Source organism: Micromonospora parva (genome assembly GCF_000718515.1).
Lineage (GTDB): Bacteria > Actinomycetota > Actinomycetes > Mycobacteriales > Micromonosporaceae > Micromonospora > Micromonospora parva.
Map to the genome: position 1 here is coordinate 172142 of NZ_JNZS01000007.1, position 230686 is coordinate 402827.

The following is a 230686-nucleotide window of genomic DNA, read 5'->3' on the forward strand; positions in this document are numbered from 1 at the left end:
GCGTCGTCGGCGGTGGGGTGGTCGGCGGAGGCGTCGTCGGTGGGGGCGTCGTCGGCGGCGGGGTGGCGCCGTTGCACGCGACGCCGTTCAGCGCGAACCCGGTCGGTGCGCCGGGACTGGAGCCGTACGTTCCCTGCAACCCGAACTCGGTGGAGCCGCCGGCCGGGATGCTGCCGTTGTACGACGCGTTACGGGCGGTCACCGTCGATCCTGACTGGCTGACAGTGGCGTTCCAGCCGCTGGTGACCCGCTCGTCCCCCGCGTACGTCCAGGTGACGGTCCAACTGGAGACGGCCGTGTCCCCCGGGGAGACCTTGATGGCGGCGGTGAACCCGCCGGGCCACTGGTTGGGTGTGTAGTCGATCCGGCAACCCTGGGCGGCCGACGCCGGGCCGGTGAGCACCGCCGCGCCGGTTGTGGTCGCGGCGGCGGCCAGCGCGGCGACGACGACCACTGTCGCGGCGGGGCGGGCACGGAAAATCGTCATGGAAGGTCCTTCTGAATCGAGCTGAGCGGAGGCCGCGACCGCGGCGTGTCCTGGACGGACGCGACGCGAGAACGTGCCCTGGATGCGGCGCGGCGGTGCGCCACAGCTGCCGGTCGTGCGGACGACCGAGATGCCCGGCTCGGGGCGGACCTGTCAGCCGCCGACGGCCCGGTCTCCCGGGCCTCGGCGGCGCCCACCCTCAATCTATTGATGTACGCCGATTCAATCAAGCGGTGTGGGGCAAGGTGACCACCGGCGGGCGTCCGGTTCGGTGGGCCGCCACCCGTGGTTCGGGGAATCGGAGGTGTCGCGGCGAGAGAATCTCCTGGCGATGTCGATTCGCGGGCCGCTCGTTCGACGAGTGCGTGCGAGGGTCGGGAGGCGGCCCGTCGGATGAGGAGAAGACGATGTCGAGGTACATGTTGATCATGCGGGGCACCGACGAGACGAACGCGGCCATGATGGCCTCGATTGATGAGGCGATGGCGGCGACCGGCCGGTTCATCGAGGAGATGATGAAGGCGGACGTGCTCGTCGCGGCCGAGGGTCTCGACGATCCGCGCCAGGGCGTCGTTGTCGACTTCGGTGGCGAGACGCCGGTGGTCACCGACGGCCCGTACGGCGAGACCCGGGAGTTGTTCGGCGGCTACTTCCTGCTCGACGTCGCCACGAAGCAGGAGGCGGTCGAGTGGGCCAAACGGGTCCCGGCGGTCCGCGGCTCCAAGATCGAGGTCCGTCGGGTGGCCGAGGCCGACGAGGTTCCGCTGGGCGGCGAGAGCGACGGCCAGGTCTGATGGGTACGGCCGACATCGAGGCCGTCTGGCGGATCGAGTCGGCGCGGATCGTCGCCGCGCTGACCCGGTTCACCGGTGACTTCGGGCTGGCCGAGGATGCCGCCCAGGAGGCGGTTGCCGAGGCACTGGTGGCCTGGCCGCGTGGATCTCCGGCCAATCCGGCCGGGTGGTTGATGGCCACGGCCCGGCGGCGGGCGATCGACGCGATCCGCCGCCGGGCCGCCCTCCAGGACCGGTATGCCCTGTTGGCGGCCGACCCCGTGATCGACCAGGAGATCGATCCGGACCGGATCGACGACGACGTGCTGGCGCTGATGTTCGTCAGCTGCCACCCGGTGCTCCCCCGCGAGGCGCGGGTGGCGCTGACCCTGCGGGTGGTGGGCGGCCTGTCCAGCGAGGAGATCGCCCGCGCGTTCCTGGTGCCCGTGCCGACCGTGCAGGCCCGCGTCACCCGAGCCAAGAAGGCGATCGCGGCGGCCGGGGTGCCGTTCGAACTGCCGCCGCCCGGCGCGCGCCGGGAGCGGCTGGGCGGCGTGCTCAGCGTCCTCTACGTGATCTTCACCGAGGGGTCGACGGCCACCTCGGGTGAGCGGCTGTTGCGCCCCGACGTCGCCGAGGAGGCGATCCGGCTGGTCCGCACCCTGGCCGCGCTCCAGCCGGACGAGCCGGAGGTGCACGGCCTGCTCGCGTTGTGCGAGCTGACAGCGGCCCGCTTCCCGGCCCGGACCGACCCGCAGGGCGCGCCGGTGCTCCTCGCCGACCAGGACCGCCGACTGTGGGACCTGTCGGCGATTCGTCGTGGGCTGGCCGCGCTGGCCACGGCATCGGAGCGCGGCCTCGGCCAGTACGGCCTGCAGGCCGCGATCGCGGCCACCCACGCGTCGGCGCCCTCGGTCGAGCAGACCAACTGGGCCCGGATCGTCCGGCTCTACGAGGCGCTCGGCCGGGTCGCGCCCTCGCCGGTGGTCGAGCTCAACCGGGCCGTCGCGGTGGCCATGGCCTCGGGTCCGGCACCAGCCCTGGCCGTCGTGGACGAGCTGATCGCTTCGAACCGGCTCCCCGGCTCGCACCTCGTCCCGACCGTACGCGGTGAGCTGCTGACCCGCCTCGGCCGGCGGTCGGAGGCCCGCGCCGAGTTGGCGCTGGCCGCCCGGCTCTGCGCCAATCAGCGCGAGCGCTCGGTGCTGCTCGGCAAGGCGGCCGCGCTGGGCGGTGACTGAGATGGCCGGTCGGCGCGGGGACCCGTTGCTCAGGGTTCTCCGCGGCGCAGGCCGTCGAGGACGAGGGCGACGACACCGTCCGCGTCGGTGCGGAAGCTCGGGTGGTCGTAGGCCGCACAGATGCCGTGCAGGGTCATCATGACGGCGCCGGCGCCCACGTCGTCGCGGATGGCGCCGGTCTTGGCGGCGGCGGCCAGGAGATCGGCGACGACCTGGCCCAGAGCTTGGGTGCCCTCCGCCAGCGCGCCGGACTGGGTGGCCATCAGCGTCGCGAGGGTGCGGGCGAGGCCCTCGTGGTGGTGCAGGTGGTCCACGAAGCCGCGCAGGAAGGATTCCAGCGCCTGGTCGGCGGGGAGGGTGGCCTGCATCTCGTGGGCGCGCTCACACATGGCGGTGAGTTCTTCACGGTAGACCGCCTCGGCCAGCGCTTCACGGGTCGGGAAGTGCCGGTAGAGCGTGCCGGTGCCCACCCCGGCAAGTTTGGCGAAGTCGTCGAAGCGCAGGTCGAAGCGGCCGTCGGCGAAGAGCTCGCGAGCCTTGGCGATCAGGGCGTCGCGGTTGCGGCGGGCGTCGGCGCGCAGTGGCTTGGCATCGGTCACAGGGGCCCCAGGGTTGACAAGTGGAGACTGTCTCCATATTTTTGAAAGCGGAGATGACCTCCAATTATAGGGTACGAGGTGCCACGTGAAGATTCTGATGTTCGGTCGCGGCGTGATCGGCGCGGTGTACGGGTGGGCGCTGGAGCAGGCCGGGCACCACGTCGAGTTCTACGTCCGGCCAGGGCGGGCAGCGGCGTACGGCGATGCGATCGATCTTGATCTGCTGGACGCGCGCCGACGGCCGTGGGGGAAGCGGATCACCGAGAGGTGGCCGGTGCGCTATCGCGAGTCCCTGGAGCCGGACCACGACTTCGACCTGATCGTGCTGAGCGTGCAGCACTACAGCTTCGCGGAAGCCGCCGCCTTCCTGGGACCGCGCGTGGGCCGAGCCACAGTGCTCGTCTTCAACAACCTGTGGGTCGAGCCGCTGGCCGCGACAGCGCACCTTCCCGCCGACCAGGTGGCCTGGGGCTTCCCCGGGGCCGGCGGCGGTTTCGGCGACGACGGTGTGCTTCGTGGAAGTCTCCTGCCCGTGGTCACCTTCGGCACCCTCGGCGGGGCACCGACCGAACGCGAGCGGGCCGTGCGCCAGGTGTTTCGCGAGGCGGGGTTCAGGCTCCGGGAGAACCGGGACTTCCGTGGCTGGCTGTCGATCCACTTCGTGCAGAACGCCGGCCTGCACACGCAGAGCCTGAAACTGGGCTCGTTGTCCAAGCTCACGACCAGCACCATGCGCGAGGCGATCCTCGCCATCCGCGAACTCCTCCCGCTCGTCGAGGCCCGTGGCGTCGACCTGCGGCGGCACCGGGCCGACCTGTTGCCCTTCACGGCACCGGTCTGGCTGGCAGCGCCGGCGCTCGCCTGGCTGTTCGGGCACTTCCCGCCGATGCGCGTGGTGATGGAGGCGCACGCCAACCCCGAGGAACTGCGCGCGGTCTGCCGCGACACCCTGGCGGAGGCGCGCAGGCTGAATGTCGAGGTGCCCCGGCTGGAGGCGGCCGAGTCCTTCTTCGCCCAGCAGAGAACGACCTAGGCGGTCCCGGGCGAACGGGTCCCCACCCCGACGACCTGCCCCCAGCAGGGGAAGCACTTCCCCTGCGTCGGGGAGGAGAGCGAACCCACAGCCGGCGATCGTTGGTCCATGACTGCCGCTGACGAACAGACCCGAACCGGACCACCGGCGCCGGCGTACCCGAGCACCGCCGCGCCGCCCTGGGCGGTCTGGGCCGCCTACGCCGTTCCGCTCTGCGTCCTGCCGTCCGCGCTCTGGCGACTGTCGCTGGTGTTCACCGACGATGCCGTCTCGCACTGGTACATGCTGTTGCTGTCCGCGGTGTCGATGGGGTTGGCGCTGTCGACACTCGGGCTGGTGCACGGGTGGGGCCAGCGGGTTCCGCCGTGGATACCCCGCTTCGGCGGCCGTCGCATCCCGGCGCGTCCGGTCGTGGGCGTGGCGTTGGCCGGAGGCTGGTTGCTCGTCGCCGTCTGCGTGTACTTCCTGCTGAATCAGCGGTTCCACGTCGTGCAGAGCGGCTGGGTGGGAATCGGGGACGACGAACCGGCACATCCGGCCCCCGGCTGGGAGGTGTTGCGTTTCTACGCCCCACTTCTGGCGTGGGGTCCGCTGGTCATAGCCGTGGCCGCCGACTACCGCCGACGCGTCGCCCGGGTGCGACCAGCGGAATAGTCGGGGCCCGGCCGTACCCGGGCGGCCCAGCACACAGCCAACCCGCACGGCGACCGCGCCGGATTCGGTGCCCGGTCAGTTGGTCGCCGGGTGATAGTCCATGCCGTTGGTCCCGGGTACCAGGCGAGCGGTGTAGCTCGCACCGGCGGTGGTGTCGGTGTCGTCGTCAGCCTCGAAGCCGATGATGGCGCGGGTGAACGGCACGTCGGCGTGGACGGTGACAGCGATGTCGGCCAGCCAACGGTCGAGTGGGGCGCGCCAGGTCAGCGACTCGACGCCGCTGCGCTGGTCGAACGGGTACCCGCCGATCCTCCCGTCCACCCGGGCCAGCGCGCCGAGCGGCAGGTAGAGCACCAGGTTGTCGACGCTGTCGTACCTGGTCGTGTAGCTGCCGCACACCACCCGCGCGCCGGACGGGAGCGTGAGCGTCCCGCGCAGGTGCCCGCCTGTCGTGAACGCTTGCGCGCCGGGGGTCACCTCGACCAGGTCAACCCCGACGCGGCACCCACGGACGTCAGCGGCCCGCCAGAGAGCACCCGCGGCCCGGTCGAGTCGGGCATCATCGGCTGGCCCGAGGACCAGGATCAGCTCGTAGAACCCGCCGGCCCAGTTCTCGGAATCGATCATGTCATCGGCTGCCATCGCGTCAGGATGCACCGTGGCGCGTGCGGTGTCAGGCGGATAATCATCGGACCCGAGCTGGAGGTCCCCATGCGCGTCGTCCGCATCCTGCCCAACCTTCCGGTGGCTGACATCAGCGACGCGAAGGGCTTCTACACCGACTTCCTCGGTCTGAGCACCGAGGCGTTCAACCTGGGTTGGGTGGCCCGCTACACCTCGCCCGACCCCGACGTGGCCGTGCAGCTCGTCTCCGGTGACGCGTCCGCACCCGAGGACTCGGTCATCAGCGTGCAGGTGGACGATGTGGACGCCGCCCATGCCGAGGCACAGCGGCTCGGCTACGAGATCGTGCACCCGCTGACCACGGAGCCGTGGGGGGTGCGCCGGTTCTTCGTCCGTGCCCCGGACGGCAACGTCATCAACGTGGCAGCGCACCGCTCCTGAGGTGACGCCGATTGTGGAACACCTGCCCCGACTCACGGAAGCCAGGTCCGAGCGGGGTGGGCTGGCGCGACGCAAGGGCCGCATCGCCCCCGGGGTTCGACGCCGATGTGTTGATCGTCGACGGCGACCCGACGAGCGACATCAGGGCGCTGCGTCGCCCGCTGGCCGTGTACCGTGCCGGCCACCCGGTGGGATGAGGGTGACGCCGGGTCAGGACGAGCGGAGCTGCTGGCGGAACCAGGCCCGGTCGGGGTTGACCACAGCCCGTTCGCCGAGCACGACGGTGGGCACCGTCTCGTTGCCGCCGGCCACCGCCCGGACGGCGGCGGCAGCGGCCGGGTCGTGCCAGATGTCCACCCAGTGGGCCCGCCGGGCGAGCCGGCCGAGTGAGAACCGCAGCTGAAGGCAGTAGCGACAGCCGGGACGCCAGTACACGATCGGCCGGCCGTCCACCGCGCTGGCCCGCCGCGCTTCGGCGGCACTCACCGAGCGGGGGAAGGCCCACGGCGACAGCAGCAGTGCCAACACCAGGAAGACCACCAGCTCGACCGCGCCGACGGCGGGCAGCCCGGCGGTCAGTTGGCTCGCCGCCACCAACACGCCGCAGGCCGCCATCAGGATCGCCAGAACCCACCGTCGCAGCACGCCGAGGACACTACCCGCAGGTACGAGGGTGGCCGCCGCCGCCAGGTCAGTGACTTTCACACCTTGACATGCATCGATGTTAACGCCAACATGAGTCCGCCACCTGCCCGCAACGCCACCGTCACACTCCCGCCTTTTCGGGCCTCTCCCCCGGCCCTTCCCGACATCGCCGGGTGACGTCGACCGCATCGGCACGCCGCACGGCGGGTGTCGTCCCGCGCCGGTCAATGGCCGTTTCCCACGCTCGCGGAGGACAGATGCCGCTGCCACTCGCTCCCACCGACCCCACCACCCGCCGAGCCGTCCGCCACGGGCCCGCCGGCCGCGGCGGCCATCGACGACTGCGGTCGGCGCTGGCCGCGGTGTTGGTGGTGCTGGCCGTGTCGGCCGGCCTGCCCGTGGCCGGGCCGGCTCAGGCCGCACCGGCCGTCAGCTACACCAACCCGTTGGCGAACCAGCGGGCCGACCCGCACATCTTCCGGCACACCGACGGCTACTACTACCTGACCGCGACGGTGCCGCAGTACGACCGGATCGTGCTGCGCCGGGCGACCACCCTGCAGGGGCTGGCGACGGCGGCGGAGACCACGATCTGGAGCCGCCACACCAGCGGAGAGATGGGTGCCCACATCTGGGCACCGGAGATCCACTTCATCAACAACCGGTGGTACGTCTACTTCGCCGCCGGGCGGACCGATGACGTGTGGCGGATCCGGATGTACGTGCTGGAGAACGCCAACGCCAATCCGCTCACCGGTTCCTGGACCGAACGCGGCCGGATCAGCACCCCCTGGGACACCTTCAGTCTGGACGCCTCCACCTTCGTCGCCAACGGGGTGCGCTACCTGACCTGGGCCCAGCAGGAGCCGGGGATCTCCAACAACTCCAACGTCTACCTCGCCCGGATGGGTGCCAACCCGTGGCAGATCACCGGCACGGTGACTCGCCTCGTCGTGCCGACGTACGACTGGGAGACCCGGGGCTACCGGGTCGCCGAGGGACCGGCGGTGATCCAACGCAACGGCCGCATCTTCCTGACCTACTCGGCCAGCGCCACGGACGCCAACTACTGCCTCGGGATGCTGAGCGCCTCCGTCACCGCGAACCTGCTCGACGCCGCCTCGTGGAGCAAGAGCCCCAGCCCGGTGTTCGCGAGCAACGCGGCCACCAGCCAGTACGGCCCCGGCCACAACTCGTTCACCGTCTCCGAGGACGGGCAGAGCGACATCCTCGTCTACCACGACCGGAGCTACCGCGACATCTCCGGTGATCCGCTCAACGACCCGAACCGGCGCACCCGGCTGCAGAAGGTGTACTGGAACGCCGACGGCACCCCGAACTTCGGCATCCCGGTGCCCGACGGTGCCACCCCGGTCCGGTTGCGGTCACACGACCAGACCAGCAGCTACATCCGGCACTACGACTACCGGGCCCGGATCGAGCCGAACGTGACCAACCTGGCCGACTCCCAGTTCCGCATCGTCAGCGGCCTCGCCGGCGGCGGATCGGTGTCGCTGGAGTCGACCAACTTCCCCGGGTACTACCTGCGTCACCGGGGCTTCGCCCTGTACGTCGAGAAGAGCGACGGCTCAGCCCTGTTCGCTGGCGATGCGAGCTTCCACCGCCAGGCCGGCCTCGCCGACGGCGCCGGGATCTCCCTGGAGTCGCAGAACTTCCCGGGCCGTCATGTGCGCCATCGCGGCGGACTGCTCTACGTGGAGGCGGTCAGTTCGAGCGCCGACCGCGCATCGGCGACCTTCCACCTGGAGTAGCGCCCGCCGGCCTCGGCACCCGTCCCGTCTCACCCCGAGCCCATCCAGCCAGGAGGAGCGATGCCCTTCCCCCTCACGAGAAAACGGTCCGGCGGCGGGTCGGTCCGTCGCCGATGGCGTACCGGCCTGGTGTTCGCCATGATCACCACGCTGGTCGGCGCGGCCGGCGTGGTTCTGGTCGGCGCACCGCCGGCAGCGGCGGCGACCATCGACACCAACGCCTACTACGTCCTGGTCAACCGGCACAGCGGCAAGGTCCTCGACGTCCGGGACACCTCGACGGCGGACGGCGCGGTGATCCAGCAGTGGTCCCGCAACGACGGGGCGTGGCAACAGTTCCAGTTCGTCTCCTCCGGCGGCGGCTACTACCGCCTCAAGGCCCGGCACAGCGGGAAGGTCGTCGACCTGTGGGAGTGGAACACCGCCGACGGCGCCGAGTACCGGCAGTGGTCCGATCTCAACGGCACCAACCAGCAGTTCCAGGTCCTCGACTCCGACAGCGGCCACGTCCGCCTGGTCAACCGCCACTCCGCCAAGGTGCTGGAGGTCTGGGAGCGGTCCACCGCCGACGGCGGCCGGATCAGTCAGTACACCGACCTCAACGGCACGAACCAGCAGTGGCAGCTGGTCGCGGTGGGCGGTGTCAGCACACCACCCACCACCGGCTGCGGCAGCGGGTCGACAAACGCCGAGGCGGTGCTGAGCGGGAGCACCTGGACGGCCCGCAACGGCTCGTCGACTGTCTACTCGGGTTCGGACATGTTGTCGGCGATGCAGGCGGCGGTCAACTCGCTCTCGGCGGGTCGTACGTCGAAGCAGCGGGTGGTGGTTCGCGGCTCCGGTTCGATGAGCGCCGGCTCCCGGTTGTCGCTGCCGTCGTACACCACACTGGCCGTGTGCGGCACGATCAACGTGACCGGGTCGGGCTCGGGCGACCAGGCGCCGGTCTACTCGCGCGGCACCACTGACGTCGAGGTGCAGAACCTCACGCTGACTGGCTCACCGTTGTACGGGATCTTCATGCGCAACGTGAACAACCTGACCCTCGGGCAGATCGACATGCGGCTCTCGGCCGGTCTGGGCGTACGCATCGACAACCACGGCGGAGATCGGGCGGTCAAGGTGCGCAACATCCGCATCGACAACGTGTACGTGTCGGGCACCGGGACGCACGGGGTGGAGACGTACGGCGTGGACGGTCTGACGATCGGCACGGTCACGGCGCGCAACACCCGGGACTCCGGGCTGCTGCTCAACGACACGATCAACGCCACGGTGGGCACTGTCGACGCGCAGGGCGCCGGGACCGGCACCGGGTACGCGGCGTTCCGGATGGCCAACCGCAACGGCCGGGTGGGCAGCTCGTACCCGACCAACATCCGGGTCGGCACCGTGATCGCGTCCGGGGGCGGTCGGGGCATCTTCTGTGTCTCCGAGTCCGGTGGCGCGGTCATCGACCGGGTGACGATCTCGAACACCGGGAACAACTCGATCCTGGTGGAGAACTGCTACAACGTCGTCATCGCCGGAGTGTCCGGGACGGTGACGGGCGGTGGCGAGGTGCGGATCGCCTCGCGATCGGAGTTCCCGATCTCCTCCGGCATCCGCTTCCAGAACCTGACGGTCACCAACACCAACATCACCCAGAACCCCTGCGGTGGAGCGAACAACACGATCAGCAACGTCACACGGATCAACTCGACGTTGACCTGGTGCTGACCCGATGACGAGCGGCCGCCCGACCCCGGGCGGCCGCTCACCCCGTCACGGAAATCGTGGCTGGCGCGCCGCCCCGGACCGGTCGCGGGGTTTCGCCGGCCGGCGCTCGCGGGTAGCGGGTGGCCCATGAACCGCAATCTCGTCAAGGCGCTGCAGGTGGCGTGGGAGCTGCCGGAGTTCCGCACCGGCGTGCGACACGTCGTCGACCTCGACGAGGTCGCGGGACTGCTGGCCACCCTCACCGTTCCGGACCACGACCACGAGGTGGAACGCAGCCTGCTCCGGCTGCTGCGGTCGGCCCTGGACACTGTGCAGATCCGGGAAGCGGTGTTGTTGCTGCTGGAGCGGGACGAGGTACGCCGGCCCCTCGTCGCGGCGGCGGTGGAGCCGCTCGCGGACCGGCCGGGTCAGGCCGCGGCCATCGCGTCGGCGGCCGAGGATCCCACCGTACGGCGTGAGGTTCGGGCGGTGTTGGCGAGCGCCAAGGTGCGCGAGCTGATCTGGCAGGCGATCGAGAACCAGGTGAGCGACAACCGGATCGGCCTGATCCGCCGGGCGGCGGTGCTGGTGGTGTGGCACCCCCGCGTGCGGCGTCTCGTCTGGGCGCTGCGTCGACACGGGGTGTTGCGCGAACTGCGCCGCAGGCGGTGATCCATCCGGGCCGGACGACGGATCACCGACGACGACGGGCCATCCACTGCCAGATGTGGGTGCCGTTGAGGCTCGGGTCGTTGCGGGCCACGTAGATCCAGGACCAGTGCCCGGGGAACTGGTAGCCGTTCCACACGACGTGGTCGTACAGGGTGATCAGCGACCCTGGGATGAGGTCGTGCGCGTGGATCGTGTTGGTCTCGGGCGGCACGGTGTCGTCGTCGCGTGAGGTGACCAGCCAGGTCGGCGTGCGGATCCCGGCCAGCTCCGCGTCGGTGAGCAACGGGGGGCCCTCCCCGTCGAGCGGCTCGACAACACCGCAGATCGGCACCGACGCGGCGAACAGGTCCGGATAGGTCGAGGTCATCTCCAGCGACATGTAGCCGCCGTTGCTGCAACCGACCACGTAGATCCGGTCGGGGTCGACCCGCTTGCGGCGTACCAGGTCCTGGACGATCTCGCGGATCAGCGGGGCGAACCGGGGGCCGTCCTCCATCCAGTAGGAGGTGCTCTGCGGAGCGACGACGTACGCGCCGGAGAAGATCTGCTGTGCCTGCGGGGTGGCGAAGCCGAGCGCTCCACGGTTGGCACGCAGTGTGGTCTCGTTGTCGTAGTAGTCGTCGGGCAGCGAGGCACCCTCACCGCCGCCGTGCAGCCAGACGATCAGTGGCCGCCGACCGCGTCGGGGCGAGTGGTCGGGAGAGTACAGCCGGTACTTCAGGCCGGAGCCCGAGACGTGGTAGCTGAAGGCGTCCACCTCGGGGTTCGACAGCCCCGCCTGCACGAAGCGGCTGATGGTGACCGGCGAGCCGTGGCGTCGGACGATCGGGGTGTTCTGGGTGATGGTGTAGACGAGGTCCAGTTGGACGTTGCGGCCCCTGCTCAGGATGTACCCGAGGGTGCCGCCGCCGGGTTGACCCTCGCCGTGGCTCAACTCCAGCACGATGTTGCCGCGCCGGTCGAGCCGGGCCGCGGTCACCGTCCGGTCCAGGTCGTACTCGCTGAAGATCAGGTCGCCGGGAGCGATCGGGATCGGGCTGGTGGCCTTGGCGTGCACGGTGAACGTGGCGGGGGTCAGCCCGGCCGGGTCGATCGGCCCGAGCCGGCTGGTGTCGAGGGTGACCGAGGTAACCTGCTCGCCGCCGTCGAGGGTTGTCGCGTCGAGGGTGAAGCTCACGCTGGTGCGATGGTGGCCGTCGGGGTGGGCGGCCGCGAGGCCGGGCACTGCCAGGCCGATGGCGGCGCCGGCCCCACCGGCCAGCACGGTGCGACGAGTGACAGGCGTGGACATGCGGGCCCCCGTACCTAGCGATGTAGACATACGTCGATGGCGTCTCAACGTAACGCCGCGGAGATCTACTGGCAACCGGTGCCGGCGCTGCCGTCCGGACCAGACTCCACCCGCCGTGAGAGACGCCTCCCATCCGGCGAGCAGGCCACCCGTTAGCCACCGGTCGTACTTTGGGACGATCTGGAGTCGCACCACCGTTCGTACGATGGACCCCATGCACCCTCGCCTGCACGCGGTGTTGGCCGAGCCGCGTGTCTCACCCGCCCCGTCCCGGCTGTGGCGCGACTGGGCGGTGATCGCGGTCCTGACGCCGGCGATGCTGGTGGAAGGCGCTCTCCGACCCGATCTGCCGTGGCGGGTGGGCTGCGTCGTCGTCGCGCTCGCGCTGCTGCCCACCATCCTCTGGCGACGGACCAGGCCGCTCGCGATGGTGGTGATCGCGTTCGGCGGCACGACTGTCGCCCCGTTCGTGCTGCCCGGCGATCCCTGTCAGTTGTTCACGGCGAGCTTTCTGGTCCTGCTGGTCTACGCGCTGTTGCGGTGGGGCTCCGGTCGCGATGCCGTGATCGGGTCGTTCTTCGTGGTGGCGAAGGTGACCGCCGCCGGTGTGGTCGGCTCGATCGACGGCGGGGAACTCGTCGCCGGCTTCGCGGTGATGTTCGCCGCCGCCACGCTGGGTGTCGCGATCCGCTTCCGGGCCGCCGCCCGGCTGCGCGAGCTCGATCGGGTGAAGCTGTTGGAACGGGAACGACTCGCCCGCGACCTGCACGACACGGTGGCCCACCACGTGTCGGCGATGGCGATCCGCGCCCAGGCCGGCATCGCCGTGTCGGCGAGCCAGCCGCACGCAGCCGTCGAGGCGCTGCGCACCATCGAGGCCGAGGCGTCCCGTGCGCTCGCCGAGATGCGCGCGATGGTCCGCGTCCTGCGCCACGACCAGCCCGCCGACCGGGAGCCACACCCGCAGGTCGCCGACATCGGGCGGCTCGCCGGCCAGTTCCGCACCGGGCCGAACGTCGAGGTGAATCTGCGCGGCGACCTCAACGACCTCGCGCCCGGTGTCGGCTCCGCGCTCTACCGCCTGGCTCAGGAGTCGGTCACCAACGCCCGTCGCCACGCCCGGCACGCCACCCGCATCGAGGTCAGCGTCGCGGCCGACGACACGTCGGTGCGGCTGCGGGTCAGCGACGACGGCGAGGCCGGGGCCGCCGGGCCGACCGGCTCACCCGGTTTCGGCCTGACGGGCATGAAGGAACGCGCCGATCTGCTCGGCGGCACCTGCCAGGCCGGGCCCAATCCCGACCGTGGCTGGACGGTCACGGCGGTGCTCCCGCGCCAGGGGGTCGGCGCGTGACGGTTCGCGTGCTCGTGGCGGACGACCAGGAGATCGTTCGCACCGGCCTCACCATCATCCTGAACACTCAGCCCGGCATCGAGGTCGTCGGCGGCGCGGGCGACGGCCGGCAGGCGGTCGAGCTCGCCCGGCGGCTGCGCCCCGACGTGTGCCTCTTCGACATTCGCATGCCCGGCATGGACGGCATCGAGGCCACCCGGGCGCTCGCCGGCCCAACGGTCGCGCAGCCGCTCGCGGTGGTCGTCATCACGACCTTCGACCTCGACGAGTACGTGTACGCGGCGCTGCGGGCCGGCGCCCGCGGCTTCCTGCTCAAGGAGGCCGGTCCCGAGCTGCTCAGCCAGGCCGTGCACGCGGCGGCCAACGGGGACGCGCTGATCGCGCCGAGCGTCACCACCCGGCTGTTGAAGGCGTTCGCCGACGCGGACCCGGCCGCGCCGCGCCAGCAGCCCATCGACGCGCTCACCGACCGGGAGGAGCAGGTCCTGGTCGCCGTCGCGCGGGGACGCACCAACCAGGAGATCGCCGCGGAGCTGCACATCACGTTGAGCACCGTCAAGTCGCACGTGACCAGCCTGATGACCAAGCTGGGGGTGCGTAACCGGGTCGAGGTGGCGATGTGGGCGTACGAGACCAACCGCGGCCGGCGGCACTGGTGAGCGACATAGGTACGACGGCGGTGTCCGACCATGGGCCGACCGGATCGCGGCCCATGTGCCGATGAGTGGGGCCGGGTACGGCGTCCACCATCGGTGGCATGACGATGCGAGAGTGGCGGCTGCCGGCCGCGTTGATCCTGCTGGGCCTGATACCGATGCTCGCCGGAGCGGGACGGCTCACCGAGTTGGGCACCGGGCCGCAGGTCACCCCGGAGAACGCCCGCTTCGTCGCCGATCCGCTGCCGGTGGTGCTGCACATCGTCGGCGCGGTGGTCTACACGGTCCTGGGCGCGTTCCAGTTCGTACCCCGGCTGCGCCGCCACCGTTGGCACCGCCGTGCCGGTCGGGTGCTCGTGCCGTGCGGGCTGACTGTCGCGTTCAGCGGCATGTGGATGGCCGTCGGGTACGACCTGCCGGCCCACGACAACGACGTGCTCGCCGGCATGCGGCTCGTCTTCGGCTCGGTCATGGCCGGTGCGATCCTGCTCGGTCTCGCCGCCGTGCTGCGCCAGGACATCGACCGGCACCGCAGGTGGATGGTGCGCGGCTACGCGATCGGGTTGGGCGCCGGCACCCAGGCGTTCACCCACGCGCCGTACCTCATCGCGGTCGGCGAACAGCCCGACGGGAACCTCCGGGCCGGCCTGGTGGTCGCCGGCTGGCTGATCAACCTTGCGGTGGCCGAATGGTATCTGCGGCGCCCGGCCCGGGCGGTCACCGCGCCGGCCCTCACGCTGAGCTGAGCCCGTCGGCCGTCGGTGACCGGCTCAGACCGCCACGGATGTCCTCCTCGATCCGCTTCGCGGCGGCCAGCAGCGGCGGGAGCAGCTCCCGGCGGATCATCTCGAAGGACCCCCGGGTGGCGTGCGCGGAGACGTTCACCGCCGCGATCACCGAACCGTTCTCGCCGTGGATCGGCGCGGCCACCGAGCGCAGCCCCTCCTCCAACTCCTGGTCGACGATCGCGTACCCCTGGGCGGCGATCTTCGTGAGGACGGCGCGCAGCTTCGCCGGGTCGGTGACGGTGCGCCGGGTCAGCGGGCGCAGCTGCGCCGTGGCGAGGTAGTCGTCGAGCCACTCCGTCGGTTGCGCGGCGAGCAGCACCCGGCCCATGGAGGTGGCGTACGCGGGGAACCGGGTGCCGACGCTGATCCCCACCGTCATGATCCGTTTGGTGGGCACGCGGGCGACATAGACGACCTCGTCGCCGTCGAGCACCGACACCGAGCAGGACTCGTGCACCCGCGCCACCAGCGCCTCCATGTGCCGCTGCGCGACCTCGGGCAGGCTGAGGCTGGACAGGTACGCGTAGCCGAGTTCGAGGATCCGGGCCCGCAGCGAGAAGAGCCGCCCGTCGGTGTGCACGTAGCCCAGCTCGACCAGGGTGAGCAGGAACCGGCGCGCGGCGGCCCGGGTCAACCCGGTCCTCCTGGCCACCTCGCTGAGGGTGAGCTGCGGATGGTCGCCGTCGAACGCGCGGATCACCGCGAGGCCGCGCTCCAGCGACTGAACGAACTCCGGCGACCTGGTCGCCTCCTCGCTCACACTCACCCGGCCTCCTGCCGCAGGGTCTCCCGGGCCACCGTGAACGCCCGGTTCGCCGCCGGTACACCAGCGTAGACGCCGACCTGGAGCAGGACCTCCGCCACCTCCTGCGGGCTCAGCCCGTTACGCAGCGCGGCCCGGACGTGCATCGCCAACTCGTCGTCGTGGTGCAGGGTGGCGAGCACGGCGAGGGTGATGCAACTACGGGTACGCCGGTCGAGGCCGGGCCGGCTCCACACCTCGCCCCACGCGTAGCGGGTGATGAAGTCCTGGAAGTCGGCGGTGAACTCGTCGGTGCCGGCGATCGCGCGGTCCACGTGCGCGTCGCCCAGCACCTGTCGACGTACCGTCATGCCCGCCTCGTGCCGCTCGCTGTCGTTCATTCCTCATCACGTCCCTCCTGGAAGTGTCCCGACAGGAGTCGGCACACCTGCTCGGGTTGCTCGACGTTGGCCAGGTGCGCCGCCGCGTCGAGCACGGCCAGCCGAGCCCGTGGGATGCGTCCGACGATCTCGCGGGCGTGCGGCACCGGGGTGGCCGGGTCGTCCGCGCCGGCGATGACCAGCGTCGGCGCGGCGACCCGGCCGAGGTCGGGTCGGAGGTCCATCGCGGCTATCGCCTCGCAGCAGGCGGCGTACCCGTCCGGGGGCGTCGCGGTCAGCATGGCGCGGTGGGCGGCGACCACCTCCGGCCGGGCGGCGGCGAAGGCCGGGGTGAACCAGCGGGCCACCACCGCGTCGGCGATCGTCGGCAACCCTTCGGCCCGCACCGTCGCCGCCCGGTCCCGCCACTGCTCGGGTGGGCCGAGCGACGCCGACGTGCAGAGCAGCGCCAGCCGGCGCACCCGCTCGGGCGCGTACGTGGCGAGCCACATGCCCACCATGCCGCCGAGGGACAGCCCCGCGTAGTGGACCCACGGCACGTCGAGGTCGTCCAGCGTCCGCAGCAACTCCCGGCCCAACAGGTCCAGGGTGTACGGCCCGGGCGGCACCGCCGAGCGCCCGTGGCCCAGGTGGTCGTACCGGATGACCCGGAACCGTTGGGCGAGCGCCGGCACCTGGGGGTCCCACATCGCGGCGGCGGTGCCGAGGGAACTGCCGAGCAGCAGCACCGGGGCGACGGCCGGACCGTCGACGGTGAGATGCAGCCGGGCGGTCATCCGTCCGCTCCCCGAACGGCGACAAGGGCCCTGTCGACGAACCGCCCGGCCGAGCCGAGCCAGCGGTGCGGGTCGAGCGCCTCGGCTATCTCGGTGTCGGACAGGTGAGCGCGGATCTCGGTGTCGGCGAGCAGCGCGGCGCGGAACGAGGGCGCGGCGGCGGCACGGGTCACCAGGTCGTGCGCGGCGCGGCGACCGACGGCGGGCGTCAGTCGCGCGGCGACCGCCTCGGCCAGCAGGACGCCCCCTGTCGCGTCGAGGTTCGCCCGCATCCGCCGCGCGTCGACCCGCAGCCCGACGAGCATCCGGGCGCACCGCGCGGCGGCGCCACCGGTCACGTGCAGCAGGTCGAGCAGTGGTTCCCACTCGGCGTGCCAGGCGCCGGCGGCCCGCTCGTGCTCCTGCACCGCCGCGGCGAACACTGTGGCGACGAGACCGGGACCGCGTCGTGTCGCGGCGGTGACGAGGACCGAGTCCACCGGGTTGCGCTTGTGCGGCATGGCCGAGGAGCCGCCCCGGCCGACGCCACCCTCGGCGACCTCGGCGATCTCGTTCTGGGCGAGCAGGCCGACGTCGAGCGCGACCTTGCCGGCGGCCACGAGGAGCCCACCGAGGGCGGTGGCCAGGTCGAGCCAGGGCTGCCGGCGGGTGTGCCAGGGCAGCGGGCTCGGCGGGAGGCCCAGGTGCGCCGCGAACCGCTCGGCGACGTCGGCGCCGGCCGGGCCGTACGCGGCCAGGGTGCCGACCGCGCCACCGAGCTGCGCGGGCTGCGCGACGCCGGCCTGCCGCAGCCGGTCCCGGGCCTCGGCCAGCCCGGTCAACCAGCCGGCGGCCTTGAGCCCGAACGTGGTGGGTGCCGCCTGCTGACCGAGGGTCCGGGCGACCATCACGGTGTCCCGGTGGGCGTCGGCCAGCTGGGCGGCGGCGTCCACCGCGGTGTCGAGGTGCCGCAGCAGCGGCCCGAGCGCCCGCACCGCCACCAGGGCCAGCGCGGTGTCCAGCACGTCCTGGCTGGTCGCTCCGAAGTGTACCCAGGCCCGGTGGTGCTCCGGCACTGCGGCGGTCAGCTCACCCACCAGCGGAACGACCGGGTTGCCGGTGGCGTCGGCCGCCCTGCCGAGGGCCCCCGGGTCGTACCGCTCGGCGCGGCACCGCGCGACGATCGCCTCGGCGGCCGGTGCGGGCATGATGCCGGCGTCCGCCACGGCCCGGGCCAGCGCGGCCTCCGCGTCGAGCATCGCCTGGAGCACTGCCGGGTCGCTGAGTTCCGCGTCGACGTCCGAGGTGCCGGAGAGGCCGCCGAGCAGCCCGTCAGACGGCGAAGAAGACGGTCTCATGCGCGCCCTGCAGGTGGATGTCGAACCGGAACCCGTCCGCTGCGGGTGTCGCCAGCAGGGTGTCGCGGCGGTCGGCGTCGACGCCGCGCAGCACGGGGTCAACGGCGTTCGCCGCCGGCTCGTCGGGGAAGTAGAGCCGGGTGACGAGGCGGTGCAGCAGCCCACGCCCGAAGACGGACAGGGTGAGGTGAGGGGCTTCGGTGCCGCCCTCCGGATCGGGCAGCGCACCCGGCTTGACTGTCAACAACCGGTACCACCCCTGCCCGTCGGTCTCGCTGCGCCCGAATCCGCGGAAGCCGGCGAGCACTGGCGGCCGGGCCCCCCGAGGGTCGTCCGGGTGGTCGAACCGGCCGTCCGGGTCGGCCTGCCAGCTCTCCACCATCGCGTCCACCACCGGCGTCCCGGTGCCGTCGACGATCCGGCCCCTGATCCAGAACGCGCCGGGCGTGCCCTCGGGCACGACGTACGGGCCGTCGGGCCAGCGCAGGCCGATGTGCAGGTACGGCCCGACGGTCTGCGCGGGCATGACACCCAACCGCTCACTCATCGTCGTCCTCGTCCTCGAAGGGGGTGCTCTCCCGGCCCCGCAGCACGATGTCGAACTCGTACGCCAGCGCCCACTCCGGTGTCGTGGTGGCGTGGTCGTACCGGGCGATCATCCGTTCCCGGGCCTTCGGGTCGCGGACCGAGTTGAAGATCGGGTCCTGGAAGAAGAGCGGGTCGCCCGGAAAGTACATCTGCGTCACCAGCCGTTGGGTGAACGCGCGGCCGAAGAGGGAGAAGTGGATGTGCGCCGGCCGCCAGGCGTTGTCGTGGTTACGCCAGGGGTACGCGCCGGGCTGCACGGTGATGAACCGGTACCGCCCCTGGTCGTCGGTGAGCGCCCGACCCACCCCGGTGAAGTGGGGGTCGAGCGGGGCCGGCCAGGTGTCGCGGGCGTCGCGGTACCGTCCGGCGGCGTTGGCCTGCCAGATCTCGACGAGCGTGCGGGGTACCGGTCGACCGTCACCGTCGCGGACCCGGCCGTGCACCATGATCCGCTGTCCCTGCGGTTCGCCGTCGTGCTGGCGGGTCAGGTCGTGGTCGAGCGGGCCGAGCCGCCCCTCCCCCAGCAACGGCCCGGTGATCTCGGTCAGCCGCTGCGGCAGGTGGATCAGTGGGTGTTTCGGCGCCCGCGCCACCGTCGACCTGTAGCCGGGACTGAGCAGCGGCGGGTGGGCGTCGACGTCGTCGCGTCGGTACCGCGGCAGCACCAGGCCGCCGCCGGCCCGGGTGTCCTGAGTGGTCATTGTCGTCTCCTGTCGGACTTCGTCGCTTCCAGCGCCCGCAACACCGCGAGTTCGTGGGCCGTCGGTGGCGCAGTGGCGGCCGGTGCCTCGGCGACGGCGAGGTCCCAGCCGGTGGCCGCCCGTGCCTGCTCCCGCGTCACGCCGGGGTGCAGGTGGGTCAGCGTGAGTTCGCGGGTGACCGGGTCGGGTTCGAGCACGCCGAGGTCGGTGATCACCACGCGGGGACCGCCGCCGCGCAGGCCGAGCCGTTCCCGGTCGCCCGGGCCCGTCCCGTACCCGACCGAGGTGACGAAGTCGACCCGTTCGGTGAACGTCCGCAGGTCCTGCCGGACGATGACCACGACCTCGCCGCAGGAGGCGGCGATCTCCGGGGCGCCACCGGCTCCGGGCAGCCGGACCTTCGGGGTGTCGTAGTCACCGCCGACGACGGTGGTGTTGATGTTGCCGTACCGGTCGAGCTGGGCGGCGCCGAGGAAACCCACGTCGATCCGGCCGGGCTGGAGCCAGTAGTTGAACACCTCCGGCACCGACACCACCGCGTCAGCGGTGTCGGCGAGGACCCCGTCGCCGATGGAGAGCGGAAGCCGGTCCGGCTTCGCGCCGAGGCACCCGGATTCGTAGATGAGGACCAGGTTCGGGGCGTGCGTCGCCCGGGCGAGATTCGCCGCCGTGCTGGGCAACCCGATCCCGACGAAGCAGGCGGTGCCGTCGCGCAGTTGCCGCGCCGCGGCGACGGTCATCATCTCGTCCGCGGTCCAGTCCGCCATCGCGTTCCCCTCGCTCGCTGCGCTGACTCATGCCGCCGCGCCGGCCCTGTGCACGTGCTCGTCCAGCCAGGCGCGGAAGGTGTCGCGGTGTCGGCTGACGGCGTCCCAGTCCCGGTAGAAGTCGTTGTCACGCACCGAGTAACCGTGGGCGTAGGAGGGGTGTGCGCCGCCGGGCACCTCGGCCACCGCGGTGACCGCCCAGCCGGGCAGGACGACCTGCCCGGGTACGGGTTCCCACTCGTCCACGATCTCCTCGACGGTGACCAGTGACCGGTGGGCGGCGAGCACCGCCTCCTTCTGCACCCCGGTGATGCCCCACATCTGCACGTTGCCGTTGCGGTCCGCACGCTGGGCGTGCACCACCGTCACGTCGGGACGCAGGGCGGGGACGGCGGTGAGCGTCTCGCCGGTGAACGGGCAGGTGATGGGCCGGATGTTGGTGGTGTGCCGGGGCAGGTCGGTGCCGGTGTAGCCGCGCAGGACGGCGAACGGCAGCCCGGACGCCCCGGCGACGTACCGGTTCGCCATGCCCGCGTGGCTGTGCTCCTCCAGTTCGAGTGGGCGCGGCCAGGCGTGCTGCACGGCGTCGCGGAAGCGGTGCAGCGACCCGACGCCCGGGTTGCCGCCCCAGGAGAAGACCAGGCGACGGGCGCAGCCGGCGCCGATGAGCTGGTCGTAGATGACGTCGGGGGTCATCCGCACGAGGGTCAGGTCCCGCCGCCCCTGACGGATGATCTCGTGACCGGCGGCGAACGGAATGAGGTGGGTGAACCCTTCGAGGGCCACCACGTCACCGTCGTGGACCAGCTGCGCCACGCCCTCGGCCAGCGAGACGAGCTTCGCCATGGGCCTCCCGCCTCCCGCGACAACAGTGCTGCCCGCTGTTCGCTATGCGGACTGCCGTGCTCATATCGAACGTACGACGGGCGGATGGCATCAGTCAACGACAGGTTCACCGGGCCCGGCCCACGCCGTCCACAGTGCTCGGCGCTCACCGTCGACGATGCGTTGACGCGGGAGCGACCACGTGCCAACGTTCTTACAGAGAACGCCCGTTCGGTCAGCGAACACATCTGGGCCCCTGCGCGCGAACGGAGAGCCCACCGGGTCACCCGTCACCACCCCACCGGCCCCACGCTCCGAGGAGGACCGCCATGACACTGCTGGACGCCATGACCTGGCAGGGCACGCTGCACAGCGACGGCTGGGTGGAACCGGCCGGCGGCACGGCGCCCGTGCGATCCCCCGCCACCGGCGAGGAGATCGCCCAGGTGGGCGTGGCGAACGCCGAGGACGTGACGCGCGCCTGCGCCCGCGCCGCCGCCGCCCAGCGCGCCTGGGCCGCCACCGGATACGCCGAACGGGCCGCGGTGCTGCGCCGGGCCGGGCACCTGTTCGAGCGGCACGCCGCCGAGATCGGCGACTGGATCGTGCGGGAGGCCGGGTCCATCGCACCCAAGGCCGGGGTGGAGACCGACACCGCGGCGCAGGAGTGCTACGAGGCGGCGGCGCTGGCCTCGCACCCGCTCGGCGAGATCATTCCGAGCGCCCAACCGCGACTCAGCCTGGCTCGCCGGTTGCCCGTCGGCGTCGTCGGAGTCATCGCGCCGTTCAACTTCCCGCTCATCCTGGCCACCCGCTCCGTCGCCCCGGCCCTGGCGCTGGGCAACGCGGTGGTGCTCAAGCCCGATCCGCGCACGGCGGTCTGCGGTGGCATCTCGATCGCACGGGTCTTCGAGGAGGCCGGCCTGCCCGACGGGCTGCTGCACGTCCTGCCCGGCGGGGTCGACGCCGGCGAGGCGCTGGTGGCCGACCCGAACGTGCGGGTGATCAGCTTCACCGGCTCGACTGCGGCCGGTCGCCTGGTCGGCGAGGCGGCGGCACGCCACCTCAAACGCGCCCACCTCGAACTCGGTGGCAACTCGGCGCTGATCGTGCTCGACGACGCCGACCTGGAGCTCGCGGTCTCCGCCGGAGCCTGGGGGTCGTTCCTGCACCAGGGCCAGATCTGCATGACCACCGGCCGGCACCTGGTGCACGAGAGCCTGTCCGAGCGGTACGTCGAGCGGCTGGCGGAGAAGGCGAACCACCTGCCCGTCGGCGACCCGGCGAAGGAGCAGGTGGCGCTCGGACCGATCATCGACGAGCGCCAGCGCGACAAGATCCACGCACTGGTCACGGCAAGCGTCGACGCGGGCGCCCGGCTGGCGGCCGGGGGCACGTACGAGGGGCTGTTCTACCGGCCGACGGTGCTCACCGACGTCACCCCCGCGACCCCGGCGTACGCCCAGGAGGTCTTCGGCCCGGTCGCGCCGGTGATCACGTTCACCGACCAGGCCGAGGCGGTGGAGTTGGCCCGGCAGACCGAGTACGGCCTGTCACTGGGCATCCTGAGCCGCGACGTGATGAAGGCGATGGCGCTCGCCGACCGGATCCCCAGCGGAATCGTGCACATCAACGACCAGACGGTGAGCGACGAGGCGGTGGCGCCGTTCGGTGGGGTGGGAGCCTCCGGCACCGGCTCGCGGTTCGGCGGGCCGGCGGCGAACGTCGAGGCGTTCACCGAGACCCAGTGGCTCACCGTGCAGGGCACCATCACGCGCTACCCGTTCTGACACCGGAGGAGAGGAGCATGCCGGAGATGCGTACCCAGGTCGGCATCGTCGGCGCGGGACCGGCGGGGCTGATGCTGTCGCACCTGCTGCACCTGCGCGGCATCGAGTCCGTGGTGCTGGAGAGCCGCAGCCGCGACCACGTCGAGCACCGGCTCCGGGCGGGCGTGCTCGAACAGGGCTCGGTCGACCTGCTCTGTCGCAGCGGTGTGGGTGAACGGCTGCGCCGGGAGGGACTGCGTCACGAGGGCATCGAGCTGCGCTTCGCCGGGGAGTCGCACCGGGTGCCGATGGCGGACCTGACCGGGCGGGCGATCACCGTCTACGGGCAGCAGGAGGTGGTCAAGGACCTGATCGCCGCCCGGCTCGCGGCCGGTGGCTCGATTCTCTTCGAGGCCGACGTGGTACGTCTGGACGGTCTCGACTCGGACTCGCCGGTGGTCCACTTTCGACGCGACGGGCGCGACGAGGAGCTGCGCTGCGACTTCGTGGCCGGCTGCGACGGGTTCCACGGGGTGAGCCGGGGCGCGGTGCCCGAGGGTGTGCTGACCACCTACGAGCGGGCGTACCCCTTCGCCTGGTTGGGTGTCCTCGCCGCCGCGCCACCAGCCGTGGACGAGCTCATCTACGCCAACCACGAGCGTGGTTTCGCCCTCTACAGCATGCGCTCCCCCGAGATCTCCCGGCTGTATCTGCAGGTCGCACCGGACGAGGACATCGCCGCGTGGCCGGACGAGCGGATCTGGGCGGAGCTGCGGACCCGGTTGGAGACGGTGCCGGGGTGGTCACTCAACGAGGGGCCGATCCTGGAGAAGTCCATCACGCCAATGCGCAGTTTCGTGGTCGAGCCGATGCGGTGGGAGCGGCTGTTCCTGGCCGGGGACGCCGTCCACATCGTCCCACCGACCGGCGCCAAGGGAATGAACCTGGCTCTCGCCGACGTCGCGCTGCTCGGTGACGCGTTCGCCGCGTGGTACGACGAGGGCCGCACCGATCTGCTGGACGGCTACTCGGCCACGGCGTTGCGCCGGGTCTGGCGGGCCCAGCACTTCTCCTGGTGGATGACCTCCATGCTGCACCGGCTGGAGCGCGACGACCCGTACGAGTCGAAGCTGCAGATCGCCACGCTGAGGTATGTCACCACCTCCGAGGCGTACGCCAGGAGCCTGTCGGAGAATTACGTGGGCCTGCCCGAGGTGTGAACGGGAGCCGGCGTGACGTCGCGTTGTTCAACTTATCCATGACGGGCGTCAGAAATTATTGACTTTCAATGCCGGCGTGACTGACCATGGCCACCACAGCGGCGTGCGCCCCCACGCAGCGGTAGTTCACCTGCAGATCCGAGGCATCCGCCGACTTCCGACGCACCCACCACCCCCGCCCAGGAAGGGCCTCGTCAATGAAGAAGGTCATGGCTCTCGGGCTGATCGCTGCTACCGCGATCGCCCTCACCGGATGTACCGACTCCGACGCGTCCACACCGTCCGATCAGGACTCCGGCGACCTGCGCCCGGTCCGGGTCGCGGCGCTGCCCATCACCGAGACCGCCGCGCTGTGGGGTGGCATCAAGGCGGGCCTCTTCGCCGAACGCGGCCTCCAGGTCGAGGTGCTGCCCGCCCAGGGCGGCGCGCAGGCCATTCCCGCGCTCATGAACGGCGACATCGACTTCGCGATCGGCCAGCCGTTCGGCCCGTTCCGGGCCGACCTGCGCGACCTCGGTGTCGTCATCATCGGCAACTACGCCTCCTCGTACGCCGACGGCGACGACATCAACGCCGTGGTGGCCTCGGCGAAGTCCGGCATCAAGCGGCCGGCCGACCTCGCCGGCAAACGGGTCTCGGTCAACAGCCTGGGCGCCGCCGGCGACGTGACGATCATGGCGGCGGTCGAGAAGGACGGCGGCGATCCGTCGACGATCAAGTTCGTCGAGGTCGCGTTCCCGGACGCCCCGGCCCAACTCGAATCCGGAAACATCGACGCCGCCTGGGTGCCGGAGCCGTTCGTCACGCAGCTCAAGGGCCGCGGCGACACCTTCGTCGTCGCGCCCTACCAGGCGGTGGTGCCCGGCCTGACCACGCTCACCACCATCACCACCAAGGAACGCACCGAGAAGGACGCCAAGCTGGTCGAGGACTTCACGGCGGCGATGAAGAAGACGCTGGAGTGGGCCAAGGACCCCGCCAACGAGGCGGCGCTGCGGCAGGCCATCAAGGACAACCTGGAGCTGCCGCCACCGGTGGCCGACTCGGTGCGGCTGCCGGAGTTCGGTTGGGACGTCGACCGGCAGAGCCTGCAGACGCTCGCCGAACTCGCCCTGAAGTACAAGGTGCTCGACAAGCAACCCAACCTCGACCGTCTCATCCAGCAGCAGTAGCCGGCGCGATCCCGCCCTCCCCGGCCCCGGCGCGGGGAGGGCCTCGCCGCACCGCCTGACGACGGGAGTGACATGCGCGTTCCCTCCACCCGACGACTGCGCGCGTTGCGCAGGGCGATGCTGGGCGTCGTCGGCCTGACCGGCTTCCTCCTCATCTGGCAACTGATCCCGACGTTGGGCCTGATCAACCCGTTGTACCTGCCGTACGTGACGGACGTGCTGGCGCGGCTGTTCGAGCAGCTCGTCGACCTCGCGTTCTGGCGGCGGCTGGGCAGCACCATGACGTCCTGGGCGATCGGCCTGACGGTGGCGACAATCGCCGCCGTCGTCCTCGGCACCGTCGTCGGGCTGGTGCCCTTCCTGCGGCGCGCGACCCACACGATGGTCGAGTTCCTGCGGCCGATCCCGTCGGTCGCCCTCATCCCGCTCGCCGTGCTGATGTTCGGCATCCAGCGGCAGGCGGCCCTCGTCATCATCATCTACGCGTCGTTCTGGCAGGTGTTCGTGCAGGTGATCTACGGTGTCGCCGACGTCGACGCGGTGGCCCGCGACACCGCCCGCAGTTTCGGCCTGACCCGGCGGGAGCAACTCTCGCACCTGGTCCTGCCGACCACCCTGCCGTACCTCATGACCGGGCTGCGGCTCGCGGCGGCGGTCGCGCTCATCCTCGCCATCACCGCGGAGATGGTGATCGGCAACCCCGGCCTCGGGCGCATGATCGAACTGTCCCGGTCCGCCGGCGACGCCCCCGGCCTGTACGCGCTGGTCGTGGTCACCGGCCTGCTCGGCCTCACGGTGAACATCGTCTTCCGGTTCGTCGAGCGTCGGGTGCTGTCGTGGCACCAGTCAGTACGAGGGGAGGAGCCGTTGTGACCGCGTACACCGGGCGGATCGCCGCCACGCGGCGTGGTCGGACGGTCGGCTCCCGGATCGCGGCGGGCCTCGCCTACCCGCTGGGGCTGCCGATTCTGCTCCTGGTGCTCTGGGGTGTGGTGGCGACGAGGGCGACGAGCACGTTCTTCCCCGACCCGCTGACGATCGCCGAGGCCTTCCGGCAAACCTGGGTCGGGCCGGCGTTCGTCGAGGACGTGCTGCCGAGCCTCACCCGCCTCGGCCTCGGCATCGCCGCGTCGATCGTGGTCGGCATCGCCGCCGGCACCGTCATCGGCCTGACCCAGTGGTTGCGGGACCTCCTCGAACCGTTGCTGGAGTTCCTCCGGGCCATCCCGCCACCGGTGCTGATCCCGGTGGCCATGCTCCTGCTCGGGATCACGGACACCATGAAGGTGGTCGTGATCGTCTCCGGCGCGGTGTGGCCGATCCTGTTGAACACCATCGAGGGTGTCCGGGGCACTGACAGCGTCATGAAGGAGACCGCGAGATCGTTCCAGGTCTCCTGGTGGGAGCGGCTCTGGTTCCTGGTGCTCCCGGCCGCCAGCCCACGGATCATGGCCGGGGTCCGCCAGGCCCTCTCGGTGGCGCTGATCCTGATGGTCATCTCCGAGATGTTCGCCTCGTCGTCCGGCCTCGGCTACCGGATCGCCTACTTCCAGCGCAACTACCTGATCGCCGAGATGTGGAGCGGCATCCTCCTGCTCGGTCTCGTCGGCGTCTTCCTCGCCGTCGCTTTCGGTCTCGTCGAACGGCGCGTGCTGCGCTGGTACCACGGAATCAGGGAGGTCAACCGTGTCTGACCGGCGCACCCTGCTGCGGGTGGAGCACCTGCGGAAGGTCTACGAGTCCGCGACCGGCGACGTCGAGGCGATCGGGGACATCAGTTTCACGATGGACGCCGGCGAGCTCATCTGCGTCGTCGGGCCGTCCGGGTGCGGCAAGACCACCCTGCTGAAGTGCCTGGCCGGCCTGCTGCGGCCCACCAGCGGCGTGGTCGAGATGGACGGCGCGCCGGTGACCGGGCCCAGCCCGGCGATGGCCGTCGTGTTCCAGGAGTACGGACGCAGCCTCTACCCCTGGCTCACCGTGCGCGGCAACGTCGAGCTTCCGTTGCGGCACAAGAAGCTGACCCGCGCCGCCCGGAGCAGGCTGGTCGTCGACGCCCTTGAGGCGGTGGGCCTCGCGCACGCCGCACGCAGCCACCCGTGGCAGCTCTCCGGGGGGATGCAACAGCGGGTCGCGATCGCGCGGGCGATCGCCTACCAGCCCGACGTCCTGATCATGGATGAACCGTTCGCCGCTGTGGACGCGCAGACCCGGGCCGACCTGGAGGACCTGGTGCGGGAGCTGCACGCCAGCCGCAGCATCTCAGTTGTCTTCGTCACCCACGACATCGACGAGTCGGTGTATCTCGGTCAGCGGGTTCTAGTATTGTCCACGTCGCCGACCTGGGTCCAGGAGGACCTCGCGATCGACCTGCCACCGGAGCGCGATCAGATCACGACCCGCGCCCTGCCCCGTTTCACGCAACTGCGGACGCACGTCTACGACCAGATCCAGCGGGCCAAGCGCGGGCAGGCGGTGGCCCCGTGATCCGCGCCGTGACCGACGGCCAGGTCAACGAGTTCGCCGAAGGGAAGGGCTGTGGGTAGTCGTCAGCCGAAGCAGTTGTTGCTCGCCTTCTTCGGCGAGCACGTCGTCGACGGTGACACCGGGCCGATCCGGGCGAGCGTCCTGATCACCGTGCTGGAGGGTGCGGACGTGGCCGCGCCGGCCACCCGCGCGACCCTCGACCGGCTCGTGCACAGCGGCATCCTCGCCCGTAGCCGCAGCGGCCGGGAGACGCTGTTCTCGCTGACCGAACACGGCGCGGCGGTGTTGCGCGAGGCGAAGGACCGCGTTCGCGGCCCCCGGCCGTTCGACCCGCAGGGCAGCGGCTGGACCCTGGTCACCTTTTCGATCCCGGAGGGCCAGCGGATGCTGCGGCACCGGCTGCGCTCCACCCTCACCTGGGAGGGCTTCGCGCCGATCCGCGACGGGCTCTGGCTCGCGCCCGGCGAGGTCGACCTCGCCGGGTCGTTGGAGCCGCTGCGCCAGGACCTCGCACCCAACACCGTGGTCGCCTTCCACGCCCGCGAACTCGCCGGGTTCCCGATCGGCGAGAGCGTCCGCGCGGCGTGGGACATCGAGGCGATCCGGCGCGCCCACCTCGCCTTCATCGACGTGTGGGACGACCCGTCCGCGGCGACGCTGGCGCCGAGCGCCCTCACCGTACGGACGATGCTGGTGGCGGACTGGCTTGCGCTGCTGCGCGCCGACCCGAGGCTGCCCGCCGAGTTCATGGACGCGCAGTGGCCCGCCACCAGGTCGGTGGAGACCTACCGCCGGATGCACGAGAAGCTGGCCGGGGCGTCCGCGGCGGAGTTCGCCGACCTCGTCGCGGCCCGGCCCGCGGCTAGGCGCCGAATCGGGCCCGCAGATCGGCCTTCCGCACCTTCCCCGACGCCGTCCGCGGCAGCTCGTCCACGATGACGACGTTCTTCGGCAGCTTGTAGCGCGCGATCCTGCCGTCGAGGTGAGCCCGGATGGTGGCGGTGTCCACTGACGCGCCCTCCCGGACCGTCACTATCGCCCACGGCACCTCGCCCCAACGCTCGTCCGGTACGCCGATGACCGCCGCCGAGGTGACCCCGTCGACCTCGGTGAGCAGTTGCTCGAGTTCGAGCGGGTAGATGTTCTCGCCCCCCGAAATGATCATGTCCTTGAGGCGGCCGGTGATGTAGAGGTAGCCGTCGGCGTCCAGGTGGCCGAGGTCGCCGGAGCGGAACCACCCGTCGGCGGTGAACGCCTCGGCGGTCGCCTCCGCGAGCCCGTGGTAGCCGGGGAAGACGTTGGGTCCGGCGACCTCGATCTCACCGACGACGCCGGTGGGCACCACCGCGCCGGCCGCGTCGGTGATCCGCACGTCGGTGAAGAAGTGCGGCAGGCCGACACTGCCCTGCTTGACGCGGGTCATCGCCGGCGGCAGCGCGGTGGCCCCCGGCGCGGCCTCGGTCATGCCGTAACCCTGCGAGAACGACAGACCCCGCGCCTCGTACGCGTTGAGGATCCTGGCCGGCACCGCCGAACCTCCGCAGGTGAGCTTCGTCAACGTCGACAGGTCGGTCGACGCCCAGGCGGGGTGGTCGGCCATCAGCTGGTAGGTGGTGGGTACGCCGCTGAGCATGGTGACCCCGTACCGCTCGATCTGCGCGAGCGCGCGCCCCGGCTCGAAGCCCTTCTCGATGACCATCGTGGCGCCCTTGAGGATCACCGGCAGGGCGCCCATCCCGAGCGAGGCGACGTGGAACAGCGGCGAGATCATGAGCGCGACGTCGGTGGAGACGACGTCGTAGTCGACCACGCAGTTGAGCGCCACCCAGGTGAGGTTGCCGTGGGTCAGCACCGCGCCCTTGGCCCGGCCGGTCGTGCCCGAGGTGTAGACGATCGCCGCCGGATCCTCGTGGGTGGTGTCGGCATGGTCGGTGAGGCCGGCGGCCGCCCGGGTCAGGTACGCCAGCCCGGGTCGGTCCGCGGTGCCGTCGCCGTTGACGATGACGTACGGGGTCCGGGCGGCCGACACGGCGGCGGCCACCGGCACCGCGAAGTCCGGGTCGTGGATCAGCACCCGCGCGCCGCAGTCGGCGAGGACGTAGGCGATCTCGGGGACGGCGAGCCGCGTGTTGATCGGCACGAAGACGGCACCGACCTGGGCCGCCGCGAACATCACCTCGAGCAGTTCGGGGCTGTTCTCGCCCAGGTAGGCGACGGGGTCGCCCTTGCCGACGCCCCGCTCCCGCAGCACCGCCGAGATCCGGTCCGTGGCGTCGGCGAACTGCCCGTAGGTCAGCGGCGAACGGTCGTGGATGATCGCGATCTGGTCCGGGGACTTGAGCCGGCGCCTGGCCACCCAGGCGCCGATTCCGTGCTGCTGCATCATCTTCTCCCGGGGGTGGAGGTGGTGTGCTCGCCCGGCTCGACGGTCGCCCCCCGGGCTCAGGCGTAGAAGCGGTACAGCCCTCGCGCGACGACCGCCGGCTTGCTCCCGCCCGCGATCTCGATCGTCTGGTCGACAGTGAGCTGGTAGCCGCCGGGAACCTCGACCACCTCGGCGACGGTGGCCCGCATCCGCACCCGCGCCCCGACCACCACCGGTGCGGGGAAACGCACCTTGTCGAGGCCGTAGTTCACCTTCGTGGTCACACCCTTGACCTCGAGCAACTCGGTCCAGAAGGGCACCGCCAGCGAGAGGGTGAGGAAGCCGTGCGCGATCGGCGCGCCGAACGGGCCGGTCTTCGCCCGTTCCGGGTCGACGTGGATCCACTGGTGGTCGTCGGTCGCGTCGGCGAAGAGGTCCACCTGGTCCTGCGTGACGGTGCGGTAGCCGGTGTGACCGAGGTCGGTGCCGGCGAGGTCGCCGAGCCGGTCGTAGGTGATGGTCATCGTCATGGCATGTGTCCTCTCGTCGTCACCGGGCGGCAAGGCCCAGCAGTCGGGCCGCGTTGTCCTTCAGGATGCCCGGGAGCACGTCCGGCTTGAGGTCGGTGCTCTGCACGTCGCGCAGCCACCGGTCGGGGGTGAGCATCGGGTAGTCGGTGCCGAAGAGCACCCGTCGCTTCAACAGCGAGTTCGCGTAGCGCACCAACTCGGCCGGGAAGTACTTCGGGCTCCAGCCGGACAGGTCGATCCAGGTGTTGTGCTTGTGCGTGGCCACCGACAACGCCTCGTCCTGCCAGGGCACCGACGGGTGCGCCATGATGATCTGCAGGTCGGGGAAGTCGGCGGCGATCGGGTCGAGCAGCATCGGATTCGACAGGCCGAGCCGCAGACCGTGACCGCCCGGCGTACCCGCGCCGATGCCGGTCTGCCCGGTGTGGAAGAGCGCCGGGACCCCCGCCCGCTCCAGCAGGCCCCACAGTGGCGCGTACTCGTCGTGGCGGGGATCGAAGCCCTGCACCGTGGGGTGGAACTTGAAGCCCCGGACCCCCTCCTCCCGGATCAGCCGGTCGGCGAGCTCGACTGCCGCTCCCCCGGTGCGCGGGTCGACCGACCCGAACGGGATGAGCACGTCGGCGTGCTCGGCCGCCGCGCGGGCGATGGCGGTGCTCGACAGCGGCTGGTGCTTCAGTTGCGTACGCGCGTCCACTGTGAAGACGACGGCCACCATCCGCCGCTCGCGGTAGTACTGTGCCACCGCGTCGACAGCGGGCCGTGGGCCGTCCGTCTTGAAGTACGCCGACGCCGCCGCCACGAGCGGCTCGGGCAGTGAGGTGTGCCCGTGGTCGTCGACCTCGATGTGCACGTGCATGTCGATCGCCGTGACGTCGTCGAGGTCGATCGCGGACTGGTACATCGGGCCACCCTCCGTCGGCGGGGCTGTTCGGGCCGGTCAGGACGTCGGGGGCTCGAACTCCTCGGGGAGTTTCGGGAAGCGTTCACCGACGCTCTGCGCGGCACCCGCGAACGTCGTCGGCCAGGCCTGCACGAGCGCGTCGTACGTCCAGCCGCCCTCGCGGTGCGCGGTCAGCGCGGCCTCGGGGTGGGTCCAGATCTGCAGGCGGTCGCCGCCGACCCCGATCACCTGCCCGGTCACCGAGGCCGCCGCGTCGGAGCCGAGGAACGCGACGAGCCCGGCCGCGTCGTCCGCCGTGCCGAACCCCAGCTCGTGCCGGAAGAACGCGGGCATCGGCTCGCCGTTCGCCTCGGCCCGCACCGCCGCGGCGAAGTAGGGGACGGTGGCGGTCATCGTTGTCGCCGCGACCGGTACGACGGTGTTGGCGGTGATGCCGGCCCGCTGGAGTTCGAGCGCCCAGGTACGGACCATGCCGACGATGCCCGCCTTGGCGGCGGCGTAGTTGGTCTGGCCGAAGGTGCCCCGCTGCCCGGTGGGTGACCCGACGCAGATGATCCGCCCGCCCTCGCCGGCCTGCCGCATGTGCCGCACCGCCTCACGCACAGTGGTGAACGTGCCACGCAGGTGCACGTTGATGACGGTGTCGAAGTCGTCGTCGCTCATCTTCCACAGCACCGTGTCGCGCAGCACGCCGGCGTTGGTGACGAGGATGTCCAGCCGACCGAAGCGCTCGACGGCCGTGCTGACGAGTTCCTTCGCGGTCTCGGTCGGGCCGACCGGTGCGACCACCGCGACGGCCCGGCCGCCGGACGCCTCGATCGCCGCCACGGCCTCGGCGGTGGCCTCGGCGTCGACGTCGTTGACCACGACCGAGGCGCCGCGGCGCGCCAACTCCTGCGCGTAGGCGAGGCCGAGACCCCGCCCGGCGCCGGTGACGATGGCGACTTTGCCGTCCAGTGCCATGAGGTGCTCCCTTTCGTCGATGCCGATCCGCGCACGAAGGTGGGGAGTAACACGCGCACCGGCAACGTAATGCAGAATTTGACCGGGCGTCAACGATTTGCAGTCTGTCTACATCAGACGGCAGGGCCGGTGGCGTTGTTCAGCGCCCGGGAGACCACCCGGCCGGCGGCCTGTACCAGCGGGGCCAGCGCCACCGGGTCGGCTCGGTCGTGGGCGACCACCAGTGAGATCGCCGCCACCACACCCTCCGGTACGCGGATCGGCGCGGCCACCGACAGGGCGTCCATGGTGACCTGACGGTCGCTGACCGCGTACCCGGCCCGGCGCACCTCGGCGAGGCAGCGGCGCAGCCGCCGAGGGTCGGTGATGGTCAGTTCGGTGTACCGCTCCAGCGGCGCGGCCAGCACCTGCTCCTGCACCTCGGCGGGCGCGTGGGCGAGCAGGACCAACCCGACCCCGGTGGCGTGCAACGCGAAGCGACCCCCCACCCGGGTGAGCACGGGCACCGCGTGCCGCCCGGCGATCCGTTCGATGAAGACGAGTTCGAGGCCCTGCCGCACGGCCAACTGGACGTTCTCGTGGGTCACCTCGTACAGGTCCTCCATCACCGGCAGGGCCAGCTCCCGCAGCCCCAGGCCCCGCGGAGCGAGCGAACCCACCTCCCACAGCCGCAGACCGATCCGGTACCGGCCGTCGTCGCCGCGCTCCAGCGCCCCCCACGCGACCAGCTCCGCGGCCCGCCGGTACACGGTGGGCAGTGGCATCCCGGTGCGCCGCGCCAACTCGCTCAGGGTCAACGCCGGAGTAGCCGGGCTGAACGCGTCGAGCAGCGCCAGCACCTTGCTCGTCACCGACCGCCCCGGCTCTGCGCGCACCCCGTCATCATCCCCGCCCACGCCGGGCGCTCACAGCTCCAGCACGAGTCGGGGCGTACGGGCCCGGGACACGCAGATCATCATGGTGTCGCCAGCGGCCCGCTCCTGCGCGGTGAGCAGGCTGTCGCGATGCTCCGGCACGCCGGCGAGCACCGGGGTCTCGCAGGTACCGCAGGTGCCCTCCCGGCAGGACGAGAGGACCTGCACGCCGGCCTCCTCCACCGCCCGCAGGATCGGCGTGCCCGGCGGCACCGTCACCGTCCGCCCGGAGAGCGCGAGTTCGACCTCGATCGTGGTGTCCGGCGCGCCGGTGTCGCCCCGCGCGGTGAACCGCTCGACGTGCAGGCAGCCGGGAGGCCAACCGCGGCACAGCTCCTCCACCGCGGTGATCAGTGGTTCCGGCCCACAGCAGTAGACGAGCCCGGTGCCGGGCCGGCCCAGCAACCCGGCCAGGTCGAGCAACCCGGTCTCGTCCTGCGGGTGCAGGCTCACCCGGTCGCCGTACTTCTCCCGCAGGGTGGTGGCGAAGGCCATGGTGGCGCGGGTGCGTCCCCCGTACACCAGCCGCCAGTCCGCGCCCGCGGCGTCGGCGGCGGCGACCATCGGCGCGAGGGGGGTGATGCCGATGCCACCGGCGACGAAGAGGTACCGCCGCGCCGGGACCAGGGGGAAGGTGTTGCGGGGTCCGCTCACCCGGACGGTCGCGCCGACGGTGAGCCGCTCGTGCACCAGCCGGGAGCCGCCGCGTCCGTCCGGGTCGCGCCGCACCGCGATCCGCAGCACGGACCGGTCCGCCGGGTCGCCACAGAGGGAGTACTGACGGGCCAGTCCGCCGCCCAACTCCAGGTCGATGTGCGCGCCGGGCGTCCACTCGGGCAGCTCACCGCCGTCGGCACGACACAGGCGCAGCGCCACCACGTCGGCGGCCACCTGATCGCGTCCGGCGACCACCAGTTCCACTCCGGTCAGCGCGTCCACTGTCACCCGCGCATCGCCAGCCGCCTCGGCGGGCCGGGCACCGGCACGGCCGGGCCCTGGTGGCCCTGCGGGTGGGCGAGCAGCCACTCCCACAACTCGACCGGTTCCTCGGCGAGGCGCTCGGCACCACAGTGGCAGATCCCGCGCAGGGTGTCGGTGCCGGGCACCCAGTGGATCCGGTAGACCCGCTCCCCGGTGAGCGTGCCGGCCCGGGACGTCACCGCGCCGCTCCCACCGTCCCCGACCCGACCATCCGGGCCAGCAGCCGCCGGGCGGCCAGGCCACCGGTGTCGATGTTGATGCTCAACTCCTGGTACCGGTCCGGCTCGGTCACGAGCACCTGCTCCAGGATGTTGAGCGCGGTCACGTCCTGCATGACCACCGTGTGGTTGCTGTGGTGCAGGTACTCACTGACCGACTCGTCGTCGATGGCGAAGTCGCGCGCCACCGCCCAGAAGTCATAGGTGGTGTGCTCCGTCGACGGGGTGATGGCGTACACGATCTCGGCGTGGAACGCCTCGCTGTCCTCGCCCTCGGCGGGCGGATAGACACCCTGCGGCGCGATGCGGCTGTGCAGGAGGTAGAGGCAGGGTGGGTGGTATTCGATGTCCTGCCACCGGGTGATCCGGCCCTGGATGCCGGTCGAGCGCGCGTAGAACGGCGGGCACTCGGCGTCGTCCATGTGCCGGCTGACGTAGACGATCGCCCGGTCCTCGTCCACCTCGGTGGTGATCGGGGTGTTCGCCACCTCCGGTGTGCCGATGTAGCCGCCGTGCAGGTAGGTCTCGTGGGACAGGTCCAGGAGGTTGTCCACCAGCAGGCTGTACCGCGCGTTCAGCGGCGCCATGCCCCGCACCACCGCGTAGCGCGGGTCGGCGAGCCAGGGTGCGCGGGGAATCGCGGCCGGGTCGGCCCGGTCCAGGTCGCCGATCCAGACCCAGATGAAGGAGTCCTGTTCCACCACCGGGAACGAGACCACCCGCGCGGTGCGGGGGATGCGCTGTTGACCGGGTACGAAGACGCACGCACCGCTCGGGTCGTAGGTGAAGCCGTGGTAGCCGCAGACGATCGTGTCGCCGTCGAGCCGGCTCTCCGAGAGCGGGAAGCGCCGGTGCACGCACCGATCGGCGAGCGCCACCGCCTTCCCGGCACCGGTGCGGTACAGCACCAGCGGCTCACCGAGCACCGTGCGGGCGAGCAGGCTGTGCCCCACCTCACTGCCGTAGGCCGCCACATACCACTGGTTACGCGCGAATGCCATGCGACCGGACCTCCATGCGCACGGACGTCGATGGAGTCGCATCATCGCGTGTGGTGCCCACGGTGGGGACTGGCGCTTTCACTGGGTGAAAGCCGAAGCGCTCAGCCCTCGCCGGACTTCTGCAACTGCCGCTGCTCGGCGCCCGACGATCGGCGCTCCTGCTCACCCGGCGGCCTCGTCCTGCGCCCGCATTCCGTGTAGGTCGTAGCTGAACTCACCGGCATCCAGCCGGGCCCGCAGCCGCGTCTCCTTCTCGATCCGACTCCGCGTCGCGGCGGCCACCTCGGCCGCACTCTCCCGCGCTACGACCACGGCACCGTCGGCGTCGAGCACCACCACGTCTCCCGGGTTGACGGTCGTCCCACCCACGTGGACCGCGACGTCGAGCGAGCCCCGCGCCCGCTTGGTCGCGCCTCGGACCCGTTGCCATCGGGCCCAGATCGGCAGCCCGAGTTCCCGGAGCTCATCCAGGTCGCGTACCGCCGCGTCCACCAGCAGGCCCGCCGCGCCAGCGACCTTGGCCTGGCTGGCCAGCAGCTCACCGATCAGGGCTACCGGGGCGGGCTCGGGCATGGTGAGCACGAGCACGTCGCCGGGGCGCACCAGCGTCATCGCCTCGTGCACGGCCCGGTTGTCGTCCTGACCGCAGCGGACGGTCCGGGCCACACCGGCGACCCGAGTGCCCGGAACGATCTGGACAAGGTCGACGTCGAGCAGGCCAGACCTGCCGGCAGCCTCGTAGACGGTCGCCACCCCGCCGGCAGCCAATGTCTCGATCACACCCGGTCCGACGACCGCCACGTCACGAAACTCGCTCACAGAGCCCCCACCACGTTCGGGATCAATCGCTGGAACGCCTCGGCCTGCCGAATGCCGGGGTCGCCGGTCACCCGGCGGGCGTGGTTACCACGCTGATCGGCCCGCTGCGTGTAGTAGTCGCGCAGGTAGCCCTGGGCGCCCATCGACGCCATCGCCTCCTGCTTGGCCGCCATCACATCGGTGATGTCGACGAAGACGGTGGGGACGAACCCACACAGCTCGGGCTGGTGCGGTTCGAAGACCAGGAACTCCGAGGGCGGGGCGGTCCGGAAGCCGCTGGACACCCCGGCTCCCGCGGTGAGCTGCCGGGCGGTCGCCACTGCGGTGTGCGCCACCGGGTGATCCGGGTTGAAGGGATCGCGGTCCGGGTGGGTGACCACCACGTGCGGCGCGTACTCCCGCATCAGCGCGGCCAGGCGGTCGATGTCCTCGTCCCTGATCCGCAACGGGTAGTCGCCGAGATCGAACGTCTCCAGGCGGGCGCCGACCATGGCGGCAGCGCGCTCCGCCTCCGCGTGCCGCAGCCGCTTGACGTTCTCCACCGTCTGGTTCGGGTCTTTCCAGAGCTCGCCGGACTCGCCCCGTTCTCCGTAGGAGAGTGCCAGCACGACAGCCTCACCACCCGCCATTGTGTGTTTGGCGATCGCCCCCGCGGCCCTCCAGACGAAGTCGGCCGAGTGAGCACCCACCACAAGCAGTCGCCGCGCGCTCATGCTGGCACCGTCGCCTTGGGCATCGCCAGACGACGGGAGTTGACCACAGCCATGACGTGAATCTCCTCATCGGTGAAGCCGGCGTCGAGCAGGCGGTCGGCGAAGAGCGCCAGACCGTCCTCGACCGGCGGGTTGAAGGGTTGCCCGAGGTCGCTGGAGAGGACGGAGTGCGCCGTGCCGACCGCCCGGATGGTGGCGAACAGCTCCAGCCAGGCGACCTTGCCCGAGTGCGGGGTGGTGAAGCAGCGTTCCAACAGGGCACCCGCCTCGGCCAACTCCCGCTGCTGCTCGGCCGGCAGCCGCTGGGACGTGAACTCGGGATGGGTGACCACGATCCGGCGTACGCGCTCTTCGCGGGCGGCCCGGACGACGGCGACGATCTCGTCGCCACTCAGGTGTCCGGTGGCGAGTGTGATGTCGTGCCGGGCTATCACCCGCAGCACCTGGCGTACCCGCTCGAGAACGCGCCCTTCGTCGTCGACGACCTCGACCGGCTCCGGCACGATGCCCTGGCTGTGCAGATCGGCTTGGAACGCCCCCCACATCGCCGGCGTGGCACCCGGCAGGTCGGCGGCGGTGTTACGCCGCTGGTTTCCGGAGTCCACCGTCGGCATCCAGACGATGCGCGCGCCCTGCCGTGCCGCGACCTCAACGGCGACCGGGTTGATGCCGCCCATGGCGCCGTTGAGAGTGATCGCGCCGAGCGTGTCGACGCCGGGGACCACTTTGCGGACGACGGCCGCCCGCTCGGCCGTGGCCACGTAATGGGACTTGAGGACGAAACCGGCGAGCCCGACCTCGGCACACCGGTACGCCAGATCGACATCGTCGATCCGCCGCGCCATGACGTCAGGGGCCACGTGGACGTGCGTGTCGTAGGCACCGCGGACCAGGGCGCGGGCCCGGGCGGACGGGGCAGGGTGGTCAGACATCGTGCTCCTTCGAAGGTTCTCGCGGCTTTCCCGGACCGACTGTCCATTGTTGACAGCGCTGTAACTGCAGAAATGACTCCTTCGCAGAGCCCAGGGAAAGGAATCCGGGAACCGGTCCGGTGACAGTCATAGCGATCATCATCTACGATCATTCATCGGGAAGAGCAATGTGGACAGCCCCGGCCCGTGCGGTCTTTGTCGGCATGGCGCGCCGGCGCCTTCTCCGAGACTCTCAAGCTGGAGGCAGCACATGGTCAAGCGCTCTCGCGCCCTGGTAGTGACGTTGCTCGCCGCGGCCCTTGGCGTGACCGGTTGCAGCGGTTCCGATGACGCCAGTGGCGACCCGACCGGCGAGGAGACCGACAGGGTCGCCTACATCACCGCCTTCGGCGCTGTAGGTCGGGACGCGTTCGCCTGGGTGGCGAAGGAGAAGGGCTACTTCGCCGAGGCCGGCATTGAAGTCGACATCAAAGAGGGCGCTGGCAATCAGCAGAACCTGACGGCCCTCAAGTCCGGTCAGGTCCAGTTCGGTGCGCTCGACTTCACCGGTGCCGTGATTCAGGCGGGCAAGGGCGAGTTCACTGACTGGCGGGCCATCGCCGCCGTGCACCAACAGACGCTGATCTCGGTGATGACCACCGCGGACACCAACATCACCACCCCGAAGGACCTGCAGGGCAAGACGATGGCGACCGGCGCCGGGTCGGTGACCGAGCTGCTCTTCCCGGCCTACGCCCGGCTGGCCGGGTTCGACCCGAAGACGGTGAAGATCGAGGGCGTCCAGGCCACGGCGCTCAATGGACTCATGGCCAGCCGGAAGGTCGACGCGCTGGGTACCTTCCTGCTCAGCCGCAACGCGCTACAGGCCGCCTCCAAGAAGGAGGTGGTGGTGCTGCCCTACAGCGACTATCTGCGGGACCTTTTCGGCAACGCGATCATCACCACTCCCTCGCTCATCGAAAAAGACCCCGACCTGGTGCAGCGATTCACCGACGCGGTGCTCAAGGGGCTCCAGTACAGCATCGAGCACCCGGACGAGGCCGCGGCGATCCTCAACAAGGTGAAGCCCACCTATGCCGTGGCGGCGGGCAAGGGCGAGATCGAGGCGATGTCCCCGCACGTTCGCCCCGCGTCAGGCGCCCCGATCGGCTTCATGGATGAGAAGCAGGTGGCCCAGACAATCACCGTCCTACAGGGCGCCGACCTGATTCCGCCCGGCTTGACCCCGGAGGAGATCGTCGACCTGAGGTTCGTGAAGAAGTCCTGACGGAAGATCATCGTGCCTGACCGCCTCCCGCTGTCACAACGCTGGCCCCACGTCGGGCTGCCCGCGCTCGGTGCGGTGCTGGCGATCGCGCTCTGGTGGCTGGCCACCTGGGCCTTCGACATCGAGCCGTTCTTCCTGCCGGCACCCCCGGACGTGGTCGACGCGTTCGTCCGGCTCCCTGGCTACCTTGCAGAGCAGACGATGGTCACCTTCCTGGAGACCGTCATCGGGTTCGGGATCGCGGCCGTGGGTGGGCTCCTGCTCGCCGTCATGCTCGCCGCCTCCCGGACGGTCGAGCGGATGGCCCTCCCCATGATCGCCGGAATCAACGCGGTGCCGAAGGTGGCGCTCGCACCGCTGCTCCTGGTCTGGATCGGGTTCGGCTACGAAACCAAAGTCGTGATGGTTGTGCTGCTCTGCTTCTTTCCGATCCTGGTCTCGACCATGGCTGGGCTGACTTCGACCCCGAACGAACTCGGCGAACTCGCCCGATCCCTCTCCGCCTCGTGGTGGCAGACCTTCGTGAAGGTACGACTCCCGTGGGCCCTCCCGCAGGTCTTCGTCGGACTGAAGGTCGCGACCTCGCTGGCCATCATCGGCGCGACCATCGGCGAGGTGATCAACCCCGAGGCCGGCCTCGGCTCGGTGATCGCCAGTTCCGGCCAGTCCGCCGACACTCCACTCGCGTTCGCGGCGCTGACCCTGCTCGCGCTGATGGGCGCGCTGCTCTTCTACCTGATGGCCGGCCTCGAACGCCTCCTCGCCCCGTGGGCACGGGCGATCTCGTCGTAGTAGCGCGTTGTCAGGCTCTGTGGCGTTCGTAGCGGCTGCTTTGGCACCGGGACCGAGATGCCGCGCGGTGCGCGGGATGACGGTCGTGGCTCTCTCGCACGGGATGGTGTGGCTGCCGTGCCGGCGGCGCGGCAGCCACACCGGGCCTCACCTGTTCTGCTTCTCCTGGCACGGCACGCAGAAGCGGGCGTGCGGGAGAATCTCGAGCCGCTCGGTCGGGATGCTCCGGTGGCACCTCTGGCAGGCACCGTAGGTGCCGTCGCTGATGCGGCTCAGCGCACCGGTGATCTGCTCGATGGTCTGACGGGTGGCGGCCAGCAGCGCGGCCTGGTTGTGGGCCTCGCCCGGGTCGCCGGTGTCGGCGTTGAGCTCGGTCAGTTCCCGCAGCCGGGCCGTCTGGGCGGCGAAGTCGTCCGTCAGGGACGCTCGCATGTCGGCGAGCCAGGTCTGATCGATGGTGCGAGGATGATCGACACTCATGGTCTGCCCCTTCAAAGGGAAATGGACGGGAAAACAAAAAGGGCCGAAGCTTGGATAGCTTCGCCCTGGCGGTCGTTCTGGGTGTGCAACGACTGCGCGGGTGGGCCTCGACCGGTTCGCACCGGGCTCGACATCCTGTCGGCGAGCGCGGTGTGCGGCGCGCGGACAACCGGCACCCGCATGTCGGCCTTGCGGCGTGTGACCGTCGGCACGCGGACAGCACCGCTCACCGCCACCATGGTGGCGGCGGGCGAGCGGAAGGTCACCGACGGCATGCCCCCACCATAGATTGGTGTCTGCGGTAAAGCCAACGTCTACGGCGATGCCTCAAGATCGTCCGGAGGCTGCTGCTTCGTCAGGTGGAGCAGCCACCCCTCGCCGGTGCGGATCAACGCGTATCGCCGGCTGCCGGTGCGGCCGTGCAGGGTGAACAGCATCCGGCGGTCGGTGCGATCGTGCTCCTCCCAGGTGCCGATGTCGGCGATCGACTTGTCGACGTCCTCGTAGGTGAGGTGATCGAGATCGTGGTCGGGCACGGCGATCGCGAGCCGGTTGTCGCCGGGGTTGTCCGGCAGACCGCGGGGCACCGCCCACGAGCGCAGCACGCCGTCCTCCTCGAGCCGCAGGTCGAAGTGCGGTCGCGGTTTGCGGTGGTCGTGCAGGACGAAGGCGGGTGCCACTGCCCCATTCTCGGCGCCGGACGGCCGTCCCGCCGGCCGACGCGAGCACCTCGCGGGCCCCGGGTGAGCGGAACGCCTGCGGTTCAGGAATTTTGCGTGGCACGCATATTTGCGTGACGCGCAACTAGTGCTAACGTGGTGGCATGACGGGGCTGCGGGAACGCAAGAAGGCCGAGACACGGGCGGCGCTTGGCTGGGCGGCGATCCACCTCACCGCGGAGCGCGGCTACGACAACGTCCGCGTCGAGGACATCGCCGAGGCGGTCGGCGTCTCCCCACGCACCTTCAACAACTACTTCTCCAGCAAGGCCGAGGCGATCGCCTCGCGTCACCTCGACCGCAGCCTGCGCACCGCCGCCGCGCTGCGGGAACGTCCCGCCGACGAGCCGCTCTGGGTTGCGCTCACCCAGGCCGCGCTGGAGCAGTTCACCCGCGGCCCCGAGGTCGAGGCGATGCCCTCCCCCGACCACGCGCAGTGGGTCGCCGGTGTCCGCACCATGCTCGCCGAGCCCGCGTTGCAGGGCGAACGGCTGCGCGCCACAGCGGTCGCCGAGGCCGAGCTTGCCGCCGCGGTCGCCGAGCGAACCGCCACCGACCTCGCCACCGACATGTATCCGCGGCTCGTCGCGGCCGCCGCCAGCGCAGCCGTCGCCGTTGCCATGCAGCACTATCTGGACAGCGCCGACCCACCCACCCCGATCGAACACCTCATCACCGACGCCTTCACCCAGGTCGCCGCCGGCCTCCCCGCCCCGTCGCACTGAGCCGCCCCGTCGCACTGAGCCGCCCCGTCGCACTGAGCCGCCCGTCGTCCAGGGCCCCACCTCACCCACGCCACAAGCCGCGTCACACCTCCGCGGCGGGCCGGCCACGTGCCGCGCCTGCCGTGGTGATGACGCGCACCCCGAAGGGATCATCGTCATGATCGATGTCGTCATCGTCGGGGCCGGCCCCAACGGCCTCATGCTCGCCTGTGAACTGGCCCTCGCCGGCGTGCGCCCCGTCGTCCTCGAACGCCACGCCGCGCCCACCGGCGAAGCTCGCGCCAACGGCCTCGTGGGCCAGGTCGTCCGCCTGCTCGACCGGCGCGGCCTCTACGCGCGGCTCAGCGGTGAGAGCACCCCGCCGGTCCCCCAACCCGCCTTCACCTTCGGCGCGTTCCCGCTTGACCTCACGGTGCTCGCGGAGAACCCGCACTACGTGCTCGGGGTGCCGCAGGCCCAGCTCGAGGCCGCCCTCGCCGCCCGGGCCGTCGAACTCGGCGTCGACCTGCGCCGCGGCCACGAGGTCGTCGACCTCCACCAACGCCCCGACGGGGTCGAGGTCGACCTCGCCGACGGTACGCGGCTCAGCTGCCGTTTCCTCGTCGGCGCTGACGGTGGCCGCAGCGCGGTACGCCGTCTGGCCGGCATCGACTTTCCCGGTGTCACCAACGACCGGTCGGTCTCCCGCACCGCCACGGTGACCGTGCCCGCGTCATCAGTCGACCCCCAGACGGGCGGTCTGCGCGTCCCCGGCTACGGCGTCGTCCCACCGTTCCAGCACACCCGCACCGCCCGTGGCCTGATCGCCTGGGCCCCGTTTCCCGGCCGCCCGGCGATCCTGAGCACGACGGAGTGGCCCGACACACCGACGGACGACGAGACCCCGATGGACCTGGCGGAGCTGCGGGCCAGCGTCGCCCGGGTGCTCGGCGCCGACATTCCCCTCGACGCGCCTGACGGCCCCGGCCTGCTGCGACGGTTGACCGGCCGCAACACCCGCATCGCCGCCCGCTACCGCGCCGGCCGGGTGTTGCTGGTCGGTGACGCCGCGCACGTACACCCCGCGATCGGCGGCCCCGGCCTCAACCTCGGCCTGCAGGACGCGGTCAACCTGGGTTGGAAACTCGCCGCCACCGTGCGCGGCTGGGCGCCGCAGGGCCTGCTCGACACGTACGAGACGGAGCGTCGCCCCGTCGCCGAACGGGTCGTGATGTCCACTCAGGCGCAGTCGGCGCTCATCGGCCCCGGCGACGAGATCACCGGCCTGCGGGAACTCTTCGCCGAACTGCTGCGCAAGCCGGAGGTGACCGGGCACATCGCCGCGCTGATGTCCGGCGCGGACATCCACTACCCCGCCGACCCCGCCGACCCGTTGGCCGGTCGTTGCGCCCCCGACGTGATCGTGCACGGCGACCACGGGCCGATGCGCCTCGCGGAGCTGACCCGCACCGCCCGGCCACTGCTGCTGGACTCCACCGGCGCCTACGCGGACGTCGCCGCGCCCTGGCGGGACCGCGTCGACGTGGTCACCGGGCAACTGGAGGGCACGACCGCCGCCGCGTTGCTCGTGCGCCCCGACTGCTTCATCGCCTGGTCCGCCGGGAACGTCGACACGCTGCGCGCCGCGCTGGCCCACCACTTCGGCAACGCACGATGACCACCGGGCACGGCCACCAGCGCACCCTGCCGGTCCGCGCCGACCCGGCTGAGCCCGCGCCGACCCGGCCGGGCGCGCGCCGACCGCCTCGGCTTCGGCCGTCGCCGCTCGTGCCCCTGCCAGGCTCCCGTTCAGTGTCCGTACGCGTGGTGCGCCTTCCACTGCTCGACCGGAGTGAGCGGAACCGCAGCGGGCCGCTCCGGCATCGTGCTCAGCTCGATCCGCTGGCCTTCCGCCGCCGACCGGAGCAGGCTGGTCATCGTTTCGAGGACGTGCAGCGCGACGTCGCCGCCAGCGCGCGGCGGACGCTGATCGTCGGCCCTGACCAGGTCGATCAGACCGATGCCCCGGGATCCGTCGGCGTAACCGGCCCGTGGTTCCAGAGCGCGCCATTCGGTGTCGCCGAGGGCGAAGAGGCGGACCTCGCCGTCGAAGTAGTTCGGGTCGGGCACGGCGAGCGTGCCCGCCTCCCCGTGCACCTCGATCGGTGCGGCCGTCGTCTGGACGCCGTCGAAGCTCGTCGTGATCGTGGAGAGCGCACCGTTGACGTGTTCGAGCACGCCGGTGAGGTGGGTGTCCACCCCGACCGGGATCCGCTGGCCGGCGCGCGGGCCCGAGCCGATGACGCGCTCGGCGCGCAGGCGGCTGGCGGCTCCGGTCACCGCGCGGACCGGCCCGAGCAGGTGGATGAGCGCCGAGACGTAGTACGGCCCCATGTCCAGCATCGGGCCGCCACCCGGTGCGTAGTAGAAGTCGGGGTTGGGGTGCCAGCGTTCGTGCCCCGGGGTGACCATGACGGCCGACGCGGACATCGGGCGCCCGATCAGCCCGGCGTCGATCGCCGCCCGTGCCGTCTGCGTGCCGGTGCCGAGGACGGTGTCCGGCGCGCACCCGACGCGGACGCCTGCCGACGCGGCCCGCTCGATGGTCGAGCGCCCGTCCGGGAAGGTCACGGCGAGCGGCTTCTCGACGTACACGTTCTTGCCCGCCTCGATCGTGCCCAGCGAGATGTCGGCGTGCGCTGCGGGGATGGTCAGGTTGAGCACCGTCTGCACGTCCGGGCGGGCCAGCAGACGCTCGACGCTCATCGCCTCGGCGCCGGGGATGGTGGCGGCGACCGCAGCCGACCGGGCGGCGTCGAGATCGGCCACCGCGACGATGCTCACCTCGGGGTGGTCCGCGAGTGTGTCCAGGTAGACGTGGGAGATGACCCCGAGACCTACGACGCCGACGCGGTGCGGGTCGCCCACAGCATCCCCCTCTCGATGACGGTACGAACGCTCGGGTGCTCCAGCACGTCCAGGCTGTGCCCCGGGGTCGTCACGACGACGCGCCCGGCACCCCAGAGCCGGGTCCAGATCGCGGGCGAGGTGACCGGCCGGTGCCATGGATGCCAGGCCTGGGTCGGGTGGGTGGTCTCGGCCAGTACGTCGATGAGGTCGTCGTGCAGCACCCAGTACTGCTCGGTGACGAGGTCGAAGTCCTCGATCCCCGCGGTGATCGGGTGTTCCCGGCCGAGGTCGGTGACGCGCACCGTGTGCGGCAGGAAGTTGTCCTCCGGGCCGCCGTGACGTTCACACGGCTCCAGGCCCGGATGGGTGGCGAACTGGCCGCCCACCAGGTGCAGGTATTCCGAGGACGCGCGGAACGAGTCCACGATGCCGCCGTGCCAGCCGGTGAAGCCCGTGCCGGCGACGACCGCCGCGCTGAGACCCGCCACCTGCTCCGCGGTGATCTGCGACATCGTCATGCACTGCACGACGAGGTCCGTCTCGGCCATCGCGGCGGCATCGGCGTAGACCTCCGTCGACTCCTCGACCCGCACGGCATAGCCGCTGCGTTCGAGGAAGGGGAGGAACAACTCGGTCGCCTTGACCGGCTGGTGCCCCTCCCACCCGCCGCGAACCACCAGTGCCCTCTGCTGCGTCACTCTCGCTCCCTCCCACGGTCCGTCACCACCGGGCTGGCCGCTCCCGCCCCGGCGGCGCACCGCCGATGCCCGTGCGCGTCGAGCACCTCACCGTACCCGTGGTCGCCGACAAACCGCCGTCCGTCGGCCTTCGAATTCCACTGTGCACGGTCTGCATACGCGGGCCACCGGCGACATGGGTACGGGACCGGCACAGAGGTGCCGGTCCCGCCGGATTGGACCGCCACGGCGTTGCCGGGACGCCACGTGCTCACGACCCGGCAGCGGGGCGGTCAGCTGAAGTAGGCCCAGCTGGAGCAGGCCGTGAAGTCATAGCCGTCGACGTAGTAGTTGGTGCAGGCACGGAATGCCCTGATCTTGCTGCCCGGGTCCTTCGATGCGCTCTGGCCCCGGCCGACCTGCAGCGAGCCGCTGCCGCCGTTCGTCAACTGGTACTCGACCGTGCCACCGGTCGCCTCGCGCTCCTTGCCGGAGTACACCCACACCCAGGCGGTCCCGCTTCCCGGGTTGTTGTCTGCCTGCGCCTGCGTCTGGTGGTGCGAGATCGAGGCTGCCGCGAAGGCCGGCTGCGCCATCGTGACGGTGAGGGCGGCGGCCACGGCCGTGGCAACACCCACCCTCTTGACCAGCGCACTCTTGCTCATGTTCGTGACCCTCCCTGTTGGCGCCAGAGCGCCCCGTCGTCATCGGATCGCCACACGGCCCACAACCGATCTTGGTGTGGGCCGTGTGGATCATGGCATCGCGACCCACTCCGGATCATGAATGGCAACAGGCCAGGCAGTGAACGGTCAGGCGGGCCGGTGTCACGCCCGAGCCGGGTCCGGCAACGCGCAGGCGGTACCGGACGACGCAGGGCGGGCCGTGCGGGACGAGCGAGGCGACGGGGTCAGTCGAGCACCGACTCGCCGCCCGGATAGGCGAACGACGCGCGCGGTGAGTAGAAGCCCCAGACGATCTCCAGCGGGTCGGCCGGGCGCAGCGCGTACACCGGGTGGTCGGGTTCGAGGAACTCCAGCGACTCAACGGCGAACGGGTCGACCGGCTCCGCCACGAACGGGTAGTTGCCGCTGAGCAGCCGGCCGTCCAGCCGGGTGAGGTAGCGCAGCTGGCCCCGGTTGACGGCGTCGCCGGTACGCCCGACGCGAGCCGTCGTCCTGATCACGGGTACGCCGTCCGCCTCGGTGGTGGCGACCAGCCGATGCCCGCGTACCTCGATGGTGGTCTTGCCCGGGGTCGCCGGCACGCCCCGGGCGGCAGCGTACGCCCGCACGTCGGGGCTGGAGTTGACGTAGTGCGTCCACCAGCGACCGGGCGTGACCCCGTCGGGAGCGTCGACCCCGGCGAGGTCCGGCCCGATGTACGTCAGGGAGTACGCGCCGAAGCCGGAGGTCTGCCCGGCCTCGTCGACGACGTACTGGTTCATGAAGACCTGGCGGTTCGGTGCCGGCGTGAGCCCGTCGGGCACCAGGGCGGCCACCGCGTCGGGGTCGGCCGGCAGCCAACCGAAGTAGATCATTCTGCTGTTCACGACGAGCTGCGGAGCGACGAGTTCGGTCATCAGGGGTCCTTCCGCCGGGCAGCGTTCCGTAGCCGCGACGCTACGGAGCCGCCCGACGCCCGGACAACGACGGATTGCCGACATGGAACCGGTCCGCGGCGCGGACCGGTCCGCACTGTCCGGACGACCGTCAGACGGTGGTACGCGACCATTGCTGGTTCGCGCCGGTGTTGCACGTGTACTGCTTGAGGACCACCCCGTCCGCTGTCGACGCGGCCGGTACGTCCACGCACTTGTTGCTGTGTCGTGCCCGCAGTTGGAAGTAGCCGCCGTTGGTGACCAGCTGGAACTGCTGGTTGGTGCCGCCGCCGCAGGTGTACTGGATGAGTTCGGCGCCGTCGGCGGTCGACGCGCCCACCACATCGAGGCACTTTCCGCTGTGCCGGCTGATGATGCGCCAGTAGCCACTGCCGGCGTCCTGGAACTGCCACTGCTGCCACGCGTTGCCGCCGTACGTGTACTGGCCGACGCGCGCGCCGTTGTCGGTGTTCGGTTGCTGGACGTCCATGGCCTTGCCGCTGTGCCGCGCGGTGATCCGGTAGAACGTTCCCGTCGCCGGCGGAGGCGTGGTGGGGCCGCCGCCGATGGTGTCGCCCCACGCGTACCGGATCTGGTCCGCGCCGGAGGTGTTGCGGATGCTCAGGTTGAGGTCGGTGCCGGTGCCGCTGAGGGCGAACATCGAGTACCAGTCGTAGCCGATGGTGCCGGGCTTGCCGCCGAGCGCCGGCCAGTAGGTGCCACCCATCTGGTTGTCCCGCATGACCTGCGCCATGGCGCGGATGTGGCGCACGAAGTTGTCGGTGCTTCCCGCGTCGGCGTAGTTGCGGCCGTCGTTCATGGGTGCGCCGAACTCGGTCGCGACCGCACGGGAGGCGCAGTTGCCCAGGCGGGTCTGGATGTGGCTGCGGAACGCGTCGTAGGTCATCGCGCCGTAGAAGAAGGCGTAGTGGTGGAAGGACAGCAGGGTCGAGGTGAAGCGGCTGTCGTTGCAGATGTCGCGCAGGTCCTGGCTGAAGCCGGTGCCGCCGATCAGCACCCGGCTGGGCACCGCCGAATAGTGGTAGCTGAGCCAGTTCGCCGCCACGGTGCGCCACTCGGCAGAGCTGTATCCGTGCGGTTCGTTCATCGGCTCGAAGTAGACGTTGGTGTTCGAGCCGTACGTGTTCGTGACGGTGGACCACATCGCGTTCCAGGCGGCGAGGTTCGTGATCCTGCCGCCGGAGGCCGCGCCGTCCTCCCAGTAGGCGAGGATGACTTTGAATCCACGGGCGGTGGCGGCGTCGATGGCACCTCGGTACGCCTCCCACCACGCCGTCCCCACCGTGTGGGTGTTGATGGGCAGCCGGACGGTGTTGACGCCCATGGCGGACGCCATGTCGTCGTAGAGGGCGTTGGCCTTGGCCCGCACCGTCGCGTTGCTGTCGGACGAGCTCAGGCCCTGCACGACCAGCGGCCCGGTGCTGAAGTTGTCACCCAGAACCGCCCAGTTCATGCCTCGGAACTGGTTGGTGGCCGCGGTGGCCGGCGATGACGCGACCACGACGCCGACCAGCACGGTCAGCGCGGCCAGCAGGGCGGACAACACCCGTCGATGTGGTGCCACAGTCGAAACTCCTTGAACAGGGACCAGGGTCAGCTGGTCACGCGGAAGGTGGCGTCGGCGCGGCTCTGCGCGTCGGTGACCGGGTCGAGCCGCAGCAGGTAGGCGTAGTGCCGGAGGTAGCGGTCCGGGTGGCTGTAGGACTGGAACGACGTCCACGAGGAGTTGGCCAGGCCGGCGACCTGGCGGAAGGTGGCGTCGGCGGCGAAGGCGGCACTGCCGTCGTTGGCTTCCAACCGGAAGTCGAACCCGTAGTGGCGCAGGTAGTAGCCCGGGTAGTTGACCGACTGGATGGCGACCGTGCCGGAGCCGACCAGGCCGGGCACCAGCCGCCACTGGCCGTCCTGCGCCGGGCTGACGTTCGGGTCGATGCGGACGTCGTAGTCGTAGTGCCGCACGTACCGATCCTGGAAGTTGTACGACTGGATCCGGTTGACAGCGGTGGCGGGCCAGCGGGCGAGCACCCGGCTCTGTTCCGCGGCGGTCAGGTTCAGAATCGAACCGTGCCGCTTCTTGGTGCCGCCCATGGCGTACGAGCCGGACGCCGGCAGTCGGTAGCTGCCCGGACTCGACGGGTCGGTGGTCAGCACCGGCAGGTAGCCGCGTCCGCTGGCGTACTGGTCGAGGTAGAGCACCCACTCGTTGCGGCTGTTCACCTTCATCCACATCGGGCCCTCGACCTGTGCGCCGGTCAGCCCGATGCCGGAGAGGTTCCCGAGGGCGGTCCAGGTGCCGAGGATGGAGTTGCTGCCTTCGATGGCGATCTGGCCGTCGCGGGAGGCCCGGACGTAGCGGTAGCCGCCGACGCCGGCCGGCACCTCGACGATCTGGGTGTCGATGATCTCTTGGTTCCCGGGCCGGTTGATGTAGACCTGCGGTGTGGTGACGCTGCGGAAGTTGGCCGTACGCGCGTAGTAGATGCGGTGCTTGGTCGCGCCGTTGAGCGGGACATTCGTCGCCCAGTAGAGGACGTAGTCGCCGGTGGCCGGGTTCCAGATCGCCTCCGGGGCCCAGGCGTTGCGTCCGTCCGGAATCGCACCGGCGACGTTCAGCAGCCACGGCGTCGACCAGTTGACCAGGTCGGTGGACTCCCACACGACGAGGTTGCGGCTGCCGTTGTTGATCGCCGTCGACCAGTCCTGACCACAGCCGATACACAGGTCGGTGGCGATGATCCAGTAGCGGTCGCCGGCCGGCGAGCGGACCAGGGCCGGGTCCCGCACGCCCCGGGTGCCGACGGTGGACCGCAGCACGAGCCCGCCGTTGTTGAGGTCGGTCCAGCGCAGGCCGTCGGTGCTGTGGGCGAGGTAGATCTGCTGGTCGGTCGAGGACTCACCGGTGAAGTGCGCCATCAGGTAGCCGACGGTCGGGTCGAGCGCTGCCGCCTCCTTCGGTGTCGCCGCTGACCAGGTGGTGAACAGCAGGCTCGCGGCCACCGCGACCGCGCAGAGCCGGGCGAGGACTCTCGACATGTGTCTTTCTCCTTCGCGCAGGGGCGTACGGGTCAGCTAGAGGGTCGGCAGGACAGGCCGGACGGTGCCGTCGGCGTTGAACTCCATCCGGTCGATGGCGGTCTCCCGGTTGGTGCCGTTGCCGGCCGGCACGGCGAAGCGGTGGTAGGCGATGTACCAGGTGTCGGTGCCGGGTGCCCGGACCACGGAGTGGTGGCCGGTGCCCTTGACGCCGGCCTCGAGCCGTTTCTGCAGCACCACGCCGCGCCTGGTCCAGGGCCCCAGCGGTGCGGGGCCGGTGGCGTACGCGACCCGGTAGTCCTCGCTGCGGGTGTCGTTCTCCGACCACATGAAGTAATAGAGCCCGTTGCGCTTGAACACGAACGGCGCCTCGTTGTAGCCCGACGGCGTGATGACCCGCGCCTGCGCTGCGTCGAAGGAGGTCATGTCGGGGTTCAGCCGCACCGCCCGCGCGACGCCCTGGCCCCAGTACAGGTAGGACTGCCCGTCGTCGTCGGTGAACACCATCGGGTCGATCGCCTGCCCGCCCGAGAACTGGTCGCTGCGGACAAGCGGTCGGCCCAGCGCGTCACGGAACGGCCCGGTGGGGCTGTCGGCCACCGCCACGCCCAGTTGTTTGGCGGTGTTGCCGCTGGCCGCGCCGCCACTGAAGTACAGGTAGTAGCGGCCGTTGGCGTTGGCCACCGCGGGCGCCCAGGCCGAGTTGTCCGCCCAGGACACGTCCGGACCGTGGTCGAGGATCACGCCGTGGTCGGTCCAGTTGACCAGGTCGGTGGAGGAGAACGCCTTGTAGTAGGTGCCGGCCCAGCTCGCGTAGCCGTCGGTGGTCGGGTACAGGTAGTAGCGGCCGTTGAAGACGGCGAGGTGCGGGTCGGCGAAGAGGCCCGGGATCACCGGGCCCCTGGTCGTTCTGGGCGCCCACGGCGCGACGAGGCGGAAGGAGCTGTCCGCCCGGAACGCGGCAGTGTCCTGGTAGGCGTCGAGCCAGAGGGCGAAGTCGCGGTGCCGGATCCGCCGGGTCGGATAGTTGTACGAGACGAGCGCCGCCGATCCGCTGACCGAGCCGTCCGTCGCGCAGAAGGTGGCGTCGGCCCGGAACGTCGCGTCGCCGGTGTTCGGGTCGACCCGGAGCCGGTAGTCGCGGTGCCGCAGGAACATGCCCGTCCTGGTCTGGAACGAGTAGCAGGTCGGCGACGCCAGACCGTTGACCACGGTGAAGGTGGCGTCAAGCTTCACCTGGTTGGCGCTGCTGGAGCTCACCGGGTCGAGCTGACCGAGATAGTCGATGTGCCGCACGTACCGTCCGGCTTGGTTCACGGCCTCCAGCGAGACGGTGCCGGTCGGCAGGGTGGCGGCATGCGCCGGTCCGTCGGCCACCACCACGACAGCCGCCGCGGCCACTGTGGACAGCACGAGGAGGGCACGCAGCCGCATGCTCGATGCTCCCGACAGGGACCCTGCCATCCGTCGTGGAACCACGGGCACGACCCCTCTCCGCAAGATCATCTATGTTAGCGTTAACAACATCAGGCCGTGTCCAGGTTCGGACTTTTGAAGGCTTCAGCGGTGGGGTGACGTGCCCGGACGGGACACCACTGGGGCGCAGGCCGCCACGACACAATGTGTTCGGTTCGTTAAGGTCGCGTTGCGGACAAGTGTTAGCGATCGCAACTACCAGTGTCAAGGCATCGACTGCCGTCGCTCCCCCGCCCGGCCACCGCTGGCTCAGGCAGCCGCTGCCGGCGTACCGCAGATTGTTGGCCGCGACGACGCGCGCGGCCGCCGTGTCGCCGGAGGTGGCCACGGCGCTGTGACAAATCGCCCACGCCTCGGGCCGCCGAATCCCACGGCCGATCCCTACAGTCGGACCCATGAGCACCGACGACGGCGTGCGGGCCTGGCTGCGCCGGCATGGGGCCGAACAGATCGCCCATCCCGGTGGCACCCTGTACGCCCACCTCTGTCGAGTCAGCGAACGGCTCGCCGTGCTCGGCCGCAGCCGTGACGTGCAAGCCGCGGGCCTCACCCACGCCGTCTACGGCACCGACGGGTTCGACCGCACCCTGCTTGATCGGGCCGATCGGGCCGTACTGCGGGATCTCGTGGGCACCGATGCCGAGGAGCTTGTCTATCTGTACGGTGCCTGCGACCGTGGACGCAGCTGGCGGGAGCTGGCCAGGACCGGCGAGGTCTTCGACCGCTTCACGCGCCAGGTGCGGACGCCGGATGACTGTCAACTTCGGTCGCTGGTGGACCTGAGCATCGTCAACGAGTTGGACGTCGTCGAGCACGATCCTGCGATGCTAAACCGGCACGGGGCCTACTTCCGGGAACTGTTCGCCTCGTGGACCCCCATCGCCTCGGAGCAGGTCATCCGCGAAGCGCAGCGGGTCTTGTGGCCGTGACCCCTGAACCGTCGCATCCGGCAGCACGGGCGTTTGGCCGCGTACGGGTGCGAGCCGGCAGCTTCGATCCCTTCACCCCGGCGGCTGCCGACCCGGAAACTGATTGCCACTCGTCGGTGTCACGCCGAGGATCAGTCGATGCTCAGTGACCAGGCGACCCCCGATTTCTCGATCAAACCCACGCTCACCGGCGAACGGGTGATCCTGCGTCCCTTCGTCGACGACGACCTGGACACCTTCCGGGCGGCGGTGGCCGACCCCGAGGTGGCCCGGCTGACCGGCAGCCCGGCAGACGACGCCCCCGACGAGGAGCGGATGCGTTCCTGGTACGGCAGCCGCAACGCGCAGACCGACCGACTCGACCTGGCGGTCGTCGACCGCGCCAGCGGGGCCTGCGTCGGCGAGGTGGTGCTCAACAACTGGGATCCGGGCAACCGGAACTGCAACTTCCGCACGCTGCTGACCGCCGCCGGCCGCGACCGCGGCCTGGGCACCGAGGCGGTACGCCTGGTCGTCGGCCACGGTTTCGAGCGGCTCGGCCTGCACCGCATCTCGCTGGAGGTGTTCGCCTTCAATCCCCGGGCCCGCCGGGTGTACGAGAAGGTCGGCTTCGTCGCCGAGGGTGTGCTGCGGCAGGTCCTGCGCGACGGCGACGACTGGGTCGATGCCACGGTGATGTCGATCCTCGCGCCCGAGTGGGCGGCGCACCGGGGGTATCCGGAGCGCTGAGGGGCGCGGTGGCGCGGCTACGCGAAGGTGAGGTCGCCGGTTCGGGCGCGTTTGAGCTCGGAGAAGGAGCGGCAGCCGGCGAGCAGGCGGGCACCGTCGAAGACGCGGACGGCTTCTTCACCACGAGGGATCGAGGTCAGCACGGGGCCGAAGAAGGCCACGTCGTCGATGACGACCGTCGGGGTGCCGAGGTCCTCGCCCACCAGCTGCTGCGCGCGAGCGGTGCTGGCCCGCAGGTGCGGGTCGAGGTCGCTGCGCCGGGCGGCGTCGGCGAGGTCGGCGGGCAGGCCCGCTTCGGCCAGGGCCTGCGGGACGACGGTGTCGAAGTCCTTGTCGCCGCCGTCGTGGATCCGGCGGCCGAGCGCCGGGTACAGCAGCGCGAGGGCGGCGGCGCCGTGTTGCTCGGCCGCCGCCACGCAGACCCTGGCCGGCTCCCACGCCCGGTCGTTGAATTCGCGGTACCACGGCTCCAGGTCGCGATGCTCGTTGATCACCGAGAGGCTCATCACCTCGAACCGCAGGGTGAGCGGCCGCATCTTCGCGACCTCCATGAGCCAGCGTGAGGTGATCCAGGCGAACGGGCAGGACGGATCCACGTAGGTGGTGGCTACCGGAGCGGACGTTGACGTCACGTTATCTTCCACGGAAGACAATTTATCTTCCCCGGAAGGTAAGATGCAACAGTGGATGACGACCGGATCGCCGACATCGTCGGCCAGTGGGGTCGCGAACGACCAGACCTCGACCCCACTCCGCTGCTGATCATCGGTCGCATCCAACAGTTGGCCGCCGCGCTCGACGCGGCCCTGCGACCGCCGTTCGCCGCCGCGGACCTCGGCAACGGCGACTTCGACGTGCTCGCGGCGCTGCGCCGCGAGGGCGAGCCGTACACGCTCACCCCGGGGCAGTTGAGCCAACGGATGCTCGTCACCACCGGGGCGGTAACCAAACGGGTGGACCGACTGATCGCCCGCGGACTCGTGTCCCGCTCGGTCTCCACGGCCGACGCGCGCGGCAGAGTGGTCGGACTGACTCCGGCGGGTGTGGAATTGACCGACCGGCTCATCGAGGAGCACCTGGCCAACGAGGCGTCCATTCTTCGCGGCCTCACCGACAGCGACCGAAAGGGCCTCGAGCGCCTGTTGGCGGCGATCGATCGGAACCTGGCCTCCCCGGATCGCGGCCCCGAGGGCGGCAGCCCGACCGGCTGACGACCACGGTCGTGATCGACCAGCCACGGACTACCATTCCGCCATGAACGACACCAGCCACGGCGTACACATCAGGGGTGGCAGCCCCGCCGACGCGCCTGCCGTCCTGGCCATGCTGGACTCCGCGGTGGCCTGGATGAACGACCGGGGCAACACCGAGCAGTGGGGCACGACGCCGTTCTCCACGCAGCCCGCGCGGGTCGAGCAGGTCGATCGGTACCTGACCGAGAACGCCCCGTTCATCGCGGAGTTGGATGGAACGCCGGCCGCAGCGATGGTGCTGGGCTCGGGGCCCGACCCGCGGATACCGATCACGCCCTCGGACGAACCCGAGCGGTACGTCCGCCTGCTGGTCTCCGACCGGCGGTTCGCCGGCCGGAACCTCGGGTCGGCCCTGCTGGCACACGCCGTGCAGGAGACCCGGCGAGCCGGCGTGCGGTTGCTGCGGGTCGACTGCTGGGCGGGCGGCGGCGGCGAGCTGGTGGCGTTCTACGAGCGCCAGGGGTTCACCCGCACCGAAACCTTCCTGTTCGGCTCCTGGCCCGGGCAGGTGCTGGCCCAGCGGGTCGGTTGAGCCCGCATTCATTCCGGAATACCGCGCCGTCGGGCGCTCGACGCCCGGTGACGCCACGCCGACCGCATGGAGGACCCAGACGTGGAATTCGAGGCACCGCGCGAACTGGCGCAGCGTAAGCGGGACACCCTCGCTCGCCTCGAACACGATCTGGACGCGTGGGTCGCCTCGGCGGACCGGGAGGGCAACCCCTACCTGGTGCCGCTCTCGTTTCTCTGGGACAGCACCGCCCTCACCCTGGCCACCGCCGAGTCCAGCCCGACCGCCCGTAATCTGCGAGCCTCCGGGCGGGTGCGGATGTCGCTCGGCACGACGCGCGACGTGGTTCTCATCGACGGCACCGTCGAGACGTTCACCCGCGACACCGTGCCGGTCGAGCTGGCCGACGCGTTCGCCGCGAGACTCTGGGACGCGCGGGTCGGCGCAACCCGGTACGCGTACCTGCGGGTGACACCTCGGCGGATTCAGACGTGGCGGGAGGAGAACGAGATCGCCGGTCGTGACCTGATGCGTGATGGTCACTGGCTGGTCTGACGGGCCGCGCGCAGACACCGCGACGGCGGCTCCGACAGATGGAAAGCCCGCCATTTCTGCTCAGGCGGTCGCCAGTCGGACCATGAACTGGCAGCCGTCGGGGGTGTTGCGTACCTCGACCCGACCTCCATGTGCCTCCACCAGGCCACGAACGATGGCCAGGCCGAGCCCTCCGGACGCCCCACCGTCGCCGGGGCCGGGGGTGCGGGCCGGTTCACCACGGAACGCGATGTCGAACAGCCGGGGCAGGTCGTCCGGGGGAATTCCGCCACAGGTGTCGGCGACCGACAGCCAGGCCTGGTCCTCCTCTCGGCCTGCTTCGATGCGTACGGTGCCGTCGGCCGGGGTGTAGCGGACCGCGTTGAGCAGCAGGTTGGCCACGACCCGAGCCAGTTCGGGTTCGCTCGCGGCGACCGTCGGCCACCCCGACTCGCTGGCGATCAACGTGATTCGGCGAGCCTCGGCCAGCGGGACGGTGCTGGCCAACGCGTCCGAGACCACCTCGCCGAGCGGTACCGCCGTCAACGACAACCGCAGCGCTCCCGCGTTGATCCGGGACAGCTCGAACAGGTCGTCGACGAGCCGGGTCATCCGGTCGGTCTCCACGCGGATGCGTCGGTGGTACTCGTCGACAGTGTCCGGATCGCGAACCACCCGGTCCTCCAGCGCCTCCGCCATCGCCCGTAGCCCGGCCAGCGGGGTCCGCAGGTCGTGTGAGACCCAGGCGACCAGGTCGCGCCGGCCCTTCTCCAGTTGCCGTTCCCGCTCCCGGGCCTGGTCGCGCCAGACCGCGGCGCGGGCCAGCCGGCGGCCGAAGTGCCCGCCGACGGCGAGACTGACCACCGCCGCCGCCGCGACGGTGATCAGGACAACCTCGCTGTCGTGTGTGGAGAGGAACATCGCCTCCGCGACCGCCATCACCCCGACGGCGACGGCGACAACGGTGGTGGTGAGCAGCACGCTGAGATGCACGGTGATCGAACTGCGGCGGAGGGCGCGGAGCAGCACCGCGCCGGCGAGCCCGATACCGAGCGCCGCGCCGAGGGCGATCGCGAAGATCAGGAGTACGTCACGCATCGGCCGGCTCGTAGCGGTAGCCGACGCCCCAGACGGTCACGATCCGCTGCGGATCGGCCGGGTTGGTCTCGATCTTCTCCCGCAGGCGGCGTACGTGCACTGTCACTGTCGAGTGGTCCCCGAAGTTCCAGCCCCAGACCTGCTCGAGAAGCTCGGCCCGGCCGAACACCCGGGACGGATGCCGCATGAGGTGCACGAGCAGGTCGAATTCCCGCAGCGTCAGAGCCAGATCGGTGCCCCCGAGGCGGGCGGTTCGGGACGTGGTGTGCACCACCAGGTCGCCGTCGGTGAGCGCCTCCGGCCGCTCGGCTGGCGGGTGACCGCCGGCGCGGCGAAGCACCGACCGGACCCGCAACACCAGTTCCCGGGGAGAGAAGGGCTTGGTGAGGTAGTCGTCAGCGCCGAGTTGCAGCCCGAGGATGCGATCGGCCTCGTCACCGCGGGCGGTCAGCATGACGATCGGTACGCCGTCGGGTCGTACCCGCAACGCCCGGCACACCTCCAGGCCGTTGATCCGGGGCAGCATCAGGTCGAGCACCACCAGGTCGGGTGCCTGACGCTCCACCGCCGCCAGCGCTGCCGCGCCATCCGCCGCGAGGCTCACCTGGAAGCCGTCGTTCTCGAGGTAACGACGAATGACGTCGCTCACGGTCTGGTCGTCGTCGACCACCAGCACGCGCTGTGTCACGAACCATCCCCGTTCCGACCGGTCGCCGTCGCCCCTCGGATGCCCATCGGCCCAGCGTAGCCACGCACCCGGGCCCGCCCGCACCGGCAAACCTTGCGAGGTTCTTACGGCTGGGCGCGCAGACCCGAGCGGGCCGGCCCGCTGTCATACGGTGACCGGAATGCGGATACTTGTCACCGGTGCGGCCGGGTTCATCGGTTCCCACGTCGCCGACCTGCTCACCGAGGACGGGCACGAGGTGGTGGCCGTGGACGCGTTGCTGCCCGAGGCGCACGGCGCGAGCGCACCGTCCTGGACCGAGCGGCACGACCTGGCGGTCGGTGACGTGCGGGACGTCGAGCTGCTGACCCGGCTGCTGGCCGGCGTCGACGCGGTCTGCCATCAGGCGGCCATGGTCGGCCACGGCCTCGACCCGGCCGACGCCCCCCGGTACGCCGCGCACAACGACCTCGGCACGGCCACCCTCCTCGCCGCGATGCACGCCACCGGGGTACGCCGACTGGTACTGGCCAGTTCGATGGTCGTCTACGGGGAGGGTCGCTACCACTGCCCCGCCCACGGGGTCGTCCGGCCTACCGGCCGTCGCGCCGACGACCTGGCCGAGGGCCGCTACGAGCCGACCTGCCCGCGCTGCGACCGGTCGCTCTCCCCCGGTCTCGTGCCCGAGGACGCGCCGTTGGAGCCGCGGAGCACGTACGCCGCCACCAAGCTGGCCCAGGAACACCTCGCCGGCGCGTGGGCCCGGCAGACCGGTGGATCGGTCTGGGCCCTGCGCTACCACAATGTCTACGGTCCGCGAATGCCACGTGACACCCCGTACTCGGGGGTCGCGTCGATCTTCCGGTCGGCCCTGGCCGGCGGGCGACCGCCCCGGGTCCTGGAGGACGGCCGGCAACGGCGCGACTTCGTGCACGTGAGCGATGTGGCCGCCGCCAACCTGCTGGCCCTGACCACACCGGCACCGGATCCGCTGACGCCGGTCAACGTCTGCTCGGGCGAACCGCACACCGTCGGCGAGCTGGCCCACGAGCTGGCCGTGGCGATGGGCGGCCCATCGCCGGTCACCGTCGGCGGCGGACGGGCGGCGGACGTGCGGCACGTCGTGGCCGACCCGGCCCGCGCCACCCGGCTGCTCGGCTTCACCGCCCGGGTCGGCTTCGCCGCCGGCATCGCCGACTTCACCACCGCGGTGATGCGGGAGCCGGCGTCGGTCACGACACCGTCCACAGTAGGTGGTTGACGGCGAGGGCGGTGGCGGCCTGGGCCGCCAACCACCACCGGCGGTGGCGGGTGGGCAGGTGCGCGGTGGCGACCAGCAACCAGACGGCGAACGGTAGCCAGATCCGCTCCACCTCGGCCTTGCTGAGCCCGGACAGGTCCGCGGCGAGCACCGCTGCGGCCGCCGCGACGGGCAGCCACACGGTGGGTCCGGCGCCGGTGATCCGCCGTCGGAGGGCCGCCGCGCCCGATGGTCGGATCGTCACGGCGGCCACCGCCCGGCGCACCGCCGGCCCGAGCACCGGGCCGGCCGAGAGCAGCAGAGCGGCGAGGTTCGCCCAGACCCAGTAGCCGTACGGACGTTCCGCCGCCCAACCCTGGTAGTAACGACGTGCCACCAGGTGGTAGCCGTCCAGCCACCAGAAGCCGGCGACGGTGAACACGGCGACGACGACCGCGACCGCCGTCGCCGCGACCAGCAGCACACCGGGGCGGTCCCGCGCCCGGAGCAGCACCACCGCCAACGCGAGCAACCCCACCAGGACGAACCCGTACGACAGGTAGAGCGCGAAGCCGAGGAGCAACCCGCCGAGCGCGGCCGCTGGCCGGCCACCCACCGCCAGCAGCGCCAGCCCGGCCGCGACCACCGCGGTGAAGATCCCGTCCGCTGAAGCGCCCACCCAGACCGCCCCCGGGAAGAGCACCAGGAACGGCCACACCGCCCGAGCCGCGTCCTCGACACCGAGCGCCCGCAACGCCACCGGAACCGTCACGGCGACAGTGGCGCCGAGCACCACGCAGGCGAGCCCGGCCGCCGTCCCGCCACCCAGGCCGACCCGCTCCAACCAGACGAAGACCAGCAACGCCCCCGGTGGATGACCGGCGGTGTGGGTGGACCACGAGTCGGGCTGGAAGTCGAGGATCCGGTCGGCGAAGCCGGACAGCAGGACGCCGACATCCGTCACCCCGGGCACCTCGTGCAAATACTCGGCCTGCACGGTGAGCCGCTCGGTCAACCCCGCGGACCAGCCGTCCACCAGGGCCAGCGACAGCGTCCAGAGCACCGCGGCGAGGTAGCCGACGACCAGCAGCCGATGCCACGGCAGGTCGGTTGCCCAGCGCGTGCCCCGCCAGACGACCAGCGCGGCGACGAGCAGCGCGGCGGGGGTGCCGGGCCCCAGGTGCGGCTGCCAGGAGGCGTAGAGCGGCGCCGTGTCGGCGTGCAGCCGTACGCCCTGGTGGTTGAGCAACGCGCCGACGCAGACGGCAACGGCGAGCAGTGCCACCTCGGCACCGAGGACGATCAGGTCGGCGGACCGGGGTCGTCCCGGCCGGGTCATCATGGTCATGGTGACGGCCGACGGTACGACCTGCGACCAGGCAACCGACAGCCGGACGGCGAGACGTCAGAGAGTCGTAAGGAGTCGTTGGCGGGTAAGCGATTCGTAAGGAGCCACAGCGCTCCGGACCGCCCGTGGCGGGCCTAGCGTCGCCGGTATGCACACAACGATCGACGTGGTGCTGCCCTGTCTGGACGAGGCGGCCGCGCTCCCTGCCGTACTGGGCGGGCTACCGTCCGGCTACCGCGCCATCGTGGTCGACAACGGCTCCACTGACGGTTCGCCGGCCGTCGCCGCCGAGCACGGCGCCCAGGTTGTCCACGAACCGCGACGCGGGTACGGCGCGGCAGTGCACACCGGTCTGCTGGCGGCGCGGGCGGAGCTGGTCTGCGTGCTCGACGCGGACGGCTCGTTCGATCCGGCCGAGTTGCCCCGGCTCGTCGCGGCGGTGCTCGACGGTCGGGCCGATCTCGCCGTCGGGCGGCGTCGGCCGGTCTCGGCGGACGCCTGGCCGTGGCATGCCCGCACCGGGAACGCGCTGGTCGCCGCGCTGCTGCGGCGTCGTGGCGTGCCGGTGTCCGACATCAGCCCGATCCGGGTGGCCCGCCGGGCGGCGCTGCTGGGGCTCGGCGTCAACGATCGCGCGTTCGGCTACCCCTTGGAGCTGCTGCTCCGCGCGGCCGGGGCGGGCTGGCGGATCATCGAACTGGACGTGGGGTACGCACCCCGGGCCGTCGGCACCAGATCGAAGGTCTCCGGGTCGGTCCGGGGCACGTTACGGGCGACCCGGGACTTCGCCGGGGTGCTGCGCGCGGACGCCGGCGGTGCCCGGTGAACGTCCTGCTCGTGGTCGCGAAGGCACCGGTTGCCGGGCTGGCCAAGACGCGCCTCTGCCCGCCCGCTGATCCCACCCAGGCGGCCCGGGTCGCGGCGGCGTCGCTGTTGGACACCCTCGCGGCGGTGCGCGCCACCGCGTCGACCATTCCCGTGCTGGCCCACACCGGTCGGTTCGCCGACGCCGAGTACGGCGCGGAACTGACCGCCGCCTTGCGGGGTTGGCACCTGCTCGACCAGCGCGGCGGCACGTTCGCCGACCGCCTCGCGAACGCCCACGCCGACACCGCCGAGGCGTTTCCCGGCCGACCGGTGCTGCAGATCGGCATGGACACGCCGCAGATCCGCCCGGCCCTGCTCAGCACCGCGCTGCAGCGGCTCGCCACGCACGAGGCGGTGTTCGGGCCGGCGCTCGACGGCGGTTGGTGGGCACTCGGGCTGCGCGACCCGTCGTACGCGAGCGGGTTGCGCGAGGTTCCCATGTCGACGGCGGACACCGGTCGCCGCACCCTCACCGCTCTGCGCGGGCGCGGTCTGCACCCGGCGATCCTGCCCGTTCAGCGCGATGTCGACGAGTGGTCGGCAGCGCTGGCGGTCGCGGCCGACCTGCCCGGCACCCGGTTCGCGGAGGCCGTCGGGTCGGTGGGCGGCCACCTGACGAGCGGACGCCCCCGGTGAACGCGACGATCAGCCTCGACGGTTTCGACGTGGCGCTGGGCCGGCCCGACGGGTGGCCCGCCGACAGTGACCCGGGCGGTACCCCGGTCGGCCCGCTGCCCGCGGCCCGACCCGAGCACTGGCTGGTGCACACCGACGGGCGGCGTGACCTGTTGCCGGTGCGGCGCTGGCACGGCCCGCCCGAACCGGCGGTCGAGTCCGTCGCCGCCCGCTGCACCGGACCCACGATCGATCTCGGCTGCGGCCCCGGCCGGTTGACCAGGGCGCTCGCCCAGCGAGGTCTCGTCGCCCTCGGTGTGGACATCTCCGCCGAGGCGGTACGCCTCACCCAGGGCAGGGGCGTGATCGCCCTGCGCCGGGACGTCTTCGCGCCACTGCCCGGCGAGGGGAGATGGGCACACGCCCTGCTCATCGACGGCAACATCGGCATCGGTGGTGACCCGGTCCGACTGCTGCGCCGCTGCGGCGCCCTGATCGCGGCCGACGGAACACTGATGGTGGAGGTGGAACCCCCGGGCGCCGGGCTGTGGCGGGGACAGGCGTACGTCCTGTCCGGGCGCTCCGGTGAACGGGAGCTGCGGGGGTCGGCGTTTCGGTGGGCGCGGGTCGGGGCGGAGGCGGTGGCGCGTACCGCCGACGCCGCCGGCCTGCGGGTCGCGGACCGTTTCCGGTGCGGCCCCCGCTGGTTCGCCGAGCTGGCCCGCGCATGATCCGCCGAGCACGCATCCCCGCGCCGGAGGACTTCACCGCGTCGTCACACTCCCCGCTGGTCGCCGCCCGGCTCGGCCTCTGGCTCGGGGTGGCGTTCGGGCTGTGTTTCGGCACCGGACTGCTCAGCCACTACATCCAGCACCCACCGGGCTGGTTCAGCTGGCCGACCCGACCGGTCAACCTCTACCGGATCACGCAGGGCGTGCACGTGCTCTCCGGTGTCGCGGCGATCCCGTTGCTGCTGGCCAAACTGTGGAGCGTCTACCCGCGACTGTTCGTCCGTCCGCCAGTGCGCCAGCCGATCCGGCTCTCCGCCCACGCCCTCGAACGGATCTCCGTCCTGGTGCTGGTGTGCGCCGCGTTCTTCGAACTGGTCACCGGCCTGTTCAACGTCGCCCAGTCGTACCCGTGGGGGTTCTTCTTCCCGACGGCGCACTACGCGGTCGCCTGGTTGGTGGCGGGCGCGGTGCTGCTGCACGTCGCGGTGAAGCTTCCGGTCGCCCGCGCGGCGCTGAAGACGCCACTGCGGCGCAACGCCCCGGTGGCCGCCATGACACCCGGGTCTGACGACTCGGTTGAGCGACGCGCGTTCCTGCGGACGTCGGCGGGGGTCGCCGGCATCGCCGTGCTGGCCACCGCCGGGGTCACCGTGCCGTGGCTGCGTCGGGTGTCGCCGTTGGCGTGGCGCTCCGCCGCCGGGCCGCAGGGCGTTCCGATCAACCGGACGGCGGCGGCCGCGCGCATCGTCGTTCCACCTCACTGGCGACTGGAGATCGTCTGGCCGGGTGGACGACGCACAGTGTCCCTGCCCGAGCTGGCGGCCCTGCCCCCACGCACGGCGCACCTGCCGATCGCCTGCGTCGAGGGTTGGAGCGCCTCGGCCCACTGGACCGGCGTGCCCGTCGTGCAGTTGCTCCGGTGGGCCGGCGCGCCCACCGGCCGACCGGTTCGGTTCACCTCACTGGAAACCGAGGGCCTGTACGCGGCGAGCACGCTCCCCGCCGCCCACGCCAGCGACCCGCTGACACTGCTCGCGCTGAGAATCAACGGCGAACAACTCTCCCCCGACCATGGTTACCCCTGCCGGCTCATCGCCCCGAGCCGCCCTGGCGTCCTGCAGACCAAGTGGGTGGCCCGGCTGGAGGTGTGGCGGTGAGGGCCGTCCGGCTGCTCCTGTTCGTGCTCGGCGCCGCGGCCACGGCGTACGGCGGTTGGCTGCTCCTCCCCCAGCTCGGCACCGCCCTGCCGTGGCTGATCGGCGGCCCGGCGCTGCACGACGCCCTGGTGGCACCGCTGGTCGGGCTCGTCGGGTTGGCGCTGGGCCGCCTGGTGACCGACCGGCGACGCCGGGCCTGGATCGCCGCCGGCCTGCTGGCCAGCGCCACGTTGCTGCTGATCGCGGTGCCGCTGCTGTGGCGACCGCCGTCGGCGCCGCCGAACCCGGGCCTGCCGGACCGCGACTACCCGCTGGGGCTCGCCGTCGGGCTGGCTGTCGTCTGGGCCGCGATCGCGATCGTGCTGGTCGTCGCCACCGCTGTCGACCGGCGCGTCACGCATCGACGAAGCGACAGTCGCTGAACCCGCCCCACGTGTTTCTGCCATCCGTCGCCCAGGAGGGTCACCCCCATGTCTGCAGCAGAGATCAGCCCGACCGATGGCGCGCCGGTCGGCGTGATCGGCGGTTCCGGTTTCTACGAGTTCCTCGACGACGTCGCCGAGGTCACCGTCGACACACCGTACGGAGCGCCCAGCGACCTGCTGTCCGTCGGGAGTCTCGCCGGACGGCCGGTGGTGTTCCTGCCCCGCCACGGACGCCGGCACACGCTCCCTCCTCAGCGCATCAACTACCGGGCCAACCTGTGGGCGCTGCGCGCACTCGGCGTCCGCCAGGTGCTCGCGCCGGGCGCCGTGGGCGGTCTGCGCCCGGAGCTGGGCCCCGGCACCCTCGTCGTACCGGACCAACTGGTCGACCGGACCAGCGGCCGCGAGCAGACCTACTACGACGGACGGGCCGGCGCGGACGGGCAACTCCCCCCGGTCGTGCACGTGCCCTTCGCCGACCCCTACTGCCCGGTCGGGCGGGCCACGGTGGTGGACGCCGCCCGCACCACCGGTTGGCAGCCGGTCGACGGCGGCACCATGGTCGTCATCGAGGGGCCCCGGTTCTCCACCCGCGCCGAATCGCAGTGGTACGGCCGGGAGGGCTGGTCGGTCGTCGGCATGACCGGTCATCCCGAGGCGGTGCTGGCACGTGAGCTGGCACTGTGTTACACCGCGCTGTCACTGGTGACCGACCTCGACTCGGGCGTCGAGGTCGGACAGGGGGTGACGCAGCAGGAGGTGTTCACCGTCTTCGCCCGGAACGTCGATCGGCTGCGCGTCCTGCTCGGCGAGGCGGTGAAACTGTTGCCGGCGGGGCAGGGGGCGTGCCCGTGCGGCCAGGCTCTGGCGGATACCCCGTCGTAAGAGTTCCGAAAGGGTTCGCGACGCGTTCGACGACATGCGCGGCCGTACGCTGCGGGGGTGGGAAAACGGATGTTCCGGTCGCCGGTGGTCCGGGCTGGTCTCGCCGCAGCTGTCGTCGTGGCGGTGCTGGCCCTCTACTGGTTCCAGCCGTGGAAGCTGGTCACCGACACCTACGTCGACGAGGCGTTGCCCGGGGTGACGCCGGCATCGGCCGCCCCGATCCCGTCGTCCCCGACCCCCGCGGCCTCGGCAGCCGCCCCGGCGGCGAACGAGATCCTGACCGTCGGCGAGTTCGTCACCCATGAGCACCGCACGACCGGCACGGCCGAGATCCACCGGCGCGCCGACGGGCGCCACCAGCTCGTCATTCGGGAGCTGAACACGTCGAACGGTCCCGACCTGCGGGTGTGGCTGACCGACCAACCCGTCCTGCCGGGCACTGCCGGCTGGCGGGTGTTCGACGACGGCGAATGGGTCGAGCTGGCCAGGCTCAAGGGCAACAAGGGCAACCAGGTGTACGAGCTACCAGCATCGGTTGATCCACGCGACTTCCGGAGCGTCTCCATCTGGTGCAAGCGATTCGCGGTCTCGTTCGGCGCGGCCGAGCTCACGCGCGCCTGACCGCTGTCACCGCAGGCGCAACGCACCGGACACGGCATTGACATCTTTCACTGTCCGTTCTAGCGTCTGAGCGAATCGATTCGACGGCCGACTGGTCCCGCGTGGGCGGCGAGACCACTGGCGGAAACCTGTGTCGATGAGCCGGCCGGGATCCCGTGGACACATCACATCCGCTGGGTTTCTTCCGGGGCGAACGCGGTCGGCGCGGGTGACCCGGTCTGTCGTGGCGGTGTGCGGGTGGCCCCGCGGACCCCCTTTCCATCAGTTCGTGCCGAGTGGCGGGAGCCCCTTCATGACAAGACGTAGACCCATCCTTGGTCTTCTTGCGACGGCGGCGGCCGTCGTCGTGACCGTCAGCGCGGCGGCGCTCGCCGGTGGCGTGCGCACCACGGCGTCGGCAGCGGAGATCGGAGCAGCCGCGGCGACCGCCGGGTGCGGCAAGGCCCCCACGTTGACCAGCGGCCAACGGTCCATCCAGAGCAGCGGCCAGAACCGCAGTTTCATCCTGAGGATCCCGGACAACTACGACCGCAACCACGCGTACCGGTTGATCTTCGGATTCCACTGGAACGGCGGCACCGCCAACGACGTCGACGGCGGCGGGTCCGACGGGGCGGCCTGGTCCTACTACGGGCTGCGGCAGCAGGCCAACAACAGCACCATCTTCGTCGCCCCGCAGGGCAACGGCAACGGCTGGGCCAACCCCGGCGGCCAGGACGTCACCTTCGTCGACGACATGATCAGGGTGATCGAGGCGGACCTCTGTGTCGACACCACGCAACGCTTCGCGCTCGGCTTCAGCTACGGCGGCGGCATGAGTTACTCCCTCGCCTGTTCCCGGCCCACCGTCTTCCGCGCTGTCGCGGTCTACTCCGGCGGGCAGCTCAGCGGATGCAGCGGCGGCACCCAGCCGGTCGCGTACATGGGAATCCATGGCATCGGGGACCCGGTGCTCAACGTGTCCGCCGGACGGTCGCTACGCGACACGTTCGTGCGCAACAACGGGTGCACCGCACAGAACCCACCCGAGCCGAGGGCGGGCAGCCTGACCCACATCACCACCACCTACTCCGGCTGCCGGGCCGGCTATCCGGTGGTCTGGGCCGCCTTCGACGGCGGGCACACCCCCGGCCCGGTGGACGGCGGCGGGGACAGCGGCGCCAGGACCTGGACCAAGGGCGAGGTGTGGAAGTTCTTCACCCAGTTCGGTAGCACCGACCCCACCACGCCACCGCCGACCACCCCGCCGCCGAGCGGCACGTCGGCCCTGCGCAACACGTCCTCCGGACGGTGCCTGGACGTCAACGGCGCCTCGCAGACCAACGGCGCGGCGGCGATCATCTGGGACTGCCACGGCCAGAGCAACCAGAGCTGGACCTCGACCGCCGCCCAGGAGCTGCGGGTCTTCGGCGGCAAGTGCCTCGACGTCAACGGCGCCGGCACCGCGAACGGCAGCTCCGTGATCATCTGGGACTGCAACGGCCAGTCCAACCAGAAGTGGCGGCTCAACGCCGACGGCTCGATCACCGGAGTTGGGTCGGGCCGGTGCCTGGACACGGTCGGCAACGGCACGGCCAACGGCACGCGCATCCAGATCTGGGACTGCACCGGCGCGGCCAACCAACGATGGAGCCGGAGCTGAGCCCGGTGAGGTTCCCGATGCTCACCCACGCACAAGGAGACTCAGTCGTGCCACTTCGCAAACACACCACGCCCTGGCCGGGGGCAGTCCTGGCCGTCCTGGTTCTGATCGCCGTCGGCATGTACGTCGTCACGACCGTCGCGCCGGCGGCAGCGGCCACCACTGCCGGCTGCGGCAAGGCACCCGGGCTGACCAGCGGCACCCACACCATCCAGAGCAGCGGAAAGAGCCGCAGCTTCATCCTCCGGTTGCCGGACAACTACAACAACACCTATGCCCACCGGCTGGCCTTCGGGTTCCACTGGTTGGGCGGCACCGCCAACCAGGTCGCCTCGGGCGGCACCGACGGGGCCGCCTGGGCCTACTACGGCATGCTCTCGCAGGCCAACAACAGCACGATCTTCGTCGCCCCGCAGGGCCTCAACAACGGCTGGGGCAACACCAACGGTGAAGACGTGACCTTCACCGACGACATGATCCGTGTGATCGACAACGCCCTCTGCGTCGACACCACCCAACGTTTCTCGGTCGGCTTCAGCTACGGCGGCGCGATGAGCTACTCGTTGGCGTGCTCCCGCCCGACGGTGTTCCGGGCGGTCGCCGCAATCGCCGCCCCGGGAGCGATCAGCGGATGCAGCGGCGGCACCCAACCGGTGGCGTACCTGGGGATTCACGGCATCAACGACAACATCGCCAGCGGACGGTCGCTGCGTGACAGGTTCGTCCGGAACAACGGCTGCGCCGCGCAGACCCCGCCGGAGCCGAGGGCGGGCAGCCTGACCCACATCACCACCGCCTACTCCTGCCAATCCGGATACCCGGTGCTCTGGGCGGCGTTCGACGGCGGCCACCAGCAGGGTCCGGTGGACGGGTGCGCCGGCTGCGAGAGCGGCGCGCGGAGCTGGGTCAAGCAGGAGGTGTGGCGGTTCTTCACCCAGTTCGGCTCCGACGTGCCGCCCACCACTCCCCCGCCGACGACCCCACCGGCCGGCCAGCAGAACGTGCTGATCGCGGGCGGCCAGTCCGGCCGGTGCATCGACATCCCCAACTCCAGCACCAGCAACGGCGTCCGCCCGCAACTGTGGGACTGCCACGGTGGGGCCAACCAACGGTGGACCCACACCGCCAACCGCACCCTGACCGTCTACGGCAACAAGTGCCTGGACGCCAGCGGAGCGGGCAGCAGCAACGGCACCGCGGTGATCATCTGGGACTGCAACGGCCAAGCCAACCAGCAGTGGAACGTGAACGCCAACGGCACCATCACCGGAGCCCAGTCGGGGCTGTGCCTCGACGCCATCGGTTCCGGCACCGCCAACGGGACGCAACTTCACCTCTGGGCCTGCCACGGCGGCGCCAACCAGCAGTGGAGCACGCGCACCTAGGGACTGTTTCCTAGGGGCGGGCGGGCCCGGTCAGCGCCACCGGACCGGGCCCGCGTCGGCCCGGATCCGGAACAGTGCGTACGGCTTGCGCCGCAGGTCTTGCCCGGGTTGGCACGTCGCCTGGTGGTGCGGTTGGTTGGCGGTGACGTACCGGTGCCCGTCGGCGGCCACGGACATGGTGTCGGGACCCAGCAGCCGAGGGTCGTGGACCACCGTCTCGTCATCGTCGTCGGCCGCTTTCCAAGCCGGCGGAGCCGGGGCGGCGGCTCACGCCTGCCCGGACGCTTCGGGTTGGCGTGGCATGGGCAATCCGTTACCGGTTGGTTCGCCACACCTGGCGGTCACCCGGTGTGTGCCGGGGCTCTTCGACGCGATGCTGGAGGCGGCCTCGGCAGCGGCCCATGAACACAACGCTGAAATCGACCACCACCGAGCGCGGATCCGGTGCGGTCTCCGCGAGGCGGACGGCCCGGCCGAGGGCCACCCGGTCATGTCGCATCGGTCGTGCAGCAGGAGCAGCCGGGCCCGCACCCACACGCGCCGGCATCGCTGTCGCCGGGCCCACCGGCCGCGGTGTCGGTCGGAGGGGTGGTCAGCGGGGCGACGCAGCAGGCATCGCCGCGCCACGCCTCCCGGCCTTCCTTGGCGGCGACGGCGGCGATCACCAGCGCGGCGATCGGGTCGGCCCAGGCCCAGCCGAACAGGCTGTTGACCCCGAGACCGACGAGCAGGACCGCGGACAGGTACGTGCACAGCAGGGTCTGCTTGGAGTCGGCGACCGCAGAGCGGGAGCCGAGTTCCCGGCCGGCGCGGCGCTGGGCGTACGAGAGCACTGGCATGATCGCCAGCGACAGCGCCGCGAGCACGAGGCCGGTGCGGGAGTGTTCGGCGTCGGGGCCGCCGGCCAACGCCCGTACCGACTCCACCGTCACGTAGATGGCGAGTGCGAAGAACGACACCGCGATGACCCGCAGCGCGACCTTTTCCCGGGCCTGCGGGTCGGGGCCGGCGAACTGCCAGGCCACCGCCGCCGCAGAGGACACCTCGATGATCGAGTCAAGGCCGAAGCCGATCAGCGCGGTCGACGACGCCATGGTGCCGGCGGTGATCGCCACCACCGCCTCGATGACGTTGTAGGTGATCGTGGCGGCGACCAGCAGCCGCACCCGGCGGGCGAGGACCTGGTGGCGGTCCGACGACGGCCCCGCGGGTGTCACGGTTCTCAGGGGCAGGGTCATCAGCAGCAACCCTTCTCAGCGGAGTCCGGGCACACGGCCGGGTCGACCGCCAAGACGAGGCCGAGCAGGTCGGCCAGGGCATGTGCCAGGCGAACGTCGGCCAACTCGTAGCGGGTCCGGCGGCCCTGCGGCACCGCGACCACCAGCCCGCAGCCACGCAGGCACGACAGGTGGTTCGACAGGTTCTGCCGGGTCGTGCCCAGCAGGTCGGCCAACTCGGCCGGATAGCCGGGCCCCTCCCGCAGCGCCAGCAGGAGCCGCGCCCGGGTCGGATCGGACAGGGCGTGGCCGAAGCGGGCCAGTACCTGCCCGTGCGTCAACGTCTCCATTCCGCAGATAGTACAGCCGAGGCTGTATCAAGCCGAGTCGCGTGCTCAGCCTTCCACGCCGGGGGCGGCGCCCAGGCCCACGACGTGTCGGTGGCGTAGGCGCCCGCCAACCGGTCCCCACACGCGCACCGGCTTTACTCCTCCGGAACGCGCGGGCCAACCTCGCCCCGCCTGAGAAGCTCCGCGTTGCGGTCGGCCTCATCGTCGGCGTGCGTGGCACCGGCGCCGGGGTCCGTCGTCCGACGCCCCTCGGCGTCCTGGTACACCGCACCGGTTTCGAGGGCTCGCTCCTGCTGACTCTGCTCGGGCGTCGTCATGGATTCCCACCTACCCTCGGGATCGGTCAGCAAACGGCCCCGCCGGATCGACAGGCCCCGATCATGGCGTCAGGCGACGCAGAACTCGTTGCCCTCCGGGTCGAGCATGACGACGTGCCCGAGGACCTCGCCGTACCACTCCTCCCGGACCACCGTCGCGCCAGCGGCGACCAGGTCGGGCACTTTCCGCCGGATCAACCGCGCGCGCTCGGCCTCGTCCCCGAAGCCCGGGCCGGCCACGCGGATGTCGATGTGCATCCGGTTCTTGGCCGACTTCCGCTCGGGGACCCTGAGGAAGGCGATGGCGGGGCCCCGACCGTCCGGATCGACGATGGACGCGTTGTCTGGCTCGTCGAAACCGGGTTCCTTGACGTACCCGAGGGCCAACGCCCAGAAGGCGGCGATCCGCTGCGGATCGTCGGCATCGCATCCCAGCGTCCAGAAGGTGGCCACCGCCCCACCGTACGCGGGCGGTGCCGGCTCAGTGGCCACGGAACGCCTCCTGCAACCACCAGGAGCCGCCCGCCACGCAGACCTTGGCGTCGATCACCAGCGGTCGGGTACGGGGACCGGCGAGCCACCGGCGTACCGGCCCGAGATCGTCGACGGTCCGGACGGTCAGCCCGTCGCAGCCGTAGCCACGGGCGATCGCGGCCAGGTCGGTCTCCGGGAAGGTGACAGTGTCCAACGGGTGCCCGTCCGGGCCGAAGTGGTGCACCTCGGCGCCGTACGCCGCGTCGTCGTAGATCACCACGAGCAGGGGCAGCGCCAGCCGGACGGCGGTGACCAGTTCGGTGGCGGACATGACGAAGCCACCGTCGCCGACCGCCGCGACGGTGAGCCGGTCCGGCCGGGCGACAGCCGCGCCGAGCGCACTGGCCAGACCGAGCCCGACCGACTGGAACGCCTGGGTGAAACAGAACCCGGCCACGTCCGGTACGTCCAGCCACATCGACGGGTAGCCCATGAAGTTGCCCGAGTCGACCACCACCGTGCGGTCGGGCGGCAGCAGGTCGTCCAGGGCGGCCGAGAGGGTCCTCGGGTCGATGGTCGCGGCGTCACTCTCGTCGCGGTACGGGACCGTCCGCCACCGGCCGTGGTCGCGGATCCGCTGGGCAAGCGCCGGCGTACGCCAACCGGCGTCCGTAGTCCCGGTGGTGTCGGCGTCCAGGCGACCGAGGACCGCTTCGGCGACCGCCGTCACGTCGCCGGCCACCGTCAGGTCGACCGGGCGGTTCACCCCGAACGCGGCCGGGTCACTGTCGACCTGGACGACGACGGCGCCGGGCGGGATCAGTTCGCCGTGCCGGGTGGTCCACATGTTCAGCGTGCTGCCCCACGCGACGACCAGGTCCGCCGCGCCGATCAGCTCGGCGGCGAGAGGGGTGGCGAAGCCGCCGGCCACGTCGAGGTTCCACTGGTTCCCGGCGAACAGTCCCTTGGCCGCTGCCGAGACCGCGAGCAGCGCGCCGCACGCGTCGGCGAGCCGGGTCAGCGGTGCCCGGGCCGCCCGGGCACCCCGACCAGCGATGAAGACCGGTCGGCGGGCGGCCTGGAGCGCGGTCAGCAACGGCTCGACCTGCGGGGCGGCGCTCGGGGTCGGCGCGACCACGGGGACCGGACCGGACCACGGTTCGGTCGCCGCGTTCTGCACCTGCAACGGCAGGCCCAGCACCACCGTCGCACCCCGGGCGGCGGCCCGGTACGCCGCGCCCGCGTCCTCGGCCGCGTGCGTCGCGCGTACCCGGTGGAAGTCGGCCCCGACCGCGGCGGCGAGTGCCGGCAGGTCGATGAAGAAGTTCGACAGCGGTGCGGTGGCCTCCGGGGCCAGGACGACCATCGGGGTACGGCTCTTCGCGGCCTCGGTGAGGCCGGTCAGCGCGTTGGTGACGCCCGGACCCTGGTGCACCGAGAGGACAGCCACCCGCCCGCAGGTGCGCGCGTACCCATCGGCCATGCTCGCCGCGCCACCCTCGTGGGCGGCCCCCACGAACCGGGCACCGGCCGCCACGAGGGCGTTCGTGACGTGGAAGTTGCCGCTGCCGACCACCCCGAAGACGTGCCGTACGCCGTGTCCGTGCAGGACCCGCCCGACCACCTCGGCTACCCGCATCGGTGGCCCGGCCTAGCGTTCGACCAGCGCGAGGACCCGGCACGGGCTGCCGGAGCCGGAGACGATCGGCAGCGGGCCGGCGATCACCACCGCGCCGGTGGTCGGCAACTGCCCCAGGTTGCGGAGCTGGGTCAGACCGTACTTGTCCTGGCCGAGCAGGAACGAGTGGCACGGGAACGGCGGGTCGAACGAGTGCGCGGCGCCCGCGTCGGTCCCGACCGTCTCCACCCCGACGCCACGGATCGGTGACTCCTCGGCCAGCCAGCGGGCGCACTCCACGGAGATGCCCGGGGTACGCCCGCCGTTGGCGTACCGCTGCGGATCGTCGCCGTACGCGTCCCAGCCGGTGCGGTAGAGCAGCCAGCCACCGGTGGGCAGGGGCCCGTGTTCCGCCTCCCACGCCCTGACGTGCTCCACCTGAAGCAGGAAGTCGGGGTTGTCGGCGGCGTCGGAGGAGTGGTCGATCACCACCGCCGGGGCGATCAACTGACTCACCGGGACCTGCGACACGTCGGCGCCGTGCTGACCGCTGACCCAGTGCACCGGGGCGTCGAAGTGGGTGCCGGTGTGCTCGCCGGTGGAGAAGTTGTTCCAGTACCAGGCCGGGCCCCTGTCGTCGTACCGGCTGATCTCGCTGAGCTGGAACGGCCAGGTCTGGCCGAACTGCTCGGGCAGACCCAGGATCGGAGTCTGGTCGGACAGCGGAGCGGTGAGGTCGACAACCTGGATCCGGCCGCTGGAAAGAGCGGCGACAAACTCCTGCAGCACCGTCATGCGGCGACGGTACACCCGCCCGCGTTCCACGATGGACCGTCGCGCGGTGCCCGCTGGCGTGTTGCCGCCGAACAGCCGGTTGACCGTCACACGGGAGCGGGCGGGGACCCGACGCCCTGAGCAATCAGTCAGATTGTTGTCACCGGCGCCGGCCCGGACTGCCCCGAAACCGCCCGATAACCGGGCCTGCGTCGCTGCGGGCAGGACACGTCACCGGATGCGGCTAGGTAAGCGCATCGCTACGATGGGTCAGCAATCCAGAGGAAGGGGTCGTGCCCGCGTGCGAAGTCCCGTCAACGGAACCGCGCCGGCGTCTGCGCCGGGCCGATCTGCGCCGCTTGCCGCTGACCGGCTGCGCAGCATCGCCCGGCGGATGGTGCTGATCGCGGTCGCCGTCGGGGCCGGCTTCGTCGTGGCCGCCCTGTTCCAGGGGCCGGCCGCCGCCGACGGTACGCACAGCGGGACCGGCGCTGAGCCGCAACGGAAGCTCGGCCGTCTGGTCGAGCCGGTCGTGCGGCTGACGGTCGCGCAGCGCCCCGATGAGGAACGCCAGCGGGCCACACGTGCCGACGAGCGCCGCCGCGACCGGCCGCGCGCCCCGCTGGCCGGGCTCGTCGGTGACATCGTCGCTCCCCGCGAGCAGACACCCACCACGCAGCCTCGACGCGGGCCGGACGCATCGCCCGCGTCCGTGCCGCCGCCCCGGGCCGACGCGTCCGTCCCACCCGACGCGGCAGAGCCCGACACGCTCCAGCCGGCCCCGGTCGCTCGCGCGGCCCATCGGGCAGCTCATCGTGCCGAGCCGCCGCGCTCTGCCGCTGGCGCACCGCGACCGCCGGCCACCGCCGTCCCCGACCTGCCGGCCACCGCCGTCCCCGACCTGCCCACGCTGTACGTGCCAGGTGATTCGCCGGTGGTGGGCCTGATCACCGCCCCGCTGCCGTACGTCGTCGACACCGTCCACGCGGTGCCGATCCGCCCCCTCGTCACGGCGCTCCTGCACGTCGTCGACGCCGTGCTACCACCGGCTCTCGACACGGTGGTCGTTCCCGCGGCGACACCTCCGCCGCCCGTTCCGCCGGCGCTCGGGGCGGGTGCGGTCGCGGTGACCGACCCGGCTCCCGTACCGACAGTCCCGACGCCACCGGCGGATCCGCCGGTGCCCCCCGCGCCCGCCGCGGCGCCGCCGGCACCGGCCGCGCCAGCGCAAATGTCTGTCGTCGGCCCCGCACCGCCCACCGCCTCGACGACGGGGCACCGGGCCGCGCCACGGGAGCCGGTGGACGCCGCGAGCGAATTCTCGGGCCAACCCGTCATGCCCGTCGACCAGGACGCCGCCGGTGTCGACGACCGATCGAAACCCGGGCCGGGGCTGGCCCGGCCGGTGGACCGGCAGTCGCACAGCGGTGCTGCGCAGCCCGGCGATCTCGTGCCGCTCCTGGTCGAGAGCCGCACTCCGGCGGCGATCGCCCGCCCGGGCTGAGGGCGGGTCGACCGACCTCGGTGGCGGGCCCCACGGCCCGCTCCACCCGCCGGCCGGTCGATCGGTGCCCGCGCCCGTCCACACCGACGGCGCCGCGGGCCGCTGCCTGCCCGTCTGTCGCGCACGACCGCCCTGATCAACCCGTGGACGCTCCGGGATCGGTGGCCGCCGTGACGCGTACCTGAGATCGGAGAAGACGTGGTGATCCACGTTGTTGTCGCCGAGGACATGGGTCTGCTTCGCGGGGCGCTCTGCGCCGCGCTGTCACGAGAGGAGGACATGGAGGTGGTCGCCGACGTCGAGGGTGTCGGCGAGCTGTTGACAGTGGTTCGGCGGTGCCGGCCACAGGTGGTGGTGCTGGCGCTGACGCCGGAGCTGCCCGACCCGGTGGAGGTGGTCGCCCGCATCGACGTCGAGGCGCCGGAGGCCGCCGTGCTGGCGATGAGCCCTCGGTGGAGCCCAGCCCTGGTGGAGGCGGCGCTGGCGGCCGGCGCACGGGGTCTGGTCGGCAAGGACAGCTCGCTGGCCGAGTTGGTGCGGGCGATCCGCGCCCTCGCGGCCGGGGAGCGGGCGATCGATCCGAGCGCGGCGGTGGCGGCGCTGAGTCCCACCGAGATGCCGTTGACGCCCCGGGAGATGGACGTGCTGCGGATGGCCGCCGAAGGCCTGCCCCTCAAGGAGATCGCCGTCCGCCTCTACCTGGCGCACGGAACGGTGCGCAATCACCTGTCGGTGATCCTGCGCAAGACCGGCGCCCGCAACCGGTTGGAGGCGGTGTCGCGCGCGCGGCGTAACGGCTGGCTGTAGCCGTCGGGGCGGGTCCGGTGGAGACAGTCCGGACCCGCCCCGTCACCGTGCGGACCCGCCGGACCCGTGTTTGAATGTTGACGTTGAGTGATCACTACCGGAGTGCAGGAAGGTCCATCGTGATCCGTACCCTGCTCGCCCTGGACGGCGCCCTGGTGTTGGGCGCGCTGTCGTTCGTCCTCGCCGCCGAGGAGGACATCCGCGTCGTGGCGGAGGTGGATCGCGGTGATGCGGTCTCCGCTGCCGTTCACACCCAACGCCCCGACGTGGTGGTGGCCGACCTCGACTTCGTCGAGGGAATCGATCCCGGCCGCCTCGGTGGGTGCCCCCTGCTGTTGCTGGCTCACCCGCACCGGGCGCGGCGACTGCGAGGCATGCTCTGCCCGACCAGGGCGGTCGGCATCCTGCGCAACGACGCCGCCCCGCACCGGGTCATCGACGGCATCCGCCGGCTCGCCCGCCGGGAACCCGTGCTGGACGCGGATCTCGTCGTCGCGGCGCTGCGCTCGGACGGCCCACTGACCAGCCGCGAGACGGAGGTGCTGAGGCTGACGGCCGCGGGAGCGCCGGTCGCTGAGGTGGCGGCGTCGCTCGGGCTCACCCGCGGCACCGTCCGTAACCATCTCGGTCGGATCGCCCGCAAGGTGGGTGCCCGTACCCGGGTGGAGGCCGTGCGGATGGCGGGCGAGGCGGGGTGGATCTGACCAGCGCGTCGGCGCTGACGGGCGGGGTTCAGCCCGGCCGCGCCGACGTCGCCCGGGACGGCACCACCGGGTCGTCCCAGCAGCCGACGAGCATCCGGTAGGTGGCCGAGCGGGCCATCAACTGTTCGTGCGTGCCCAGCAGGGGCTCGTCGCCATCGAGGACCAGCACCCGATCAGCCCGCAGCGCGGAACTGATCCGGTGTGCGATGACCACGAGGCTGCCGGGCCGCCGGGCGAAGGCGGCCTCGACCGTCGCTTCCAGCGCCGGATCCAGGTGGCAGGTCGCCTCGTCGAGGAGCATCAGCGGGGCGGGTGCCAGCCAGGCCCGGACCGCCGCGATGAGTTGCCGCTCGCCCGCGGAGAGCAGGGCCGGCGTGACCGGCGCGCTCAGGCCACCCAGACGAGCGGCCAGCGGACGCGCGCCGAGCGCGTCGAGGGCGACCTCCAGCGTGTGCTCGTCGGCGTCCGGCCGCAGGTAGCGGAGGTTGTCGGCGAGACTGCCGGTGAACACGTACGCCTCCTGGGGTACCAGCACGCGCATCCGGGCGAGGCCGACCGGATCGACAGCGGTGACCGGCGCGCCGGCCAGGTGGACAGTGCCCGCCTGCGGAGCCACCAGACCGGCCATCAGGGCGGCCAGTGTGGACTTGCCGGCGCCGCTGGGTCCCACCACGGCGAGATGGTCCTGGTCGGCCAGTGTCAGCGAGAAGTTCCGCAGGACGGGTCGGGCGCGCGGACCGTAGGCGAAGGTCAGTCCCCGGACCTCGACGGTTGGTGACCGTCCGCCGGGGGCGGTGGGCGGCCGGCGGTGGGGTGTCCGGTCGGCGGGGGCCGGCGGGCGTTGGTCGTCGGACACCGGATAGGTGCGCAGGATGTTCTCCAGTGTGACCACGTAGCGCAGCCCGCCGCCGCCGAGACCCTGCACCAGTGTGTGCAGAGCGGGTTGCAACCCGGTGGAGACGTAGATCAGCGCACCCAGCACCGCGCCGGCGGTGAGACCACGCTCGACCAGCCACGGGGCGGCCACCATCAGCACCAGCAGGGGCAGCCAGCCGCCGATGCCGAGGCTGAGGCTGCGGATCGCCGCCATCCGGGCGAGCATGCGTTCGGTGGCGGCCTGCGCCGACACCCAGCGGGCCACCTCGGCCGTCACGCGGGTCTGGGCGCCGCAGGCCAGCACGTCGCGGTGACCGGCCAGCGCGGTCGCCGCCGACTGGCCGAGCTGCTCACCGGCCCGGACGTACGCACGCTGGTGGGTGACCATCGCCGGCAGCGCCGCGAGGAACACGCCCAGACCGGCGACCAGCGGCACGGCGGCCAGCGCCGCCACCACGGGCGCCAGGGCGAGCAGGCCGAGCAGGGCGGCGCCCGCCGAGAAGAGGAAACCACGGGTCACCATCAGCAGACCGGCGAAGGTGTCGCGGACGATCTCCATCTGGTGGGTCAGCCGGGTCACGGCGGCGCTGTCCGGGCGGCCACCCGCCCGGGTGGCGTCGCCCAGCGCACCCCGGACCACCTGGGCGGCCACCTCGTCACGGAACGGCTCGACCACGGCGCCGAGGCTCCGGTACGTCCGACCGGTGGCCGCCGCGCCCACCAGCACGGCCACCGCGAGGACCCCCAACCAGGCCAGGCCGTTGAGCGGACGTCCGGCCAGGAAGCCCTCGTCGACGGCGCGGGCGACCAGATAGCCGGCGAGCAGCGCGGGCAGCGACTCGACAAGCGACCAGCCGCCGAGCCCGGCGAGCGCCCGTCGTCGGGCCCGCAGCGCCCGCCAGGTCACCCGGCGTACGCCGGAACGGCTCACGATCCGCCGCCGGCCGGCTGGAAGACCGCCCGGTAGTCCGGGTCGGCCCAGAGTTGCCGGTGCGGCGCCAGGCCGCGCAGCCGACCGCCGTCCAGCCAGGCGACCAGGTCGGCCGCCGCGGCGGCCGCGGTGCGGTGGGTGACCACCAGTCGGGTACGCTCCCCGCCCCGCCCGAGGACCGCGGTGGTGATCCGGTGTTCGGTAGCGGTGTCGAGGCTGGACGTCGCGTCGTCCAGGATGAGCAGCCGCTCGGCGGCGAACGCGCGGGCCAGGCCGAGGCGTTGGGTCTCGCCCCCGGAGAGGGGTGTGTCCACCAGCGGGGTGCGATAGCCGCCGGGCAGACGGTCGATCACGTCGGCGACCGCCGCCGTGCGGGCCGCCCGCAGCACCGCCGGTGTGGCCGGGCTCCGATCGGCCGGCGGCGTCGCCGCGTCGACCGGCAGCGCCAGGCCGATCGCGTCGTGGACTGTCGCGCCGATCAGCACCGGCCGGTCGAAGGCGTAGCCGACGGCACGGCGCAACGCCGCCGTGTCGAGGTCGCGCAGCGGCACACCGTCGAGTCGCACCTCACCGCGGTCGGGGTCGTGCAGCCGGCCGGCCACGGCCGCCAGGGTCGACTTGCCGGCACCGGACGCGCCGACGACGGCCACTGTGGCTCCGGCCGGCACGTCCAGGTCGATGCCGTCCAGGATGGGCCGACCGTCGTCGGCGTGCACGCCCACCCCGCGCAGTCGCAGGGCGCCCGCGCCGGGTGGAAGGGGCCGATCTCCTGCGGGCGCGGCGGACTGTGCCAGCAGCTCGGCGACCCGGTGTGCTCCGGCGCGGCTGCGGACCAGGTGGTTCAGGGTGGCGAGCACGCCACCGAGGCCGGCGCCCATGGCCGCGTACCGGACGGCGGCGACCAGTTCACCCGGCGTGAGCCAGCCTGCGGTCAGGGCGTACCCGCCGACCGCGATGACGCTCAGGTTCAGCAGCGGCGCCACGGCCGCGGTGCGGGCGCTCGCCCGGGCCAGCAGTTCCCAGGAACGCCGGCCGTGCCGGTCCAGCTCCGGCAGGGCCGCCAGCACCCGGTCCTGCTCGCGGTGGGTGGTGCCGGCGGCGGCGATGGTCCGGGCGCCGGTCAGCGACTCCAGCAGCCGTCCGGCGATGGTGCCGAGAACCCGTTGGTACCCGGCGGTCGCCGCCGAGGCGTCAGCCACGAAGGCGCGCATGAGGACGGCGAGCAGGCCGAGGCCAGCGAGCAGGGTGATCCCGAGGACCGGTTCCATGATGGCGAGCGCGACGACGCTGCCCAGCGGCGGAAGCACCGCCACGATGGCCAGGACCACGGCGTTGCCGGCCTGTCCCGCGTCGGCGGCCTGGCCGACCAGACGGCCGACGAGATCACCCACCGGGTGCCGGCGGGTGGCGCGGATGTCCAGGGCGAACAGGTGACGCAGCAGACGCCGGCGCAGTCCGGCGGTGGCGCGGGCCGCACCGTACCCGCTGGTCAGGTCCGTCAGGGTGTCGACGCCGATGAGGACGACGACCAGGCCGCAGGCGGACACCGCCCACCAGCCGGAACCGCCGCCGAGGGCGGCGTCGACGGCGCGGCCGAGCGCCGCGGGTAGCAACAGTTCGGCGGCCGCGCCGAGCAGCGCGACCGCCGCGAGTCCGGCGGTCCAGCCGCCGCCCGCCAGGACCGTCTGCCGCAGCAGCCTGTCCCCCGAGGCGAACGTCGGCATCGGTCCTCCCGTTGGTACGCGGTTGCCCTGGGTGGGCACGTCTACCCACCCAGGGCCCCGTGTGTGTGGATCAGTTGCAGGTCGTGACGGAGAGCGAGCTGTCGCCGCAGAGCAGCAGGCTCGCCCGGCTACCGCCACCCGTGCGGTCGGCCGGAGCCATCTCCAGGCCCTGGAGGTCCAGAAGCGCCATGTCGTTCACCTCCCTTCCATCCGTTCGCTGATCAGGTCGCCCTCGCTGTGGCGAGGGAGTCTCTGCGCGCCCGGCAGGGGCGCGAGGAAAGGCAGCGCCGGCGGTTGGTCGTGCCGCGCGCTGGCCAGCGCGTACAGCACGCCGGCGGTGCCGGTGCCGAAGTCCATGGAGAGCCGCAGCAACTGCTCGCCGGGGAACGCGGTCCCCTCCCGGTACGGCAGCGCGTGCCAGCTCAGCCGGTCCAGCTGCGCGTCGAGTTCGCGGCGGTCGGCGTGGTCGGTCGAGGCGGCGAGGTAGGCGATGATGCCGGCCCGTCCGGCGAAGAGCCCGGACTGTGCGTAGAACGGTGAGCGGGCCGCGCGGCGGATTCCCGCGCTCGCCTCGGCGAACCGGTCGTCGGCCCGGTGGCGCAGGTACTGGTCGAGGACCAGCCCGATGCCGACGCTGCCGTGCGCCAGGTAGGGCATGGTGCGCCAGCCCTCATTGACCTCCAGCGCACCGTCCGGCCGCAGCACACACCGGCGCAGGTCCTGACGCAGGGCCGTGGCGGCGTGCTCCAACAGCTCGCCGTCGCCGCTGAGTTCGTAGAGGCGCAGCAGCATCAGCGCCGGTCCGGTCCGGCCGCGCAGCAACCCGGCGTACGGGTGGTGTCCGCCGCTGACGTCCGGGCCCGGGTCGTCGGCCAGCTGGCCGATCACCCGCTCGGCGGCCCGCCACGCGGCGTCGCGCAACGACGCCTCCCCGGTACGCCCGGCAAACTCGGCCAGGTTGAGCGCGATCCCGGACAGTCCGCCGGACAGGCTGTGGTCGAGCCCGTCCAGTGGTTCTCGCAGGCAGATGTCGAGAACGTCCAGTGCGTCCTGTCGGCGGCCAAGGTGGGCGAGTGCGTACGCGACGCCGTGCAGCCCGTCGTAGAAGCCGCAGCGGGTGCCGGACGGGGGTGCTGTCGCCCGCCGCACCAGCCAGTCCTCGTGTTCGGGCCACCGCCCGGCGCCGCTCTTGTCGAGCGCGTACAGCACGCCGGCCGCTCCGTGGGCGAGGTTGAGGCCGCCACTGCGGAACTGTTCGATGTCGCCGGGGAAGAGCCGGTCGTCGCGTTCGGGGGTGGCGCTGGCCACGATCGCCGTCGTCAGCTGGTGACGCATGGTGGGCCAGTCGTCCGCGCCGATGCGTGGGTCGGTGGTGACCGGTGGGGCGCCGGTGATCTCCTCGACCGCCGGGTCGAGGAAGGACCTCGGCACCGGGAAGTTCGCGGCGATGATGTCGGCCAGGTGGGTCACCTTCGCGGGGGCGAGCCGGACCAGCTGGGTCAGCGGCAGGAACAGCGCCAACCGAAGGCAGGCCAGGGCGTACTTGTCGACCGCCGGGCCGCTGCGGTCCCTCGGCGCCGCGAAGCCCTGGTTGCGCAGCCCGGGTCGGCGGTGCCCGGCGATCGGGGCGGCCACCTCGAAGTCGACGAGGGCAACCTGGTCGTCCGGCCGGATCATGATGTTGAACAGGTGCAGGTCCCCGTAGACCAGGCCGCGCTCGTGGATCGCCGCGACGATGGTTTCGACCTGCTGGTAGACATGGCGGGCCCATCGGACGTACGCCGCCCGGTCGCCGTCTGTCGCGTCGGCGTCGATCAGTGGGTACCTGTCGACAAGCACCTTGTTCAGCGGTTTGCCGTCGATGAACTCGAGCGCGAGGAACCGGTGTTCGCCGAGGACGAACTCGTCGTGCACCTGCGGCACCTGCGGCAGGTCGGCGAGTTGCCGCAGGGCCTGCGCCTCGCGGGCCAGCCGGGCGACGGCGTCGGTGCCGTCGGCGTCCAGGCCGGCGTGCGGTCGAGCTTCCTTCAGGACCACCTCGGTGTCGGTACGCAGGTCCCGGCCCACGTACAGCCCACCGCCGTTCGAGAAGTGGATCACCCGTTCGATCCGGTACGGCACCTGGTTGGTGCTGGTGTCGTTGCGGGCGGCCAGGTGCGGGCCGAGGAAGTCGGGCAGGGTGATCCAGGACGGTACGTGGAAGACCGGTTCGCGGCGGTCGGGCACCAGCGTGCCGGAGTCGTCCTCGATCGCCGGGACCACCTGGCCGTCGGGAGAGTGGCAGTAGCGGGCGGCGAAGCCGCCGTAGCGCACGTGGACGGGGCCGGCACCGTAGCGCAGGTCGCTGAGGATGTACGGTCCGGGCTCGCCGGTGAGCAGTTCGTCGAGTTCCTTGCAGGTCAGTTCCAGCTCGGCGTCGTCGCGCGGGTAGACGGTGACGAACTTGCCGCTGGCCGCCCGGGCGGCGTACTTGGAGTTGCGCAGCAGCAGCGTGCGTGGCCCGCGCAGGAACTTGAAGGACAGGCCGCGGGGGACGCAGTAGTTCCAGACCGCGTCCAGCACCCGCTCGGCGTTCGCCAGACCTGCCGACACGTGAATCTTCCAGCCCTGCTGGGGCAGCGAGCCGCCGTCGGGCGCGTAGATCAGCCAGTCGTCGAGCGGCTCACGGCGCCAGCCGGCCGGTACCGGCCGGTCGGCGGCCGGGAAGACGGGCTGCGCGACGGCGCTGCCGAGCGAGTCGTAGAACAGCCGATCTGCGGCGCAGTAGCTGTCGTAGCGTTCGTCCACCGTCTCGCCGCCCTTCGAACTCGGCCGGCTGTTGTTCCGGCGTTGCATCGAGTCTCATCGACAGGACGGGGCGGTCTCCAGTGCGCTTAGTCATGACCTTCGATGCATGGCGCACAGGCACACATGACATTAGTCAGGTCCGCACGGCCGCGCTCAGATCGGGTCGGTGAGGTCGGAGACAGAGGCGGGTACTCGCCGTCGGGCGACGGACAGTGTCGATCTCGCTGCTGGCGTGCCGACGGCGGCGGGCCGGCGTCTAGGCTTCCTGCGTGGCCGATGCCGAGCTGGTGACGAATGACGAGCGGCTGCGTCGTATCGAGGCGATCACCGACGCGGCCCTCTCAGGGCTGAACATCGCCGAGTTGCTCGACGAGCTGCTCGAACGGATCCGGGACCTGCTCAAGGTCGACACCGCCACCATCCTGCTGCTTGACGACCACACCGGTGAGCTCGTCGCGACAGCGGCCAAGGGCCTGGAGGAGGAGGTACGCCGCGGTTTCCGCATCCGGGTCGGACGCGGCTTCGCCGGTCGGGTGGCGGCGACCCGCGGACCGGTCATGATCTATGACGTCGGGCCGGACGACGTGGTCAATCCCATCCTGCTCGTCAAGGGCATCCGTGTCCTGCTGGGCGTGCCCATGCTCGTCAACGGCAACCTCGTCGGCGTACTGCACGTCGGCTCCCTGACGCTGCGGCGGTTCGGCCCGGACGACGTGCAGCTGTTGCAGCTCGTCGCCGATCGGGCCAGCCTCGCCGGTCAGGCCCGCGCACAGGTTCTCGACCGGCAGGCGGCGCTGGCGCTGCAACACAGCCTGCTACCGGGCCGACTGCCCGACGTCCCCGGCCTGGACCTGGCCGCCCGCTACATTCCGGGCCACGACCTGGGCATCGGTGGCGACTGGTACGACGTGTTCACGTTGCCATCGGGGTGGCTGGGCGCCGTCATCGGCGACGTCTCCGGTCACGGGCTGCCGTCCGCCGTCGTGATGGGACGCATCCGCAGCGCGCTACGCGCCTACGCTCTGGATTCCGACGACCCCGCCCAGGCACTGACCTCACTCGACCGCAAGATCCACCACTTCGAGGCGGGCACTCTCACCACCGCCGTCTACGCCCTGATCTCTCCCGACCGCACGCGGGTGCACGTCTCCTCGGCGGGCCACCTTCCCCCACTGCTGGCCGTTCCCGACCAGCCCAGCGTGCCCGTCAGCGTGTCGGTGGACCGGCCACTCGGGGTGGGCCGGCCGGTGAGCAATCGCCGCACCACGGTTCTGGACCTACCGCCGGGCGCGGCGCTGGTCTTCTACACCGACGGGTTGGTCGAGCGCCGCAGCGAGGTGATCGACACCGGGATCGAGCGTCTCGCCGACGCCGTGCGGCCCGGGCCGGCCGAGGCGTTGTGCGACCACATCATGGCCACCACGGCGGAGGAACACCCGAACGACGACATTGCCCTGTTGGTCATCCGCCGTCGACCACTGTCGGACTGAGCCGATCGGGCAGCTGATCCACGGCTGACCCACCCACCGGTCACGCATTGTTCGATCTTGTGCGCCGGAAGGCGCGCGAATCGTGGCGCCCTGATCCGTAACAGGTCCGAAACTACCGGTTGAAAACCAGGGATTTTTCTGCCAGCCTGGGAGCCATCGACAGGTGTGAACGTTAACAAGATCCTTCCGCGGAGGAGGCGCCTCACGCAACCGTCAGGCCCACCCACCTGCCAGGTGACCACATCCACCACCCTGCGGTACCAGCGCCCGCGACCATGTCCCGGCGGGCGACCGGACCCACTCATCGCAACGCTCCACCCGCTGGTCAAGTAGCCCGAGCGACCCGCATCCGGGCCACCACCTGAGGCCGCTGCCGGCCCGCTCGGGCGGACTCAGCACGGTGACCACCGCCATCTGGCGGGGCCACCCACTCGAACAGCGCCAGAGCTCTTCCTATCCCACCACCGGAGGATCAGCATGCCTTCCCGGACCCGTCTCACCGGGCATACCCGACTGCGAACGCTCACTCTTTCCGGAACCGCCGCGATAATTCTGACCCTGATCGTGTCGCTGCTGCCCAATCTGGCCCAGGCCGCCGAGACGACCCTCGGCGCCGCCGCAGCCCAGTCCGGCCGCTACTTCGGCGCCGCCGTCGCCGCGAACAAGCTCGGTGACAGTGCCTACACGACGATCCTGAACCGCGAGTTCAACAGCGTCACGCCCGAGAACGAAATGAAGATCGACGCGACCGAGCCGCAGCAGAACAACTTCACCTTCGGCAACGCGGACCGGATCGTGAACCATGCGACCTCCCGGGGTTGGAAGGTCCGGGGCCACACCCTGGCCTGGCACTCCCAGCAGCCGAGCTGGATGCAGGGCATGGAGGGCTCGGCGCTGCGCAGCGCGATGCTGAACCACGTCACCCGGGTGGCCACCTACTACCGGGGCAAGATCCACTCGTGGGATGTCGTCAACGAGGCGTTCGAGGACGGCAACAGCGGCGCCCGTCGTAACTCGAACCTGCAGCGCACCGGCAACGACTGGATCGAGGCCGCGTTCCGCGCCGCCGACGCGGCGGACCCGAACGCGAAGCTCTGCTACAACGACTACAACACCGACAACTGGACCTGGGCCAAGACCCAGGCGGTCTACAACATGGTGCGCGACTTCAAGTCCCGGGGCGTGCCGATCGACTGCGTCGGGTTCCAGTCGCACTTCAACGCCAACTCGCCGTACAACAGCAACTACCGCACGACGCTGTCCAGCTTCGCCGCCCTCGGGGTGGACGTGCAGGTCACCGAGCTGGACATCGAAGGCTCCGGCACGACGCAGGCCAACACCTACCGCAACGTGGTCAACGACTGCCTGGCCGTGGCCCGCTGCAACGGGGTCACCGTGTGGGGCGTGCGGGACTGCGACTCGTGGCGCTCCGGTGGCACTCCGCTGCTCTTCGAGTGCAACGGCAACAAGAAGGCCGCCTACAACGCCACCCTGGAGGCGCTGAACAGCGCCACTCCCACCAACCCGCCGACCGACCCGCCCACCGACCCGCCCACCAACCCGCCCGGCTCGGCCAACGAAATCGTCGGCACCCAGTCCGGCCGGTGCGTCGACGTGCCCAACGCGGCGACCACCAACGGCACCCGGGTGCAGCTCTACGACTGCAACAAGCAGACCAACCAGGCCTGGACCTACACCTCGGGCAAACAACTGCAGGTGTACGGCACCATGTGCCTCGACGCCGCCGGCTCCGGCAACGGCGCGGCGGTGCAGATCTACAGCTGCCACAGCCAGACCAACCGGTGGCACCCAGACGCCCACCCCGACGCCGACCACGCCACCGCCGACCGGCGGCGCGTGCGACCTGCCCTCGTCGTACCGGTGGTCGTCGACGGGTGCGCTCGCTCAGCCGAGGTCGGGCTGGGTGTCGCTGAAGGACTTCACCGTGGCGCCGTACAACGGTCAGCAGCTCGTCTACGCCACCACGCACGACACCGGAACCACCTGGGGCTCGATGAACTTCGGCCTCTTCAGCAACTACTCGCAGATGGGCTCGGCCAGCCAGAACGCGATGAACTCGGCGACCGTCGCGCCGTCGCTGTTCTACTTCGCCCCGCGCAACATCTGGGTGCTGGCCTACCAGTGGGGCGGCACGGCCTTCTCGTACCGGACCTCGAGTGACCCGACCAACCCGAACGGATGGTCGGCGGCGCAGACGCTGTTCACCGGCAGCATCTCCAACTCCAACACCGGCCCGATCGACCAGGCGCTCATCGGCGACGACCAGAACATGTACCTGTTCTTCGCCGGCGACAACGGTCGGATCTACCGGGCGAGCATGCCGATCGGGAACTTCCCGGGCAGCTTCGGCTCCAACTACACGACGATCATGACCGACTCGACGAACAACCTCTTCGAGGCCGTCCAGGTCTACAAGCTCCAGGGCCTGAACAAGTACCTCATGATCGTCGAAGCGATCGGCGCGAACGGGCGCTACTTCCGCTCGTTCACCGCCAGCAGCCTGGGTGGCACGTGGACGCCGCAGGCCACCAGTGAGAGCAACCCGTTCGCAGGCAAGGCCAACAGCGGTGCCACCTGGACCAACGACATCAGCCACGGTGAGCTGCTGCGGACCAGCGCCGACCAGACCATGACCGTCGACGCGTGCAACCTGCAACTGCTCTACCAGGGTCGTTCCCCCAGTTCCGGCGGCGACTACGGCCTCCTGCCGTACCGGCCGGGTCTGCTGACCCTCCAGCGCTGACGATCGGACACCGCCGGGGGCGGGGGGGGGGGCGCGCGGGCCCCCCCCCCCCCCCCCCCCCCCCCCGCCCCGGGGGGGGGGGGGTCTTCACGCTCGCCGCGGCCGGGCTCGCCGCCGCGGTCGGCCTGCTCTCCATCACCGTGGCGACCGGATCGGCGTCGGCCGCCGACAACCCGTACCAGCGCGGTCCGGACCCGACCCGGACCAGCGTCGCCACCGAGAACGGTCCGTTCGCCAACACCTCGGTCAGCGTCCCGACCGGGTACGGCTTCAACGGCGGCCGGATCTACTACCCGACCGACACCAGCCAGGGCACCTTCGGGGCCATCGCGATCTCGCCGGGTTACACGGCGTTGTTCTCCGCGGAACTGGCCTGGATGGGGCCGTGGCTGGCCTCGCACGGCTTCGTCGTGATCGGCATCGAGACCAACAGCCGTAACGACTTCGACACCGCCCGGGGCACCCAGTTGCTCGCCGCCCTGGACTACCTGACCCAGCAGAGCCCGGTACGCGACCGCGTCGACCCCACCCGGCTGGCGGTCGCCGGCCACTCCATGGGCGGCGGTGGCGCGCTGAGCGCCGCCACCCGGCGATCATCGTTGAAGGCCGCGGTCGGCATCGCGCCGTACTCGCCGTCATCGAACCTGGCCAACGACCGGGTGCCCACAATGATCTTCGCCGGGCAGGCCGACACCGTGGTCACCCCGTCCTACGCCACCGGCCTGTACAACAGCCTGCCGAGCACGACGGAGAGTATCTACCTGGAGGTCGCCGGCGCCGACCACGGGTTCATGGTCGGCCGGTCGAACCCGGTGATGATCCGGACCATGTTGCCGTTCCTCAAGATGTTCATCGACAACGACGCCCGGTACAGCCAGTTCCTCTGCCCGTTGCTGGACTCCAGCGGTGTGGTCACCTCCCGCAGCACCTGCCCGTTGCTGCCGTCGACGCCGACCACCCCGCCGACCGACCCGCCGACCGACCCGCCCACCAACCCGCCCGGCTCGGCCAGCGAGATCGTCGGCACCCAGTCCGGCCGGTGCGTCGACGTGCCCAACGCCTCCCGCACCAACGGCACCCGGGTGCAGCTCTACACCTGCAACAAGCAGACCAACCAGGCCTGGACCTACACCTCAGGCAAACAACTGCAGGTGTACGGCACCATGTGCCTCGACGCCGCCGGCTCCGGCAACGGCGCGGCGGTGCAGATCTACAGCTGCCACAGCCAGACCAACCGCCTGATCAGCTGAGACGGGCGGGCTCGGCGCCATGCCGGGCCCGCCCGCACCACCCCCGGCGCAGTGCCCGCGCCGGGGGTGGTGCGGGACGGCTGTCAACGAGGGGCGATCAACGGGGCGAAGTCGACGCGGGTCAGCGGCTGTTCGGACAGTGAACCGTCCGCGCGGGGCACCCGGAGCGGCCGGCCGTCACGGGAGAACGTGACGGTGGTGACGTCGTCACGGCTGGTGAGGGTGCAGACGATCTGTCCGAACGCGAGGACCTCGTCGCTGCGGCCGGCATCCTCACCAGGTTTGTCGACCACGACGCGGGCCTCGGTGCCGGTGACCGTGACCCCGGCGGCGTTGACCGCTCCCGCCAGCGCGGTGGTCAGGTCCGTGTCACGCTCGGCCGCCGTGGGTCCGGCCAGCAGATGGCGCAGTTGTTCCTCGACGGTGGGTGGTCGGTCGACCCGCCGGACGAACGAGATGATCCGGTTGTCCCGCACGAAGCAGAGCGTCTCGGCGGCCGGGCCGACCGGCGCGCTCGTGTCGGCGGACGCGGAGCTCTGGAATGGCCCCTGCGGTGCCTGCACCACCCGGGGGGCGTCATCGGTCGGGATGCTGCAGCCGGTCAGCGATGCGGCAACCGCCAGGACGGCGAGATGACGATGTTTCACGGCAGGCTCCCCGGCAGGGTGACGCGGAAGCGGGCGCCGCCGCCGGGCCGGTCGCCGACCGTCACCTGTCCGCCATGTGCCGCGGCGTGCTGCGCGACCAGCGCGAGCCCGAGCCCGGTGCCGTCGCCGGTGCCGCGGGTGTGCGCCGCTCGCCCCCGAACGAACCGGTCGAAGATCGCCTCGCGGTCCTCGACGGGCACGCCCGGTCCGTCATCATCGACCTCAATGACTCCGGCGGCACCGTCGCGACCCAGCCGGACGCCGGCGGGACCACCCCCGTAGGTCACCGCGTTGTCGAGCAGGTTCGCCAGGACCTGCGCGACGCGGCGCCGCTCCACCAGCCACGTCGCCGGCACGTCGGGGGCGAGCTGGACGAGCGTCGTGGGCAGGTCGAGGGCTCGGCAGGCGTCGCGGGCCAGCCCCACGACGTCCACGGGCGCCCGGTGTGCGGGCTGGTCGCTGCGGGCCAGGTCGATCAGGTCGTTGACGAGCCGCTGGAATCGGTCGATCTCGTCGGCGACCAGCCCGGCCGCGATGGCGGTCCGTTCGTCCTGGTGTTCCCGACGGCGGGCCAGGACGCTGGCCGCCGCGGCGAGGGTCTGCAACGGCGAGCGCAGCTCGTGGCTGACGTCGGCGGCGAACCGGCGGTCCCGTTCGATGCGGTGGGCGAGGCGGTCGACCATCTGGTTGAACGAGGAGGACAGGCGGGTCAGGTCGGGGTCGGTGGCCGTGTCGAGGCGGGCGGTGAAGTCGCCGGCCGCGATCTTCTCGGCCGCGTCGGCGACAGCGGTCAGCGGGCGCAGCCCGTGCCGGGTGGCGTACCAGCCGAGTGCCGCGCCGGACCCGGCGACCATGATCGCGACGGTGGTCAGCGCGAGGGCCAGGACCTGGAACGTCTGCTCCAGCTCCCGCAGCGAGTTGACCTCGAAGTACGCCGCGGACGCGGACAGCGGCACCCCGACCACCAGGGCGGACTGCCCGTCGACGCGTACCCGCTGCACGGCGGGTTCCCCGGCGGCGACGACCCGCCGCAGCTCGGCGGGGATGGCGGCGGTGGTGCCCGGATCGGCGGCGCGCGCGTACCACTCGCCGTTGAGGTGCAGCACCGGCCGCCGGCTACCCCCGGTGTCCAACGACCGGAGCACCTCCACCACGTCCGGGGTGTCCGTGTCGATCCCGGCACGAACGACCGTGGCGTCGAAGTAGGCGGCGCGCAGGGCGGTGCGTTCACGCTCGTCGAGCAGGGACCGGCGGGTCAGATCGTAGGAGATCAGGGCCATCGACGCCGAGAGCAGGAGCGCGCCGACGGCGAACGCGGCGGTGACCCGGGTACGCAGTCCGAGGCGTCTCATCGCTGCAGCTTGTAGCCCAGGCCCCGCAGGGTGACCAGGTGCCGCGGGTTCGCCGGGTCCGGCTCGATCTTCTGCCGCAGCCGGCCCACGTGGACGTCGACGAGCCGCTCGTCTCCGCTGTCGTACCCCCAGACCCGTTCCAGCAGTTGCTGGCGGGACAGCACCCGGCCGGCGTGCTCGGCCAGCTCGCACAGCAGCCGGAACTCGGTGCGGGTGACCGGTACGGGTTGGCCGGCGCGGCGGATCTCTCCCCCGTCGGGGCTGATCTCCAGCTCGCCGACCACGAGCACCGGCACGGGATCCGGCGTGTGCCCCGCGACGCCGGTACGGGCACGGCGCCGCAGGGCGCGCAGCCGGGCGGTCAGTTCCTTGATCGCCACCGGCTTGACGACGTAGTCGTCGGCGCCGGCTTCGAGGGCCGCGACGATGTCGTGGGTGTCGTCGCGGGCGCTGACCACCACGATCGGCACGTCATCGTCACGGCGCAGCTGCCGGATGCACTCGAACCCGTCGAGACCGGGCAGCATCAGGTCGACGAGCACGTAGTCCGCCGGGTCGCGGCGCTGCACGCGCAGGCCCTCTTCGGCGGTGGCCGCGCCGAGAGCGTCGTAGCCTTCGTCCTCGAGTGCGAGCAGCAACGCCAGACGGATGCGGTCGTCGTCCTCGATCACCAGTACGGCCGTCATACCGGGCATCATCCCCAGACGACCGGCTCGGCTGCCAACCGCGGCGGCAGGTTGGCAGATTTGTCACGGAACTGTCACAGATCCGCGTGGTGACCGCCAAGCCGGCACGGCAGGGTCCTAGGCGACCGCGTCCGCGAAGGAAAAGGGGGTGTGCCCGTGACCGGACCGCTGGCAACCACGCCGTGCACGCTGCCGCTGGTCGAGGTGTGCGTCACCGAGTTCGACCTGGCCTGCCTGCCGGCGACCGGGGCAGTGTTCGACCGGCTGGTGGCCCTGCGTCCCGCACAGGTGGTGGTCGACCTGTCGGGCTGCCGGCACATCGACGCCGCCGCCATCGGCCTCCTACTCGATGTGCACCGGCGGCTCGCCCGGGCCGACGGGGTCCTCACCGTCCGCAACCCGAACCCGCGCATCCGGCGCATCCTGCACACCGCCCGGCTGGACCAGATCCTGCCGATAGTCGACACCGCCCCCTCGTCGCCGCCCGGCACGGCGACGGCGGAGCAGGAACCCATCGCCGCACCGCCGGTGTTGGTCGCTCATGGCCGCGCCTCGGTGCGAGCCGCGACCTGACGGAGCGTCGCACCTTTCCACCTCCGGCTGAACCGCTCCCCGGGTCGCGCCATCAGCCTCGGGGGCGGCCCAGCTCCGGCTCTGCACGAACGCCGTGTCCCACCGCGCGCGAGGACACGGCCCCAGGAAGGACCAGCAGAATGACAGTTGTCCCGGACGACCACCTGATGACCCTGATCTGCGACACCTGCGGCGACTCCGTCAAGGCCACCGCGTGCGTGCTCCCCGACGCGGAGGTCGTCTGGACCCTGGTATCCGAACAGGGGTGGAGCGGTTCCCCGTTCGCCACCGGCCCGCACCGCTGCCCGCACTGCAGCCTGCTGCCGCCCGCTGGTGGCGGCCACGCGTCGTGCGGGGACCACGGTCCTGGCGGGATCCTCGGCATCGACCACGTGGACGACGTGACAGTTGTCGCCGCCGCCGGTGACGTCGATCTCGACACCGGTGACACGCTGCGCAACGCCCTGCGGCACGCCGCCGACATGGGCGGAAACATCGTGGTCGACCTGAGCCGGGTACACCTCATCGACTCCACCGGCCTGGGCCTCCTGGTCCGCGCCCACCGTGACGCCCGGGACCGTGGGGCCACGCTCTGCCTGGCCGCGCCGTCGCGGTTCGTCCGCACCGTCCTGCACACGATGCGCCTGGACGGGGCCTTCCCCATCTTCGACAGCCGCGACGACGCCCTCGCCCAGTTGTCCGCGGGTTCGGCGTCGGAGCGCACGACCTCCGCCGCGACGGCCGCCCGTTCCTGATCGACATCGATCGGCCGGTGTTCCCCGTGGCGTACGTCGAGACCGACTGCCACCCGCCCCCGTACTCCAAGGACACCCGAGGAAGCCCATGAGCATCGCCGGTCTCGTCACCGCGCTCCTCGTCGGCGTCGCAAGTGGCCTGTTCGGCAGGCTCGTCATCCCGGGACGCCGGGAAGCCCCGATCTGGCTGACGGTGTCCGTCGGGGTGGTCGCCGCGCTGGCGGGCACCATCCTCGCCCGGCTCGCTGGCGTCGACACCGGCACCCTCAACCTCCTGACCCTGGTCATCCAGGTCGGCCTCGCCGGCAGCGGCGTCGTGCTCGTCGTCGCCACCGCCAAGCCCCAACCGTCCGACGCCCCGTGAACCGGGGGCGACGCAGCGGCGGCACCGGTGCCCGACGTGGACGTCCCACCGGCCCGCGATTCCGCCCCCGCCTCGCCACGACCAAGGAGCTGACCGTGTACCTGCCCTGGCCATTACCTGACGAGAACTGGTCCGGCGACGCCTCGAACCGGCCCGAGCCGGATCACGAGGACCGACGCATCGAGGCGCTTGTCGCGCAGCGACTGAGCATCGACTGGACCACCCGACGCCAGCAGATCGTCGTCTCCGTGCAGAACCGGGTCGTCATCCTCGCCGGCGTGGTGAGTGACCCGAACACCCGGCAGGTCGCGGCGGAACTCGCCTACGACGTGCCCGGGGTCTTCGACATCTGCAACACGCTGCGGCTCAGCGGCCCACGGCGCAGCCACTACCAGGGGTAACCACACCGCACGCTGCGTAACAGCGGATCGGACGCTCTCGTGCCCTAGCGACGGTGACACCCTGATGGTCGTCGTCTGGTCAACGGGGGTCCTGCTCGCACGCCTTCCTGATCTGGCGCTCCCGGGCTATCACGGCCAGCCGAGCAGTCGGGCGCCGAGGACGGCTGTCTGCAGCGTGAACCGTTGGGTCGGCTCCCCGGGGTGGTAGCCGGTCAGGTCCCGGATGCGGTCGAGGCGATAGGTGATCGCACGAACGGACAGGTGCATCTGCCGGGCGGTCGCGGTGTGGTTGCCCTGGTTGTCGAAGAGCACCGACAGGGTCTCCAGGTACGGCTCGGCACCGCCGCGCGCCGTGGTCAGTGGCCCGAGGACCGTGGTCACCAGGTCGGTGATGGCGTCGCGGTCACGCAGGAGCACGGGGAACACCAGCAGATCGGCGGCATTGAGTACGGGCGTGGTGAAGCCGAGCTTGGCGGCGTGGTCGAGGGTGTGGCGGGCCTCGTCGAGGGAGGTGGCCAGGCCATGCACCCCTGGTTGGGTACGCCCGACGGCAATCTGCCAGTTGCCCGCGCCGAGTTCGGTGAGGAGCAGGTGGGCGAGTTCGGCCGCGATTCCGCGTAGGCCGCCGGCGCTGATGCAGACCACGTCACCGTCGCGGAGGGTGGTGAGGGTGTTGCCCTCGCCGAACCTGGAGGCCAGTGCGGCATCGATGCGGTGCGTGATGCCGGTGGTCAGGCCGGTCGCACGGGCGATGAGGACGGTGTGGGTGGCCGACAGGCGGATGCCATATCGGTGTGCGCGCTCGGCGAGATCACCGGGATCGGCCCTACCGGTGAGCAGGTCGTTGACGAACACGGAACGTTCGTTGTCGTGGCGATCAAGCTCGGCACGGTTCTGCCGGGCGTACCCGTCCAGGGCGGCGCTGAGCAGGACACGCGCGGTGTCCAGGAGTGTCTCGGCGCGGGAATGCACGGCGGCCGCGGTGTCGGTCGACGCGACCGGGTTGGCGCTCCAGTGGGCGGTGGTGGCATCCAGCAGACCGGTGACGAGCTCGCGCAGCTTGAGCCCTTGACCCGCTGCGCGGGCACCCAGGCTCGCCGCCGCCCGACGCCGGGCACCGGCCGGGACGGACAGCAGATCCTGACAGTCGGCCGCCAGCGAGGTGTCGTCGCTCATGGGCTGTTCCTTGTCCACATGGCGGTGGCCGCCGGTGAACGGCGGCCACGAGCTTCAGGTTTACACACCGATGTCGCGGCGGTCGAAGACGATAACGCCGGCGATCGTGGCCGCGGCACCAAGGAGCACGAGGGCGAGAAGCTCGGCCGGGTGCCAACCGGTGTGCAGTGGGTCGGTGCCGATGAAGTAGTGGAACGGTGACAGCCAGCGAACCCAGTGCCATCCGTCCACCATGCCGCCGATGGCGTTGGCCATGTAGGTGGCCACCGCAAGGCCACCGGTGATCGCGAGAACGGCAGCCCGTTTTCCGGTGGCGGCGCCAACGAGGAAGGCGATGCCGGCGAAACACCACACCAGGGCGACCAGCCCGGCGGACGCGGCAGCGACGTTGGACAGGGCGATGTCCATGCCGATCCAGGGAACAATGATCATCAACAGGATCCACGGGATGGCGGCGATTCCGGTGAGCGCGCTCCCGGCGGCGACCACCCGTTGCCAGGCGAAAGCGGCGCGCGAGACCGGGTTGGCCAGCATCAGCTCCATGCCACCGTCCTCCTCCGGCCGAGCGATCGTGCGGGCAGCCAGCGTGATGGCGCACATCAGGACCAGCAGTGGGCCGACCAGGCTGAAGATGGTCGCCTGCAGATAGCCGGCGGGCGACAGCATGTCGGCGATGCCGAGGAAGTCCAGCATGCCCTGGGGCAACGCGTCCTGCTTCAGCTCCGCGGCACCCTGGAACTGGCTGTAGAAGGAGGTGTAGATGGCGGTGAAGGCGGCGACGCCACCGGTCCAACCGATCAATGCCAGGCGGTCGTCCCGCCAGGTCTTACGCACCAGCGCGGGAAGCATCGCCGGCTCCTTCCGCGTGGTAGTAGAACGACAGGAACGTCTCTTCCAGGTCAGGTTCGGCCGACAACATGTCCATCACCTCATGACGCGCCGCCGCCTTGATCAGCGGGTCGATGCGGCCGTCGACGGTGCATTTCAGCACCGGCCCGGACACCACCACGTCACGTACTCCGGGCAGGACACTGAACTCTGCCGGGTCCACCGGATCATCGAAGTGAATCTCGACGGCGCGGACCGCCCGCTTCCCCAGTGACTCAACCCGCTCGACCGCGGCCAGCCGGCCGGCGCGGACGATGGCGACCCGATCGGCCACCTGCTGCACCTCGGCCAGGACATGAGAGGACATGAAGACGGTCTGCCCGGCAACTCTGGCGTCGCGGACCATGGCCAGGAACTCCTGCTGCATGAGGGGGTCCAGCCCACTGGTCGGCTCATCCAGGACCAGCACCGCCGGCCGGTGCATGAACGCCTGCACCAAACCCACCTTCTGCTTGTTGCCCTTACTCATCGTGCGTACCGGGCGTGAGAGATCCAGGTCGAGCCGCTCCGCGAGCTCGGCAACCTGCGACCAGGCCACGCCGCCGCGTGCCGCGGCGAAGAAGCGCAGCAGGTCCTCCGCCTTGTCGCGCCCGGGAAACACGAGCTCGCCGGGCAGATAGCCGATCTGACGGTGCAGTGCGGCCTTGTCCCGGCGCGGGTCGAGTCCGAGCACGGTCGCGTGTCCGCGAGTGGGGCGCAGGAAGTCCAACAGCAGCCGGATGGTGGTGGTCTTCCCTGCACCGTTCGGGCCGAGGAAACCCACCACCTCCCCGGCACGAATCTCCAGGCTGAGCCCCTCGATGCCGCGACGCTGGCCATAGAACTTGGTCAGGTCCTCGGTGAGCAGAGCGATGTCGCTTGTCATGCCCACATCGTCGCCGGCCTTCCCGCCCGGCATCCAGGTCAGCACCCGGCCGACATCTCGCTGAGGCCGTTGCCGAATACCGGAAGCAGTAGCCCGAACCGCTGCCCGGCGGGTCCCCGAGCCGCGAGCGCCGGGAGTACTCTCCCATCAGGTGCGCCGGGAAGTCTGGTCGGCAGGTCATGTCGTGCTGCGACTCCTGGAGGCTCCGATGGGCGTTTCTGCCTTGCGCACCGAAAATCTGTCCAAGCGGTATGGACGCCTACTCGCCCTCGACAACCTCACCCTCGACGTCGCGGCGGGCGAGGTGTTCGGGTTCCTCGGCCCCAACGGCGCCGGAAAGTCAACAACGATCCGGCTGCTGCTCGGCCTCGCCCGACCCACCTCCGGTCGAGCGCGGATCTTCGACACCGACGCCGCCGACGTCGCCGCCGCCCATCGCCGGCTCGCCTACGTACCGGCGGATGTGGCGCTGTGGCAGCGGATGACCGGCGCCGAGGTGCTGGACCTGCTCGCCCGCATCGGTCCCGGTACGGACACCGCGTACCGCGACGAACTCATCCAACGGTTCGCGCTCGACGTGTCCAAACCGGCCGGCACCTACTCGACGGGCAACCGGCAGAAGGTCGCCCTGATCGCGGCGTTCGCCACCCGGGCGCCTCTGCTGGTGCTGGACGAGCCCACCAGCGGCCTGGATCCGCTCATGGAACTGCAGTTCCGGCAGGCCGTCGGGGTTGCCCGCGACAACGGGCAGACGGTCTTCCTCAGCTCCCACCAGCTCGCCGAGGTCGAGGCCGTCTGCGACCGCGTCGGCATCCTGCGCGCCGGCCAACTGGTGGAGGTGGCCTCCGTCGCCCAGCTACGCCGACTGCACCACACCGAGGTGGCCGCAACGTTCACCGGCACGCCACCGGACCTCACCGGCGTCCTCGGCGTCGACGGCCTGCACGAGGACGGCCCGGCGGCAGTGCGATTCACCCTCAACGGCTCCCCCGCCGCGGCGCTGCGCGCCCTGGCCGACGCTGATGTGGCGACGATCGTCGTCCGCGAGCAGAGCCTGGAGGAGATCTTCCTCGCCTACTACGGGCAGAGCCCCCGATGACAGCGACCGCGACGCCGGCAACCCGCCCGCAGCCGGCAATGCGAGGGCTCGCGGTGCGACAGGTACGCCGGGGTGCCGTGGTCGTGACCGCCGTCTGCGCGGGCATGTCCGCGCTGGTGGTGGTCGGCTACCGCGCGGACGCGCTGGATCCGGCCGCCGTGGCGGCGCTGGCCCGCAACCCTGCGATCCGTACCCTCTTCGGCGATCCGGTCGCGCTCGACCAGGCCGGCGGGTTCACGGTGTGGCGTACGGGCACCGTACTGGCGGTGGTGCTCGGTGTGTGGGCGATGCTGGCTGCCACCCGGATCACCCGTGGGGAGGAGGACGCCGGCCGGTGGGGCCTGCTGCTGTCCGGCCGGGTCACCCTTGCCGAGGCTGTCCGCCATCACCTCGGTGTCCTGGCCGTCGTGCCGGTCCTCGTCGGAGCGGCGACAGCGGCGGCGATGATCGCCGCGGGAGCGGAGAGCACCGGTTCGGTGCTGCACGGCACCGGCCTCGCTGCCGTCGGCCTCTTCTTCGTCGCGGTCGGAGGAGTCGGCGCGCAGCTGTTCTCCAGCCGGTCGGCGGCCAACGGTGCCGCTGCCGCCGTGCTGGTGGTCGGGCTACTCATGCGGATGGTCGGCGACGGTGTCCCCGCGCTGGCCTGGCTTCGGTGGCTGTCCCCGTTCGGGCTGATGGCGCTGACCCGCCCGTTCGCCACCGGTCGAGGGCTGCCGGTGGTGGTGCTGACATGTGCCGCCCTGCTGCTACTGGCCCTCGCGGGTTGGCTCGCGGCGCGGCGTGACGTCGGCGCGGGGATTCTGGCGACGTCCGACAGTCGGCCGGCGCGTACCGCATTGCTCGGTTCGGTGCCGGCCTTCGCGGTACGACGCACCATGCGACCGCTGGCCGCGTGGTCTGCCGGAATCGGCGCGTACTTCCTGCTCCTGGGTCTGATCGCCCGGTCCATGACCGAGTTCCTGACCGGCAATCCCCAGTTCGCGGCCATGGCGGCCCAGGCCGGCTTCCCCGCACTCGGCACTGTGGAGGGTTACGCGGCCACCATGTTCACGCTGCTGGCCGTGCCGGTCGGGGTGTTCGTCTCGGTGCGGCTCGCCGCCACCGCCGCGGACGAGAATGCCCGGCGTCTCACACTGGTGCTGGCCGCACCGGTGACCCGACTGCGCTTGTTGGCCGCCGAGGCGACCATCGCCGGGTGCGCCGCGCTGCTCCTGATCACGCTGTCGGGCCTCGCCATGTGGGCCGGCACGGCCATTGTCCATGCCGGGCTCGGGGCCGCTGACGCGCTCGCCGGTGCCTGGAACGTCGCGCCGATCATGGTGCTCTGTCTGGGAGCCGGCGTCCTGGCGCTCGGCTGGCGGCCGCGTACCGTGGCGGCGGTCGGCGCTCTTCCGGCCGCTGGTGGGTTCGTGTGGCAGGTCATCGCCGACAGCGTCGACGCCCCCGCCTGGGTCCGTGCGCTGTCCCCGTTCGCGCACCTGGCCGCGGTGCCGGCCACCGCACCGGCCTGGCGGGCAGCAGCGGTGATGGCCGGCATCGCCGCAGCAGGAGTGGTCGCCGGCTCGATCGGCTACCGCCGCCGCGACCTGTGCACCTGACGGTGATCAGTTCGACCCGACCCGGACGCCGCCGGTGGCGAGGTGCGGCGTTGCGCATCCGGATCGCCGCCCTCGCGGCGAATCCCGTCGCCATGCACGATCGTGGTATTGCGCCCCGGAATTGCGCACCACCGGTGCCGGGCTGACCGTCCAACGTGTCGCGCGACGATCGCTGCGGCTTATTGCCGCCCGCGCCGCTACACCCTGGAAAGAATCACACAACGACCCCAGGGTGTCCCCTCTCACAACGATCTTCCCCAGCTATTCACCGTGGCGTCGGTATTCTTGATTAGGCACAGTCTGCACCTTATGCCCGTTAGCTGAGGGGGGATCATGCCCGATCACATCGACCTCGCTCGCCTGCGAGACGTGCTCGACGGACCGTGGGCCGACGTCCGCAACGCCCACCGGAATCACCTCGACGCGCGCTTCCTCCCGGTGTACGGCGAGACCGGTGACCAGGCACGGGAGCGGATCACCCGACTGCTCACCGAACTCCCCGCCGAGCTGGGCATGGCGTCGGCCTTTCCCCCCGAGTACGGCGGCAGGTCCGACGTCGGCGGGTCGATCGTGGCCAGCGAGATGCTGGCGCAGGTCGACCTGTCGCTGATGGTCAAGGCCGGCGTGCAGTGGGGCCTGTTCGGCGGTGCCGTCGCCGCCCTCGGCACCAGACGACACCACGACGCCTACCTGCGGGACATCATCTCGGGCCGGATCTTCGGTTGTTTCGCGATGACCGAGACCGGCCACGGCTCCGACGTCCAGCAACTGCGCACCACCTGCACGTACGACCCGCAGACGCAGACCTTCGACCTGCACACGCCGCACGAGGCGGCCCGCAAGGACTACATCGGCAACGCCGCACGGGACGGGCGGATGGCGGTGGTCTTCGCCCAACTGATCACCGACGGACGACGGCACGGCGTGCACGCGTGGCTGGTGCCGATCCGCGACGCCCAGGGCAATCCGCTGCCCGGCGTGAGCATCGGCGACGCCGGCGCCAAGGGCGGGTTACTCGGCGTGGACAACGGGCGGCTCAGCTTCGACCACGTGGCAGTGCCCCGCGACATGCTCCTGGACCGGTACGGTCAGGTCGCCGAGGACGGCTCGTACTCGAGCCCGATCGAGAACGACTCCCGACGCTTCTTCACCATGCTCGGCACCCTGGTCCGCGGCCGGGTGAGCGTGGGTGGCGCCGCGTCCGCGGCCACCAAGTCGGCACTGACCATCGCGGTGCGCTACGGCGACATCCGCCGCCAGTTCGGCACGCCCGGCGCGGACCGGGAGGTGCTGATCAACGACTACCTGGCCCACCAGCGCAAGCTGCTGCCCGCCCTGGCCACCACGTACGCGCTGCACTTCGCCCAGACCGAGCTGCTCACCTCTCTCAGCGAGGTGCAGGGCGGCGACGGCCCGGTCGACGAGCAGCGACAGCGGCAGCTGGAGTCCCGGGCCGCCGGTCTCAAGGCGGCGCAGACCTGGCACGCCACCCGCACCATCCAGATGTGCCGCGAGGCGTGTGGCGGCGCCGGTTACCTGGCCGAGAACCGCCTGCCCGGTCTGAAGGCGGACACCGACGTCTTCACCACGTTCGAGGGCGACAACACGGTGCTGCTGCAACTGGTGGCCAAGGGGCTGCTCACCGGCCACCGGGACGCGTTCGGCTCGTTGGACGGCTGGGGGCGCGCGTCCTTCGTCGCCGACCAGGTCCGCGAGATGGTGCTCGAGCGTACCGCCGCGCGCTCGCTCATCGAGCGGCTGATCAGCGCGGTGCCGGGCCGCGACGACGAGGTAGCGGTCACCGATCGCGGTTGGCAGCTCAAGGCCTTCGAGGACCGCGAGAGGCACCTCCTCGACGGCGCTGTCCGCCGGCTCCGCAACGGCGCGGCCACCAAGAAGGACCGTTCCTTCGACATCTTCAACGACGTCCAGGACCACGTTCTCGCGGTCGCCACCGCGCACATCGACCGGGTCACCCTGGAGGCGTTCGTCGCCGGCATCGAGGAGACCGCCGACCCCGCGGTCCGGGCGTTGCTCTCCCGGGTCGGTGACCTGTACGCGCTCAGCGTGATCGAGGCCAACAAGGGTTGGTTCCTGGAGCACGGCCGGCTGACACCGGCCCGCTCCAAGGCGATCACGGCCGTGGTGAACGGCCTGCTCAAGGAGCTGCGCCCGCACATGCGCACCCTCGTGGACGGTTTCGCCATCCCCGAGGCCTGGCTGAACTGCGCCATCCTGAAAGAGGAACCCGACCGGCAGGACTCGATGGCCATCCACGACGCCGCCGGCGATCGCCAGGTGGTACCGGCGTAGGGGAAGGCCCGGAAGCCCGCCCCGGCTCGGCCGAAGGGTGCCCGCCGGCTCTGGGGTCGGCGGGCACCGTCGTGGTGGTAGAGGTCAGCTGCAGCAGCCGCCGGCCTGAGCGGGGGCGGCGTCGAGGGTGACCAGGTTCAGGGGCGTGGACAGCAACCCGCCGGAGATGCCGGTGGCGAGTCCGCGTGCCACCGGCTCTGCTGCGGACGCCGGCCCGCAGCAGCTGTCGCCGGTGGCGGAGTCGGCGGGGTTGCTGCTGCACACGCCGGTTTCGGGCAGGTCGAGCTGGACGGCGTGGGCGGCGTCCCAGTCGCCGGCGAGGGCGGCGACGACGGAACGGACCTGCTCGTACCCGGTGGCCATGAGGAAGGTGGGCGCCCGGCCGTAGGACTTCATGCCGACGGCGTAGTAGTCGGTTTCCGGGTGGGCGAGTTCGTTCACGCCGTGTGGGGGGACGGTGCCGCAGGAGTGCTCGTTCGGGTCGATCAGCGGCGCGAGGGCGCGGGTGGCACCCATGATCGGGTCGAGGTCCAGGCGCAGCTCGGCGGCGATCGAGTGGTCGGGGCGGAAGCCGGTGGCGGCGACGACCCGGTCGACGGTGACGGACTCCTCTTCGCCGTCGGCGTGGCGCACCAGCACAGTGACCCGGCCATCTGTCGGGGTGAGGGCGTGCACGGAGAAGCCGGTGAGCAACCGGATCCGGCCGGCGTCGACGTGCGCGCGCAGCCGGGAGCCCAGGGCGCCACGCGCCGGGAGGGCGTCGGCGTCCCCGCCGCCGTAGGTACGCGCCGGTGAGGCGGTCCGGATCGCCCAGGTCACCGCGGTGCCCGCCGTGGACTCGGCCAGTTCGGCCAGGGACAGCAGGGTGTTCGCGGCGGAGTGGCCGGCCCCGACGACGAGGGTGTGCCGGCCGGCGAAACGGTCCCGGGCCGCGCCGAGAACATCGGGCAGCGCGTGCTCCACAAACGCGGCGACGGTGCTCTCGCCGTGGGCGGGCAGGCCGGACGCGCCCAGGACGTTCGGGGTGCCCCAGGTGCCGGACGCGTCGATGACGGCGCGGGCGAGGAGCTCCTCGCCGTCGCTGAGGCGGATCAGGAACGGGGTGGAGTCACGACCGGCCGTGCGCAGCCGATCCAGGCCCCGGCGGCTGATCGCCTCGACCCGGGCGCCGTAGCGCAGGTGCGGCTTGAGCTGCGCCAGCTCGGCGAGGGGCTGGAGGTAGTCGCGGGCCAGCTCCGCTCCGGTGGGCAGCGCCTCCAGATCGGGGACGACCCAACCGGCCGCGTCGAGGAGGCGGCGGGCGGCCGGGTCGATGTTGTACCGCCACGGCGAGAAGACGCGCACGTGCCCCCACTGGCGGACGGCGGCGCCCGGGGTGTCGCCGGCTTCGAGGACGGTGAACGCGATGTCCCGCTCGTGCAGGTGCGCGGCGGCGGCCAGACCTACCGGGCCGGCACCGATGACCATGACGGGCAGCTCGTTCAGGGTGCTCATCAGCAAGACTCCTCTGCTTTGACAGTTATCGAATCAACGGAGTGGACGGGGCCCACGGGTGGGCCTGCGGTTGGTCAGGCGACGACGGGGCTGCGCCGCTCGAGCAGGACGACGTCGCGCCAGCGGCCGTGGTGACGACCGATCCGCTCGCGTACGCCGATGATCCGGAAGCCGGCCCGCTCGTGCAGGGTGAGGCTGGCCGCGTTCTCGGGGAAGACTCCGGACTGGATGGTCCAGATGCCGGCGGCCTCGGTGGAGATGATCAGCCGGTCCAGCAGCAGCCGGGCGATGCCGCGGCCCTGCGCGGCGGGATCGACGTAGACGGAGTGCTCGACCACCCCGGCGTAGACGTCGCGGGCCGAGGTGGGTGCGACGGCGATCCAACCGAGCACCCTGTCATCGGCGTCCACCGCGACGAAGCGGTGGTCGGGCAGCTTCGCCGCGTCGAACGCCGACCAGGTCGGTGCGGTGATCTCGAAGCTGGCGTTACCGGCGTCGAGCCCGGCCTGGTAGATGGCCAGGACCCGCTCGGCGTCCTCGTCCCGCAGGGGGCGCACCGTGATGTCGGTCATCAGCAGGTTCCGTTCGGGCTGGGGGCGGGTCGACCCATGACCACCTCACCCTTTCATCGGCAACAGGCGATTAAGGCTATCCACGGCGAGCGAAGGACCGTCGGAGACAGGTTGCGCGGGGCAGCCCACGTCGCGTGGGAGCGACGCCGCTCGGTGCCGAGGCGCTGTCTTGACGTCCGTCGAAACAGACAGTTGCACGCTGATTAGAGAGATGTCAACCTAGAGGAATGTCGAAACAAGCGGCGCCTCTCCCCCTCGTGGACGTGACAGCCGACGCGGTCTGCTGCCCGTCCTTGGCGCAGCACCGCATGCCGGCCGAGACCGCCACCCTGCTCGCGCCGGCGTTCAAGGCCCTCGGCGACCCGGTTCGCCTGCAGCTGATGTCGATGATCGCCTCCGCCGACAACGGCGAGGTGTGCGTCTGTGATCTCACCCCCGCCTTCGACCTCACCGGTCCGACCATCTCGCATCACCTCAGGACCCTGCGCGAGGCCGGCCTCGTCGACGCCGAGCGGCGCGGCACCTGGGTGTACTACCGGGCCCGACCGGTGATCCTGCGCCAACTCGCCGCGCTGCTCACCGTCGAACCGGTGACCGCCGCACAGCCTGCCACCGACTCCTGACCGGGCGCTCTCCCGACGCCGCACCCCGTACTGAAAGGAGGGCCCTGGTGCCCGCCAAGCCCAGCGTCCTGTTCGTCTGCATGCACAACGCCGGCCGCTCCCAGATGGCCGCCGGCTGGCTGCGCCACCTCGCCGGCGACGCCGTCGAGGTCCGCTCCGCCGGCTCCGCTCCCGCGGAAACCGTCAACCCGGCCGCCGTCGAGGCGATGCGCGAGGTCGGCATCGACATCACCGACCAGACACCGAAGCTCCTCGAGTACGCCACCGCGGAGACCTCTGACGTCATCGTGACCATGGGCTGTGGGGACACCTGCCCGGTCTTTCCCGGCAAGCGCTACGAGGACTGGAAACTCGACGACCCCGCCGGCAAGGGCGTCGAATCGGTACGCCCCATCCGTGACGAGATCCGTACCCGGGTGGAGAAACTCCTCAGCGACTTGCGCTCCGCCATCTGACCGCGCGAGCGCACCGGCCACCAGACCTGCCACCGGCCCCCCGTGGAACCAACAGAGGAACCAGGCACATGACGACGCCGACCACCCCGTCGAGCACCGCACCCCGACTCTCGACGCTGGACCGGCTGCTGCCGGTATGGATCGGCGCCGCCATGGTCGCCGGCCTGCTCCTGGGCCGGTTGATCCCCGGCCTCGACGAGGCCCTCGACCTCGTCAAGGTCGGCGGAATATCCGTACCCATCGCCCTCGGTCTGCTCGTCATGATGTACCCGGTCCTGGCGAAGGTCCGCTACGACCGCCTCGACACCGTGACCTCCGACCGACGCCTGCTGATCTCCTCCCTGGTGATCAACTGGCTCGTCGGCCCCGCCGTCATGTTCGCCCTGGCCTGGTTGCTCCTACCCGACCAGCCCGCGTACCGCACCGGCCTGATCATCGTCGGCCTGGCCCGCTGCATCGCGATGGTCATCATCTGGAACGACCTGGCCTGCGGCGACCGCGAGGCCGCCGCCGTCCTGGTCGCCCTCAACTCGGTCTTCCAGGTCCTCGCCTTCGGCCTGCTCGGCTGGTTCTACCTCACCGTGCTGCCCGGTTGGCTCGGCCTGGAGCAGGCCGGGCTCTCCGTCTCCGGCTGGGACATCGCCGGCAGCGTCCTGGTGTTCCTCGGCATCCCCCTGGCCGCCGGCTACCTCACCCGCAGACTCGGCGAACGCGCCAAGGGCCGCGACTGGTACGAGGCGAGGTTCCTGCCGCGGATCGGGCCGGTCGCCCTGTACGGGCTGCTGTTCACCATCGTGCTGCTCTTCGCCCTGCAGGGCGACGCGATCACCGCCCAGCCCTGGGACGTGGCCCGCATCGCGGTGCCGCTGCTCGCGTACTTCGGGATCATGTGGTTCGGCTCGTTCGCCATCGGTCGGGCGATCGGCCTGAGCTACGAACGCACCACCACGCTCGCCTTCACCGCCGCCGGCAACAACTTCGAACTCGCCATCGCCGTGGCGATCGGCGTGTTCGGCGTCACCAGCGGTCAGGCCCTCGCCGGCGTCGTCGGGCCGTTGATCGAGGTGCCGGTGCTGGTCGCCCTCGTCTACGTCAGCCTCGCCGCCCGGCGCCGGTTCGGTCACCCCGACATCAAGCAGCTGAAGCCGGCAGCTTCGGGGTGACCGCTTGACCCGCGTTCCGGTTCTCGGGAAGAGACGGCTCAGCTCGGGACGCTCAGCGCGCCGAGGGCACGACCGGCCTCCCGGGCGGACTGCAGGGCCCCGGCGTGCATCTGGGCGGCCTGGTCGACGAACGCGTCGAGTGCGGGGTTGACCCCGACCAGGGTGAACTCGCGTTCGACAACGGTGAGGTCGGCGCCCCAGCAGTCACCGATGATCCGGCGCAGGTACGGCGTCGAGTGGTCCCAGCCCTCCCGAGGTGTGCCGGCACCGTACGCGCCACCACGCACCGTGGCGAGCACTGTGGGCTTACCCGCCAGGAACGGCTCCGTTGTCGCCCGCGGGTCCGCGAGCACCACGTCGACGTACGTCTTGAAATGCTGGGAGACGCCGAAGTTGTAGAGCGGCACGGCGAACAGCAACGCGTCGGCGGCCCGCAACTCGTCCACCAGCGTCGCGGCGAGGGCCACCGCCTCCCGCTGCTCGGCGGTGCGTTCCTCGGCCGGCGTCATACCGGCGGACACCGCCGCCGCCCAGAGGGTTGCCGGCAGGGTGTCCACCCCGACGTGGCGGCGCTCGACGGTGTCGCCGGGATGACTGGCGAGCCACTCCTCCTCGACGATGTCCGCGATTTCACGACTCGCCGAGCCGTGCGTTCGGATGCTGGCATCAAGCCGGAATAAGGTCACGAGCACTCCCTGGGGAACTGAGGTTCAAGGTTGAACTTCACCCTAGAGCAGATTGTTCAAGCTTGAACCTGAAGGAGACGTCCCTCACCCTCGTGAACCACGCCGACACGTACGCTTGCGCCATGCCCGACGAACCTCGGTGGTTGACCGACCACGAGCGCGACGCCTGGCTTGCGCTGGCCAAACTCATGTTCAACCTGCCGAGCGCCCTCGACGCCCAACTCCTGCGGGACAACCACCTCACGCTGTTCGACTACTTCGTGCTCAGCGGCCTGTCCATGGCGCCGGGGCGAACCATGCGACTCAGTGACCTCGCCAGCCACCTCAGCTGCTCGCTGTCCCGACTGTCGAACGTCGTCAAACGCCTCGAACAACGAGGCCTGCTCCGCCGCACCCCCGACCCGGAAAGCCCCCGCTACACCGTGGCCTCGCTCACCGACGCCGGGTGGGATCTTGTGGTCGCCGCGGCCCCCGGCCACGTCGCGGCCGTCCGTGACTACGTCATCGACGGCCTCACCGCGAGCCAGATCGACGTCCTGCGCGAGGTGGCCTGCCATGTGACCCGGAAGATTTCCGAGGCTCCGGAGGCCAGCACCCGCTGACGCCCGGGCGGGGTGCACCGCGTCGCCTGTTCCACCGGGCGGAACTGCACCCCCAGGTCACGGCGTCCCTTTCCCGGGCCGCCCGGGTGATCGTCGTACGCATTGCCGAGCAGATCGTCTGCGTGGAATATTATCTCCCTGGCCGAGCATTCAACTGAGCGACGACCGGCACCAGACACCGGCCGCGACAGGGTTCAGAGCGCGAGTGATCGCACTGCTCGCGCGAGTCGGGATGGGGAACATCAGATGATCATGGAGATCGGCATCGTCCTCGACGCGTCACGGTTGGCCCGCGCGCCGCTGGAGACAGTCGAGCTGGCCCGCCTCGCCGAGGAACGCGGCCTGGACCTTGTGGTCGTCGCCGACGCGGCGACCGGGACATCAGCCGGCCTGGACCCCTGGACCGCGGCGGTCTGGCTGGCGGGATCGACACGCCGGATCGCCATCGGTGCCCCCGCCGGCGCCACCACCGCTCCCGATCCGACCGACCCGCAAGCGCAGTACCCGAGCGTGATCGCCAAGGCGCTGGACAGCATCGACCTGCTGGCGCAGGGGCGGATCATCTCCGACCCCGCCGGCTGGGTCGTCGCGCCACGGGACGCGAAGCCGGCGGAACTGGCCCGCCTCGCCGAAGCCGACCTGCCCGTCGTGGTCCCGGTGGATTCGCGCGAGGACGTCGAACGCCTCGCAGCGCTCGCCGCCGAAGGCGACCACCGCAGCGGCGTACGCCGACGCTCGGCCGCGGTGCGCGCCCAGCGCAAGCCGGGCATCGACTACGACGGCGTACCAGCGTCACTCGCCGACGCCGCGGTCGAGCCCGGCGATCCGCAGTACCGCTCCCTGTCCTCCACCTATCTGCGCGGCGGTGCTCCCGGGTTGGTGCTGCGGCCCTCGACACCGGCCGAGGTGTCGGACGCGATCGAGTTCGCCCGACGACACCGGCACCTGCCCCTCGGCATCCGCAGCGCCGGCCACGGCATCAGCGGCCGTTCGACAAACCGGGGCGGCCTGGTGATCGACGTGGGCGCCATGAACACGATCAGTGTGGTGGACCCCGTCCGCCGGCTCGTGCGCATCGGCCCCGGCGCGACCTGGAAGCAGGTCGCCGAAGCCCTGACCCCGCACGGGTGGGCACTCGGCTCGGGCGACTACGGCGGCGTCGGCGTCGGCGGGCTCGCCACCGCGGCCGGAATCGGCCTGCTCTCGCGCAACCACGGCCTGACGATCGATCATCTCCGGTCGGTCGACCTCGTACTCGCCGACGGACGGCAGGTGCGGGCGAGCAGAGAGCACAACCCGGAACTGTTCTGGGCCGTACGGGGAGCGGGCGCCAACTTCGGCATCGCCACCTCGTTCGAATTCGAGGTCGACGAGGTGGGCGAGGTCGGCTGGGCGCAACTCGTCCTGCTCTCCACCGACATCGAGCAGTCGCTGCGCCGCTTCGCGGAACTGGCCAGTTCGGCACCACGGGACACCACGGTGTTCCTCGTGACCGGGCAGCCGCGTGCGGGCACGTCGACCATCCAACTCTTCGCTGTGGTCGACAACCCGGATCCCGACACCGTCGTGGCGCGCCTGACACCGTTCCTGGAACTCGGGGCGCTCGCCGGACAGCAGGTGGTGATGACGCCGTACTCGGGAGTCATGGGCAACGCCGCCGACGTCGGGCCGAACGGCCACCAGGGATTCGGCGAGCCGAACTCGCGGTCGGCCTTCCTGCCCACACTGACCCCCGAGTTCGCCCGTGATGCCGCGGCGATGCTTCGCAGCGGGGGCGTCTACTTCTTCGAGCTGCGGGCCATGGGCGGCGCGATCGCCGACGTCGCACCGGGCGAGGCGTCCTTCAGCCATCGGACGCCGGCATTCCAGCTGACGGCGATGGGCCAGAACAATCAGCGCCTCAACGCCGTATGGGAACCACTGCGTCAGCACTTCGACGGCCTCTACCTCAGCTTCGAGACCGACCGCAGTCCCGAACGGCTGCTCGACGCCTTCCCGGCACCGGTGTTGGAGCGCCTTCGCACACTCAAACACCGCTACGACCCGGACAACCTCTTCCGGGACAACTTCGCCATCGACCCGCGGACAACGAAGGAGGCACAGGCATGACCGACTACGGACACGACCTGCTCTTCGGCGCTTTCATCACACCCGCCGCACAACAGGCCCGACAGGTCGTCGACCTGGCGGTCACCGCGGACCGGGCCGGCCTCGACCTCGTCAGCTTCCAGGACCACCCGTACCAGGCCTCGTACCTGGACACGTCGACCCTGCTCGCCTTCGCCGCGGCCCGCACCGAGCGCGTCCACCTCAACGCCAACGTCACCAGCCTGCCGCTACGGCCACCGGCCGTCCTGGCCCGGGCCGCCGCCTCGCTCGACATCCTCAGCGGCGGCCGCTTCGAACTCGGCATCGGTGCCGGTGCGTTCTGGGACGGCATCGCCGCCATGGGCGGACGCCGGCTCAGCGCCGCCCAGGGCGTCACCGCGCTGCGCGAAGGGATCGAGATCATCCGCGAGATCTGGGACACCACGGCCCCCGGCGAGGTGAGCTACGACGGGCAGTACTACTCGGTCAAGGGCGCCCGACGCGGACCGCGTCCCGCCCACGACATCCCGATCTGGGTCGGGGCGTACAAGCCCAAGATGCTCGCGCTCACCGGTGCGGTCGCCGACGGCTGGCTGCCCAGCATCGAGTACCTGCCCCGGGGCGCCGACTCCCTACCGGAACTCAACGCGCGAATCGACGGCGCGGCGCACGACGCCGGCCGCGACCCGGCAGCCGTACGACGGTTGATGAACTTCATGAAGGTCCAGCTCTCGTCAGCCCCGCGTGGGCTTCTCAACGGCCCGCCCGCCGCCTGGGTCGACCAGATCGTCGACCTGGCGCTGCGGGACGGCATCAGCGCCTTCATCATCGGTGGGGACGACCCGAGCATCACCGAGCGTTTCGGCGCCGAGATCGCACCTGCCGTGCGAGAGGTCGTCGAGCGGGAACGCAAGGCCGGCGCAGCCGCCCGGCCGCCCAGAGCGTAGGAGCCGCGAGGTGGGGGTGGGCGGCCCGGAGAGGTGATCGCCGGGCCGCCCGGTGGTGAGCCACGCTGGGCGGCCCGGCGATCAGCCGGTCAGAGACCGGCGGCGTGTGCGGCGGCGGTGCCACCGACCACGGGCAGGACGATATTGCTGCTCTTCAGCGCGACCTTCAGGTTCGCGGCGGTGGTGTCCGCCTGGCTGGAGTACTGCGGGTAGCTGGCCACGATGATCACGCCGATCCGGTGGCCGGGCTTGAAGACGTAGTCCTCCGGCAGCAGCGGGAAGCTGAAGTTGTACGACTCCCCCGGCACCAGTGGCACGGCGACGCGGATCGACTGCCGGTTCTGGGCGTCCATGATGCCCTTGGTGACCAGCTCGTAGTCGGCGGTGGCCACCCGCTTCGCCGTCTGCTTGTAGCAGCCGTCGTCGGTCGGGCTGCTCTCGCCCCAGCAGTCCGACGTGTCCAGGGTGATGATCCCTTCGCCGGAGGCCCGGTGCGCGACCCGCTCGTCGGTGCCGTAGTCGACCAGGATGGCCCCGAGGTTGGTGTCGGCCTGGTCGGCGGAGGCCCGCAGCTGCACGGTGGGCGTGCCGGAGATGTGCAGCGGCGCGGACAGCGGCGCGGAGAGGAACGCCAGCCGGTTGGGCTGCACCACGTCCGGGTTGAGGATCATGGTGTTCTGGCTCTGCGTGCGGCTGTCCTGGAACGCCCCGGTCGCCGGCTTCGCGGTGGGCACCAGCCCGAGACCGCCCGCGCCGGTGGCGCCGGGCTGCAGGAACACCTCGGTGTCGGCCTTGCCGGGGATCGGCCAGTCGGCGTGGGTCTCCCACACGTCGGCGGAGCGCTCCAGGTCCACCCGCGGCTCGTCCATGATGCCGTTGGCGACGCCCTGCAGCCAGAAGTCGAACCACCGGTGCAACGTCGACACCCACACCGCGCGGCGCGAGTCGAACGGGTCGACGTGGCCCTCCTGCGACAGCCACAGCTTGCGCGGCACGTTGTTCTCCGCCAGGGCGTACCAGAACTTGCTGAAGTGGTCCGGGCGGACGTTGTCGTCGTTGAGGCCGTGGTAGAGCAGCACGCTGGCGGTGACGTTGGGGACCTTCTTGACGTAGCTGCGCTCGTTCCAGAAGGAGGTGTAGTCGCCGTGCTCGTCGCCGTCGGCGGCGCCTATCGCGTCGCGTACCGGCTTGCAGTAGTCCCGACGCTCGGGATTGGTGACCGTGTTGGCCAGCGACGACACGTAGCTGTTGCCGCGGGTGACCACGCCGTTGCTGCGCACGTAGTCGTAGTACTCGGTCGGTCCGCTGATAGGCACGACGGTGGTCAGGCCCTTCACGCCGGTCACCGCCGTGGCCATGGCCAGCGAGCCGTCGTACGACTTGCCGATCATCCCCGTCTTGCCGTTGTGCCAGTCCGCCTTGACGATCTCACCGGCGGCGTTACGGGCGGTGGCCCGGCCGTTGAGCCAGTTGATGGCCTGCTTGGCGCTCAGGTTGTCCTGGTTGGCGTTGGTGGTCGGGCAGCCGGTGGAGTTGTTGGTGCCGACCATGTCCAGCAGGATGACCGCGTAGCCGCGCGGCACGAAGTAGTTGTCGTAGAACAGGGGCCACTTGTCCAGCAGCCCGTCGCCGTCGAGGTCCGCCTTGCACTCGGACTCGTTGCCCCGGCAGACAGTCGAGTAGTAGGGGCTGGCGTCCATCACGACGGGGGCCTTGAGCCCCTGTGCGGTGGCCGCCGGCCGCATCAGGTCGAACGCGATGATGTCGCGCAGACCGTCGTTGTCGCTGTCGAAGGTGGAGTCGATGAAGAGGCGTTCCCGAATGGCGTCGGCGTAGCCGAACACCGGCTGGGTGACGCCGTCCTGGACGACGATCGACGGCGGGCCGTCCGCCGCCAGCGCCTGTGGTGCCGCGCCGAGGGCGGCGAGCACTGTCGCGGACAGTACGGCCACGCCTCTGCGCCACCGCGTTCCCACTGTAGCCATGCATTCTCCTTGATGTGTCCGAGGCTGCGTACGCTACGAGCCGGCGGCCGGTGCCACCACCTGCACGTGTAGGAAGTTCGTCGGGCGTGCTTCGACGGGGTGCGTCAGTCGCCCGGCGGGCAGCAGTGCGGCGGGCACGGCAAGACCCCGGTGCGACGCCGACCGGTGCCGGGCCGGCGTCGCACCGGGGTGTCTGGATGACGGGGCTACGGCTGGCCGGCCAGCACCAGCTCCCGCAGCCGCCGGTCGAGGGTCGGGGCGTCCAGGCCACCCGGCCAGCCGCGCAGCAGTGCGCCACCCTTGGCCACCAGCACGACGGCCGGCGGCTCCCGCACCGCGTACGAACGCCAGATCGTCTGCTGGTCGTCCAGGACGACCGGATACTCCACCTGGTGGGCGCGCAGGTAGTCCTGGACCTCGTCGGCCTGGTCCGCGCCGGCCACGCCAACGAAGACCACCCGGTCCCGATAGCTGCGGGCCAGCTCGCTGAGGGCGGCCTGGCGACTGGCGCAGGTGGTGCACCAGGAGTTGAAGAAGGTGAAGACGACGGGGCGCTGCGCCCACAGTTCGGCGGCGGCGAACGGTGTGCCGTCGGTCAGCGCGCCGGTGAACGCCGGGGCGGCCGGGGCGGTGCCGGGTGCCGGGCGCAACGCCAGGTCGGCGGGGACCGGTCCGGGCAGCGCCGCCGCCCCTCCGGCGGGCGCCGGTGGAGGCCCGGCCTCGGGTGTGGGCGTGCTGCATCCGCCCAGCAGTGCCACAGTCAGCAGCAGCGGCAGGAGTGCCCGCCTCATGACGGGACCACCGCCACCAGCGCCGGGCCCTCGCTGCTGTCCGACGTCAGGTCGAGCGCCGGCCGGCCGTCCACCTCCAGCCGGTAGGAGGCCCGCTGCGGCACGCGCACCGCAACGGCGAACTCGCAGTAGGTGGGCATGCGCTCGACCCCCAGGTCCTCGGCGAAGGCGGCCACCGCGGTTCCCGCCGGCAGCTGCCCGCTGGCCACCGCCGCCCCGTCCGGGTCGAGTACGCGGTACGGCGCCCGGTTGTGGAAGTGCGTGTACGGGCCGGTGCCGGCGCAGTCCACACCCGCGGCCCGGATGTTGATGTCGCGGACCAGGACCCGGACGGTCGTCGGGGAGACCGCCTCCTGGGTGGCGCCGACGGCGCCGCAGCCGGTCGCGCCGGCCAGCAGCAGGGGCAGCAGAGTCATGATGCTTCGCCGCACGTCATCCTCCTTCGGCCCGCCTGCCGGGTCCGCGGCGGCCTGTCGCCGCGGACCCGGCAGGACCGGGGTCAACCTCGGGCGTCGGTCAGGACTTCTCGACCCGGCACTGCTTGGTCACCGTCTTCGTCGGGTCGCTCTCCGAGGTCGCGGTGAGCTTCACGAAGCCGGTCTCCGCGGCGGCGGCGGTGGCACCCACCGACACCGTGACCGTGGTGGCCTTGCCGAACTGTGCGGTGGCGAGCTGGTTGGGCAGCCAGGTCCGCCAACCCTTGCCGGCCACCTCCGCGGACAGGCGGTAGACGTCCGACTTCAGGTAAGCGCTGACGTTCTCCGGGTGCTGCTGCCCGCCGGCCGAGTAGGTACCGGTGTTGGTCAGCTCGAACGAGCAGGTCACGCCGCGGTTGGTGGGCTTGCCGCCGCTGGTCACCTCGCCCTTGCCCAGGTTCACTCCGTGACTGCTCGGCCCGCCGGTGCCGTCCAGGGAACGCACCGCCACGGTGTAGGACAGCGAGCCGGCCGAGTCCCGCTTGAGATCGATGATGTAGAAGTGCAGCCGGTTGGCCTCGTCGACGTACTCGTACTGGCTGCCGGTGTCCGCGCCGGCGTGGAACAGCGCGTCGGAGAGCTGCCGGTAGTCACCCATGGTGATCTTCTGTGGGGTGCCGTCGGGCCGGTAGAAGTCGATCATGTCGATGTCCTGCGGGTTGGCGTCCACCACCCACTGGAACGGGGCGCTGTCGGCGTTCTTCGTCTTGCTCAGCAGCACGCCGCTGTCCGGGGTGAAGGAGTCCGCGCCCATCCGGTCGACGACCTCGACCGTGTAGTTGTTGAAGTTGCCGCCGTCGCACAACGGGTCGGTGCTGACCGCACAGGTCGGCGACAGGTCCTTGTTGAGCGCGATGTTCACCCCACTCAGACCCTTCGGGCCGGCGTCGACCGCCCGGGACGTGACCTGCGCGACCACCAGACCCGAGGAGGCCAGCGACTCCCGCGACAGCCGCAGCACGTGCTCCTCGCCGACCAGCCCGATCTTGATCTTGTCCCGCAGGGTGTGCAGCGAGCCCATCGAGCCACCGTTGGTCGGTGGGATCTGCCAGCGGGTGTGCGGACCGCCCGGGCCGTTGAACGACCCGCGCGACATCATGCTCCAGATCCCGGTGTACGCCCGGCGCAGCGGCTCGCCGTACGGGTTGTTGTAGTTGTCGCCGATGCCGAGCAGGTGGGACAACTCGTGGGCGTAGACGCCCATGCCGGAGCTCTCGCCCTGCGTCGAGGAGCCGCCGCCAGCGTTCGGCCACAGCGTCGCCGCCGCCTTCCACGAGGTCCAGTCCACGTAGCGGGTCTTCGCCCAGTTCGGCAGGTTGGGGTCCGGCGGACCCCAGGCGTCCGGCACGTCCTCCTTGTTCTGGAAGATCATCTGCCCGAACTCCTGCCAGGTCGACGACTCGTCCTGGCCGGCGCTGAGGATGAACACCAACTCGTACTGGTTGGCGACCTCCTCGCCGACGGCCGCCCGCCAGGCGCCCAGGCCGTCGGTGCGGATGTTCTTGCCGCACACGTCCCCGCTCGGGCAGGCACCCGGGTTGAACCCGTTGTCCAGCCCGTACTGGTAGGACTTGGCCGGCATCTGGTACGGCCCGAACCCGGTGAGGTCGACGCCGTAGCGGCCGTTGGAGTCCTGCATCCAGTACTCGTGCAGGGTGTGGCCCTTGTTCAAAGTGTTCGGGGTGTTCAGGAAGTCCTGGTAGAACTTCGGCACGTCGGCCCGGGGAATGTTCGTCGCGACGGACTGCGGGTTGCCGAACACCGTCGAGCGGGCCCGCTGGGAGACCGCGAACGTCTCATCCGGATAGTCGAGCGCCACCAGAGCGATCTTGAAGTTGCGGACCGAGCCCGACACGCTCGGGTCGGCCCAGTTCTTGCCCGGCACAGCCTTGTAGTCGTTCCAGGTCATCGTGTCCGGGTTCTGCCAGGCCTGCGGGTCCAGGACCTGGAACGGCGCGGTGCCGCCGGCCGGGTTGGCCGGGGCCGCGGCGGCCTGCGCCGCCCCGGTCGCCACCAGGGTGGTCACCACGGCTGCGGCCAGTACGGCCCGCCTCAGCCGGGTTCGATGGGGGGTAGCACGGTGCACGGAATCACCTCTCGTCGGAGGAAAACGCGGCGCTGGCGTCCCGGTGGGGGTACCGCGCGACACCTGTCAGCAGGCCGCGCAGCGAATCTAGGAGGGCGGGCCGGTGCCGGTCACCGTGCAGATGTCGGCAGGTGGGCCGGCGACTTCCGACACCTGAAGGACCGGCGTGCCCGCCGGCTCAGCCACTGCCGGCCCCGAACGCCGGCCCGGCCGTCGCCGCGAGGGCCCGCAGCACGTCGCGGCGCACCCCGTCCACAGCGGTGCCGGACAGGGGTCCGCGCGGGGGGCGGCACCGTCCGCCGAACCGCCCGGCGCACTCCATGGCCAGCTTGACCGCCTGTACGGCTTCCGGCCGCGAGGCCCAGCCCAGGATCGGGTGCAGCTCGGCGTAGAGCGGCAGCGCCCGGGCCAGGTCGCGGGCGGCGCACAGCTCGTACAGGCGCACGGCCTGGCGGGGCAGCGCGTTGGGCAGGGTGGCGATCCATCCGGTGGCGCCGCACAACACCAGTTCGAGCACCACGTCGTCGGCCCCGACCAGCACGTCCACGTGTGGGCAGAGGTCCCGCAGGCGGTGCAACCTGCGGACGTCGCCGGTGACCTCCTTGACCGCGACGATCCCGTCGATCTCGGCGACGGTGGCCAACAGGTCCGGCGTGAGGTCCAGCCGGGCGTCGTACGGGTCGTTGTGGGCGACCACCGGCAGGCCGACCGCCGCCACCTCCCGGTAGTGGGCGACCACATCGGCGGGCCGGGCGGCGGGCCCGTCGGGCGGCCGTGCCAGCACGCCGTCGGCGCCGACCGCGGCGGCCTGCTCCGCCCAGTGGCGGGCCTGCCTGCTGCCGTAACCGCCGACACCGGGCACCACCGCGCAACCGGGTGGCGCGGCCTGCACCGTCGCCTTCACCACGGCGGCCCGCTCGTCGTCGGAGAGGGCCCGGTACTCCCCCATCGACGCGCACGGCGCGACCCCGTGACACCCCTCGGCGGCGAGCCAACGGACGTGTTCCTGGAGCTGGTCGAAGTCGACCGACAGGTCGGCGCGGAACGGTGTGGTGATGGCGACCAGCACGCCCCGCCAGGGCCTACCAGTTCCCACTCGGATATCCCCTCCCCGCCGGCAAACGCCCGTCATCGGTACCGCATCGTGCGCGGGGCACCGGTGCGGTCCGTACCGGAACCTTAGGAACGTCTGTCATCCCCGGTCTTCGGACAGATGCCGGAACAGTCGCGGTGCCGTCCGTCCTTATGTCGCGACTTCGACAGTGGACCTTGCGCAATGGCCCATCCGCACCGGAGGGTAAGGACTGACGGTCGCGCGATCCCTGTCACGCAGCGCAACCATGGGAGATACATGCACGGTGAGCTCCAGCGAATCGTCGACGCCGTCGCCGCCCGGGTGGGGCGACCCGCCCTCATCGAGGACCGGCGGCAACGGGTGGTCGCCTACAGCGAGCACGACGGCCCGATGGACGACGTCCGCCGGATGTCGATCCTGCGTCGGCAGACGACGCCGGAGGTGATCGCCTGGTTCCGGGGGAAGGGTGTGCTCACGGCGCGCGCACCGATCCGCACCCCGGCGTGCGCCGAGCTGGACCTGCTGGCGAGGGTCTGCGTACCGATCCGGCACGACGACCTGCTGCTCGGGTTCGTCTGGTTCATCGACGCCGACGGTTCGATGACCGATGCCGACATCGCCACCGCGGCCGGCGCCTTCACCGACCTGTCCCTGGCCCTCTACCGGGAGAACCTGCTCGGTGAGCTCGCCTCGCAGCGGGAGACCGAGGCCACCCGAACCCTCCTGGTGGAGGGCCGGCAGGCGCGGGAGCACGCGGCGCGGGCGCTGCTGGATGAGGGCGTGGTGGCCGCCGACGGATCTACCGTCGCGCTCGTCGCGCAGCTCGTGCCGACCGGTGGGCGGCAACCCGACGAGGTGGCCCGGATCGCCCTGGAGCAGGCCCTGGTCACCACCCGTCGGTGGATCGGCGTACGGGAGACGCTGCACCTGGTCTGGCACGACCACGGGGTGCTGCTGGTCTGCGGCGACCGGATCGCCGGCCGCCCCACGCCGGAGGCCTCCGCCGCGCACCTGGACGCGGCGCTGAGCACCGCGACCCGGGGTCTGGCGTCGGTGGACCGGACCGTGACCGGGATCGGCCAGCCCCGCGCCGAGTTGTCCAGCGCCGTCGCGTCCTACCAGGAGGCCGCCCAGGCGGCCCGGGTCGGCACCCAACTGCCCGCGCTCGGCCGGGTGATCTCCTGGGCCGGCCTGGGCATCTACCGGGTGCTCTCCCAGCTGGACAGCCAGCATCTGGACGTCGCGGGAGTCCATCCCGGGCTGGAGCGGCTGCTGCGCGACGACGCCCACCAGGTGCTGCTGGAGACCCTTGAGGCCTACCTCGACCTGGCGGGCAACGCGCACGCGACCGCCGAGAAACTGCGACTGCACCGGACCACGCTGTACTACCGGCTGCAGCGGGTGGAACAGCTCGCCGGGACCGACCTCAAGGACGGCAACGAACGCCTGTGCCTGCACCTGGCCATGAAGCTCGGTCGGCTCACGGGCCACTACCGCACACCGTGACGCCGCCCGCCCGTGGCGTGGCCGCGAACAGCGACGCGACCGAGCGGACGGTCCTCGTCACACCAGGCGGGTCATCCAGCCGTGCGGGTCGGCGGCCCGGCCGTACTGGATGTCGAGCAGATGCCGGCGCAGCCGCATGGTCACCGAGTCCTCGGCACCGGCCTTCGGTGCCGTCACCTCGCCGCCGTCCCAGACCAGACGCCCGACCGGCGTGACCACGGCGCCGGTGCCACACGCGAAGACCTCGGTGATCGCGCCGGACGCCACGCCCTCCTGCCATTCCCGGATCTCCACCGGGCGCTCCTCGACCTCCAGGCCCAGGTCCTTGGCGAGGATGAGGATCGACCCCCGGGTGACGCCCTCGAGGATGGTGCCGAGTTCCGGAGTGATGATCTTGCCGTCGGCGGTGATGAAGTAGAGGTTCATGCCGCCCAACTCCTCCACGTAGCGGCCCTCGGCGGCGTCCAGGAAACAGACCTGCTCACAGCCGTGCTCGGCGGCCTCGACCATCGGCGCCAGGCTGGAGGCGTAGTTGCCGCCGCACTTCGCCTCACCCGTGCCGCCGCGCGCCGCCCGGGTGTATTCGGTGGAGAGCCAGATGGAGACCGGCTTGACACCACCGGAGAAGTACGCGCCGACCGGGCAGGCGATCACCATGTAGGTGATCTCCTTCGCCGGCCGAACCCCCAGGAACGGCTCGGACGCGAACATGAACGGTCGCAGGTAGACGCTGTACTCGTCCTCGTCCGGCACCCACACCTGGTCGGCCCGGACCAGCCCCTCGACCGAGGCCATGAAGTCCGGCACCGGCAGTTCGGGCAGTGCCAGCCGTCGGGCGGACCGGGCGAAGCGCTCGCCGTTGGCCTGCGGCCGGAACGACCAGATCGAGCCGTCGGCGTGCCGGTACGCCTTCATCCCCTCAAAGATCTCCTGCGCGTAGTGCAGCACCGCCGCGGCCGGGTGCATGAGGATCGGGCCGAAAGGGACGATCTCGGAATCCTGCCAGCCGCCGTCCGGCCTCCACACCGCCCGTGCCATGTGGTCGGTGAAGTAGGTGCCGAACCCCGGATTCGCCATGATCTCGGCTCGCCGCTGCGCGCTGGCCGGGTTCGGATTCTGCTGCAACGGGAACGGCAGGCTCATGGCCGGGTCCTCTCAATGGCCGCATCCCTGGGCGCTCAGTCACCGAGAACGAACACGCAGGGGAAGTTTGTCGGATGACAGGTGCAGAATACCGACCGTATTGTCGCCGGTCATAGGCAGACTGCGGCGACTCGGGAGGGACGGTGCGCCGGTGAGCCGGGGTGACGAGCGGATCGTCGCGGCCGCCGACAGCGCCGCCCGCCAGGTGGTGGGCCGGGTGGTCGTGTGTGCGGGCACCGACCTCGTCGACGTCGACGACATCCGGGCGTTGCTGGCCCGGCAGCCGCGCTTCGCGCAGCGGCACTTCACCGCGGGTGAGCGCGCGTACTGCCTGCTCGAACGCGACCCGGCGGAACGCTTCGCCGTCCGTTTCGCCGCCAAGGAGGCGGTGTTGAAGGCTCTCGGCACCGGCCTGAGCGGGGCGGCCCTGCGGGAGATCGAGGTGGTGCGCCGGCACTCCGGGCAGCCGGAACTGGCCCTGGCCGGGCGCGCGGCGGCGCTCGCCGAGGCGGCCGGTGTCCATTCCTGGCTGATCACCCTGACGCACACCCGACATCTGGCGCACGCCTTCGTCGCGGGCGTGGGCCAACCGGCCTGAACGCTTCCTAATCTATTCGTCCAAGTTGGACATTGCGCTCATATGATTTGATTGACCGTCGATGCCACATTGTTGACTTTAGCCATTCAGTGTGGAGGTTCGACACTGGCCATCAGCCGATATTTACCTCGCAATCGGGCAAAACAAGGGGCAGTCAAGACCGGCAATACCTCTAGTCACTCCTGTCGATATCCCAGATAGCGAGAGTCGTTTGACGGACCCGGATCAGCCCCAGAGGATTTCGATCAAGCGGTTCCTCGGGGGATGGGGAACTTTCGTGCATACTTCGAGGTGCATCACGGGGTGGGACGCCGTAACGGCGTCGATGCTGCTGCCGAGGGGATATTGTGGAACCACGCACGCTCTCTCAGCTCCTGGAATTCGAGCGTCGCATAGTGCCGGCCGCCGGCCTGATCCGCGCGGCCCAGATCCGTGGCGACGGCGATCAGGCCCTCGCGCACCTCGACCAGCTCTGCCGCGACATCGAGCAGCTCGCTCCGCTGATGCCGACGCGTCAGATCGAGGCGACGGTCCACGACTTGCGTGCCTGGTCAGACTCCGGTTTCCTGGCGAAGCCGGCCTTCGACGCGACCCGTGACACCGTTCCCGCGCCGGAGGACGGAGAAGCCGCCGCCTTCGTCGGACCGGTCACCCTGCCCAACGGCGACGGCTCCCGCGGCGCCTTCCTCGAGGCGTTCACGGTCGTCCGCCAGGACCCGGACTGCACCGCCGAACTTCAGTCGCGCTATCCGCACGACAAAGCGGTTTTCCAATCGACCCGACTCCTTTCCGCCTCCCCAGGATTGCGCGACGGAAACTGCGTCGTCTTCTTCCCGGAGAACATTCCGACGGCCAGTCCCACAGTGGATCAGTCGTTCGCCTGGTTCTTCTTCAACCGGCACACCACCATCTACGCCCGCACGCTGGAAATCGTGGCGCGGCTCTGTGGTGTCGGTTCCCCGTTCGCCGACACGAAGGTGCTGGCGTCCGCCGACGTCGACCCGGAGGACGTCTATCAGGCGCGCTGCGTCTGGGGCTACCTGCACGACTACTACCACCACACCGGGCCCCGTCCACTGGATCAGCACCTGGCGTTGAAGACGAAATGGCGCCCCGGTCTCGCCGAGGAGCTCAAGGTCGATCTGAAGTCGGCGATCGCCTGCCACGAGGAGTCGGTGCCCTACGGCGACATCATTTTCGAGTACATCATCCTGGAAAGGCTCTTCCGCTACCCGGCCGAGCCACGCCCGTTGCGCAACTTCGACTCCGGGACCGGCTTCGCCCTCGGCACCTGGCTTGCCGAGCACGGCCTGTTCACCATCGGCGACGACGGCCGGCGCAGTCTGGCCGGCAAGGCGGAAATCGTCGCATCGGCCAAGGAACTCGTCCGGACGATCGAGGAATTCGAGGCGATCACCGACGACGAGTCCTATCGCGAGAAGGTCACCGATTTCCTGTACGAGAGATTGCTACTGGAACCGGAGAACAAGGCGGACAGGTACGGCGGCCCCCGGGCATCCCTGAGCCTCTGGGGCAGTGAGGTCCATGTCTGACGGGATCCCGACCATCACCGACCGTGCCGTTGCCCTTCGCGATCCCGGTTTCTGCCGGTTCCACACCGACAACACCGCGGTCGTCGACTGGTCGGCCGAGCGCGGCTGGTCCGACCTCTCCGTTGAGCCGTACGCCCCGATGACCATGGATCCCGGCACCCTCGTGCTGCACTACGGACAGAGCGTCTTCGAGGGCCTGAAGGCGTTCCGCCAGCCCGACGGCTCCGCCGCGTTGTTCCGCCCCGCCGACCACGCCCGCAGGCTGGCCCGGTCGGCGCGTCGGCTGGCGATGGCCGAGATGCCGGCCGACCTGTTCCTGGACGCCTGCGCTCAGCTCGTCGCCGTTGACGACGGCTGGCTTCCCGAGGAGCCGGGCCAGGGCCTCTACCTGCGCCCGTTGATGATCGCGACCGAGGCCGAGCTCGGGCTCCGCGACTCGCGGCGCTACCGGTGCACCTTCCTGGCGTATCCGGCCGACCCCTGCTTCGGCCGGGCCTTCACCCCGATCTCCGTGCTGACCTCGGCGGACACGGTACGCGCGGTGCGCGGCGGGATGGGCGAGGCGAAGTGTTCCGGCAACTACGCCGCCAGCCTGCTGACCCGCAAGCGAGCCCAGGCGCGCGGCTACGACGAGGTGCTGTGGCTCGACGGCCTCGAGTTCCGCTGGGTCGAAGAGCTCAGCGGCATGAACGTCTTCTTCGTCTGGCGCGACGACGACGAGCGGCACGGCGTGCGGCTGACCACCCCGCCGTGCCAGGGGACGATCATGCGGGGCGTGACCCGCGACTGCGTCATCACCCTCGCCGGTGAGCTCGGCATTCCGGTCACCGAGGAGCCGACCCCGATCGACGCCCTCATGGCCGGCGCCCGGTCCGGGCGACTCGTCGAGATGTTCGCGTGCGGGACCGCCGCCGTGGTCGTGGCGGTCGGCCGGATCGCCGACGGAGACGACGACGTGACGATCGGGGACGGGCAGGAAGGCGTGGTGACCGCCCGGGTGCGGCACACGCTCATGGAGATCCAGCACGGCAGCCGCCCGGACACCCACGGATGGCTGCGGAGCGTACGCAAAGACCTTGCATCCGTTCACAGCTCGACCGACCGACAGTAAGGGAGATGGCGGATGCCTGACGCCAACGGCCGTTCCACAGCGGGTTCCAGCTCAACCGAACTGCCGCACGTCACCACCATCCACACGCTCGGGCCGACCGGCACCAACCTGGAGAAGGCCGCGCACCGCTGGTTCGCCGACCGACAGCGCCAGGGCCGGGTGGTCCTGCACGCCGAGGTCGAGGATGGCCTCGACGTCATGGCGTTCGACGGCAGCGAGGCGATCCTCGCCTGTGCCGTTTATCCGCGCCTGCACGACCTGGTGTTCGGTAATCTCCATCGGCTCACGATGGCCGACAGCTTCATCCTGGACACGTACGACATGGTGCTCGCCGCGCGGCCGGGCCAGCAGTCCGTCACCACCATCGTCACCCATCCCGCCCCCAGCTGCCTGGTGACGAATCGGGGCACGATCTCGTACGCGAGCAGCAACTCGGTGGCGGCCGCCGCCTGCGCCGCGGGCGACTACGACGCCTGCGTGACCACCGACCGCGCGGCCCAGGCCCAGGGGCTGCGGACGCTGGAAAACTTCGGTCCGGTGCCGATGGTGTTCACCCTGCACGTGGGGAAGGCCGGCGCCGCGTGTTGATAATCGTCCAGCCGCTCTCGGCCGGGATCCAGCTGGCGAGCCGGCTGGTGGCGGCCGGTGTCCCGTGCCTGATCCCGACGCAGTTTCCCGACCTGCTGCCGGCGGAGGTCCACTCCGGCGCGCGCGTCGTCGACTGGCATCCGGACCACGGCGTCCCCGCTCTGCTGGCGCTCGTCGACCGGCTGGGGGTGACGCCGACCGGCGTCATCGCGGGCTTCGAGTACACCGTCGGCCCGGCGGCCGAGCTGGCCCGCGCCCTCGGGCTGCCGGCGCTGAGCCAGGATACGGCCGAGGCCGTCCGGCAGAAGGACGTGATGCGGGAGCGCTGCGTCAAGCACGGCATCGCCGTCCCGGCATCGATCACGGTCCCGGCCGACGATGTGGGCGAATGTCCCTTCGCGTTCCCGGCGGTCGTCAAGCCGGCCGACTGGGGCGGCAGCCTGATGGTGCGCCTCGTCCGGGACGCGGACGAATACCAGCGCGCGTGCGCGGAGATCCACCGGTACGGCGAGGTCAAGTTCCACCACGATCCGCGGCGGGTCGCCCTGGTCGAGGAGTACGTCGAGGGCCCCGAGTTCTCTCTGGAGGGCTGGGTGGACGCGGCCGGGCTGCATCTCGTCAGCATCACCACGAAACTCGTCAGCGCGCTGCCGCAGTTCTTCGAGATGGGCCACGTCGCCACGCCGCCACGGAGTTCACCGCACGGACAGCTGCTGCACGAGTTCGCCGCGCAGGTGGTCGCCGCCTTCGACATCACCGTCGGGCCGTTCCACATCGAGACCCGCATCGCCGCGGACGGCCGTCCGGTGCTGATCGAGGTGGGTGCGCGGTTGGCCGGCGACTGCATCCCCGAACTGATCATGGCGGGCCCTGGGGTGGATCTCTACCTGGCGACGGCTGAGGCGGCGCGGGGCGGCCGTTACCTGGACGAGCCGGTCTCGTCGGCGAGCGCCGGGGTCGCCTTCGTCACCACCGATCGGCCGGGCGCCTTCGCCGGCAGTGTGTCCGGCATCGAGGCGTTTCTCGATGCCGACGAGTTCGACCGGATCGTCTTCGAGGCCGAGCGCGGCGCCGCGCTCGACCCCGACGACATCTTCCACAACCGGGTCGCGCAGGTCTATTTCGTCGGCGATCCCGGCCGGGTCGAGGACCTGGTCGGCGCCGTGCTCCGCGACGTGCGGGTCGATATATCCGACAAGGAAGGCAGCTGATCGTGAGCAAGGACAACGATCTGATCGTCGAGGCGACGACCGCACCCCGTTCGAAGCCGGCGGCCGACGCGCCGACGCGCCCGGGCGGCGTTCTGACCGATCACGCGTACTCGATGCGGTGGAGCAAGCGGCGGTCCTGGCAGGGCACGGTCATCGCCGACCGGGACGCGCTGCCGTCCGTACGGCCCACGTCCTCGGCCCTGAACCACGGACAGGCGGTCTTCGACGACCTCGCGGCCTACCGGATGACCGACGGGTCCGTGTCGGTGTACCGCCCGGACAGCCACATCAAGCGGCTCAACAAGGGGGCCCGGCGGATGGCGCTCCCGCAACTCGACTTCGACCGCGTCTGGCTCGCGATCCGCCGACTCGTGGACCTGGACGAGGCGTGGATCCCGGCGCAGCCCGGGTCGGCGCTGCTGCTGCACTCCGTCCTGGCCGGCAACGGCTCGTCACTCGAGGTCGCCCCGGCCGAGGAGTGCCTGTTCACGATCGTGGCGAGCCCGCTGACCCGGCCGGCTCCCAGCGACGTGCCGGTGCGGGCGATGGTCGTGGACGACTACGTGCGGGCGTGGCCGGGCGGCACGGGGGACATCAACGCCGTCGGTAACTACGGGCCGGGGCTGGTCCCGCGGGAGATCGCCGCCAACTACGACTATCACCACGTGCTGTGGGTGGGCGGCGATCCGGAGCGCACTGTCCAACAGGTCGGCGCGATGAACGCGTTCTTCGTCATCGACGGCGTCCTGACCACGCCGTCGCTGGACGGCACCGTACGGCCGGGGATCATCCGCGACTCGATCATCAAGCTGTCCCGTGACGCCGGGACCGTTGTCGTCGAACGGCCGGTTCCGTTGGCGGAGGTGTTGCAGGGCATCAGCGACGGCCGGATCACCGAGTGCTTCGGCACCGGCACGGTCGAGGGCGTCGTGTCCATCAACGGCCTCGGCTATCGCGGGGAGGAATACCGACTGCCCGGCAGCGTGGCCGTGGCGTCGCACCTCCGAGAGGTGCTCGGGGGCCTGCACCGCGGCGAGGTGATCGACCGGTTCGGCTGGATGCGCCGGCTCACCGAAGTTTCGACTGTCCACGCCTGACCACGGCAGCGCAACCCGTCAGGAGATCTGATCATGGCCTACGTCGTCACCGATGCGTGCATCGGGTGCAAGTACACCGACTGCGTGGACGTCTGCCCGGTCAACTGCTTCCACGAAGGCCCGGAGATGCTCTACATCAATCCGGAGGAGTGCATCGACTGCAACGCCTGCGTTGCCGAATGTCCGCCGGAAGCCATCTGGGCCGATGTCGAGCTGCCCGAGGACAAGTTCGAGTGGATCCTGATCAACGGTGAGATGAGCCAGCAGTACCCGGTGATCTACCAGAGCGACGCCAATTCCGTCAGCAAGAAGTCCGCCTCATAAGGGATGGGATCGACAGACATGACTACCATCGAGAACTCGTTCATGCTCGGTCTCGATTCGAACTTCTACCTCAAGGACGACTTCGAGAGCCCGGAGAAGCGGACCAACGTCACCTGGTTCTACCCGAAGATCTGCGGCTTCCAGGACGCCCTGCGGACCGAGCAGGAGAAGGCGGAGTACTTCTCCTTCCTCGACCGTCAGACGCACCCGCAGCAGACGAACATCCTGCTGTACTTCCACATCCCCTTCTGCGAGGCGTTCTGCAACTTCTGCGCCTGCTTCAAGGAGTCCTCGGCGAAGTACCAGGGCGAGCAGCGGGTGCGGTTCGTCAAGGCCATGGTGAAGGAGATCGAGCGCAACGCCCGCTCGGCGTACTTCCAGGGCACGAAGATCAAGTACGTGCAGTTCGGCGGGGGCACGCCGTCGGCGCTCGACCAGGAGTCGATGGCGACCATCATCCAGGCCGTGCACCGCGAGTTCGACCTGAGCGAGGTCGACGGGATCTCGTTGGAGGGCAGCCCGCTCGGCCTGTCCACGGACGGCTACATCGAGATGCTCAAGTCCCTGGGGATCACCCGCATCTCGTTCGGCGTGCAGACGCTCAACGAGGAGATCCGGCGCAAGCTGACCATCAAGGCCACCGTCGAGCAGGTCTACCAGACGGCGGAGAACATCCGCAAAGCCGGGATCAGGACCTTCGCGCTGGACCTGATGTACAACCTCGCCGGTCAGACCGACGAGATCCTCGCCTCCGACATTCACGGCATCTGCGCCGAGCTGCGCCCCAGCTTCGTGCAGACGTACCGGTTCAACCAGTGGGAGGGCACCCGGCTCGACAAGCAGATCCGGGCCGGCAAGGTGAGCGACGTGCTGCCGTCCGGCAGCATCGAGCGGGTCCAGTACCGCCAGATCAAGGAGAGCCTGGCCGACTACGGGTACGACAAGCAGCTCCTGATCAACTTCTTCACCCACCTCGACGAGACCGGCCCGATCGGGCTGGACCACGCCTGCGGCGGCAACGGCTACCGGGCGAGTTACACACTGGGCATCGGCCCGGCCGCCGAGAACTACATGGGTGAGCGGAGCTACCGCAACCACACCAACGTGGACCGCTGGATCAAGGACGTCGAGGACGGCATCATCCCGATCGAGCAGGGCCGGATCTGCAGTGAGGACGAGGTCGAGAACCGGGTGATGGTGTTCTTCCCGGTCTTCGGCACCGTACGCAAGGCGGACGTCGCCAACCTGGAGAAGTACCGCCGGGAGATCAACTGGATGGTCGAGAGCGGGTACGCGATCGAGACCGACGAGGACATCACCCTCACCGAGGTCGGCCGGGAGAACGCCGGCAACATCGCCTTCCTGTTCTACTCCGACGAGGAGAAGGCGCGGGCCCGGCGCACCATGTACCTCTCCCTGAAGAACAAGCGCAACCCGTTCCACCAGGACGAGATGAACATCCCCCGCACACCGGTCTTCCTGCAGTCCAAGCTGGCGACCCGTCCAGCCGACTCCAGCACCGCGCCGAAGGCGGGCTGACGTGACGAGCACCGACCGGAAGACCCGCGCCGACATCGAGGACGACCTGCGCAAGATCGCAGCCGAGGTCTTCCCGAACCACGACGTCGAGTTGACCTCGAACACGCCCCTGTTCAACGGCGGGCTCTCGTTGAACTCCACCCAGATGATCGAGCTGACGCTGGCCTTCGAGTCGTACTACGACATCGAACTCGAACCGGAGCTGCTGACGGTGGAGCACTTCGCCACCCTCGGCTCGCTCGCGACCATGCTCGAGGACCAGCTCAACGACGACTCCTATGTCTGATGGGGTACGGGTCGTCCTGGTGCACGGCAACGCCGGAGCAACCATCGACGGCATCTGGTTCCCGTACCTCAAACGGGAGCTTGAGGCTCGGGGCCACAACGTGGTGGCCCAGACCTTCCCCGATCCGATCAAGGGTCGGATGCGGTACTGGCTGCCCTACCTGACCGACGTCATCCGTCCGGACGACCAGACGGTCATCGTCGGGCATTCGTCGGGAGCACTGACCGCACTGCGGTACGCGGAGTCGGCGCCGCTGCTGGGCACCTTCGTGGTGGCCGGGCACCACACCGACTGCGGCTTCGAACTCGAACGGCGCAGCGGATTCTTCGACCAGCCGTGGGACTGGGCGGCGATCAAGCGGAACCAACGCTTCATCGTCCAGTTCCACTCGACGGACGATCCGTGGGTCCCCCTCGACGTGGCCCGGGAGCTGCACCGACTGACCGGCAGCCGGCTGACGGTGCTGGAGGGGATGGGCCACTTCGGGTCGTACGACCAGAAGCTGGACACCTTCCCGGAACTGCTGGAGGCGGTGTGCCGGCAACTCGAGATGGTCGACAGGTGACCGGTGGCCCGCTCCGCTTCGTCGACGAGGTCATCGACCGCCGCCACGACGACGACGCCGTGGCGGTGGTCGATCTGGCCACCAGCGTCCAGGTGTCCTACCGGACGCTGGCTCGGCGGGTCCAGGCCCTGACCGACCTGCTGGCTCCCCTCGTCGGCCGGCAAGGCACCGTCGCGATGGTGATGGACAAGTCCATCGACTCGGTGGTCTGCATGGTGGCGGCGCTTCGACTCGGTGCGCGGTACGTCCCCGTCGACGAGTCGTTGCCGCCGGCCCGGACCGCGGTGCAGTTCGCCAGGTGCCGCCCGACGGTGACGGTGGCGCATCCGCGGTATCTCGGGCTGCTCGCCGAGGCGGCGGCCGGCACTCTGGTGGTCGCCGGTGACTCCTGGGACGTGTCGGCTGAGGCCGACTACCGGCCGTCGGCGTACGGGGACAGGACGCCGGACGACCAGGCGTACGTCATCTTCACCTCGGGATCGACCGGCGGCCCGAAGGGCGTCATGATCAGCCACCGCAGTGTGTGCGCGCTGCTGGAGGGCGTACAGCAGGTGGTCGGTTTTCCGGAACGGATGCGATACCTGAACGTGGCGCCGCTGTTCTTCGACGCGTCCGTTGTCGACCTGTACTCCACCTTCCTGGTCGGCGGCAGCGTGCACCTGCTGCCCCGGCTGTCGATGGCCGGCCAGGTCACGCAGGCGTGCGAGCAGTGGGGCATCACCGACGTGCTGCTGGTGCCCTCGGTCATCCGGATGCTGCTCGGGCGGTTCAGCGACATCGACCGCCGCGACCTGAGCTCCCTGCGCCGCCTGTGGTTCGGCGGGGAGTCGTGCCCGACCTCGCTGCTGCGGGCGATGGACAAGAAGCTTCCGGGTCTGACCTATGTGCACGGCTACGGCCCGACCGAGACCACGCACAGCGCCACCCTGTACGTGACCGACGACATCGCCGGCCACGATGACGAGTACCTGCCGATCGGGACCCCGCTGCCCGCCGTCGACGTCCTGATCGTCGACGACGACCTGCGACCGGTGCCCGACGGCGACACGGGTGAGCTGCTCATCGGCGGCCCGCAGGTCATGCTGGGTTACTGCGAGGAGCGGGCGAGGACCGAGCAGTTGCTGATCACACGCGGCTCCCCCGAGATCCGGTACTACCGGTCGGGCGACTTCGTTCGGCGCACCGGCGCCGGTCAGCTCGTCTTCGTCGGCCGACGCGACGATGCCGTGAAGATCGCCGGAAACCTCGTGCACACCTCCGAGGTCGAAGCCGCGGCGCTGGCCGTGGACTGGGTGGTCGACTGCTGCGCGGTGGTGACCCAGCACCGGGTCGCCGGCCGGGCCATCACGCTCTTCGTCCTGGCCGCCGACCGGACCGGCGCCGAAACCGACCTGAGGGCCGAGCTGGCCCGGGTGTTGCCGCCGTACATGGTCCCGGCCAAGATCGTCATGATCGACGAGGGCGACGTCGGCCTGACACCGACCGGCAAACTCGACCGCTCCCGCCTGCGCGACCTGGTGACCTCCGATGATCGATGACGAGATAGCCGCGTTCACCCGGCGGGGTGTGCTGACAGTTGTCCCACGGGCGGCGAGCGGGCGCAGCCTCACCGACCCCGCCGAGCTGCTGCGCCACGGTGTCGAGGAGTTCCTCCCCACGCCGGCCACCGTCGACCGGGTCGCCGAGGCGCTGCTCCGGGAAGGCCTCGCGATCGAGGCCCGAACCGACGTGGGCCTGACCGTCAGCGGCGAGCAGAGCCTGCTCGGGGACGTCTTCGGCAGCGCCGTCGGCGTGGTCCGCAACAAGTACATCCGCGACTCCCCCCGCTACGAACTCGTGGCGCGGGGTCCACTGCGTTCCCGGGTGTGCACCGACCTCATCAGTGCGGTCTCGGTGCCACGTTCCGGATTCGAGCTGACCGTCACCGCGTCGCCGCCGGTGGTGCGCGGGACCGGGCACCACCTCCGCCTTCCCGGCGACGCGGTGCGGGTGGCCGGAGCCGAAGCGCTGCACGCCGCCGGTGTCCGCGGCGACGGCGTCCGCGTCGTCATGGTCGACACCGGCCTCTACGACCACCCGCATCACCGCCAGCACGGCTACCGGACCGCGGTCGTCCCCGCACTGGCGCAGCTCGATCCCGCTGTCGACGAACGCGGTCACGGCACCGCGATGTCGGCGCTGCTGCTGGCGGTGGCGCCCGACGTGTCGCTCACCATGGTCAAGATGGCCACCGAGGGCTTCTCGTTTCCGGTCGCCGCGTTCCAGCGGGCGGTGCAGCTCGAACCTGACGTCATCTCCTGCAGCTGGGGGACGTTGCGCGCGGAACCCCATCTGCATCTCGAGGTGGCCAACGCGATCCGGCGGGGCTGCACAGTGCTGTTCGCCGCCGGTAACGGCTCGACCGACCGGCCGACAGCGATGTTCCAGTCCGTCGCCACCCCTGGTGCGATCACCGTCGGGGGCGTGCACGTCGGCCCGGACGGCGAGCTGCGGGCCGCCGATCTCGCCTCCAGCTACCGGTCGGCGGTCTTTCCCGGACGGGCCGTGCCGGACGTGTCCGGCCCGTGCGGCATGCTGCCCAACGGCAACTACATCCTCTTCCCCACCCAACCCGGCTGCCTGTTCGACCGTCGCAACAGCAAGTACGACGGCACGGGTGCGGATGACGGCTGGCTGGTGTCGAGCGGCACGTCAGGTGCCACGGCGTACGCCGCCGGCGTGGTGGCACTGGCGATTCAGCAGGGTCTGCCGTGCACCGCCGAGTCGTTGACCGTCCATTGTGTTCCGGTCATCCGGGGTCGTTCCATCACCGGGGACGAGTGCGGTGCGCAGAGCCCGAACCCGGCCACCGGCCACGGTCTGCTCACCGCACACCGATTGGACGGGGTTGTCGCTGCTGATCGGCCGCTGTTACGCTCCTCGATGGACAGACGGGGGAGCTCTGCGTGAATGGACCATTGCGTGCCCCCGCCAGGGAGTCCCCGACAACTGACATCCGGCCCCACCAGATCGTGCGCTTCGTCGGGGGCCGGGGGGTCGCCGCGCTGGCCGACCAGTTTCTGTTGTTCGCCATTCCGCTGCTGGTCTTCAAGACCACCGGCAGTGTCGCCGCGAGCGGGCTCGTCTTCCTGGTCGAGTGGCTGCCGAGGGTCATCTTCGCCCCCGTTGCCGGGGTGCTCGCCGACCGGGTCGACGGCTACCGGCTCTATCTGATCGCCGACAGCGTCCGGGCACTGCTCGCCGTGGGGGCCTTCGCCGCCGTGCTGGCCTGGCCGGGCGCGACGGTGGTGACGCTCAGCATTCTCGCCGCGTCCATGTCCCTGGCCAGCGCCCAGGCGTACATCGCGATGGAGACCACTCTCCCCCGGTTCGTGCCCCCCGAGCACATGGTGCGCGCCCAGTCCGTCATCCAGGGCACCGAGCAGGCGAGCACAGTGCTCGGGCCGGCCATCGCGGTCCTGCTGGCCACGCTGCTGGGAACGACCGATCTCCTGCTGGTGACCGGGGTGCTCTTCGCGCTCACCACGATCAACGTCCTGACCCTGCGCGGCAGCCTGCGCAGTGCGGTCACCAACACCGAGCCCACGACGGTGCGCGGTGTGCTGGCCTCAGTGGCCGAGGGTGCGCGCACGCTGTTCAAGCTCCCCGCGATCGTGGGCCTCGTCGGGCTGACGATGATGGTGAACCTCATGGTCGGCGTCGGCATGGCGACCAGCGCCGCCATCACCACCGGCACCTTCGGCAAGCCCGACCGCTACTTCGGGGTGCTGTCCTTCGCCGAGGGCGTGCTCTCCCTGCTGATCTTCTTCATCATCCCGCGACTGTCCCGGCGGATCACCCCACTGGTCGCCATCCTGGGCACCTTCGTGATCATCTGCCTGGGTGGGCTCACGATCAGCCAGGCGAACACGTTCACGCAGTTCGCCATCGGCTACACGTTGCTGATCGGCACCGTCGGCATCCTGAACGTCTTCATCCGCGCCGAACGGATCCGCCGCATCCCCCGCGAACACCTCGGCAAGACGATCGGCCTCATCGTCCTGCTGAACCAGGTCTCCCTGCCGGTCTCGGGCTTCGTCGTCGCCGTCTTCGCCACCGCGCACGGCCCGCAGGCCGTACTGCTCGGCGCGGTGCTCGGGTCCGTTCTCGTCGCCGTTCTGTTGCTCCCACTGGTCCTTCAACTGAGGTATCCGCATGCGCATCCTGATCCTGCACCGAATCACCGATGACATCATCCGCTACGCGGATGGCCTCGACTTCGAAGCCCACGAGGTGACCTTCATCGGTACGGCCGAGCGCATGGCGACACTGCCCGCACGGCTGCCCGGCACACGGATCGAGCGGCCCGGAACGGGCGCCACGGAGACCGAGGTGGTGGCGGCGCTCGCCGGCCACCCGAAGCCCGACCTGGTCATCGCCCAGTCCGAGTTCGACCTGATCGCCGCGGCGCGCATCCGGGAGGCCCTCGACGTGCCCGGCCCACGCGAGGCCGACGTGCTTCCCGTCCGGGACAAGGTCATGATGAAGGCCGCCGCCGCCCGGGCGGGTCTGCGTGTGCCGCGCTATCTCCCGCTGGCCTCGGCCCTCGCCGGAGCCGACATCGGGTGGTCGGGCCAGACGGTGCTCAAGCCGCTCGACGGCGCCTCCAGCCAGGGCGTACGCGTATTCGACACCGCCGCATCCGCCCTCGAAACGGTACGTCGCGACGGCCTGCCCTCCGACGCGGACCCGAGCGGCTTCGAGATCGAGGAATTCGTCAGCGGCCCGATCATCCACGTCGACGGGTTGGCCGTCGACGGCACCCCGGTCACGCTGCAGGCCAGCCGGTACGTCGGCACCTGCCTCGGGTACGCCGAGGGCAGCCCGCTCGGTTCGGTGCAGACGGACACCCCGCCGGCCGTCGTGGAGTGGACCACCGCCTGCCTACAGGCCGTCGGCATCACCACGAGCCTGTTCCACCTCGAAGGCATCGAGACGCCCGACGGCCTGGTCTTCCTCGAGGTGGCCAGCAGGTTCGGCGGGGCCGGCGTGGCCGACACCTTCGAGCTGGCGACCGGCGTGCACATGCCGTCGGTGCAACTGCGGGCCCTCTCGACGCCCGGCGCCTCCGCCCCCGAGGCGCACGACTCCGGCCCGGACTCCCGGTACGGCTGGTTCATCGTCCCCGGTCACACCCTGGGCGCGAGGTTCTGCACCGTCGACGGCGCGGACGAGTTCCGGCGCAGCCCGCTGACCTGGCGCTGGGTGCAGCGCACCGAGGACGAGCCGGTCAGTCAGGCGCTGAGCTACGCCGAGTACGACGTACCCGTCGCCGGTATCGTCGGCCCGGCACCCACGGCGGTGCTCGAACAGTTCCTGCGGGACATCTTCGCCTCGGTCAAGGTCACGGCCGCCGGCAAGGCGGACAACCATGTCTGAGCTGCTGCTGGTCGGGGTCGGTTTCATGGGCAGGCCGTACCTCGCCGCCGCGCGACGGCTGGGTCTGCGGGTGGCCGCCGTGGAAGGCGCGGCCCGAGCCGCCGACACGGGCGGGCTCGTCGACCACATCCGGGTGGCCCCCGGCAACCACGACGAGCAGTGGGCCGAAGGGGCCTGGGCGGCCGCGGCAGACCGCCGGCCGGCGGGAGTGGTGGCGTTCACCGAGAACAACGTGCTCGGCGCGGCCCTGCTGCAGGACCGGCTCGGCGTTCCCGGCCCGTCCCTGCACGCCGCGACCGTCTCCCGCAACAAGGCTCTGCAACGGGGGCTGTTCGCCGCGGCGGGCATCCGCCAACCGGAGTATCTGATGACCGGCGACCTGGAATCGGCGCGCGACTGGGCCACCGCCCGCCTGCCGGTCGTCGTGAAGCCACTGTCCGCCGCGGGAAGCGAGGGAGTGGAACTGGTCGACAGCCTGGACGCCTTCCAGGACGCTGTGGCACGCCGGAACGACGAGGGTCCGCTCCTGGTGGAGACGGCTGTGGACGGCCCGGAATACAGCTGGGAGGCGCTGATCAGCGAGGGGAAGGTGTGGCTGGCCAACCTCACCGCCAAGGAGACCGCCGAGCCGCCCCACTTCGTCGAGATAGCGCATCGCACCGGCGTCCAGCTCGACCACGAGGCCGCCGCCGAGGTGACGGAGTTCTGCACCGCGGTGGTGAGCGCCCTCGGCATGCGTACGGGCATCGTGCACCTCGAGTTCCGGCTCGCCGCCGACGGGCCGACCCTGATGGAGATCGCCGTCCGGACCCCCGGCGACTACCTCATGGATCTGCTCAGCCTCACCTACGGCCTGGACTGGTTCGAGATGGTCGTCCGGCTTGCCATGGCGATGCCCCTGCCCGAACCACCGTCGGGCCCCGTCGCGTACGCGGCGAGCTATCTCCCCATCGCGCCACCCGGCATCCTGGTCGAGATGCGGGGCACGGCCGAGATCGAGGCACACCCGGCCTTCGTCTCGTGCGGCTGGTGGAAGAATCCCGGCGACGTCGTGCCGGCGGCCACCTGGAGCGCGGAACGCGCCGGCTACCTCATCGTCTCGGCCGAAACCCCGGCGCTCCGCGACGAAGCACTGGAATTCGTCCGCAGGACGCTGACCATCGTCACCCGCCCCGCCTGAACCGTGACGGCTAGCCCGAACCGCTCACTGCCTGGGGTGGGGCGGGTGCGGCCGTTCAGGCGGCTTGCCACTGGCGTGGATGGCGTCGGAGGCGGCGATGCCGGCGAGGACGACGACGGCGGTGACGGCCACAGCCAGCGGCGGCAGCCGGATCATGAACGGCGCGGCGCCGGCGATCACCGCGGCGCCGATGATCCGAGAGCGTGACACCCGGTCGAAGACGGCATGTTCCACCAGGGCCCGCCCGATCAGGAACAGCATCGGTCCGCCCAGGACAATGAGAATCCATGCCGCTTCGGTGTGCCCGAACGGGTGTTCGATCACGATTTCGTATCCGACTGCGACGGCAACGATGCCGACCACCATGAGGACGTGCGCGAGGAAGGCGTCCCGGACGAGGTGCGAGGGGTCGGCGGAGGCTCTGATCGCCTCGGGCAACAGCTGGCCCGCCCGGAAGAGGTAGACGCGGAACAGCAGCACCGTCGTGATGAAGGAGACCGCGAAGGCTGCGGCTGCCCCGCCCTGCCCGGAGGACGTGTCGCTGTAGGCCGAGCCGGTCGTCAGAATCAGCTCGCCGAGGGCGATGATGAAGAATTGTCGGTAGCGCTCGGACAGGTACTCGGCCAGGACGGGCCACTGCCGTGGGGTGGGGCAGGACCACGGCGTGGGATAGAACAGCAGCAGTGCCATGCAGTCGATGCCGATCGCCAGCGTCCACAACAGCACTCGGGCCTGATCCGTGGCTATCGCGCCGGCGAGCCAGGGCACGGCCGACAACGCGAACCAGAAGAACACCCCGGCCGCTCGGCGCTGCGCGTCATGGCCGCGCAGCATCGGCACGATGATCAGCCCACGAGCGATATGGACGGCCACGTACGCGCCAGCGAAGGCCAGACTTCTGTCGGCGAACGCGTTCGGCACCGCCACCGCCATCACCAGCGCGCCGAGCATCGCCGTGTAGACCAGGAGCTGGACCTGCGGTTTCTGTGGGTCGTAGAGGTCGGTGACCCACGCCGTGACGAACCACAGCACCAGGAAGGCCAGCAGCAACAGCAGGGTCTCGCCTGCCTCGACGAGGACGATCCGCCGCTCGGTGAGCTCCTCGACCAGCCGCTGCGACACCCGGTTGAGAGCGAAGACGAAGACCAGGTCGAAGAAGAGCTCCAGAAGGCTCGGTCGCTGCGGTTGCCCCGGCTTTCGAAGCAGCGCTGCTGCCCTTGTCGACATGGGCCGCCCACTTCTGTCGGCTTGGCCTATCTGGGTATTGGTACCACGCTGAACAGGCCGTCGAGTCAGGACCAGAAGAATGCCCCCGGCCCGACACACCTGCCGATCGGCCATGAGGCGCCAGTGGCGGACAGCCGACACCGGAGCGCGAGGTAGCCGACTGTGACCATGGAGTCACTACGCGCACGCTCCTCTCCGACATGTTCCCGTCGACTGGAGGAACAGATGCGTCTCCGATCGTTCGTCACCGCGGCACTGGCCACCGTCCTGGCCGCCAGCGCACTCGCTCCGGCGGCACCGGCCACGGCGGCCACCGCCGACCGCTGGGGCTTCGCGTACGTCAAGGACCCCACCGTGCCGGTCTGGACGGTGCTGGACACCAGCCGGCAGTGGGGCAGCTGGAAAACCGCGTTCCCGGCCGCCTGGGCCGACGGCGTCAAACTCGCACCCGGCCGGTTCCAGGTCCGCTTCCCGCAGATAGGTGCCAGTTCACGGGGCGTTCCCCACGTGACCCCGGTGAACCGGACCGGTCACTACTGCGAGGTGGTCCGCTGGTTCCAGTCCGGCGCTGACGAGATCGTCGACGTGCAGTGCCACCGTCCCGGTGGCACGCGCGAGGACACTCCGTTCACAGTGCTCTGGACAACCAGCTCGGGCGTGCTGCCGGCCGGCACCTCCCACGCGTACGTGCAGTGGAGCAGCGGCCTGATGACGCAGTCGTACAACTCCACCGGCGTCGCGAACGCTGTCGGACCGCTGGGCGTCGGGCAGTACCTGGTGCGACTGCCCGGGGTGGGGCTGGCCGGAGTGCTCGCCGGCAACCCGCAGGTCACCGCCGTGCAGCCGAACGCCGGTCCGCGCCGGTGCAAGGTCTACTCCTGGAGCGCGGTCGGCAGCGACGTGCAGGTCTACGTCTTCTGCTACGACCAGGCTGGCGCGTTCGTCAACACCGACTTCGTCCTCTCGTACCACCGCCGCCGGCCGGTGATCGGCTCCCTCGGCCCGCCGTCGTACTTCGGCTACCTGGGTACCGCCGTCGGCGGGCCGACCAACGACAACTCGGTGCTCGGCGTCGGCGCGAACACCGTGGCGCCGCTGGCGCCCGCCGGCCGCTACCTGGCGACCTTCCCACAGATCGGCCTCAAGGAGACGCACGCCCAGGTGGTGGCGCAGGGCGCCGGCAGCAACTACTGCCACCTCACCCAGCAATGGACGTACACCACCAACGCCGACGTCGACGTCATCTGCTTCGACAACACCGGCGCGGTCACCCCGCACCGCTTCCTGGCCACCTTCACCTCCCGACTCTGACGTCACGCCGAGCCGGGCCGGCGGCAGCCGTTCCCATTGCCGCCGGCCCGGTCGGGGCCGGGCCTGGAACGGCCCTCGGCGTGGTGCGTGGGGCACGACGCGGTACGGCCACGTGCTATCTGTAAACAACCCTTGATATTCACGGTCACGAACGTCAATATGTGGAGGTCGCGGGTCGTCGAGCCCTTGGGGAGTGAGCCATGAGAAGCCGTCGGATCTTCGCAGTGCTGGCCGGGGCGGCGATGACCGTCACGGCCGCCGTCGCCTTCGTCCCCAGCAGCACGGCGGCAGCACCCTCGGCCAACGCCGTCGCGATGGTCGCCTGCACCGCCCCGGCCTGGGCCGAGGGCACCACCTACCAGGCGGGCAGCCAGGTCACCTACGGCGGACGGCTCTACCAGGCACTGGTCACCCACACCGCGCACCCCGGCGCCGGCTGGAACCCCGCCGCGACGCCGTCGCTCTGGCGTGACCTGGGTGCGTGCTCGGGAAGCACGCCGCCACCCACCACGCCTCCCCCGACCACACCGCCGCCGACCACCCCACCACCGACCGGCGGGACGTGCGCGGTGAAGTCACGGCCCACCGGCAAGGTGTTGCAGGGGTACTGGGAGAACTGGGACGGCGCCTCCAACGGCGTTCACCCCGGCCTCGGCTGGATCCCGATCACCGACAGCCGGCTCAACCAGCACGGCTACAACGTGATCAACGCGGCGTTCCCGGTGATCCGCGCGGACGGCACGGTCCTCTGGGAGAACGGCATGGACGCGGGCGTGAAGGTCGCCACCCCGGCCGAGATGTGCCAGGCCAAAGCGGCGGGCGCGACCATCCTGATGTCGATCGGCGGGGCCGCCGCGGGCATCGACCTCAGCTCCAGCGCGGTCGCTGACCGGTTCATCGCGACGATCGTGCCGATCCTGACGGCCTACCACTTCGACGGCATCGACATCGACATCGAGACCGGCCTGACCGGCAGCGGCAACATCAACACGCTGTCCACGTCGCAGGCCAACCTGATCCGGATCATCGACGGCGTGCTGGCCCGGATGCCCTCGAACTTCGGCCTGACCATGGCACCGGAAACGGCCTACGTCACCGGCGGCAGCGTCGTCTACGGCTCGATCTGGGGCTCGTACCTGCCGATCATCAAGAAGTACGTGGACAACGGCCGGCTCTGGTGGCTGAACATGCAGTACTACAACGGCAGCATGTACGGCTGCGCCGGCGACTCGTACCCGGCGGGCACCGTGCAGGGCTTCACCGTGCAGACCCAGTGCCTGAACAACGGCCTCACCATCCAGGGCACCACGATCCGGGTGCCGTACGACAAGCAGGTCCCGGGTCTGCCCGCGCAGATCGGGGCGGGCGGCGGCTACCTGTCGACGTCGCTGGTCACGCAGGCCTGGAACTCCGTACCCGGCCTCAAGGGCCTGATGACCTGGTCGGCGAACTGGGACGGGTCGAAGGGGTGGACCTTCGGCGACAACGTGAAGCGCCTGCAGGGCCGCTGACACGCGGCGGCGCCGGGCCCTTGCCCAAATCATCTTAGTCATTAAGATAATTGCATGGGCACATCGACTGACTTCTCGGTGGCAATCGCCGGCGCCGGCCTCTCCGGCCTCTGCCTCGCCCAGTACCTGATGCGCGCCGGCATCGACGTGCACGTCTACGAGCGGGACGCGGGCCCCTTCGTCCGGCGGCAGGGCTACCGCATCATTCTCGACCGGCACGGGCTGCAGGCGCTGCGCGAAAGCCTGCCGCGCGCGCTGTACCAGCTGGCGCTGGCCACCGGCGACGAACCCGGCGGGCACCTGCGCTTCACCGACAGCCGGCTGCGTGACGCGTTCACCATCACCTTCAAGGACGAGCCGCACGCGACCCGCCAGGTCGACCGGCTGACCCTGCGGTCGATCCTGCAGTCCGGGCTGAACGGGCGCATCCACTACGGCAAGGACGCCGTCGCCGTCGACACCGGCGGCCCGGCGGGGCTGCGGCTGCGGTTCTCCGACGGCGGGGCCGCCGCGGCAACTGTCGTCGTGGGCGCGGACGGCGTCGGCTCGGCCTTACGCCCACAGCTCATGCCGGACGCGGACCCGGTGAACACCCCGATGGCGGGCATCTACGGCCGGTCGCCCCTCCACCGAAACGGCGAGAGCGTCATCCCGGAGGCGCTGCGTACCAGCGGGGTCCTGGCCCTCGCCGACCGGCCGGGCCGCGCCTTCTTCTTCACCTCCATGCGGTTCGGCGAGAGCCCCCAGGAGGCGTTCGGGCGCCTGGCCCCGGGCAACTACGCGCCCACCGGCTACGACTACGTCATGTGGGGACTGCTGCTCCAGCAGCAGGAGGTGCCCGTCGACAGCCGCGGGGACCTGCTGGCGCTGTGGAGGCTGGCCTCCCAGAGGAGCGTGGACTTCCACCCGGTCATCCGACGGCTGGTCGGCACCGCCGAGCTGGACGCCACGGTGCTCAACCTCTTCGCCACCGGCCGTCGCCCACGCCGGTGGGCGGTGCCCCGCGCGACGATGATGGGCGACGCCGTGCACGTCATGCCGCCGTTCGGCGCACACGGCGGCAACACCGCGCTTCGCGACGCCGCCCTGCTCGGCCGCAAGCTGGTCGAGGCCCGCTCCGGCGGCGCGTCGGTGGAGGAGGCGATCGCCGGCTACCAGGACGAGATGGTGCCCTACGCGTTCCGCGCCGTCGACACCGCCGCCGGGTTGATGCGCCGCCTCACCGGGGGCGCGGCCGCACCGCACTGGGTGCTGACCCGCGTGTTACCTCGGCTGCACCGGGTCACCGTACCGGAGGCATGATTGCGGGCATGCCTCACGAGCCGGCCCCCGCCTCCGCGATCGCCGAGCTGATGCGCGCCGGGCGGGAGATGTCGCGGCTGTCCATGGTGTTCCGGTACGCCATCGCGGAGCGGCTCGGCCTCACCGTGAGCGACCTGGAATGCCTGGACCACCTGGCGGACGTCGGATCCGCCACCGCGGGGCAGGTGGCCGAACGGACCAACCTCACCACCGGGGCGGTGACCAGCATGCTCCGCCGGCTCCAGCAGGCCGGCTACGTGACGACCGAGCGCGACCCGGCCGACCGGCGGCGGGTGATCGTCACCCTGCGGCCGGACCGGGTCGCCGAGTTGGAGCGACCGTACGAGCGGTTCGCCGAGCGGGCGGAATGGCTCATCGAGGGCTACAGCGCCGAGGAGGTCCAACTGCTGGTCCGGCACTACAACCGCATGCAGGCGATGTACCTCGCCGAGTTGGACCGCCTGCGCGGCGATCTGCCCGGTCACGCCCGGTGAAGCCCTGATGGTCGCGGGTGGGGTGACCGGGGTCGGCTATGGCGCGGGTTCCAGTACGACGACGGGGATCTGGCGGGCGGTCTTCCGCTCGTAGTCGGCGAAGCCGGGGTACGCGGCCTTCTGCGCACTCCAGATCCGTTCGCGCTCGTCCCCGGTGGCCACCCTGGCTACCAACTCGACCTTGTCCGTGCCGATCTCCGCCTGGGCCCGCGGATTGGCGAGCAGGTTGTAGTACCAGTCCGGATTGCTGGGCGCACCGCCCTTGGACGCGAACACGGCGTAGCCGCCATCCACCTTCTGGTACATCATCGGGTTCACCCGAGGCTGGCCGCTTTTGGCACCGACCGTGTGCAACAGCAGCAGCGGCGCGCCCGCGAACTGGCCGCCAACCTGCCCATCGTTGGCGCGAAACTCGGCGATGATCTTGTCGTTCCAGTCACTCATGCCTTCTCCTCGCTCACGCGGACCGGCTCCACAAACCACGATACTGACAGTCTCGGCCGGGCTTGGCACGGCGACAACGCAGGGCGCTGGCTCACAACAGGTGCGGACGTGGCACCGGGCAGCGTCTCCCGGCCCTGCCGTCGGGGGTAGGTCGCGCAACCCGTTCCGGACAGGGCATAGTGGCCCGCGGTGCCATCGACGGGGTTGCTCGCTGTACAGAAGGTGGTGGGAAGTGACGACGCGCTTACGTCTCCGCTGGACCGTGGCCGCACTGATCACGCTGACCGGCGGGACGCTCGCCGTGTCGGCGGCACCCGCGACGGCGGCCCCGGAGACCGTCAGCATCCTGAGCGTGTCGGCGGAGAACGTGAAACCCAACGACACGGTGCGCCTGCGCTACCGGGTCACCAACAACGGACGCAAGGCCGAGACGGCCATCGTGGTGATCGGCGGCGGCCTGCGATGCACCTCCGGATGCCGGGTGGAACCGAACCTCGGGCCCGGCCGGAGTCAGACGTTCGACACGACGCTCGTCGCCCCCGACGCTCGCCCAGGTGAGATCACCGGCCTCAACATCTCGGTCGGTGTGCGTCTTGCCGGGCAGAACAGTTACGCCCACAAGATGGTCTACGTCCACGGCCCGGGTGCGGCGTCGTCGGGCGAGAACAAGCCGGCGGCCGGCGTGCGTGGGGTCTCCGGCCGGGTCCGCGACGCCGACGGTAAGGCGATCGGCGGCGTGGCCCTGACCATCCAGGACAGCGCCGGGCACGAATACCGGACGACCAGCAGCTCCAGCGGCCAGTTCTCGATCACGTCGAGCGCCAGCAAGACGATCGCCGCCGGGTCCATCACTGTCCGCGCGACCAAGGACGGCTACCGCACCGCTCGCACGACCGTACGGGGCAGCGCCGGTGACGTCGCGACCGTGCGGCTGACCCTCGCCGTGGAGGCAGCGCCCACCAAGGCGTCCCCGTCGCCCGCTGCGGAGGCGAGCCCGGTCGCGGCGGCGGGCGACGGCACCCCGGAGGCTGCGCCACCGACGTTCAAGGCCGTCAGCGACGAGGCAGGCGGTACGTCGCCGTTCTTCCTCCTCGGCGGCCTACTCGTCGCCGCCGGCCTGGGCGCGCTCGTACTGGTCGTGATGCGTCGGAGGAACGCACCGGAGGCGGGTACGCCGGCGACGACCGAGTTGCTGACGCCGACCGGTGGGAGCATGGCCGACGCTCCGACGGCGGTGCTGCGCATCGGGCCCGTCGGCGGCGGGTTCCCGGGCTCGTACGGCCCTCCCCCGTCGGGTGGCACCCAGCAGAACGGCTACCGAGGCTGAGGAACCGCGCTCTCCGTCACCCCGTCGGCGTGCCAGGTGAGGTGGCCTACCCCTGTGCAGGGCCATCGTCGGCAGTGGCGGCACGCAGCTCCTTGAGCACGTACGTGGCGGCCTTCTCGACAACCCGGACGCCGGCCTTCTGGCTCACGTGATGGTCGGAGAGCACCGCGATCAGCCAGTCATGACGGGCCTCGACGATCCGTCCGATGCTGTTGACCAACCAACGACCTCCGTCGACGTCAGCGGTGTCCCAGCCGTTCTTGACGTAGACGGAACGATTGCCCGGCTCTCGGGCGGCGGTGATCCCCCATCGCTGCTCGGGGATCACCTTCGTCATGAGGCCCATGATGAAGGTACGGTCCTGCGGGGTCAGCGGTCCGGTCGGCGAGGTCAGCGCGGTCAGGAGACGGAGCTGGTCGGCGGCCGTCGTCGTGGTGAGCCCCCAGTGCGAGTTGGGCTTGGTCTCCCGCAGACCGAACGCGCGGTTCGCGGCGGTCAGGCCGCGCGAGCCCTCGATTCGCTGCCACAGGGCCACCGCCGCATCGTTGTCACTGGACACGATCATGTCCTCGGCCAATCGCCGGGTGTTCGCCCCCAGGGTTTTGCCCGGCGGTCGCTGACGCAGCAGCAGGGCCGCCAGAATGTTGACCTTGACGATGCTGGCGGTCTCGAAGCGTTTGGTGCCCGCCGTCACCGCAGCCGTTCCCTGCCGGTCCAGTGCCGCGACCGCCAGGTGGCCGTCGAAGCGGTCCACGTAGGCCTCGATGCGCGTCCTCGCCTCGGCGACCCGGTCGACGGCCGGTGTGGTGGGGATCGGACTGGCAGGGGAAGGACCGACTGACGGGCCGGGGTGGTCGCCGAGGCGATCGCGAGTGGCGCCGAAGGCGGCCGTCGCCACACCGGCGAGAGACATGGCGACAGTGGAGACAACCCACCGGCGCGGCAGTTGCCGGCCTTTCCGCTCAGCCAAGGCGGGCCACCACCCTCGCCGCGATGACGTCCACCGCGGCCCGGCTGCCCGGATCGGGCACGCTGACCGTCGAAACCGTCTCGCCTCGTCTCAGCATCACGAACCACCTGACGGTGGTCCGGGCGTCGGCACGCGCGATGCGACCTCGAATGAGCATGCCGGTGCCGTCGAGATACTGCGGATCGACGACGTCGAACGCGACCCGCGAGCCGAACGCCAGGTAGCTCGCGCACCGCAGCAGGACGCGACGGACATCGTCGACATTCCGCTCGGCCCATCCCGGCTCGTACGTCTCCACGACGTGATGGGCCTGCGACGAGCCGTCAGACGGCCGGTAGTAGCGCTGCACGGCCGCGCGCCGATGCGACTTGGCCGGGTAGTCGCTGCTCTGATAGCTGGGGCAGTTGTCCTGCTCCCACGGCCAGGGCGGCAGACCGGTTCGCGCGTCGTCCTCGCGCCAGTCCGAACCCAGCTCGCCGGCCCCCAGCAGCATGCCCGAGCCGCCCGGTTCCGCGTTCGCGGTGTGCCGCCCAGCGGGGCCGACGCCGGGCTCCCCCCGATGACACCCCGCGGCGCTCAGCACCAACGCGGTCAGGATCACCGGGACGACAGCGGCCGAGCCGCGGCCCTCGCCGCGAGGCCGGCCTCGGCCCCTCCCGCTGCTCGATACGGACACCATGGACCTCCCCCAACACAGATGTTCGCCACCGTGGGTCGCGTTCGTGACGACCGCGCGTGGTGGGTCATTCGCCGCCGTACGACAGGCGCGGCCCGGCACCAGCGGGATCCGTCGCACGTCGGCCGCAGCCGGACCGATCAATGCCGTTCCTCGGCGAACAGCTCGGCCCGGGTCTCGCCGAGCACCTCGCGCAGACGACTGAGCGAGCGCATGCTCTGGCTCTTGACCACCGCGGCGGAGACGCCCACGACCTCGGCGACTGTCTCCACACTCAGGTCGTCCCAGTAGCGCAGCACGATGATCGCCCGATCCCGCAACGGCAGGGTGGCGACCGCGTCCAGCAGCGTCATGCGCAGCTCGGCCGGATGTTCCTCGCCCCGGTCCGGCGGAGCCGACATCGCCAACTCACGGCTGGAGCGACGACGCTGCTGGTCGATCAGGCACCGCAGCAGCACCTTGCGGGCGTACGCGTGCGGGTCGTCGGCGCGGCGGACCCGTCGCCAGTTGGCGTACACCTTGGCCAGCGTCGTCTGGGTGAGGTCCTGGGCGAGATGCCAGTCGCGGCACATCAGGAACGCCGCGTCGCGCAGGCGGCCAGCGGCAGCCTGCGCGAACTCGACGAAGTCCTCGTCAGCCATTCGACCGGGCCAGCGACGGGAACCTCTTGGAACCGGTGACGACGAACTCCGCCGGCAGTTTCGTCCCCCACATCGGGCTCGCGGCGACAGCGGTCGCCTCGTCCACGGACAGGACGGGTCGTGCCGGCAAGGTCCCCTTGGCGCCCCAGTCCACACACGTCGAGATCATCAGATTGACCTGGACGCCATCGGGGTGATGCACCGTGACCATCTTGTTCTGTACGCAGTTGTCGGGCACTTCGGTCAGCTCCACCGTCCCCGGGGCCGGGTTGCCGCCGAGGCCGCCCTGGTAGACGGAGAGCCGCAGCATCCCCGGGCCAGCGCCCCGATCCAGGTAGAGCTGCACGTACGGCGTGCTGGGGCCCGCCCCACTGCCCTGCAGACTCGCGTAACCGCTGGTCTTGCCCTCGGGCAGCAGCCGGGTGAGCAGTTCCAGGGCCCCCTGCGGTGTGGTGGGCAGCAGGTCACCGTCCGGTACCACGCCGATCCGCACGGTGCCGATCACCGTGGTCGAGGAAGTCGGCAGGCCCGCCCGGAAGGGGTTCGCCCGCCCCTCGTCGTCGACGCCCATCAGACCCGGCGGCCCATCGGAGCGCTGAACCGGGGACGGCGGGGCGGAGCCGACCGGCCTGGCCGGCGAGCCACCGGCCGCGCCGCCTGGTGGACCGACGTCATTCGCGCCGACGCCGAACGGCCCGACAGCCAGCCCGACCACCAGCACCATCACCAGCGCCGAGCCGCCCGCGCCGAACTGTGCCAGGCGGCGCCGACGGCGCAGCCGGCGGCCCTGGACCATCGACTGCTGAACCAGATCACCCAACGGCGGGGCGGGGTGCCGGGCCAAATCGTCAGTGAAACGCACACGGACGTCACCCATGTCCCGAACCCCTCCCCCGGCCGACCACCCGCTGTGGTGATCCGTCGCTGACCAGACGGGTTGGTCAGCTGATTTGGTTACCGCCTTTCCCAGAAAATTTTTCGGCGACGGTCGAGGGGGAACTGCTATCGAGGTCCGAGCCCCGTCTTTCCATCGATCAGCTCGCGCACGACGTCGAGGTGACCGGCATGGCGTGCGGTCTCCTCGATCATGTGAAGGATGATGCGCCGCAGGTCGGTGACCTCGTCGCCGAGCCAACCGGGATGACGCCCGCGCACCGGCGCGGACAGTGGCGTCGTGGCAACGACGGTGTTGGAACGCTCGCACTGTGCCCGGTAGAACGCGAAGACCACCGACGGTGGCCGTGGGGTGGTCAGGGGCGTGTGGTCGTCGTCGGGCCAGGCCAGCGGCTCGACGGAGCCGGTGGCGATCTCCTGGAACCAGTGTCGCTCGGCGTAGCCGAGGTGCTCCACGAGACCCAGCGGCGTCCAACCTGAGGGCAGCACCGCGGTGGTCAGAGCGTCGAGGTCAAGGCCGTCAACAATCGCGAGAACACTGGAACGTTGCGCCTCCAGGAACATCAACAGTGCGTTCTTCTCAGCGTCGTCCACCCGGTCCACGCCCTTTCTGGTCAGCATGATGACGGCTGGCACGGCACCTCGTCCGCCCTCCCGCCGGCGAATGCGGCACGCTAACAACCCGGGGCGACATTCTTCCGATCGACAGGCACGGCATGTCGATCGGAAGCGTCGTGGCGGACGGGCTCAGCCCGTCACACCTGGCTGGCCGGTGGTTCCGCTGCCGGTATCACCCCCACAAGACCCTCGAGCAGTTGCGCACTGCGGGCGCAGTCCGGATCCTGCACGATCGGCGGGACCGGAAGCAGCGTCAGGCCATGCCATCGCTGCACCGATCCCCACAACACCCGCCCGAGCGCGTCCCGTTGCGCCGGGAGAAGCTCCCGCTGCGCCGTCACCTGCCCCGGCGACGGCGCCAGCGGCCGGCCCAGCGCGGCGACGCTGCCCAGTACGCCCTCGTACCCCTCGATCTCGTCATAGCTGACGTGCGCGCCGGCGCTCGCGGCGAGACTCTCCATGACGATGCTGAGCGCCTGGTCCGGCCGGAGGGCGGTTCGGGCCCGAATGCCTCGTTGCACGTCCTTGATGGTCCGGAAATCGGCCGGTTTGAGCACCGGGCCCAGATTCACCTGATCCAACCGCCGCCACAGGTCGGTCTTGACCGCCGTGTCCGGGTCACCGATCCAGTCGTGCAGGAGCGGCTCGAGGTGCCGGGACCGGATCGCCCGCAGCGCCAACTGGCGGCACAGGTGGACGGCCGCGGCCGCGGCGGTCGCCCCGACCGACGGGTGCCCGCGCATTGCGTCGAGCAGCAGCGCGGCTGCCACCGCGGGCGCCAGCTCGATGTCCCGGGGTGCGCCCAGCCCGAAGGCCGCCGCTGCGTCGCTCGCGAGCCAGCGCCCGAGGGAAGCCTGGTGGTCCTCACTGGGCCCGGCGTCCCCGTGTACGACGGCACCCGCCCCGGCCAGCAACGCCTGGTACTCGCCCCGTGCCGACGGATCCACCGCGGATGACCGGTCCGGCGCCTGCGGGATCAGCCACGCCGGCAGGTCGAGAGCGAGGTGACGCCGGTCGGGGTCGCAGACGCTGATTCGTGGGGAACCACGGTCCAGAAGACGCCTGTCGACCTCGCACAGGCGGGGCTCGGCGGTCAGCGGAGGAGCCGACCCTTCCAGCCGCATGTCGAGCAGGATGTCGGACATGTACGCGCGGACGATGTACCGGTGCCGTCCGTCCGCCAGACGTTCGGTCGCCTCCTCGCCGATCACCTCCACCCGGAGCGGGTCGCCCAGCCTCAGCTGTTCGAAGCGCTGCAGGTTCGCCGCCGTGCGGACCAGCGAGACGGTGCCGTCCGGCAGCAGCCGACAGGACAGCTCGCGCAGTCGCTGCCGGCTGTTCGGTCGGCCCAGGTAGTGGTGCAGGTGCTCGGCGTCCAGTGGCGTCCAGCCGACCTCGGTGGCGGGCAGCCAGCGGGGCCGGTTCGTGCGCCGTTCGAGGCAGATGATGCCGGCGTCGGCACCGGTGCCGATCACTCCCACCGGCCTGACGGTGATCTCCTCGGCGGGTCGGCTCGGCTCGTCGGGCAACCCGAGCCGGACTCCCGCCGACCGGTCGGCGTACGCCCAGAGCGGTTGCCGCGTGCGACGGATCGTCTGGATGGCCTGGTCGACCAGGGGAAGCGGAAGGCCCGGAACGAGGTCACCGACGGCACCCACAGCCAGCCGGAATCCCCGGCGCAGCAGAAGCTCACCGGACGGCAGCACACCGAGCGGCTGAAGCACTGTCAGTTCACCCGGGCTCAGGTCGCGGTCGTGCCGGCGCCGCGAAAAGCGGATGGTCGTCCCGGCCACCACCTCGACCGTGACCGGCAGAGCACCCCCGCACAGCTCGAACAGCGCCCGACGATCCGCCGGATCCTTCAACGCCGCGACGAGCCATCCCGCCATGGAGTCGCTCCCGGCCGCCACGGGGACACGATCCGGCAGGCCAACGATGCTGAGGCCGGCCTCGCCCTCCTCGAGAAGGACCGTGTCACCGCGACCGACCACAGGTCTCTCGCCAGCCGACGTGACCTCGTTCCGGTCGGTGAGCCAGACCAGGGAGTCCTTCCGGTGAGCCTCGTCGGGCTCGGTGGGCAGGGTGGCCGACCAGATCCCGACCCCCACCCGTACGCTGCGGCGGGCGGTGTCGGTCTGCCCGATCGGCAGCAGCGCGCGCCGCCCCAGCGCGCCCCGGGGGCCGGCGATCCACTCGTGCAGCACAAGGCCGCCGATCTCGGTGGGATCGTGCCGCTGCACCGACAGGGTGACGCGGTCGCCGGGGGCGAAGCTCGACCAGTCCATACCGTCGAGGCTGTTTCCGTCCGGTGTGGACAGCATGGGACCGGTGACCTCGATGAGGCGGCCCGGAGCGACCTCGACCCAGAGGCCACTCGGACGGCCGCCGCGGTGGGTGACGCCACCCACCGCGTAGGTACGGGGGCGGCCGACCTTCCGACCGGCGCCGCCGTCGACCAGTTCGGTAGCGGGCAGACCGTACTGCCGTAGCTCGTCAGCGCTGTACCGCAGCATCCCGCCGCTGCCGAGGAACACCGGGTCGGTCCAGACCGTGGCGGACGGATTGAGTCGCTCGGTGGTGACCGTCTCCAGTCGCTCGCCCTGGCGGTACCCGGTCGTGCTGTCGTGATACTCCCAGGACGACTTGTCGCACCACTCCCGGATTCCATTCGCGCCACGGTCGAAGAAGGACACCTGGGCCCAACGGACCCGCGTACGCCAGGCGACCCCGTCGGCGTCGCGGCCAGCGGCGGACAGGGTGCCATCGGCTTCGCGGCGCAGGATGCCCACGCGAACGTCGCTGCCGATCCGCTCCAGGTGGTAGGAGTTGTGGGCTTCCCGCCGGACGACGCCCAGCTTCGGATGTGGCGTCGCGATCAGCTCCCGGGCCTGGGCGTCCGGGGTACGCCCCCGACGGGAGGCCGGCACGATGACCGACGGGAGGCCGACGACGGTGTACGAGCCCCGGCCGAGCGCTGTCGCGCCGTCATCGCGCCGGCTCAGCAGGTTCTGCATCGGCAGCAGCTGGACCGGCCGGCCCTCCCGTGGCAGATACGCCGCGTCACCGAGCAGCGCCTGACGGACCATGAGTGACCGGTCTGGCCCGCGCAGCAGACGGACGATCGATCCGTTGCGCGCCTCGTCCGCGTTGGCGACGGCATCGGCGCTGAAACGGAACACGACGTTCGGCCGCACCTCGAACTCGATCCGGTCGCCCTGCCGTACGACAGTGGCGAAGCACGGGGTCTCGTCGTTGGCAAGCCGGCTCATCAGGGCGGCGTGCGGGCGTCCGGGGCCGCCCACGATCGAGCCCTCGGCGCGATTGTCAGCCGGATGAATGCGCGTCAGCTTGACGAGGTAGACGGCGCCACGCAGCGGGTGGGTTCCCGGCTCGGCGTTGCGGTGGATGTGCTGCAGGAGCGCCTGCCGGCGGGAGAAGTCACGGCGCAGCACGGCGACCTCGAAACCCGTCCGCGATCCGCCGCCGATGAGATCGCCACCGCGCAGCGTGAGGGCGACGTCGTTGGGCAGCGGGCGGATCTCGTCAGCGGTCAGGAACAGGCGGCATCCCTGCGGAAGCTCACCGTTGTCGAACGTCGGACTGATGAAGTGGAACTCGACCTGCGCGCCACCGCTGCGCCTGAACTTGTCGACGTCGAGCCGGACGAGCGCCTGGTTCGGGCGGTCCGGCCGGGCCTCGCGCCGTTCCGCCTGCCAGGCGTCGGTGATGCGGCGGCTGGCCTCCGGCGCCAGCCGCAACCGGCGCAGCACCACCGTCTGGGTGTCCCGGTAGACCGGGCCGTCGGCGGGTTGCTTGCGCCAGCGGACGTGCAGCGCCTTGATGCGCGGGCGGCCACCGTCCTGGTCGGCGACGATGTCGGCGAGGTGGATGACCTGGTTGGCGGCCTCCCGGTGGAGCTGCGCGTACCAACCCCAGCGGATGTGTTCCATCCGGATGTCCAGGACGAGGTCCTGGGTGCCGGCACGCTGGTCGATCAGGACGTCGGTGACGAAGTCGCCGTGGAAGAGGGAGACGGCGTTGTCCGCCGCCGGTCTGCCGTCGATGGTGAGGGCCTGCTCGTTCAGTTCCAGCGTGTGGCCGTAGCCCCACTCGAACCGGTGCATCACCCCCTGCGCCGTCTCCCGGCGGTCGACGTAGTGCAGCCGCGCCCCGCGCAGATCCGAACGAATCCCGAGGCGGATGCCCTGTCGCTGGAAGTGCCGGAAGAACTCCGCCATGGAGAGCGCGGGCGCGGTCCGGTAGCTGGCGAACACGCCGCCGGCCAACTCCAGCAGAACGACCCGCACATCGTTGCTGCGGTACGCGACGGCCACCCAGGGCTCCTCGCCCTCGGCGAGCGGGATCTGCCACGTCGACCCTCCGGTGGGCGTCGGCACCGTCCACTCCGTCTGCAGGGTCACCGTGGAGCCGCTGAGCGTCGCCGTCAGCGGGGAGCGCTCACCGGCGAGATAGCGGTAGTAACCGTCGGTGCTCGACTGCCCCGGAGCGGGGGTGGCGGCTGGCTGCTGCGCGACCCCGGTGGAAAGGCTGAAGCTGCGCCGGACCACGACATGTCCCGGATCCACGTCCTCGAGCGCCACGTCGACACCGACGACCCGGGAGAACGGACCGGCTTGGACGTAGCGCGTCTCACCGTGCACCTCGGCCGATCCACGCCGGTCCGCATACCGGACCGCCATGCGACGCCGGTCGCGGTCCGGGTAGACCCGGGACATCTCGACAGTGCCAGCGCTCAGCGCGGGTTCCTCGCCGTTAGCTCCGACCGGTCGCAGATGCGCCGTGGCGGAGAGGTCGTCGTACAGGTAGAGGACCGGCCGGTTGGTCGACTGGGCCAGCGCCTTGCGCTGTCCTCGCCACTGCACGACGCCGAGGCCGATCGCGTCCGACGGAGGAACCTCGTTCTGGTACTCCCAGACCGCCCGGACGCGAATACGCCGGCGGTACGCGGTGAAGATCCAGCCGTGCCGGCTACGGCGGCCACGCACGATCGCGCCGACGTCGGTCGGCGGGCGGTCGAAGTTCTCCCGGCGCAGAGAGCAGACCGCGATGTCGACTCCGAGGTCGAGCAGGACCGTGTAGACGTCGGCCCGGCTCCGGGTGATCGGCGCGTCGACCACGATGCCGCGCAACTCGTGCTGCCGCACCAGGGCGTCCTCGCCAGCCTCCCGGTCGGCCTCGGCGAGACCCGCGGTGAGGTTGATGTTGGGTACCGGCGCCGGCTCGCCGTCACCGGTGGGCAACTCGAAGGTCCGCACGTCGCAGACCTGGGACTGACGGTTCTGTCGCAGGCGCTGATGCACCCGGTGTCGGGCGGAGACCGGCCCGAGCCAGATCGACTCCGCCTCCACGTCGACCGCGATCCCCTCGACGGTGTAGCCGCGCCGCATGCCCCACTGCGGTTCCGCCACAGTGGTGCGGAGTTGAACGACGTGCCCGTCGGCCAGATCGACGAGCCGTTCGAAGAGCTCCCGATCCGGCCGATCCGGCAGGTTGAGATGACGGGCCGGCACGACCCGCCCGGCGACCTGCCGCCGCCGCTGCTGTTCCTCCCCCCAGGCGGAGGGGGTGAAGCGGCACAGGGTTCCGGGCGCGTCGAGCCCGGTGACGACGACGTCCGGAAGGTCCGCCAACCGGGGGTCGAACCGCCACGTGCCGTCGACGAGGCGCGCCTCGTGGTCCGAGCCGTCCCGGAACAGGTCACGCCACCGCAACGCGCGCACGTCGAGCGCATCCTCGGCCGGCCGGCCGGGTTCCCGACGCAGGCGCAGTCGCGGCGCGCCGACGTCGTCGCCGTACAGATCGGCCGTCACGACAAGGCCGCACGGGTCACCGGCGGCCTCGCGGACGGCGGCGAGGAGGTCCGCGCGGTCACCGTCGTCCCAGACCTGGTTGTCCAGCACCACGTTGCAGCCGGGGCCGGCCGAGAACCGGATCGAGCGGCCCTGCCGGACGAGCTCGACCACCACCAGCCGGATCGGCGCCGGTTCGCCGCGACCGGTGAGTATCGCCAGGAACTCGACGTACTCACGGTCGACGGGCAGCCAGTGCTCGCCCTCCCATCGCGCGAGGGCCGGGTACTCGCCCACCGGCAGCTCCTCCAGCTCACCGAGGAGATCGGGATCCCAGCTCCGCCGCGCCTGCTGCGGAAGGGCCGCCACATCGAACGGCATGGCGTCGGCCACCCGGACGACGAGGCGTCCGGTGGCCGGCCGCTCGATCGTCGCGGGCCGCAGGTCGCCGACGACCGGCAACGAGGCCAACCGCTCGATCGGGCCCGCTGCCGCCGGTCCGGCGATGCTCCGGCGCAGCGGAACCGCCACCTGGTCGCCGACCCGGACGGCGTCGACCGGCGGCGGCACCGCCAGCGGGTCGGCCAGACCGCAGTTCACCCAGACCTGACCGTCCTTGGCCGCGCAGACCATGCCGATGACGTACGAGGGGTCGTTTCCGAGCAGGCGCCCGAACTGCTCGGGCGAGAGCCGGAACGGGTCTTCGACGCTCGCCCCCGAGAAGGTCCGCAGTTGCGGCGATCGTCGCGAGTGGACCCGGAGCACGCCGTCCACCGGGTCGACGGTGAGCCCGGCGAGGAGCCGGGGGTCGACCAGGCCGTGTGCCCCCTCATCCTCGTCCACCGGGATGCTCAGCTCCGTCAGGCGGAGGTTCTGATGGGCGTCCTGCCACAGTTGCAGGACGAAGTCGGACAGCGTGTGCCCACCGATGACGACGTCGGCGGGACCGAGCTCGAAGACGAGTCGCTGCATCAGCATGGTCAGCAGCGCGTTGCTCCGCCGAACGCCGAGTGACTGCCACGGGTTGTTGAGCAGGCGCTCCTGCTGGTCCACTGACTGCCGCTGGTACAGGCCGCGAAGCAGACGATGCCGGAGAGCCTCGGCCAGGTACGGCGGAAGCACCGCCTTCGGTCCGAGCCGGTCGAACATGAGCCAGCGGTCGAGTGGGGTGCCGAGGCCGAACTCGATCTCGGTGTCGATGATGTCCTCGAGGACCAACCGCTGCCAGGAGTGGCCCCCGATGCCCTGGGCGAGCGCGGCGAGCAGGCGCATCCGGACCGGCCGGGACAGCTCGCGCACCTTGGTCACGGCGTTGATCGCGGTGCGCCACTGCTCCACCCAGTCGGTGCGCTCGGCCTCAGAGATCACGTCCGGCTCGGTGAGGAGGGCCGCCAGACGCTCGGTCAGCAGGGCGAGCTGGACGCCGTGCCGATCGTTGACGAGACTGGGGTAGCGTCGCCAGCCGTCGGCAGTGAGCGGCGGAACGGCCAGGACCTCCCACTGGTTCGAGACGCGGGACGGATGAACGTCGCGCTCGTACCACGGCGTCAGCGCGTCGCCCTCTTCGGCACGCCGGAAGTGCAGCCGCAACAGGGCTGCCGGTCGCTTGGTCAGCGATGGCGGAAGGATCTGGACGGCGCGGATCAGGACCCGCTCGGCGAGGCTGAGCCCACCGGCCACCGGCTGCCGCCATCGCCCCTGGCCACCGGTGTCGAGGTCCGGCACCGTTCCGCTGAGGGCGTTCTCGATCCAGCCGGTCACCAGGGACACCCCCGGTCGGCCGCGCAACCACCGCTCCTGCTGTGGCAGCGCCTCCTCGTGGTGGTCGGCGAGCAGCAGATCCGCGAAGACCGACGGCTCGATCTGGGGGTACCTGCCGTCTCCGGCCCGCTCGTATTCCCGGTAGGTGTGCAGAGCCAGCCCGGCCAGCGGGAGGGACATCGAGGGGTTCGGCGACTCCAGGCGGTACGCCAGCTCGCTCAGGAAGGCCCGGTGCCGGGTGTCCGACAGCACGTCCGCGGCGTGCAGGACGAGTGCGGCGAGATGTTCGGCCCGGCCGGCCTCGACGCTGCGGAGCAGGCGTACGGCGGTGCACACCGCGAGCATCAGCCGCAGCAGCAGGACGGAGTCACCACCCATCGGGAACAGTGAGTCCCTGATCTGCTCGTCCGGATCTCGGGTGAAGCGGGCGTTGTACGCGCTGTTCTGGCGGTTGAACCACGGCGACAGCACGGCGACGGAGAACCAGCTCGACAGTTGCAGGGGCCCGGACCGGACGATGAACTCCACCGGCTTCTCGTTCCCGGTCCGCAGTCGGGCGAGCGACGCCGCGCTCGTCTGCCACGCGTTCAGTTCGTGGGTCGGCAGCGGGATCCGTACCCGGATCGGCTTGTTGATCTCCCGGTGGGGTGCGATCCACCGGTGCGCCAGCGCGTCCGCCGTCCCCTGCGGATCGATGTCGGCCGACAGCTCGTCCAGGACGGCCTGCCAGAGAACCATGGCGATGGTGGCCGGATGCTGACCGGACAGTCCCAGCCGCGACAGGACCTCCGACGCGGTCGACGGATCGGGTCGCCCGCGCCGCAGCCGGCGGAGGTGCGACAGCGTCACGACCTCGTTCGAGATCAGGCCGGCCGCACCGGGCGCCGGGCCGGCCGGAGCGGACGTCCCGGGGAATCCGAAGGTGAGTCGGGCGATCGCGGCAAGGAGGTCCGGCTCCTGGAACGCCGCGCCGATGCGCGGATCGAGGAGTTGGGTGACGACGTCGTCGGAGCTCATCAGCTCGTCGCCGACCATGGCGGCGAGTTCCACGGCGAGCAGTTGCGCTCGGCGGCCGCAGTGACCGGCGAGCGCGTCCCGGCTGAGCTTGCCGATCGTCTCGTCGACCACGAGTCGCGCGGACGCCGGGATGCGCCGTGCCGCCTCGACGCAGGCGGCGAGCACCACCACCTCGGAGCTGAAGCTCTCGATGTCGAGATAGGGGTGCGCCGCGCGGCCGGGACGCACGCGCGCCAGCGCTCGTCGTGCCGCCTCCGACAGGTGACCCGCGACGGTCTCGGCCGACCGGGCCGTGAAGATGGCTTCCACCGCCTGCGCCACCGCGGTACGGATCGATGCGTCCAGCACTGCCAGCGTGTCGTCGAGCGCACTGCGCGCCAGGGCCGCCGTGCCCGGTTCGACACCGGGCCGCACGGCGACGGCCAGCACCTGCGGGGCGGCGTACCGGCGCATGGCCGGTTCACAGTTGGCGAGCTGACGCAGAGCCGCGTTCAGCAGGTCAGCGCCGGAGTGTCGCGAGGTGAGCGCCTCCGTGATGGAGATGAACGCCTCCGCGTGATGCGGCGACGCGTGCACCGCCGAACAGAAGTACCAGGTCTCGATCATGCGCACTCTCCGTCGGGGTGAGCCGGAAGGTAGTGAAGGACGCGTCTGAGTTCGGCGATACGGTCAATGAGCACCTGTTCGGTGCGGGGGTCCACCGGCCGCAGTCCCACCGCCATCGCCACGGCGGACGGCACGTCCGGCGGCCCGGTCAGAAGCTCGATCAGATCCGCGCTCATCGGGCAGGCGCGCAGGGCAGCCATGTAGGCGTCGGTCAGCCGGTCCGCGGGTCGGGCCGCGCGCACGATCGCGGCGGCCACGCCGATGCGCCCGGTGAGAAGTGCCGCTTCCCGGCTCAGTTCGGCCGGTGTCGGTGCCGACGACGTGCCGTCCCCGTCGCCGGGGGTGGCGGGGCGGCTGGCCATGACCCGGACCAGGTCCGCTATGGCGCGGCCGGCGAAGGCGGACCGCCAGCCGGGCAGTTTCGGGCGCGCGGCCGGATCGCGGAGGGCCGCCAGCACCAGCGCCTCGACGACCGATTCGGTCAGCGGGGCGGGCAGGTCGGTCGGTGCCACCCGGCGATCACCGATTGAGTCCAGCCACCTGCCAACGTCGGCGTCGAAGGCGCAGGCCACGGTCAGCCCGGCAACCCAGCCGGCGCCGGTGCGCCGGGCGCCGGAAGCGGTCAGGAACTGCGGATACCAGCCTGGCAGGAACTCGCGGACGGCACACATCAGGTCGGTTTCCGCCACCCGGCCGTCGCCGTCCTCCAGCTCGCTGATCACCAGATCGGCCAGCAGCGAAGGGGAAACGCTGTCAAGGTCCGGTCCGGCGTGGCCGGGCAGCGGCGGGAGCACGGGCTTCAGCCCGCGTCGGACGGCCTCCTGGCGCAGCCGGTGCACGACAGCGGGCAGCACCGGCGTCGCGGGGGTGCTGCCCGACGGCAGCGGGGTGGCGGTGGTCGGCCGCTCGCCCGGCCGGAAGCGGGTCACCGTCAACCAACCGGTCCCGTCTCTGGTCAGCACCTCGGCCAACCGCTGTGCCGTGAGCATGGCGTCGACCGGCGTCGGGGCCCGTACGGCGACCACGACCGAGGACGCGGGGAAGCGGTCCCGAAGGTACGCCATCCAGGCACGGCACAGGCTCGCCGTCGCGGCGTCCGGGCCCTCCGCGGCAACCTCGACGTCGACGCGGAGCACGAAGGCGCGATCCTCGTCAGGACCGCCCGCGTCGAGAAACGCGGAGTCGGCGTCGGACAGCCGCCATGGATCGCCCGACCGCGCCGGCTCGACGGTGAGCCATCGACGCTGCGTGACGGTCATCCGGGAGTGCTCCCGAAGCACCAGCTCAGCGTCGTTCAGGTCGGTCGCCAGGTCGGCATTCGACGGCTCCGCCACCACGCCGTGGGCCGGTGTCCGGTCCAGGATCCACCGCAGGTCGAGCCGGACCGCCGTACGCTCGCTGCAACCCGGCACCAGCCGACCCGGCGACCAGCCGGACGGGATCACGTACCCCGCCAGCTCGTAGGCCTTGGTGGCGTCGGCCGCCGGGCCCGCGACAAGCCGGCGGCCGGGTTCGTTCACTCCGGTCTCTGGGCTGAAGTAGCAGGTGGTCGGCTCGCTGTCGGACGATCCCCGGTCCTTCATCCCGGCCAGCACCGTGGTCGAGAGGTCGGCGAGCGAGGGGGGCCACACCGCCGTGTCGGCCCGCCTCAACGCGTCCAACAGGGAACGGGAGAAGAGCCCGCCACGGTCACCGTACGAGTACCCGGCGGCGCGACGGGGCGGTGCCGCGTACATGATCGCCTGCCAGCACTCGCTCTTGCCCTCGTCCTTCTCCGGCAGCGACTCGGCCCTCGGGAGCCGCGCGTTCGGCAGGCGGCACGCGTCCACGGTGAAGACCTGCCGGCCGAAGCCGGGCAGGAACTCGGAGCCGCAGAGCGTCACCAACTCCTCGAAGCTGATGTTGATCTGGTGTGCCGCTGTGGCGTCGGCGAGGAGGAGACGCGACTGCAGGTCGGCGTACCAACCATGGCCCGCCCAGAACACCCACAGCAGGTCGCCGTCGTGCTGCGGCAACCGGAGGATCTCCGCGCGAACTGCGGCGGACGTTGCCGGACCGGCGACCTCCAGGCCGTGCGGCATCGGCGGAATCTCCTCGGCCGACAGCAGGAGCCGGATGTTGGCCGCCGGAACACCGAACCTCAACAGGACCTCGGCGAAGCCGACGGCGTCGTCGGCGATGCCTTTGCGGGCGAAGTCAGGGCCGAGATCCGGGTAGTCCTGCACCCCGACGACGAGTGCGAACGTCCGCTGGGAGAGGCCCCCGGGTACGAGAGCCGGCGCGGTGGTCATGGGGCGGCCCTCCCCACCTCCTTGACGAGTGACGCGAGTAGGTCGTAGAAGTCCTTCCGGTCGAAGTAGGCGCTGTGGGCCTCCGGCATGACCTCGTTTCCGGCGATCTCGACATCCTCCACCCGCCCCGGGAAGATCGGTTCGGCCAGGTAGGACAGGAGGTCCCGCCGGTGGTGGACGTTGAGCCAGCGGGGCACCGAGCCGGGCAGCGGCTCGCCGGCGTCGAGACTCGGCAGTGCGCCCATCTCGTGCAGGAGCGGCCCCTGCGACCCGACAGTGACGAGCGCCGCGACAGCGGGCAGCGACCGAAGGACGAGCGTGTCCAGCGCCGCGATGCCGCCCAGGCTGTGCCCCACGAGGACGACCGGACCGGCCGCGTCCCGGACGCAGTCGGCGATGAGCCGCCGGATCGCTTCGCCGCGGGCGAGGTAACGCAGGACGTCGCCCACGAACGGGTGGGCGCTGTCACTGAGCGAGCCGCGCCAGTGGTCGAGCGCCCACGCGCCACCCATCCGCATGGCGAGCTCCGCGCTGATCCTGGCCGCTGTGCCCAGTACGCCGAGCTGACCGCCTTGAAAGGCGTCGATCACCGACTCGACGAGCCGCCGCCGATCGGCGGGCACCAGGCGTGTCGTGGTGGACTGGTGGCGCAGCGTCTCCGCGATGATCGCTTCGGCCAGCGCGTCGACCAGCTCACCCCAGGCGGCGTCGCCCTGGGATTGGGCGATCGCCTCGCGGGCCGGTGCCGAACGCAGCACCGAGTCCACCGCCACGTCGAACCCCTCGGCGAGCCCGGTCGCGACCAGATCCTCGTTCAGCGTGGTCGCCTGCGACATCTGGGCCACCGCACGGGAGATGCGGTCCGCGTTACTGAGCTGCCCCGGCAGGCGAGGCGCCGGACGGGTGCGAGCGCTGACCGCCGCGCAGACCCGGACATCATGCAAGGGATCCAGGTCCAGGATGGTCCATCGGGCGGTCGGCCACCCGGACACCGGGGACTGTGCGGTGGTGCTCGGCCGGTATCGGGGGATGGACCTGTGCGGGGCCGGTGGCGGAGAGCCGAGCCGGTCACCCCAGAGACACGGGATGACTGTCGTGTCCGGACACCGGTCTCGCATCGCCGCATCGAACTTCTTGAGCACGGGCTCGTACCGTGAGGTGCGCGCGCCCGTACCGTGCACGAAGATCAAAGTTGTCATGCGGCGATCACCCCCCGTGTCCAAGGGAACCATTGTGATTGGAGGGGACTCGGCATAGAAACGTCTGATTGGGCGATGTTTTCGACCCCATGACCGGTCCCGGCGGGGCGCAGGTCACGGCCATTTCGAGGTCAACTGGACCGGCGACGGCACACAGGCCGTCCAGGTCGTCGTGCCGGTCTGACCCGCCGGGCACCGGCGTCACCTGACGTAGTCGCAGGTGGGAGTCGTGTGCACGCGCATCAGCGCGAGACGCGGATGGCACGGTTGGGCCGCGTCGGATGATGACGGTGCCTGACAAAGGCAGCGACGTTGACCGGAGCGGTGAGCGTCCGAGCAGGTGAGTCGGAAAGCCGACGGCAGTCCTGGGGGGCGCCGGCGGTGAGATGCTCGACGCCCCCGGTGACGAACGACGTCAGCAGCCCAGTCGTTTGGTGGAGAGCGCGATGTCGTCGATCCAGAGGTCGAAGTCGCGTGGTGTGGTGCCGCCCTGATAGAGCTGCCAGCCGATCTTCACTGTGTTCACCGTCGGCAGGACGAAGGGCACGTCGTTGCCGCCGTGATCGGTCGTCGACGCGCTCAGCCCCGGGATCGCCACCTCGTCGATCCACACCGTGACGCGGTTGTCCGTCGGGTCGAGCTTCCACTCGAAGCACTGCCAGGTGTCCTCGGCAACAGGGGCGGACTCCCGCCAGTTGGTCCAGTCGCCGGTCGGGCCACCGTCGGCGCCCACGCCCCAGAAGATGCCGGGGACTGTGGGCGCGTACTGGCCGCCGACCGGCCGGACGACCTCCGCACTACCGGTGCCGGTCGCCTCCACCAGCGTGAAGTGCGCCCAGTCGGGGGCGGTGGGGAACGCATCGACGCGCAGCCGCATCCGGCCATAGAAGCGGTTGCCCGGCGCGGCGAAATCGTCGACCCGCAGGAAGGCCCGCCCGTTGTCGACCGTGTGCACGTGCAACACCTGGTTGCCGTGGCGGGCACGCTCGACGGTGAGCGTGCCGTTGCGGGTGTCGACGCCCCAGTCCAACGTGCTGGCGCCACCTCGCGGCAGGCGCTCGAAGTCTTCACAGAAGAGCAGGCCACCGGCGCACGAGCGGTGGGAGGCGCCCGACGCGCCGGCCGGGACACTGCTGGCTGTGGTGCCGAGGATCAGGGCAGCGGTGATCACCGCGAGGGAACGGCGCATGGTCATCCTTCATGGCGTTGGGTCCCTACTGCGCGGGCAGGGCCGGATCAGTGCTTTCGGACATCACGATCGCTGCTCATCCCGTCACCGGTTCGGGTCCGTCGTCGTGACGCGAGGGACGCCTCCGACGTGTCGGAGGTTGAACGCCTCGGTGCCGGTGGGAACACGTGGCCGCATTGACGTACGGCGGACATCTGCCCGTCGTCGTGGAGATGGTTCGGCGGTGCGGCGCGCGTCCGCCGGGGCGGCGCTCTGCCAGCACTGTGCTGCTCCCGCGCTGACCGTTCCCAGCGCGGTTGCCCCCACGCTGCAGCGATGGTCGCCATTTCAGCACACCTGCGGCCGCTCGGGCAACATCGACAGTCGTCTGTGGTTGTGGTCCTGTGGGGCGATTGCGATGGGCGACCGCTGGTGACCAAGGGGTGGAGGTGCGCAGCCGGATAGGGTCTCGGCTGTGACAGCAGTACCGCCACCGACGGGTCCGTTCCGGTGGGACCTTGTCTCTCCGGCCCAGCTCGGCGCGCTCCTCGACGCTGTCCCCGAGCCCGATCTGTGGTTCCTACCCGACCTGCTCGAGTGCGCCGCCAAGGTCCTTGCCCGCAGCGCCGACGCGGACCTCTACTTCGTCGGCCGCTCCCCCGACAGCAGCGTTGGCCGCCCTCGCCGAAGCCGTGGCCATCGTCGCCTACGGCCGCTCGCCCGAAGGGCGAGCCGGGCTTACCGCCGCGATAACCGGCGAACCCACCATGCGCCAGCCATGGGTACGGTCGCTGGTAACCGAACTACGCCGGCCCGTCACCACCCGCCAGACCTGACCGGTGCCCACTGTCGGGCCTGCGGCGAAATCGTTCCGACAACCCCACCGTGTTCCGGCCGCTGCCGCGCCTGCGAGAACTTCGTCTCGGTGATCCGCTGTCCGGCGGCACGTCGCTGGTCAGGGCGTTCCCCCTGCGCCACCACCTGAATCGAAGTTCGCCGCGTCGCCATAGACAGCGTTCTCCGCGATGGCGGCGGAATAGCGCTCGGGGACACCTCGACCCCGCTCGAAGATGTCGCGACCAGGGCGCGGCGATCTACGCCGTATCGCGCGCATGGCGGACCGCGCCGCCGCCACCTTCTCCTCGGCGGTCTGTGGCCGACGGCGTCTGCGCCGATGAAGCAGGACTGTGCCGCCCGTGGCGAGCCCGATGCCAGCGAGCAGGAGATACCACCACATGTCCTCACAGTAGAAGGGGCCCGCATCTACGCGGGTACCCCGCTGGCAGCCGCGATCCCGGTGGTCCGCGCCCCGTCATTGCCGGCGGACTCGCCGCCCTCGCCGCTGTCCGTTAACCCGGAAACCGCGCCTCGCTCAGGAACCGGCGACCGCGCCACTGTCGGTGGCGGGCACCTGAGGGCGGACCTGGGCACGGACCTCTGCGATCGCGTCGGCCAGGACTTCCACTCCGTCGACGATGGAGCGTTCGGTGAGGGTGGCGTAGCCGAAGATCAGCCCGCCGAGCCCGGCAGGGCTCACGCGGTACCGGGAGACGCCCTGCACGACCAGTCCGCGCCGGGCGGCGGCGGCCACGACCGACGCCTCGTCGAGGTCCTGCGGGAGCCAGGTCACGACGTGTTGGCCCGCCGCGACACCGACCGGCTCCAGTTCGGGTAGCCGTGCGCGCAGCGCGGCCAGGAGTGCGTCGCGACGGCGGCGGTAGACCGGGCGCATGCGCCGCAGGTGCCTGTCGAATTCGCCGCGGGTGAGGAAGTCGGCGAAGGTCAGTTGGTCGATGACGGGAGAACCGCGGTCGGCCCGTACCTTGGCCGCCGTGATCTCGTCGACCAGGTGTGCCGGGGCGAGCAGCCATCCCAGGCGCAGCCCCGGCGCCAGGGTCTTGCTCGCCGTGCCGCAGTAGACGACGGTGTCGGGTGCCAGCCCCTGCATGGCGCCGACGGGCGCCCGGTCGTAGCGGTACTCCGCGTCGTAGTCGTCCTCGATCACCACGGCGCCGCGGCGCTGCGCCCAGCCGATGACCCGGGCCCGCGCGGTGGCCGACAGGACGCCGCCGGTGGGCCACTGGTGCGAGGGCGTCAGCACGACGACGTCCGCGTCGGTCCGTTCCAGCTCCTCGACGAGGAGGCCGTCTGGCCCGACCGGGACGCCGATCACGTCCAGGCCGGCCACGGCCGCGACGAGGCGGGCATCGTCGTCCGCGGACGGGTCCTCGACGGCCAGCCTGCGCGCGCCGCGCGCCGCGAGCACCTGGAGTATCAGCGCGACGCCTTGGCCGTAGCCGCTGCAGATCACGACGTTCTCCGGACGGGCGGATGTGCCGCGGACCCGGTTGAGGTAGTCGGTCAGGGCGACGTGCAGTTCGGGTACGCCACGCCCGTCGAGGTAGGCGAAGCGTTCGTTCGGGGTGGTGGTGAGGACCGTTCGCACCGAACGCAGCCAGGCGGCGCGTGGGAACGACGACACGTCGGTGCGGCCGTACCCGAAGTCGATCTGTGCCGCCGGTCGGTCAGCGCCGCTCCGACCTGCCGTCGGTGGGGCCGGCTCGACCGCGACCCGGGTGTACCCGCCCGCCCGACTGGTGAGGTAGCCCTCGGCGACGAGTTGCTGGTAGGCCTCGACGACGACGCCGCGGGCGACGCCGAGATCGGCGGCGACGGTGCGGGTGGGCGGCAGTGACGTTCCGAGACGCAACCGGCCGGCCCGGATGCCGCCCCGGATGGAGGCGGCGATCTGCCGGTGCAGCGGTTCGGCGGCGGACCGGTCGACATGGATGAGCAGGTCCTCCGCGGTGCTCGAATTGGTCCTGATTCGCCCCATGGAATCGGACCTTACCGGGTGTACCGATTTCCATCAGGCTCAGATGTATGACGACAACGACCAATCCCCGCTTTGACGGCCGCGTCCTCACCCCCGGTGATCCGGGTTACGACGCGGCCCGCACCGTCTGGAACGCCATGGTTGACCGGCAGCCGCGGATGATCGTGCAGGCCGCGAGCGTCACCGACGTGGTGGCCGCGGTGCGCCTGGCCCGCGACCTCGACCTGGAGATCGGCGTACGCTGCGGCGGGCACAACGTGGCCGGCTTCGCCGTCCCCGCGAACGGCCTCATGATCGACCTGACCCCGTTGAACGGCGTTCGGGTCGACCCGATCCGGCGACGCGCCCGGGTCCAGGGTGGCGCGCTGCTCGGCGCACTCGACCGGGCGTCGCAGCCGTACGGCCTCGCCACGACTGCCGGCAACGTCTCGCACACCGGGGTCGGCGGCCTGACCCTCGGCGGCGGCATGGGCTGGCTCGCCCGCCAGCACGGTCTGGCCTGCGACAACGTCGTCTCCTACACGATGGTCACCGCGGACGGGAAGGTGGTCACCGCGAGCCGAACCGAGAACCCCGACCTCTACTGGGGCCTGCGCGGCGGGGGTGGCAACTTCGGCATCGTCACCGACTTCGACTTCCACCTGCACCACATCGGTACGCGGACCCTGGTGGCCGAGTTCGACTTCCGCGCCGAGGACGCCGTGCCGGTGCTCGAAGGCTGGCGGGACCTCAACGCCGTCGCGCCACGGGAGGCGACCTTCACCGCTGATGTCCACGACACTGCCAGCGGCCCCATCGCCACCGTCGGCTTCGTGTGGGTCGGCGACCCGGCACCGGGTCTCCGGTTGCTGCCGGCGATGCGCGCCCTCGGGCGCCCGGTCGCTGAGCGGGTCACCACCCCGTCATACCTGCAGTTGCAGCAACGCGACGACACCGTCGGCGGCCACGCCTACCGCCGGTACTCCAGCGCGCACTACCTGCGGCGGTTCCCCACCGCCGCGATCGAGGCGTTCCTGCTGCGCGGTGCGGCAGACCTGCACGCCGGCACCCACCTGCCCGGTGTCGGCCTGCAGGCGCACGGTGGCGCGATCGCTGACGTCGCGGATGCCGACGCGGCGTTCAGTCACCGCGGTACCGCGTTCGAGTTCGGCGCTGGCTCCCGCTGGACCGATCCGGCCGAAGACGACGTTCGGATGGCAGCGGCGCGCAGTGCCGGAGCGGCACTGGGCCCGTACGCCGACGGCGTCTACGTCAACTCACTCGCCGCCGACGAGGGGCAACACGGGGTACGCCGCGCGTACCCGGCCGCCAAGCTCGCCAGGCTCACCGCCCTCAAGACGGTCTGGGACCCCCACAACGTGTTCCACCTCAACCACAACATCCGGCCCCACAGCCGGTAGCGCGTACCCCCTGGCAGCGCCGACGCCCGCCGGCAGGATCCACCGCGCACCGGCGGGTCACCGCCTCGACGCGCGCCGGGTGGAGGTCACTGTGCGGTTGGGCGGTGGGCGGGTTGGAACAGTTCGATGAGGTTGGCGGCGGGGTCGGCGAGCAGGATCTGGCGCCCGCCGGGGCCGGCGATCACGTCGCTGCGGAACGACACCCCTTCGCCGCGTAGTCGGTCGATCTCCGCATCCAGATCGTCGACGATGAGGTGGATGCGGTTGCGTCCGGCGTCCGCGGCGTCGTCGGGGGTGGCGCGGGCGCCGGAGCTGGCCGGCCCGGACAGCAGCAGCCGCAGCGGGCCGCGTACGACGTCGGCGAAGGCGGGCACGGCGCTGGTGTGCACTGTGAAGCCGAGGTGGGTGGTGTAGAAGTCGATGGCCGCCTGGACGTCATCGACGATGTATCGGACGCTGGCGTGCTGCTCAGTCGCTGTCATGGCGGCATCTCTCCGTTAGGTTCGGGTGGCGTTGAGGGCAGGCAGCAGGTGTCTGGCGTGGGTGTCGATGTCGGCCGCAGTGCGCTGAGCGGCGGGTAGCTGGCCTGGTCGGTGCCGCCGCCAGAGTGCATCGAGTGTCTAGGATTCACCACGTGTCCGGATACCGCGACTTTCAGTCAGGCTTGAGATTCCTGCCGACACTGGCGATCGCTCCCGATGGTGACTCGATCGCCTACGTCGATGACGCCAACGGACAATTCAACCTGGTCACCCAAGCACTGTCGGCTGGCGACACGCGACGTCTTACCGCCGGCACCGACTCGACGGTCCGTCGGGTGGCATGGCATCCCGGCGGTGAATGGCTGTTGTTCCTCGCCGACGACAGCGGGGACGAGAACACGCAGCTGTACCGGGTCGACGCTGCTGGCGGGATCACGGTGCAGCTAACCGACGCGCCGGACGTGCAGTACTCGGCTGCCCTCGGCGACCCGTTCTCCCCCGACGGCCGGTTCATCGCCTACTGCGGTAACGACCGGAATCCGGCCGACCAGGACGTGCTTGTGCACGACCTGCCGACCGATGAGGTACGCCGGATCTACACCGGCGGCGGCAGGGTCCACCCCGGGCACTGGTCCCCCGACGGGTCCCGGCTCACCCTCGCCGAATGGCGGACCACCAACAGCGACCACCTGGTCCATCTCATAACTGTCGACGGTGCCGAACCGCGATCGTTGACGCCGTACGACGATGTGGCGACCTACTGGTTGGGGCCGTGGCTGAGGGACGGCAGCGGATTTCTGGTGCTGTCGAACGTCGGTCGGGAGTTCACCGGGCTCGCGACCATGGATGCCGAAAGCGGCGCCCTCACCTGGCTGGACACCCCGGATTGGGATGTGGAGGAGGTCGCTCTCTCGGCGGACGGCCGGGTCCTGGTCTGGAACGTCAACGTCGACGGCTTCTCCCAACTGCGCGGGCGTGACCTCGTCAGCGGCGTCGACATCCGCATGCCGGAACTGCCAGCTGGCACGGGGACCGGCCTCACCGTGTCCGGCGACGGGCGGTTCGTCGTGCTGCGGCTGTCCACAGCAACCCGACCGTGGAACATTCTCCTGATTGATCTGGAGCTTGGAGAGCTCAGGTGGCTGAGCAACGTTCGGCCGGTCGCGGCCGACCCCGCCACCTTCCGGGAGCCGACGTTGGTTCGTTATCCGGCGCAGGACGGCCGCCAGATCCCTGGCTATCTCTACCGTCCTGAAGGACCGGAACCAGCCGGTGTCCTGATCTCGATCCACGGTGGTCCGGCCTGGCAGGAGTTGCCGGTCTATATGCATGACGGCTTCTACCAGTATCTCCTGGCACATGGCATCGGCGTCTTCGCTCCCAACGTGCGGGGTTCTCTTGGTTACGGCCGCACCTACTCCGACCTCGTCAACCGCGACTGGGGCGGTGGCGATCTGACCGACCTCGCTGACGCCGTCGCGTACCTGCGGGCGCAGGAGTGGATCGACCCGAATCGCATCGGCGTCATGGGTGCCTCCTACGGCGGCTTCGCCGTGTTGTCGTGCCTCAGCCGGCTGTCGGAGCTGAACTGGGCCGCCGGTGTCGATTTCTATGGACCGAGCAATCTGGTCACCTTGGCCAAGGCGTCACCGCCGACGTGGCGCTCGTTGGTGGCCGCGGTGATCGGTGACCCGGAAGCCGATGCGGATCGACTGATGGCGCGCTCGCCGGTCACCCACGCCGACCGGATCCAAGCTCCCCTGATGGTCGTCCAGGGCGCCAACGATCCTCGCGTACCACGGCAGGAGAGCGATCAGATCGTCGAGCGGCTTCGATCCCGTGGCGTCGAGGTGCGCTACGAGGTCTTCCCAGACGAAGGCCACGGCCTGCTTCGCCGCGACAACCAGGCGAGGGCCTTCGCGGATGCCGGCGAGTTCCTCATCAGGCACTTGCGCGGTCGCGGCGGCTCCGTTGGCCAGAGCGGGCACTCCATGGACGACCACCCCGAGGAGAACGACAGTTCCTCTCCCCTGCTCGGCCAGTGAGTCCGCCGGGCGTACGGCCCGCCACCAGGGGTTCCGCAAACCGGTGGCCGCTACCGCCGGTGTCGAACGTCCTCGCCAGCAGGGTCCTCCCTACCCGAAGCGGATCGCCCTTGTTCAGGTGACCCAGTTCGTGGGCCAGGAGCGAAGCCCGGGCCCACGAACTGGGTCAATGGCGGGTGGGGCGCGCTACGGCTTCAGCACGATCTTTCCTCGCGCGTGGCGGGACTCACTCAACTCGTGGGCGGCGGCCGCTTCCTCCAGGGAGAAGACGGCTGCGACCGGCACCGTGAAGCGGCTCCGCTCGGCGAGTTCGCCGGCGGCGGCGATCCCTTCGAGAGCCGGTGAGTCCGCGCCGGGGCCAGAGCCGCGCGACAGGTGCACGCCGTACGCCGGGGCGTTGATGTCCGCGATGCTCACCACCCTGTCCGGGCCGGAGACCAGCCGGACCAGGTCGGGTATCGAGCCGGAGCCGGCACAGTCGAGTACCGCATCCACTCCGCCGGGCAGCAGCGCGTCGACCCGCCCGGCCAGCCCGGAGCCGTAGGTGGTCGGGATGGCCCCGAGCGAGGCCAGGAAGCCGTGATTGCGGTCGCTGGCCGTGCCGATGACGGCCGCGCCGCGAGCGACAGCGAGTTGGATCGCCGTCGTACCGACCCCGCCGGCCGCACCCTCGATCAACAGCGTGGTGCCGGCCCGCACGCCCAGCAGGTCGAGCACGCGGGTGGCCGTCTCGATGTTGCCGGCCGCGCCGCCCGCCTGTTCCCAACTCAGGGCGGCCGGCTTCGGTGCCCACGCGGCCAGGACGGCGTATTCGGCGTTCGCTCCGCCCATCTGGGCGTAGTCCGTGATCCCGAACACCTCGTCGCCTGGCCGGACCGTGGTCACCCCGTCACCGATCTCGTCCACCACGCCGGCTGCGTCGACGCCTGGCACGTGCGGCAGGCGGAGCGGAATCCATTCCTGGAATCGGCCGGCGCGGACGTATGTGTCGGCCGGATTGACACCCGAAGCCCGAACCGCCACCCGGATCTGCCCGGGTCCGGCGTGCGGTTCCGGTGCCTCCGAGACCGCAAGCACACTCGCGGGACCGTACTGGGAAAATTGCAGAGCCCTCATGTGCGGGGACGCTAACGCGCCTGCGCCGTCCGCCTCGCTAAAGTGAGAGCAGTGACCGCCCATTTGTCTCACACCCTTCGCTCCGACGCGCTGGACAACCGGGAGCGCATCCTCGACGCCGCCCGCGCGGTCTTCGCCGTTGCGGGTCTGGACGTGCCGATGCGGGAGGTCGCACGGCATGCCGGAGTGGCGCCGGCCACCCTGTACCGCAGGTTCCCGACCAAGGAGATGTTGGTCACCGAGGCCTTCGCAGAGCAGATGTACGCCTGCCGCGCCGTCGTCGACGAAGGTCTCGCCGATCCGGATCCGTGGCACGGTTTCTGTCTTGTCATTGAGAAGATGTGTGAACTGAACGCACGCGATGGGGGTTTCACCGCGGCTTTGATCTCGACGTTTCCCAATGCCGTGGATTTCGACGCGCGCCGCGAATACGCTCTCCGGTCGATCGCCGAGTTGGCCCGCCGGGCCAAGGAAGCCGGCCGTCTGCGCCCCGACTTCGCCCTGGACGACGTCATCCTCGTACTCATGGCCAACAGCGGTATCCACGCGCCGTCGCCGACCGCCAGGGTCGCCGCCTCCCGGCGCTTCGCCGCGCTCGCCATCCAGGCATTCCGCGCCAGCCCGGATGCCTCACCGCTGCCGCCTGCGGCGCGGCTGGCACCCCCCGCACCGGTGTCGCGCGGGCCAGCGGAGCCCGGCGACGAGGGCGGCCTGGCCGCCGGTTAGCCACTGCCCTGGCCTCGGCCGTCGTCTCCGGCGCGGGATGGGTCTCCTCGTCGCTCTGGGTGAGGCCGCCCCGGGTGCCCACCGTCAAACCACGCAGTCCGTGGGGCCGGGCCACGACGTGCTGCGTTGACCCGGCAGCACAGCGTAGTTAGCGTTAACAACCCCCGTCCACATCAGAGGGAGCCATCCACCGGTCAAGGAGGGTCCATTGAGACTGCGACAGCGAAGGCCACGTCTCGGGTTGGGTCGGAGAGGTAGAGGTGTCGCGGTCCTGGCACTGGGTGCGCTGCTCTCGGTCTCGTCCGCGGCGGTGCCCGCACACGCTGCCGAGGAGCAACTCGACGACGGTCTGGTGCATCATTTCGCGCTCGACGAGACCAGTGGGACGACGTTGGTCAACTCGGGTAGCGCGGGATCGGTGGCGAACGCCACGCTGGTGAACCCCGAGAAGGCGACCTTGACCGGCGAGGGAGTCAGGTTCGCCCTCGACGGCGCGTACGTGAAGCTGCCGAACGACATCACCGCCGGCATGTCCAACCTCACCGTCGACTATGACGTCTGGGTTGACCCGGCGAACGTCGGCGAGCACCAGATGTGGGGTTTTGGTCGCAAGTCCGGCTCGTGCGACGTTGACACCGGGGCCGAGGGTTCGATCTTCGCGTCGAACACCCAGCGGTTCCGCGTCGCGGTGGGTCCGGCGAACCTCCAGCAGAACCGGGTCCGCATGCTGGAGGGAGCGTGGACGCACGTCACCTTCACCCAGTCACTGAACTCGACCGGTACGAGTTGGACCGGCAGGCTCTACCTCGACGGCGTGCTGCACGCGACGTCGACGAACCTGACCACGCCGCCCTCGGTGAACGCCGCGGGGACGAACTGCAATTTCCTGGGTCGCTCGCAGACGTCGGGCCACTATTCGTTCCGCGGGACGATCCGAGACTTCCGGGTGTACGACCGGGCGGTCAGTCTCGACGAGACACTCGCCCTCGCGCAGCGGACCGTCTCCGACGGCGTCCGCGCCGACACCGACGCCATCGATCTTGGCCTGACCAGTGCGATCGTCCGTGACATCACGCTGCCGAAGGTGGGCTCCGTGGCGGGCTCGACCATCACGTGGACGAGCTCCGACCCGTCGGTCGTCGCGGTCCACACCCCGCCGGCCGTCGCCAGCGCCCGCAAGGTGGCGGTGACCGGCAGGATCACCCGGCCCGCGCAGGGGCAGCCGGACGCGACAGCCACGCTCACGGCGACTGTCCGCAAGGGCGCCCAGGAGGTCAGCACGCGGGACATCCCCGTCGTGGTGAAGGCCGAGTTCGACGATGCGCAGGCTGTCGACCGTGACACCTTCGACCTGGCCCTGAACACCACCAACGACGTACGCGGGAACCTCGACCTTGCCGCCAGGGGCGAGTTCGGCTCCACGATCACCTGGCGGTCGACCACCGACCTCGTCACCCCGACGGGTGTGGTCACCCGCCCGGCCTTCGGCCGTGCGGATGTTGCCGCCACCCTGACCGCGACCATCACCAAGGGCGCGACCTCGCAGACGAAGTCGTTCCCGGTGCGCGTCGTCGCCATGCCGCGCTCCGAGGAGTACGAGCGGTACTTCATGGGGTACTTCAAGGGTGAGGGGATCGCCGACGGCGAGCAGATCATGTTCGCGACATCCAACGGGAACACCGCGCTGGACTGGACCGGCCTGACCGGGGGTCGGCCGTCACTCATCTCCCAGCTGGGCGACCAGGGTCTTCGTGACCCGCACATCGTCCGCTCACCTGACGGCGACACGTTCTACATGATCGCTACCGACCTGAACTGGTACGACCAGGGCGGGTACGCCATCAACGACACCCAGTACATCGAGGTGTTCGAGTCGCACGACCTGGTGAACTGGACCCCGCAGCGGCACGTGAAGGTCGCGCCCGACAACGCGGGCAACGCCTTCGCGCCGGAGTCGCTGTGGGTGGAGGAAATCGGCGCCTACGTCGTGTTCTGGGCCCAGTCGCTCTGGAGCGACCCGGTGAACCGCACGGGTCAGGGCAACGCGCAGATGTGGTACGCCACGACGCGGGACTTCCAGACGTTCTCCGCTCCCCAGGTCTGGCAGAACCCGGCCCCGCTGTCACGGATCGACACGACAGCGATCCGGGTCGGCGACAACTACTACCGCGTGACCAAGAACGAGGCCGGCAACCAGGGCTCGGACATCTTCTCGGAGAAGCACACCGACTTCCTGGACAGCAACATCGACAACTGGACGTTGGTCGCGCCGGCGCTGGGGCGCACGACGTGGGTCGCCAACCAGGGGTACGAGGGACCGGTCATCTTCAAGGCCAACCCCGGTGACACCGCCTGCCCCGGCCAGTTCTACCTCTGGGGTGACCGGTACACGAACGGCGGTGGGTACCAGGCCGCGTGCCACGAGAACATCGAGGCGCCGACCTGGAACGCCAAGGCGATCACGATGACCAACGCGGGTGTCGTCCGTCCGCGTCACGGCACCGTGATCCCGCTGACCGTGCGCGAGTGGAACGACATCCGCGGGATCCCGAACAGCGACGTCGCGACCACCACCGAGGTGGCCGTCCAGCCGTACGCGAGCGGGGCCCAGGCGACCACGGCCACCGTGACCGTCACGGCAGCCGACGGGTTCGAGACCGGTGGTCAGGTGCGGCTCAGTGTCGGCTCGTGGTCGACGCTCGCCCACCTGAGCGACGGCGCGGCCACTGTCACGCTGCCGACGGGTCTGCCTGCGGGTGCCCGGACGGTCAAGGCCGAATACCTGGGCTTCGACTACCTGAAGGCGTCGGAGGCTACGGCGTCGTTCGAGGTGCCCTCCGGTACGGCCGCCGTCAAGGTCCACGCGAAGGCCACGCCGGCGTCGGTTGTCCGCGGGGACACGTTCACGCTGAACGTGAGCGTGGGGCCGACGGGCGGGCCCAAGAAGAACGCTCCGACCCCGACCGGCGAGGTCACCGTCACCTTCGGCGGCACCGTGCAGGTCGTGCCGCTGGTGGACGGTAAGGCCGTCGTCGAGTTGCCGACCGCTGGTCTGCGGCGCGGGTCGTACCAGGTCCACGTCGCCTACTCCGGCAACCCGACCTACCAGCCCCACGCCGGTAACTATCAGAAGTTGACGGTGCGGTAGCCAGCCCAGGAACCCGCACCGCTGAAGGGCGGCGCAGGAAGGAGCGGGTGGGATCAGTGGATCCCGCCCGCTCCCCTCGTGCTCGACCCCGCGGCCGGACTACGGAGTGATCATGCCCTTCGAGACGACCAGGTTGTAGTTCTCGCCGAACACGTTGAGTTCGTGGACGCCGACCTTGACGTTCTCGGTCGTACCCAGGACCTTCAGCCTGACCGCGTTCGTCAGCGCCCGGTCGAAGGTGACGTAGTCAGCCGTGTACGCGGTGGTGTTCGTGCTCCTGTCGACCAGGGGCCGCCACGTGTTGGTGGGGATGTCCTTGTACTCCAGCGTGTACCGCACGGCGTTGTCACTGGTGAACGTGCGCCCGAGCTCCTTCCACTGGATCTGCGCGGCGGAGATGTGGAAGACGGTCCCGAAGCCCCTGATGTACGTGGGCGCGGTGTCGCTGTCCGCCGGCTCCCACCACGTGGAGAGGGAACGGTCCGATCCGTAGTACGGGTTACGCCCGGGCGCATAGCTGCTTGCCCAGTACGCCTGGCTGTTGGTGGCCACGTTGTAGAGCCCGACGTCGTCCCGGCCCGAGATTTTCTTACCCGGGGCCAGTTGCGGCGTGTTGGACAACTCGCAGTCGATCGCTCCCCGTTTCGGACCGGCGGGAATCACGGTGCAGACGTCCATGCCCAGTCGCCGCTCGAAGAACTCCTCGTAGGCGATGACATAGGTGTAGAAGAACACCAGGTTTCCGGAGTTGTCGAGGACGAAGCTGCCGTGCCCGGCGTTCGGGTACACCGCACTCGGGTGGTTGTTCCCGTAGCCGATCGGGTTCTGCTGGGTGACCTTGAATCCGGAAAGCGGTTTGTCCGAGGTCATCACGCCGGTCGCGTACGTGGTGAACTCCGTGCCACCGGACGCGACCGAGAGGTAGTAGGTGTCCCTCACCTTGAACAGCTGCGAACCCTCCACGTACCCGTGTGTGTAGGTGGCCTTGTTGTCACCGATGTGCTGCCACTCCTGGCGCGGGTCGAAGGTCCAGAGCACGACCGGGTCGCTGATGAGCTGGCGGGGATTGTTCGGGTCGAGTTCGGCGCCCATGATCGGTGAGCCGATGTTGTACGTCAGATACAGCCGACCGTCGGTGTCCGGGAAGAACTGCACGTCGCCGACGCTCAGGGTCTGGCCGGTCGGGCGCAGGAAGTTGCCCATGCTGGTCCACGGCCCGGTGGGCGAGTCGGCTTGATAGACCGGCGTGTTGTTGCCGGCCATGTAGAACTTGTCGCCGAGCTGGACGACGGTCGGCGCGACCAGGCCCAGGTTCATCTGGTGGGGCGTCCACGTGAGGTAGTCGGTGGTGGACCAGACGGTGCGGTTGTTGTTCGGTGCGTTCTGCATGGCACCTGATGCGTAGAGATAGATGGTCCCGTCGACGTTCAGCGCGGACCAGTCCGCCCCGGTGCGGGCGGAGTTCTCCGAGATCCTGCTGAAGCCAACTGTGGATCGGCTCGCCAGCGTCCGCCCGGACGCTGCCGTCCACGTCTCCAGGTTCAAGCTGGCCGGGATCTGCGACGTGTTCGCGACGTTCGCGTCGGTGGGTGGCATCGTCCCCACGATGTTGCGCACCGCCATCCCCGGCAAATTGATCGGGTTGACGTACGTCTGGGCCATGTCGACACCGGCCAGTGGCACCTTGGCGGACGGGGTTTGCGGTCCGACGCCCGGCGGTGCCGGCGGCACGGGCTTCTCCGCCGCGGCCGGCACGATCGGTGCCAGTTGACCCACCCCGATTCCCACCAGGAGAGCGAGGCCAATTGCCGCCAACCCTCGACGTCGTTTCCCGGCGGCCCTCTCGATAACCATCAGGTCCCACCTTCCTTCTGGTCGTGATAGCGCTAACAACAATCGCCGTCGCCCGATTTTTCGGACAACCGACTTCACGTGGTCGGTTGCTGGGTGTGAGGCACCCTTCGAATAGGCAAGAAGGGTGAGAGAAGGCGGGTCCGCTCGACCAGCTGGGCGCTCAGCGCGCACGTTCATGGGCTCGGTCTCGCCCAGCGAGCGAGGATCAGCGACGGGCAGCTGTTAGCGCTAACAAGGTTTCGGTGATGTTAACCGTACTATCTGGAGCCTGTCAAGAACGTCAATGCCACGGCACCGTTACCGCCACCGCCGCTGCCGCTGCCGGGTGGCTGCACTCCCGCCGGACACGAAGTCGTGCCCGGAACCGTCGCCGCCCCGTAGGCGACGGTTCCGGGCGTAGACCCTCGACCGCTCGCGTGCCGGTATGCGCCGTCGGTCACCACCAGTCGAAGTAGCGGCCGGCGTGGAAGATCCCCACACCGATGGCGGCGACGATGCCGACCGCGAGCACGACCGGGGCGATCACCACGCTGCCGGCGGCGACGCCGATGGCACCAGCGGCGATGGCCAGACCCGCGCCGATGCCGACGGCGCCGGCCACCACCCCCGGGGTGTCGCCAGCCTCGGCCGCCCGGTTCATGCTGACGTACGAGACGGCGGCCAGACCGATGCCACCGATCACCAGTCCAGCGGTCATCGCGCTGACGGTGGCGACCGTGGCACCCGGCACGGCGATGGCGTACAACTCCAGGCCACCGCCGACCGCGCCGAGCGCGTCACCGACGCCCATCTCCCAGTCGCCCTGCTGGTAGTCGCCCCACAGGGCGAACGCCGACAGGCCGAACCCGAGGACGCTGAGCCCCTTGCCGGCCATGCCGGTCCGGCCCGGCAGTCCGCGCACGTGCTCCGGCGCCGTGGCGGTGGCCGGGATCTTCCGTCCCCGTCCCGGGTTGGTCGCCGTGCGGATCGCGTTTCCCACGCTGGCCGGCGCGTCGGTCTCGGTGATGATGACGGCCTGAGACCGCTTGCCGGCCATGGTGCCGCTCGGGTTGGCCTGGATCGCGGCGTCCGCGTCCCGGGTCGCCTCCCGGGCGATGTCACCGGCCCTGCCGTACACGTCGGTCGACTTGATCTGCTTGACGGTGGTCGCGGTCTCCAGGTCGAAGTCCGCCGTGTTGTCGCGCCACGGCATGCCGTACAGCCATTCGAGGATGTTGCCGCGGAACGTTCCCCGGCCGCCCTTGAACTTGAAGTTCCAGATGAACTTCTCGGCTGCGGGCGCGGTGTGCGCGGCGGCGCCACCGGTGACGCCGGGTGCGGCCGGGGCCGCGCCGCCGGAGTCGGCCGGCGGCGCGGCCGGCGGCGCGGCCGGCGGCGGTTCGGGTGGCGGCTCCGGTGCGGGTGGCGGCGGCTCGGCCGGTGGCGGCTCCGGCGGCGGAGGCGGCGGCGTCGGCCTCGGTCGCGGCGGCGCGGGAGGCGGAAGTACGGCGTGCAGCACCCAGGTGCCGCCCGGGTGCTCGGACCAGGTGCCCCCCTCCAGGTTGAGGGTGACGTTGGGCTGGTAGTAGATGACCGAGTTGCTGTTGTTGATCCGTGGATCGAGCGTCGCGCCGTGGCTGCTGAGATAGCGGCGGAAGTCCTCCACCGTGGGGTTCTCGGACCCGGTGAAGTGGGGCTCCGAGATGGAGATGTCGTGGGTTTCCGGCCCGATGACGGTGGCGGGCCGGAATCCGGACGGATCTGCCATCCCGACCGGATTGTTGCGGCAGTACCGGAACAGGTTGCCCCCGTCGACGAAGCCACCCGGGTCGGTGCTCGCCCACCGGCCCAACCACGGCACGTAGTACCGCGCCCCGGCATAGCAGAAGCCGGTCTCGTCGTCCGCCTCGTGCCCGCCGAAGCGGTACCGCTTCAGGCTGAGGTCGACGCCCGGCCGGCCGTACCGGTAGGCGGTGGTGCCGTACGGGTGGTACTCCTCGTAGGAGATGATCACCCCGGCCGCGTCGGTCTCCAGCGCGGCCGAGCCGAGGTGGTTGGTGAGCTGGTAGCGGATCAGCGGAACGCCGAGCGGGTTGGCCGGGTCGAAGCCGCCGACGTCGACGGTCTTGACGTCCACCTGGGCGACCGGGCCGGTGTCGTCGGCGATCGTGGTGGTCCAGCGCTCGTGCTGGAGGGTGCCGGTGACCCGGTTGCGCCGCCGGAACACGATGACCGCGCCCAGGAAGATCCATTCCAGTTGGACGCTGCCCGGCCGGTCCACGATCTTGCGCAGCCGCTGCCCGCTCGCCGCGTAGACGAACCGGGCCTCACCGCCGCCGCCGAGGTCGACCCGGCTGAGCTGGTCGCGGACGTTCCACTCCAGCGCCGGCAGGTGCGGCATGACGGTCAGGTTGCCGACGGCGTCGTGCGCGTACCCGGCCGAGTAGGGGCCGTCGTCGGGGTCACCGGGGACGCTCGTGGCGGCCAGTCGGTTCGTGGCGTCAGCCGGGTCGTCCTGGTACGCGTACCGGTGGTGCCGGGTCCAGCCGGCACCCACCCCGGCCTGCGTCCGGAACCGGTGCCGGAGCACGGTGAGGTTACCGAGCGGGTCGTACTCGTACTCCTCGGTGTAGGCGCGTACCGCGCCGGCATCGGTGAGGCTGCCGGCCGGCGGCACGTCGGTGTGGTCGCGGATCGCGTCGTTCGGCGCCCCGGCCAGCTCCCGCCCGCTCGCCCGGACCAGCTGGTAGAGCGGGTCGTACGCGTAGTCGCTGGCGGCCGGCACCGCCGCGTTGCCGAAGAAGGTGGGCGCGCCCGGCTCGGCCACCCGGGTCACGTTGCCCACCGGGTCGTACGTGTAGCGCAGGTCGCGTACCCCGGCGGTGAGCAGCCGTTCCAACCGGAACGTCATCGGGTCGTAGAAGTATTCGGTGACCAGGCCGTTGCCGTGCCGGGCGAACCGCCGCCGGCCCAGCGCGTCGTAGTCCTGCTCGGACAGGAACTCCACCTCCGCGCCCTGGCCACGCAGCCGCGCGGTCAGCCGGCCGAGCATGCCGCCCTCAAGGTAGGCCGGTCGTAGCTCGGTGGCGTCGGGCAGGGTGACCAGTGTCGGACGGTTGAGCGCGTCGTACTCGGCGGCGGTGCCGAAGGCCTCGCTCTCCAGCAGCGGCGCCGCGGCGGCCAGCACCGCCGCGTGGTCGGGCGCGGCGGCAACCGGCGACCAGTCCGGGCCGGCGACGTCATCGGTGGCGAGCCTGCGTTCGGCCCGCCGCGGGTTGCCCTTGAAGTCGACAGCGGGGACCCGCACCTGGCCCGCCTGGTCGAACACCAGGTAGGGCACGCCGTGCAGGCCCAGCGTCGCCGCGTCCGGGTGCCGGTCGCCGAAGACCACGTACTGCACGCAGCGCTCCGCGCCGGCGGACTCCCGGACGTACACGCCCACCGGCCGGTGCAGGGCGTCGTACGTGGTGCGGAACGTCCGACCGTGCTCGTCCCAGATCCGGCGCACCCCACCGAGCACATCCTGGAACACCCACCGCTCGCCCTTCTCCGCGCTCCACGAGCGCACCCCCGCGCCGTGCATGGCGGTGGCCGCGCTGGCGATGTGCCGGCCCAGCGCGTCGTACCCGTCCGAGGACCGGCCGGTGAGGTCTCCGGTGGTGCGTACGCCGAAGCGCTGGCCGGCTCCCCGGTCGGCCACCGAGTAGACGGCCCGACCCAGGCTGTCGAAGTGGACCACGGACGGCGTGTCGGCGTGCGCGGCGGCGAGCCACGCGGCGCGGACGGCCGGGTCGGCCGGTTCCGGATCGGAGACGGCAGGGCTGCCCCGCTCGGCGTACCACTGGCTGTCGAGCACCGTGTCGTTGGCGTCGAACAACCGGTGCGACCAGGCAGTGGACTCGACCCGGCTGAGGGTTCCGTCCGGATACCGGGTCAGCACGGCCCGACCCAGCGGGTCGTAGTAGCGGATCGCGGTGGCGCCGATCTCGCGCAGCGCCGCCGCGTCCTCGTACTCGTGGGTGGTGCTGAAGTAGGGCTGGTACCGCTTCACCGGGTTGCCCTTGTTGTTGACCACCGTGCGGCCGGTGCCGACCCAGCGTGGGTCGGCGTCCACCTCGACGGCCACCCCGTCCTCCCCCACCTCGAGGGCCCTGCCGGGATGCACCCGCGACTTGGTGATCGCCACCCCACCGGTGCCGGTGCTGTACTCGTAGCTCTCCAGCCAGCGCGTGTTGGTCGGGCCGTGCCGTTCCCGGTGCAGGCCCCGGCTGTACGCGGGCTGGCCGTTGACCATCCAGTTGAACGGGTCGTAGGTGAACGTCAACGTCGGATCGTCGAGCGTGTCACCGTCCCCGGCGCCGGGCCGGCCGAGCAGCGCCGAGGCCACCACCCGGCCCAGCTCGTCGTAGCGCACCGCGCGGCGCTGCCCGTTCGGGTCGGTGACGAGGCTCGGGCCCAGCACCCGGTAGTCGTTGACGGCGGTGGTGACCGACCAGGCCGCCTGGTCGATGGTCACCCGCTCGGTGAGCAGGTGGTAGTCGTCGAAGGTGACCGCCGTCGCCAGGCCGAGCGCGTCCCGGGCCCCGTTGGACAGGTAGAAGTGCGCGGCCGGGTCGGCGGGATAGCGCAGCTCGCCCGAGGGAATCCACCAGTCCGGGCCACCGTCGAGCTGCACGTATCCGGCGGCGGCCAGGTCCGCGCCGGTGACTGCCGTGCCGTAGCCGGCAGCCAGCGCGGCCGGCGTGAAGGCGAGCTGGTACGTCTGGTGTCCCAGCCCCAGGCTGTCCCACTGCCCGGCCGGCAGCGGCGCCAACGCGTTGTCCCGGAACCGCACCTGTGACCGGGACAGCAACCGCCGCTGCGCGCTGACCCCGTCGGCCACCACCTCGTACCCGATGGGGGTGGCCGCGGCGAATCCGGCGAGCAGTTCGGCCCGGGTGAACAGCGGGCCGGCCGGGGCCAGCCCGGTCAGTTCGTGGCCGACCGCCTCGTACGCGGTGCGGAGCCGGTACGCCGGCACGGGCACCGTGTCGTCGATGTCCGGGGTGTAGCTCTGCTCGCCGTACGTGACGTGACGGCGCCGCTGCTCGACGGTCACCTCGGCGGGCAGGTCCGGGTCGGGAGTGCTGCGGCCGTAGACCACCGCGGCGGCCTGCACGACGGTGCCGTACGGGCCGAGGACCAGGTTGAGCCGGTGGCTGATCCGGGGCTCATCCGGCTCCCGGTCGTAGGAGAGGCTGACCGCCTCCCGTTCGACGGCGACGAACACTCGCGCGTCCAGCCGCTGCACCTCATACGTCTGCTCGACCACCCCGTACGGGTGTTCCTGCGCGGCACTGCCGTCGTACGAGTACACCTCCTGCCGCAGCGGCAGGCCGCGCAGCGCCCGCCGGCTCTCCCGCAGCTCCGCGGCGGAGACTCCGACCGGCAGCTCCACACTGGGCAGGTGCCGGCCGGCGTACCACTCGGCGGACAGGTCGACCGGGGCACCGGTGTGGTACCACGTCTTCGTGGTGACCGGTGGCTGGAACAGCTCGGGCGAAGTGTCCTGATTCCCGTCGACCGCCTCGACGCCCAGCACGTGGTCCACGAACGACTCGCCGTCGATCTGCTCGACCATGCCGAAGCCGGCGAACTCCCGCTCGTCGCCGTCGTAGTGCCCGTGGTGGTAGCGGTAGCCGGTGACCAGCCGGGTCCCGGCGATCCGGTCGACCTGTTCCACCTGCTCGACGACCTGCACCGGGAACGGCAGCCGGGTGACCCACGGCTGGCCGTTGCGCCGGTCGGCCAGTTGGAAGGCGGTGGAAGCGGCGTACCGGATGATGGTTTCGCCGCCCAGGTTGTTCACCACCCGGGTGAGCAGGTGGGGCTTGCCGTCGGCGGCCAGGTCCAGATAACGCACCGGACCGGAGGCGTCGCCGGGCAGCGGCGACGACCAGACCAGGCAGCCGGTGCCGGTGCCCAGCAGGTCGGTCACCGTCACCGTCGAGTCGGGCGTGACATGCGGCAGGTCGGGCAGGTCGACCGGGGCGGACCAGCTGTTACCGGACTGGTTGTACCAGAGCCGGATCTCCCGTCGGCCCAGGTAGCACAGGTCCATCATGCCGGTGCCGTCCACGTCGGTGAGGAGCACCCGGGCGGGGTCGAACTCGTCCTGCCCGGTGAACCACGGCGCGTCGTCCATCTCGACCTTGGCGCCGAATCGGCCGTAGCCGACGTTGGGCCAGTAGCAGACGGATCCGTCGCGGACCCGGACCAGGTCGGTGAGGCCGTCGCCGGACATGTCGGCGAGGAAGACGCTCTGCCGGTCGTCGGAGCGCAGCAGCCGTGGGCCACGATCCTCGTCGGCGGGCCAGAGCGCGGGTCGCGCCGGGCCGTACCCCACCTCGGCCAGCGACTCGTGCCACGTCAGCACGGTGTCCCCGGTGAGCAGCAGGTCGGGCCGGCCGTCCCCGGTGAGGTCCAGCAGCAGCAGGTCGGGGCTGGCCCAGTCGACGGCGGGCAGCTCGCGGAACGGTTGCAGATCGGACCAGCCGGCGTCGTCGGTGCGGCGGACGAAGCCCGCCGGGACGGTGCCGAGTTGGACCAGCTCGATCCGCCCGTCCCCGTTCACGTCGACCAGTTGCTGGCGTCCGCCGGCCAGGTCGGTCAGCGACGGCACGGTGGGCAGCGCGGCGACCGGGCCGATCCGGCCGGCGCCGAGATTCGGCCGGTAGTAGAGGGCACCCTCGTGCCCGGTCAGCACCCCGGCGAGTCCTTCCCCGTCCAGGTCCACCCACAGCTCGGTGCGCCCGTCCACGCCGGCCGGCAGGTTCGCCAGGCTGTCCCGGTCCAGTTCCCGGGTGGTCGGTGCGATGGTGGCCGGGATGTACTCGAAGGTCACCGGGGGCAGTGCGGCGCTGGTGTGCCCGCCGTCGGCGGCCGGGGAGTAGCCGCGCTGCGTCACCTCGACCAGGGTGGACAGCACCGGCCCGGTGGCGTATTCCAGCTCCACCGCGCGGACCAGGCAGTCCGCTCCCACCTCCGGCTCGTCAGGGAAGTGGTGGAACATCAGGATCCGGCGGCACAGCCGGTAGGTGCGGACCTCGAATCCCGGGCGATAGGTGGAGAACGGGTCCGGCCGGCAGGTCCAGTCCCCGGTGTCAGCCGGGCGCGGGTCGTCCGGGTCGTGCTCGCCGTAGTCGAACACCACCTCGAACAACCAGCCGGCGTCGGCGATCTGGGCCGGCGTCAGGTCCACCGGGCGTCGACCGTCGGCGTCCAGCAGCGGCACCGCGTTGCCGTAGCGCACCGACTTGAGGTAGCGGTTGGTGTGCCGGTCGGTGCGGTGCCGTTCGTGCGGCCGGTCCAGGTCCAGGCCGACGGCGTCCTCGGCCTTGTAGGTGTAGGTGATGGCGTTGCCCCGGTCGTCCCGGGTCTCGCAGAGCAGCCAGGTGTGCACCTTCGCGCCCCGGCCGATCCGGGAGTCGCCGTCGCGGCCGTACACGGCCAGCAGGTTCGCCCCGGACACTGTGCGCCAGTGCACGTCACCGTCGGAGTCCCGGGTCCACCGCTCGATCCGGGCGAACGCCCCCTCGGTCCTCGGCCGGAACCGCTGCACCGTGTGCCCGGCGACCGGGGTGCCGCCGGGCACCGGGATGAGGTCGTCCTCGCCGGACAGCAGGAAGGTGTCGGTGTCGTCGTAGCGGGGCAGGCCGCGGTCGGTGCGCCGGCTGATGGCCGGCACGGGCAGCTGCCAGCCGAGGCCGAACGGGCCGTTCCCGGCGCCCGAGTCGTAGCTGAGCGTCAGGTCGGGTTGGAACCCGGACCGGCTGCCGCTGACCGGGATGGGCACCGACATGCCGCCGGTCCCGGTGACCGGGTGGGCGGCGAACGTCTCGCCGATGGCCCGGATCGCGCCGCCGCCGGTGGGCAGGCTGATCGCCGGTCCGCCGAGCCCTGGCCCGGCCGTGCCCTGACCGGCTGGCGGCGTGCCGGTGCCGGCCGCGTCGGCCGTCGGCCCGCCCGGCCCGAACGCCCCACCCGCCGCGTCGGGAGCGCCCGCGCCGGTCGGGTCGGCGGAGCCGCGCCACCGGGAGCCGGGCCCCGGCCCCCACGATCCGCCGCCGACCGGATAGCTGGTCGTCACCGCTCCCCCTCAGCCGTCGAGCCGGTAGTGCAACAGGAGGACCAGGTCGGTGAGGCCGTCCGGGTCGGCCGCCAGCGTGACCGGGGCACCGAGCACCAGCGGATCGGACTGGCCCACACACTGGTGCAGGTCAGCGTCCCGGTTCAACGTCACCGGGTCACCGGCCACCGTGAGGTCGTACGTCCCGGGATCACCGTCCACCCGCGCGTACCAGGTCACCTGGTCCACCACCGGCTGGTGATCGCGGGCCAGGTACGGCAGGTGCTCCGGGCCGATGGTCAGTTCGGTGCTCTGTTGCTGGGTGAGCTGCCACCATTCGTCCGGGAACTGGTGGCGCAGGCTGTAGGCCTGGTACAGGCCCGTCCGGCCGGCGTCGACCAGCATCTCGTTGAGCACCTCTCGTAGGGAGTCCTCGACCAGGCCGCGCAGTGTCGAGCCGCCGTCGCGGGCGGTGTACCGCAGGTGCAGGATGATGTCGCTGATGGTGTCGTAGTCGAACTGGCGGACCGCCGTCGGCAGTTCCAGCCGCCAGGTGCCAACCGCGCCCTTGCCCTCGAACGGCAGGTAGCGGTCGTCGGCGAAGTTCAGCTCGAACATGCCGCTGTCGCTGAGGCCGCTGCTGGTGGCGATCGACTCGATCCCGCCCACGTTGTACGCGAACCGGTCGTCGCCGGGCACCTCGGTGTACTTGTCCTTGGCGCTGGTGGCGCCCTGCCGGGCCGCGGTGCCGGTCCGGTACCGGTTGGCGATCAGGGACAGCTTCGCGGTGACGGGGGTGTACGGGCCGGCCACGCACGGGATGGACAGGCTGACCGTACGCAGCCGGCGGAAGTAGTGCCCCGGGTGGTCCAGGTCGAACAGCGCCTCCGGCACGTTGATCAGGCAACTGCCGGTGGCCCGCAGCTCGATCAGCGCCGCCGGGTCGAGCTGTGCCAGCGAGACGTGCCGGGTCAGCTCGCGCTCGCGGCTGTGCCGGTCGAGGTAGGCCACCTCCATCCGCTTCAGGTCGTGGCGCAGCGCGTCGGCCACGGTCAGCCCCTTGCGCAGGCTGTCCCAGTAGCCGGGTTGCAGGAACGTGGCCTCGCTGCCCAACTCGTGCGCGAAGCACCGCTCGGCCTTCTTCGCCACGTCGAAGGCGAGCTGGTACGCCCCGAAGTAGACGGAGCTGGCCCGGCTCACCATCCACTGGTACAGCTCAGTGTTCGTGTACTTGCCGCGCAGGTACTCCTCGGTGGCCCGGGCGTTGTCGGCTTCCCGGTCGTGCGCCGCCAACTCGTCGGTGAGCATGGCCACGTGCAGCCGCCCGGTGAGGATCTGCTGGTCGAGCTGGGTCAGTTCCAGGCCGGCCAGCGCCGCCTGGTGTTCCCAGTCGTCCATCCGGCGGCGGTAGCCACCCTGGTTGGCGGCCATCCCGGCGGCCTTGTCCAGCGCCCGGGCGATCGCCTCCAGGGTCATCACGGCCGAGTCGGCGGCGGCGCCGACCTTGTCCCCGCCGATGGTCAGGGTCACTGTGGGTGAGCCACCGAAGCCGGCACCGCCGGTGGTGAAGTCAGGTATCAGCTTCAGCCCGCCGGACAGGATGTAGCCCACCGCGATCGCGGCCTCGCCGAGCAGCGACACCCCCGACAGCGCCGTGGCGGTGATCTCCCAGGCGTTCATGTACGGCCGACCGGCGTAGTAGCGTTGCCGCTCCTCCACCACCTTGCGGCTCAGTTCCAGGGCCGCGACGTTGCCCTCGGCCTCCGCGATGGTGGCGAGCTTGACCGCCCGTACCGCGTCGAGCAGGGCGATCTCCTGGCCGGCGCGCAGCCGGGCGAGTTGCTCGGCGTCGCGCTTCTCCATGGCCGCGAGCAGCCCGCCGCCCAGCTCGCCGACGTACCCGACGAGTTCGGTGGCCTTCTGGGCCAGCACCCGGAAGCGGTAGTTCGGCAGTGGTGCGCCGAGCCCGGCCAGGAACGACGAGACGGACATGCCGGCGGCGGCGGCCCGGACCAGTGCCCCCGGGTCGATCGGTGGTGAGAACAGGGCGAGCATGCTCTCCACCCCGTCGATGTTCTGGCAGTTGCGGATCTTGAACAGCCGATCGGCGATCAGATCCCACAGCCGGAGCATCTCCTCGTTGGGCGGGACGCAGAAGTACAGCGCCGAGTAGCTCAGTGGGCTGGGCAGCTCGGCCCCGCCGTGCGGCAGCAGGTCCAGGTCGGGGATCAGGTTCTCCAGGTCCAGCAGCGCGTTGCCGAACAGGTCCACAGAGGCCTGAAGCTGGTTGACGGTGGCCGGAGCCGGAGTGACCAGCGGCGGCACCACGCTCGGCTTCGGCCCGAGCAGTTTGTCGGCCAGGATGTACAGCTGGGTGGCCTGGGTGACGGACTCCCTGGTGAACTGCCGGAACAACTGGTCACCCCAGTCGACGAGGTTCTTCAGGTAACCGAGCACCACGGCCAACTGGTAGGCGACCGGCCGGCTGCGGGCCACCACGTGCGGGTTGAACGGCTTCGCCCGCCACTGCTCCACAGCGAACTTCAGGTCGGTGATGCTGGCCCCCGACGGGTCCGCCGCGATCGCCGTGAGAATGTCGCCGATCCGCTGGCTGATCAGCTCGGGCGCCCCGGTCTGGAAGAACGGCTTGGTGACCCAGTACTTCTGTGGGGCCGTGGCGCCGTCGGCCGTGCCGACCGGGTTGAAGATGTGGTGGAACCAGTTGCGCGCCTCGGCGAAGCGCTGGTCCCGGTTGAGCCGCATCGCGATGTCGAACGGCAGGTGGTAGAACAGCTCCCAGTTGTAGCCCGAGTACGCGCCGTCAGCGGCGAAGTCCAGGTCCTCCACCGGGTACGGCGACACGACCACCGGCTGCGGCTGGTAGGTGGCGGCGAAGTCGAACCCCGTGTTGGTGAGCTGGGTGCTCCGGCTCAGCAACGCCGACACGCCCGAGCGGTAGACGGTGGCCCGGAGGAAACACAGCAGCGGGTGGTAGAAGTTAGCGAACTTCACCCCGTACGAGAGGGTGTCGTAGACCTTGAACTCGGCGACCAGCCGGTGGTATTCGGCGTCCTGGGTCATCGCCTGCACGGCGGCAGCGAGGTCGTGCGCCGGATCCTCGGCGTACCGGCGCAGGTATTCGGTGAGCAGCGCCAGCACGTCGCGGACGAACTGGTCCACGTCGCTGTACGTCTTCTCGATCCGGTCCGTCGGGTCCTCGGCGCGCCGGTCGTAGAAGCCCGGGATGATCACGTAACCGCGGTCGTAGTCGCCGTAGAAGTACGGCATCAGGGTGCCCAGTGGCAGCACCGGCCGGCGGTCCTGGATGCCCCGGGCGTTCTGCCAGATCCCCAGCAGCATGATGATCCAGTCGAGCAACGACATCTGCATGGGGTACGTCACCCGGAACCGGCCGGGCGTCTGCGCCACCAACGTCTGGTACGCGCCCATCAGCGGAGTGCTGATCGCCAGGTCGTTCTGCGTTCGGGAGACCAGCTCGGTGAACCGTTCGGCCAGCAGCTTGGTGTCCTTGAACACCGGTGACAGCAGCAAGCTGCCGGAACCGCCGCCCGGCATCGGCTCCGGATAGCCCCGGCAGCCGGTCAGCGCGAACGAGCCGACGAACTCGACACCGGTGAGCACGCTGATCGCCTGGCCGGCCTCCCCGGCCGCGTACGCGAAGCAGGTGAACTCGTTCGCCGAGGGCAGGTCCTCCTGGTAGCCGCTGGCGGGGTAGTACAGCGCATCCTTGGAGATCTTCTTCGGCTGCCAGCGGTCCTGTGCCCGCTCACCGATGGCCAACTGGATCCGCCACCGCCGGCGCGGCCGATCCGTCTCCGTGCCGCCCGGCGGGATGCCGTCCGGGTCCGGAATCTGGGAGGTCTGCGAGGTGTCCGTCTCCTCGGTGAAGACCGGCCAGGCCAGTGTGAGCCGGCTGTTGCGGTCGAAGGCGAGCAGGTGGTCGCCCGCGATGTCCAGCGGCACCCGCCGCCACGGCGTCCAGTACCGCTCCCGCTCGAACTGCCGGTGGTAGTACACCGCCGGGTCGCCGCCCCGGGTGCGGGCGAACACGTGCAGGAGATGCCTGTCGTGCTGGTAGTAGCAGGCCATCACGTCCAGGTGTGCCAGGTCGTCCAGCTTCTCCAGGTACGCGATGGTGGCGTTCTCCACCGCCAGGTCGGTCAGCTCGTCCTGCTGCAACTGGTCGTCCAGCTCGCTGAACAACTCCGACTTGTCGTCGCGCAGCTCCGGTTGGATCCAGTTCTCCGGGTACAGGAAGATCTTCCGGTTGGCCTCCCACACCCGGTAGTTGGCCATCCAGTCCCACTGCTCCCAACCCGGGTCCTCGGTGACCGCGGCGACGCTGTCCGGTTCCAGTCCCAACAGGCAGCGCTGCACGAACAGTTGCACTGTGGCGTGCGCCTGCACGATGCGCGACGTCGCCATGCAGGCGCCCATCTCGACGTCGATGAGGAAGTTGTCGTACAGGTCGTTGGTGTCGCGCAGCGCCGGGTTCTCGGCCAGCAGGTACGCGACCAGCGCGTCGCGCTTGGCCACCCGCAGCCGGTCCTGCACACCTTGGAGCACCCCGAGCCACTCGGCCTCGGCGTACCGCGCCTTCAGGGCCTGCCGCATGGTGGCCACGCCCGCCGCGGTAGTGACCGGCTGGCCCAGCGGCACCGCCGCCGCTACCGGCAGGCCCAGCCGGCGTAGCACTGTGAGCGCCTCGGCCAACCGCTGGACCGTCACCGGCGACCGGTACGCGGTGAGGTTCGCCGCCGACAGTTCGAGGTGGGTGTCCAGGTCGGCCAGCGTGGTGACGTCCCAACCACCGAGCTGCGCCAGATGGGTGTGGACCTGCGCGGCGGTGGTGCCGGCCGCCAGGACCAGGTCGAACAGCCCGTACACCGTCCACGGCGCGGCCGCGTCCAGCGGGTTCGCCACCGGCGGGTAGGCACGGGCCAGCTCGACCCCGGCGGCCAACCGGATCCAGTCGGCCAACGGGGCCGGTGGCCGGCCGGTCTGGTACGGCACCCGGTCCGGGGCCAGCCAGCCGAGCGGCGCGGCGTTCGTCAGCAGCCAACCGAGGTCGGCGTCGGGCACCGTCAGGTGGTCGACGAGCCGGCTCAGCACGTGCAGCAGGCGCAGGGCCCGGTACTGCTCGTCGAACCCGGCCGGGGTGACCGCCGGCGGCGCCGGCGGCTCGTTCACCAGGTCCACCAGCGCGTCGTCGGTGAGGACCGCGAGCAGCGGCCGGGTCAGCTCCGCACCGGCCAGCACCGTGGTGGCGGCGTCCGCCGAGAACCCGAAGGTGTCGGCCACCGCCGTCGTCGCCAGCTCCTGCTTGGTACGGGTGTACGCGTAGCTGGACAGCGCCGTGGTGATGGTCAGCAGCAGCGTGGTCTGCTGGGCCTCGGTGGGGTTGGCCACGATCGCCGCCGTTATCGGTGTGGTGTCCACCAGGGCGGCGAGCTTCGCGTCGACGAACTGCGCCGGGGTAACCGCCGCATCGGTCCAACTGCCGTCCACGACGGACACGAAGCCGGCCAGGTCCGCCTCGGCCATTCCGGGCACGGTGGCCAGCAGGGCCCGCATCCCCGGCAGGTTCTCCTCGGGCGGCGCCGCCGGGTCGACAGCGGGCCGGGTGCTCGCGTACGCGCTCTGGTAGGCGGCCTGCAACCCGGTGAGCACCGCCGTCAACGTCTCGTCCGGCAGGTCCCGCACGGCCAGGTCGTCGGCTTCGTGCCGGAGCAGGTAGCGCAGATCCGCCGGGCGGATGCCGGTGCCGGCCCGGGCGGCGTCGAACCGCTCGACGAAGACCAGCGCGGTGGCCGGTGCGGTGAGCGGATCCGACCCGATCAGATCCTTCATGATCAGGTACTCGGCGGCGGTGAGCCCCAGCGCCCGGGCCAGCAGCGTGCCGGCGTACACCGCGTGCAGGTTGGCGTTGCTGACGATCGCCGGGGCCGGCAGGTCGGCCACCAGCAGCGCGGTGTCCGCCGTCGTGGCACCCAGGCAGGTCGCCAGGTACGCCTCGTGCGCCGACAGCGGAGCACCCGAGCCGGGTGTGGTCAGCTCCGCCTGCTCGTTGGCGAGCACGTTGGCCGGCTCGAACGCCGCGAGGACCGGGCCGTTCGCCGCGTTGCGGAACACCTCGGCGTAGCGCGACTCGTCCAGCGGCGCGAACAGGTCGACCACCACTGGCAACGGCAGCCCGAGCCGCGCCGCCAGCCGGTGCAGCGCCGCCACCGTGACCAGGAAGTCGTCGTCCAGGGCGCCACCGCCCAGCGCGTCGGCCCGGATCGCCCGGTCCAGCAGCTGCGGCGTCCAGCCGGTGCAGGCCGGCGCGCGCAGCAGGCGCAGGAACCGGTGGATCCGGTCCAGGCGCGCGTCGGTGAGCTGCTGGATCCGCTTCGCGCTGAGATCGGACCCGGTGTCCAGGTGCTTGACGAACATGACGTTCCCGGGATTGACCCAGGCCAACGCCAGCAGTTCGGTCAGCTCCCGATAGTCCAGGCGCGCCCGAGGAAGGAAATTGTCCACCCGGGCGATGCCGCCCAGAGCGCCGAGCGGCGCGGTGTTCCAGATGTCGTCCTGCGCACCCGGGTCGGCATTCACCACCAGGTTCCGCTGCGCTTCGCTGATCCCCAGTTCCTCGGCCGCGATGGCCTCGTCGCTCGGGCCGATCGGCCGCCGCAGCGCCCGCATCAGATCGGCCCGGGGGATCTCGAACTGGGCGAAGTAGCTGCGGGTCTCCTCGTGCGCCAGGTCGAACGGCAGGGCGAACGCGTACCGGCTGCCGGCCAGCACTGTGTAGGCGGCACCGTTCACGTACTGCGGCGCGGCCGCCAACTCCGCCGCGGTGCCGGTGCTCTGGCGCAGTTGGCGCACCAACCACCCACCGGACCCGTCCGGGGTCGCCTTGGCCACCACGCCGGTGTCCCGTACCACGCGGGCCCCGGCCAGGTCCGGCTCATACACCAGGGACCGGTCGGTGAACGGCCAACCCTGGCCCTGCAACAGGCTCAGCAGCCCGGCCGACGGCGCCTCCACCGGATCGACGCCGCCGCTCAGCGGGCCGGCGAACGCCAGACCGGCGTCCGGCGCCACCGCCTCCTCCAGCAGCTCACACACCACGTCCAGGTAGGGCAGCGGAAGGTCGGTGTTGTCACAGCTCAGATCCAGGTCACCGAGGTCCGGCCGGCGGCCGTACAACACGTCCCGGGCGACCTTGGTGGCCGGACCCGGCGTGTCGGCGTCGGTGACCAGCCGGTTGCCGAGGAACTGAAGGACGTCCACCAGGTACGCGGCGGCGCTGTGCACACTGCGGCACGGTTCGCAGTAGCTGGAGTCGGCGAGCCGGAACAGGCTGGCCAGGTTGGGAAAGTCGGCGCTGACCGGGGTGAGGTCCGGAGCCGCCGAGCCGCCCAACGCCTGGACCGGCAGCGCCCGCGCCGCGCTCTGGAGTTCGCCGGCCAGCAGACCGCTCGCCACGTGCACGTCCACCGCCCGGCGATACACCGACCGGGCCTGCTCGTCGGTGAACCGGCCGGTGTCCACGGCGGTGGCCACGAACCGGGTCTCGCCGAGGGCGTGGATCCGGGCCGCCGACGGCACGTTGGCCCCCAGCAACGCCGTGGTCTGCCGGTACGTCGGCGCCAGCTTGAAGATCCGCTGCGCGGCCTTGAGCGCCGGTCGACCGGTGCGCAGCCGCTCCGGGTGGTCGCGCAGCAGCCGCTCCACGTTGCCGGTGGCGAGGTCGAAATCCGGGTTCGCGGTGAGCAGTTCGAGCACCGCGTCCCGGTGCCCACCGAAGGCGCGCTCAGCCGCGCTGGCCCGCTCGCCGCTGCCGTCGGCCCGCCCGCCCGCGGCGTCGGCTGCCGGGTCGGCGTCGGCTGCGGTCCCGACCGTGGCGCCCGCATCGCGTTCGAGCTGCGCGGTGAAGGCAGTGGTGGGATAGCGCCGTTCCAGCTTGCGGGCCAGCGCGCCGGCGTGCAGGTCGATCAGCGCCGGCCGGACCGGCTGACCGGCGACCCGGACATCAGCGGTGCTGTCCCCCAACACCCGGCGCCAGTCCGCCGGGGCCAGCCGGGCCAGCCGGCGTACGTCGGCCGCCCGCTCGATCCCCTCGCGGTGGCGGACCCGGTCGACGATCGTCTCGTCGTAGCCCAACACGTCGGCCAGCACGCTCGCCGCGCCGGCCGCCTCGGCGACCGACCGGTCGGGAAACGCCGCCGCGTCGGCCAGCCGGGCGATCAGTCCGGGCAGGTCACCGGCGGCGTCGGTGGCGAGGAGACTCTGCACCCGCTCGTGCGCCCCGTCGACGAGGAACCGCTCCACCCGCCCGTACAACACCTTCGGCCGTTCCTGCGCGACGTACTCCTCGGCCTCCGACCGCACCCGGGCCAGCATCTCGAGGATCCGGTCCAGCTCGCCGAGCAGGTCCTTGGGAACGTACCGGTGGCGCACGGCGTCGGCGACGGCGTTGCGGACGGTGTCCTCGTCGAGCAGGGCGATGTCGTAGTACAGCGGCCGCAGCTCGGTGTTCAGATCGACGTCGAACCGGGCCAGCGCGGCGCCGGTACGACTCGCGGTCAACAGCGTCCGCTCGGCGAGCAGCGCGTAGCCGAACATCGCCGACAGTTTGTACGACGCCGCCAGCTTCTGCGCCACCCCGAAGTGCGCCAGCGCCGTCGCGGGCAGTCCGGTCTCGGCGGCCAGGAACGTCACGTCCTCGGCCTCGTCGTCCTGCCGCAGCTCGGACAACGGCACCTCGCCGAGCAACGGGACGATCGTGGCGAGGATCCGCTCGTACTCACTGCGTTCCCGCTCCCCACCCCCGGACAGATCCACAGTGAGCACGGCCAGCTCGGGGGCGTTGAACAGCACCGCGCTCAGCGGCGGGTCGGACAGGACACGATCGCCTGCGGACACCCGGACGAACAGGTCAGCGGACTGCTTCTCGGAGCGGGTGAACTGGTCGCGCGAATAGTCGACGCGATACAGCCCGTCGTCCCCGGTGCTCGCCTCGCCGAGTTGCTCGGCGTGCCGCAGGTCCCGGTCGAACGCGCCGACCGTCAGCGCGTTCGCCGGCCGCCCGTCGGCCCAACGCACCCGGCCCACCACCACGAACCGGGACGGCGGCTCGGCCAGCACCATCTGCACCACGTCCCGGGTCGCCCCGTCCACAACGCCGGTCACCGGCAGCTTGTGCGCCCGTTGGAGTTCGGCCACTCCGCGGCGGGTGGTCGGCCCGTACCGGGCGTCGACGAGTTCGTCGGTGGCGATGTCGACGGGCATCCGCAGCAACGCGGCGTGCAGCCGCCGGACATCATCGCTGGGGCGGTGCCGCCGCGAGCCCAACGGGCTGGTCATGAGCATCTCCGATCGTCCAGCAGCCGGCGACGGCGGCTGACTGACGCCGGTGCGACCGGGGGCTACCCGGCATCCTGCGGATCAGAGCAGCTCGGGAGCATCGCACTGTCCGAGATCCGCCTGCCCGTCTGGATGAACGGCGGCGGGCACTGCCGGTACGGCCGGTGGCGGACCTGACTACTGGTGCTCGCTTCGGCGATGGGCTCGACGCGTACTCGCTGACGAAGGGCTCCCCGAGCCGGCGCGGCCTCTCCTGCGGCGACCCGGTGAAACGCGTGGAGTTCGCCCCGGGCTTCCGGACCACAGAACTCGTCGCGTTCGTACACACCGGGGTCTCGCCGGAGTACAAGGGGCTGGTGATGCCTGTTCACATCCGTTTCGACGTAATGAGCGAAACATCGCTGGCACGCCCGTTCCCATGGGCCCTCGGAGCCGCGCGAAACGGCACAAGGCGATAGAAGCAGTGCCGTCCGGGCCAAGGCCGGGAATACCCGCCCTCCCGGGACCACTTTCTGCGACCGGGCCATGCCCGCATCATTGGCGATTACGGTCCTTTGACGTGACCATCATTTGCGTTGTCGCGGTGGCGCTCAGTCTGACCACGCCCGCCGTGGTGCCCGCGTCACCGGCGCGACTGGCCGCGCCGTACGTGCCCTGCCCGGCCGTGAAGCCGCCGGTTGCCCCACCGCCCGCACCGTCTCCGCCGCCGGTCGACCCCGCCGACCTGGCCGTGGGCGGTGAGTCGCTGGCCACTGCCGGGCTGTCCATTCCGGCCGGTGCGTCGAACGCCCCGGCGGTGACCGCCACCTCGTGGCTGGTGGCCGACCTCGACAGTGGCGCGGTGCTGGGTGGCTGCGGACCGCACGAACGCCGCACGCCGGCCAGCGTGCAGAAGATGTTGCTCGCCGCGGCCCTGATGCCGCACCTCGACCCGACGCAGGTGGTCGAGGTGACCCGGGCGGATCTGCGCGATCTCGATCCGGCCAGTTCGGTGATGGGGGTGGTGCCGGGCGGCCGGTACTCGATCGAGAGCCTGTGGCTGGGGCTTCTCCTGAAGTCGGGAAACGACGCCGCCAACGTGCTGGCCCGTGTCGGCGGTGGCAGCACCGGCCGGCAGGGCGGCGTGCAGGCGATGAACGACGAGGCCCACCGGCTGGGCGCGAACCAGACCCACGCGGCGACACCGTCCGGCCTGGACGGTCCCGGCCAGTACACCAGCGCATACGACCTGGCGTTGATCGCGCGGGCCACCTACGCCCGCGCGGACTTCCGGCGGTACGTCGCCACCCGAGTGGCGGAGATACCGGCCGGGCCGGGACGGCCCGGCCTCTCCCTCACCCACGACAACACGTTGCTGGACCGCTACCCGGGGACGCTCGGCGGAAAGACGGGCTTCACCGACCTGGCACGGCAGACGTACGTGGGGGTGGCCGAGCGCAACGGACGACGGCTCGCCGTGACCCTGCTCGGCGCGGAGACCGCGCCGCTGGGCAGCCTGGGCGAGGCGGCGGCGCTGCTGAACTGGGGCTTCGCGCTCTCCCCCGACGCGTCGGTCGGCCGCCTGGTCGGCCCGGACGAGAAGAAGCCTGACCGTCCGGTCTCCCAGGTGAAAGCCGATCAGGCGCGGACCGGACTGTCGATGTCGTGGATGGCCATCCTCGGCCCCGGCGCCGGCGGTGTCCTGGCCGTTCTGCTCCTGGCGGGTTCCGTGCGGCGAAGGGCGGCGCGGGCGGCAACCAAGCCGTCATCGGGATGAGGGGACCTTCGCCGCAGCTCGGGCCGTCGGCGGCCAGGACCGTGGTTCAGGAGCGGAAGGCGTCGCGGAGAAAGGTCTGCAGCGTACGCGCCGGACGCCCGATGACGTGTTCGACGGTGTCGGTCACCTCGGCGAAGCCGCCGGCGCGGACACGCTCGAACGTCAGCGCGGAGAGGTCTCGTTCGAAGCCCTCGGAGCCGGCAACGGCCTCGTCGATCGTCACGTCCCGGTGGGTCACGGGACGTCCCGCCGCGGCGGAGAGCAACTCCGCGGTACGCGGCAACGACAGGGCCTCCGGACCGGATATCTGGTACGTCTGACCGGCGTGCCCGGGATCGAGCAGAGCCCGCTCGGCGACGGCCGCGATGTCCCGTGCGTCGATCCAGGCCACCAGAGCGTCGCCGCTGGGAAACGGCAGCTCGCCGGCACCGGTGATCTGGTCGCGGTAGAAGCGCGGGTCGGTGAAGACCTGCATGAACCAGCCCGGCCGCAGGATCGTCCACTGACGCCCGCTGTCGCGGACCGCGCGCTCGACGCGGGGCGCCCAGCCTGCGGGCCCCGGCTGGTCAGCGCCCGGATGGCCACCGTCCTTGTCGGACAGCAGCACGACCTTGGTCCGGGGCGCCACCTCGGCCAGCAGCGCACCGATGAGTTCCGGCGCGTCCGCGCGGTCCGGCCGGACCACGTAGACCGCGTCGACGCCGTCGGTCGCCGCCGCCCAACCGGACGGTTCGTCCCACGAGAAGGCGGTGGGCTGGACGCCGTTGATGCCGGGACCGGACGGATCCCTGGTGCCGCCGCGCACCTCGACGCCCTGCCGTGCCACGAGCAGCTCGGCCAGCGGTGCGCCCGTCTTGCCGCGTACCCCGGTCACCAGCACCCGGATCGCGGCAGCCGACGTTGATGTCCGCATCCTGCGCCCTCCTCCCCGGTTCGACGCCTGCTGGATCGTATCGCCGACCCTGACGATGCGGGGCGGTCCGGCGGCTCGGGCGCCGCCGAACGATGCCCATCGTGATCCCTGTGGCCTTGTCCATGCGTTCCGGGTATAGGTTCGGCGGATGGACATCGTCGCCGCGTGTCGGGCCTTCGTCGCCGTCAGCGGCCACGGCAGCTTCACCTCCGGTGCCGCCGCAGCGGGAATCCCCCAGTCGGTGGCCAGCCGCCGCATCGCCGCCCTGGAGGAGCACTTCGGGTCGCGGCTGTTCGACCGGACCTCCCGCGCGGTCCGCCTGACCCCGTTCGGGCAGGACATGCTGCCGACAGCGCGACGCCTGGTCGACCTCGCCGACGCCATGGCCGACGACGCCGAGCGGGCCCGGTTGCGGCCGCTGCGGGTGGCCGTACCCGAAATCTGCCCGCCGCACCGCCTCGCCGCCCTGGTGGCCGCCGCCCGACGGCAGCGGATCCACCTGGAGGTACGGCCGGCCGGTCCGCAGGAGCGCGCACGGCTCTGCCAGACCCTTGAGGTCGGTACCGGGATCGTGGCGTTTCCGGAGGCGACGGCGCTCTGGCGGGTGCCGCTCGGGCTGGCCGCCCGGACTCCCTTCCCGGCACCGACGGTGTTCCTGGAGACGCTGCGCACCGGCCGCGCCCGAACGCAGGCACGCCGCCGGATCCTGATCCAGCCCGAGGACGACGTCGCGCACCTGCGGGATCCGCTGACCCGCGCCGGCCAGTCGACTGGTCTGGCACCGGCCCAGGTGTCGATCGCGCCATCCCTGGTCGACGCCGCCGCGGCGGCCCTCGGCTCCCCCGATCTGCTGCTGTGCTCCCGTCAGCAGGCCGACGACTTCGGGCTGCACTGGTGCCCCCTCGCCGGCCTGCGACTCGTACGGGGGTACGCCGTCGCCGCCGGGGCACGCGAGGACCTCGACCAGCTCCGCACCGTCCTGTACGCGGACATCGCACGATGCCTGGGTGCGGCCGGGGACGGCACAACCGGTGACCGGCCGGAAGGGACTGCGACATGAGCGCCACCACCGTCGTACGCAACGCGCGTGACCTGCTGGACGAAGCAGGACTACGCGGTGCCTTCCTCGTCCGCGACCTCGACACCGGCCAGGAGATCGGCTTCGACGCCGACACCCCGTACCCGACAGCGTCACTGGTCAAGGTGCCGCTGGCGGTCGCCGTGCTGGAGCGGGTCGGGCGCGGGGAACTCGACCCGGCGACACCTGTCGACGTCGCGCCCGGTCGGATCACCACACCAGGCCCGACCGGGATCAGTCGCTTCCGCCATCCCGCGCGGGTCGCCGTGGACGACCTGCTCTACCTGAGCACCGCCGTCAGCGACGGGGTCGCCGCCGATGCCCTGTTCGACCTCGTCCCGCCGGCTGCGGTCGGCGCCGAGCTGCGGCGACTAGGGATCGAGGGCATCGCCGTGCGGCACCGGGTCGGCGACCTCGCCGAGACGCCGGCGGAACGATTCGACCCCGACGACGCGCACCTGGCGCATTCCCTCGCCATCGGCGCGGCGACGCCCGGGCAGGGCCATCCCGTCGCCCAGCTCGACGTCACCCGCGCCAACGCCGGGTCGGCACGGGCCTTCGTCGACCTGCTGCACGCCCTCTGGCGCCCCTCGACGATCCACGAGAACACCGCCGCCCGCGTACGCGCTCTGCTGGCGGACAACCTGCACCGGCAGCGACTCGCCCCCGACTTCACCTCTGACGCGTCCCGCTGGTCGTCGAAGACCGGCACGCTGCTGCACCTGCGTCACGAGGTAGGGGTGGTGGATCATGCCGACGGGCAGTCGTACGCGGTCGCCGCGCTCACCGCCTCCCGGGTCCCCGCCGTCGCACAGCCCGGCAGCGAGGCGACGATGGCCCAGGTCGCCCGGAGTTTGCACGATCACCTGAGGACGGGCACCCTGCCCTGGTGGGGTTAGTCCGCGCTGGTGGCCGGGCTCGCCGCTCGCGCAGCCAGACCAGCACCACCATGGCGATGTTGACGGCGCCGAGGACCAGCAGGCCGCGTCACCGGAGTCGGTGGACCTACAACGTGCCGATCACGACCTCGGCCGCCTGGGCGATCAGGGCGTCGTCGTAGTCGGCATCCTTCTGGTCGCGACTGGACAGCACCGCGAGGACGATCGGCGCGCGGTCCGGAGGCCAGATCACCGCGATGTCGTTGCGGGTGCCGTAGCCGCCGGCACCGGTCTTGTCCCCCACGACCCAGCCGTCGGGCACACCGGCGCGGATCAGGTCGCCGCCGGTGGTGTTGCCCCGCAACCAACCGTTGAGCACGTCGCGGTCCGCCGGTTCGAGGGCGTCTCCCACGGCGTACGCCCGCAGATCCTCGGCCAGGGCCGCCGCGGTGCTGGTGTCCCGCCGATCACCCGGCCTCGCCTCGTTGAGCTCGGTCTCGTAGCGCGCCGGATCGGTGACCTTGTCCCCCACCTCGCGCAGTTCCTTCTCGAACTTCTGCGGTCCGCCGAGCTGGCGCAACAGCAGGTTGCCGGCGGTGTTGTCGCTGTACCGCACGGCCGCGTCGGCGATCGCGCGCAGCGTCATGCCCTCGGTGACGTGCTGCTCCGTGATCGGCGAGTAGGTCACCAGGTCGTCCGCCGAGTACCGCACCACCCGGTCCAGCTCGCTGTCGGTGGTCTCGTCGAGGATCTCGGCGGCGGCCAACGCCTTGAACGTCGACGCGTACGCGAACCGCTCGTCGGCCCGGTACCGCACGGTGCGACCGGTGCCGGTGTCGATCGCGTAGACCCCCAGCCGTGCGCCGAACCTCTTCTCCAGCTGCCGGAAGTCGGGGCTCGGGTCGGCGGCGGTGGACGCGGTGGCCGTCGCGGCGGGGTCGCCGGCCGGTTGCTCGGCGGCATCGGCGGGGCCGCAAGCGGCGAGGGACACCACTGCCGCCGCGGCCACCAGACGGTGTGTCGCACGAATCATGATCGCTCCTTGTCGGTGTCGTGGGTCCGACGCGGGCGCGCCGGTCGGACAGGACTCGACAGTGGCAGGGATCCGGCATGCGGTCGAAGACGGAAACGACGGTGTCCATGCTGATCTGACATGGTCACCTGCTGGTCACAGCCAGTCGTGTTCGCGGGCGTAGCGGGCCGCTTCGTGGCGGGTCCGGGTCTGGGTCTTGCGCATCGCGTTGGAGAGGTAGTTGCGGACGGTGCCCGGGGCGAGGTGGAGCCGGGCGGCGATGTCGGCGACCGAGTAGCCCTCGCCGGTGACCCGCAGGACGTCGGCCTCACGGTCGGTGAGGGGGTTGTCCTCGGTGACGGCAAGCGCGGACACGTCCGGGTCGATCCAGCGTTTGCCCGCGTGCAGGGTGGCGATGACCGAGGAGATGTGCGCCGGCTCGGCGGATTTACTGACGAAGCCCTGGACGCCGAGCTTCAGTGCTTTGCGCAGCACGCCGGGGCGGGCGTGCCGGGTCAGCATCAGGACGACCTGCTCCGGGCGCGTACGGCGGATCTCGGCGACCGCGCCGAGACCGTCCACGCCCGGCATCTCCAGGTCGATGACCAGCACGTCGGGCTCGTGCCGCAGGGTGGCCTCGACCGCCGTCTCGCCGTCGGACGCCTCGGCGAGAACGGTGACGTCGCCCTCCATCGGCAGCAGCGCGGCCAGAGCGGTGCGCAGCAGCGCCTCGTCGTCGGCGAGCACGATTGTGGTCATCGGCCGTCACCCCGCTCCGTGGCGGCACGCGCGGCGGGGAACGTCGCCGCCGTCCGGAAGGTCCCCTGCTGCTGGTGCACGGTCAGCTCGCCTCCGTCGCCCGCCACCCGTTGCCGCAGCGCCGCCAGCCCGCGCAGCTCCGGGGGCGCGGTGGCGCTCACCCCGTCGTTGACGATGGTGATGCCCGACTCGGAGAGGGTGATCTGCACCTGTCTGGCCTGCGCGTGCCGCAGGATGTTCGTGGTCGTCTCGCGCAGCACCTGGCCGAGCAGTTCGCTGGCGCGGGTGTCGACCTCGGCCTCCCGGGTCACCCGGACCCGGATGCCGGCGGCTTCGAACAGGTTCTTCGCGTTCTCGATCTCCGCGGTGAGGTTGAGCCGTCGTTGTGCGTAGGCGAGTTCCTTGGTCTGCGCGATGGTGTCGCTGACCAGCGCGTACGTCTCCCGTAGCTCCTGCTCCACCCGGGCGGTGTCCCGGAGCAGCAGTCGCTGGGCCAGGGCGATCTTCAGCTTGACCACGTGCAGGGTGTGGCCCTGGATGTCGTGCAGGTCGCTGGCGAACCGCACGCGCTCCCGGACCACGGCCAGCTCCGCCTCACGTTCCCGGGTCTGTTCGAGCTCGCGGATGAGGTCGTAGAACCGCTCGCCCACGATGGTGAAGACCGTCACGAGCATGGTCAGGACGGTCGGGATGAGAACGTAGGTGACCAGGACGTGGCCGATGTCGTCCCGCTGCACCAGCAACCGCGCCGCGCCGACCGCCGCGACATAGCCGAACAGCCCGGCCAGCACCAGCTTCCGGTGCCGTCGCACCTCGCGCATGCCGAGGGAGCCCACCGCGCAGAACCCCCAGTAGGCGTTGGGGCTGCCGCTCACCAGAACTCCCAGTGGCCACACCGCCGCGGCCACGACCAGGCAGGGCAGCACGACCCGGGCGAGGTCGTTGGCCGTCCACCGTTCGAAGGCCACCAGGGCCGCCGCGGCCCCCGGCGCGAGGATGATCAGGTGCCACCAGGTACGCGTGTCGGTGTAGACCAGGACCACCGCGGCGAACACCACCGGCGGCAGTGACGTGGCGAGATTGAGCCGGCGCAGCCTTCCCTGCGTCGACTCGGTGAAGCGCGGTGAGCTGGCGGTCACCAGACCAGTATCGGCCAGCCGGATGCCACGACCAGTGACACCACGTCACATGCGGTGATGACACGGCGCCACTGACGGGACGGCTCCGCCCGCGCTGTCATTGGTGCATGTCCACCACACCAGTCATCGAAGTCGAACGGCTGAACCTCACCTACGGTGACTTCCACGCCGTGAAGGATCTTTCCTTCGAGGTACGCCCCGGAGAGCTCTACGCACTGCTGGGCACCAACGGAGCCGGGAAGACCTCGACCCTGGAAGTCGTCGAGGGTCACCGGAGGCCAACCTCGGGCACGGTACGCGTCTTCGGGCACCGCCCCGACGACCGGCAGGCGACACGTCCCCGAATGGGCGTCATGCTCCAGGAGAGCGGTTTCTCCCCGGATCTCACCGTCCGTGAGTCTGTGGGCCTGATCGGCCGGCTCACCCGGCGCACCGACGACGTCGACCGGGTGATCGACCTGGTCGACCTCACCGGCCGGGCCGGGCGCAAGGTCTCGCAGCTGTCCGGCGGGGAGAAGCGGCGGCTGGACTTCGCCACCGCGGTCTACGGCACCCCGGAGCTGATCTTCCTGGACGAGCCGACCACCGGCCTCGACATCCAGTCCCGCGACGCCGTCTGGGCGACGGTGGACCGGCTCCGGGAGAACGGATCGACCATCGTGCTCACCACGCACTACCTGGAGGAGGCGCAGCAGCGCGCCGACCGGATCGGGCTCATGCACCAGGGCGTCCTCCATCGCGAGGGCACCGTCTCCGAGCTGACCCGCACCCTCCCCGGCGTGATCCGCTTCTCCCTCGCCACACCGATGCCGCCGCTACCGCTGCAGGCCGACGTGGACGTCGACGGGAAGGTCACCGTCGAGTCCTTCGAGCTGCAGAAGGACCTGCACCTGCTGCTCGGCTGGGCGCAGGCCCACGCCGTGGAACTGCGCGACCTGGCGGCCGGGCCGACCCGGCTCGACGACGTCTTCCGCGCCATCAGCAACTGATCCGCGCATCCCGAAGGAGCCTCACCCGTGTTGTCCATCGCGTCCAGCGAACTGATCCAGGTCTTCCGCAACCGACTGATACTGATCACCAGCCTCATCATCCCGGTCGCGGTCAGCGCGTTCTTCGTGCGTCAGCACGAGACGTACGCCGCCCTCGGGAGCCTCGGCTACATCGCCGCGATCGTCACGTTCACCGTGGCCGCGTTCGGCCTCTACGCCACGGCCGTCACCACCCTGGCCTCCCGGCGGCAGAACCTCTTCCTCAAGCGGCTGCGCTCCACCGCCGAGAGCGACCCCGGCATCCTCGCCGGCCTACTGCTGCCCGTACTCGTCATCGCGGCGGTGCAGGTGGCCGCGATCCTCACCGCCCTGGCCGTGGTCGCGGGTGGACCGTCGAACGTCGCCCTGCTGGTGGTGGCGATCCTCGCGACCCTGGCCATGCTGATCGGCCTGGCGCTGGCCACGGCCGGGCTGACGAACTCCCCTGAACACGCCCAGGTCACCACCCTCCCCGTCACCCTCGGGGTGATCGCCGTGACCACCTGGGTGGGTATCTCCGGCACCGAGAACCTCGCCTGGCTCAAGCGGTTGCTGCCCGGCGGCGCGGCCACCGAACTGATCATGAACGCCTGGAACGGCGGCGTCGCCGTCACCGACTCCCTGCTCCTGCTCGCGCCCACGCTCGGCTGGGTCGTCATCGCCGTCAACCTCGCCACCCGCCTCTTCCGCTGGGAGCCCCGACGATGACCACCGCATCCCGCTCGGACACCCCGACCCTCGTCGAAGACCTCCTGCTGCTCCTGTTCCAACCCAGGTCCGGGACCATCGCCGGCGAGAACACCCTCTTCTACGTCCTCGGTGGAGCCGTCCTCGCCGAACTCGCCCTCGACGAGCACCTGACCACGACGGACCGGGGGCGGGTCAGCGGCGTGCCGGGTCACCCACCGTCGGACAGCCTCCTCCGCCCGGCCTACGACTACCTCGCCGAGAAACCCCGAGGGGTGCAGACGGCACTGGCCGCGATCGGTCCCGTCCTGCGCGAGCCGGTCCTGCAGCGGCTCGTCGCGCGCGGCGAGATCGACCAGGAGCCCCGCAAGGTGCTCGGCCTGTTCCGGACGACGGCCCTGCGCGACGGCCGGACCGAACGACGGGCCCGCCTGCTCGCCGAGGTTCGGCAGGTTCTCGTGGACGGTGCGCGGCCGCAGGCCCGGGTCGCCGCGCTCACGGCGCTGCTCTCGGCGAGCGGGACGCTCCCGCAGTTCCACCGCGAGATCCCGTGGACCGCACCGGTGATCAACCGAGCCAAGGAACTCGAACAGGGCGACTGGGGCGCCGACGCCGCGGCGGCAGCCGTGACCCGCACCGTGACGGCCACCGTCGTCAACAGCGCCATCGTGGCCATCTCTGTCCTTCCGCGAAGTTAGCCCGACCGCGTCCAGCTGAGCTGGATCCCGTACGGAAAAGGAGGCCCGCGTGACCGCGCCGCCGCACCCGCCGCGTCGTCCACGACGACGATGGCTCCGGATCGTCTCCGGCATCTTTGTCACCGTCGTGGCCGCCGCCAGCCTCGGCGTCGCCGGCCTGCAACTCGGCCTGCCCTGGCAGATGGACGACGGCGACCGCAACCACGTCTACACCGGTGCCGCCGGGTCGCAGCGTTACCAGGTCCACGTTCCGCCCCACCAGGTCGGGACGGCCGGGTTGCCGGTCGTCATGGCGATTCACGGCTGCGCGATGACCGGTTACGGGTGGAACTCCATGAAGTCCACGACGCAGTTCAACCGCCTGGCCGACCGGGAGGGCTTCATCGTCGTCTATCCCACACAACTGATCTCGCGCAACGTGATCGCCTGCTGGAACTCCGGCGACGCCCGGGACCAACAGCGGCACACCGGCGAGCCGGCACTGCTCGCCGGTGTCGCCCGCCAGGTGGTCGAGGAGTACGACGCGGATCCCGCGCGGGTGCACGTCGCCGGGGCCTCGTCGGGCGCGGGGACCGCCGTCATCCTCGCCGCCACCTACCCCGACGTCTTCGCCACGGTGACCTCGGTGGCCGGCGGGGAGTACGGGCTCAACCAGGTCGACCCGGACGACCCGGGCTCGATGTCGCCGCTGGACACGGCACGTCAGGCCAGGGCCCAGATGGGCGAGCGGGCCCGCCGTGTGCCGATGCTGATCATTCAGGGTGAGCGGGACGAGGTCGTGCCGCCCCTGGTCGCCACCCGCCTCGTCGCCCACTGGACCGCGGTGGGCGACCTCGTGGACGACGGGCTGCCCAACGGCAGCCTCGACCCGACCGAGAAGACGGTGTCCGTGCCGGCCGCCGAGGGTCGGCACGCGTACACGCACTCGACGATCACGGCGTCGGACGGCTCTTCGGTCGTCGAGGCGTACCGCGTCCAGGGCATGGGGCACGCGTGGCCGGGACCGGACGGCGACGGCCGCTACACCGATCACGCCGGCCCCGACGCCAGCGCGATCGTGTGGGAGTTCGCCAAGCGCCACCCGATGCGATGAGCCCGGCCGCCCGGACGGTGCCCCTCGGCACCTTCTGGCCCGGAGCCGCGCACCCTTTCGCGCCACCGTGCTACGCCGAGCGGGCCGTTCCCGAACTGACCTGCCGCATCACCCACCTCGTCAACTCCGGCAACGCGGTGGTCCTCACCGGACACAGCCACGGCTCCGTCCTGCTCGCCGCGACCGTGCCGCAACTGCCGGCACGGGTCACCGACCGGATCGCACTGCTGACCCACGGTTCCCCGCTGCGCCGGTTGTACGCCCGGCTCTTCCCCGCCTGCATCAGCGACGAGGTCATTCACGAGATCGCCGACCGGGTCGGCTGGCGGTGGGTGAACCTGTGGCGCGACAACGACCTCCGCCGACGGGCGCTTGCACACCGAGGTCAGTCACCTGCTCTCAGGGCATTGAGCACGGCGGTCACCTCGGGGCGCGACGCGGCCGCTCGCCGGACCCCGGCGGTGATGCGCCGGGTCAGCGGCGGGTTCAGCGGTCGGGTCACCACCCGGTATCGCGGGTCCACCGCCAGCTTCGGCAGCATGGTGATCGAGCGGCCATTCTCCACGTGCCGCAGCGCCAGCATGTAGTTGTTGAACCGACAGATCACCACGGGCTCGAAGCCGGCCTCCCGGCACAGCCGGGTGGACAGCTCGGACATGTACGAGCCCGCGACGTCGAACGTCCAGCGCTGCTGCGCGCACGCCTCCAGGTCGACCGATTCGGCGCTGGCCAGCGGATGCTCCGGGGGCAGCACCAGCACCACCGGGTCGGTGGCGAGCGGCACCAGGTAAATCTCCGGGGAGAGCTCGGCGCCAGCGAAATCGGCGGTCGTGATGATCAGGTCGACGTCGCCGCGACGCAGCGCCGGCATGCTCTCGTGCGGCTCCAACTCCAGCAACACCACGCTCACGTCCGGGTGTCGGGTCGCAAGACGGGCAAGCGCCGGTTCGGCGAGGGCTTGCACGGCGCTCTGGAACGCGGCCACGGTGACCGTGCCGGCCGGCTCCTCGGCGAGGTGGCGCAGCTCTGCCTCGGCCGCGTCCATGGCCGCGAGGATCTCCCGAGCCCGGCCGGCAAGCAACATTCCAGCCGCGGTGAGCCGCACCCGCCGCCCGGTGCGTTCCAGCAACGCGGTGCGGGTCTCCCGTTCCAGCGTGGCCAGCTGCTGCGACACCGCCGACGGGCTCAGGTTGCCGCGCTGCGCAACGGCCCGAACAGTGCCGAACGTCGCCAGGTCGGCGAGCAGGCGCAGCCGCCACGGATTCAGCGTCATGACCCCCGACTGTACGGCTCCGCTTAACAGCGACAGCGAAAATGTGCGATGGACGTACCTATCCGGGACTGCCTAGCGTCGGTCCATGGCTGATTCGTTCTGGTCCGACGCCGATCGTCACCTGGTCCGCTACAGCGGCGCTGGCAGCTTCGTACGTGAGATCATCGACCGCGCCGAGGGCAGTTTCGTCTTCACCGCCGACGGCCGCCGCCTGCTCGACTTCACCTCGGGGCAGATGAGCGCGATCCTCGGCCACTCCCACCCGGCGGTCGTAGCCACGATCCAACGGCAGGCAGCCACCCTCGACCACCTGTTCAGTGGCATGCTGAGCCGGCCCGTGGTCGAACTGGCCCGCCGCCTCGCCGGCTCGCTGCCCGCGCCGCTGGAGAAGGTCCTCCTGCTCACCACCGGCGCGGAGTCCAACGAGGCGGCGATCCGCATGGCGAAGCTGGTCACCGGCCGGCACGAGATCATCTCGTTCGCCCGGTCGTGGCACGGGATGACCCAGGCTGCGGCGAGCGCCACCTACAGCTCGGGGCGCAAGGGGTACGGGCCCGCGGCGCCCGGCAACTTCGCGATCCCCACGCCGAACGCGTACCGGCCCGACTTCACCCTGCCCAGCGGCGAGCTGGACTGGCGGCATCAGTTGGAGTTCGCGTTCGAGCTGTTCGACGCCCAGTCGGTGGGCAGCCTGGCGGCGTGCATCGTCGAACCGATCCTCAGCTCCGGCGGGGTGATCGACCTGCCGCCGGGATACCTCGCGGCGCTGCGCGACAAGGTGCACGAGCGGGGCGGGCTGCTGATCCTCGACGAAGCGCAGACCGGCCTGTGCCGCACCGGAGAGTGGTACGCGTTCCAGCGTGACGGCGTCGTGCCGGACATCCTGACCCTGTCCAAGACGCTCGGCGCCGGCCTGCCGCTGGCCGCCGTGGTGACCAGCCCGGAGATCGAGCACACGGCGCACGAGCGCGGTTTCCTCTTCTTCACCACGCACGTCTCGGACCCGCTGGTGGCTGCGGTCGGCAACACGGTCCTGGACGTGCTGGAAGCCGACCGGCTCGACGAACAGGCTGCGCACCTGGGCTCGTACCTGCGCAAGGGCCTTGAGGAGATCAGCCAGCGCCACCCGGTGGTCGGCGACGTGCGCGGCCGCGGTCTGCTGGTCGGACTCGAACTGGTCAGCGACCGGGAGTCGAAACGACCGGCCGACGCGCTGGGCGCCGCAGTGACAGGACGTTGCCTGGAACTGGGCCTGCACATGAACGTGGTGCAGCTGCCGACCATGGGCGGCGTCTTCCGCATCGCGCCGGCGCTCACCTCCAGCCACGCGGAGCTGGACCTGGGCCTGGAAATCCTCGACCACGCGCTCGCCGACGTGGCGCCGCGGTTCACACCCTGACACTCCAGCCGGGGCTCGTGACGACGACAACGCGTCGCGCGTGCTGTTCCCGGTCAGGAATAGGCGCTGAGCTGCACAGATACGACCGAGCGATGATCGCCTCTTGTCACTGGTTGCCAACCGCAGGCATGGGGTTGGTGGTCGGTGGGGGGAGGCGCGGCTAGACGGTCATCGGCGCGGCCTCCGGTTGCCCGTCGGAGCGTGCCTGGTCGTATGCGTGGCGGCGGACGCCGCGCGTCAGTAGGTAGCCGATCATCCAGAACTCACCGATCGTCGCGGGTGCGACCAGAACGTCGGCGATGGCCTGTGCGTCAGGGGCGAGGTATCCGATGAATGCGCTCAGCAGGTATCCGATGCCGCCACCGACGAGGATCCAGCCGAGCGGGCGGGGCATCCAGTTCGAGCGGAGCACGCAGCGTCCCATGGGGATGAGCCAGAGGCCGAAGAACAACGCTCCGACGCCCCACAGGTTGCCGCTGGTCAGGTAAAGAAGTTGGACGGTGGCCGCCGCGTCGCCGACCGGATCGAGCGCGAGGTCGACAGCCGTGGCGAGCAGTGCCGCGCTGACGAGGACCACGACCGCGTTGATGAGACCGAAGGCGGCGATGGCGCTGGCGGCAAGCCGGTCCGCGGTGCGGAACAGTCGATAGAACCATGCGGCGGCGAGGGCCTGGCTGATGACGATGAGCAGCTCGAAGGCGACTCCGACACGCGCGAGTGATTCGTGCTGGACCAGGTTGGCGAGCGTCGCGTTGGGGTCCTCGGCGCTGAAGAGTCGCGGCCGGATGAGCAGAAAGCCCAGTGCGCCAGCGAAGGCGAGGGCGAGGTAGAGAAGCCCGGTCACGCGGGCCGTACGGATAAGCGCGGGCATGGTGGCTCCTTCGGGGCCGTACCGCCGTGGTGGTGGTCGCGCTCCGACCACCAACCTTACGACGTAAGGCAACCATACGATGTAAGGTGCTGGCAAGAGGTGGTGGGGCAGGTGGCAGCGAAGGCAGTTCGACAACCGCTCAGCCGCGAGCGTGTCCTGGCGGCGGCGGTTGCCCTTGCGGACGCTGAGGGGGTCAAGGCGCTGACGATGCGTCGGCTCGCTGCCGATCTCGGTGTCGAGGCCATGTCGCTCTACCACCATCTGCCCGCCAAGGAGGCGCTCCTCGACGGCGTCGTCGAGACCGTGGTCGCCGAGATCGGTGCGGCGGCGGTTGGTGGCAACGCCACGAACGGTGGGGACGAGGACTGGCGGACGCGGCTGCGCCGGCAGTTCCTCGCGGCGCGTCAGATCATGCTGCGTCACCCGTGGATGCCCGGGCTGTTGGGCTCGCGTCGCACCATCCCCGTCGGTCTGTACGCCTACTACGACGGGATCGTGGGCACCCTGCTCGGCGCAGGGTTCTCGCACCGCCTCGCGCATCGGGCGATGCATGCGTTGGGCAGCCTGCCGCTCGGGTTCGCGCAGGAGATCTTCAGCCCGTCGTCGGCTGGCGGGAGCATGGAGGACGACGTTGCGGAGGCGGACCTGGCCGCGATGGCCGAGGCGCTACCGCACCTGACGGCCATGGTGGCCACCGAGATCCACGACGTCACCGACCCCACCCTCGGTTGGTGCGACGGCCAGACCGAGTTCGAGTTCACCCTCGACCTGATCCTGGGCGGGCTGGAACGCCTCCGCGCCTGAGCACGAACCGCCGGCGGCCGAGGCGTGGAAGGCGAACCCGCCGCCACGACTTGGCTGCTCGCATGCTGCGGCGGACCGGCGACATCGGCCGGTGGCCCGATCAGTAGTCGTTGACGTTAACCGACCCGCGATGCTCGCTGGACCTCATGAAGAACGCCTACGCTACTCGACCACCGGTCGCGGTGAAGTCCGATACCGCTGCGGCGCCTCAGTTCGCCATGACCGCCGGAAATGGTCACGCACATCGTAAGTGTTGGCGAAGTATCGCAAAAGCTCATCGTGACGGAACTGGTAGGCGATTCCGGCGACGCGAACAAATCCGAGCCCACACATTCGCTGCAGAAATCGAGCAGGGGCGAGCGGTAGCCGGAACGCCGCGGCGACGATCATAGCGACGTAGCGCCGCCATAGCGCGCAAGCAACCGTCTCGCCGACAACCGCGCAGTAGAGCAATGCCAGCGGGACACCCAACAGCACGCCCCATTGCAGGCTGAAGCCCCATGCCAGGATCGGAAACATGACGGCGGCCGATAGTCGCGACACTGTCCGCTCCCGGCGCAGGACGCCCAACGGGCCGACGATTTCGGGTCTGGTGTCCGTCGCCAGAGTCTGGCCGAAGCCGACTGTCAAACCGATCGCAAGCCAGGCAGTGACGAAACTTATCAATGCTATCCACGGGCCTAGCACCAGCCATGCCGCCACCGCAATGACCAGTGCGGTGGCGGTCTGACGCAGCGAGAACCTCAGGTCGGTCAGCCGTGACCAGTCCGGCGTAGCGGCTGGCATCCACGGCTTCGTGCTTGTTCGTATGAGCATGGCCGACCAGACGGCGGCGCCGAACAGAAGTCCACCACGTGCTATCCAACCACGATCCCACAGAAACATGGCCGCCCAGACGAACCCTGGAACAGACAGCAGCACGCACAAGATGAAATCCGTGACCAACGCCGCCCGCCCGGCGACCGGCCAAAGCCGGTGCAGAATAATGTCGCGCGCAGGCAACGTGCGCCCTGCCACGACCCTCTGCGAAGACCGATTTAGCTCTAGGTACTTAGCGTAATGCGACAACCACCACAGGTCGAGCACGTTTCGCAGTCGTATCGGAAGTGCTGCCCGGACGGTGCCGACGGATTCCACATAGTTCGCTACCAAGGACGCGGCATTGGCAGTCTCTCCCGTCGTGACCAACGTGCGGCCAGGGTCAGTGCGATGCGTAGCCAGGCGATTCCTGGCCAGTTCCGCGATGAGGCTCAACTGCCAGGGGCTGGCGAGCAGAGCTCCGCGGCCTTCATCCTGCAGTGACGTCGCCAGGTCGAGCGCCTGAGCGAAAACGTCCGCGCCGCCAATGGACCGGGACAGATACCTTGTCGCCTCGGCATAGCCGACGGGTCGGATGGTGTACACCTGCAGGGTGTAATGGTCGCGCAGATTCTGATCGAGGGCACTCCAAGTGGCTCGCCGGCAGGTGGCCAGAAAGCGGGCCGGCTCCTCGCGCAACCGCCACTCGGCGAGTTGGCGCAGCAGTCGCTCGGCAGGCTCAACGGTCGTCTCATCGATGCACAGCTCGTCAATGCCGTCGAGCACCGGGAAGATTCGGCCCGACTCGATGAGGTCTTGGGCTGAGCCACGGGATACGTTGAACTCGGTCGCAATGAACTTTGGAAGCCAGGCGTCGATCTCTTCGCCATCAATCCAGCGGCCAGCCGGGACTACCAGCGGCACGACCGCAGGATCCTGTTTCAGGATCTCCAGGGCAACCTGCAGCGCGGTGTACGACTTCCCGCGACCGGGATGGCCCAGAAGCACAGCACGCTGAGGTCCGCGTAGTGCCGCCTGCGCAAGCGCCTCCAGCTGCACATCCGATGACTCACCGGCGCTCCGGTAACTCAGTGCGATGTGTTCCGATGTACGTCGAAGCTGCCGGAGCCGGGCACTGAGTTCACGGAGGAGCTCCGATCTGAGCTGCTCGATCACGGCGGCTGGCTTATCCCGACGCACCAAGCCAATCAACTGCTGCACCAGAAAGGCGAGGAGGCTGACGGCGCCCAGAATTGTGCCAAGGTATCCAGCTTTGTTGCTCAACGTCTTGTCGGCCATGTAGGCAGGCACGAACGTCGCAGTCGTCACCACGACAATAGCGCTCAGCAGCGTGACCAGGGCACCAGCTGTCCAGCGCAAAACCCGACGCCGGCTACCCGGTCTCATCGACGTGCTCCTTCTGCTGGCCAGGACGGTGTGACCACAGCCAAGCGCATCAGAACAGCGACTTTGGTCGAGCAAAGCTCGCGTTGCTGGTCCTGATTAGAACGCGGAACAGACGTGGTCCGGTCACGACCGCTGCGAGACTCCCACCAGTCACGTCTTGACGGCGCAGAGGCGCTCCGACGCCGCAGCAGTCCCAGCCAAGCCCTCCGCCGCAACAGGCGAGATCGCCAAAGCCGCCACAGGCGAAAGCCGCCAATTCGCCTCGCCAGCCCAGTCCCAACCACCAGCACAGGCTACCGATAGCGATCAACCGACTACAGAGCCGAACGTCCACATCAGACATCCCTTCGTAGTCAGATACCGGGCCGATTCAGGGCGTCATCAAGGGCGACTACGGGCAGTTCCGTGGGATGAGCCGGTACGGGGTGGCGACGAGACCGACCGAGCGTTATCTGCGACAGAACAGTGCACTGGATCATGCGGTCGATCCTTCGTGTCGCGTGCTCGGTGAGCCGCTGTGCGACGATCGGTCCGTGGTCCGCCGGGAGAGCTCGCGAGAAGGCACCTTCGAGTGCCGGCTCTGTCGACTTCGATTCGGTCCCATCCGTCATGCCAATGCTGTCAGTGGCGCTACTGGCGGCCTGGACCGGAAGAAGGCGACATGTCCGACAACCTGCGGCTCAGCGCAGTCACTCTGGACAGTTCGGATGCCATCCGCTTGGCGAAGTTCTACGCCGACATCACCGGCGGGACGATGACGCAGATCGGCGATGAGTGGGCATGCGTGCAGAGCCCGGCCGGGCGGCTCAATTTCCAGACCGTGCCTGGATACACGCCTCCAACCTGGCCCGACCCCACCGCGTCGATCATGATGCACCTCGACTTCATGGTCGAGGACCGAGACGCCGCCGAGGCGCGCGTGCTCGCCGCTGGCGCAACGAAATACGACTTCCAGCCCAATAGCGAACAATGCTTCGTCTACGCTGACCCGGCCGGCCACCCCTTCTGCCTGACCACCTGGGAAGCCCCGATGGTCTGACAAGAACCCTGCGCGCCGCGATTGCCGCAGTGTTGTCGACATCCGCACATCGACAGGTCCAAACACCCAACCGCGCGTCACTGGTTGGCCACCCGTTAGGCAGGTGCAGCACGCAGCGGTCGAGGCGGATGGTGACACGCCGGCCGGCGAGGTGGTAGCGCCGGCCAGACAATCCACGTTCGGCATCGGCCACGCCGCCGGGTTCCGTGGCAGCGTCTCGGGTCGTTCATGCTTGCCGCTAGGTTCTGGTTCTCAGACCAGGGCGGGTGATGACGTGAGCGACGTGCAAACCGTCTATCGTGCGTGCTGCGCGACGAGATTGCCCCCGCTCTACGCGTCCTCGGCTTCAAGGGATCGGGCTCGCGGTACAGCCTGCCGGACCCGGGGTTGCCGGCAGCACCGGCGCGAGGAGCTCGAGTCCCTCGGACCTGTTGCGGATTCCTCCGCTCCCGACGCCCTACGCCGAGGGTGACCCGACCCGTGCCGGCCGGCGGACCCGGGCCGGCGGGGCGGGCAGAGCCCTGCGGTCGACCTTGCCGTTGGCGGTGGCGGGCAACTCGGGCAGCACCACGTGGCGCAGCGGCACCATGTGGTCGGGAAGCTGCTCGGCCAGGAACGCCCGCAGCTCCGCCTCGCTCACGTCGCCCGCGTCGGCGTGCCGCTCGGTCACCACGTACGCCACCAGGGTCGGGGCCGCACCCAGGTCGTCGCGGAGCAGCACCACGCTGTTCGCGACGAGCGGGTGACTGTTCAGCACCGACTCGATCTCGCCGAGTTCCACCCGCTGCCCACGGATCTTCACCTGCGTGTCGATGCGCCCGCCGTAGTTCAGGTACCCCTGTGGTGACCACCAGGCCAGGTCGCCGGTGCGGTACACCCGCTGGGGACGCCCGGCGACGTGCACGGTGCCGAACCGCTCGGCGGTCAGGTCGGGCCGTCCGGCGTACCCCCGGGCCAGGCAGTCGCCGCCGACCACCAGTTCCCCGGGTACGCCGAGCGGGGCCAGCGCACCGTCGTCGTTCAGCACGTATGCCGTGACGTTGGTGATGGGCCTGCCGATCGGGACGGTGGGGTCCGGTTCGGGTCGGCGGCACGGCCAGGCGGTGACGTCGATGGCGGCCTCGGTGGGGCCGTACAGGTTGTCCACCCGCACCGTCGGCAGGGTGGCGGTGAGCTTGTTGACGAGCTTCGGCGGCAGGGCCTCCCCGCTACAGATCACCCGGCGCAGGGCTGCGCACGCGGCGACCCCGGGCTCCTCGACGAACAGGGCGAGCATCGACGGCACGAAGTGCACTGTGGTCACCGCCTCGCGGGCGATGACGGCGGCCATCTCCTGCGGGTCGCGGTGCGCCTGGGCCTCGGCCGTGACCAGCGTCGCGCCGGCCAGGAAGGCCCAGAGCAGTTCCCACACCGACACGTCGAAGGTGTACGGCGTCTTCTGCAGCACCACGTCGCCGGGCCCGATGCGGTACTCCTCCTGCATCCACGCCAGCCGGTTGGCCAGCGACAGATGGGTCATCTGCACACCCTTCGGCGCCCCGGTCGACCCGGAGGTGAAGATGACGTACGACAGCCCGTCCACCACCTCCTCCGGCGCGCGGTAGCCACGCCAGTCGACGGGCAAGGCGGGTAGGTCGGCACCGGCCAGTGGTCGCACCGGAACGGCCGGGGCTCCGCCGGTGCCGAGCGCGGCCCGTCCCTCCTCGTCGGCGAGCGCCAGCGCGGCGTCGGCGGTGGTGAGCATCAGGTCCAGCCGGGCCCTCGGGTGGGACGGGTCCAGCGGCAGGTACGCCGCTCCGGCCAGCAGGACACCGAGCACCGCGACGACCATCTCCGGGCTCCGCTCGGTGCACAGGGCGACGACCGCGCCGGGGCCCACGCCCTCGGCGCGCAGTCGCCCGGCCAGCGCCGCTGCCTCGTCGAGCAGGTCCCGGTAGCTGCGGTCGCGTCCCCCGCCGCGCAGCGCAACGGCGTCCGGGGTGCGCTCCGCCTGCCGGCAGATCGCCTCGTGCACGGGTGTCCGGGGGGCCTGGGTCGGCGCGGGGTTGAAGCCGAGCAGCGTGGCCCGCTCCCGGGGACCGACGAGCGCCGCCTCGCGCACCGGGCGGTCGGGATGGTCGGTGAGCCATCCGCTCAGGGTGTCCAGTCGTTCCTGGAGGTGGGTGGGGTGCCAGTGGTCGCCGGCGAGCCAGACCGGCACCGGGCCCACCGTTCCCACCGCCCCGCCCCGAGGGCCGGGTGTCACCAGCACCACGTCCACCGGGGACAGCTCGGGTGACGGTGTCCGCGTCTGCGCGCGTACCTCTGTCAGTGTGGTGTCCGGGTGCACGCGCAGCGTGTGGTCGCCGTGCGGGCCGCGCACCGTTACCGACGTCGCGCCGGAGAGGCGGTGGGCGAGCACGGCCGCCACTGCTGCGGCGTGTGCCAGGTCGGTGTGGTCGGTCATGCGGTCACCAGCTCGGCCAGGACGCGCGGCGTGGGTCGCGCGGACAGTTTCTCCATCGGGATGCGGACGGCGAAGCGGCGCTGCACCTGGTTGACCATGCGGATGAACAGCAGGGACTCACCGCCGACGGTGAAGAAGTCGGTGTCCGGCCCGATGTCGGGCGAGCCGAGCAACCGGCCCCACAGCTCCACGATCTCGCCCACCACCGTGCTCTCCCCGGTAGCCGCGGGAGGCGGCGACGGTTCGGCGGTGTCCGGGGCCGGTGGCGGTGTCGCCTCCAGCCAGTGGCGGGTACGGGCGAACGGGTACGTGGGCAGCGCCACCCGTCGCGCCGGGGTGTCGCCGCGCACCGCCGGCCAGTCCACCGCCACCCCGGCCGTCCACAGCCCGCCGAGTGCGGCGAGGACATCGGCGGCGTCGGCCCGCGGCGTCGGTCGCGGCTGTATGGCGAACCCGGGCACCCGCCGCCCCTGCGGTGTCTGCCGGGCCATGCCGGTCAGCGCGGTGCCGGGACCGACCTCGACGAGCACGGGGTCGGGCAGCTCCAGCGCGGTCAGTAGGGCGTCGTGGTAGCGCACCGGGCTGCGCAACTGTGCCGCCCAGTAGCCCTCGGCACGCGCCTGGCCGCTGCCGAGCAGCGCGCCGTCGACGCTGCTGACCACCGGGAGGGTGCGGGGTCGGTGGGACACCCGGTCGGCCGCCACGCCGAGCAGCCGGGCCGCGTCGGTCATCATCCGGCTGTGGAACGCGCGCTGCGCGGGCAGCCCCCGACAGGGCACCCCGGCCGCGTCCAGGCGTTCGCGGAACGCGGCGAGCGGGGCCGGCGGTCCGGCCACGACGGTGACCTCCGGCGCGTTGCGGGCGGCGATGTCGAGGGCGTCCAGGCCCGCGAGGTGTTCCTCCACGGTGCGTGGCCCCGCCAGCACGACCAGCAGGTGACCCTCCGGGGCGTCCTGCATGAGCCGGCCCCGGGTGGCGACCAGGCGCAGCATGTCGTCGTCGGCCAGCTCACCGGCGAGCGCGGCGGCCGGGAACTCACCGACCGAGTGACCGATCATCGCCGCCGGACGGACGCCCCACGACAGCAGCAGCCGGCCGAGCGCCACCTCGTACAGGGCCAGGGCCGGCTGGGTGACGTCCGTGCGGTGCACGACACTGTGCGGGTCGTCGTCGACAAGGACGTCCCGCAGGTCCAGCCCGAGGACCGGGGCCAGCAGCTCCGCCCCGTGGTCGAGGTCGGCCCGCGCCGACGGGTAGTGGTCGTAGAGGCCCCGCGCCATGGCGGGAAACTCGGCGCCCTGCCCGGGGAACAGGAAGACCACCCGGGGTCGGCGGACCGCCGCGCGCACCCGCGCCCGGCGCAGGCCGGCGAGCGCCGCCGGGACGTCCCGTGCGGCCACCGCCAACCGGTGCGGGAAGTGCCGGCGGTACGTCTGCGCCGTCACCGCGACGTCCCGCAGGGACAGGTCGGGGCGCTGCCGGACGTACTCATGCACCTGATCGGCGGCCTCGCGGACCGCCTCCGGGGTCCGCGCGGACAGCACGATCAGCTCGGCGGGGCCGTCGGCGGCCGATGGCTCCGGCGGGATCGGGCCGTCGGCCTCCTCCAGCACCACGTGCGCGTTGGTGCCACCCAGACCGAAGGCGCTGACCGCCGCGCGGCGCGGACCGTCGACGGCCTCCCACCGACGGGCGACGGTGTCCACCATGAACGGTGTGGACCCGTCCAGCAGCTCGGGCCGGGCCTGCTTCAGGCCGGCGAGCGGCGGGATCTGCCGGAAGTGCAGGGCCAGCGCTGCCTTGATGAGACCGGCGACACCGGCGGCGGCGTCGAGGTGCCCGACATTGGCCTTGACCGAGCCGATCGAGCACTGTCGCTCGCCGCGACGGAAGACCTCGGTCAGCGCGGCCAGCTCGATGGCGTCGCCGACCTCGGTCGCAGTGCCGTGCGCCTCGAGGTAGCCCACGGTCGCCGGGTCGACGGCGGCGGCGGCGTACGCGCGGGTCAGCACGTCGATCTGCCCGGCGATGCCCGGCGCGGTGTAGCCGACCTTCATCCCACCGTCGTTGTTCACCGCCGACCCCTTGATCACCGCGTACACGGTGTCCCCGTCCCGGCGGGCGTCCGCGACGCGTTTGAGCACCACCAGGGCGACCCCGTTGCCGGGCACGGTGCCGTCGGCCGTGGCGTCGAAGGGCCGGCACGTGCCGTCCGGCGACATGATGCCCTTCGTCTCGTAGAGGTACCCGGCCTGCTGCGGCACGGCCACGCAGGCGCCACCGGCGAGCGCGACGTCCGAGTCGCCGCCGCGCAGGCTCTGGCAGGCCAGGTGCACCGCCACCAGCGACGTCGAGCAGGCGGTCTGCACGGTGATGGCGGGTCCGCCCAGGTCCAGCCGGTACGCGATCTTCGCGGCCAGGTGGTCCTTCTCGTTGCCCAGCACCACCGACAGCAGCCCCTGCGACTCGACCACCTCGGGCTGGGCGAACACGTGGTGCAGCGCGTAGTAGTTGAACCCGGCCCCGGCGAAGACGCCGACCCGACCAAACGGCCGCTCGGTGGCGAGCCCCGCCGACTCCAACGCGGCCCACGCCGTCTGCATCAGCAGCCGGTGCTGCGGGTCCATCGTCTCCGCCTCCCTCGGAGTGATGCCGAAGAAGGTCGCATCGAACAGGTCCGGATCGGCCAGGACGCCGCGCGCCGGCACGTACGCCGGGTCGTCGAGCCGGTCGGCGGGCACCCCGGCGGCCAGCAGCTCGCCCCGGGTCAGCGCACTGACAGTGGTCTTCCCGGCGACCAGGTTCGACCAGTACTCCGAGACGTCGGCGGCGCCGGGGAACCGACCGGCCAGGCCGACGATCGCGATGTCGTCGTTCATGAGGGTGCCCCTGCTCTCTCGGTCTGTGCGTGCAGATGCCGGGCCAGCGTCTGGACGGTCGGGAATCGGTAGAGGTCGGTGAGCGGGATGGTCCGGCCGGCCAGCCGCTCCTGGAGCAGCCGGCGCACGATCGCCAGGCGCAGTGACTCACCGCCGACGTCGAAGAACGCCTCGTCGACGTCGAAGTCGTCGGTGCCCAACGCCTCCACCCAGGCGTCCGTCACCAGCTCCTCGAACTCGGCCAGCGACGCCGAGCGCTGGGCGGGAACCCGGGCCGGCGGGTCCGCCGGCGCGGCCGAGGTCTCCGGCGGCGCTGCCGGTTGGGCCAGCGCTCCCAATGCCCGCAGGTCGACCTTGCCGTTGCGGTCCAGCGGGAACTCCGCCACCGTCACCCACTGCTGCGGCCGGGCGTAGGGGGCCAGGTCGGGTTCCACCGCGCGGCGCACGGCGGCCACGTCGAGGCCGTCCGGGTCGGGCTTGAGCGCCGCGCAGAGGCGTACGCCGGTCGTCGGGTCACCGGTGGGGAACACCACGGCGTCGCGGACGCCCGGCTGGGCCCGCAACCGGCGCTCGACGTCGACCGGCTCCACTCGGTGTCCGGCGATCTTCACCTGGCGGTCGTTGCGGCCCAGGAAGCGCAGCTGCCCGTCCGCGCCCCAGCGCACCAGGTCGCCGGTGCGGTAACAGCGTGCCCCGTCGTGTCGCACGAAGGAGGCGTCCGTCCTGGTCAGGTCGCCCAGGTACCCGTCGGCCAGGCCGGTGCCGCCGGCCAGCAGTTCACCCAAGGCGCCCGGTGGAACGAGGCGACCCGACGCGTCCACGACGGACAGGTCGGTGCCGTGCACCGGGCCGCCGATCGGCAGCGGGTCCGGGGTCGCGTCGGCGTGCTCGACGGAGTACGTGGTGGTGAAGGTGGTGTTCTCGGTGGGGCCGTAACCGTTTGTCAGGCGCAGGCCCCGGCAGGCCCGCAACACCTGGCGCACGTGCGGCGGTGACACCACTCCCCCGCCGGTGAACAGCTGCCGCAGCCCGACGAACGCGTCCGGACGGTGGTCGGCGACCAGGTGGAACACGCCCGAGGTGAGCCAGGCGTGGGTGACCCCGGCGGTGCGCAGGACGTCGGCCAGCCCGCGTGGCGTCGGGTCCTCCGGCGGGAAGACCACCACCGTGTCGCCGGTGGCCAGGGGCACCAGCAATTCCAGGGTGGACGCGTCGAACGCCAGCGGGGACAGCCGCAGCATCCGCATGCCCGGCCGGTCGACGAACATCCCCGGGTCGTCCGCGAGTCGCAGCACCGCCCGGTGCGGCACGACGACGCCCTTGGGCACCCCGGTCGAGCCCGAGGTGAAGGAGACGTACACGGTCCGCGCCGGATCCCTCGGCGCGGCCTCGACCGCACCGGCCCCGACCGGCGTTCCCGGCTCGACGAGTGGACAGTCGACGACTCCCGGCCAGGGCTCGCCCACACCGAGGCGGGCCCGCGCCGCGACGGTCGCCGCCAGATGGGTACGCCACTCGGCGGTGGCGTGCCGGTCGACCGCGACGTAGTGCGCGCCGAGCCGCAGCACACCCAGCACCGCGACCGCCTCGGCGGCCGAGCGGGGCACCTCCACCAGAACCGCGTCGCCGGCACGCACCCCGTGGCCGTGCAGGAGACGGGACTGCTCGACCGCGGCGTCGTGCAGCTCACGGTAGGTGAGCGTCAGCCCGGTGTGCGCGTCGACGAGCGCGGACCGCGCGCCCGCCGACTCCGCGTACGCCGCGAACCGGTGCCACACGTCGTCGGAGGTGTCGTACGTCTCGCCCGAGCCCAGCTCGCGCAACCGGGCGCGCTGACCCGCCGAGAGCGTGGTGACGTCCCGCACCGTCGCGTCCGGGTCGGCGGCCAGCTCCCGCACCGCCGCCTGGAACGACTCGACCAGTTCCCCGGCGTCGGCGGCGGTGAGCAGGGCTGTCGCATACTCCAGCGCGAACCGGGGGCGATCCGACCACGACTGGAGGTAGAGCAGGGCGTCGAACACCGCGCCGCCGCAGTGGCTCTCGTGCACCCGCCAGGTACGGTCGCCCACCACCAGCTCGTCGGGCACCAGCTCGTGGTGGGCGGCGAAGCCGAGCTGGGCCAGCGGGTTCCGTCCCGGGTCGGTGCCGGCGCCCAGCGCGGAGACGACCTTCTCGAACGGCACGTCGGCGTCGGCGACCGCCGCGGCCAGGGCGTCGGCGATCCCGCGGACGAACTCCCGGACGGTGCTGTCGTCGGTCGCCGCGCAGCGGACCGGGACGACCCGGGTGCAGAGGCCCACCAGGCGGTCCATGCCCGCCTCGAACCGGCCCGCCGCCGGCACCCCGAGCACCAGGTCGTCCAGACCGGCGCGGCGGGACACTGTCAACGCCCAGGCTGCCAGGGCCACCGACGTGACGGTCACCCCGCACTCCCGGGCCAACCCGGTCGTCGCCTCCGCCGCCGTCTCGTCCAGGTGGAAGCGCAGTCGGGCGCCCCGCCCGTCGGCTTCGGCGACCGGCGGCAGGTCGGTGGGGAGCGTCACCGTCCACGGTGCCCCGTCCAGCCGCGCGGTGACCCGGGTCAAAGCGGACTCCAGCGCGCCGGACGACTCCTGCGCGGCGAGCCGGGTGCCGACCCAGTCCGGCGACGGGGCCGCCTCGGCCGGGCCGTCCCCGGCGTAGAACTCGGCGAACTCCCGCGCGAACAGTCCGACGCTCCAGCCGTCGCTGACCGTGTGGTGCACCAGCATGGTGAGCAGGTCGCGCCGGCCGGTTCGGGTCAGTACGAACACCACGGGTGGCTGCGCGAAGGGGCGCAGCAGACGCGCGGCGGCCGGGCCGTACAGGTCGTGCACGGCGCGTACCGCGTCGTCGTCGGGCAGCGTCTGGTGCAGTAGACGCGGCTCGTAGGGCGCGGGCAGCACGATCCGGGCCTGGCGGGGGTCGCGCACGAAGTGTGTCCGCAGCGCCTCGTGCCGGGTGGTCAGCTCGCGCAGCGCCCACCGGACCCGGGCCGGGTCGAGGGGCCCGTCCGCCTCCACCGTGAACATCAGGTGGTACGGCGCGTCCCGCTCCAGCAGGTGCGCGGCCAGCATGGACCGCTGCCCCGGAAGCAACTCCCGCTCTGCCGGCCGCCGCGCGACGACGGGTGGCGCGGTGTCGACGAAGTCCACGGCGCCGGCGAGGGCCTGGGCCAGCGGCAGCGCCGACAGCAGGCGGGCGCTGTCCACGTCCGCCCGCAGCTCGCGCTGGCCCAGCGAGACCAGGGCGATGGCCTGGAGCGAGGTGCCGCCCAGAGCGACGAACGATTCGGTGGCGGCCGCCGCGCTCACCTGTTCGGGGGTGCCGCCGAGCACCCGCGCGGCGAGCGGCGCCCAGGCGGCGAGGTCGGGGGCGATCATCAGGCGGTCTCCGCCGCCGGACGCTCCAGCGGCACCTCGCTCGCGACCTTGCGCAGGTCGGCGAAGCGGGGGTTCTCCAGCACGTGGCCGAACATCACCGCGAGGTTGAGTTCCTGGCGGATCAGGGTGCTCAGCCGCAGCGCGCTGAGCGAATGGCCGCCGAGGTCGAAGAAGTCGTCGTCGTCGTCGACGGTGTCGACGCCGAGAACCTCCATCCACAGCTCCTCGAACTCGGCCACCCAGGTCCGGTCGTGTACGTCGCGCATCAGTGTCGCCTCTCTGTGGTCGGGTCGGCTCCGGGTGCGTCCAGGTAGTGCCGGGTGGCCGCGAAGGGGTAGGTGGGGGCGGGCAGCCGGCGGCGGCCGGTGTCGTGCACGGGATCCCAGGCGTCGGTGAGACCCAGCTGCCACAGCGCGCCGACGGTCGCCAGCAGTCGGGCGTGCCGGTTGGCGGGAAGCGGCGGCTGGTCGGCGTCCAGGTGCGGGGTGACGCTGGTGCCGACCTCGATCCAGAGCACCGGGTCGGGCACGTCGGGGGGCGGCGTCGACGTCGGGGGACGGAGGGCCGCGGCCCGCCAGAAGGCGCTGTCGTCGGGCCGCCCGTCGATGAGCAGGGGCAGAGCGGCGGGGTGCAGGCGTACCCCGGGGTCGTCGGTGTCGCGCAGCAGCGCCAGCGCGTCCGCGAGCGACATCACCCCGGCCACGACGGCGGCGGCCACCGCGCCGACACCGTCACCGGCCAGAGCGCGCGGGGTGACGCCCCGGCTGCGCAGCGACCGGGTCAGGCCGACGCAGGCCAGCAGCCGGTCGCCGCGTTCCCGGACCGAATCGTCCAGGTCGTGGCCACGCAGCAGCGCGACGCCCTCGTCGACGGTCCGCCGGTACACCGGGTCGGCGTCGTAGTTGGGTCGGTTGCCGGTCACCGCACCGGCCCCGGTGAGGTGCAGCGCCACCCCGCGCGCCCGAGCCGTCGCGTCGACCTTGCGCAGCCGGGCGACCCCGTCGGTCACGCCGGTCAGGACGGCGGCCCGCCAGGGCAGCTCGGCGCGGCCGGTCCGCAGTGTGTACGCGAGGTCGGCCAGGTCCCCGGGCGCGGTTCCCGCCGCGAACGCGGTGACCCGGTCCAGGCTCTCCTGCGCCACCGCGGCGGTCTTCGCAGAGACCAGGACGAGCTGCGGGACGTGTCGGCGGGGTCGGGCCGCGATTGGCGGGGCCTCCTCCAGCACTACGTGGGCGTTGGTGCCGCCGATGCCGAAGGCGCTCACCCCGGCGCGGCGTACGCCGTCGACAGGCGCCCAGGGTCGGGCGGTCGTCGGCAGCTCGAACACCGAGCCGTCCAGTCGGATCGCCGGGTTGGGCGTACGGAGGTGCGCGATCGGAGGAATCGTCCGGTGCGTCAGGGCCAGGACCGTCTTGATCATGCCGACCACCCCGGCGGCGGTGTCCAGGTGTCCGACGACCGACTTGACGGCGCCCAGCGCGCAGGGCGCCCGGTCGGGCCGGGCGGAGTCGAACACCTGCCGCAGCGCCGCCACCTCGATCGGGTCGCCGAGCGCGGTGCCGGTGCCGTGCGTCTCGACCAGGCCCACGGTGTCCGGGTCGACGTCGGCCACCTCCAACGCCGCCGCGATGACGGCGGCCTGACCGGTCGGACCGGGCGCGGTGAAGCCGGCCTTGCGGGCGCCGTCGTTGTTGACCGCGGAGCCACGGATCACCGCGTGCACGGTGTCGCCGTCGCGCAGCGCGTCGGTGAGGCGCTTGAGCACCACCACGCCCGCTCCGTCGCCCGGTACCGTCCCGTCGGCGGCGGCGTCGAAGGCGCGGCAGCGACCGTCGGCGGAGAAAATGCCGCCGGGCTCGTGCAGGTGTCCGCGCCGGGTCGGCGGGGCGACGGTGGCAGCGCCGGCCAGTGCCACGTCGGCGTCGTAGGTGAGCAGCGCCTGCGTCGCCTGGTGCACCGCGACGAGCGACGTCGAGCAGGCGGTCTGCACAGTCAGCGCCGGCCCCTGAAGGTTCAGCTTGTAGGCGATCCGGGTGGCGGCGAAGTCCTTGTCGCTGCCGATGATCACGCCCAGGCCACCGGCCGCCTCGACCGCGCGCTCGTTGGGCCACACGTTGTCCAGCAGGTAGACGTTGAGCCCGGTGCCGACGTACACCCCGACCCGGTTGCCGTCGGCGGCGACCGGCGGGTGGCCGGCGTGCTCCAGGGCCGCCCAGGCGCACTCCAGCAGAATCCGCTGCTGGGGGTCCATCAGGGCGCTGTCCGACGGTGAGTAGCTGAACAGCCGGTGGTCGAAGCGGTCCGCGTCGGTGAGCACCGCGCGGGCCGGCACGAAGCCCGACCGTTCCACCAGATCCTTGGGTACGCCCCAACCGACGAGCTGCCCGGGCGTGAAGACGCTGACGGCGTCGACGCCGTCGTGGACGTGTCGCCAGAACCGGTCCAGGTCGCGTCCGGCGCCGGGGACCCGGATGGCCATGCCGACCACCGCCACCGCGGCGCTGTCGTCCAGCTCAGCCACGGCCGGCTCGCACGCTGCGCCGCCGGTCGGCCAGCAGGGCGCGGCCCTGGCGGCGCTGCGCCGCGTTGGGGTCCGCGACGACGGGCGCGGTGTGCTGGAGCGCCGCCGCGCAGCCGGCGATCGTGCCGCAGCGGAAGAGGTCGGTCACCGAGACGTCCAGACCCTCCTCGGACATCCGCTGCTGGAGCGCGATCAGCGCGAAACTGTGGCCGCCCAGGTCGAAGAAGTTGTCGTGCAGCCCGACGTCGGGCCGCCGCAGCACCTCGACCCAGCAGGCCCGGATCCGTTCCTCCAACCCGGTGCCGACCACTGAGGCCGGTGGCCGCGACGGCGCGGTGACCGTCCGTGCCGCCCGGCTGTCGGCCAGCAGGCGGGGAAGGTCCACCTTGCCGTGCGCGGTGAGCGGGATGGTCGCCACGGTCAGGATCCGCGACGGCACCATGTACGCCGGCAGTGTCTCGCGCAGGCGCGCCCGCAGGTCGTGCTCGGCGTCCGGGCCGATCCCGTGGACCACGAACGCGACGAGTTCGTCGTCCTCGGCGGCCACGGCACACGACCGCACCGCGGCGTGGGTGAGCAGGGCGCCCTCCACCTCAGCCAGCTCGACGCGGTAGCCGCGCACCTGCACCTGCGTGTCGTTGCGGCCGAGGTACACCATGCTCCCGTCGAGACCCCACTTCACCACGTCGCCGGTGCGGTACATGACCCCGCCGCCGTACGGGTCGGGCGGGAACCGCGCCTCGGTCAGCTCCCGGTTGTCCAGGTAGCCGTGCGCCACGAGCGCGCCGCCGCAGTACAGCTCGCCGGGCACGTTGAGGCCGGTCGGCCGCAGGTCCTCGTCGAGGACGTAGCAGCGCGCCGACGGCAACGGCACGCCGATGGCACCCTCGGGGACCCGGGGCACGTCGGCGGCCGACGCCTGGAAGATCGTGACGTGGATGGTGCCCTCGGTGATGCCGTACATGTTGACGAACACCGTTTGCAGACCCGGCGCGTCGGCGATCAGCGACGCCAGCCGCGACCAGCTCAGCGCCTCGCCGCCAAGGACGACGTAGCGGATGCGGGAGGTCTCGTCCTCCTCGAGCGCCCGCAGGTACGGCGGCAGCAACCGGTAGAGCGCGCCCGGGGTCTGGAACAGCACGGTGACGGCCTCGCGACGCACCAGCCGGGCCAGCCGTTCCCGGTCCACCAGGTCGACCCGCTCGGCGATGACCAGCCGGGCGCCGGTGGTCAGCGCGCCCCACATCTCCCACACCGACGCGTCGAACGAGAACGAGCTGGCCGCCAGCCACACGTCGGCGGCCGTGACGTCCAGGCCCGCCGGGGTCGGGCTGTTCAGCGCGTCCAGGCCGCCGTGCCCGACCAGGACCCCCTTGGGTACGCCGGTCGAGCCGGAGGTGTAGATGACGTACGCCGGGTCGTCCGGCCCCGGGAAGGTCTCCTCGAGCACGGAGATTCCGTCGAGGGTGTGCGCGTCGGCCAGGGGAGTCCCGCTGTCGCGGGTGAGCGCCGCGGCCGCCTCTGCGGTCTCCGGGTCCACCACGAGCACCGCCATCCCGGCGTTCGCGGCGATCAGTTCGAGGCGCTGGCGCGGGTAGTCCGGGTCCAGCGGCACGTAGACGCCGCCGAGCTTCCACACGCCCAGGATCGCCGCGACGACCGCCGGTGAACGGCCGAGCAGCAGCCCCACCCGGACGCCGGGGCGGACACCGCGGTCGGCCAGGCCCGCCGCGATCCGCCCGGCCCACCGGTCCAGCTCGGCGTAGGTGATCTCGACGTCCCGGTGGCGTACGGCCACCGCGTCCGGGGTCGCCGCCACGTGGTCGGCGAAGCGACGCAGCACCGACGGGTGCGTAACCGGCGCCGACGCGAGCGGCGGGTTCACCCCCTCGGTGAGCAGCGCCCGCTCGGCCTCGTCCACCATGGACGGCTCCCGCTGCTCCTCGTCGACGATCGACCGCAGGAACGTCAGGTAGTGCGTGAGCAGCGTGCCAACGGTCTCCGCCCTGAACAGCTCGGTGCTGTACTCGGCGCGCAGGAACGGCACGTCGGTGGAGACGTCGAGGGTCAGGCCCAGGTCGAACTTGGTGACGTCGATCTCGACGTCGACCTCGGTCAGCCGTACCCCGGCGAACTCGGGGAACGCGAACGGGAAGTTCTGCACCGTCAGCGAGGTCTGGAACAGTGGCGCGTGGCTGAGCTGCCGCTCCCCCACGGTGGCCCGCACGATCTGCTCGAACGGCACGTCCTGATTGGCGAAGGCCGCCATGCTGGTCCGTCGTGCCCGGTCCACCAGCTCGGTGAAGCTCGGCCGGCCGGACACGTCGAGCCGGATCGGCAGCGTGTTGACCAGACAGCCGACCAGGCGCTCCTCGGCGTCATCCATCCGGTTCGCCACCGGAACGCCGACCACCACCTCGTCCTGGCGCGCGTACCGGGACAGCACCGAGGCGTACGCGGCGAGCGTCACCGCGAACAGCGTCACGCCCCGCGCCCGCCCCCACTCCCCCAGCCGCCGCACCAGTTCCGGCTCGACCGGGCGGCGCAGCACCGCGCCGGTGGTGCCGAGCACGCTCGGGCGGGGGAAGTCGGTGGGCAGCGCCAGTTGCGGCACGTCGACCAGCGCCGCACGCCAGAAGTCGAGGCCCGAGCTGTCCCGTCGCCACGTCTCGTGCTGCCGCTCGGCGTACGCCAGGTAGGACTCGGCGGGCTCCTCGTAGGCGGCCACCGACCCGTCGACAGCGGCGTCGTACTCGGCGGCCAGGTCGCGCAGGAGCAGACCCACCGACCACCCGTCGCAGGCGATGTGGTGCACGAGCACCGCGAGGCCGTGCTCGTCCGGGCCCCAGGAGCGCAGGTAGGCCCGCACCACCGGCCCGTTGGCGAGGTCGAAGGGCTGCCGAGCCTGCTCGGCGACGAGCGTCCGCAGGTGGGCCTCCTGGGTGGCGCGATCGACCCACCCGTCGGCGGTGATGTCGACGTCCACAGCGGGCGTCGACGACACCCGCTGGGTGAGGACACCGTCGACCACCGCGAACGTGGTGCGCAGCGCGTCGTGCCGGGCGACCACCCGGGTCAGGGCCGCGCGAAGGGCCTCGGGTCGCAGCGCACCGCGCAGGTGCACCGCGAAGGCCACCACGTACGCCGGGTTTCCGGGCTGGAGCTGATCGAGGAAATAGAGGCGTTCCTGGGCGAAGGAAGCACGACCGGTACGAACCATGCACCGATCGTGCGGCCCGGCACGTCCCGCGCGGCAGAGCACGTTCTCCTGCCCCACCAGGAAAAGCTCCCGGTCGCGTCGGCGACACGTCGCCTCGGTCCCCGGGCACGGCGCGGCCCCGGCCCGACGCGGGTTGCCGTCAGACCGGGGCGGTGGTCGGCCGGTCAGTACTCGCCGCGCCCGAAGGCCGCCAGCTCGGCGGAGTGCAAGGGATTGCTGACGTACGTGGCGCCGATCGGGGCCGTCACCCGGCACCAGGCGTCGAGCCGGCCCACGTCGATGCCGGCGGCGCTCGCCAGCTCGTCGCGGCGGCGCACCATCTCCGCGCGGTCCAGACCCTCCAGCACGTAGTCCACGGCGTCGAAGCAGGGGTCACCGGCGCACGCCATCGGGTCGATCGCCACCAGGCCCCTGCCTCCGCCATTGAGCACGTTGCCGAGGTGCAGGTCCCCGTGCAGCAGCACGGTGTCGGTGGGCACCGCGAAAAGGTCGTCGCGCAGCCGCTTGGACCCGCTCAGGTCGGCACCCCGGCGCGTCGCCGAGTTGAACAGCACGTCGATCCAGTCCGCCAGTTGACGGGGAGCGGCAGCCGGGTCGCCCGCGCCGTGCAGATCGGTGAGGAAGGCGGCGTACTCCCGCGGTGAGGGCGGCTGCGGCATCTTCTCCACGAGGGTGCCGGGGTGGATCGCTTCGAGCAGGACGGCGCCCTTGGCCGACTCCCGCACCGCCGGCACCCGTCCGCTGGAGGCGAACTGGCGCAGCATGTCTACCTCCTCCCGCACGGCGTAGCTGTCCGGGGACAGTTTGAGCACCGCGTCGCCGAGCGGGCCCACGCACCGGAACACCACCGAGGAGTTGCCGGACTTGAGCGGGTCACCGAGAGTTAGCTCCCACTGCTCGACGAGGTCGTCGAGCCGCTGGCGCAGCGTGCCCGCCCAGCGGTGCGCGGCCCGGCCGAACCGTGGCTCCAGTCGGTTGGCGATCGCGTCCAGGTCCAGGCTCATCCCGCTCACCCCCGCACCGACCGCGTGCCGGCGTACGCGGCCGCGCCCGGCGCCACGACATTACGCCTGCCGGTCAGCAGAACGCTGCCACCACGCACCACTGGTGAATGGGAGCCGGGCGGCCCGGGGCGCCCCAACCGCGCCCGACGGGCGACCTCGATCGCCTCGTACCGGTCAGAAACGTTCAATTTGCTGAAGATGATGGAAATATGATTGCTGACCGTTTTCGGGGACAGATTCAGCTTCGCGGCGATCGCCACGTTGCGCATACCCGAGGCAATCAATTCCAGCACCTCCCGCTCGCGGGCTGTCAGCTCCGGGAAGAGCTGCTGATTGCGGGGCTCCAGGCTCAGTTGCCCGATGAGCTTGTCGGCCACCCGGGGGCCGAGGATGACCTCACCCGTCGCGAGGCCCCGGATCGTCCGGACGATGCCGTCGCCCGGGCAGCTCTTGAGCACGTAGCCCCGGGCGCCCGCCCACATGGCCGCGAGTATCGCGTGTTCGTCCTCGACCGCGGTGAAGACCAGCACCGCTGTCGAGGGCGACACCCGGTTGATCTCCTGGATCGTCACCCCCGCCTGGAACCCCGGCAGCTCGACGTCGAGAACGAGCACGTCGGGACGTGTGGCGGTGGCCAGCGCCAACGCCTCCCGCGCGGACGCCGCCTCACCTGTCACGGCGACCTCAGCCGACGGCGACAGCAGGGCGTGCAGGCCCCTGCGCACCACCGGCTGAGCGTCGGCCAGGACCACCGTCACCGCGTCGGGTTGTGTCTCCGCCGCGACTTCCTCCGGACACCGCCTCATGTTCCGAGTCAGTTCCGAGACCGAGCCAACGCTGACCATCTATCCACCTCACCCCGTCCGAACGGCCCGCGGTGTCTTAGTCGCGCGGGGAAACGCCGCGGTAGCGCCGACCCCGCGTCGTGATGAACATCTACTCACGGCCAACAGAACAACACAAGAAGTGATCCCGGGAACGGGCTCGGTCAGCCTTTTGACGCATCGAAAAACCGAACCAGACTTTCCGTCTTGGCCCTGACGAAGCCGTCCACAGCGGACCTTTCACAGACGGTCGACGTGCCGCCGGCCCCGGGAGTCCACGGGAGAATTTCCCGGCCGATCCGGGACGTCGTCCCGTACGCACTACACCTGTCGCCCTGTCCGCCGGACACCGCCGTCGCCAGGATTGACCCATGCCCTTGTCACGAGTGACGGACGTTGTCGCCGGCCTGGTACCGACCGACCCGCTCCGCAGGAAGCTGATCGCGATCCGACTGGCCGAATCCATCGGCAAGGGAGTCTTCCTCAGCGGCAGCATCGTCTACTTCACGCTGCGTGTCGGACTCGACGCCCGGCAGGTGGGCCTGGGCCTGTCGGCCGCCGGCCTGTCCGCCTTCCTCTCCTCGGTCCTGTTCGGTGTGATCGCCGACCGGGTGGGCGCCCGCCGCCTGCTCGTCATCCTGTTCGCCGCGCTGGCGGTCGGATTCGGGCTCTACAGCCTCGTCGACAGCGCGACCGCCTTCTTCGCGCTGGTGGTCACCGTCGGCTTCCTCGAGTACGGCACCGGCCCGACCAACGGGGCCCTCATCGGCAACCTCGTGCCCGCCGAGGAGCGGGTGAAGCTCAAGGCCATGATGCGGTCGGTGTTCAACATTGGATTCAGCATCGGTATCGGCGTGGCGGCCGTCGCCGCCCTCAGCCAACGGCTGCTCGTGCTGATCCCCCTCACCACTGCCGCGTTGATGGCCGGCGCCGCGCTCCTCGTCACCCGCCTGCCCGACGTGCCGCCGCGTCCCGCACCGGTGGGCTTCAGGCGTTTCGCCGCAGTCCGCGACCCACGCTTCCTCGCGGTGATCGGCGTCTCGACGATCCTCGCCTCGCACGTCAGCATCATCCTGGTGACGATGCCGCTCTGGGCGCTCAACCGCACCGACCTGCCGCACTTCCTGATTCCTCTGCTGCTGATCGTCAACACCGCGTTCGTCATCCTGTTCCAGGTACGGGCCAGCCGGGGCGCGGACACCGTGCACGGCGCCGGTCGGCTCGCCCGGCGCTCCGGCTACTGGCTGGCCGGCGGCTGCGCGGTCCTGGCGGTGACCGCGCTCGACGACAACGTGATCCTGGCGTCCGTGGCGATCGTCGCCGCCGTGCTGATCCTCTCCGTGGCCGAGGTGATGCAGGCCGCCTCCGGTTGGGGGCTCGCGTTCGGCCTCGCCCCCGAGCACGCTCAGGGCGAGTACCTGGGGGCGTTCGACCTGCACGTGATCACGCAGAACATCATCGGCCCGGCGGCGCTCTCCGGCCTGGTCATCGCCTTCGGCTTCTGGGGATGGCTGGGCATCGCCGTCGCCGCGCTCGTCGCATCGTCGCTGATCATTCCGGCCGCCAACCACAGCGCTGTCACGCTGGTCCGCGAGACGGCCCCGGCCTCCACGACCTGAGAGGGTGGTTCGGGAGGTGCCGTTCGGTGTGAAGAGCCCGGCGAGGTCCTGCCAACGGTGATGGTCGGCGTAGCGGACGTACCGGGCCATGACGCCCGACACCTGCGGCTCGTGCCCGAGCAGGAGGGCACCCTCACCGCGCACCAGCACGTCCGCAACCCGTTTGCCGGTCGACGAGCGGGCCCCCAGAAGCCGGCCCGGTCGGAGACAGTCGCGAGCCGGTCCTTGAGAGCCTTGTGCTTGTCCGACTCGACGCCGTCGGGTGGTCCCTCGCGGCGGAGCGGTTGAGGTGTACGGCCTGGCGAAGCCCCGGTCCCGTCCGGACTCCCCTGCATCCCCCCGTTCACCTTCGTCGCCGGTATCGGGCCGGCCCTGATCTTCGTTCGCGCCCGGTCACGAACGACCGCGCGCGGGCCGCCGTGTGATGCAGTCCGGGACAAGGCCACCTCGACTTTCGTCCGAGCGCTGGCCCATGGCGGGAGGAGTTGCCGGAGTAGCCCTCTACACGGATCGGATCCAGGTAACGGACCGGGACGCGATCGTGGACCGTGATTGTGCTGGTGCCGGCGCAGGAAACGCGGGTGCCCAGGAGCAGGATGTCGAAAAGCTCGCTGGTGGCATTGACGCGGAACTTGCCGTCGCCGGTGCCGACGAGGCCGGAATGGCAGTGGACGCAGCGGTACGCGAGCAGGGCAGGGGGCGTGCGCCGATGGGTCCAGGACGAGACGATATGAGGATGCGTAGACATGATCCCTCTGAAGACCTGACGGAAGGCATGGGAGAGGAGCCGACGGCGACGTCGGCGACCGATGCACGGGGAAGGTGTCAGGGCTAAAGAGCAGGCGGCGTCACGCGGGGTGAAGTCCCTCCGTGAGTGGGTCGGAGAAGAAGGATCCACGTGCAAAGTAGGGCGGGACGGGCCGGCGAGCCACCCTTTTTCATGATGACCAGCACTGCGGGTCGGGGGCGGCGAAAAGGCGAACTTCGCCTGGGACTTCCAGTCGCCGCCCGGTTCGCCGAAAGGGACCACAAGAACATCGTGTCCTGGCACGTGGACGACAAGGGCAGCCACTTCGCCACGCACGGCGCCCCCGACCTGCTGGTGAGCGACATCCGTGGCTACGTCCGCCAACTCCACTGACCCACACCCAGCAGGTACGCCCGCCGCGCGTACCCCTGATCTCAACCCTCCGGGAAGGCCACCCGTGCAAACCCTGACCCGCCGCGCCCTCAACCGCGCCACCCTCGACCGGCAGTTGCTCCTGCGCCGCGCCGACCTCACTCCGCTGCAGGCCATCGAGCACCTCGTCGGCCTGCAGGCCCAGACCCCGCACACCTGGTACGTGGGGCTGTGGAACCGGCTCACCGAGTGCCGACCCGAGGACATCGGGGCGCTGCTCACGCAAGGACGGGTAGTGCGGATCGCTCTCATGCGCTCGACGGTCCATCTCGTCAGCGCGTCCGACGCGCTGGCGCTACGCCCGCTCGTACAGCCGGCGTTGGACCGCGACCTGTTCGCCAACCACACACACGGCCGGTCCATGCGCGGACTGGATACCGCAGAACTCGTCGCTGCAGGCCGGGAACTCCTCGACGAGCAGCCGCGCACCCCGGGCGAACTGGGCCGGTTGCTGGCTCAGCGGTGGCCAGATCGGAACCCCGCCAGCCTCGCCTACGCGGTTCGCAACCTGCTGCCGGTCGTGCAAACCCCGCCGCGCGGCGTGTGGGGCGCCAGTGGCCGAACCGTCCACGCGCCGCTCGAATCGTGGGTCGGCGCGCCGCTGCGCACCGACCAGCCGATCGACCAGATGCTCCTGCGATACCTGGCCGCGTTCGGCCCGGCGACCGTACGCGACGCGCAGACCTGGTGCGGTCTCACCCGGCTGGCGGAGGTGCTCGACCGGCTCCGGCCCCGCCTGGCCACGTTCCGCGACGAGAACGGCGTCGAACTGTTCGACCTACCCGACGCACCCCGACCCGACCCCCAGGTCAGCGCGCCTGCCCGGTACCTGTACGACTTCGACAACCTGCTGCTGTCTCACCACGACCGGTCCAGGGTGGTCACCGACGGCCTCCGCCAGCAGAACTTCGTCCCGCACGGTCCCGTCCCCCGCCTGGTACTCCTCGACGGCTTCACCGCAGCAACCTGGACGTTCACCACGGCACGAGGCGCGGCGTCCCTGACCGTGCACCCATTCGAACCACTGTCCGCAGCCGACCGCGAGGCATTGACCACCGAGGGCAGCGAGCTGCTGGACCTACTCGCCCCCAAAGCGTCACACGAAGTCCGTTTCGCCGCACCGACCTGAGGACCGCACTGCCGACAATGGAGGACACGCTGCCGCGAAATGCGGCAACCCGGGCGGGCAAAGCCGTGCACGGGTCATGGGTCGTTCCTGAGACCGGGGCGCCGAGGCTGACGCCTTCGCGCGCGCAGGACGCTGCACCCACTCTGACCTGTGGAAACCTGGATCTTCGGCAAGGGTGGGTGCGGTTGATGCCGTGGCCGATTTTCAAGGCCGTTCAGGGCACCCGGCTGCTCCCAACCTGCTCCCCCGAATCGCGGGGACCACCGACCGCCGAAGGGTCGTGAGCTGCCGAACGTCCAGGGCTGGACGTCGGTGGAAAGGTTGATCCGGATCCCCGTGTTGGGGACAGTGCCTGGCGGAACGTCAACGCGGTGACACGGTTCAGCTTTCCCACACAGTGCGAGCTCATCACCGCGATGGAAGCTGGCTGGCCACGCGGAGGAGTCAGACGCGACGCGCTCGACGCCGAGCTTGCTGATCGCTACGGCGCCACGCGTACTCCCAGTTTCTGGGTGGCAAGAATGCTCGCTGCGGTCGAGCCGTACCGTCATCCGTCTTGATTGCGCCCAGCGCGCTGAGGTGTCGTGGCCGCGGACTAGGCAGTCGCGGCCGGGGCATACTCGGGCTCGCGACCGTCGCTCGCATCCGTGGCGTTGTTGCGGTCCGCTGTGGAACGCCGTACCACCAGCGCCAGCCCGGCGAGGACGATCGCGGCTGCGACCAGCTCCGTCGGGCCGACGGGCTCGTCGAGCAGCAGCCACGCCGCGCTGAGCCCGAAGACCGGCACCAGGAGGCTGAACGGCGCCACTCTCGCGATCGAGTACTGGGCGATCAGCCGGTTCCAGATACCGAAGCCGACGAGGGTCGACACGTACGCGACGTACGCCACGGCTAGCAAGCCGCGCCACGACAGACCGGTGATCGCACCCAGCACCGCCTGTCCGCCGTCGACAACGCCGGCCAGGCCGAGCAGCGGCAACGGCGGCACCAGGCTCGACCAGACCAGCAGCGAGAGCGGTCGCGTCTCGTCGCTGGCCCGCATGACCAGGTTTGCCAGGGCCCAACTGGCCGCCGCGAACAGCGTCAGCACGAAGCCGATCACGGAGGCGTGGCCGCCGCTGTGGACCGCCAGCAAGCCGATCCCGACCGATCCGACCAGCACGCCGGCCACCTGCGCCCGCGCCGGCCGCTCGCCCAGCACCGCCGCCGCCAGCAGCACCGACATCAGGGCCTGCGCCTGCAGCACCAGCGAGGCCAGACCGGCCGACATGCCAGCCGCGAGCGCCGTGAACAGCGCGCCGAACTTCAGGACGCCGAGCACCAGCCCGTAGGCGACCACGTAGCGGAGCCGGGCGCTGGGGCGCGGCACCAGGAAGACCAGCGGCACCGCCGCCGCGACGAAGCGCAGCGCGGTCAGCACGAGCGGCGGCAGGTCGCGCAGGCCCAGCTCGATGGCGACGAAGTTGACGCCCCAGATCGCGGCGACGAGCAGGGCGAGAAGTCGGTGTGATGCTTTCATGCCGGCTACGCTGCCCGAGGCAACGCTTAAGGACCAGTTCAACGTTCTTCATTGCTGCTGTAGCGTGGCTACATGGATCTTGATGTACGCCGGCTCCGCGTGCTGCACGAAGTCGCGCTGCGCGGCAGCGTCACCGCCGCCGCCGCGGCGCTGCACGTCACTCCGTCGGCGGTCTCTCAGCAGCTCGTCCAGCTTTCCCGAGAGGCCGGGCACGAGCTTGTCGAGCGGGCCGGGCGCGGGATCGTCCTCACCCCGGCCGGCCAGGTTCTGGCCAGCCACGCGAAGGACGTGCTGGGCGCGGTGGAGCAGGCGGTGGCCGGACTCGCCGCGCTCCGCCACGGC

The 230686-nt window shown here is 70.9% G+C and carries 191 protein-coding genes and 3 pseudogenes (2 of these 194 cut by a window edge); 96 read left to right on the forward strand and 98 right to left on the reverse strand.

The features are described 5' to 3' along the window. On the reverse strand, nt 1-487 hold the start of the coding sequence (locus IF22_RS0110300) for a cellulose-binding domain-containing protein (RefSeq protein ID WP_030330663.1). 728 nt of this gene lie to the left of the window's left edge; 487 of the gene's 1215 nt are visible here — the first part of the coding sequence; its start codon is at nt 485-487; its stop codon lies beyond the left edge, outside the window. A 407-nt stretch (nt 488-894) separates the two neighbouring features. Here IF22_RS0110300 and IF22_RS0110305 point away from each other — a divergent pair, with 407 nt between their 5' ends. Together IF22_RS0110305 and IF22_RS0110310 are read left to right on the forward strand one after the other, a co-directional pair. Beyond that, nucleotides 895-1281 (forward strand): YciI family protein, encoded by a 387-nt coding sequence (locus IF22_RS0110305; RefSeq protein WP_030330665.1) that lies wholly within the window; start codon nt 895-897, stop codon nt 1279-1281. Then, entirely contained in the window at nt 1281-2501 is a 1221-nt protein-coding gene (locus IF22_RS0110310) for an RNA polymerase sigma factor (protein ID WP_030330667.1), read from the forward strand. The genes IF22_RS0110305 and IF22_RS0110310 overlap by 1 nt, the downstream gene beginning before the upstream one ends. Nucleotides 2502-2530: 29 nt before the next feature. Here the strand turns inward: IF22_RS0110310 and IF22_RS0110315 are convergent, their stop codons facing one another. Beyond that, nucleotides 2531-3100, reverse strand: coding sequence for a TetR/AcrR family transcriptional regulator (locus tag IF22_RS0110315; RefSeq protein WP_030330668.1), 570 nt, complete (start codon nt 3098-3100; stop codon nt 2531-2533). An 85-nt stretch (nt 3101-3185) separates the two neighbouring features. On the opposite strand from IF22_RS0110315, the gene IF22_RS0110320 reads away from it, so the two are divergent. Together IF22_RS0110320 and IF22_RS0110325 are read left to right on the forward strand one after the other, a co-directional pair. Next, a complete protein-coding gene (locus tag IF22_RS0110320) occupies nt 3186-4133 on the forward strand; it encodes a ketopantoate reductase family protein (RefSeq protein ID WP_030330670.1) in 948 nt (315 codons plus the stop codon). Between the two features lie 108 nt (nt 4134-4241). Further along, nucleotides 4242-4787 carry a hypothetical protein gene (locus IF22_RS0110325; RefSeq protein ID WP_051708299.1) on the forward strand — a complete coding sequence of 182 codons (546 nt, stop codon included), beginning with the start codon at nt 4242-4244 and terminating at the stop codon, nt 4785-4787. Between the two features lie 75 nt (nt 4788-4862). Here IF22_RS0110325 and IF22_RS33685 read toward each other — a convergent pair whose 3' ends face one another. After that, nucleotides 4863-5429: a hypothetical protein gene (locus tag IF22_RS33685; RefSeq protein ID WP_156057436.1), complete on the reverse strand. Its 567-nt coding sequence runs from the start codon at nt 5427-5429 to the stop codon at nt 4863-4865. A 69-nt stretch (nt 5430-5498) separates the two neighbouring features. On the opposite strand from IF22_RS33685, the gene IF22_RS0110335 reads away from it, so the two are divergent. Then, nucleotides 5499-5852 (forward strand): VOC family protein, encoded by a 354-nt coding sequence (locus tag IF22_RS0110335; protein WP_030330676.1) that lies wholly within the window; start codon nt 5499-5501, stop codon nt 5850-5852. 210 nt (nt 5853-6062) lie between these two features. Here the strand turns inward: IF22_RS0110335 and IF22_RS0110345 are convergent, their stop codons facing one another. Then, nucleotides 6063-6557, reverse strand: a complete 495-nt coding sequence (locus IF22_RS0110345; RefSeq protein ID WP_245233588.1) for a glutaredoxin domain-containing protein — start codon at nt 6555-6557, stop codon at nt 6063-6065. A gap of 197 nt (nt 6558-6754) precedes the next feature. On the opposite strand from IF22_RS0110345, the gene IF22_RS0110350 reads away from it, so the two are divergent. The 3 genes from IF22_RS0110350 to IF22_RS0110360 all read left to right on the forward strand — a co-directional run bounded on the left by IF22_RS0110350 (nt 6755) and on the right by IF22_RS0110360 (nt 10639). Next, nucleotides 6755-8269 (forward strand): family 43 glycosylhydrolase, encoded by a 1515-nt coding sequence (locus IF22_RS0110350; RefSeq protein ID WP_081883777.1) that lies wholly within the window; start codon nt 6755-6757, stop codon nt 8267-8269. 60 nt (nt 8270-8329) lie between these two features. Then, nucleotides 8330-9988, forward strand: coding sequence for an RICIN domain-containing protein (locus IF22_RS0110355; protein ID WP_051708301.1), 1659 nt, complete (start codon nt 8330-8332; stop codon nt 9986-9988). A gap of 126 nt (nt 9989-10114) precedes the next feature. Further along, nucleotides 10115-10639, forward strand: a complete 525-nt coding sequence (locus tag IF22_RS0110360) for a hypothetical protein (RefSeq protein WP_030330680.1) — start codon at nt 10115-10117, stop codon at nt 10637-10639. Between the two features lie 22 nt (nt 10640-10661). Here the strand turns inward: IF22_RS0110360 and IF22_RS0110365 are convergent, their stop codons facing one another. Further along, a complete protein-coding gene (locus tag IF22_RS0110365; RefSeq protein WP_030330681.1) occupies nt 10662-11930 on the reverse strand; it encodes a prolyl oligopeptidase family serine peptidase in 1269 nt (422 codons plus the stop codon). A gap of 214 nt (nt 11931-12144) precedes the next feature. Between IF22_RS0110365 and IF22_RS0110370 the strand changes: the two genes are divergently transcribed. The 3 genes from IF22_RS0110370 to IF22_RS0110380 all read left to right on the forward strand — a co-directional run bounded on the left by IF22_RS0110370 (nt 12145) and on the right by IF22_RS0110380 (nt 14686). Beyond that, nucleotides 12145-13284 carry a sensor histidine kinase gene (locus IF22_RS0110370; RefSeq protein WP_030330682.1) on the forward strand — a complete coding sequence of 380 codons (1140 nt, stop codon included), beginning with the start codon at nt 12145-12147 and terminating at the stop codon, nt 13282-13284. Next, nucleotides 13281-13943, forward strand: a complete 663-nt coding sequence (locus IF22_RS0110375; protein WP_030330683.1) for a response regulator — start codon at nt 13281-13283, stop codon at nt 13941-13943. The genes IF22_RS0110370 and IF22_RS0110375 overlap by 4 nt, the downstream gene beginning before the upstream one ends. 98 nt (nt 13944-14041) lie before the next feature. After that, nucleotides 14042-14686: a DUF2306 domain-containing protein gene (locus tag IF22_RS0110380; protein ID WP_030330686.1), complete on the forward strand. Its 645-nt coding sequence runs from the start codon at nt 14042-14044 to the stop codon at nt 14684-14686. Here IF22_RS0110380 and IF22_RS0110385 read toward each other — a convergent pair. From IF22_RS0110385 to IF22_RS0110420, 8 genes are read right to left on the reverse strand one after another with little or no spacing between them, the layout of a single operon-like run. Beyond that, nucleotides 14673-15494, reverse strand: coding sequence for an IclR family transcriptional regulator (locus IF22_RS0110385; RefSeq protein WP_245233589.1), 822 nt, complete (start codon nt 15492-15494; stop codon nt 14673-14675). The two genes, IF22_RS0110380 and IF22_RS0110385, sit on opposite strands and share 14 nt — an antisense overlap. After that, entirely contained in the window at nt 15491-15871 is a 381-nt protein-coding gene (gene pcaC / locus IF22_RS0110390; protein ID WP_030330689.1) for a 4-carboxymuconolactone decarboxylase, read from the reverse strand. The genes IF22_RS0110385 and pcaC overlap by 4 nt, the downstream gene beginning before the upstream one ends. Further along, on the reverse strand, nt 15868-16647 hold the full coding sequence (gene pcaD, locus IF22_RS0110395) for a 3-oxoadipate enol-lactonase (RefSeq protein ID WP_030330691.1): 780 nt from the start codon (nt 16645-16647) through the stop codon (nt 15868-15870). Before pcaD ends, pcaC begins: the two co-directional genes overlap by 4 nt. Further along, nucleotides 16644-17984, reverse strand: coding sequence for a 3-carboxy-cis,cis-muconate cycloisomerase (gene pcaB / locus IF22_RS0110400; RefSeq protein ID WP_030330693.1), 1341 nt, complete (start codon nt 17982-17984; stop codon nt 16644-16646). The genes pcaD and pcaB overlap by 4 nt, the downstream gene beginning before the upstream one ends. Beyond that, on the reverse strand, nt 17959-18531 hold the full coding sequence (pcaG, locus tag IF22_RS0110405) for a protocatechuate 3,4-dioxygenase subunit alpha (RefSeq protein ID WP_030330694.1): 573 nt from the start codon (nt 18529-18531) through the stop codon (nt 17959-17961). Before pcaG ends, pcaB begins: the two co-directional genes overlap by 26 nt. Beyond that, on the reverse strand, nt 18524-19273 hold the full coding sequence (gene pcaH / locus IF22_RS0110410; RefSeq protein ID WP_030330697.1) for a protocatechuate 3,4-dioxygenase subunit beta: 750 nt from the start codon (nt 19271-19273) through the stop codon (nt 18524-18526). Before pcaH ends, pcaG begins: the two co-directional genes overlap by 8 nt. Further along, nucleotides 19270-20040: a CoA-transferase subunit beta gene (locus IF22_RS0110415; RefSeq protein WP_030330698.1), complete on the reverse strand. Its 771-nt coding sequence runs from the start codon at nt 20038-20040 to the stop codon at nt 19270-19272. The genes pcaH and IF22_RS0110415 overlap by 4 nt, the downstream gene beginning before the upstream one ends. A 27-nt stretch (nt 20041-20067) precedes the next feature. Then, nucleotides 20068-20886 carry a CoA transferase subunit A gene (locus IF22_RS0110420; protein WP_030330700.1) on the reverse strand — a complete coding sequence of 273 codons (819 nt, stop codon included), beginning with the start codon at nt 20884-20886 and terminating at the stop codon, nt 20068-20070. A 308-nt stretch (nt 20887-21194) separates the two neighbouring features. On the opposite strand from IF22_RS0110420, the gene IF22_RS0110425 reads away from it, so the two are divergent. From IF22_RS0110425 to IF22_RS0110455, 7 genes are all read left to right on the forward strand, one after another. After that, entirely contained in the window at nt 21195-22655 is a 1461-nt protein-coding gene (locus tag IF22_RS0110425) for a benzaldehyde dehydrogenase (protein WP_030330702.1), read from the forward strand. A gap of 17 nt (nt 22656-22672) precedes the next feature. Beyond that, the gene (pobA, locus tag IF22_RS0110430; protein ID WP_245233590.1) at nt 22673-23854 is read left to right on the forward strand and encodes a 4-hydroxybenzoate 3-monooxygenase; all 1182 of its coding nucleotides are present in this window, start codon (nt 22673-22675) and stop codon (nt 23852-23854) included. Nucleotides 23855-24051: 197 nt separating this feature from the next. Continuing rightward, on the forward strand, nt 24052-25026 hold the full coding sequence (locus IF22_RS0110435; RefSeq protein ID WP_030330705.1) for an ABC transporter substrate-binding protein: 975 nt from the start codon (nt 24052-24054) through the stop codon (nt 25024-25026). Nucleotides 25027-25098: 72 nt separating this feature from the next. Beyond that, nucleotides 25099-25899 (forward strand): ABC transporter permease, encoded by an 801-nt coding sequence (locus IF22_RS0110440; RefSeq protein ID WP_051708302.1) that lies wholly within the window; start codon nt 25099-25101, stop codon nt 25897-25899. Beyond that, a complete protein-coding gene (locus IF22_RS0110445; RefSeq protein WP_030330709.1) occupies nt 25896-26720 on the forward strand; it encodes an ABC transporter permease in 825 nt (274 codons plus the stop codon). Before IF22_RS0110440 ends, IF22_RS0110445 begins: the two co-directional genes overlap by 4 nt. After that, entirely contained in the window at nt 26713-27513 is an 801-nt protein-coding gene (locus tag IF22_RS0110450) for an ABC transporter ATP-binding protein (RefSeq protein WP_030330711.1), read from the forward strand. The genes IF22_RS0110445 and IF22_RS0110450 overlap by 8 nt, the downstream gene beginning before the upstream one ends. A gap of 51 nt (nt 27514-27564) precedes the next feature. Then, nucleotides 27565-28452 (forward strand): PaaX family transcriptional regulator, encoded by an 888-nt coding sequence (locus tag IF22_RS0110455; protein WP_036411154.1) that lies wholly within the window; start codon nt 27565-27567, stop codon nt 28450-28452. Here the strand turns inward: IF22_RS0110455 and IF22_RS0110460 are convergent. The 11 genes from IF22_RS0110460 to IF22_RS0110510 all read right to left on the reverse strand — a co-directional run bounded on the left by IF22_RS0110460 (nt 28376) and on the right by IF22_RS0110510 (nt 37853). After that, complete coding sequence (locus IF22_RS0110460; protein ID WP_030330714.1) at nt 28376-29896, reverse strand: acyl-CoA synthetase; 1521 nt, start codon at nt 29894-29896, stop codon at nt 28376-28378. The two genes, IF22_RS0110455 and IF22_RS0110460, sit on opposite strands and share 77 nt — an antisense overlap. 59 nt (nt 29897-29955) lie before the next feature. Continuing rightward, a complete protein-coding gene (locus tag IF22_RS0110465; protein ID WP_030330716.1) occupies nt 29956-30408 on the reverse strand; it encodes a MaoC family dehydratase in 453 nt (150 codons plus the stop codon). A 19-nt stretch (nt 30409-30427) separates the two neighbouring features. Beyond that, complete coding sequence (locus tag IF22_RS0110470; protein ID WP_030330717.1) at nt 30428-31312, reverse strand: amidohydrolase family protein; 885 nt, start codon at nt 31310-31312, stop codon at nt 30428-30430. 36 nt (nt 31313-31348) lie between these two features. Continuing rightward, a complete protein-coding gene (locus IF22_RS0110475) occupies nt 31349-32275 on the reverse strand; it encodes an SDR family oxidoreductase (protein ID WP_030330720.1) in 927 nt (308 codons plus the stop codon). A 113-nt stretch (nt 32276-32388) separates the two neighbouring features. Further along, nucleotides 32389-33150, reverse strand: a complete 762-nt coding sequence (locus tag IF22_RS0110480; protein WP_030330725.1) for an IclR family transcriptional regulator — start codon at nt 33148-33150, stop codon at nt 32389-32391. 30 nt (nt 33151-33180) lie between these two features. Beyond that, on the reverse strand, nt 33181-34134 hold the full coding sequence (locus tag IF22_RS0110485; protein WP_307857729.1) for a PDR/VanB family oxidoreductase: 954 nt from the start codon (nt 34132-34134) through the stop codon (nt 33181-33183). Continuing rightward, entirely contained in the window at nt 34131-34349 is a 219-nt protein-coding gene (locus IF22_RS0110490; RefSeq protein ID WP_030330728.1) for a hypothetical protein, read from the reverse strand. Before IF22_RS0110490 ends, IF22_RS0110485 begins: the two co-directional genes overlap by 4 nt. Next, nucleotides 34346-35389 carry an aromatic ring-hydroxylating dioxygenase subunit alpha gene (locus tag IF22_RS0110495; RefSeq protein WP_030330729.1) on the reverse strand — a complete coding sequence of 348 codons (1044 nt, stop codon included), beginning with the start codon at nt 35387-35389 and terminating at the stop codon, nt 34346-34348. Before IF22_RS0110495 ends, IF22_RS0110490 begins: the two co-directional genes overlap by 4 nt. 162 nt (nt 35390-35551) lie before the next feature. After that, on the reverse strand, nt 35552-36208 hold the full coding sequence (locus IF22_RS0110500) for a 4-carboxy-4-hydroxy-2-oxoadipate aldolase/oxaloacetate decarboxylase (protein WP_209444527.1): 657 nt from the start codon (nt 36206-36208) through the stop codon (nt 35552-35554). Beyond that, complete coding sequence (locus tag IF22_RS0110505) at nt 36205-36921, reverse strand: PIG-L deacetylase family protein (protein ID WP_030330732.1); 717 nt, start codon at nt 36919-36921, stop codon at nt 36205-36207. The genes IF22_RS0110500 and IF22_RS0110505 overlap by 4 nt, the downstream gene beginning before the upstream one ends. After that, nucleotides 36918-37853, reverse strand: coding sequence for a DUF6282 family protein (locus IF22_RS0110510; RefSeq protein WP_030330734.1), 936 nt, complete (start codon nt 37851-37853; stop codon nt 36918-36920). Before IF22_RS0110510 ends, IF22_RS0110505 begins: the two co-directional genes overlap by 4 nt. 169 nt (nt 37854-38022) lie before the next feature. Here IF22_RS0110510 and IF22_RS0110515 point away from each other — a divergent pair, with 169 nt between their 5' ends. Both IF22_RS0110515 and IF22_RS0110520 read left to right on the forward strand, forming a co-directional pair. After that, nucleotides 38023-39120 (forward strand): ABC transporter substrate-binding protein, encoded by a 1098-nt coding sequence (locus IF22_RS0110515; RefSeq protein ID WP_245233591.1) that lies wholly within the window; start codon nt 38023-38025, stop codon nt 39118-39120. A 12-nt stretch (nt 39121-39132) separates the two neighbouring features. Next, nucleotides 39133-39912 (forward strand): ABC transporter permease, encoded by a 780-nt coding sequence (locus IF22_RS0110520; RefSeq protein ID WP_051708303.1) that lies wholly within the window; start codon nt 39133-39135, stop codon nt 39910-39912. A gap of 147 nt (nt 39913-40059) precedes the next feature. Here IF22_RS0110520 and IF22_RS0110525 read toward each other — a convergent pair whose 3' ends face one another. Genes IF22_RS0110525 through IF22_RS0110535 form a run of 3 tightly spaced genes read right to left on the reverse strand, consistent with a single transcriptional unit; the run spans nt 40060 to nt 41072 of the window. Then, on the reverse strand, nt 40060-40392 hold the full coding sequence (locus IF22_RS0110525) for a TraR/DksA family transcriptional regulator (protein ID WP_030330739.1): 333 nt from the start codon (nt 40390-40392) through the stop codon (nt 40060-40062). A gap of 11 nt (nt 40393-40403) precedes the next feature. After that, nucleotides 40404-40667 carry a hypothetical protein gene (locus IF22_RS34950; RefSeq protein ID WP_156057438.1) on the reverse strand — a complete coding sequence of 88 codons (264 nt, stop codon included), beginning with the start codon at nt 40665-40667 and terminating at the stop codon, nt 40404-40406. Between the two features lie 39 nt (nt 40668-40706). Then, complete coding sequence (locus IF22_RS0110535; protein WP_030330741.1) at nt 40707-41072, reverse strand: DNA polymerase ligase N-terminal domain-containing protein; 366 nt, start codon at nt 41070-41072, stop codon at nt 40707-40709. Between the two features lie 143 nt (nt 41073-41215). On the opposite strand from IF22_RS0110535, the gene IF22_RS0110540 reads away from it, so the two are divergent. Both IF22_RS0110540 and IF22_RS0110545 read left to right on the forward strand, forming a co-directional pair. Continuing rightward, a complete protein-coding gene (locus IF22_RS0110540) occupies nt 41216-41836 on the forward strand; it encodes a TetR/AcrR family transcriptional regulator (RefSeq protein ID WP_030330743.1) in 621 nt (206 codons plus the stop codon). A 157-nt stretch (nt 41837-41993) separates the two neighbouring features. After that, nucleotides 41994-43493, forward strand: a complete 1500-nt coding sequence (locus IF22_RS0110545) for an FAD-dependent oxidoreductase (RefSeq protein ID WP_030330745.1) — start codon at nt 41994-41996, stop codon at nt 43491-43493. A 131-nt stretch (nt 43494-43624) separates the two neighbouring features. Here IF22_RS0110545 and IF22_RS0110550 read toward each other — a convergent pair whose 3' ends face one another. The 7 genes from IF22_RS0110550 to IF22_RS33690 form a co-directional block, all read right to left on the reverse strand. Continuing rightward, nucleotides 43625-44743 carry a Gfo/Idh/MocA family protein gene (locus tag IF22_RS0110550; RefSeq protein WP_030330746.1) on the reverse strand — a complete coding sequence of 373 codons (1119 nt, stop codon included), beginning with the start codon at nt 44741-44743 and terminating at the stop codon, nt 43625-43627. Next, entirely contained in the window at nt 44713-45423 is a 711-nt protein-coding gene (locus tag IF22_RS0110555) for a ThuA domain-containing protein (protein ID WP_030330748.1), read from the reverse strand. Before IF22_RS0110555 ends, IF22_RS0110550 begins: the two co-directional genes overlap by 31 nt. A 272-nt stretch (nt 45424-45695) precedes the next feature. Then, a complete protein-coding gene (locus IF22_RS0110560) occupies nt 45696-46067 on the reverse strand; it encodes a hypothetical protein (RefSeq protein ID WP_030330749.1) in 372 nt (123 codons plus the stop codon). Between the two features lie 245 nt (nt 46068-46312). Then, a complete protein-coding gene (locus IF22_RS0110565) occupies nt 46313-46984 on the reverse strand; it encodes an acetoacetate decarboxylase family protein (RefSeq protein ID WP_030330751.1) in 672 nt (223 codons plus the stop codon). Nucleotides 46985-47114: 130 nt separating this feature from the next. Further along, complete coding sequence (locus IF22_RS0110570; RefSeq protein ID WP_036411157.1) at nt 47115-48587, reverse strand: RICIN domain-containing protein; 1473 nt, start codon at nt 48585-48587, stop codon at nt 47115-47117. Nucleotides 48588-48616: 29 nt separating this feature from the next. After that, a complete protein-coding gene (locus tag IF22_RS0110575; protein WP_030330754.1) occupies nt 48617-50056 on the reverse strand; it encodes a glycoside hydrolase family 43 protein in 1440 nt (479 codons plus the stop codon). Between the two features lie 36 nt (nt 50057-50092). Continuing rightward, complete coding sequence (locus IF22_RS33690; RefSeq protein ID WP_051708304.1) at nt 50093-51490, reverse strand: family 43 glycosylhydrolase; 1398 nt, start codon at nt 51488-51490, stop codon at nt 50093-50095. 437 nt (nt 51491-51927) lie between these two features. Here IF22_RS33690 and IF22_RS0110585 point away from each other — a divergent pair, with 437 nt between their 5' ends. Next, complete coding sequence (locus IF22_RS0110585) at nt 51928-52461, forward strand: DUF6817 domain-containing protein (protein WP_030330757.1); 534 nt, start codon at nt 51928-51930, stop codon at nt 52459-52461. A 138-nt stretch (nt 52462-52599) separates the two neighbouring features. After that, nucleotides 52600-53190 (forward strand): GNAT family N-acetyltransferase, encoded by a 591-nt coding sequence (locus IF22_RS0110590; protein WP_030330759.1) that lies wholly within the window; start codon nt 52600-52602, stop codon nt 53188-53190. Between the two features lie 17 nt (nt 53191-53207). On the opposite strand, the gene IF22_RS0110595 is transcribed toward IF22_RS0110590, so the two are convergent. Continuing rightward, the gene (locus IF22_RS0110595; RefSeq protein WP_030330760.1) at nt 53208-53822 is read right to left on the reverse strand and encodes a mycothiol-dependent nitroreductase Rv2466c family protein; all 615 of its coding nucleotides are present in this window, start codon (nt 53820-53822) and stop codon (nt 53208-53210) included. 51 nt (nt 53823-53873) lie between these two features. Here IF22_RS0110595 and IF22_RS0110600 point away from each other — a divergent pair, with 51 nt between their 5' ends. The 3 genes from IF22_RS0110600 to IF22_RS0110610 all read left to right on the forward strand — a co-directional run bounded on the left by IF22_RS0110600 (nt 53874) and on the right by IF22_RS0110610 (nt 55509). Next, nucleotides 53874-54401: a MarR family winged helix-turn-helix transcriptional regulator gene (locus IF22_RS0110600; RefSeq protein ID WP_036411159.1), complete on the forward strand. Its 528-nt coding sequence runs from the start codon at nt 53874-53876 to the stop codon at nt 54399-54401. A 43-nt stretch (nt 54402-54444) separates the two neighbouring features. Beyond that, nucleotides 54445-54975, forward strand: a complete 531-nt coding sequence (locus tag IF22_RS0110605; protein WP_030330764.1) for a GNAT family N-acetyltransferase — start codon at nt 54445-54447, stop codon at nt 54973-54975. A gap of 81 nt (nt 54976-55056) precedes the next feature. Next, on the forward strand, nt 55057-55509 hold the full coding sequence (locus IF22_RS0110610; RefSeq protein WP_245233592.1) for a pyridoxamine 5'-phosphate oxidase family protein: 453 nt from the start codon (nt 55057-55059) through the stop codon (nt 55507-55509). A 60-nt stretch (nt 55510-55569) separates the two neighbouring features. On the opposite strand, the gene IF22_RS0110615 is transcribed toward IF22_RS0110610, so the two are convergent. Further along, a complete protein-coding gene (locus IF22_RS0110615; RefSeq protein ID WP_030330768.1) occupies nt 55570-56586 on the reverse strand; it encodes a sensor histidine kinase in 1017 nt (338 codons plus the stop codon). Then, nucleotides 56579-57274: a response regulator transcription factor gene (locus IF22_RS0110620; protein ID WP_030330770.1), complete on the reverse strand. Its 696-nt coding sequence runs from the start codon at nt 57272-57274 to the stop codon at nt 56579-56581. Before IF22_RS0110620 ends, IF22_RS0110615 begins: the two co-directional genes overlap by 8 nt. 160 nt (nt 57275-57434) lie before the next feature. On the opposite strand from IF22_RS0110620, the gene IF22_RS0110625 reads away from it, so the two are divergent. Continuing rightward, nucleotides 57435-58514: an NAD-dependent epimerase/dehydratase family protein gene (locus IF22_RS0110625; protein ID WP_030330772.1), complete on the forward strand. Its 1080-nt coding sequence runs from the start codon at nt 57435-57437 to the stop codon at nt 58512-58514. On the opposite strand, the gene IF22_RS0110630 is transcribed toward IF22_RS0110625, so the two are convergent. Further along, entirely contained in the window at nt 58486-59841 is a 1356-nt protein-coding gene (locus IF22_RS0110630; protein ID WP_030330773.1) for a hypothetical protein, read from the reverse strand. The genes IF22_RS0110625 and IF22_RS0110630 overlap by 29 nt on opposite strands. Nucleotides 59842-59989: 148 nt before the next feature. Here IF22_RS0110630 and IF22_RS0110635 point away from each other — a divergent pair, with 148 nt between their 5' ends. From IF22_RS0110635 to IF22_RS0110675, 9 genes are all read left to right on the forward strand, one after another. Next, nucleotides 59990-60667, forward strand: coding sequence for a glycosyltransferase family 2 protein (locus tag IF22_RS0110635; RefSeq protein ID WP_030330775.1), 678 nt, complete (start codon nt 59990-59992; stop codon nt 60665-60667). Then, complete coding sequence (locus IF22_RS0110640) at nt 60664-61344, forward strand: TIGR04282 family arsenosugar biosynthesis glycosyltransferase (RefSeq protein WP_030330777.1); 681 nt, start codon at nt 60664-60666, stop codon at nt 61342-61344. The genes IF22_RS0110635 and IF22_RS0110640 overlap by 4 nt, the downstream gene beginning before the upstream one ends. After that, complete coding sequence (locus IF22_RS0110645) at nt 61341-62054, forward strand: class I SAM-dependent methyltransferase (RefSeq protein ID WP_387218454.1); 714 nt, start codon at nt 61341-61343, stop codon at nt 62052-62054. Before IF22_RS0110640 ends, IF22_RS0110645 begins: the two co-directional genes overlap by 4 nt. Beyond that, complete coding sequence (locus IF22_RS0110650; protein ID WP_030330781.1) at nt 62051-63211, forward strand: molybdopterin-dependent oxidoreductase; 1161 nt, start codon at nt 62051-62053, stop codon at nt 63209-63211. Before IF22_RS0110645 ends, IF22_RS0110650 begins: the two co-directional genes overlap by 4 nt. Continuing rightward, nucleotides 63208-63633, forward strand: a complete 426-nt coding sequence (locus IF22_RS0110655) for a hypothetical protein (RefSeq protein ID WP_036411220.1) — start codon at nt 63208-63210, stop codon at nt 63631-63633. Before IF22_RS0110650 ends, IF22_RS0110655 begins: the two co-directional genes overlap by 4 nt. A gap of 63 nt (nt 63634-63696) precedes the next feature. Further along, the gene (locus IF22_RS0110660) at nt 63697-64521 is read left to right on the forward strand and encodes an S-methyl-5'-thioadenosine phosphorylase (protein ID WP_209444543.1); all 825 of its coding nucleotides are present in this window, start codon (nt 63697-63699) and stop codon (nt 64519-64521) included. Nucleotides 64522-64578: 57 nt separating this feature from the next. Beyond that, nucleotides 64579-65142 (forward strand): DM13 domain-containing protein, encoded by a 564-nt coding sequence (locus tag IF22_RS0110665; protein ID WP_245233593.1) that lies wholly within the window; start codon nt 64579-64581, stop codon nt 65140-65142. Nucleotides 65143-65434: 292 nt separating this feature from the next. Beyond that, a complete protein-coding gene (locus IF22_RS0110670) occupies nt 65435-66784 on the forward strand; it encodes an RICIN domain-containing protein (RefSeq protein ID WP_030330789.1) in 1350 nt (449 codons plus the stop codon). Nucleotides 66785-66831: 47 nt separating this feature from the next. Continuing rightward, nucleotides 66832-68169 carry a ricin-type beta-trefoil lectin domain protein gene (locus tag IF22_RS0110675; RefSeq protein WP_036411161.1) on the forward strand — a complete coding sequence of 446 codons (1338 nt, stop codon included), beginning with the start codon at nt 66832-66834 and terminating at the stop codon, nt 68167-68169. A 30-nt stretch (nt 68170-68199) separates the two neighbouring features. Here IF22_RS0110675 and IF22_RS0110680 read toward each other — a convergent pair whose 3' ends face one another. The 7 genes from IF22_RS0110680 to IF22_RS0110715 all read right to left on the reverse strand — a co-directional run bounded on the left by IF22_RS0110680 (nt 68200) and on the right by IF22_RS0110715 (nt 72940). After that, nucleotides 68200-68382 (reverse strand): hypothetical protein, encoded by a 183-nt coding sequence (locus IF22_RS0110680; protein WP_030330793.1) that lies wholly within the window; start codon nt 68380-68382, stop codon nt 68200-68202. Nucleotides 68383-68657: 275 nt separating this feature from the next. Further along, complete coding sequence (locus tag IF22_RS0110690; protein WP_030330795.1) at nt 68658-69407, reverse strand: cation efflux transmembrane domain-containing protein; 750 nt, start codon at nt 69405-69407, stop codon at nt 68658-68660. Further along, nucleotides 69407-69736 carry an ArsR/SmtB family transcription factor gene (locus tag IF22_RS0110695; protein WP_030330797.1) on the reverse strand — a complete coding sequence of 110 codons (330 nt, stop codon included), beginning with the start codon at nt 69734-69736 and terminating at the stop codon, nt 69407-69409. The genes IF22_RS0110690 and IF22_RS0110695 overlap by 1 nt, the downstream gene beginning before the upstream one ends. Before the next feature lie 134 nt (nt 69737-69870). Next, nucleotides 69871-70053 (reverse strand): hypothetical protein, encoded by a 183-nt coding sequence (locus tag IF22_RS0110700; RefSeq protein WP_030330798.1) that lies wholly within the window; start codon nt 70051-70053, stop codon nt 69871-69873. Between the two features lie 69 nt (nt 70054-70122). Next, nucleotides 70123-70545: a VOC family protein gene (locus tag IF22_RS0110705; RefSeq protein ID WP_051708306.1), complete on the reverse strand. Its 423-nt coding sequence runs from the start codon at nt 70543-70545 to the stop codon at nt 70123-70125. Continuing rightward, nucleotides 70535-72166: a thiamine pyrophosphate-binding protein gene (locus IF22_RS0110710; RefSeq protein WP_030330802.1), complete on the reverse strand. Its 1632-nt coding sequence runs from the start codon at nt 72164-72166 to the stop codon at nt 70535-70537. Before IF22_RS0110710 ends, IF22_RS0110705 begins: the two co-directional genes overlap by 11 nt. Before the next feature lie 12 nt (nt 72167-72178). Continuing rightward, nucleotides 72179-72940 carry a cyclase family protein gene (locus tag IF22_RS0110715; protein ID WP_030330805.1) on the reverse strand — a complete coding sequence of 254 codons (762 nt, stop codon included), beginning with the start codon at nt 72938-72940 and terminating at the stop codon, nt 72179-72181. A 373-nt stretch (nt 72941-73313) separates the two neighbouring features. Between IF22_RS0110715 and IF22_RS0110720 the strand changes: the two genes are divergently transcribed. From IF22_RS0110720 to IF22_RS0110730, 3 genes are all read left to right on the forward strand, one after another. Then, nucleotides 73314-74423: a hypothetical protein gene (locus tag IF22_RS0110720; RefSeq protein ID WP_030330806.1), complete on the forward strand. Its 1110-nt coding sequence runs from the start codon at nt 73314-73316 to the stop codon at nt 74421-74423. Nucleotides 74424-74624: 201 nt separating this feature from the next. Continuing rightward, entirely contained in the window at nt 74625-75230 is a 606-nt protein-coding gene (locus IF22_RS0110725; RefSeq protein ID WP_030330808.1) for a response regulator transcription factor, read from the forward strand. A gap of 119 nt (nt 75231-75349) precedes the next feature. After that, nucleotides 75350-75934: a response regulator transcription factor gene (locus tag IF22_RS0110730; protein WP_030330810.1), complete on the forward strand. Its 585-nt coding sequence runs from the start codon at nt 75350-75352 to the stop codon at nt 75932-75934. 28 nt (nt 75935-75962) lie between these two features. Here the strand turns inward: IF22_RS0110730 and IF22_RS0110735 are convergent, their stop codons facing one another. The 4 genes from IF22_RS0110735 to lanKC form a co-directional block, all read right to left on the reverse strand. Further along, entirely contained in the window at nt 75963-77741 is a 1779-nt protein-coding gene (locus IF22_RS0110735) for an ATP-binding cassette domain-containing protein (protein ID WP_030330812.1), read from the reverse strand. After that, nucleotides 77738-79465, reverse strand: a complete 1728-nt coding sequence (locus IF22_RS0110740; RefSeq protein ID WP_030330813.1) for an ABC transporter ATP-binding protein — start codon at nt 79463-79465, stop codon at nt 77738-77740. Before IF22_RS0110740 ends, IF22_RS0110735 begins: the two co-directional genes overlap by 4 nt. 70 nt (nt 79466-79535) lie before the next feature. Next, complete coding sequence (locus IF22_RS0110745; RefSeq protein WP_013734295.1) at nt 79536-79655, reverse strand: SapB/AmfS family lanthipeptide; 120 nt, start codon at nt 79653-79655, stop codon at nt 79536-79538. A gap of 5 nt (nt 79656-79660) precedes the next feature. Next, a complete protein-coding gene (lanKC, locus tag IF22_RS0110750) occupies nt 79661-82300 on the reverse strand; it encodes a class III lanthionine synthetase LanKC (protein WP_245233594.1) in 2640 nt (879 codons plus the stop codon). 221 nt (nt 82301-82521) lie between these two features. On the opposite strand from lanKC, the gene IF22_RS0110755 reads away from it, so the two are divergent. The 4 genes and pseudogenes from IF22_RS0110755 (at nt 82522) to IF22_RS0110765 (ending at nt 87756) form a co-directional block, all read left to right on the forward strand. Next, the gene (locus tag IF22_RS0110755; protein ID WP_030330818.1) at nt 82522-83742 is read left to right on the forward strand and encodes a PP2C family protein-serine/threonine phosphatase; all 1221 of its coding nucleotides are present in this window, start codon (nt 82522-82524) and stop codon (nt 83740-83742) included. Between the two features lie 477 nt (nt 83743-84219). After that, nucleotides 84220-85497 (forward strand): annotated as a pseudogene (locus IF22_RS35870) (glycoside hydrolase family 10 protein); the annotation flags it as partial. 109 nt (nt 85498-85606) lie between these two features. Continuing rightward, a complete protein-coding gene (locus IF22_RS35875; protein WP_245233609.1) occupies nt 85607-86506 on the forward strand; it encodes a non-reducing end alpha-L-arabinofuranosidase family hydrolase in 900 nt (299 codons plus the stop codon). Between the two features lie 140 nt (nt 86507-86646). Beyond that, nucleotides 86647-87756 carry a poly(ethylene terephthalate) hydrolase family protein gene (locus IF22_RS0110765; RefSeq protein WP_245233595.1) on the forward strand — a complete coding sequence of 370 codons (1110 nt, stop codon included), beginning with the start codon at nt 86647-86649 and terminating at the stop codon, nt 87754-87756. 83 nt (nt 87757-87839) lie between these two features. On the opposite strand, the gene IF22_RS0110770 is transcribed toward IF22_RS0110765, so the two are convergent. From IF22_RS0110770 to IF22_RS0110780, 3 genes are read right to left on the reverse strand one after another with little or no spacing between them, the layout of a single operon-like run. Beyond that, a complete protein-coding gene (locus IF22_RS0110770) occupies nt 87840-88403 on the reverse strand; it encodes a GerMN domain-containing protein (protein ID WP_030330822.1) in 564 nt (187 codons plus the stop codon). Next, a complete protein-coding gene (locus tag IF22_RS0110775) occupies nt 88400-89755 on the reverse strand; it encodes a sensor histidine kinase (RefSeq protein ID WP_030330824.1) in 1356 nt (451 codons plus the stop codon). Before IF22_RS0110775 ends, IF22_RS0110770 begins: the two co-directional genes overlap by 4 nt. After that, a complete protein-coding gene (locus IF22_RS0110780; protein ID WP_030330826.1) occupies nt 89752-90441 on the reverse strand; it encodes a response regulator transcription factor in 690 nt (229 codons plus the stop codon). Before IF22_RS0110780 ends, IF22_RS0110775 begins: the two co-directional genes overlap by 4 nt. A gap of 156 nt (nt 90442-90597) precedes the next feature. On the opposite strand from IF22_RS0110780, the gene IF22_RS0110785 reads away from it, so the two are divergent. The 4 genes from IF22_RS0110785 to IF22_RS0110800 all read left to right on the forward strand — a co-directional run bounded on the left by IF22_RS0110785 (nt 90598) and on the right by IF22_RS0110800 (nt 92534). Further along, nucleotides 90598-91014, forward strand: coding sequence for an STAS domain-containing protein (locus tag IF22_RS0110785; RefSeq protein WP_051708309.1), 417 nt, complete (start codon nt 90598-90600; stop codon nt 91012-91014). Nucleotides 91015-91154: 140 nt separating this feature from the next. Next, complete coding sequence (locus IF22_RS0110790; protein WP_081883781.1) at nt 91155-91769, forward strand: STAS domain-containing protein; 615 nt, start codon at nt 91155-91157, stop codon at nt 91767-91769. A gap of 88 nt (nt 91770-91857) precedes the next feature. After that, nucleotides 91858-92133 carry a hypothetical protein gene (locus IF22_RS0110795; protein WP_030330832.1) on the forward strand — a complete coding sequence of 92 codons (276 nt, stop codon included), beginning with the start codon at nt 91858-91860 and terminating at the stop codon, nt 92131-92133. A 95-nt stretch (nt 92134-92228) separates the two neighbouring features. Next, entirely contained in the window at nt 92229-92534 is a 306-nt protein-coding gene (locus tag IF22_RS0110800) for a BON domain-containing protein (RefSeq protein WP_030330834.1), read from the forward strand. A gap of 129 nt (nt 92535-92663) precedes the next feature. Here IF22_RS0110800 and IF22_RS0110805 read toward each other — a convergent pair whose 3' ends face one another. From IF22_RS0110805 to IF22_RS0110815, 3 genes are read right to left on the reverse strand one after another with little or no spacing between them, the layout of a single operon-like run. After that, a complete protein-coding gene (locus tag IF22_RS0110805; RefSeq protein WP_051708311.1) occupies nt 92664-93710 on the reverse strand; it encodes a PucR family transcriptional regulator in 1047 nt (348 codons plus the stop codon). A gap of 60 nt (nt 93711-93770) precedes the next feature. Further along, entirely contained in the window at nt 93771-94559 is a 789-nt protein-coding gene (locus IF22_RS0110810; protein WP_030330838.1) for an ABC transporter permease subunit, read from the reverse strand. Next, nucleotides 94537-95463, reverse strand: a complete 927-nt coding sequence (locus tag IF22_RS0110815; RefSeq protein ID WP_030330839.1) for an ABC transporter ATP-binding protein — start codon at nt 95461-95463, stop codon at nt 94537-94539. Before IF22_RS0110815 ends, IF22_RS0110810 begins: the two co-directional genes overlap by 23 nt. Nucleotides 95464-95671: 208 nt before the next feature. On the opposite strand from IF22_RS0110815, the gene IF22_RS0110820 reads away from it, so the two are divergent. The 3 genes from IF22_RS0110820 to IF22_RS0110830 all read left to right on the forward strand — a co-directional run bounded on the left by IF22_RS0110820 (nt 95672) and on the right by IF22_RS0110830 (nt 100473). Next, a complete protein-coding gene (locus IF22_RS0110820; protein WP_030330841.1) occupies nt 95672-96562 on the forward strand; it encodes an ABC transporter ATP-binding protein in 891 nt (296 codons plus the stop codon). Beyond that, nucleotides 96559-98160, forward strand: a complete 1602-nt coding sequence (locus tag IF22_RS0110825) for a polyketide antibiotic transporter (RefSeq protein WP_030330843.1) — start codon at nt 96559-96561, stop codon at nt 98158-98160. The genes IF22_RS0110820 and IF22_RS0110825 overlap by 4 nt, the downstream gene beginning before the upstream one ends. Before the next feature lie 333 nt (nt 98161-98493). Continuing rightward, a complete protein-coding gene (locus tag IF22_RS0110830) occupies nt 98494-100473 on the forward strand; it encodes an acyl-CoA dehydrogenase family protein (RefSeq protein ID WP_030330845.1) in 1980 nt (659 codons plus the stop codon). An 84-nt stretch (nt 100474-100557) separates the two neighbouring features. On the opposite strand, the gene IF22_RS0110835 is transcribed toward IF22_RS0110830, so the two are convergent. After that, nucleotides 100558-101967, reverse strand: coding sequence for an NAD(P)-binding domain-containing protein (locus IF22_RS0110835; RefSeq protein ID WP_030330846.1), 1410 nt, complete (start codon nt 101965-101967; stop codon nt 100558-100560). A 74-nt stretch (nt 101968-102041) separates the two neighbouring features. After that, nucleotides 102042-102539, reverse strand: a complete 498-nt coding sequence (locus tag IF22_RS0110840; protein ID WP_030330848.1) for a GNAT family N-acetyltransferase — start codon at nt 102537-102539, stop codon at nt 102042-102044. A 227-nt stretch (nt 102540-102766) separates the two neighbouring features. On the opposite strand from IF22_RS0110840, the gene IF22_RS0110845 reads away from it, so the two are divergent. From IF22_RS0110845 to arsB, 3 genes are all read left to right on the forward strand, one after another. Further along, nucleotides 102767-103162, forward strand: coding sequence for an ArsR/SmtB family transcription factor (locus IF22_RS0110845; RefSeq protein ID WP_030330851.1), 396 nt, complete (start codon nt 102767-102769; stop codon nt 103160-103162). Nucleotides 103163-103209: 47 nt separating this feature from the next. Next, nucleotides 103210-103617, forward strand: a complete 408-nt coding sequence (locus tag IF22_RS0110850) for an arsenate reductase ArsC (RefSeq protein ID WP_156057440.1) — start codon at nt 103210-103212, stop codon at nt 103615-103617. A 68-nt stretch (nt 103618-103685) separates the two neighbouring features. Next, nucleotides 103686-104780 carry an ACR3 family arsenite efflux transporter gene (gene arsB / locus IF22_RS0110855; protein WP_030330862.1) on the forward strand — a complete coding sequence of 365 codons (1095 nt, stop codon included), beginning with the start codon at nt 103686-103688 and terminating at the stop codon, nt 104778-104780. A gap of 38 nt (nt 104781-104818) precedes the next feature. Here arsB and IF22_RS0110860 read toward each other — a convergent pair whose 3' ends face one another. Next, nucleotides 104819-105466 (reverse strand): FMN-dependent NADH-azoreductase, encoded by a 648-nt coding sequence (locus IF22_RS0110860; RefSeq protein ID WP_030330864.1) that lies wholly within the window; start codon nt 105464-105466, stop codon nt 104819-104821. A gap of 122 nt (nt 105467-105588) precedes the next feature. Here IF22_RS0110860 and IF22_RS0110865 point away from each other — a divergent pair, with 122 nt between their 5' ends. From IF22_RS0110865 to IF22_RS0110875, 3 genes are all read left to right on the forward strand, one after another. After that, a complete protein-coding gene (locus IF22_RS0110865; protein ID WP_036411238.1) occupies nt 105589-106068 on the forward strand; it encodes a MarR family winged helix-turn-helix transcriptional regulator in 480 nt (159 codons plus the stop codon). Nucleotides 106069-106314: 246 nt separating this feature from the next. Next, nucleotides 106315-108177 carry an LLM class flavin-dependent oxidoreductase gene (locus tag IF22_RS0110870; protein ID WP_245233596.1) on the forward strand — a complete coding sequence of 621 codons (1863 nt, stop codon included), beginning with the start codon at nt 106315-106317 and terminating at the stop codon, nt 108175-108177. Further along, complete coding sequence (locus IF22_RS0110875; protein WP_036411162.1) at nt 108174-109103, forward strand: LLM class flavin-dependent oxidoreductase; 930 nt, start codon at nt 108174-108176, stop codon at nt 109101-109103. Before IF22_RS0110870 ends, IF22_RS0110875 begins: the two co-directional genes overlap by 4 nt. 89 nt (nt 109104-109192) lie before the next feature. Here IF22_RS0110875 and IF22_RS0110880 read toward each other — a convergent pair whose 3' ends face one another. The 5 genes from IF22_RS0110880 to IF22_RS0110900 all read right to left on the reverse strand — a co-directional run bounded on the left by IF22_RS0110880 (nt 109193) and on the right by IF22_RS0110900 (nt 115537). After that, nucleotides 109193-111088 carry a CocE/NonD family hydrolase gene (locus IF22_RS0110880; RefSeq protein ID WP_051708312.1) on the reverse strand — a complete coding sequence of 632 codons (1896 nt, stop codon included), beginning with the start codon at nt 111086-111088 and terminating at the stop codon, nt 109193-109195. Nucleotides 111089-111294: 206 nt separating this feature from the next. Then, nucleotides 111295-111879 carry a TlpA family protein disulfide reductase gene (locus IF22_RS33700; RefSeq protein WP_051708314.1) on the reverse strand — a complete coding sequence of 195 codons (585 nt, stop codon included), beginning with the start codon at nt 111877-111879 and terminating at the stop codon, nt 111295-111297. Then, complete coding sequence (locus tag IF22_RS0110890; protein WP_156057442.1) at nt 111876-112310, reverse strand: hypothetical protein; 435 nt, start codon at nt 112308-112310, stop codon at nt 111876-111878. Before IF22_RS0110890 ends, IF22_RS33700 begins: the two co-directional genes overlap by 4 nt. Before the next feature lie 85 nt (nt 112311-112395). Further along, entirely contained in the window at nt 112396-114441 is a 2046-nt protein-coding gene (locus IF22_RS0110895; RefSeq protein ID WP_036411164.1) for a M6 family metalloprotease domain-containing protein, read from the reverse strand. Between the two features lie 178 nt (nt 114442-114619). Further along, a complete protein-coding gene (locus IF22_RS0110900) occupies nt 114620-115537 on the reverse strand; it encodes a dihydrodipicolinate synthase family protein (protein WP_245233597.1) in 918 nt (305 codons plus the stop codon). A gap of 255 nt (nt 115538-115792) precedes the next feature. Between IF22_RS0110900 and IF22_RS0110905 the strand changes: the two genes are divergently transcribed. Continuing rightward, a complete protein-coding gene (locus tag IF22_RS0110905; RefSeq protein WP_051708318.1) occupies nt 115793-117022 on the forward strand; it encodes a PucR family transcriptional regulator in 1230 nt (409 codons plus the stop codon). Between the two features lie 57 nt (nt 117023-117079). Here the strand turns inward: IF22_RS0110905 and IF22_RS0110910 are convergent, their stop codons facing one another. After that, the gene (locus IF22_RS0110910) at nt 117080-118165 is read right to left on the reverse strand and encodes a branched-chain amino acid aminotransferase (RefSeq protein WP_030330882.1); all 1086 of its coding nucleotides are present in this window, start codon (nt 118163-118165) and stop codon (nt 117080-117082) included. A gap of 151 nt (nt 118166-118316) precedes the next feature. Here IF22_RS0110910 and acpS point away from each other — a divergent pair, with 151 nt between their 5' ends. The 15 genes from acpS to IF22_RS0110985 all read left to right on the forward strand — a co-directional run bounded on the left by acpS (nt 118317) and on the right by IF22_RS0110985 (nt 133635). Next, a complete protein-coding gene (gene acpS / locus IF22_RS0110915) occupies nt 118317-118763 on the forward strand; it encodes a holo-ACP synthase (RefSeq protein ID WP_209444528.1) in 447 nt (148 codons plus the stop codon). A 347-nt stretch (nt 118764-119110) separates the two neighbouring features. Continuing rightward, on the forward strand, nt 119111-120316 hold the full coding sequence (locus tag IF22_RS0110920) for a DUF6421 family protein (RefSeq protein ID WP_030330886.1): 1206 nt from the start codon (nt 119111-119113) through the stop codon (nt 120314-120316). Continuing rightward, a complete protein-coding gene (locus IF22_RS0110925) occupies nt 120309-121427 on the forward strand; it encodes a branched-chain amino acid aminotransferase (protein WP_051708320.1) in 1119 nt (372 codons plus the stop codon). The genes IF22_RS0110920 and IF22_RS0110925 overlap by 8 nt, the downstream gene beginning before the upstream one ends. Nucleotides 121428-121439: 12 nt before the next feature. After that, nucleotides 121440-122015: a bacilysin biosynthesis protein BacA gene (locus IF22_RS0110930; protein WP_030330890.1), complete on the forward strand. Its 576-nt coding sequence runs from the start codon at nt 121440-121442 to the stop codon at nt 122013-122015. After that, nucleotides 122009-123226, forward strand: coding sequence for an ATP-grasp domain-containing protein (locus IF22_RS0110935; protein WP_030330892.1), 1218 nt, complete (start codon nt 122009-122011; stop codon nt 123224-123226). The genes IF22_RS0110930 and IF22_RS0110935 overlap by 7 nt, the downstream gene beginning before the upstream one ends. Before the next feature lie 2 nt (nt 123227-123228). After that, the gene (locus IF22_RS0110940; protein WP_030330894.1) at nt 123229-124323 is read left to right on the forward strand and encodes an aminotransferase class IV; all 1095 of its coding nucleotides are present in this window, start codon (nt 123229-123231) and stop codon (nt 124321-124323) included. Between the two features lie 33 nt (nt 124324-124356). After that, complete coding sequence (locus IF22_RS0110945) at nt 124357-124647, forward strand: 4Fe-4S dicluster domain-containing protein (RefSeq protein WP_030330895.1); 291 nt, start codon at nt 124357-124359, stop codon at nt 124645-124647. A gap of 18 nt (nt 124648-124665) precedes the next feature. Then, the gene (locus tag IF22_RS0110950) at nt 124666-126186 is read left to right on the forward strand and encodes a coproporphyrinogen-III oxidase family protein (protein WP_036411167.1); all 1521 of its coding nucleotides are present in this window, start codon (nt 124666-124668) and stop codon (nt 126184-126186) included. Nucleotide 126187: 1 nt separating this feature from the next. Next, nucleotides 126188-126472, forward strand: coding sequence for an acyl carrier protein (locus IF22_RS0110955; protein ID WP_030330897.1), 285 nt, complete (start codon nt 126188-126190; stop codon nt 126470-126472). Then, nucleotides 126465-127037, forward strand: coding sequence for an RBBP9/YdeN family alpha/beta hydrolase (locus IF22_RS0110960; protein ID WP_030330898.1), 573 nt, complete (start codon nt 126465-126467; stop codon nt 127035-127037). Before IF22_RS0110955 ends, IF22_RS0110960 begins: the two co-directional genes overlap by 8 nt. Next, nucleotides 127034-128575 (forward strand): amino acid adenylation domain-containing protein, encoded by a 1542-nt coding sequence (locus IF22_RS0110965; protein WP_030330899.1) that lies wholly within the window; start codon nt 127034-127036, stop codon nt 128573-128575. The genes IF22_RS0110960 and IF22_RS0110965 overlap by 4 nt, the downstream gene beginning before the upstream one ends. Next, a complete protein-coding gene (locus IF22_RS0110970; protein WP_081883783.1) occupies nt 128565-129986 on the forward strand; it encodes a S8 family serine peptidase in 1422 nt (473 codons plus the stop codon). Before IF22_RS0110965 ends, IF22_RS0110970 begins: the two co-directional genes overlap by 11 nt. Next, nucleotides 129983-131266, forward strand: a complete 1284-nt coding sequence (locus IF22_RS0110975; RefSeq protein ID WP_209444529.1) for an MFS transporter — start codon at nt 129983-129985, stop codon at nt 131264-131266. Before IF22_RS0110970 ends, IF22_RS0110975 begins: the two co-directional genes overlap by 4 nt. Continuing rightward, entirely contained in the window at nt 131232-132455 is a 1224-nt protein-coding gene (locus tag IF22_RS0110980) for an ATP-grasp domain-containing protein (protein ID WP_030330901.1), read from the forward strand. Before IF22_RS0110975 ends, IF22_RS0110980 begins: the two co-directional genes overlap by 35 nt. Beyond that, nucleotides 132448-133635 (forward strand): ATP-grasp domain-containing protein, encoded by a 1188-nt coding sequence (locus IF22_RS0110985; protein ID WP_030330903.1) that lies wholly within the window; start codon nt 132448-132450, stop codon nt 133633-133635. Before IF22_RS0110980 ends, IF22_RS0110985 begins: the two co-directional genes overlap by 8 nt. Before the next feature lie 24 nt (nt 133636-133659). Here IF22_RS0110985 and IF22_RS0110990 read toward each other — a convergent pair whose 3' ends face one another. Beyond that, nucleotides 133660-134976 carry a low temperature requirement protein A gene (locus IF22_RS0110990; RefSeq protein WP_245233598.1) on the reverse strand — a complete coding sequence of 439 codons (1317 nt, stop codon included), beginning with the start codon at nt 134974-134976 and terminating at the stop codon, nt 133660-133662. 111 nt (nt 134977-135087) lie between these two features. Between IF22_RS0110990 and IF22_RS0110995 the strand changes: the two genes are divergently transcribed. The 4 genes from IF22_RS0110995 to IF22_RS0111010 all read left to right on the forward strand — a co-directional run bounded on the left by IF22_RS0110995 (nt 135088) and on the right by IF22_RS0111010 (nt 139480). Then, on the forward strand, nt 135088-136173 hold the full coding sequence (locus IF22_RS0110995) for a hypothetical protein (RefSeq protein ID WP_030330907.1): 1086 nt from the start codon (nt 135088-135090) through the stop codon (nt 136171-136173). A 200-nt stretch (nt 136174-136373) separates the two neighbouring features. Next, nucleotides 136374-137684 carry a carbohydrate-binding protein gene (locus IF22_RS0111000; RefSeq protein WP_030330909.1) on the forward strand — a complete coding sequence of 437 codons (1311 nt, stop codon included), beginning with the start codon at nt 136374-136376 and terminating at the stop codon, nt 137682-137684. Nucleotides 137685-137738: 54 nt separating this feature from the next. Continuing rightward, nucleotides 137739-138986: an FAD-dependent oxidoreductase gene (locus IF22_RS0111005; protein ID WP_030330910.1), complete on the forward strand. Its 1248-nt coding sequence runs from the start codon at nt 137739-137741 to the stop codon at nt 138984-138986. A gap of 8 nt (nt 138987-138994) precedes the next feature. Continuing rightward, nucleotides 138995-139480, forward strand: coding sequence for a MarR family winged helix-turn-helix transcriptional regulator (locus IF22_RS0111010; RefSeq protein ID WP_245233599.1), 486 nt, complete (start codon nt 138995-138997; stop codon nt 139478-139480). 36 nt (nt 139481-139516) lie between these two features. On the opposite strand, the gene IF22_RS0111015 is transcribed toward IF22_RS0111010, so the two are convergent. Continuing rightward, nucleotides 139517-139924: a nitroreductase family deazaflavin-dependent oxidoreductase gene (locus IF22_RS0111015; protein ID WP_030330914.1), complete on the reverse strand. Its 408-nt coding sequence runs from the start codon at nt 139922-139924 to the stop codon at nt 139517-139519. Between the two features lie 232 nt (nt 139925-140156). Here IF22_RS0111015 and IF22_RS0111020 point away from each other — a divergent pair, with 232 nt between their 5' ends. Continuing rightward, on the forward strand, nt 140157-141251 hold the full coding sequence (locus IF22_RS0111020; RefSeq protein WP_081883784.1) for a carboxypeptidase-like regulatory domain-containing protein: 1095 nt from the start codon (nt 140157-140159) through the stop codon (nt 141249-141251). Nucleotides 141252-141297: 46 nt separating this feature from the next. On the opposite strand, the gene IF22_RS0111025 is transcribed toward IF22_RS0111020, so the two are convergent. The 10 genes from IF22_RS0111025 to pdxR all read right to left on the reverse strand — a co-directional run bounded on the left by IF22_RS0111025 (nt 141298) and on the right by pdxR (nt 161738). Further along, nucleotides 141298-142164 carry a serine hydrolase gene (locus IF22_RS0111025; protein ID WP_051708322.1) on the reverse strand — a complete coding sequence of 289 codons (867 nt, stop codon included), beginning with the start codon at nt 142162-142164 and terminating at the stop codon, nt 141298-141300. A 49-nt stretch (nt 142165-142213) separates the two neighbouring features. After that, nucleotides 142214-142822, reverse strand: coding sequence for a hypothetical protein (locus IF22_RS0111030; RefSeq protein ID WP_030330919.1), 609 nt, complete (start codon nt 142820-142822; stop codon nt 142214-142216). A 215-nt stretch (nt 142823-143037) separates the two neighbouring features. Further along, nucleotides 143038-143538: a SigE family RNA polymerase sigma factor gene (locus IF22_RS0111035; protein WP_030330920.1), complete on the reverse strand. Its 501-nt coding sequence runs from the start codon at nt 143536-143538 to the stop codon at nt 143038-143040. Then, the gene (locus IF22_RS0111040; RefSeq protein ID WP_030330922.1) at nt 143531-144415 is read right to left on the reverse strand and encodes a hypothetical protein; all 885 of its coding nucleotides are present in this window, start codon (nt 144413-144415) and stop codon (nt 143531-143533) included. The genes IF22_RS0111035 and IF22_RS0111040 overlap by 8 nt, the downstream gene beginning before the upstream one ends. Before the next feature lie 125 nt (nt 144416-144540). Continuing rightward, nucleotides 144541-145068, reverse strand: a complete 528-nt coding sequence (locus IF22_RS0111045) for a DinB family protein (protein WP_209444530.1) — start codon at nt 145066-145068, stop codon at nt 144541-144543. Between the two features lie 119 nt (nt 145069-145187). After that, entirely contained in the window at nt 145188-154244 is a 9057-nt protein-coding gene (locus tag IF22_RS0111050) for a hypothetical protein (RefSeq protein WP_156057444.1), read from the reverse strand. After that, nucleotides 154241-156535, reverse strand: coding sequence for a caspase family protein (locus IF22_RS33705; RefSeq protein ID WP_030330927.1), 2295 nt, complete (start codon nt 156533-156535; stop codon nt 154241-154243). The genes IF22_RS0111050 and IF22_RS33705 overlap by 4 nt, the downstream gene beginning before the upstream one ends. Beyond that, nucleotides 156532-157371, reverse strand: coding sequence for an alpha/beta fold hydrolase (locus IF22_RS33710; protein ID WP_156057446.1), 840 nt, complete (start codon nt 157369-157371; stop codon nt 156532-156534). Before IF22_RS33710 ends, IF22_RS33705 begins: the two co-directional genes overlap by 4 nt. A gap of 778 nt (nt 157372-158149) precedes the next feature. Further along, the gene (locus IF22_RS0111065) at nt 158150-158923 is read right to left on the reverse strand and encodes a hypothetical protein (RefSeq protein WP_209444531.1); all 774 of its coding nucleotides are present in this window, start codon (nt 158921-158923) and stop codon (nt 158150-158152) included. 1351 nt (nt 158924-160274) lie between these two features. Beyond that, entirely contained in the window at nt 160275-161738 is a 1464-nt protein-coding gene (gene pdxR / locus IF22_RS0111070) for a MocR-like pyridoxine biosynthesis transcription factor PdxR (RefSeq protein WP_051708325.1), read from the reverse strand. A 47-nt stretch (nt 161739-161785) separates the two neighbouring features. Here pdxR and IF22_RS0111075 point away from each other — a divergent pair, with 47 nt between their 5' ends. Continuing rightward, nucleotides 161786-163138, forward strand: a complete 1353-nt coding sequence (locus IF22_RS0111075; protein ID WP_030330934.1) for an FAD-binding oxidoreductase — start codon at nt 161786-161788, stop codon at nt 163136-163138. Between the two features lie 86 nt (nt 163139-163224). Here IF22_RS0111075 and IF22_RS0111080 read toward each other — a convergent pair whose 3' ends face one another. Beyond that, entirely contained in the window at nt 163225-163620 is a 396-nt protein-coding gene (locus tag IF22_RS0111080; RefSeq protein ID WP_030330936.1) for a VOC family protein, read from the reverse strand. Nucleotides 163621-164180: 560 nt separating this feature from the next. On the opposite strand from IF22_RS0111080, the gene IF22_RS0111085 reads away from it, so the two are divergent. Then, nucleotides 164181-165665, forward strand: a complete 1485-nt coding sequence (locus tag IF22_RS0111085; RefSeq protein ID WP_156057448.1) for a S9 family peptidase — start codon at nt 164181-164183, stop codon at nt 165663-165665. Nucleotides 165666-165851: 186 nt separating this feature from the next. Here the strand turns inward: IF22_RS0111085 and IF22_RS0111090 are convergent, their stop codons facing one another. Continuing rightward, nucleotides 165852-166781 (reverse strand): NADP-dependent oxidoreductase, encoded by a 930-nt coding sequence (locus IF22_RS0111090; protein ID WP_030330940.1) that lies wholly within the window; start codon nt 166779-166781, stop codon nt 165852-165854. Nucleotides 166782-166832: 51 nt separating this feature from the next. Here IF22_RS0111090 and IF22_RS0111095 point away from each other — a divergent pair, with 51 nt between their 5' ends. Beyond that, a complete protein-coding gene (locus IF22_RS0111095) occupies nt 166833-167507 on the forward strand; it encodes a TetR/AcrR family transcriptional regulator (RefSeq protein WP_036411170.1) in 675 nt (224 codons plus the stop codon). A gap of 208 nt (nt 167508-167715) precedes the next feature. Then, nucleotides 167716-170655, forward strand: coding sequence for an immunoglobulin-like domain-containing protein (locus tag IF22_RS0111100; protein ID WP_167337291.1), 2940 nt, complete (start codon nt 167716-167718; stop codon nt 170653-170655). Between the two features lie 99 nt (nt 170656-170754). Here the strand turns inward: IF22_RS0111100 and IF22_RS0111105 are convergent, their stop codons facing one another. The 3 genes from IF22_RS0111105 to IF22_RS0111120 all read right to left on the reverse strand — a co-directional run bounded on the left by IF22_RS0111105 (nt 170755) and on the right by IF22_RS0111120 (nt 189970). Next, a complete protein-coding gene (locus IF22_RS0111105) occupies nt 170755-172509 on the reverse strand; it encodes a family 43 glycosylhydrolase (RefSeq protein ID WP_167337292.1) in 1755 nt (584 codons plus the stop codon). 436 nt (nt 172510-172945) lie between these two features. Next, entirely contained in the window at nt 172946-180616 is a 7671-nt protein-coding gene (locus tag IF22_RS0111115; RefSeq protein WP_051708331.1) for a SpvB/TcaC N-terminal domain-containing protein, read from the reverse strand. A 9-nt stretch (nt 180617-180625) separates the two neighbouring features. Then, complete coding sequence (locus tag IF22_RS0111120; protein WP_167337293.1) at nt 180626-189970, reverse strand: Tc toxin subunit A-related protein; 9345 nt, start codon at nt 189968-189970, stop codon at nt 180626-180628. A 559-nt stretch (nt 189971-190529) separates the two neighbouring features. Between IF22_RS0111120 and IF22_RS0111130 the strand changes: the two genes are divergently transcribed. Next, nucleotides 190530-191726: a D-alanyl-D-alanine carboxypeptidase family protein gene (locus IF22_RS0111130; RefSeq protein ID WP_030330949.1), complete on the forward strand. Its 1197-nt coding sequence runs from the start codon at nt 190530-190532 to the stop codon at nt 191724-191726. A 46-nt stretch (nt 191727-191772) separates the two neighbouring features. On the opposite strand, the gene IF22_RS0111135 is transcribed toward IF22_RS0111130, so the two are convergent. Then, entirely contained in the window at nt 191773-192639 is an 867-nt protein-coding gene (locus IF22_RS0111135; RefSeq protein WP_030330950.1) for an NmrA family NAD(P)-binding protein, read from the reverse strand. A gap of 148 nt (nt 192640-192787) precedes the next feature. Between IF22_RS0111135 and IF22_RS0111140 the strand changes: the two genes are divergently transcribed. Together IF22_RS0111140 and IF22_RS0111145 are read left to right on the forward strand one after the other, a co-directional pair. Then, on the forward strand, nt 192788-193699 hold the full coding sequence (locus tag IF22_RS0111140) for a helix-turn-helix domain-containing protein (RefSeq protein ID WP_030330951.1): 912 nt from the start codon (nt 192788-192790) through the stop codon (nt 193697-193699). Further along, nucleotides 193696-194616, forward strand: a complete 921-nt coding sequence (locus IF22_RS0111145) for a serine hydrolase (protein ID WP_030330952.1) — start codon at nt 193696-193698, stop codon at nt 194614-194616. The genes IF22_RS0111140 and IF22_RS0111145 overlap by 4 nt, the downstream gene beginning before the upstream one ends. 106 nt (nt 194617-194722) lie before the next feature. Here the strand turns inward: IF22_RS0111145 and bla are convergent, their stop codons facing one another. The 3 genes from bla to IF22_RS0111160 form a co-directional block, all read right to left on the reverse strand. Next, complete coding sequence (gene bla / locus IF22_RS0111150; protein WP_374224198.1) at nt 194723-195631, reverse strand: class A beta-lactamase; 909 nt, start codon at nt 195629-195631, stop codon at nt 194723-194725. A 132-nt stretch (nt 195632-195763) separates the two neighbouring features. Beyond that, on the reverse strand, nt 195764-196366 hold the full coding sequence (locus IF22_RS0111155) for a response regulator transcription factor (RefSeq protein WP_030330954.1): 603 nt from the start codon (nt 196364-196366) through the stop codon (nt 195764-195766). Further along, nucleotides 196363-197505: a sensor histidine kinase gene (locus tag IF22_RS0111160; protein ID WP_030330956.1), complete on the reverse strand. Its 1143-nt coding sequence runs from the start codon at nt 197503-197505 to the stop codon at nt 196363-196365. Before IF22_RS0111160 ends, IF22_RS0111155 begins: the two co-directional genes overlap by 4 nt. A 107-nt stretch (nt 197506-197612) precedes the next feature. Between IF22_RS0111160 and IF22_RS0111165 the strand changes: the two genes are divergently transcribed. From IF22_RS0111165 to IF22_RS35880, 5 genes and pseudogenes are all read left to right on the forward strand, one after another. Continuing rightward, entirely contained in the window at nt 197613-198494 is an 882-nt protein-coding gene (locus IF22_RS0111165; RefSeq protein WP_030330958.1) for an ABC transporter ATP-binding protein, read from the forward strand. Between the two features lie 27 nt (nt 198495-198521). Further along, on the forward strand, nt 198522-199241 hold the full coding sequence (locus IF22_RS0111170; RefSeq protein WP_030330959.1) for an ABC transporter permease: 720 nt from the start codon (nt 198522-198524) through the stop codon (nt 199239-199241). Beyond that, on the forward strand, nt 199238-199918 hold the full coding sequence (locus IF22_RS0111175; RefSeq protein WP_030330961.1) for a GOLPH3/VPS74 family protein: 681 nt from the start codon (nt 199238-199240) through the stop codon (nt 199916-199918). Before IF22_RS0111170 ends, IF22_RS0111175 begins: the two co-directional genes overlap by 4 nt. Nucleotides 199919-199967: 49 nt before the next feature. Beyond that, the gene (locus tag IF22_RS0111180; RefSeq protein WP_156057449.1) at nt 199968-201011 is read left to right on the forward strand and encodes an extracellular catalytic domain type 1 short-chain-length polyhydroxyalkanoate depolymerase; all 1044 of its coding nucleotides are present in this window, start codon (nt 199968-199970) and stop codon (nt 201009-201011) included. A gap of 23 nt (nt 201012-201034) precedes the next feature. Further along, nucleotides 201035-201367 (forward strand): annotated as a pseudogene (locus tag IF22_RS35880) (hypothetical protein); the annotation flags it as partial. 29 nt (nt 201368-201396) lie between these two features. Here the strand turns inward: IF22_RS35880 and IF22_RS0111190 are convergent. Beyond that, nucleotides 201397-202284, reverse strand: a complete 888-nt coding sequence (locus IF22_RS0111190; RefSeq protein WP_030330966.1) for a LysR family transcriptional regulator — start codon at nt 202282-202284, stop codon at nt 201397-201399. An 85-nt stretch (nt 202285-202369) separates the two neighbouring features. Here IF22_RS0111190 and IF22_RS0111195 point away from each other — a divergent pair, with 85 nt between their 5' ends. Further along, entirely contained in the window at nt 202370-203683 is a 1314-nt protein-coding gene (locus IF22_RS0111195; RefSeq protein WP_030330967.1) for an aspartate aminotransferase family protein, read from the forward strand. A gap of 160 nt (nt 203684-203843) precedes the next feature. Here IF22_RS0111195 and IF22_RS0111200 read toward each other — a convergent pair whose 3' ends face one another. Then, a complete protein-coding gene (locus IF22_RS0111200) occupies nt 203844-204554 on the reverse strand; it encodes a DUF4386 domain-containing protein (RefSeq protein WP_051708334.1) in 711 nt (236 codons plus the stop codon). A 111-nt stretch (nt 204555-204665) separates the two neighbouring features. Here IF22_RS0111200 and IF22_RS0111205 point away from each other — a divergent pair, with 111 nt between their 5' ends. Further along, nucleotides 204666-205358 carry a TetR/AcrR family transcriptional regulator gene (locus IF22_RS0111205; RefSeq protein WP_030330971.1) on the forward strand — a complete coding sequence of 231 codons (693 nt, stop codon included), beginning with the start codon at nt 204666-204668 and terminating at the stop codon, nt 205356-205358. Between the two features lie 162 nt (nt 205359-205520). Here the strand turns inward: IF22_RS0111205 and IF22_RS0111210 are convergent, their stop codons facing one another. Beyond that, nucleotides 205521-207563, reverse strand: coding sequence for an NACHT domain-containing protein (locus tag IF22_RS0111210; protein ID WP_156057451.1), 2043 nt, complete (start codon nt 207561-207563; stop codon nt 205521-205523). A gap of 661 nt (nt 207564-208224) precedes the next feature. Between IF22_RS0111210 and IF22_RS0111215 the strand changes: the two genes are divergently transcribed. After that, nucleotides 208225-208602: a VOC family protein gene (locus IF22_RS0111215; RefSeq protein ID WP_030330975.1), complete on the forward strand. Its 378-nt coding sequence runs from the start codon at nt 208225-208227 to the stop codon at nt 208600-208602. Nucleotides 208603-209059: 457 nt separating this feature from the next. Here the strand turns inward: IF22_RS0111215 and IF22_RS0111220 are convergent, their stop codons facing one another. From IF22_RS0111220 to IF22_RS0111255, 8 genes are all read right to left on the reverse strand, one after another. After that, nucleotides 209060-211048 carry an amino acid adenylation domain-containing protein gene (locus tag IF22_RS0111220; protein WP_051708335.1) on the reverse strand — a complete coding sequence of 663 codons (1989 nt, stop codon included), beginning with the start codon at nt 211046-211048 and terminating at the stop codon, nt 209060-209062. Continuing rightward, on the reverse strand, nt 211045-213927 hold the full coding sequence (locus tag IF22_RS0111225; RefSeq protein ID WP_030330980.1) for a type I polyketide synthase: 2883 nt from the start codon (nt 213925-213927) through the stop codon (nt 211045-211047). Before IF22_RS0111225 ends, IF22_RS0111220 begins: the two co-directional genes overlap by 4 nt. Next, nucleotides 213924-217328 carry a non-ribosomal peptide synthetase gene (locus tag IF22_RS0111230; protein WP_051708337.1) on the reverse strand — a complete coding sequence of 1135 codons (3405 nt, stop codon included), beginning with the start codon at nt 217326-217328 and terminating at the stop codon, nt 213924-213926. The genes IF22_RS0111225 and IF22_RS0111230 overlap by 4 nt, the downstream gene beginning before the upstream one ends. Further along, on the reverse strand, nt 217328-217594 hold the full coding sequence (locus IF22_RS0111235) for a phosphopantetheine-binding protein (RefSeq protein WP_030330983.1): 267 nt from the start codon (nt 217592-217594) through the stop codon (nt 217328-217330). The genes IF22_RS0111230 and IF22_RS0111235 overlap by 1 nt, the downstream gene beginning before the upstream one ends. Then, a complete protein-coding gene (locus IF22_RS0111240; protein ID WP_051708338.1) occupies nt 217594-219849 on the reverse strand; it encodes a beta-ketoacyl synthase N-terminal-like domain-containing protein in 2256 nt (751 codons plus the stop codon). The genes IF22_RS0111235 and IF22_RS0111240 overlap by 1 nt, the downstream gene beginning before the upstream one ends. Next, nucleotides 219842-223069 (reverse strand): non-ribosomal peptide synthetase, encoded by a 3228-nt coding sequence (locus IF22_RS0111245; protein WP_081883788.1) that lies wholly within the window; start codon nt 223067-223069, stop codon nt 219842-219844. Before IF22_RS0111245 ends, IF22_RS0111240 begins: the two co-directional genes overlap by 8 nt. A 164-nt stretch (nt 223070-223233) precedes the next feature. Next, the gene (locus tag IF22_RS0111250; protein ID WP_051708341.1) at nt 223234-224073 is read right to left on the reverse strand and encodes an aminoglycoside phosphotransferase family protein; all 840 of its coding nucleotides are present in this window, start codon (nt 224071-224073) and stop codon (nt 223234-223236) included. A 5-nt stretch (nt 224074-224078) separates the two neighbouring features. Then, nucleotides 224079-224879, reverse strand: coding sequence for a LuxR C-terminal-related transcriptional regulator (locus IF22_RS0111255; protein ID WP_081883800.1), 801 nt, complete (start codon nt 224877-224879; stop codon nt 224079-224081). A gap of 389 nt (nt 224880-225268) precedes the next feature. Between IF22_RS0111255 and IF22_RS0111260 the strand changes: the two genes are divergently transcribed. Continuing rightward, nucleotides 225269-226516, forward strand: a complete 1248-nt coding sequence (locus tag IF22_RS0111260; RefSeq protein ID WP_081883789.1) for an MFS transporter — start codon at nt 225269-225271, stop codon at nt 226514-226516. Nucleotides 226517-226525: 9 nt separating this feature from the next. On the opposite strand, the pseudogene IF22_RS36425 reads toward IF22_RS0111260, so the two are convergent. Next, nucleotides 226526-226606: pseudogene (locus tag IF22_RS36425) on the reverse strand (nuclear transport factor 2 family protein); the annotation flags it as partial. Nucleotides 226607-227721: 1115 nt separating this feature from the next. Here IF22_RS36425 and IF22_RS0111270 point away from each other — a divergent pair. Next, entirely contained in the window at nt 227722-228825 is a 1104-nt protein-coding gene (locus tag IF22_RS0111270) for a winged helix DNA-binding domain-containing protein (RefSeq protein WP_030330996.1), read from the forward strand. A 595-nt stretch (nt 228826-229420) separates the two neighbouring features. On the opposite strand, the gene IF22_RS0111275 is transcribed toward IF22_RS0111270, so the two are convergent. Beyond that, nucleotides 229421-230344, reverse strand: a complete 924-nt coding sequence (locus IF22_RS0111275) for an EamA family transporter (protein WP_030330998.1) — start codon at nt 230342-230344, stop codon at nt 229421-229423. A 72-nt stretch (nt 230345-230416) separates the two neighbouring features. Between IF22_RS0111275 and IF22_RS0111280 the strand changes: the two genes are divergently transcribed. Next, nucleotides 230417-230686, forward strand: partial view of a LysR family transcriptional regulator gene (locus tag IF22_RS0111280; protein WP_030331001.1) — the start only. It continues 660 nt past the right edge of the window; only the first 270 of its 930 coding nucleotides appear in the window; its start codon is at nt 230417-230419; its stop codon lies beyond the right edge, outside the window.

Coding starts and splice junctions, on each gene's coding strand:
- IF22_RS33700 (WP_051708314.1), bottom strand. CDS start 111,879: ATGAGGCGGGCACTCCTGCCGCTGCTGCTGACTGTGGCACTGCTGGGC.
- IF22_RS0111000 (WP_030330909.1), top strand. CDS start 136,374: ATGAGAAGCCGTCGGATCTTCGCAGTGCTGGCCGGGGCGGCGATGACC.
- IF22_RS0110845 (WP_030330851.1), top strand. CDS start 102,767: ATGTCGAAACAAGCGGCGCCTCTCCCCCTCGTGGACGTGACAGCCGAC.
- IF22_RS0110585 (WP_030330757.1), top strand. CDS start 51,928: ATGAGCACCGACGACGGCGTGCGGGCCTGGCTGCGCCGGCATGGGGCC.
- IF22_RS0111235 (WP_030330983.1), bottom strand. CDS start 217,594: ATGCGCGACGTACACGACCGGACCTGGGTGGCCGAGTTCGAGGAGCTG.
- IF22_RS0110505 (WP_030330732.1), bottom strand. CDS start 36,921: ATGAGCGCGCGGCGACTGCTTGTGGTGGGTGCTCACTCGGCCGACTTC.
- IF22_RS0111190 (WP_030330966.1), bottom strand. CDS start 202,284: ATGACGCTGAATCCGTGGCGGCTGCGCCTGCTCGCCGACCTGGCGACG.
- IF22_RS0110865 (WP_036411238.1), top strand. CDS start 105,589: ATGCCCGACGAACCTCGGTGGTTGACCGACCACGAGCGCGACGCCTGG.
- IF22_RS0111155 (WP_030330954.1), bottom strand. CDS start 196,366: ATGACCACAATCGTGCTCGCCGACGACGAGGCGCTGCTGCGCACCGCT.
- IF22_RS0111210 (WP_156057451.1), bottom strand. CDS start 207,563: ATGAGACCGGGTAGCCGGCGTCGGGTTTTGCGCTGGACAGCTGGTGCC.
- IF22_RS0111005 (WP_030330910.1), top strand. CDS start 137,739: ATGGGCACATCGACTGACTTCTCGGTGGCAATCGCCGGCGCCGGCCTC.
- IF22_RS0110440 (WP_051708302.1), top strand. CDS start 25,099: ATGCGCGTTCCCTCCACCCGACGACTGCGCGCGTTGCGCAGGGCGATG.
- IF22_RS0110970 (WP_081883783.1), top strand. CDS start 128,565: ATGATCGATGACGAGATAGCCGCGTTCACCCGGCGGGGTGTGCTGACA.
- IF22_RS0110990 (WP_245233598.1), bottom strand. CDS start 134,976: ATGGCCGATCGGCAGGTGTGTCGGGCCGGGGGCATTCTTCTGGTCCTG.
- IF22_RS0110960 (WP_030330898.1), top strand. CDS start 126,465: ATGTCTGATGGGGTACGGGTCGTCCTGGTGCACGGCAACGCCGGAGCA.
- IF22_RS0111195 (WP_030330967.1), top strand. CDS start 202,370: ATGGCTGATTCGTTCTGGTCCGACGCCGATCGTCACCTGGTCCGCTAC.
- IF22_RS0111220 (WP_051708335.1), bottom strand. CDS start 211,048: ATGACCGACCACACCGACCTGGCACACGCCGCAGCAGTGGCGGCCGTG.
- IF22_RS0110475 (WP_030330720.1), bottom strand. CDS start 32,275: ATGGCACTGGACGGCAAAGTCGCCATCGTCACCGGCGCCGGGCGGGGT.
- IF22_RS0111035 (WP_030330920.1), bottom strand. CDS start 143,538: ATGGCTGACGAGGACTTCGTCGAGTTCGCGCAGGCTGCCGCTGGCCGC.
- IF22_RS0110540 (WP_030330743.1), top strand. CDS start 41,216: ATGACGGGGCTGCGGGAACGCAAGAAGGCCGAGACACGGGCGGCGCTT.
- IF22_RS33685 (WP_156057436.1), bottom strand. CDS start 5,429: ATGGCAGCCGATGACATGATCGATTCCGAGAACTGGGCCGGCGGGTTC.
- IF22_RS0110720 (WP_030330806.1), top strand. CDS start 73,314: ATGGTGCTGATCGCGGTCGCCGTCGGGGCCGGCTTCGTCGTGGCCGCC.
- pobA (WP_245233590.1), top strand. CDS start 22,673: ATGCCGGAGATGCGTACCCAGGTCGGCATCGTCGGCGCGGGACCGGCG.
- IF22_RS0110365 (WP_030330681.1), bottom strand. CDS start 11,930: ATGTCCACGCCTGTCACTCGTCGCACCGTGCTGGCCGGTGGGGCCGGC.
- IF22_RS0110545 (WP_030330745.1), top strand. CDS start 41,994: ATGATCGATGTCGTCATCGTCGGGGCCGGCCCCAACGGCCTCATGCTC.
- pcaC (WP_030330689.1), bottom strand. CDS start 15,871: ATGAACGACAGCGAGCGGCACGAGGCGGGCATGACGGTACGTCGACAG.
- IF22_RS0110805 (WP_051708311.1), bottom strand. CDS start 93,710: ATGAGCGACGACACCTCGCTGGCGGCCGACTGTCAGGATCTGCTGTCC.
- IF22_RS0110355 (WP_051708301.1), top strand. CDS start 8,330: ATGCCCTTCCCCCTCACGAGAAAACGGTCCGGCGGCGGGTCGGTCCGT.
- IF22_RS0110930 (WP_030330890.1), top strand. CDS start 121,440: ATGCCTGACGCCAACGGCCGTTCCACAGCGGGTTCCAGCTCAACCGAA.
- IF22_RS0110590 (WP_030330759.1), top strand. CDS start 52,600: ATGCTCAGTGACCAGGCGACCCCCGATTTCTCGATCAAACCCACGCTC.
- IF22_RS0110335 (WP_030330676.1), top strand. CDS start 5,499: ATGCGCGTCGTCCGCATCCTGCCCAACCTTCCGGTGGCTGACATCAGC.
- IF22_RS0111090 (WP_030330940.1), bottom strand. CDS start 166,781: ATGAGGGCTCTGCAATTTTCCCAGTACGGTCCCGCGAGTGTGCTTGCG.
- IF22_RS0111215 (WP_030330975.1), top strand. CDS start 208,225: ATGTCCGACAACCTGCGGCTCAGCGCAGTCACTCTGGACAGTTCGGAT.
- pdxR (WP_051708325.1), bottom strand. CDS start 161,738: ATGGGGCGAATCAGGACCAATTCGAGCACCGCGGAGGACCTGCTCATC.
- IF22_RS0110470 (WP_030330717.1), bottom strand. CDS start 31,312: ATGTACCAGTCCGCGATCGACCTCGACGACGTCACGGCGATCGACATG.
- IF22_RS0110325 (WP_051708299.1), top strand. CDS start 4,242: ATGACTGCCGCTGACGAACAGACCCGAACCGGACCACCGGCGCCGGCG.
- IF22_RS0110310 (WP_030330667.1), top strand. CDS start 1,281: ATGGGTACGGCCGACATCGAGGCCGTCTGGCGGATCGAGTCGGCGCGG.
- IF22_RS33690 (WP_051708304.1), bottom strand. CDS start 51,490: ATGCGGCTGCGTGCCCTCCTCGTGCTGTCCACAGTGGCCGCGGCGGCT.
- IF22_RS0110670 (WP_030330789.1), top strand. CDS start 65,435: ATGACAAGACGTAGACCCATCCTTGGTCTTCTTGCGACGGCGGCGGCC.
- lanKC (WP_245233594.1), bottom strand. CDS start 82,300: ATGCAACGCCGGAACAACAGCCGGCCGAGTTCGAAGGGCGGCGAGACG.
- IF22_RS0110700 (WP_030330798.1), bottom strand. CDS start 70,053: ATGACGACGCCCGAGCAGAGTCAGCAGGAGCGAGCCCTCGAAACCGGT.
- IF22_RS0110870 (WP_245233596.1), top strand. CDS start 106,315: ATGATCATGGAGATCGGCATCGTCCTCGACGCGTCACGGTTGGCCCGC.
- IF22_RS0110825 (WP_030330843.1), top strand. CDS start 96,559: ATGACAGCGACCGCGACGCCGGCAACCCGCCCGCAGCCGGCAATGCGA.
- IF22_RS0111165 (WP_030330958.1), top strand. CDS start 197,613: ATGTCCACCACACCAGTCATCGAAGTCGAACGGCTGAACCTCACCTAC.
- pcaD (WP_030330691.1), bottom strand. CDS start 16,647: ATGACCGCCCGGCTGCATCTCACCGTCGACGGTCCGGCCGTCGCCCCG.
- IF22_RS0110945 (WP_030330895.1), top strand. CDS start 124,357: ATGGCCTACGTCGTCACCGATGCGTGCATCGGGTGCAAGTACACCGAC.
- IF22_RS0111255 (WP_081883800.1), bottom strand. CDS start 224,879: ATGAGGCGGTGTCCGGAGGAAGTCGCGGCGGAGACACAACCCGACGCG.
- IF22_RS0110905 (WP_051708318.1), top strand. CDS start 115,793: ATGCACGGTGAGCTCCAGCGAATCGTCGACGCCGTCGCCGCCCGGGTG.
- IF22_RS0111050 (WP_156057444.1), bottom strand. CDS start 154,244: ATGATCGAGACCTGGTACTTCTGTTCGGCGGTGCACGCGTCGCCGCAT.
- IF22_RS0110635 (WP_030330775.1), top strand. CDS start 59,990: ATGCACACAACGATCGACGTGGTGCTGCCCTGTCTGGACGAGGCGGCC.
- IF22_RS0111245 (WP_081883788.1), bottom strand. CDS start 223,069: ATGGTTCGTACCGGTCGTGCTTCCTTCGCCCAGGAACGCCTCTATTTC.
- IF22_RS0111015 (WP_030330914.1), bottom strand. CDS start 139,924: ATGAGTGACTGGAACGACAAGATCATCGCCGAGTTTCGCGCCAACGAT.
- IF22_RS0111275 (WP_030330998.1), bottom strand. CDS start 230,344: ATGAAAGCATCACACCGACTTCTCGCCCTGCTCGTCGCCGCGATCTGG.
- IF22_RS0110840 (WP_030330848.1), bottom strand. CDS start 102,539: ATGACCGACATCACGGTGCGCCCCCTGCGGGACGAGGACGCCGAGCGG.
- IF22_RS0110875 (WP_036411162.1), top strand. CDS start 108,174: ATGACCGACTACGGACACGACCTGCTCTTCGGCGCTTTCATCACACCC.
- IF22_RS0110810 (WP_030330838.1), bottom strand. CDS start 94,559: ATGCTTCCCGCGCTGGTGCGTAAGACCTGGCGGGACGACCGCCTGGCA.
- IF22_RS0110715 (WP_030330805.1), bottom strand. CDS start 72,940: ATGACGGTGCTGCAGGAGTTTGTCGCCGCTCTTTCCAGCGGCCGGATC.
- IF22_RS0111120 (WP_167337293.1), bottom strand. CDS start 189,970: ATGACCAGCCCGTTGGGCTCGCGGCGGCACCGCCCCAGCGATGATGTC.
- IF22_RS33705 (WP_030330927.1), bottom strand. CDS start 156,535: ATGACCACCGCGCCGGCTCTCGTACCCGGGGGCCTCTCCCAGCGGACG.
- IF22_RS0110305 (WP_030330665.1), top strand. CDS start 895: ATGTCGAGGTACATGTTGATCATGCGGGGCACCGACGAGACGAACGCG.
- IF22_RS0111225 (WP_030330980.1), bottom strand. CDS start 213,927: ATGAACGACGACATCGCGATCGTCGGCCTGGCCGGTCGGTTCCCCGGC.
- IF22_RS0110910 (WP_030330882.1), bottom strand. CDS start 118,165: ATGAGCCTGCCGTTCCCGTTGCAGCAGAATCCGAACCCGGCCAGCGCG.
- IF22_RS0111075 (WP_030330934.1), top strand. CDS start 161,786: ATGACGACAACGACCAATCCCCGCTTTGACGGCCGCGTCCTCACCCCC.
- IF22_RS0110980 (WP_030330901.1), top strand. CDS start 131,232: ATGCGCATCCTGATCCTGCACCGAATCACCGATGACATCATCCGCTAC.
- IF22_RS0110350 (WP_081883777.1), top strand. CDS start 6,755: ATGCCGCTGCCACTCGCTCCCACCGACCCCACCACCCGCCGAGCCGTC.
- IF22_RS0110360 (WP_030330680.1), top strand. CDS start 10,115: ATGAACCGCAATCTCGTCAAGGCGCTGCAGGTGGCGTGGGAGCTGCCG.
- IF22_RS0111250 (WP_051708341.1), bottom strand. CDS start 224,073: ATGAGCCTGGACCTGGACGCGATCGCCAACCGACTGGAGCCACGGTTC.
- IF22_RS0111065 (WP_209444531.1), bottom strand. CDS start 158,923: ATGCGCCGTTCCCTCGCGGTGATCACCGCTGCCCTGATCCTCGGCACC.
- IF22_RS0110575 (WP_030330754.1), bottom strand. CDS start 50,056: ATGTCGAGAGTCCTCGCCCGGCTCTGCGCGGTCGCGGTGGCCGCGAGC.
- IF22_RS0110560 (WP_030330749.1), bottom strand. CDS start 46,067: ATGAGCAAGAGTGCGCTGGTCAAGAGGGTGGGTGTTGCCACGGCCGTG.
- IF22_RS34950 (WP_156057438.1), bottom strand. CDS start 40,667: ATGCCGTCGGTGACCTTCCGCTCGCCCGCCGCCACCATGGTGGCGGTG.
- IF22_RS0111260 (WP_081883789.1), top strand. CDS start 225,269: ATGCCCTTGTCACGAGTGACGGACGTTGTCGCCGGCCTGGTACCGACC.
- IF22_RS0110435 (WP_030330705.1), top strand. CDS start 24,052: ATGAAGAAGGTCATGGCTCTCGGGCTGATCGCTGCTACCGCGATCGCC.
- IF22_RS0111025 (WP_051708322.1), bottom strand. CDS start 142,164: ATGTCTCTCGCCGGTGTGGCGACGGCCGCCTTCGGCGCCACTCGCGAT.
- IF22_RS0111145 (WP_030330952.1), top strand. CDS start 193,696: ATGAGCGCCACCACCGTCGTACGCAACGCGCGTGACCTGCTGGACGAA.
- IF22_RS0110780 (WP_030330826.1), bottom strand. CDS start 90,441: ATGACGGCCGTACTGGTGATCGAGGACGACGACCGCATCCGTCTGGCG.
- IF22_RS0110695 (WP_030330797.1), bottom strand. CDS start 69,736: ATGGAGACGTTGACGCACGGGCAGGTACTGGCCCGCTTCGGCCACGCC.
- IF22_RS0110415 (WP_030330698.1), bottom strand. CDS start 20,040: ATGGCGGACTGGACCGCGGACGAGATGATGACCGTCGCCGCGGCGCGG.
- IF22_RS0110625 (WP_030330772.1), top strand. CDS start 57,435: ATGCGGATACTTGTCACCGGTGCGGCCGGGTTCATCGGTTCCCACGTC.
- IF22_RS0111140 (WP_030330951.1), top strand. CDS start 192,788: ATGGACATCGTCGCCGCGTGTCGGGCCTTCGTCGCCGTCAGCGGCCAC.
- IF22_RS0111040 (WP_030330922.1), bottom strand. CDS start 144,415: ATGGGTGACGTCCGTGTGCGTTTCACTGACGATTTGGCCCGGCACCCC.
- IF22_RS0110995 (WP_030330907.1), top strand. CDS start 135,088: ATGCGTCTCCGATCGTTCGTCACCGCGGCACTGGCCACCGTCCTGGCC.
- IF22_RS33710 (WP_156057446.1), bottom strand. CDS start 157,371: ATGTCGCAGGCGACCACGCTGAACGAGGATCTGGTCGCGACCGGGCTC.
- IF22_RS0110775 (WP_030330824.1), bottom strand. CDS start 89,755: ATGAGACGCCTCGGACTGCGTACCCGGGTCACCGCCGCGTTCGCCGTC.
- IF22_RS0110690 (WP_030330795.1), bottom strand. CDS start 69,407: ATGACCCTGCCCCTGAGAACCGTGACACCCGCGGGGCCGTCGTCGGAC.
- IF22_RS0111230 (WP_051708337.1), bottom strand. CDS start 217,328: ATGATCGCCCCCGACCTCGCCGCCTGGGCGCCGCTCGCCGCGCGGGTG.
- IF22_RS0111175 (WP_030330961.1), top strand. CDS start 199,238: ATGACCACCGCATCCCGCTCGGACACCCCGACCCTCGTCGAAGACCTC.
- IF22_RS0110650 (WP_030330781.1), top strand. CDS start 62,051: ATGATCCGCCGAGCACGCATCCCCGCGCCGGAGGACTTCACCGCGTCG.
- pcaG (WP_030330694.1), bottom strand. CDS start 18,531: ATGAGTGAGCGGTTGGGTGTCATGCCCGCGCAGACCGTCGGGCCGTAC.
- IF22_RS0110830 (WP_030330845.1), top strand. CDS start 98,494: ATGCCCGATCACATCGACCTCGCTCGCCTGCGAGACGTGCTCGACGGA.
- IF22_RS0110605 (WP_030330764.1), top strand. CDS start 54,445: ATGAACGACACCAGCCACGGCGTACACATCAGGGGTGGCAGCCCCGCC.
- IF22_RS0110380 (WP_030330686.1), top strand. CDS start 14,042: ATGACGATGCGAGAGTGGCGGCTGCCGGCCGCGTTGATCCTGCTGGGC.
- IF22_RS0110615 (WP_030330768.1), bottom strand. CDS start 56,586: ATGCGTGACGTACTCCTGATCTTCGCGATCGCCCTCGGCGCGGCGCTC.
- IF22_RS0110495 (WP_030330729.1), bottom strand. CDS start 35,389: ATGGCATTCGCGCGTAACCAGTGGTATGTGGCGGCCTACGGCAGTGAG.
- IF22_RS0110370 (WP_030330682.1), top strand. CDS start 12,145: ATGCACCCTCGCCTGCACGCGGTGTTGGCCGAGCCGCGTGTCTCACCC.
- IF22_RS0110565 (WP_030330751.1), bottom strand. CDS start 46,984: ATGACCGAACTCGTCGCTCCGCAGCTCGTCGTGAACAGCAGAATGATC.
- IF22_RS0110835 (WP_030330846.1), bottom strand. CDS start 101,967: ATGAGCACCCTGAACGAGCTGCCCGTCATGGTCATCGGTGCCGGCCCG.
- IF22_RS0111010 (WP_245233599.1), top strand. CDS start 138,995: ATGCCTCACGAGCCGGCCCCCGCCTCCGCGATCGCCGAGCTGATGCGC.
- pcaH (WP_030330697.1), bottom strand. CDS start 19,273: ATGACCACTCAGGACACCCGGGCCGGCGGCGGCCTGGTGCTGCCGCGG.
- pcaB (WP_030330693.1), bottom strand. CDS start 17,984: ATGAGACCGTCTTCTTCGCCGTCTGACGGGCTGCTCGGCGGCCTCTCC.
- IF22_RS0110790 (WP_081883781.1), top strand. CDS start 91,155: ATGACAGTTGTCCCGGACGACCACCTGATGACCCTGATCTGCGACACC.
- IF22_RS0110525 (WP_030330739.1), bottom strand. CDS start 40,392: ATGAGTGTCGATCATCCTCGCACCATCGATCAGACCTGGCTCGCCGAC.
- IF22_RS0110420 (WP_030330700.1), bottom strand. CDS start 20,886: ATGGCGAAGCTCGTCTCGCTGGCCGAGGGCGTGGCGCAGCTGGTCCAC.
- IF22_RS0111200 (WP_051708334.1), bottom strand. CDS start 204,554: ATGCCCGCGCTTATCCGTACGGCCCGCGTGACCGGGCTTCTCTACCTC.
- IF22_RS0110925 (WP_051708320.1), top strand. CDS start 120,309: ATGTCTGACGGGATCCCGACCATCACCGACCGTGCCGTTGCCCTTCGC.
- IF22_RS0111105 (WP_167337292.1), bottom strand. CDS start 172,509: ATGGTTATCGAGAGGGCCGCCGGGAAACGACGTCGAGGGTTGGCGGCA.
- IF22_RS0110710 (WP_030330802.1), bottom strand. CDS start 72,166: ATGCGGGTAGCCGAGGTGGTCGGGCGGGTCCTGCACGGACACGGCGTA.
- IF22_RS0110745 (WP_013734295.1), bottom strand. CDS start 79,655: ATGGCGCTTCTGGACCTCCAGGGCCTGGAGATGGCTCCGGCCGACCGC.
- IF22_RS0110510 (WP_030330734.1), bottom strand. CDS start 37,853: ATGTCTGACCACCCTGCCCCGTCCGCCCGGGCCCGCGCCCTGGTCCGC.
- IF22_RS0110985 (WP_030330903.1), top strand. CDS start 132,448: ATGTCTGAGCTGCTGCTGGTCGGGGTCGGTTTCATGGGCAGGCCGTAC.
- IF22_RS0110425 (WP_030330702.1), top strand. CDS start 21,195: ATGACACTGCTGGACGCCATGACCTGGCAGGGCACGCTGCACAGCGAC.
- IF22_RS0110795 (WP_030330832.1), top strand. CDS start 91,858: ATGAGCATCGCCGGTCTCGTCACCGCGCTCCTCGTCGGCGTCGCAAGT.
- IF22_RS0110880 (WP_051708312.1), bottom strand. CDS start 111,088: ATGGCTACAGTGGGAACGCGGTGGCGCAGAGGCGTGGCCGTACTGTCC.
- IF22_RS0110815 (WP_030330839.1), bottom strand. CDS start 95,463: ATGACAAGCGACATCGCTCTGCTCACCGAGGACCTGACCAAGTTCTAT.
- arsB (WP_030330862.1), top strand. CDS start 103,686: ATGACGACGCCGACCACCCCGTCGAGCACCGCACCCCGACTCTCGACG.
- IF22_RS0110460 (WP_030330714.1), bottom strand. CDS start 29,896: ATGCAGCAGCACGGAATCGGCGCCTGGGTGGCCAGGCGCCGGCTCAAG.
- IF22_RS0110820 (WP_030330841.1), top strand. CDS start 95,672: ATGGGCGTTTCTGCCTTGCGCACCGAAAATCTGTCCAAGCGGTATGGA.
- IF22_RS0110630 (WP_030330773.1), bottom strand. CDS start 59,841: ATGACCATGATGACCCGGCCGGGACGACCCCGGTCCGCCGACCTGATC.
- IF22_RS0111135 (WP_030330950.1), bottom strand. CDS start 192,639: ATGCGGACATCAACGTCGGCTGCCGCGATCCGGGTGCTGGTGACCGGG.
- IF22_RS0110950 (WP_036411167.1), top strand. CDS start 124,666: ATGACTACCATCGAGAACTCGTTCATGCTCGGTCTCGATTCGAACTTC.
- IF22_RS0111080 (WP_030330936.1), bottom strand. CDS start 163,620: ATGACAGCGACTGAGCAGCACGCCAGCGTCCGATACATCGTCGATGAC.
- IF22_RS0110740 (WP_030330813.1), bottom strand. CDS start 79,465: ATGCCGACGTTCGCCTCGGGGGACAGGCTGCTGCGGCAGACGGTCCTG.
- IF22_RS0110465 (WP_030330716.1), bottom strand. CDS start 30,408: ATGACGATGACCATCACCTACGACCGGCTCGGCGACCTCGCCGGCACC.